The organism is Aestuarium zhoushanense, assembly GCF_056431045.1.
Genome location: NZ_JBWKMA010000022.1, coordinates 194,522 through 424,317, shown reverse-complemented (window position 1 = coordinate 424,317; position 229,796 = coordinate 194,522). Strand labels below are relative to the sequence as shown.

The following is a 229,796-nucleotide window of genomic DNA, read 5'->3' as shown; positions in this document are numbered from 1 at the left end:
ATGTTCTGTCCTTGGGGGAATGTGTCGAGCACAACGGCGCAATCTTTGGCCTTGTTGCGCCGCTTTATGATCAGGCACGCGTGTTGGCGAATACGCTGATGGGGCAAGCAGATCAGTTTGTGAACAAAGAGGTGTCGACCAAGCTCAAGGTCACAGGCTGCGATCTCTTTTCGGCGGGTGACTTTGCCGAAGCCGAAGATCGCGAAGACATCGTGTTCCGTGATCCCGCACGGGGCGTTTACAAACGTCTGATCCTCAAGGGGAACCGTATCATCGGCGCGGTCATGTATGGCGATACGAGCGATGGCGCGTGGTTTTATTCCAAGATTAAAGATGGATCGGATGTCTCTGAAATAAGGGACACTTTGATCTTTGGGCCTAGTTTTCAAGGGGGTGCCCCCTCGGACCCTTTGTCGGCCGTTGCAGCCTTACCGGATGATGCAGAGATCTGCGGTTGCAACGGCGTATGTAAAGGTAAAATCATTGAGGCGATCAACGGTGGTGCCACCTCTTTGGATATGATCCGCGCACAAACAAAAGCTTCTGCATCGTGTGGCACATGTTCGGGGTTGGTCGAACAGGTTTTGGCTTCGACCTTGGGCGACGATTTTGTCCTGCCCACGGTTCAGCCAATGTGCAAATGCACGGACCACACCCATGAAGACGTGCGTCGATTGATCAAGTCGCAAGAGCTGAAATCAATGCCTGCCGTGTTTCAGGAACTCGCGTGGAAAACCGTCGATGGCTGCCATTCCTGCCGCCCTGCGCTGAACTATTATCTGCTCGCGGATTGGCCTCTCGACTATGCTGACGATCCGCAATCGCGGTTCATCAACGAACGCAAACACGCCAACATTCAGAAAGACGGCACGTTCAGCGTTGTTCCTCGTATGTGGGGTGGCATGACCACCTCTGATGAACTGCGCGCAATTGCCGATGTGGTGGACAAATTCAAAATCCCGACCGTCCACGTCACAGGCGGTCAACGTATCGACCTCTTGGGCGTCAAGGGTCAGGACTTACCTGCGGTTTGGGCTGATCTGAACGCCGCAGGCATGGTGTCTGGCCACGCTTATTCCAAAGGGCTCCGCACGGTGAAAACCTGCGTGGGTAAGGATCATTGCCGATTTGGAACGCAAGACAGTTCTGGCTTGGGCATCCAGTTGGAAAAGGCGCTTTGGGGATCTTGGACACCTCACAAGGTGAAACTGGCGGTCTCTGGTTGTCCACGGAACTGCGCCGAAGCGACCTGCAAGGACATCGGCGTTGTCTGTGTCGACTCTGGATACGAGATCGGGATCGCGGGCGCCGCAGGGATGGACGTGAAGGAAACCGTTCCGTTCCACAAAGCGGCGTCTGAGGCGGAGGTGTTGGAGTGGGTTCAGGCTGTGATGCAGCTCTATCGTGAACACGCCAAATACCTCGACCGCATTTACAAATGGGTCGACAAGGTCGGGCTTGAGTGGGTTCAGGAACAGGTGAGCGATGAGGCCAATCGAAAGGCCTTAGTCGAACGGTTCCTCGTATCTCAATCTGTTTACCAAAAAGACCCTTGGGCCGAGCATGTCGAACGCGAACGTGCCCGTTACACCCCAATGGCAAACCTCATGTTGGAGGCCGCAGAATGACCACTTGGATTGATATTGGTGCCGTCACGGATATCCCCCGCCAAGGCGCTCGTGTCGTTAAAACGGCCCAAGGCTGTGTCGCGGTGTTCCGCACCATCACGGAAGAGGTTTTCGCTCTCCAAGATCGCTGTCCGCACAAGGGTGGCCCCCTCAGCGAAGGGATTGTGCATGGCTCCAAGGTGACGTGCCCGCTCCATAACTGGGTGTTCGATATGAACACTGGGGCGGCGACTGGCGCAGATGAGGGGCAGGTCGCGACCTATCCGACACGGGTCGAAGATGGTCGTATTCTCTTGGATGTGACGCTCCTCCAAAACCGGAGCGCTGCATGATGGACGGGTCCGCTTTGCCTGAGGTGCGCACAACCTGCTCTTACTGCGGGGTCGGGTGCGGGGTCATTGTTCGACCAGACGGGCAAGGCGGGGCTGTCGTTCGTGGCGACCCTGAACATCCTGCAAACTACGGTCGTCTTTGCTCAAAGGGGTCTGCACTCGGTGAAACGATCTTGACCGATGGGCGTTTGATGACGCCGATTGTTGAAGGGAAAGAGGCAAGTTGGGATCAGGCGCTCGACCTCGTTGCGGAGCGGTTCAAAGAAACCATCGCGATACATGGCCCAGATAGCGTGGCCTTTTACGTGTCTGGGCAATTCCTGACCGAAGATTACTATCTCGCGAATAAACTCATGAAAGGGTTTATCGGGTCGGCCAATATCGACACGAACTCGCGTCTTTGCATGGCGTCGACTGTTGCAGGGCATCGTCGCGCCTTTGGCACTGACACGGTCCCAGGCAATTACGAGGATTTGGAACAGGCTGACTTGGTCGTTCTGGTCGGGTCCAATATGGCGTGGTGCCATCCTGTGCTTTACCAACGTCTCTCGGCGGCAAAGGCTGCAAATCCGAAAATGAAGGTGGTCAATATAGACCCGCGTCGGACAGCGACCAGCGACTTAGCTGACCTTCATTTGGCCATAGCACCGGGTTCGGACGTTGCCTTGTTTAACCGTGTGTTGGTTGAGATCGTGCGCCAGGGCAAATTGGATGCGGGGTATATCGCGAAGTCTGTGAACGGATTTGCTGATGCGGTGAAGGCCGCGCAAAAGGATGCCAATACTCCGCTCGATATTGAAGAGGCGGACCTCCAGTCATTCCTCGATCTCTGGGTAGGCACCGAAAAAGTCGTGACGGTGTTCAGTCAGGGCGTAAACCAATCCTCGTCAGGCAGTGACAAGGTAAATGCAATCATCAACTGTCACTTGGCCACAGGCCGCATTGGTCGCGCTGGTATGGGGCCACTGTCGTTGACGGGGCAACCCAATGCGATGGGTGGGCGCGAGGTTGGTGGTCTGGCCAATATGCTCGCCTGTCACCTCGACCTCGAGAACGAAGAGCACCGTCAGACCGTTCGGCAATTCTGGAACGCGCCAAAGATGCCGACGCAGGCGGGACTGAAAGCGGTCGATATGTTCCAAGCCGTGGCGGACAAGAACATCAAAGCGATCTGGATCATGTGCACCAACCCTGTCGCTTCTCTCCCCGAGGCGGATCGTGTGCGTGAGGCACTGATGGGATGCGACTTTGTCGTGGTGTCCGACATGTTCGGAGCAACCGATACGGCTAAGACGGCGGATGTTCTTTTGCCTGCGACGGGATGGGGTGAAAAGGATGGAACGGTTACCAATTCAGATCGCGTTATCAGTCGTCAACGTGCGTTTTTACCACCCGCAGGGCAGTCGCGACATGATTGGGATATCATCGCGGATGTTGGCCGCCGCATGGGCTGGGGGGCTGAGTTCGCCTATGAAACACCGCAAGAGGTGTTCGACGAATACGCCGCCCTGTCTGGGGCCGCCGCGCACTATGGGCGTGATTTCGATATTTCAGATTGGGATGTTGATTTTGACACTTTCACGCCGCGGCGTTGGGGGCAGGAGAGGTTCTTTGCCAACGGATCGTTTTTCCATGCGGATGGCAAAGCGCGCATGGTGCCTGTCACCCACCGAACGCCTGCGTCCGATGTATCGACTGAGTATCCCTATCGATTGAATACAGGACGGGTTCGGGACCATTGGCACACGATGACGCGCACGGGACGTAGTCCGCGACTGTCGCAACACCTCGCAGAGCCCTTCGTTGAAATTCATCCCGAAACGGCTGATCGTTTGGGAATTGAACCTGCATCGCTTGTCGAACTCACGTCTCCTTATGGGAGGTGCGTTGTTCGGGCCTGGATTACTGATCGGGTGCGGCGGCAAGACCTGTTCGCGCCGATCCATTGGACGGGAGAGTTGTCCTCGGCTGGTCGGGTCGATGCGTTAATTGGTGCCTCGGTCGATCCTGTATCAGGGCAACCAGAAAGCAAAGCCTTCCCCGTTAATGCTGCACCATTTGCGGTCGATTTCTACGCCTTTGCCGTCAGTGTGGACGACCCAACGCCCTCAACCGCCTATTGGGCTAAGGCGCGCGTGGGGAACGGCTGGCGGATGGAGCTGGCAGGGCAAACACCTCAGGATTGGGAAGGTTTCGCTACTGATCTGTTTGGGGCAGGTGAAGTGATCATGGTGACTGATCCCAAACAGGGCCTTGCTCGCGTCGCGGTCATGCGTGATGGCAAATTGCGGGGCGCGATTTTTGCGGGACGTGAACCCGTCGCGGTATCGCGTGATCATCTTGCGTCGCTGCTAGGGACAGAAGCGGTCGCGGTGCTGGCGGGTCGCCCTGGGGCTGATATGCCCGACGCTGGCCCGATTGTGTGTTCTTGTTTCTCTGTCGGCGTGAATACCATCCTGAGCGCGATTGAAACCAAAGGGTTGGTCTCGGTTGAACAAATCGGCGCCGCCCTTTCAGCAGGAACAAATTGTGGGTCTTGTAAGCCCGAACTTGCAATGCTTCTGTCCCGTGCAGTCGTAAGGGAGGCTGCTGAATGACCGCTGCTTTGGCGTCTTATGTCCGAATTCTGGGGCGAGGTGCGAACCTTAGTCGTTCGTTAACTGATGTCGAAGCCGAAGAGGCGATGGAGATCATCCTGAAAGGCGAGGCTGCGCCCGAAGCGGTAGGTGCGCTTTTGCTCTTACTTCGGATGAAGGGTGAAACCGCAGAAGAGATCGCGGGATTTGTGCGGGCTGCGCGTGCTCACATTCGTGCAGAGGGCACTGTCGCACTCGACTGGCCGAGCTACGCCGCTGGGCGCACCCGTGGTTTGCCGTGGTTCCTGCTTTCAGCAAAATTGGTAGCTGGGGCAGGGTATCCCGTGCTCTTGCATGGATGGAATAGCCACCAAAACCCCATTGCCTCTGTGCGTGCCGCATTGCCGATGTTGAATATCCCTGTCATCGAGACGCCCGAGTTCGGCACCTTGGCACAAGGGATCGGCTATCTGCCTCTCGAAACACTATCGGCTCCCTTGTTCAAAGTGTTGAACCTGCGGGATGTCTTGGGTGTTCGGTCGTGTATCAACACGGTCTTGCGGGTGCTAAACCCGACGGGAGCGGCGGCGTCGGTTCAGGGCGTGTTCCACCCACCGTATCGCGAGTTGCAGATGGATGCCGCGATGCTGCTCAAACAACCCTCTATGACAGTGCTCAAGGGCGGTGGTGGGGAGTTTGAGCGAAACCCCGCAAAAGACATCGCCCTGTTTGGCCTCAGGTACGGGCAGACATGGACCGATACTGCCACCGCAAGGGCAAATACACATACGCGTTTGGCTGAGGGCGTAGAAGCGAGCGACCCGTCCGCCTTGCCTGCGCTATGGACAGGCGCGTTAGATGATGGCTTCGCGCTGAATATCGTTCTTGGAACCGCTGACCTTGCTCTGCAAACGCTAGGTGCAACAGAGACAGCCGCGGACCTATGGGCGCAGAGAAACCGAACACTCTAGGAGATACGACATGCAGTCCTTTCCAATGTTCCTGAAAATGGCGGGGCGACGGGTTGTGATTGTGGGGGGCGGCGAACAAGCGGCCCAAAAATCCCGTCTGATGCTCAAGACCGAAGCGGCGATCACCATCGTTGCGCCGACCCTCGATGATGAATTGTCCGCTCTGGTAAACAAGGGGCGGGCGACGCATCATGACGGTGCAATCGCGCCAGACCTGTTCCGTGATACCGCCCTTGTCTTTGTCGCGACGGGATGTCCTGCCGTTGATCGAGCCATTCACGCGCTTGCCAAGGACGCGGGTGCAACTGTGAATGTCGTTGATCAGCCTGCGCTCTGCGATGCCACAACGCCGTCGATTGTGGATCGTGACCCCGTTGTGGTCGCCATCGGAACCGAAGGCACGGCACCTGTATTAGGTCGGGCGATTAAAACTCAGATCGAACAGACCTTGGATCCGCGTTTAGGAGCTTATGCGAGTTTAGCTGGGCGCCTGCGTGATGCCGTAGCGGCGAAAGTCGCCAAAGAGAGCCGTCGCGAATTCTGGCGCTGGGCGTTTCATGACGCGCCTTGGCTTGCTTTTAAACGTGGTGCCGAGCGTGAAGCCGCTGAACTGCTGAAAACGGCAATCGATGATGGGGAACTGCGCGGCGGTGGAACGATTTCCTTGGTCGGCGCTGGGCCGGGTGCGCGTGACTTGCTGACCTTACGTGCGGTGGAACGCCTTCAAAATGCGGATGTGATTTTCTACGACCGTCTCGTTGATCCCGACGTTCTCGAATTGGCGCGGCGGGATGCTGAGCGTGTCTATGTGGGCAAAGTCGTGGGCGCACATGCGATCCCGCAAAACCAGATCAACGCTCTCGTGGTTGCAGAGGCTCGTAAAGGGCGTCGAGTGGTGCGGCTAAAGTCAGGTGATCCTGCGATTTTTGCTCGCCTAACCGAAGAGGTTGAGGCGGCAAAGCTCCACAACATCCCCGTAGAGGTCATCCCGGGGGTAACCGCCGCCAGTGCCGCCGCAGCCGCCCAAGGTCAGAGCCTGACGGAACGCGGGCGCATTGATAGCGTTGTCTTGGCAACGGGGACCTTACAAGAGAATGGGGCGTTTCCCGACTTGGGGCGTCACGCCGCCAAAGGCACACGTATCGTGTTCTACATGGCAACGCGTCAGGCAAGGGCGCTGGTGCAGAGCCTTTTGGATGCTGGCGTAGAGGCTCATGCCTCTGTTTCTGTTGCTGTGAACGTCTCCCGTGCTGATGAGGTGTATTTCTCGACCGATTTAGAAAGGCTCGAACAGGAAATTATAGATCGAGGTATCGATAGCTGCGCTCTGATCAATCTCACTTTACCAAAGGATGACCTTCGACAGGTTCGCCAAACCCCAGTGATCGGGGCGACCTTGGCAAGCAACGGCTAAGATCGCTTGGACCTTCAGCCCGTTTCGTGCATCCTACCGAAAAAAGAGAGGTAGAGATGCAAAGAGCGTTTGCAGGTGTAGTGATCGGATTGTCTATCCTAGCGGGCTGTTCCTCTGTTGTAGGAAGCCGCGCGGTGGTGGAAGGCGTAGGGCCCAATGATATGCTCAAACTGCGAGCAGGGCCGGGGTTGGGGTACGAGATCATCATGGGGTTGCCCGACGGGACTGTCCTCAAACAACATGAATGTGTCACCGAGGTCGGGCAACGCTGGTGCCATGTATCGGTCGCCTCTGGGATTGGTGTATCTGGCTACGTCTCAGCGGACTACCTGAGCACAAATTAAGCGTTATCTGCTTTCACAATGGCGCCATAGGCTTTACGCACCCTTCAACGTTTAATTTCGGGGGCAGCCCATGGCGCAGAAAGCTACCATCTACAAAGTCGAACTCTCTGTCTCTGACATGGATCGTCACTATTACGAGACGCATAAGCTCACCATCGCCAAACACCCCTCTGAAACGGATGAGCGGATGATGGTGCGTCTCTTGGCTTTTGCTCTGAATGCGCATGAGCAGTTGGAGATGACAAAGGGGATTTCGACCGACGACGAGCCCGACATCTGGCAAAAGAGCTTGAGTGACGAGCTTGACCCGCGGATCTCCATACCGGCCAGCGGCGCGTGAAAGGCCGCAAATGAAGGCCTGACACAAGCACGCACTCGATCACAGTCTCAGAAGGTCAAAGTCCTACTTGCAAAGGAGGCGGCAACCACACAAACTTTGCATGATGGCTCAAGACACGTTGCGACATTTTCCGCTATCTCAGTTTCATGATCTCTTCTCTGAAGGCTTCTGTTGGGGTTCTCCATCCCAGGCACTTTCTGGGCGTCCCGTTCTGAGCCTCCCCCACTGAACCGGTCCACCGCTATGTTTAGGAAACGGAGGACCAGGAATGGCAAACAAACGACCAAAGCCCGAAGAGATCGTTACAAAGTTGCGTCAAGTTGAGGTGTTGATTGGGCAAGGATTGTCCCGTCTTGATGCGATTAGACAAATTGGTGTTGTTGAGCAGACCTATTATCGCTGGCGCAGACAGTATGGCGGTATGGGCGTTGATCAATTGAAAGAGCTCAAACGTCTACAAAAAGAGAATGAACGGCACTGTCAGACTAAACGGTCTTGAGGTGGTTCTGGAGCGTGGTTAGCGTTTTGGGATGATCAAGCGCTCTCCATTTCGATACTTCAAAACGAGCCCAGAGGTGATCCGCTTAGCGGTCATGCTATATGTGCGGTTCCCTCTGTCTCTTCGTAATGTGGAAGATCTCCTGCATGAGCGGGGGATCGATGTTAGCCATGAAACTATACGTTATTGGTGGAACAGATTTGGTCCGCTGTTTGCTTCTGAGATCAGGAAGCGAAGAGCGGACAGATTGAAATCCAGTTCGAATTGGCAATGGCACCTGGACGAGGTCTTCGTGAAAGTGAATGGCGTGCGGCACTACATGTGGCGCGCTGTTGACCATGAAGGTGAGGTGCTTGAAAGCTATGTCACAAAGCGCCGAGACCGTAAGGCGGCACTAAAATTTCTTAGGAAATCTCTTCGTAGATACGGAAGCCCGCAGGCAATAGTCACCGATAATCTACGGTCTTATGGCGCTGCTATGAGAGACATAGGAAATGCTGAGAAGCAGAAAACGGGTAGGTGGCTCAACAACCGCATTGAAAATTCTCACCTTCCGTTTCGACGACGAGAGCGTGCCATGCTGAGGTTTCGGCAAATGCGATGTTTGCAGAAATTCGCCGCTGTTCACTCTTCCGTCCACAATCACTTCAATCAGGAACGACACCACTACAGCCGAGGCAACTTTAAGACCTTACGCGCCGCGGCTCTCGCTGAGTGGCGCCAACTTGGTGCGATCTGAAGACTTGGTTGAGCGACAAACGGAGACGAGTTCGAATTAGTCTGACAGCACCAGATGAAATGAGCGCTGTCTCTCTTTGGGATTTTTGCTCGGCCATGGCGTTCACGCCGCCTCGCGGGTGTACGATGTGACAATGCCGCCGAGCTGGCGATTGCGCCGGATCGGGCCGTCACGCACTGGCCGGAAATCGACTTGCAGAACGTTGTTTCCGATGTCCCGCCCACGATGCGGGCGCTCGACATTGTAATGGCGCACCCAGGTCCGCAGGATGTAATCAAGCTGGGACCGGCTGAAGCAGACGAAGAAGTTCAGGCATTCGCGCTTTATGGTGCCGATGAACGATTCCGCGAAGGCGTTTGCATCGGGCGCCCTGTGCGGGATCTGGATGACCCGAGCGGCCTCCGACTCCCAGACGGCATCAAAGCTGGCGCTGAACTTGGTGTCGGCGTCGCGGATCAGGAAACCCGGCGTGATGCCTTGTTCTTCGCACCACATCAGCATGTTGCGGGCCTGCTGGGTGACCCACGCCGAGTCCGGGGCATAGGTCGGCGCGCTACAGAAGACGCGGCGGCTGCCGAGATGGATGAACATCAGCACGTAGGCCGTCCTCGGCCCGGGTAGCGTGAACACGGTCTTCGAGAAGAAATCGCAGGCCACCATGGTTTCCATGTGTGCCCGGATGAAGGTGGTCCACGGCAGGGCAGGCTTTTTCTTGCGCCGCTCTGGGCTCGGGTGAATGCCCGCCTCGTTCAGGATGCGCTTGACGGAATTGGCGCCGGCATAGAGTCCAAGCTTTTTCAGCTCGCCAGCGATCCGCTTGTAACCCCACAGGAGATTTTCAGATCCGATGCGGATGACGACATCGCGCAGTTCTTGCGTCAGGCGCGGCCGACCCACGGCCTGAAAGGGGCGTCCACCGCGCATCTGGGCGAGCCACCGCTTGTAGGTCGCGGGCTTGGCCACCTCCAACAGCCCGTCGATATCATGCCCGCATTCTTCCCCGATGCGCAGCAGTTCGGCTTTCTCAGTGGGCGACAGGATGATCCGTTCCGTTGGGATGCGGACCCGCAAGATCGCGATCTGGGCTTTCAGCAGCCTCAGTTGCACGTTGTGCCGCGGCATGAAGAACTGGTTCAAGAAGACCAGAAGGAGGGATATGGTCGAATTCATCTTGCGAGGCTCCACCACGGCGTTTAAAAAAATGCCGCTATCTCAACGTGATGGGCCTCGCTTACATTTTGGCACCCCTCTCAGGGAAGCAAAAAATGTTAGGGCAGGGCGGCCATGTTCGTCAAACCTGACGCGCGGGTGTTCAGGTGTGTGTTCTCCCACCAAACCCAACAGTTCATCACGCAGTAGACTGCTGAGAAACGTCGAGGTTCGCTGCCAGAGGCAAGCGACCAAGTGGGATAAAAACCCTCGGGACGCATCAATGATTTCAATGGCTTGGAGCGAGAGAGAGTTGGGTGCCAAATTGGCTCCTTCCGGGGATTACCTACCCATGCCACCCAATCCGAACCCATGAGAATGGCAGCCTGATAAGAAACCCTGATCCACCTTATCTCGGCTTCAAACTGGTCGAAAATGCACGACCACCTCTGCTATCACGGGGATGGCTCCCTTTTCTTATCTGTATCCCACAAATGAAAAAGAGGGGCATGATGCTCCCTCTATTCGCAGACTGCCCACATGGCAGCATAATAGTAATTAAATAATCGTAATTTATAAGCTACCTGCATGGTAGTAAAATTATCTTATGTATAAATAAATACATTAAATTAAATATAAATGCAATATTTAATTTGAACTTTTCGAAATTATTTTTAATCATATATTCAGTCCTTCATGGGGAAAGTACTTTTTTCACTGCAAAGTAAGCTCTCGAAGTGACAAGATCTCTTTGACCTGTCTCTTCAGAACTCGAATGGATTTGTGCTGTGCATAGCTGTCGATGAGGGCAGATTTTTCTGCTTCATCAAAACCTGGAATGAATCTTGGGTCCAACCCATCATCCAGGGCCAAATCTTTCCTGATGGTGTTCAGAATTTGAGGGATGTGTTCGAGGGCAGGTGTTGGCATGCGCATGATGTGACACCTGCTTTTCAACGGCTCACTGATGGTGCTCAACGTATTGGCAGTCATAAGCCAGCCAACGTAGTACAGGTTTACTGGAGCCTGGAGGTACGGCTCATGCCAGTTCATCGCCTCATCCTTCTCCAGCAAGCCAAGAAGCTTGTGCTGAACGTTCGCAAACTTACTCTCTTGCGCTTTATCGATTTCATCCAAGATGAACACAGGGTTCCCAATTTCTTTGTCGTGGATCACTGTTGACATGATTGAGGGCATAGCAGTGGAAAAGCCCTTCGGGACGCCAAAAATCTGATCATCCTGCATGCCTGCGACAGAGATCTTGCGATTATAGATATCGAGTTCTTCAAGCAGGCGTGACAGCAGTCTTGTTTTACCAAGGCCTGGTTCCCCCACGAGGATGGTGGGCTCGAACACGATGCCTTCTTTGCCGGCACTCATCCGACGAAAAGTGGGCTTCAACAAGTTGTCGATGATAGGGACTGCGTATGGGAACTCTTTGACGAGCGCTCGTCTCACTTCAACGAGCCCGTCTCGATGAAAGAGGGGAATGCCCACACCTTGTAGGCGTGCAAATTTATCGTGGGCAGTTTTGCTTTCCTTGTTGAAGCTGTCTGGCAGCTTCTCAAGAAAGACGACTTTATTGAACGGAATATCAGGGTTCAGAAATTCATCTTCAAAAGTTTTGAAAAACTCTTCGATAACGTCTACTTTGTGTTCAGTTCTAGGCATGGCAATAAATCCGCTTGAGCAGTTGCGTGTCGAGTTAGCAAGTCTGTCAGCGGATCGATATCAACATAAAAAACACTACCATAAGTATTAATCCTTGTCCATTAGCTCAAGATCCGAAAACACATTTTGTGTCTTATTTCTCAGATTGTCTCTGAATTCTTCATCAAGTGTTGCATATCTGCGTTTAAGCATGGTTGTATCCTTATGGCCAAGCATTTGAGCAACATCTTCAAAAGATACTTTTTTCTTGAGCATCAATGACGCAAATGTGTGTCGTGTTGAATAGGGTGTGATTTTCTTGTTTTCTTCTGTTGTAAAATTCATTCTCTTTTTTGCGTGATTAAATGCCTTTGACATTGTTTTAGTTGTGATTGATGTCACAAATCCAGAAGCAAACACATGAATATTTTTTTCCTCAAGTGAGTTAAATCTAAATTTTGGCAGAACAGCGATGGCAAAATCATTTACAGCAATAACATTTTCATCTGTTTTATCTGCAGTCTTGTGGTCTCTTAGGTAGATCGTTTTATTCTTAACATCGAAATAGTTATTTTCATATCTATCTCTTTTATGAAGCGATACAACTTCAGAGTGTCGCAAGCCTGTAAAGATCGCAAACTTTACAGCTGCAACGGCGACTCTATTATGGTATGTATCTAAATGCTGAAAAAACTCTTTTAGTCTTTCCGCTGGCAAGCCAAGCTTTTTGTTCCTCTCAGCATTTAACTCAACATATTTTGCGTAGTTTGTTTTGATTGTGCCATATCTAATTTCAGACTCAAGGGCGATTGAGATGTAATAAATATCTCTATTAGCTGCGACTTTCCCTGTTTTGCTTCTGAACTTGTGAAAGTTCTCAAGCTCTAAAACGCTTAAATTTTCAACTTTATAATCTTCACTAAAATATTTATAAACACGCTGATAGCATCTGTTTTTCTCAGCGAGGTGCTTGGGCCAAAATCTATTCCGTGTGGATTGCTGCTCATATTCAAGCCAAAGCGTATCATATTTTTTACTAACTTGGTTTTCCAAGTGGTCTTCAAACATATCTTTTAATGTTCGAAGAGACTTGTTGTCTGACTTCTTTTTCTTCTCAGACTTCTCTTTGAGCAACTCGTTGCGCTTGTCTTGTGCCATCTCTCTAGCTTCTGACACGCTGACATCATCACAAGACGCAAGACTGAACTCTTTGAGCTTTCCAGAAACCTTCATCTTCAGAGCAAAGGTTCGTTTGCCAGATGAAGAGACACGGACAACGAAGCCAGGAATGCGTGTATCTGTCCTGTAATACTGCTTTCCAAGGTTCTCTAAGCCATCAACGAGCTTCTGCGTGATGAGTTCTGCCATCTCTGTGCCTCCATACTACCTGCAATCTGAGTAGTGTGAGGGCAGGGGGCTGTCAACATTCTATACTACCTCTATACTACCGATGTATGGTTTTCTATGATTCGGAAGATTTGTGACCTACCCGAGAAGGATTTTAAAAAACAGTGTAAAAACAGATGATTGCAGATTAATTTTGGGTAGTTTGGAAAAAACGCTTGACAGAAAAAGCGGTTATTTACTGATTTGTAATCAGTAGGTCCGCGGTTCGAGTCCGTGTGGGGGCACCACTTCTTTCCCAAATTTCCAACTATCATGCGCCTGACACGTGGTCCGCTGCCGCAATCCGTCAGAATGTAAACGTCGCTTCGCAGCCTTGGTCCGATCCGGATCGTGGCGAGGTGATGGAAAACTCGGCGGTGCTGCGTTCTGCGATGATGTGGACGATAGAGAGGCCGAGGCCGGTGCCGTCGCCTGCGCCGCCGCCGCGAATGAACCGTTGTGACAAACGGGCAAGTTTTTCGGGATCGACCACGGGGCAATCGTTGGCGACGGTGAGGCGGTGATCTGCGTCGAGGGTGACGGAAATCTCAGTGCCTTCTGTGCGATAGCGCAGCGCGTTTTCGATCAGGTTCCGCACCACAATGCCCAGCGCATCAGGGTCGAGGTCGGTCAAAACCGCAGTGTCGGGCAGGCTGACCTGAACGGCCAGTTCAGGCTCGGTCCGTTTGAAGTCATCCACGATCATGCCGATGACGAGGGCCGCATCCATGGGCTCCTCAACGCGGAGCTTTGCTCCTTCGGCGCGGGCCATTTGCATCAGCTTTTCGGCGTAGCGATTCAGGCGTTTAAGTGTGGTTTCAATCTCTTTGGCCCGTGCGACGGCGACAGTGTCTTTGCTTTCCGCCTGCAGACGTTGCGCCTGTGCAATCGCGCCCGCAACAGGGGTGCGCAATTCGTGGGCGGCATTGGCGGCAAAGTCGCGTTCAGCGGCAAAGCCTGCGTTCAAACGCTCCATCATGCGGTTCGTGCCGTCGACCATCGGTTTCAATTCACGCGGTAGATCGGCGATGTCGACGGGGGTGAGGTTTGCAGGGCCGCGCGTCTCGATCTCTTTGCGCAAGAGGCCAAGCGGGACGAGCCCGCGCCGAACGGCAAAATATATAGCCACGAGCGTGAGCGGCACGACAATGAGGAGCGGCAGCAAGAACGCCGTAATCGCAGTGTGTAGGATTTCTTCGCGCGCATCCAAGGGACGGGCCACAGCAATCACAGCGCCGCGTCGTTCGGGGGCCACGTAGAACCGATAGCCGTCCCCATCCGAAAACCCCGTGTGGGTCGGAAAATCGATCGCCTTCGCACCCTCAGAGCGCAGGAGTAGGCCACTGCGGTCGCGGATAATCTGAAACTCCACGTCATCTGAATGATCCAGTCGCCCTAGATCGCGGGGGCGGTCGTCTTCGTGGTCGTCAAAATGTTCATGCAAAACGATGGGCAGAATGCGGTCGGCTGCGGTGCGCAGGTCGCGGTCAAAGCCCTCGTTCACCTCGTGATACATTTGCTGGACGGTCACGATGGCCGCGCCGATCCATAAAACGGTGACCATGAGGCTGACCCAAAGGCCGATCCGCGCGACAAGGGACAGAGGACGTTTGATCATTATGGTTGCCCCAAACGGTAGCCTAGACCACGTTCGGTCAGGATAACCTCTTTGCCGATCTTTTTGCGAAGATGGCTGATGTGGACCTCAATCGTGTTCGGTCCAACGCTGGTGTCGAAATTCGATAGAACCTCTTCGATCTGGCCCTTGCCGACAACTTGGTTCGGACGCTGGAGGATCGCCTCAAAAATCGCCCATTCGCGGTTGGTGAGGGCAACTTTGACGCCCGATTTTAGAACTGTCCGCCCTGCGATATCGATGTCCAGATCGCCATGGGTGATCAATGGGTTCGGGTTGCCAGCATAGCGGCGCGACACAGATCCGATGCGGGCCGAGAGTTCGCTGAGGTCAAAGGGTTTGACCAGATAATCATCCGCACCAGACTGTAGCCCCGCGATGCGGTCAGAGACCTGATCCAAGGCGGTGATAATAATGACGGGCGTTGCATCGCCACGGGACCGCAGGGATTTCAGGAACGGAATGCCGCGCCCATCGGGTAACAGCAAATCCAAGAGGATCAGGTCGAACGGGAAGGCCATAACCGCCGACTGCGCTTCGTCCAAGGTCGTCACGCGATCCACGCTATGCCCATCGGCCATGATTTGATCAGCCACCGCAGGGCCGAGCACCAAATCATCCTCCACCAGCAAAACGCGCATGTCGCACTCCGTTCATTGTCTAGGGATTACACTCTCTTGTGAACCTGAAGACAAGCTGAAGACGGTTTTCAGAAACCTTCAGTTTGGCTTCAGGTTTGGTGGCGATAAGGCAATCGATAACTGGGCAAAGCGCCCACTCTGACGGAGAATACAGATGAAATTTTTGACCCCCGCTCTTGTCGCGACAACCGCCCTAGTTGCCCCGTCATTTGCCTCTGCAGCGCAGGTGACATTGACCACACACATGCGCAACTACGGCGGCGAAGATGCCTACCTCGGCTATTACCTCACCGATGCGAGCGGCCAGTATGTGCGTCACCTCTGGATCGCCTCGGGCAAGTCGCGGTGGTGGGATCACCTGAGCGGTTGGTATGCAGGCACAGGTGGGTCGAGCCGCGAAATCGCTGGTCTTTCGGGCGCAAGCCTCGGATCTGGTCGGACACGCGAGATTACGGTCGATGTCGAGGACGCTTTGATCAACGCTGGCTATCAAATCCGCGTCGATGTGGCCGTTGAGCATATGCCCAATAGCCCCGCTGAAATCATTGTGCCTCTGGATGACGCGAACAAAGGTCAAACCGTTGCAGGTCGCGGATATATCGCCACCTTCACCTTTGATATGTGAGGTCACCGCATGTTCCGCGCTTTCCACCGTTGGGCGGGTGTCTCTGCCTCTCTCTTGCTGGTGATTGTGGCCCTGACGGGCGCGATCCTGTCGATCTTTCCTGTGTTCTCCGCTGACCGCACGGCGGTGCGGTTGAATGCAGGGGATTTGGTCGTCGCCGTCCAGCAAGCCATTCCAGGTGCGGAACAAATTGTCGTTGATGACAACGGTGTCATGTCCGCCGTGTCGTTCGGGGCGAACGGGTTAGAGCAAACCCTCATCGACCCTGCGACCGGCGCGGCAATGGGCGCAGTGCAGAGCAGCCAACTAGAGCTTTGGTTCGAAAACCTGCACCGCGCGTTGTTTCTCTCGGACACAGGCCATGTGGTTGTCCTGATCGTCACCCTTGCCATGGTGATCCTGTCGATCTCTGGCTACTTCCTCGCGGCCCGTCGTATGGGCGGCTGGCGCAAACTCTTTGCCCGTGATCGTGGCGAGGGTGCGGGCGGTCTACACCTGAAAATCGCACGGATCGCGGGGATCGGTTTGCTGATCTCGTCGATCTCTGGTGTGTGGATGGGGGCCTCGACGCTCGGCCTGATCCCTGAAACCTCGCCCTATCCTGAGTGGCCCTCTGCGATCAGCACAGATGCCGCGCTGCCCGCCGATCAACTGGCAGCCCTCACCGCGATAGACGGCGATACCATTCGCCAAATCACCATCCCCCGCGCAGGTATTCCAGGCCAAGCCTATATGATCGAGACAGACGCAGGGTCGGGCTATGTCGATCCCGCAACGGGCGAAATGCTGACATGGGATCAACGCTCGCTCTGGTCCAAAGTTATGGACGTTATGCACCTACTGCACACAGGACAGGGCGCATCGATCCTTGGGTTGGTGCTGGGCCTCATGTCCTTGGCGGTTCCTGTTCTGACGGGCTCTGGCCTCTTGGTCTGGATCGCGGGGCGGAGCCGTGGTCCAAAGCTGCACAACACGGACGCAGCTCATGCCGATGTGGTTCTATTGGTCGGCTCTGAGACTGGCACAACGGGGCGGTTTGCACGTGCGGCGGCGCTCTGGCTGCAAGGGCAGGGGCAAACGACGCATATCGCCGATATGAACGACTTCGCGCCCGACAGATACGCAACGGCGCAGTCGATCATCCTTTGTGCTGCGACCTATGGTGAAGGGGATGCGCCCCATTCCGCATCCGATTTTTGCGAGGTTATCGCGAACGCACGCCCATTGTTGACCCCGATTTCCGTCGTTGGCTTTGGTGACACCTCCTATCCAGAGTTCTGCGGCTATGCCCGCAAAGTTGCCCAAACGCTGCGCGAGCGTGGCTGGTCTGTGCCGTCGGATATTCACACCGTTGACCGCCAATCGGTTCAGGATTTCGCGGCTTGGGGTCGTGATTATGCGGCGGCATTCGGTCTGCCCGAACCCGACCTTGCCACCATGGTTGATCCGCAGCCAACGACCGATCTGACGCTGATCTCTAAACGCACCTACGGCGAAGAGGACCAAGCCCCAATGGCGGTCTTGCGCTTTGCCCTGCCGAAACGGTCCGTCCTTGATCGTCTAATGCGGCGTGGTTTTGCGGGGTTTGAGGCGGGCGATCTGTTGAACATCCTGCCCCAAGGCGACCCAAGCCCACGGTCCTATTCGCTGGCCTCTGCGTCCAAGGATGGCTTTGTTGAAATCTGTGTTCGCAAGGCACCGGGCGGTCTGTGCTCGGGGCAGCTCTACGCGCTAGAGGTGGGTGAGACGGTCCATGCCTATGTCTCGACCAATGCGGCCTTCCACGCGCCAAAAGGGGATGCGCCGTTGGTGCTGATCGGTGCTGGTGCTGGTGTCGGGGCTTTGGCGGGCTTTATTCGGGCGAACGCGGCCAACCGTCCTGTTCATATGTATTTCGGTGTCCGCAGCCGCCGTGGTGGCTATGCCTATGACGACGATTTTGCGGCATGGGAATCGGAAGGGCGGCTGTCCTCTCTGACCTTGGCGCTGTCGCGTGGTGCGAAACCCCGATACGTGCAGAACGCGGTCGCGGATGACGCTGTGCGCATTGCCGACCTGATCAATACGGGCGCGCAGATTTTGATCTGCGGCGGACGCGATATGGGTGACGGCGTCAAAGCGGCGCTCGACGATATCCTCACCCCTCTGGGCCTCAGCGTTGATGCGCTCAAGGCCGAAGGACGGTATGCTGCCGATGTGTTCTGATTGCTGTCATAACCTCTCGGGTGAAACGATGGGCACGGCTCGCTGGCATGCGCAATTCTGGCTGCCAGAGGGCGCGGACCCATCCCCCTATCAATCAGCGTTCCAAGTGGCGGTGGACACCGTGGATGCCCAGATGTCCCTCTGGAAACCGCAAAGCGACCTTTGCCGTCTGAACGCCGCACCCGTTGGGGGATGGGTGACTGTGCCCGCTGCGCTCTTTACGGTTCTGGATCAGGCTCTGACTATCGGGCGGCTGTCGGGCGGCGCGTTCGATATTGCCGTAGGCCGCGCGGTCGAGGCGTGGGGGTTCGGCCCCAACCCTGCCGATGCGGACCACTTGACCCAGATGATCGGCGACACATCGCATATCGCGGCCCATGACGCAGTTGAACTGGATGCAGAGGGCCTTCGGGTGCGCAAAAGCCAGCCCGTGCAACTGGACCTCAACGGCATTGCCAAAGGATACGGCACCGACTGCCTCATCGACACGGCCCGCCGTTTGGGCGTGACATCCGTCTGCGCAGGCATCGACGGTGACCTGCGCGCCATCGGCACCAAACCTGACGGTGGGTTCTGGCCCATCGCTGTTGAAGCCCCCGACTACGACCGCCGCGCAATCCATTCCGTTGTCGAAGTAACCGACGTCGCCGTTGCCACCTCTGGCGACTATCGGCACTGGATTACGGTCGGGGACAAACGGCTTTCGCACACTATCAACCCTCGTCAGGGCATCCCCCTGACCGATGGTCCTGCCTCTGTCACCGTTTTGGATGAAACCTGCATGGCTGCAGATGCTTGGGCGACGGCGTTAATGGTGATGGGCAAGGAGGCGGGAACGCACTTTGCACGGGCGAACGGCATTAAGGCGATGTACCTCGAACGCACCTGAGTCGGGCCGCGCCCCCCGAGGTCAGTGTTCTCCCTCTGGTTTCTTGCACGAACGTGTAGGTTGATACCGCATTTGCGTGCAGCGCTACTCCATGCGCACGCATGGAGTGATCACGTTAAGGGTGTATATCAAAAGTGTTCCTACCTCTTAACTAGTCCTGCTCATGTTCGCATTTTACGTAATCCCCCTCGCGTTTGTTTCTGTTTTCCTTCCCAGTGACGCGAACATGAGCAGTGGTTTAGAGGTGCCAGACCCGTACACACTCAGCGCTGACACTGGCGTCGCGCAGGATCCCGATTTCCCCTCCGTTACGTTCGAATTCTGATCGGCGCTTGTCCCTTTGGTGTCTCTGCGGTCTACTGACCAAAAGACCGGAGCGTAGACATGGCCGACCTAGAAACCCGTATTGCCCAAGGGCGTGGTGATGCACCCGCCGATATCGTCCTGCGTGGGGGCGAGGTTTTGTGCGTCGTCACAGGGGCACGGATTGCTGGAGATGTCGCGATTTGCGGCGATATCATCGTTGGGATCGGTGCAGATTACGCGGGCAAAGAGGTCATCGACGTGTCGGGCCTCACCTTGGTGCCGGGGTTCATTGATACACACCTCCATATCGAAAGCAGCCTTGTCACGCCGTTCGAATTCGACCGCTGTGTTGCGCCGCGCGGGGTGACGACCGCGATCTGTGATCCCCATGAAATCGCCAATGTCATCGGGCTAGAGGGTATCCGATATTTTCAGGCGGCGTCAGAGCGCACGGTCATGGATATAAAGGTCCAGCTGTCGTCCTGCGTGCCGTCCTCGCATATGGAAACGGCAGGGGCGCGGCTCTTGGCGGATGACATCGCTCAGGTCATGGGGCATCCGTCGAACATCGGATTGGCGGAATTCATGAACTACCCCGGCGTGATCTATCGTGACCCCGATTGCATGGACAAAATCCGCCTGTTTGAGGGTGGCCATATCGACGGCCATTGTCCGCAACTGTCGGGCAAAGACCTTAACGCTTATGTCGCTGCAGGCATCCGCACCGAACACGAGGCCACCACCGCCGAAGAGGCGATTGAGAAGCTGCAAAAAGGCATGCGCGTGCTGATCCGCGAAGGGTCGGTGTCCAAGGATATGATCGCGCTGCAACCCGTTCTGACCGATATCACTTCGGCCTATATGTGCCTCTGCACGGATGACCGAAACCCTCTGGATATCGATGAATACGGACATCTCGACTACATGATCCGTAGTCTGATCGCACGGGGTAGCCCGATCACGGCCGTCTACCGCGCGGCGTCTTTGTCAGCGGCTGAAGCCTTTGGTCTCAAGGACCGTGGTCAGATCGCGCCAGGGAAACGGGCGGATATCGTGGCGATTGGCGATCTCTCAGCTTGCGATGCGCAATTGGTGCTTTGTGGTGGCAAGGTCGTGAACGACGCTGCCTTCGCCGCACGGGATATCATCCCTCCCGTAGGCCGCAATTCGGTCAAGGCCCCGACCGTCACGCCCGATCATTTCCGTCACGGTGGCAACAACCCCGAAACGCCCGTCATTGGTATCCTTGAGGGAAAGATCATCACTGAATTTCTGCACGAGGATATTCCCAGCACCGATGGCGACAAACGCCCTGACATCGCCCGCGATTTGATCCGCATAGCGGTGATCGAACGGCATGGGGTCAACGGCAATTCCGCGACGGGCTTTGTCAAAGGGTTCGGGCTGAAGTCCGGAGCAATTGCCTCGACCGTTTGTCACGACCACCACAACATCGCGGTCGTTGGCGCGGATTACGACGATATGGCGCTGGCCGCGAACCGCTTGGGCCAGATCGAAGGCGGTTTTGTGGTGGTGAAGGATGGCAAAATCCTCGCCGAGCTTGCGCTACCTGTTGCGGGTCTCATGAGCCTTCTGTCGTTCGAAGTGGTCCGCGATCAGCTGATCCCTCTGCGGGCCGCTGCGCATTCACTGGGCGTCGCGCTCGAAGAGCCGTTCTTGCAACTGGCCTTCCTCGCCCTGCCTGTGATCCCCGCATTGAAAATCACAGACCGCGGTATGGTCGATGTTCATAAGTTCGAACTGATTTCCTAACTGCCTATTTTTTCACCGAAACGCCCCAAAATGGGCATTTGGCAGGCTGTATGCCTATGAATTAAGCGCCCCGCACGGCGTCGTCTTTTCCCTGTCGCGGGCCTCTGTCTAGCTACCCGAGCAAGTGGGGAACGGGATGCTGGACGCAACACATCAGGTCAAATTGCAGCGCGCCAAAGGACGGGTGGTGGCGGGGTTTTCTGGCCCCGACAATCGTCTGCGCGATCTGCATCAGTCTGGTAGCCTGAAGGCGCTACTGCCCCGAAATCATGCGCCTATTCCTGACGTCGTTTTGGTTAATACGGCAGGCGGTTTGACGGGCGGGGATGACTACCGCATCGACATTCACGCCCATGACGGCGCGTCTGCCACCGTCGCCACGCAAACTGCGGAACGGGTTTATAAAGCCTCCCAAGGGGTGGCGCGGATGGATGTCCACCTGACGGCCAAAGGCGGCGCAACGCTCTGCTGGATGCCACAAGAAACCATCCTCTTTGACCAAAGCGCGATTGCCCGCAGGATCACCGCTGACCTTGATGCGGATAGCCGTTTGTTGATCGTCGAACCCGTGATCTTTGGCCGTAAGGCGATGGGCGAAACGCTGCAAACCGTGTCCTTTAGCGACCAGTGGCGCATCCGTGTTGATGGCCGTTTGATCCACGCCGAGGCCACACGCATCACTGGCGATTTCACACAGTATCAGGGGATCGGCTGCCTCAACGGTGCCCGCGCCACGGCGACCATCCTCTATGTTGGCCCCGATGCGATGGACCGTCTGGATGAGGCCCGCGCGCTGGGCGTTCCTGTCTCGGCTTGGGGTGGGAAACTCGTCGTGCGGTTGATGCATGACGACGCCCGCGCCCTGCGCCGCCAACTGACCGAATTTCTACGCAATTTCCGCGGCTGCGATCTGCCCCGCGTTTGGACAATGTAAGGAGGCACGATGAACCTCACTCCTCGTGAAAAAGATAAACTGTTGGTCGCGATGGCTGCCATCGTTGCCCGCAAGCGGCTGGAGCGTGGCGTCAAACTGAACCACCCCGAGGCTATCGCCCTGATCACCGATTTCGTGGTTGAGGGCGCACGGGATGGTCGTTCGGTCGCGGATCTGATGGAGGCGGGCGCTCATGTCGTCACCCGCGAGATGTGCATGGATGGCATCGCCGAGATGATCCACGACGTTCAGGTCGAAGCGACCTTCCCAGACGGGACCAAGCTCGTCACCGTTCACCACCCCATTCGATAAGAGGCGCCCATGATCCCCGGAGAAATCATGCCCAAAGCGGGCGATATCGAACTGAACGCAGGTGCCCCTGTGACGACGCTATTGGTTGCGAACACGGGCGACCGTCCTGTGCAGGTTGGCAGCCATTACCACTTTGCCGAAACCAATCCCGCCCTGTCCTTTGATCGCGAGGCCGCACGCGGTCTGCGTCTCGACATAGCCGCAGGAACCGCCGTGCGGTTTGAACCGGGGCAAGAACGCGAAGTATCCTTGATCCCTTTGTCGGGCGACCGTCGGGTTTTTGGCTTTAACCAACACGTGATGGGAGACCTCTGATGCCCGCAAAAATCTCTCGTGCGACCTATGCTGACATGTTTGGCCCCACTGTCGGGGACCGTGTGCGGCTTGCCGATACGGACCTTATTATCGAGGTCGAACACGACCACACCATCTATGGCGAAGAGGTCAAATTCGGCGGCGGTAAGGTGATCCGCGATGGGATGGGCCAGTCTCAGCGCACCCGCGATCAGGGTGCCGTTGACACCGTCATTACCAATGCGCTGATCGTGGACCATTCGGGGATTTATAAGGCTGACGTTGGCCTGAAAAACGGTCGAATTCATGCGATTGGTAAGGCGGGCAACCCCGACACACAGCCTGGCGTGAATATCATCATCGGCCCCGCGACCGAAGCCATTGCGGGCGAGGGGCGCATCCTCACCGCTGGCGGGATTGACAGCCACATCCACTTTATCGCGCCGCAACAGTTCGACGATGCGCTGCATTCAGGCGTCACGACGATGATCGGCGGCGGCTCTGGTCCTGCGCATGGCACACTGGCGACGACTTGCACGGGCACATGGCACATCGGCCAGATGATGCGGAGCTTTGACGGCTTGGCGATGAACACGGGCATTGCGGGCAAAGGCAACGCCTCGCTCCCTGATCCGATACGCGAAATGGTGCGGGCAGGGGCGTCCTGCCTAAAACTGCACGAGGATTGGGGCACCACACCCGCCGCTATCGACTGCTGCCTGAGTGTCGCGGACGAGATGGACGTTCAGGTGATGATCCACACCGATACGCTCAATGAATCGGGCTTTGTCGAAAACACGGTTGCCGCGATGAAGGGTCGGACCATCCACGCATTCCACACCGAGGGCGCAGGCGGCGGGCACGCGCCTGATATCATCCGCGTGTGTGGCGAACCGAACGTGATCCCGTCCTCCACCAACCCGACGCGCCCCTATACGGTCAACACGCTCGAAGAGCACCTCGACATGCTGATGGTTTGTCACCACCTCGACCAGTCGATCCCAGAGGACGTTGCCTTTGCCGAAAGCCGCATCCGTAAGGAAACCATCGCGGCAGAGGATATCCTCCACGACATGGGCGCGTTTTCGATCATCGCGTCCGACAGTCAGGCGATGGGCCGCGTGGGTGAAGTGCTGATCCGTACATGGCAGACCGCTGACAAAATGCGCAAACAGCGCGGGCGGTTGGCCGAAGAAACAGGCGACAACGACAACACCCGCGTCAAACGTTACATTGCGAAATACACGATCAACCCTGCGATTGCCCACGGTATGTCCCGTCACATCGGCAGCGTTGAGGTCGGCAAGCGCGCTGACCTCGTGCTCTGGAGCCCTGCGTTCTTTGGTGTGAAGCCAGAGATGGTCCTGCTGGGCGGCACCATCGCGGTCGCGCAAATGGGCGATCCGAATGCGTCGATCCCGACACCTCAGCCTGTCTATACTCGCCCGATGTTCGGCAGCTTTGGCGGCGGTTTGACCGCTGGCAGCGTGACCTTTGTGTCCAAAGCCGCGTTTGAGGCAGGCGTGGGCGATGGCCTCGGCAAAGAGGTGATCGCGGTCGAGAATTGCCGCAACATCGGCAAGGCCGACATGGTCCACAACGCGCTGATGCCTAAGGTCGAGGTTGATCCTGAGACGTATGAGGTCCGCGCGAACGGCGAGCTGCTCACCTGTGAACCCGCGAGCGAACTGCCGATGGCGCAGCGCTATTTCTTGTTCTGAGGTGTCCATGCTGACCGAACTCACCCTATCCGCCCGAGAGGTCCGCCGTGGCCCGAACCCGCCCGCGGGGCTGAGCATCACGCTGACTTATGAGGATCGGTTCCTCCGCCGCAAACGGCTGATCACGGATCAGGGGCAGGCGGTTCTGTTGGATTTGGCAGAGACGACCTCGCTCGATCATGGGGATATGCTGGTGCTCGAAGATGGGCGTGGGGTGGCGATTTTCGCAGCACCCGAGGCGCTGATCGAAGTGACAGGCAACGACCTCACCCGCATCGCGTGGCACATCGGCAACCGCCATACGCCCTGCCAGATCGCAGAGGGTCGCCTGTTGATCCGCGAGGATCACGTAATGGCAGATATGCTCATGCGCCTTGGGGCCAACGTCCGCCGCGTCACTGAACCTTTCACCCCCGAAGGCGGCGCCTACGGTCACGGGAGGACACATGGCCACGCCCACTGACCTCCTCACCCTATCACAATGGTTCGGCGCGAATTTCCCCACGGGGGCGTTCGCCTATTCGCACGGGCTTGAGGCGATGGTTGAAAGCGGCGCGGTCACGGACGCAACAACATTCGCCGCGTGGCTGCGGGACGTGTTGAAACGCGGCGCTGGGCGGCAAGACGCGATCCTGTTGTCGTTGGCCTATCGCGGGGAGGCGGGGCAGGTGGCGGAACTGGCACTGGCGCTGAGTGCGACCGCAGAACGGCATCTGGAAACCACTGCGCAGGGACGGGCCTTTGGTGCGGTCGTGGCGGATGTCTGGGGCGGGGCGGCAACCGCATGGCCCTTACCCGTGGTTGCTGGTGCTGCGGCCCAACGCGAAGACCTGCCGTTGTTTGAAACCCTGACCTTTGCCCTGCAATCTTTTGCGGGCAACCTCTGCACCATTGCGGCACGCTGCGTCCCCATCGGTCAGACCGAAGCGCAATCTGTCCTGCGCTCCATCGCTCCAATCATAGAGGCCATCGCCCGCGACGCGCTCACCGCGACCGAGGATGACCTTGGCAGTGCTGCGATGGCTTCTGACCTCGCAGCGATTGCCCACGAAACCCAAAGAACAAGGATTTACCGCACATGACCTCTCCTCATGGCCCATTGCGCGTTGGTATCGGCGGACCCGTTGGTGCCGGAAAAACCACTCTGACCAAGGAGTTGTGCAAACAGCTGGCAAACCGCTGTTCGATGGCGGTGATCACCAATGACATCTACACCCGCGAGGATGCAGAGGCGCTGATGCGGGCGCAGGTTCTCCCTCTCGACCGTATTCGCGGGGTCGAGACGGGCGGTTGTCCGCATACCGCGATCCGCGAGGATGCCTCGATCAACCTCGCCGCTGTGGCCGAACTGAACGAGGCCTTCCCTGACCTCGACCTGATCCTGATTGAGAGCGGCGGTGATAACCTTTCGGCCACGTTCAGTCCTGAACTTGCCGATCTGACGATCTATGTGATCGACACGGCAGCGGGTGATGATATTCCGCGCAAGGGCGGGCCTGCGCTGACGAAATCGGACCTCCTCGTGATCAACAAACGCGACCTTGCGCCCTATGTGGGGGCCGATACGGACCGTATGAACCGCGACGCGACCGAGCACCGTAAGGGTAAACCGTTCCTTTTTGCCGAATTGCGCAACGGGATCGGGCCAAAGGAAATCGCAGAGTTCATCATCCGCGAGGGTGGGATCACTTTGCGGGATGCGGCGGCCTAGCCCATTGATCCCAAAGACGGCTCAGGCTATCGACGGTGCATGACGCCAGACGATATCATCCCGCTCTTCACCCGTGCCGATGGCAGCTTTCTCTGCGCCCGTTGGGGGCGCCCGATTGTGCCTGTCATTTTCGGCGTCGAAGAAGAAACCCTCTCTGTCCTGAAGGGCGCGATTGAGGTCGTTGTCGCGATGTCCGGTCACAAAATGGCCGAGACAGATCCAGAATTGGGCGCGAACCTGATGATCTTTTTCTGCCGTGAGTGGGCGGAAATTTCGGGCGTGCCGAACCTTGAAAAGCTGGTCGATGGGCTGGACAGGATTGTTGCGCGCCTGGAGGCGTCGAACGCCAATCAGTTCCGCACGTTCAAATTCGATAACACGGGCGCGATTTCCGCCTGTGTGGTGTTCATTCGTATGGACGCACAGATGGCGAAACTCCCCGCCGAGGATATCGCGCTGGCGCAGGCTGCGCAGATGCTGCTGACATGGGGTGACGGGGCCTTTGCCACGAAATCGCCGCTGGCGCTGGCCAATGGCGTGACCGTTTTGCGCCCTGACATCGCTGCGGTGATCTCCGCCGCTTATCATCCGGTCCTGCCCGCCTGCGACCGTGATCCAAGCCACGCCTATCGCCTTGCCGCCAGAACGGAGCTGTCATGACCCACCGTTTTACCTGCCGCGTTTACTACGAAGACACCGACCTCGCGGGGATCGTCTACTACGCGAACTACCTGCGGTTCATTGAACGCGCGCGGAGCGAATGGGTCCGTGGGCTTGGCATCGATCAGGCGCGCATGAAAGACGAGGATGGGATCGTCTTTGCCGTGCGTCGTGTTGAGGCCGATTACCTGCATCCGGCGAAATTCGACGACGAACTGACCATCGAAACGACGGTGGATCACATGGGCGGGGCGAGCATGGTTCTGCGTCAGATTGTGACCCGAACGAATGACCCCAAAGCCGCCCCATTGTTCACGGCACTTGTAACACTTGTCGCGATTGGGCGGAACGGAACTGCAGTGCGATTGCCCGCAATCCTGCGGCGTCCGCTGCATTAAATCATATCTTTCCGTGGGTTGTGATCGCTGACCTCTGCCGTCCGCGTATTTCCGCCTGATACAAAGCCGTGATCGGCGGACCCTTGGCAGAATACCCGCATATGCTGTAAAGAGTTATGCAAATCGCGGAACGAACCGCGGCGGCAAACGAGCAGGCAGATGGAAGCAGCAACCGACTACACGATGTGGGCGTTATTCGCCCGCGCGACAATTCTTGTTAAACTCGTCATGATCATGCTGATCATGGCATCGGTCTGGTGTTGGGCGGTGATCGTGGACAAAATCGTCCAATATCGCAAAGCACGCGCCGAGGCTGCCGTCTTTGACCGTTCGTTCTGGTCGGGTGAACCGCTGAACGATCTGTTCGACCAAATCGGCACCAATCCCCAAGGCCCGAGCCAGCGCATTTTCGTTGCTGGTATGCTCGAATGGCAGCGCAGTTTGCGTGGGGACGGTGGGTTCATCGCTAATGCGCATGCGCGGATTGACCGTTCGATGGATGTTGCCATCGCCAAAGAAGCTGCCGCCTTGCAAAAGGGGCTTCCGGTTCTGGCGACCGTGGGGTCTACCGCGCCGTTCGTCGGTCTCTTTGGGACCGTTTGGGGGATCATGAACTCCTTCATCGAAATCGCTGAAGCGCAGACGACCAACCTCGCCGTTGTGGCCCCAGGCATTTCGGAGGCGCTTTTGGCGACAGGTCTGGGCCTTCTGGCCGCGATCCCTGCGGTTATCTTTTATAACAAACTGTCCAACGACAGTGACCACGTCATCGCTGGCTACGAGGCCTTTGCCGACGAATTCTCGACCATCCTTGGTCGTCAGCTGGATAGCTGATCCATGGGTGCGGGTGTCATGAAAAAAGGCGGGGGCGGCGGGTCACGCCGTCGTCGTCGCGTGAGCGGCGGCAATGCCGCCATGTCAGAAATCAACATCACGCCGTTCGTAGACGTGATGTTGGTGCTTCTCATCATCTTTATGGTCGCGGCCCCGTTGATGACGGTGGGCGTGCCTGTTGAGCTTCCGAAAACGCAGGCCAGTGCGCTGCCGACGGACGACGAAGAACCGCTGACGGTGACAATCACCGCAGAGGGTGCCGTTGCCATCCAGAACAGCGAAACTGATGAGGCGGAACTGGTCACCAAACTACAGGCCATCGCGGCAGAGCGGACCTCTGACCGTATCTATCTGCGTGCAGATGGGGCCAACAATTGGGACCGCGTGGCGCATGTCATGGGACTGCTGAACGCGGGCGGATTTTCCAACATCGGTCTTGTGACCGATATCGCAACTCCGGGATCGGGCGGTTAAGGTCGTGAACCTACAACGCTACAGCATCGGCACTTGGGTGTCGGGGATTGGCCATACAGGGTTGATCCTCTGGCTGATTGTTGGCTGGGGCATGAACAACACGCCGATGGATTTCGAAGTGACGCAAGTCTCTGTCGTCTCTGGCGCGGAATACGAGGCGATGGTGGCGGCAACCTCGCCCAACCCTGTCGCTGAACCGATTGGCGAGATGGTGACGCCTGACGTTCCCGTGGATACACCTGCGCCCGTCGTCGAAGAGGTCGCGCCTGTCACGCCAGCGCCGACCCCAGCGCCTGAAGCCCCTGTTGAGGATACGCCACCTCCGCCGCCACCTGCGCGGCCTGAACCTGTTGCGCCTCCTGCGGATACGGTCGTGGAACCGACACCGCCTGAGCAACCCGCTGGTGCCCCTGATATGCCCGTGAGCGATCGCCCTGTTGAGCGTCCGGCGGACCGAGTAGCATCGACCCCAACGCCGCCCCCGCCGCCCGAGGCCGAAGTCTCGCCACAGGCGCAAACAGCTGTTGTTGAGGATGCACCGACCGAGACCACCGATCCGGTGATCGAAGAGCAAACCCCGACCGCGCCCGAAGAAACCGCGACCCGCATCGTATCGCCAGACGAAAAGCCGTCGTCTGCGCCGACATCGACCCCGCGTCCGCCATCGCGTCCGTCGGCGCTTGTCCCGCCAACGCCTGCACCCGCGCAGACACCAGAGCCAGAGACACAAACCGCGCAGACCCCTGCACCCGCAGAGACGCCTGCGCCCAGCACTGACACTGAGGCTGCGAATATCGCTGCGGCCTTGGCTGCGGCCTCGGGTGCTGCGGTGAACGAAGGCCCCGCGACCTCTGGTCCGCCTCTCACTGGTGGCGAAGAGGACGGGTTCCGTCGTGCCGTCAGCAGCTGTTGGGTTGTCGACAACGGTGCCCAGTGGGCGAGCGTCACGGTCACCGTCGGCTTTAGCATGACCCAAGAGGGTAAAGTTGCGGGCGATGTGGAAATGTTGAACTTTACTGGCGGCGATGCAGCTACGGCACGTGCCGCGTTCGAGGCCGCACGCCGTGCGATCCTGCGGTGCCAGTCGTCGGGCTACCCGCTTCCGGCAGATAAATACGAACACTGGAAAGACGTCGAACTGACGTTTGACCCTTCGACAATGAGGCTCCGCTGATGGCTTGCGCGCTTCACTGCTCACGTTTGTTCACGAATTGGCGTCTTTCCGCGTATTTTTCCGATCTTTGTTACGGAAATCTGGTAAAGACAGCGCTAACACCCCAAGGCTGCGACATGCAGGCACATGAGGATACGAATGTTTAAGAAGTTTATGGCCCTTCTGCTGGTGGTTTTTCTGGGCGCACCTGTCGTTGCAGAACCCCTGCGTCTGACCATCACCGATGGTGTCATCGAACCGCTCCCCTACGCGATCCCGACATTCCAAGCGGAGATCGCGGGGTCCGAGGATATGGCCGCGAATATCACTCGTGTGATCGCAGAGGATCTGTCGGGCACGGGGCTGTTCCGTCAAATCCCGTCCTCGGCTTTTATCAGCCAGCACATCTTTGACACCACGCCCGCCTATCCCGATTGGCGCGCCATCAACACCCAAGCCCTGATCACAGGTGCAGTTGCGGTGCAGGGCGGTCAGGTCGTCGTGAAGTTCCGTCTCTATGACGTGTTCACAGGCGCTGAGATGGGCGAGGGGCAGCAGTTGGTCGCTGGTGTCGATGGCTGGCGTCGTCTGGCGCACAAGGTTGCCGATCAGGTCTATTCCCGCATCACGGGCGAGTCCGGCTACTTTGACAGCCGCGTGATCTATGTCGCGGAAAGTGGTCCGAAGGATAACCGCCGCAAGGTCATTTCGATCATGGATTACGATGGGCAGAACCCTCAATCGCTAACCCAAGGCAACTCGTTGGTGCTCGCTCCTCGGTTCTCACCCACGGGTGATCGCGTTCTGTATACCTCTTACGAGTCTGGCAGCCCGCGCATCTATATGCTGAACGTGTCCTCTGCCGTTGCGCAGCCGATCACCACCGCTCCGGGTAACATGGCGTTTTCGCCGCGCTTTAGCCGTGACGGTCAGCGCGTCATCTATTCGCTAGAGACGGGCGGAAACACCGACATCTGGATGACCGATATCGCAACAGGCCAGCACAGCCGCCTGACCAATGCGCCGTCGATCGAAACAGGTCCGTCGCTGTCGCCTGATGGCAGCCAGATCGTATTTGAATCCGACCGTTCGGGCACCCAGCAGCTTTATGTGATGCCAGTGTCTGGCGGTGAACCGCGCCGCATATCCTTTGGCGAAGGGCGCTATGGCACTCCGGTTTGGTCGCCGCGTGGTGACCTTGTTGCCTTTACCAAACAGAACGCGGGTCGTTTCCACATCGGCGTTATGCGCACCGATGGCAGCGAAGAGCGTCTGTTGTCCTCGGCCTCTGGTGGGTTCCTCGATGAAGGTCCGACATGGGCACCCAACGGCCGTGTGATCATGTTCTTCCGCGAAGCGCTCGGCGCGGGCGGTGGTCCATCGCTCTACTCGGTAGATATTTCTGGTCGGAACCTGCGTCAGGTCCCCTCCAATGGTTTCGCATCTGACCCCTCATGGGGCCCGTTGCTTCGCTAATATTATGGACGGATTCCCAATAGGGGTCCGTCCATGCTATACATGACCCAAGAGCAGTCAAAAACAGGATAGAAAATCCATGCAAACCCTTACCAAAGCGGCCCTTATCGTTCTGGCCCTGTCCACCGCCGCCTGTACCCGCCCCGACCGTTTCGGCGCTGGGAACTCAGTCGATCTTAACGCTGCTGGCGGTGCTGGTGGCATCGGCATGTCGGGCCTCGGTGATGTGAACGATCCGACAAGCCCTGCTTATTTCCAGCAAAACGTTGGTGACCGCGTTCTGTTCGCTGTTGACCAGTCGACCCTCTCTGCCGAAGGCCGTGCGGTTCTGGATGGTCAGGCACAGTGGCTGATGACCAACAACGATTACCTCGCTGTGATCGAAGGTCACGCTGACGAACAGGGCACCCGCGAATACAACCTTGCGCTCGGTGCACGTCGTGCGAACGCCGTTTACGAGTATCTGATCTCCAAAGGCATTTCGGCCTCGCGCATCCGCACCATTTCCTATGGTAAAGAACGCCCACTGGCGACCTGCGCATCGGAAAGCTGCTACAGCCAGAACCGCCGCGCTGTGACCGTGATCAGCATCGGCCAACTGGGCTAAGACGACGAACTTTGGGGGCGTGATATGATCCGCAACACTTTCCTTGCCGTGGCTTTGGCCTGTGCGACAGCCGTTCCAGTAGCGGCGCAGGACGCGCAGACCTTGGCCGATGTGCGCCAACAGCTTTCTGCGTTGTATGTTGACGTACAATCGCTGCGGGCTGAACTTTCGGCCACGGGCGGCATGACAGCTGGTGTTGCGGGGGCCACGCCCCTTGATCGTCTGAACGCGATCGAGGCAGAGCTTCAGCGTCTGACCTCGAAGAGCGAAGAACTAGAGTTCCGCATCGGGCAAGTTGTCCGTGACGGCACGAACCGCATTGGCGATCTAGAGTTCCGCCTCTGCGAATTGGAAGAAGGCTGCGATATCGGCGCCTTGGGCGACACACCGACCTTAGGTGGCGTTGATGTGGCCCCTGTCGCACCGCAGCCTGCGCCAACGACCTCGATCGAACCGCAGCTCGCTATCGGTGAACAGGCCGATTTTGAGGCCGCGCAAACCATGATGGAAGAGGGCGATTTCGCTGGTGCTGCCATCGCGTTTGACAACTTTACCGCCGCATACCCGGGTAGCCCGCTAAGTCAGCAGGCCCATTACCTGCGCGGTGAATCCTATGAGAGCCTTGGCGAAATGACCAACGCTGCACGCGCCTACCTGTCGGCATTCTCTGCCGATCAAACGGGCGAAGGTGCTGCGGACGCGCTGTTCAAACTGGGCTTCTCGCTTGGCGCAATTGGGCAGACGCAGGACGCTTGCGTGACGCTTCAGCAGGTTGGGAACAAATTCCCCAATAGCGAAGCGGCCTTGGATGCGCAGAGCGCGATGCGCAACTTCGGATGTTCCTAAACCCTGAATGGTTGATGCAGCAGGGCGAAGATGCCATGCTGCTGCATCAGGTGCATTCGGCCTATTCTGACCATCCATCTCATATTGCGGTGGCGGTATCTGGCGGCGGGGACTCCGTCGCCCTTTTGCATTTGGCCTATCGCGTTGCAACGCAGACGGGGCAAACGCTCTCTGCTGTGACCGTTGATCATGGGCTAAGGGCGGAGTCCGCGGCAGAGGCCGCGACTGTCGCCCAGTTTTGCCAAACGCTGAACATTCCCCACACCACCCTGCACTGGAACGGCACAGAAGCCCAAGGCAACCTCATGGCCGCTGCCCGTGACGCGCGGTATCAACTGATCGGCGATTGGGCCAAATCCAACGGGATCGGGCATGTTATGCTGGGCCACACCCGTGATGACGAGGCAGAGACGTTTCTTATGCAGCTTGGCCGCGGGGCAGGGGTGGATGGCCTGTCGGCGATGGATTGGCGGCCGCATCGGTTGGGTATTCACTGGGGCAGGCCGCTGCATCAATCCATGCGATCTGAACTGCGCGACTACCTGACCCGTCAAGGGATCGAGTGGATCGACGATCCAACCAACGAAAACCCGAAATACCTTCGTAGCCGTATTCGCGCAGCGATGCCGCAACTGGCTGATCTGGGCCTGACCGTTGATGCCATCGCGACCAGCGCCTTTAACCAAAAGATGGCTCGCGCCGCACTCGACCACTACGCCGCGAAAGAAGCCGATACTCACCTGACCATTCAGAACGGCGATGTGATCCTGCCGCGTGACCTCGACCATCTGATGGTGCCGCAAGACATCCAACGCAGACTCTGGCTCGCGGCTGTGATGTGGATCGGCGGCGGAGATCATGCGCCACGGCAAAGCGGTCTGTCGCAGATCACCCACGCCATCCGCGACGGGCGCGATGTGACGCTGAACGGCTGCGCGATCCTCGTGAAACGGGACCACATCCGCTTTACCCGAGAACTGAACGCTGTGCGTGATCTGCGGTGCTCCACCACCGAAATCTGGGACGGACGCTGGCAACTGACGGGTCCTCACGCGCCCGATCTGCACATTTCAGCCGTTGGTGAAGAGGGGATTCGCCTCTGTTCCGACTGGAGAGCCTCTGGTTTCCCACGTCCGTCGATTATTTCTTCGCCCGCTGTTTGGCGCTCAAACACCATAATAGCAGCGCCATTGGCAGGTTTCGGCACAGAATGGACCGCGCAGATCGTCGCGCCATTCAGTATGGGTAAGAACGTCCATTGAACCTCCTCGTTTGATCCCTATTTTAAGGTACAAATCTGACTTGCCGTAATGCAGGTCGGGAACGTCAAAGGAGTCCCCCTTGGGCAACGCACGCAATATCGTATTTTGGGTCGTCCTGTTTTTGCTGGTCGTCTCGCTCTTCAATGTTTTCTCGTCTGGTTCGTCGAGCCTGCAATCCACTCAGCGGAGCTATTCCGAATTCATCCAAGCGGTGAATGACGGCAGCGTCCAAAAGGTAACGCTGGATGGCGAACGTGTCCTCTACACCGGAACTGACAACCGCGAATACGTCGCGATCCGTCCGACCGATGCGCAGGTCACAGACATGTTGATCGCACGCGATATTCCGGTGACCGCAGATGCGCAGGAACAATCCACGTTCCAAGCTGTGCTGCTGAGCCTTCTGCCCTTTGTTCTACTGATCGGCGTCTGGATTTATTTCATGAACCGAATGCAGGGCGGTGGCCGTGGTGGTGCGATGGGCTTTGGCAAATCCAAGGCGAAACTGCTCACTGAAAAGCATGGCCGCGTGACCTTTGATGACGTGGCTGGCATTGATGAGGCCAAAGAAGAACTGCAAGAGATCGTAGAGTTCCTGCGCAACCCGCAGAAATTCAGCCGCCTCGGTGGTAAGATCCCCAAAGGTGCGCTTCTCGTTGGCCCTCCGGGTACAGGTAAAACGCTTCTGGCACGCGCAATCGCGGGCGAGGCCGGCGTTCCGTTCTTCACCATCTCTGGTTCTGACTTTGTTGAAATGTTCGTTGGTGTGGGTGCATCCCGCGTCCGCGACATGTTCGAACAGGCGAAAAAGAACGCACCCTGCATCGTGTTCATCGACGAGATCGATGCTGTTGGTCGTGCGCGTGGCGTTGGCATGGGCGGCGGCAACGACGAACGTGAACAGACGCTCAACCAGTTGCTCGTTGAGATGGACGGCTTTGAAGCGAACGAGGGCGTGATCATCGTTGCGGCAACCAACCGCCGTGACGTGCTCGACCCTGCGCTGCTGCGTCCGGGCCGTTTTGACCGTCAGGTCACTGTTCCGAACCCAGACATCAAAGGCCGCGAGAAAATCCTCGGCGTCCATGCTAAGAAAACCCCGCTCGGCCCCGATGTTGATCTGCGCATCATCGCACGCGGCACCCCTGGGTTCTCTGGTGCGGACCTCGCCAACCTCGTGAACGAAGCGGCCCTGACCGCTGCCCGCGTTGGTCGCCGCTTTGTCACTATGATCGACTTTGAAAACGCTAAGGACAAAGTCATGATGGGCGCGGAACGTCGTTCTATGGTTCTGACCCCCGATCAAAAAGAGAAAACCGCCTATCACGAGGCTGGCCACGCTGTTGTTGGTCTGTCGCTGCCTGAATGTGACCCCGTCTACAAGGCGACGATCATTCCGCGTGGCGGTGCCTTGGGCATGGTTGTGTCTCTGCCAGAGATCGACCGCCTGAACTGGCACAAGGCTGAATGTCAGCAAAAACTCGCGATGACGATGGCGGGTAAAGCGGCTGAGATCATAAAATACGGCGCTGACAACGTATCGAACGGCCCCGCAGGTGACATCCAGCAAGCCAGCCAACTGGCGCGTGCGATGGTTCTGCGTTGGGGTATGTCGGACAAGATCGGTAACGTGGATTATTCCGAGGCCGCTGATGGCTACACGGGTAACACCGCCGGCTTCTCTGTCTCGGCCCACACCAAAGAAGCGATCGAAGAAGAAGTTCGCCAGTTCATTCAGGACGGCTATGACACCGCGTTCCGCATTCTGACCGAAAAGAATGAGGAATGGGAACGTCTGGCCCAAGGCCTGCTGGAATACGAAACCCTCACGGGCGAAGAAATCCAACGCGTCATGAAAGGCGAACCGCCCCAAGGCAACGGCGACGACGATGCAGGCAATGCGCCGTCCGTGGTCGCGATGCCCAAGGCAGGCAAGGCTCGCAAGCCCAAAGACGACGGGCTAGAGCCGGAGCCTACCGCTTGAGCGGAAAGCTAAAGAACGACTGGAACCCCGAAACCTATTCAAGGTTTCGGGGTTTGCGTTTGCGCCCCGCGATTGACCTGCTGCAACAGATCAGCGGCGAAGTTGATGGCGACATCATCGACCTCGGTTGCGGGAACGGCGCCGTTGGCGAACCGCTCGCGGAACGTTTCGCAGGTCACAAAATCATTGGCGTCGATGCTTCTGAAGCGATGCTGGTGCAGGCGTCAGAAACTCGCGCCTATGACGACCTCGTTCATGCGCACATCGACCATTGGCAACCCGCCCGTCCACCTGCGGTAATCTTTTCCAACGCGGCGCTGAACTGGCTGGGCGATCATCAGACGCTGATGCCGCGGCTTGCGGGGCAACTGGCAGAGGGCGGTATCCTCGCTGTGCAAATGCCGGGACAGCACAACGGCCCGTCCCATGCGCTCGCCCGAGAAATCGCGGTCGAGATGTTCCCAGACCGCTTTGCCAACGGCGGCTGGAATACGGATGTTCTGGACCCAGCGGCCTACCACCGCATCCTGTCTCGCCTCGGCACTGTCACCGCGTGGGAGACGACCTACCTCCAGCCGCTCGCTGCCGTGGACGATGGCCATCCCGTGCGTCATTTCACCCAGTCCACCTACCTGCGCCCGATCCTCGATAAACTCGATGCGGACGAACAGGCCAGCTACCTTGCGGCCTATGAGGCTGGGTTAGCTGTGGCCTATCCTCTTTTGCCCAACGGCGGCGTTTTATTCCCGTTCCGCCGTATCTTCTTTGTTTTGGAAACGTAAATGCCCGCTCTGATTAAAACCAAATATTCTGGAACGATTACTCATCTTGGCTACATGCCCACGCTGTCGGATGGCACGGTCACGTCTCATGCTGTCGATCAGATGGCGATGGACTTCGGGGGCTATGACAAGGACGCCCACTACGGCCTTACGCGCCCGTCGTGCAGCCGTGTGACCCAGCAGTATCCCAAAGGCACCGACATTCGAAACACCCGTCAAATCTCGATCCTCTCCGCCAATGAGATGGCAGAGATTGCTGCCGACCTCGGGCTAGAGGCGCTGGACCCGCTATGGCTCGGCGCGACCATTGTGATCGAAGGTATCCCTGATTTTTCCCACATCCCGCCGTCCTCGCGTCTACAGTGCGAACGCACTGGCCTGACGCTGACGGTCGATATGCAAAACCGCCCCTGTCACATCGTGGCTAAGACCATCGAAGAGGCAGAGCCGGGCCATGGGAAAACCTTCAAAAGTGCTGCAAATGGCAAACGTGGTGTGACCGCTTGGGTCGAACGGATCGGAGAGATTCAGGTCGGCGATCAACTCACGTTGCACGTCCCAGATCAACGCGCGTGGGCCCCTTAGGTTTCCGATCGGCAACCGCGCTTTCCCCTTGGCGGCGATTTCAAGGCTGAAAAGGTCGGAAACGCATACATCCCCCACTTCCTCCCGCGATAGCCTTGCCGCAAATAACAGGGAAGAGGAATGACCCGTGACCTTCAAGACTGACATTCAGATTGCCCGTGAGGCGAATAAGAAACCGATCCAAGAGATCGGTGCCATCCTTGGTATCGAGTCCGCTGATTTGATCCCATATGGTCACGATAAGGCAAAAGTCTCTTCTCGTTTTGTAGAAGAGGTCAAATCCCGCAAGAACGGTAAACTGATCCTCGTCACTGCGATCAACCCGACCCCTGCGGGCGAAGGTAAGACCACCACGACCGTAGGTCTGGGCGATGGTCTGAACCGTATCGGTCAGAAAGCTGCGATCTGTATCCGCGAAGCGTCTCTCGGGCCGAACTTCGGGATGAAGGGTGGCGCGGCTGGTGGCGGTTACGCGCAGATCGTTCCGATGGAGGACATGAACCTCCACTTCACGGGCGACTTCCACGCGATCACCTCGGCGCACAACCTTCTGTCGGCAATGATCGACAACCACATCTACTGGGGCAACGAGCTCGAGATCGACGAACGTCGTGTGTCGTGGCGCCGCGTCCTGGACATGAACGACCGCGCACTGCGTGACACCGTAACCTCGCTCGGTGGTGTGTCGAACGGCTTCCCGCGTCAGACGGGCTTTGACATCACCGTAGCCTCCGAGGTTATGGCGATCCTCTGCCTCGCAAACGACATCGACGACCTTCAGGAACGTCTGGGTTCGATGATCGTGGCTTACCGTCGCGACCGCACCCCGATCTACTGCCGCGACATCAAAGCGGACGGCGCAATGACTGTTCTGCTCAAGGACGCGATGCAGCCGAACCTCGTTCAAACGCTCGAAAACAACCCTGCTTTCGTGCACGGCGGACCGTTCGCAAACATCGCGCACGGCTGTAACTCTGTTGTTGCAACCACCACTGCGCTGAAACTCGCAGACTACGTTGTAACGGAGGCTGGTTTCGGTGCTGACCTCGGCGCTGAAAAGTTCATGAACATCAAATGCCGCAAGGCTGGCCTCGCACCTGACGCAGTTGTTGTCGTGGCAACCGTTCGCGCGATGAAAATGAACGGCGGCGTAGCGAAAGCGGACCTCGGCGCGGAAAACGTTGCAGCGGTCGAAAAGGGCTGTCCGAACCTTGGCCGTCACATCGCCAACGTGAAATCCTTTGGCGTGCCTGTTGTCGTTGCGATCAACCACTTCGTCACCGACACCGAGGCCGAAATCCAAGCGGTTAAAGACTACGTTGCGAAACAAGGCGCCGAAGCCATCCTGTCGACCCACTGGGCTGACGGCGGCAAAGGTGCAGAAGCACTGGCACATAAGGTCGTGCAACTGGCGAACTCTGGCGCGGCACACTTTGCGCCGCTCTATCCTGATGAAATGCCTTTGTTCCAAAAGATCGAAACCATCGCAAAACGCATCTACCATGCGGACGAAGTTCTCGCGGACAAGAAAATCCGCGACCAACTGCGCGAATGGGAAGACGCAGGCTACGGCAACCTGCCGGTCTGTATGGCAAAGACACAATATTCGTTCTCAACGGACCCGAACCTGCGTGGCGCTCCGACCGGACATAGCGTTCCGATCCGCGAAGTGCGCCTGTCTGCCGGTGCTGGTTTCGTTGTAGTGATCTGCGGTGAGATAATGACCATGCCCGGTCTCCCGCGTGTGCCGAGTGCGGAAAACATTCGCATTGGTGACAATGGGCAGGTTGAGGGGCTGTTCTGATCAGGGTAACGGGTCAGCAACGCCACCAATTGAAAAAGAGGGGAGCCGTATGTCGGCAACTGTGATTGACGGAAAGGCCTTTGCGGCCTCAGTGCGCGAAAAAGTGGCGGGTCATGTGGCCCGCCTGAAAGAAGAGCAAGGGATCGTGCCGGGCCTTGCTGTGGTGTTGGTTGGCGAAGATCCCGCGAGCCAAGTCTACGTGCGCTCTAAGGGCAAACAGACCGTCGAAGTCGGTATGAAGTCGTTTGAATATAAACTGCCTGATACCACGACCGAAGACGAACTGTTGGCCGTCATCGACAAACTGAACAATGATCCGCAGGTTCACGGGATCTTGGTTCAGTTGCCGCTGCCGTCGCATATGAACTCTGACCTCGTGATCAACGCGATTGATCCGGCAAAGGACGTGGACGGTTTCCACATCTCGAACGTCGGTCTGTTGGGCACGGGGCAGAAATCGATGGTGCCGTGCACGCCGCTCGGCTGTCTGATGATGCTGCGCGATCACCACGGATCGCTGTCGGGTCTGAACGCTGTTGTAATCGGTCGTTCGAACATCGTTGGTAAACCAATGGCGCAGCTGCTGCTGGGCGATAGCTGCACCGTCACCATCGCGCACAGCCGCACCAAAGACATCGAAGCTGTCGTCCGTCAGGCCGACATCGTTGTCGCGGCGGTTGGCCGTCCTGAAATGGTCACAGGCGACTGGATCAAGCCGGGTGCGACCGTCATCGACGTGGGCATCAACCGCATTGATGCAGGCGAAGGCAAAACCCGTCTGGTTGGCGATTGCCACTATGACAGCTGCGCTGAAGTTGCTGGGGCGATCACCCCCGTTCCAGGTGGCGTTGGCCCGATGACCATTGCGTGCCTTCTGGCGAACACCGTGACCGCATGTTGCCGTGCGAACGGTCTGCCAGAGCCCAAAGGCCTGACTGCTTAAAACCAATAGCCCTTGCCGTGATTACGGCAGGGGCACCACCAAGGCCCGCGGTCCCGTCAGTACCGCAAACGCCCGCGCCGCAAAGAGATCCCTGATCGGGGATTTGACCGCAGGAATCCCACCCGTGTAGGTCCCGAAGGCAGGCATAATCAGTCGATTTTCATCATAGACGAAACAGGCCCGCGCAGGTCCGCTGAGGCTGTGTTTCGGATGATAGTGGCCCGACACTTCGGCCTGTGCCCCATTTTCCGCGATGTGGCGGAAGGTCAGCGATCCCGCCGTCACTTCGTCCACATATTCGCCGCCCAACTCGACTGGCCCCGCATCGTGGTTCCCCGCGATCCAGACCCATTCGCGCCCCGCCTGCATCCGCGCAAGCCACAGTTTTTCCGCATCGGGCATATGTTCGATCGCCTCAACATCGTCGAAGCTATCGCCCAGACAAATCACCCGCGCAGGCAACACTTCATCCAACACAGCATCCAACCGCGTCAGCGTATCGCGCGTGTCAAAGGGCGGCAGCAGTCCGCGCCCCTTGCGGGCAAAGCGTTCGGACTTGCACAGGTGCAGGTCCGACACGACCAGAGTGTTATGATCGGCCAACCACAACGCGCCATCGGCACGCGCGGTCAGTTGGGTGTCACAGAGGGAAAAAACGTGATGCGTCATGCCTGCGTCTTTGGCCGCCGCGGGGAAATGCGTCAAGTGGACTTAGCCCAATCCCGCCTCTTTCATCAGGGCCTCGGCGCGTTCAGCCTCGAGCCGTTCGCGGGCGACCCCTTGGACGGGTATTTTTCCGACCTCTAACAGCAACGGCGCTGCCAGTGGCGGCAGACGGTCGAGCGCGAGATGATCTATCCGTCCGCTCGTCCGTGTCAGCATTTCCTCAATCCGTCCAAAATCGACCAAACCGCGCATGGCCTCTTCGCGGGTGATGCGCAGCATCAGGTGGTCAGGGTCGTATTTCGCTAGCGTGTCGTAGAGGATATCGGACGACACCGTTGCCTGCCGCCCCGTCTTTTTCGACTGCGGCGTGTTGCGCATCATCAGCATGGCGATGGTGGCCGCCGTGCGGAACGTTCGCTTCATCACCATGTTCGATTGAAGCCACCGATCACGCCCTTCGCGCAGTCCGTCTGCGGTGAGGAGGGGTGCGACATCCTCAACAGGGTCCAGGCCCCAGACAAGCGTCGCATAATCCGTCGCGACAAAGCCCAAAGGTGCGAGGCCCGCTTCTTCCATCCGTTGCGTCAGGATGAGGCCCAGAGTCTGCTGCGCATTCCTTCCCGCAAAGCCGTAGACGCACATGAACTGCCGCCCGTCATGCGGAAATGTCTCGACCAGCAGCCGATCCGCGCGGGGCAGGTGCGAGACCTCCCGCTGGAGGTGCAGCCATTCCGCCGTGTGACGGGGCAACTCGGGCCAATCGGTCTGCTGGAACATCGCCAAAACGCGGGCTGAAAGCTGGGTCGATGTGGCGAACTTTGTCCCGTTGAACACCGCCACACGCGGGTTCTGTGCGGCAGAGCGCGTGACCTCCACCACCATTTCTTTGATCCCTTGATAGCGGACGATTTGCCCGCCGATCAGGAAGGTATCCCCTGCGGTTAGGGTTGCGGCAAAGCTCTCTTCGACCTCGCCCAGCGGTTTGCCCGCACCCCGCATCCGCACCTTCAGTGTCTCGGTGTCCTGAATGGTGCCGATGTTCATGCGGATCGATTGCGCAGCCCGTGGATCGCGAAGCTGCCAGAGCCCGTTCCGCTCCATCAACCGTTGCCATTTGTCATAGGCCCGCAGCGCATAACCGCCCGTCGCCACGAAATCCAAACAGTCGTCGAACGCCGCTCGCGAAAGCCCCGCATAGGCGCCAACGGATTTGACCTCGTGAAACAGCTCTGTCGCATCAAACGGCCCTGCACAGGCGCGGATCAGGATGTGCTGGCACAGAACGTCACGCGGTCCGTCGCCTTTGGGGTCGCCATCCAGATCATGATCCCGTGCGGCGGCAAGGGCTGCAACACACTCGATCACCTCGAACCTATTCGCAGGAACCAAGAGCGCCTTGGACGGCGCGTTATACCGGTGATTGGCCCGACCGATCCGCTGGATCAACCGTTTCACGTTCTTGGGTGCGCCGACCTGAATGACGAGATCGACGTTGCCCCAATCGATCCCCAGATCAAGGCTCCCCGTGCAGACCACCGCCCGCAAATCCCCGCGCACCATCGCCGCCTCAACCGCATCGCGCTGATCCCGCGAGAGGCTCCCGTGGTGGATGCCAATCGGCAAATCATCCGTATTGGCGAGCCAGAGGTTGTGAAAGAATATCTCTGCCTGCGCCCTTGTGTTGTGGAAAATCAGCGTGGTTTTGTGTCGTTTGACTTCTTCCAACACCGCTGGGATCGCATAGCTCGCACCCCCTCCAGCCCAAGGCGGCGGGGCGTCTGTGACCAACATCCCAATGTCAGGCGCAGGCCCTGGGTCCGCATTGAGGATCGCGCAGCCAGTGGGGGACAGTTCCCGTGCGAGGGCCGCAGGGTCCTCAACGGTCGCCGACAGACCCACGCGCCGCAGGTCAGGGCACATCGCCTCTAGCCGCGAGAGGGCCAGCATCAACTGATCGCCGCGTTTGCTCTCTGACAGGGCGTGGATTTCATCGACGATCACGCGTTTCAGGCCGCGAAACATCCGATGCGCGTCTTCATACGAGGTCAGCAGCGCAAGGCTCTCTGGCGTGGTCAGCAGGATATGCGGTGGGTCCACTCGCTGCCGTTTCTTGAGCGTGGCACTGGTGTCGCCCGTCCGATCCTCAATACGGATCGGTAATCCCATATCCTCAACGGGCCGCCGCAGGTTCCGCCCGATGTCCGCCGCCAATGCCTTGAGCGGAGAGATGTAGAGCGTATGCAGGCCCTCGTGCGCGCCATCTGCCAGTTCCACCAAGCTCGGCAAAAAGCCTGCAAGCGTCTTACCGCCGCCCGTCGGGGCAATCAGCAGCAACGCCTTTTCCGACGCCCGCTCCAGCATGTCGCGCTGATGCGGGTGGATCTGCCAGCCACGGCTGGCGAACCAATCATCGAAAACTTGGGGTAGGGCGGTCATACGGCCAATCTGCCTTGGTTCGAGGCCACGTCAACCCCAGCAACAGCTTAGAGCGCCGATGGTCTCGCATTTGCGCGGTCCGCAAGCTCTGCGCGGATTTCATCGCTGTGCTCCCCACGGTGCGGAATGGCGACGGGCGACCATGCGGGTTGGCCTGAAAACCGTGGCGCTGGGGCAGCTTGCAGGGTTCCGTCAACCTCGTGCCACGTATCCCGCGCAGCGTTCAACGGATGCGCCATCGCCTCTTCTGGGCTGAGGATAGGGGCCACGCAGGCATCCGTTCCCGCAAAAACAGCGGCCCAGTCGTCACGGCTGCGCGTCGCGAAAATCCCTGTCAGTCGGTCGGTCAGATTGGGCCACGCGTCACGATTGAATTGGTCCTGAAACGCGGGATCATCGCCCAACCCAAGAAGGTCGAGGAAGATCGCGTAGAATTTCGGCTCTAGGCACTGGACGCCAATAAACCCACCGTCGGCGCAGCGATAGGTTCGGCTCCAATGCGGCCCGTCCAAAAGGCCCTGCCCACGGGTGGTTGGGAACATGCCCGACTGTCGCAAAGTCATCAGAAGGTTCATCATATGCGCCGTGCCGTCATAGATCGCGGCATCGACAACGGTGCCTTGCCCCGTGGCGCGGGCCTTGAGGATGGCGGCCAGCATACCGACGGCCAGATACATCGCACCGCCGCCAATATCGCCAACCAAGGTCGGGGGCGTCATCGGCTGCGCCCCTGTTTCGCCCGCATACCACGCGCCGCCCGCCAAAGAGATGTAGTTCAGGTCATGACCCGCCGTATGCGCCAGTGGTCCGTCTTGGCCCCAGCCCGTCATGCGCCCGAACACCAGTGCTGGGTTCACCTGATGACAAACCTCTGGCCCAAGGCCGAGTTTCTCCATCACGCCGGGGCGGAACCCTTCGATGAGGCCGTCCGCGCTCGCCACCAGTTGAAGCGCGGTCGCCACATCGTCAGGCGACTTGAGGTCGAGAGCGATAGACCGTTTCCCACGGTCCAGAACGGCGCGTTCGGGCATCCCCGGTGTCACGCCGCCGCCCTTACGGTGAATGACGATCACATCAGCGCCAAGATCGGCCAAGAGCATCGCGGCAAAGGGACCGGGGCCAAGCCCTTCGATTTCGATAATCCGCACGCCATCCAACATCATCGCTGGCTCCTCTCCACCTAAATGTCCCCCAAGTAAAGTTATGAGGGGCGAGGCGGACAAAGGCCAGCGGGTCAGCGCATCCAGAATCCGTTGGCTTTGATCCGATTGCGAATCTGGCGCTCTTTCCGCGGAAGGTCGTTCTGATCGAACAGGTCCCGAATTTTCGCCCCGCGCCCCTGATAGACCAACCGTTTGATCGGCTCATAGAGTTTGAGGATCTTTTTCACCTTATTCGGCGTCGCGACTTCTTCGAGCACCTGAACCACACGGTCGCTTTCGCGTGCGTAGAGCAGCGGGAACATGCGGTAGTGACAGGTGACATCCCCATCCAGACCGTCCAACTCTGGCCCCGGTCTGCCGCCGCCAAAGGAATGGATGACCAGCGGCAAGATTGCTTGATCCAGCCAAGGGTCAAGTGACTGAACCGCCAGTTCTTCAGGACGATTGTCACGCAGTTCTACCGCCCATTCGGTGAACCGTTTCCCGAATTCCGCAGGATCGCGATAGAAAAACCAGCCCGCGTTAAAATAGAGATACCGTTTCCAGTATTCATCGGGTTCGTTCAGGTCGAGCGTGCTTTCGAACTCCAACCCGAATTTGTCGTAGAGCGATTTCCAAACGCCCGTATATCCGGGCCAGTAGAGCTCTTCTTCAGGCCATGTCCCTTCGCGCCGCATCGACGCCGAGGGACGGTCGAAATCGAAAGCCACCTTGGAAATATCGCCTGTGATCAACGTGTCAGTGTCGAAAAATACAAAAGGCTCGCCAGCTGGCAGGGTGCAGAGGCCTTCGATCTTGTTGCCATAGGGGTAGGCCTGCCCGAAATGTTTGCTCTCGAACGGTACGATTTCCGCGCCCAGCTCGATCAGCGCTTCCTTGACCGAAATGTCCATCGTCGGGTCGGATTTCCACAGCGACCCCATTTGCGGCTCTGCAACAATCAGACGACCTTTGAAATCGGGGGAATTCGCCCGCAGCGAAGCCGCAAACAGCAGGGCCTCATACTGAAGCCGTCCCGATTGTCCGACGATCATAATATTGAACGGCGGAGTGGTTTTCGATTTTCGCGCCATAGCTGCCTCAGGTCTTTTGCAACCACTATAGGGGGAAGTCGTGACCTGCGAAACCCGAACACGCCTAAGGATGCGCGGAAATCGCGGGGTGCGGTGCATCGATATGTGGGGGAAGTGGTGGGCGACCCTGGAATCGAACCAGGCGTGGGTCTCCCCGGCGGAGTTACAGTCCGCTGCCGCACCTTGCAGCCCGTCGCCCGAACCTAGGCAAAGCCTCGTTCGTGGGGGGCTGAATATGGGTCTTGGCCGAGGGCGTCAACAGGAAAAATGATCGTTTTTCGACACACTTGTGTAAAGTGCCAGTTTGGCCCATTGAGAGGGCTAGGATATAAGGGGTTCGCCATGCAAAAACCGAAGTGGGTCATCGAAAAAGAACAGGCCAAACGTGCAGCCGCACAAGAAACCGTCTGGCTGTTTGGTCTCCATGCGGTGCGCGATGCGCTGATGAACCCCCGTCGCAAGCGTTTGCGGCTGGTTGTGACCAAAAATGCTGAGGCGAAACTGGCGGATGCGATCGCAGCCAGCGGCATGGTCCCCGAAATTTCGGACCCACGCAAATTTGCGGCCCCCATCGATCCCGACTCGGTCCACCAAGGGGCCGCGCTCGAGGTGAAGGCTCTTGAGTGGGGCACTCTGACGGATGTTGTCATGGGGCCAGGCATCGATCCTGCACGGATTATCCTGCTCGACCGTGTGACCGACCCGCATAACGTCGGTGCGATTCTCCGCTCGGCTGAGGTGTTCGGTGCCCGCGCTGTTGTTGGTGTGCAACGTCACTCTGCCCCTGAAACGGGTGCGCTGGCGAAAACCGCGAGCGGCGCGCTAGAGCGTCAGCCCTACATCCGCGTGCGCAATTTGGCGGATGCGATGGAAGAGTTGAAACAATTGGGCTTCATCATCCTCGGCCTCGCGGGTGAGGCGGATCAAACGATCGAAGCTGCACTGGAAGGTCGCAAGGATCGCCCCGTTGCGCTGGTTCTCGGTGCCGAAGGGCCGGGTTTGCGGGAAAAAACTCGCGAAACTTGTGATGCGCTGGTGCGGATCGACTTTGCGGGCGGGTTCGGATCGCTCAACGTGTCGAACGCTGCGGCGGTGTCGCTTTATGCGTCCCGTTAAGCCTCTGTTCACGTTTTTCTGAACAGTCTTTTCTTAGGCAAATCAGTGCCTATCTTTCTTTCATGAGGCAAGCCTCGGAACAGGCTTGCAATATCTCACTGTCCCTCGTTCCATACTAGGCGTTCGGGTCCCAATCCCCCGAACGCCTTTTTTCTGCGAAAATGCTGGGTAATCCGCACCATGACGATCCAAGACGACATCATCGAAACCGTTCTACGCCAATCCAAAGTCATTGCTCTGGTCGGGGCGTCTTCAAATCCTGAACGCCCATCTTATCAGGTGATGGCCTATCTCATGGCCAACGGATACCGCGTGATCCCCGTGAATCCGGGCCTCGCTGGGCAGGAATTGATGGGTCAGTTGGTCTATCCTGACCTGACCTCGATCCCTGATGAGGTCGATATGGTCGACATTTTCCGCCAATCCGACGCGGTGCCTGCCATCGTCGAAGAAGCGCTCTTGCGCTGGCCCACGCTCAAGGTCGTTTGGACCCAGTTGGGCGTTGTTCACGACGGAGCAGCAGCCATGGCAGAGACGCGCGGCGTCACCGTAATCCAAGACCGCTGCCCAAAGATCGAGATTGCGCGCCTAGGGCTCTGACGGGGGCGAACCCCCTCAGTTGCTCAGAGCATCCAAGATGCGAGCCCAGCTACGGATGCCTTTGTGGAAGCTCCGCAGGTCGTATTTTTCGTTGGGCGAGTGGATGGAATCATCCTCCATCGCGAAACCGATCAGCATCGAATCCATGTCGAGGATGGTCTTGAAATAACCCGCGACGGGAATCGATCCGCCCGACCCTGTGAACGCCGCAGGGTTCGGCCATTCATCGGTCAGAGCCGCACGTGCAGCGGCAAAGGCGGGGTTGGTTGTCGCCATCACGCTCGCTGGACCCGCGCCATGGTCGTGGAATTCGACCGAACAATCTGGCGGAAGCTGATCGCGCACCCATTGGCGGAAGTTATCGCGGATTTTCAGCGGGTCTTGGGTCCCGACAAGGCGGAAGCTGATCTTTGCTTTGGCGACAGAGGGCAGCACGGTCTTGAACCCGTCACCCGTGTAACCGCCCGTAATCCCGTTCACCTCTGCCGTCGGCCGTGCCCAAATCTGTTCGAGGACGGTTTTACCCGCTTCGCCCGCAGGGGTGCTAAGGCCCACGTCGGCAAGGAACGCCTTATCGTCAAAGCCCAAAGCCTCCCACTGGCTGCGCAATTCGTCGGATAGCTCTGGCACGCCGTCATAGAAATCAGGCACCGTGATGCGGCCAGTGTCGTCGTGCAGATTGGCGACGATGTTCGACAACACGCGGATCGGGTTGATCGCGGGGCCACCATACATGCCCGAATGCAGGTCTTTGGACGGACCTGTGATGACCACCTCTTCGCCCAATAGACCGCGCAGCATGGTGGTGATCGCAGGGGTGTTCGCGTCAAAGAGGTCGGTGTCACAGATCAGCGCAACATCGGCGGTGAGGTCCTTGGCGTTCGCTTCCATGAATGGGACGAGCGAGGGCGAACCGCTCTCTTCCTCGCCCTCAAGGAAAATCGTGATCTTGCACGGCAGCTTGCCCGTTTCAGCAACATAGGCACGGCAGGCCTCGATAAAGGTCATCAACTGGCCCTTGTCATCGGATGCACCACGGGCGCGAATGACCTTGCCTTTTTCGGTCTCCTCGATCGCAGGATCAAAGGGATCGCGGTGCCAGAGGTTCAGCGGATCAACGGGCTGCACATCGTAATGCCCATAGAACAGAACATGCGTTCCGCCTTCGCCGCCGTGGGCTATGACCAACGGATGACCGGGGGTAGGGCGGGACGCAGCGTCAAAGCCGATGCTCTTGAGGTCCTCAACCAGCCAATCCGCCGCCTTTGCACAGTCCGCCTTATACGCAGGGTCCGTGCTGATCGACGGAATGCGGAGCAATTCCATCAAACGATCCAAGGCGTTATCCAGATCAGTGTCGATACGGGTGAGGATGGTGGACAGGGTCATGATCGCTCCGGCTGTGGTTTCCGATAGGAGACTACGCCGTTCCGATAGGGTGTCCAGAGGTGGAAAAGGTCGTTTTTGTCGCTGGCGTGTCAAAAGGTAGCGTATTGTTAGAACCAGTCTAAGGCTATATGGACCCACGAACCTGCCGTTAGCGTATTCGCGCTGCCTGACGTGAAGGATAGACATTTGGACTACAACGCCCACCTCGACGCTGCACTTGGTAAACTCCACGAAGAAGGCCGGTATCGGACCTTCATCGATATCGAGCGCAAAAAGGGACATTACCCTCACGCGCTTTGGCGCAAAGAGGACGGTAGCGAACAGCCGATCACAGTGTGGTGCGGCAATGACTATCTTGGCATGGGTCAGCACCCTGTCGTTCTTGCGGCTATGCATGAGGCGCTCGACGCAACGGGCGCTGGCTCTGGCGGGACACGGAATATTTCTGGCACGACCGTTTATCACAAACGACTCGAGGCAGAGCTGGCCGACCTCCACCAGAAAGAGGCGGCACTTCTCTTTACCAGCGCTTACATCGCGAACGATGCGACGCTGTCGACGCTGCCGAAATTATTCCCCGGTCTGATCATTTACTCGGATGAACTGAACCACGCGTCGATGATCGAAGGCATCCGCCGCAATGGTGGCGCGAAACGCGTGTTCAAACACAACGATCTAGCCGATCTGCGTGCCAAACTGATGGCCGACGATCCTGCAGCGCCGAAACTGATCGCGTTTGAATCCGTCTATTCGATGGACGGGGACTTTGGCCCGATCAAGGAACTCTGCGATCTGGCCGAGGAATTCGGCGCGCTGACCTACCTTGATGAGGTGCACGCCGTTGGCATGTATGGTCCGCGCGGTGGTGGTGTGGCCGAACGTGACGGTCTGTTGGACCGTATCGACATCGTAAACGGAACCTTGGGCAAGGCCTTTGGCGTCCACGGCGGCTATATCGCGGCATCGGCCAAAATGTGTGACGCCGTGCGCTCTTACGCGCCGGGGTTCATCTTTACGACCTCGCTGCCGCCTGTTGTGGCGGCTGGCGCTGCCGCCTCAGTCGCGCATCTGAAAACCGATCAGGCGCTGCGCGATCTGCATCAGGAACGCGCTGCGGTTCTGAAACTCCGTCTCAAGGGCATGGGCCTGCCGATCATCGACCACGGTTCCCACATCGTGCCTGTGATCGTTGGCGATCCCGTCCACACCAAAAAGCTGTCCGACATGCTGCTGAGCCAGTTCGGCATCTACGTGCAGCCGATCAACTTCCCCACCGTTCCACGCGGCACAGAACGTCTGCGGTTCACCCCGTCGCCTGTGCACGGACCAAAGGAAATTGATGCTTTGGTGAGCGCAATGGACAAACTCTGGAGCCATTGTGCGCTGAATCGTGCCGAAATGGCGGGTTAACTTTTTTCTGCCTGTGCACTGCTCTTTGGTATATGCTAGGGGCAATCAAAGGCATCGTGATTGGGACGAATCGTAAAGCGATGCCGCTAATTTGAGGCGGTGGGACGGCCCTAATGATCGTTAAAGGTTTCCGGCGTAAAGCTGCACCTGAGGCTGAAGAAAACAAAGGCTTTGACGCCTTTGATCTGCGCCTTGGTGACCTCATGCGTGGCGAACGTGCCACCATGGGCAAGAGCCTTTTGGACGTTCAACGCGAACTCAAAATCAAAGCGGCCTATATCGCGGCGATCGAGAACGCTGACCCCTCTGCATTCGATACTCCTGGCTTCATCGCGGGCTATGTGCGCTCTTACGCGCGCTACCTGAATATGGACCCCGATTGGGCTTTCACCACATTCTGCCGCGAAAGCGGATTTGCGACCGCGCATGGCATGTCCAAAGCGGCCTCCAGCACAAAGACCAACCGCACCTTGGCCACCGACCTTGCGTCCCAGCAGTCGAAACCCAAGGATATGTTCTCGACCCCATCGACCCCGTTCGTTCCTGCGGGCGAGGGCTTCTTTGCCAAGATTGAACCGGGCGCGGTTGGCTCGCTCGCTGTTCTCGTGGCTCTGGTCGCGGGCTTGGGCTACGGCGGCTGGACTGTTCTGAAAGAAGTGCAAAAAGTCCGTTTCGCCCCTGTCGAAAACACCCCCGTTGTTGTGGCCGACCTCGACCCGCTGGCAGGTCTTGGCACTGTTGCGGATGACGCTGGTGCCTATGCCGCTGCGTTTGAACCGCCTGCGGCTGATGGCCTCGACCGTGTGTATCGTCCTCAGGCGCTCGACGTGCCTGTGATGATCGCCCGTGATGGCCCGATCTCTGCGCTTGACCCGTCGTCGATTGGTGCGCTCGCCCCCGAGGTAGAGCAAGGCCCGACCATCATGGCGACCGCACTACCGACAGAGACTGCAACACCGATCACGGGCACTGTTCAAGTGACCGACGGCCCTGCGCCTGAACTGGCGATGGTTGCTGTGCGTCCGTCGTGGGTGCGTGTGCGTGCCGCCGACGGTGCCGTCATCTTCGAAGGCATCATGAACGCTGGCGACACATGGGCTGTGCCCGCGATGGCCGAACCCCCTGTCCTGCGGACGGGTGAATCAGGCGCTGTCTATTTCCAGATCAACGGCACGATCCACGGTCCAGTGGGCGAACGTGGCGTTGTGACCTCGAACCTCGCGCTGTCGGCTGATGAACTGGCACAGACCTTTGCGGTTGCTGATTTGTCGGCCGACGATGATCTGGCTGCGATGGTGAATGTCGCGCAGGCTGAAATCACTCAGTAATCCGCCTTTCCGATCACATCTTTTCGTTGACCCGTTGCCTGTCGGGGTGCCGCGCTTTAGGTAAAGCGCCGAGGCTTATTTCAAAGGTGTCCCATGTCGCACAACCCGATCCGTCCGTGGCGCAATATTGACCGTCGTAAATCGCGCCAGATCATGGTTGGCAATGTGCCTGTGGGTGGGGACGCGCCGATCACGGTGCAGACCATGACCAACACCTTGACCCACGACGTAAAGGCCACGCTGGATCAGATTATCCGCGCGGCTGAGGCGGGCGCTGACATCGTGCGCGTTTCTGTGCCGGACGAGGCATCCTCTGCCGCGATGAAAGAGATCTGCCGCGAAAGCCCCGTTCCTATCGTGGCTGACATCCATTTCCACTACAAACGCGGCATCGAATCCGCCCTCGCGGGCGCGGCCTGCCTGCGCATCAATCCGGGTAACATCGGGGATGAAGCGCGAGTGAAAGAAGTGATCAAAGCCGCCCGTGATAACAACTGTTCGATCCGCATCGGCGTGAACGCAGGGTCGCTGGAAAAGCACCTCTTGGACAAATACGGCGAACCGACCCCCGACGCGATGGTGGAAAGCGGCCTCGACCACATCAAAATCCTTCAGGACAACGATTTTCACGAGTTCAAGATCAGCTGCAAAGCCTCTGACGTATTCATGGCAGCGGCAGCCTATCAGCAACTGGCAGAGGCGACCGATGCCCCCATCCACCTCGGCATCACAGAGGCGGGCGGCCTGACCTCGGGCACGATCAAATCGGCGATTGGCCTTGGGAACCTTTTGTGGATGGGCATCGGCGACACGATCCGCGTGAGCCTCTCGGCGGATCCCGTGGAGGAAGTCAAAGTCGGCTATGAAATCCTGAAATCTCTCGGTCTGCGCCACCGCGGTGTGAACATCATTTCCTGCCCGTCCTGTGCGCGTCAGGGCTTTGACGTGATCAAAACCGTTGAAGCGCTAGAGGACCGTCTGTCTCACATTAAAACCCCGATGAGCCTCTCGATCATCGGCTGCGTGGTGAACGGCCCCGGTGAGGCGCTGATGACCGACGTTGGGTTCACTGGCGGCGGGGCAGGGTCGGGCATGGTCTATCTGGCCGGTAAGCAGAGCCATAAACTCGGCAACGATCAGATGATCGATCACATCGTCGAACAGGTCGAAAAGAAAGCTGCAGAGATCGAAGCGAACCAAGCCAAGGCCCTCTGATCGACGGGTCAACGCTTTGCGATCCGCATAAAAACTGGGCAAACGCCTCTGTTTTTGACCAAGCGTGCAAAAAATTTAAACCGTCGATTTCGTGCTGCATTGCAGGAAATCGGCGGTTTTTTCGTTTGGCTGTTTCCCTAAGGTCACCCCGCAATCCTCTGTTTTGGAACGGTTTCCGTAGTTTCCCTGCGGACGATCTCGGCTTTTCTGCATTGCGCGAAGGCACCGCGCCCCTGAAATCCCATGCGTTTTTGTCGGATTATTTTACCAATTGATAAAAAATAAAACCTTGGCAGTCTTTTGGCAAAACCAATGACAACAGGGACCACAAATGACCACGCCGATGACCCCCGGTATCCAATCCGGCCGTTTGTCAGCCGACGCGCTTTCGCGGAACTTTGAAGACCTCCATGCGCCGCTTGATGCGCATGAGGCCCGCGTTGCTGCCGACCGCTGTTATTTCTGTCACGATGCGCCGTGTATGACGGCCTGTCCGACGTCGATCGATATTCCGCTGTTTATTCGTCAGATCCAAACGGGCACGCCCGAGGCGGCTGCGAAAACGATCCTGTCGCAGAATATCCTTGGCGGCATGTGCGCCCGCGTTTGCCCGACAGAGACGCTCTGCGAAGAGGCCTGCGTGCGCGAAGAGGCCGAAGGCAAGCCCGTCATCATCGGTCAGCTTCAGCGCTATGCGACTGACACGCTGATGGCCAAGGGGGTGCATCCGTTCACCCGCGCCGCCCCCACGGGCAAATCCATCGCTGTTGTCGGGGCAGGGCCTGCGGGTCTGTCCTGTGCGCACCGACTTGCCATGAAAGGCCACGATGTCACCCTCTATGACGGTCGCGCAAAGGCAGGCGGTCTGAACGAATACGGGATCGCCTCCTATAAATCGACCAACGACTTTGCCGCGCGCGAGGTCGCTTGGCTCTTGGAAATCGGCGGCATCACCGTTGAAACGGGCAAGATGCTGGGGCGTGATCTGACCCTTGATGGGCTGAAAGCCGACCATGATGCGGTGTTCCTCGCTGTTGGCTTGGGGGGCGTAAACGCTCTGCGCATCGAAGGCGAAGACCACGCGACCGCTGCCGTTGATTTCATCGAAGACCTTCGTCAATCCACCGACCTGACGACACTCCCCGTGGGTCGGAATGTGGTGGTGATCGGCGGCGGCATGACCGCCGTCGATGCCGCTGTTCAGTCAAAACTGCTGGGCGCGGATACGGTGACAATCGCCTATCGCCGCAGCCGCGCTGAAATGGCGGCAAGCCCATTTGAACAAGACCTCGCCGCCGCCAAAGGTGTGCGCCTGATGTTCAACGTCATGCCGACCGCAATTGCCGATGGGGCGATCACGCTGGAATACACCGCGACAAAGGATGGCAAACTCTCTGGCACGGGCGAAACCGTCACCTTGCCCGCCGATCAAGTGTTCAAAGCGATTGGTCAGACCCTCACCACGGACGCTGGCCTCAAACTTGAGGGCGGTAAGATCGCCGTTGATGCCACGGGCCGCACGAGCCTTTCTGGTGTCTGGGCTGGTGGCGACTGTGCCACGGGTGGCGAAGACCTCACCGTAACGGCTGTCGCCGAAGGACGCGACGCCGCCGAAGATATCCACGCTGCAGTGATGGGAGCGTAACATGGCCGATCTAACGACAAACTTCTTGGGTATTACCTCTCCGAACCCGTTCTGGCTCGCCTCTGCGCCGCCGACCGACAAGGAATACAACGTTCGCCGCGCCTATGAGGCGGGTTGGGGCGGTGTCGTTTGGAAAACGCTCGGCTCCGAAGGCCCGCCCGTCGTGAACGTCTCTGGCCCGCGCTATGGCGCGATCTGGGGTGCGGATCGCCGTCTCCTCGGGTTGAACAACATCGAACTGATCACCGACCGCCCGCTGCAAACCAACCTCGAAGAAATCACCCGCGTGAAAAAGGACTACCCTGACCGCGCGTTGATCGTGTCGCTGATGGTGCCTTGTGATGAGGAGTCGTGGAAAGCGATCCTCCCGATGGTCGAGGAAACAGGCGCCGACGGGATTGAACTGAACTTTGGCTGTCCGCACGGCATGGCCGAACGCGGCATGGGCGCTGCCGTGGGGCAGGTGCCTGAATACATCCAGATGGTCACGGAATGGTGCAAAAAATACTACTCCAAACCCGTGATCGTAAAGCTGACGCCGAACATCACCGACATCCGCAACCCCGCCCGCGCCGCAAAAGCTGGCGGTGCAGATGCGGTGTCTTTGATCAACACGATCAACTCGATCACCTCTGTGGATCTCGACCTCATGGCCCCGCAGCCGACCATCGGTGGCAAGGGCACGCACGGCGGTTACTGCGGCCCTGCGGTGAAACCTATCGCGATGAACATGGTGGCCGAAATCGCCCGCGACCCGCAGACCGCTGGCCTGCCCATTTCGGGCATCGGTGGCGTGACCACGTGGCGCGACGCGGCAGAGTTCATGGCACTCGGCGCGGGCAACGTGCAGGTCTGCACCGCCGCGATGACCTATGGCTTTAAGGTCGTCCAAGAGATGATCAGCGGCCTGTCGGAATGGATGGACGACAAAGGCTACACTTCGACCGCCGACTTTATCGGCATGGCCACGCCGAATGTCACTGATTGGCAGTATCTCGATCTGAACTACGTCACGAAGGCCAAGATCGACCCAGATGCCTGCATCAAATGCGGTCGCTGCTACATCGCCTGCGAGGACACCAGCCACCAAGCGATCCTGATGAAAGAGGGCCGCGTGTTTGAGGTGGACGACAGCGAATGCGTCGCCTGTAACCTCTGCGTGGATGTCTGCCCCGTTGAGGACTGCATCACCATGGTCGAACTGCCCAAGGGCGAGCTGGACGAACGCACAGGCCGCAAACGCGGTGATTATGCGAACTGGACGACGCACCCGAATAACCCTTCGGCGCAGGCTGCGGAGTAAGGAAAAAACGTTGCGCGGCTGCCTGTTTCTTGGGCAAGCTGCCAGAAACCTGCCGCGCAACGGTTCAGAATTGGGCTTACGCTCGAAATTTTAGCACTTTGTTTTGATCAAAAAAGCGGTCAGCATGAGGATGCTTTTACCGCTTGGTCAAAAGAGACTCGGACATCAGGAGACAGGAATGGCTGCACTTACCGGCAATCTGACCGTAAATGGGGATCGACTTTGGGACAGCTTGATGGAGATGGCCAAGATCGGTCCAGGGATCGCCGGCGGATGTAATCGCCAGACCTTGACCGACGAAGACGCCGAAGGCCGTGCGCTGTTCAAATCGTGGTGCGATGCAGCGGGAATGACGATGGGCGTCGATACCATGGGCAATATGTTCATGACCCGCGAAGGCACCGACCCTGACGCATTGCCGATCTATGTGGGGTCTCACCTCGACACGCAGCCCACGGGCGGGAAATATGATGGCGTTCTGGGCGTGCTCGGCGCGCTAGAGGCCGTTCGGACGATGAATGACCTTGGCATCAAAACCAAACACCCGATTGTCGTGGTGAACTGGACCAACGAAGAGGGCGCCCGTTTCGCTCCCGCCATGCTCGCCTCTGGTGTCTTTGCGGGGATGCACACTCAGGACTACGCCTATGCGCGGACCGACCTCGACGGTAAATCCTTTGGCGATGAACTCGCGCGGATCGGCTGGAAAGGCGACGAAGAAGTCGGTGCCCGCAAGATGCACGCCTATTACGAATTGCACATCGAACAAGGCCCGATCCTAGAGGCAGAGGGCAAAGACATCGGTGTCGTCACCCATTGTCAGGGGCTATGGTGGCTCGAATTCACCCTCACGGGCAAAGAGGCGCACACGGGTTCTACCCCGATGCCGCTGCGTGTGAACGCGGGCCTCGCCATGTCGCGCATACTGGAAATGGTCCAAGAGGTCGCCATGAAAAACCAGCCCAACGCCGTGGGCGGTGTGGGGCAGATGCGGTTCTCTCCGAACTCGCGCAACGTGCTGCCGGGTAAGGTGGTCTTTACCGTCGATATCCGCACGCCCGATCAGGCCAAACTCGACGCGATGCGGGCCGAGATTGAAACCCGCGGTGCTGAAATCGCTGCCGAACTGGGCGTCGGTTGCTCGGTCGAAGCGGTCGGCCATTTCGATCCCGTCACCTTTGCCCCCGACCTCGTCACCAATGTCCGCAACGCGGCAGAGCGGTTGGGTTACAGCCATATGAACCTCGTCTCAGGCGCTGGGCATGACGCCTGCTGGGCCGCGCGTGTGGCCCCCGCGACCATGGTCATGTGTCCCTGCGTCGATGGCCTGTCGCACAACGAGGCCGAAGAGATCAGCCCAGAGTGGGCCAAGGCGGGCACAGATGTCCTCCTCCATGCCGTGCTCGAAAGCGCGGTCATCGTCGAATAAGAGGGAGATCAGACCATGACCACAGTCATTAAAAACGGCACCATCGTCACCGCCGACCTCACCTACAAGGCCGACGTCCTGATCGAGGGCGGCGTCATCACCGCAATCGGGCAAGGGCTCAAGGGCGATAAGGAACTGGACGCCACGGGGTGCTACGTCATGCCGGGTGGCATTGACCCCCATACCCACCTCGAAATGCCGTTCATGGGCACTTATTCCTCGGACGATTTCGAAAGCGGCACCCGCGCGGCACTGGCGGGCGGCACGACGATGGTCGTCGACTTTGCGCTGCCATCACCGGGGCAGGGTCTCCATGATGCCCTGCAAATGTGGGACAACAAATCGACCCGCGCGAACTGTGACTATTCGTTCCACATGGCGGTCACATGGTGGGGCGAACAGGTCTTTAACGAAATGGAATCCGTGATCCGTGATCGCGGCATCAACACGTTCAAACACTTCATGGCCTATAAGGGCGCGTTGATGGTGAACGATGATGAAATGTATGCCTCGTTCCAGCGTCTCTCCGAACTGGGCGGCATCGCGATGGTGCACGCTGAAAACGGGGACGTTGTCGCCGAACTCTCGGCCAAGCTTTTGCGTGAAGGCAACACAGGCCCTGAGGCCCACGCCTATTCCCGCCCGTCTCAGGTCGAAGGCGAAGCCACCAACCGCGCGATCATGATCGCTGACATGGCGGGCGTGCCACTCTACGTCGTGCACACCTCTTGCGAAGAGGCTCACGAGGCCATCCGCCGTGCCCGCATGAACGGCAAACGCGTCTGGGGTGAACCGCTGATCCAGCACCTGACCTTGGACGAGAGCGAATATTTCAACGCTGACTGGGACCACGCCGCCCGCCGCGTCATGTCCCCGCCGTTCCGCAATAAGAAACATCAGGACAGCCTCTGGGCGGGCCTGCAATCTGGGTCGCTCTCGGTCGTGGCAACGGACCACTGCGCCTTTACCACGGATCAGAAACGCTATGGCGTAGGTGACTTTACCAAGATCCCGAACGGCACAGGCGGGCTTGAGGATCGTATGCCGATGCTCTGGACCCACGGTGTCAACACAGGTCGCCTAACGCCGAATGAATTTGTCGCTGTAACCTCAACCAACATCGCGAAAATTCTGAACTGCTACCCGAAAAAAGGTGCGGTTCTCGTGGGTGCCGATGCGGACCTCGTTGTCTGGGACCCAGAGAAAGAAAAGACCATCTCGGCCTCTTCGCAACAATCGGCAATCGATTATAACGTGTTCGAAGGTCAGACGGTGAAGGGCCTCCCACGTTTCACTTTGACCCGCGGGCATGTGGCCATCCATGATGGTGAAATCCGCACCCAAGAAGGTCATGGCGAGTTCGTGAAACGCGGTCCAAACACCGCCGTGAACAAGGCCCTGTCCACGTGGAAAGAACTGACCGCACCGCGTCCTGTCGAACGCAGCGGCATCCCGGCAACGGGCGTTTAAGAAGAAAGAAGAAGACCTGATGAGTGTCATCGAAGCCAAAGGCCTCAACCTTACCTTTCAGACCAACGACGGGCCAGTTCATGCCCTTCGCGACGTCAACCTCACCATTGAGAAAGGCGATTTCGTTTCATTCATCGGGCCTTCTGGCTGCGGAAAAACGACGTTCCTGCGCTGCATCGCGGGGCTGGAACATCCCACGGGCGGCACGCTCTCTGTCAACGGCATGACCCCCGACGAGGCTCGCAAGGCGCGGGCCTATGGATACGTGTTTCAGGCAGCAGGTCTGTATCCGTGGCGTACAATCGGCGGTAACATACGTCTGCCGCTAGAGGTCATGGGCTTTTCCAAAGAGGAGCAATCCCAGCGGGTGAAAAAGACGCTCGATCTTGTGGACCTCACTGGGTTCGAAAAGAAATTCCCGTGGCAGCTCTCTGGCGGGATGCAGCAGCGGGCGTCGATTGCCCGTGCTCTGGCCTTTGATGCCGACATTTTGCTGATGGACGAACCCTTTGGCGCACTCGACGAAATCGTCCGCGATAAACTGAACGAAGAGCTTTTGAAACTCTGGGCCCGCACAGAGAAAACCATCGGCTTCGTGACTCACTCTATCCCAGAGGCGGTCTATCTCTCGACCAAAATCGTCGTGATGTCGCCCCGTCCGGGTCGGATCACCGATGTGATCGAAAGCACCCTGCCGCGCGAACGTCCCTTGGATATTCGGGACAGCGCAGAGTTCATTGAAATCGCCCACCGTGTCCGCGAAGGCCTGCGTGCGGGGCATATTGATGACTAAGGTTGGCCCCATCCTGACTGTCGTCCTCGCGATCATGGCGCTCTGGTATGTCGCCTGTATCCCGATGAACGTGCAGGAAACGCTCACCGCTGCCGAACGGGCAGGGGCCGTAGTGACCCCCGACAACGCCCGCGCCCGCGCAGAGGTCGGACGGTTTTCCCTGATGCTGCAAAACACCGATACCCTAGCTGGGAGCTGGTCGGTCGAACGCGCCCGTCTGCCCGCGCCACATCAGATCGTGGCAGAGCTTTGGGATAGCACATGGACCGAAGAGGTCTATGGTCGCCGTGGCATCGTGAACTCGGGCAGCCTGTCGAATAAATCGCTGATCTATCATGGCTGGGTCACGCTCTCGGCGACCGTCGTTGGTTTCGCCATCGGCGCGGGCCTCGGCGTGCTGCTCGCGGTCGGCATTGTGCACAGCAAAACCATGGATATGTCGGTCATGCCTTGGGCGATTGTCAGTCAGACGATCCCGATTGTGGCGCTGGCCCCGATGATCATCGTGGTCCTTTATTCTTTTGGTATCCAAGGCCTGATCCCCAAGGCCGTGATCAGCGCCTATCTGTCCTTCTTCCCCGTCGTTGTCGGCATGGTCAAAGGTCTGCGTAGCCCTGATGCGATGCAGTTGGACCTCCTTCACACCTATAATGCGGGTCAAGGCGCGACCTTCTGGAAACTCCGCCTGCCGTCCTCGGTGCCGTATCTCTTTACCTCGCTCAAGGTCGGCATCGCGGCATCGCTCGTCGGTGCTATCGTCGGTGAACTGCCTGTGCAGCGCGGTGGGCTAGGCGCGCGCATGCTGGGCGGGTCGTATTACGGCCAGACCGAACAAATCTGGGCGGCACTGTTCTTTGCCGCTGGCATGGCAGCACTCTTGGTCGCGCTGATTGGCTGGGTTGAGGCCCGCACCCTCAAACGGATGGGAGTGCAGGCATGATCTACGTCCTCTTTGCCGCTCTGATCTGGGCCATGGGCTGGGGTCTGAACGCCGTGATCGCCAACGGTCGCGCCGCCAAAACGCCCGCTGCACAAATAGGGGTGCCGCTGATTTTCGGCGCAACCGTGCTGATCATCTGGGAACTTTTGGTCACGGGCCTGAACATCTCTGCCGTGATCCTGCCAGCCCCCACCGCCATCGCATCCGCCTTTGGCGCAAACCTCGCGATCCTCTGGGCAGATTTCTTCCAAACCTTCGTCAAAGGCGCGTTCAGCGGCTATGTGATCGGCTGTGGCGCGGCCTTCCTCGTGGCGATTGTCGTCGACCGCTTTGATTTCCTGCGCCGTGGCCTTTTGCCTGTCGGGAACTTTGTCGCGGCCCTGCCGATTGTGGGCACCGCGCCTATCCTCGTGATGTGGTTCGGCTTTGATTGGCAGTCCAAGGCCGCCGTTGTCGTGGTCATGGTGTTCTTTCCCATGCTGGTGAACACGGTCGCGGGTCTGCGCGATACCTCTACCATGCAGCGCGACCTGATGCGCACTTACGGCGCGTCCTACACGCAAACGCTTTTGAAACTCCGCATCCCCGCCGCCATGCCCTTTGTTTTCAACGGGCTCAAAATTGCGACATCGCTGGCGCTTATCGGCGCGATTGTAGCCGAATTTTTCGGCTCACCTGTTTTGGGGATGGGGTTTAGAATTTCGACATCGGTCGGTCAGTTGGCCCTTGATATGGTCTGGGCAGAGATCGTTGTCGCGGCAATTGCGGGCAGCCTGTTCTACGGGCTGGTCGCCAAGATCGAGCAATGGGTGACCTTCTGGCATCCATCGCAACGAAAACACTAACCGGCGCAAAAGTCGGATCACCACCAACAAGGAGTACCCCAATGAAGACCTATATGATCGGCGCCGTGGCCGCCCTATGCACCGCCACAACAGCCTTTGCAGACGATGTCACGCTTCAGTTGAAGTGGGTCACCCAAGCCCAGTTCGCAGGCTATTACGTCGCGCTAGAGCAGGGCTTTTACGAGGCCGAAGGGCTGGACGTGACGATCCTCGCAGGTGGCCCCGATATCGCACCGGGTCAGGTGCTCGCGGGTGGCGGCGCTGACGTGATGATCGACTGGTTGCCATCGGCATTGGCGGCCCGCGAAAAAGGCCTGCCGATCGTCAACATCGCACAGCCCTATAAATCCTCGGGCCTCATGCTGACCTGCTGGAAAGACAGCGGCATCACGGGCCCCGCCGACTTCCCTGGTCACACCATCGGCGTTTGGTTCTACGGCAACGAATATCCGTTCCTGTCGTGGATGAGCCAAGAGGGTATCTCCACCGATGGTGGCGAAGGTGGCGTGACCGTCCTGAAGCAGGGCTTTAACGTTGACCCGCTCTTGCAGCGTCAGGCCGACTGTATCTCTACCATGACCTACAACGAATTCGGTCAGGTGCTTGAGGCTGGCGTTTCGCCCGACGAACTCGTCACCTTCAAATACGAAGACGTGGGCGTCGCAACCCTTGAGGACGGTCTCTATGTCCTCGAAGAGAACCTCAACGATCCGGCCTTCGCTGACAAAATGGTCCGCTTTGTGCGTGCATCGATGCAGGGCTGGAAATGGGCTGAAGAGAACCCAGAAGACGCAGCCATGATCGTTCTCGACAACGACGAGACAGGCGCGCAGACCGAAGAGCACCAGATCTACATGATGGGTGAAGTTGCGAAGCTGACCGCTGGTTCGAATGGCGCGCTGGATGTTGCGGACTATGAACGCACCGTTGCGACCTTGCTGGCTGGCGGTTCTGATCCTGTGATCACTGTTGAACCGTCGGGCGCATGGACCCATGCGATCACTGACGCAGCGCTTCAGTAAAACGAAAACGGGCAGGAGAGTGATCTCCTGCCCAACCTTTTATCCGCGTGATGCCTTTTCGGCGATGCCAGACTGCGATGTGCGTTTGTCCAGCTCTGCCTCAATATCAGCGAGCGTCACATCGCGGGCCGCACACATCACCAGCAGGTGATAGAGGCTATCCGCCGCTTCCCCGATCAGCTTTTCACGGTCGCCTTTGACCGCTTCGATGATCGCCTCAACGGCTTCTTCGCCAAACTTTTCAGCGCATTTTTCAGGGCCTTTGGAGAACAGCTTGGCCGTCCAAGAGCTCTCTGGGTCTGCGCCTTTGCGCGACTGGATGGTTTTATCGAGATCGTAAAGCGACATCAGAGCCTCACTGGAATGCCGGCAGCGGCCATGTGTTCTTTGGCCTCACCGATTGTGTAGGTGCCAAAGTGGAAAATCGACGCCGCGAGAACAGCCGACGCACCACCCTTGGTCACACCTTCAACAAGGTGATCGAGGTTCCCCACACCGCCCGAAGCGATCACGGGGATATCCACCGCGTCCGAAATGGCCTTGGTCAGGGGCAGGTTAAAGCCCGCCTTGGTCCCGTCGCGATCCATCGAGGTCAGCAGGATTTCCCCTGCGCCTTTCTCCATCGCGGTGATTGCAAATTCGACCGCATCAATGCCCGTGGGCTTGCGTCCACCGTGGGTGAAAATCTCCCAACGGCCAGGTTCAACGGTTTTCGCGTCAATCGCACAAACGATGCACTGCGACCCGAACCGCATCGCCGCGTCCGTCAGCACATCAGGGTCCGCAACAGCCGCCGAATTGAACGACACCTTATCCGCACCCGCCAACAAGAGCGCCCGAACGTCATTGTGCGTCCGAACACCGCCACCGACCGTCAGGGGCATGAAACAGGCCTCTGCTGTGCGGGTCACCAGATCGAACATCGTGCCGCGGTTCTCATGGGTCGCATGAATGTCGAGGAAACACAGTTCGTCCGCACCTGCGGCGTCATAGGCCTTTGCGGCTTCGACGGGATCACCGGCGTCGATCAGGTCAACGAAATTGACGCCCTTGACCACGCGGCCATCAGCGACATCTAGGCAGGGAATGATACGGGTCTTTAGCATGACCTTTCCTTACGCGGGCAGGGCGCAACGGGCAAGTTGTCGTTTGCGCCGTGGTGTGAAATGGTCCGCACAAATAAGGAGAATACGAATGACATTCGCAAACTACCCGAGCCTCAAAGACAAAGTCGTTTTCGTCACAGGCGGTGCGTCAGGCATTGGTGCGGATATTGTGCGGGCTTTTGCAGCCCAAGGGGCGCAGGTCGGCTTTATCGACATTGATGAGGACGCGGCCGTTAAACTGATGGACGAAGTCGACGGTGATCTGACTTTTGCAGCGGCAGACCTCACGGATATCGACGCCCTCCGCGTGGCCTTTGCCGCGCTAGAGAACGAGGTCGGCTATGCGGACGTTCTGGTCAACAACGCCGCCCGCGATGACCGCCACGATTGGCGCGATGTAACGCCTGAATACTGGGACCAGCGTCAGGCGACCAACCTGCGCCATATGTTCTTTGCGATCCAAGCCGTGGCCGACGGCATGATCTCCAAAGGGGGCGGGTCGATCATTAATATGGGGTCAAACAGCTGGTGGGAAGCCGCAGGCGGTATGCCCTCTTACACCACAGCAAAGGCCGCTGTGCACGGTATGACCCGTGGCATGGCGCGTGACCTCGGCCCGCATCGCATCCGTGTGAACACCGTGGTTCCGGGTTGGATTATGACCGAACGGCAGAAGCAGCTTTGGGTCACGCCCGAAGGCATCGCGAAACACAAAGAGCGTCAGTGCCTGCCCGATCTGATCGATCCGATCTACGTTGCACGCATGGTGCTGTTCCTTGCCTCTGACGACGCAAAGATGTGCACGGCGACGAACTACGTTGTGGATGCGGGATCGATTTAATCGATCACGCGCGGCACATGGTTTCGGCGGTCTGAGCGAAGTTCTTGTAGCGCAGCCAAAACGCCTCGGTCGCGGGGTTATCGGATTGGCGCGTATCTTGAGCTTTTTGCGGATCGCCGAAGAGTTCCGCCGCGCGGGTCTGGTCCGACCCACGCAGGGTCTGGTTCGCCGCCCGCTGGATGCAAGAACACAGCGCAGGGTTCGCAGCGGTGCGGTGGCTCGACATACAAGCCTTCGAAATATCGCCAGACGCGCCCGATCGTCCACCACCACAGGACATCAGTGCCAAACAAGCCATTCCGGCCATCACAAAACGGACCATAAAAACCTCTGCCGATTAAACGCCCCACCCATCAACGTGGGCTTTGCTGGGCTGATTTGCCTCTCAGGGGCAGAGTGCCAGAGAGGGGGCCGAATGTCCACGCGGCATAAGGCTCGAACGAAAACAGGGCGCAAAACTGCGCCCTGTTCCGGTCCCGAAGGACATATTCAATCGGCGATTATGCCAGAGCGAGGTTCGAAGCCGACTCGCGACCGTCACGGCCGGATTCGATGTCGAAAGTAACCGCTTGACCGTCTTTCAGACCGGTCAGGCCAGCGCGCTCAACAGCAGAGATGTGAACGAAAACGTCGTTACGTGCGCCTTCAACTTCAATGAAGCCGAAGCCTTTGGTTGCGTTAAACCATTTTACGGTACCATTAGCCATGGTGTAGTTCCTTTATGTTAAGGCGCCCGCAAAACGCGACGCCGCCGGCAGCTCAACGTCGAATAGCTGGGCCGGGTAAGGAACAGTGTCGAAATTCAGATTGCATCCGCCGTCTAACAGAGTGTCCCCCTTTACGCAAACGAAAACGGGGACCGCCCTGGCGGGGCATCCTTGTCCGACCGTTTGCCCGCTCTAGTTCAGCCAAGTTGGCGCCTTGACTGCAAATGAAAGTCCGCTGCCTTATGAAACCAAAGCGAGCGGTCTAAAGAAATGCGGGACACATGATTTTCCAAATTCTCGAAGTAGTCCTGCCCATCTTCATAATTATTTCGGTCGGATTTGTTTACAGCCGTGCGGTAAAGCCCGATTTGTCTGGCATTAACCGCATGATCGTCGATATCGCGCTACCCGTTTTAATTTTCACGTCACTCTCGAATAAAGACTTCGATCCGCTGTCAGCGGCGATGTTTGCAATGGCCTCTGTGCTGCTCATCCTCGCCAGTGGTGTATTGGCCTACCCCTTCGCTCGGTTCTCGGGTGCGAATTGGCGTTCCCTTTTGCCCTGCGTCATGTTCGGCAATGTCGGACCCGTTGGCATTCCGTTGATCGTGCTCGCCTTTGGGCCTGAAGGACTGCCGATTGCGGTGGTTTTACTGGTCCTATCCAACATCCTCCATTTCACACTGGGCGCGGGCGTGATGAGTGGTCGAACCCATTGGCGGATCGTGTTCACCAATCCTCTGGTCTGGGCGACGGTTGCGGGAATAGCCGTTTCACAGTTTGGTCTGACCTTCCCGAAATGGGTGGATACACCGCTGACGATGATCGGGAATATCCTTGTTCCGACGATGCTCTTGTCACTCGGTGCGCGGCTGTCCACCAGTGCAATCAGCGATGTCGGGGTAGGCGTGCGCGGCACCGCACTGACCACGCTGGCGCGGATTTTTGCTTGCTACATCATACTGTTGTTCATTCCGCTCGAAGGGATCGAACGCGGCGCGCTGATCCTGTTTGCCTGTCTGCCGTCCGCTGTGTTCAACTACATGCTCGCCGACAAATACGATGCAGAGCCCAACAAGGTCGCCTCCATGGTCGTCACAGGTCATTTCGGCAGTCTGATCGTTTTGCCCCTCGGGCTATTGCTGGCCTTGATGTGACGATGGGGCCGAAAATCCGGCGGTGGAGGGCGATCAGAAATGACGCCCGAACCGCCGCAAATGCAAAAAGTTTTGTGCTTGCAAAATTAGACCTAACTATTCACCAATTCCAAGAATTCGAATGAGGGAGGATGTCGATGACAAAGGTAGCATTTTTAGGGCTTGGCGTGATGGGTTACCCGATGGCGGGCCATTTGCAGGCCAAGGGGCATGACGTCACCGTCTATAACCGCACCGCGGCCAAGGCCGAAAAATGGGTCGCCCAGCATGGCGGCGCGATGGCAGCCACCCCGCGTGAGGCCGCTGCGGGTGCGGACATTGTATTCGCCTGCGTTGGAAACGATGACGATTTGCGCGGCGTCTGCACAGGGGCAGATGGTGCCTTTGCGGGCATGTCGAAGGGCGCGATTTTTGTCGACCACACCACCGTGTCTGCCGCTGTGACACGCGAACTGTTCGCCGCGGCTGAGGCGCTCGGCCTCGGGTTTGTGGATGCGCCAGTTTCGGGCGGGCAGGCGGGTGCCGAAAATGGCGTCCTGTCGGTCATGTGTGGCGGTGTTCAGGCGCAATATGACACAGCTGAACCTGTGATTGCCTCTTACGCGCGCATCTGCCGTCGCATCGGCGACTCTGGCGCGGGTCAAATGACCAAGATGTGCAACCAGATCGCGATCGCGGGCCTTGTTCAGGGTCTGTCAGAGGCGCTGCATTTCGCGGAAAAAGCAGGCCTCGACGGGGCATCCGTGGTCGAAGTGATCAGCCAAGGCGCTGCAGGCAGCTGGCAAATGTCGAACCGTTACCAAACCATGATCGACGACCATTTCGAACATGGCTTTGCCGTGGATTGGATGCGCAAGGATCTTGGCATTTGTCTGTCGACCGCAGATGAAACAGGGGCGAGCCTGCCGGTCACCGCGCTGGTCGATCAATTTTATAAGGACGTTCAAAAAATGGGCGGCGGACGTTGGGATACGTCATCGCTCATCAAACGTCTTCGTGCGGCGGGGTAATCCCTCGCGTCACATGTAACGAAACGAACCGCCGCGCCCCACGAAGGAGACGACCGTGACCAAGCCGAAACTGCTGATTACGCGTAAACTACGACCCGACGTGGAGGCGCGCGCGGCGCGTGACTATGACGTGACCTTTAACCCCGAGGACCGTCTGTTCACCCGCGACGAACTGATCGCGGCTTGCCGCACTGTTGACGCCGTACTGCCCTGCCATTCCGAACTTTTCAGCGCCGATGTAATCGCTGAGATCGGCGCGGGGCTAAAGATCATCGCCAACCATTCGGTCGGCACCGATCACGTCGACCTTACTGCTGCCAAAGCGGCGGGGATTGTCGTCACAAACACTCCTGATGTGCTGTCGGATGCGACCGCTGAAATCGCGATGCTCTGTATGCTCGGCGCTGCGCGGCGCGGGGCCGAAGGGGACGCGATGGTGCGTTCTGGTCAGTGGAATTTCTGGTCGCCCGCCTTCATGGTTGGGCGTCAGGTGACCTCCAAACGGTTCGGTGTTCTGGGCATGGGGCGGGTCGGCCAAGTCACCGCTGAACGGGCGCGCGGGTTTGGAATGGAAATCCATTACCACAACCGCCGCCGTTTGCCCGAACACCTGGAAAAAGGGGCGATCTACCACGACACCCTCGAAGGCCTTCTCGCCTGTTCGGACGTGTTGAGCCTTCATTGCCCATCCACGGCTGAAAACGCTGGAATCATCAACGCCAAAACCCTTGCGCTTTTGCCAGATCGGGCGATTTTGGTGAACACGGCGCGGGGCGCATTGGTTGATGAAACCGCTCTCATTGACGCTTTGACGTCAGGTAAATTGTTCGCGGCAGGGTTGGATGTTTTCCAAACAGAGCCGGGCGGAAACCCAAAGCTCGCTGCCTTGCAGAATATATTCATGTTGCCGCATATTGGCTCGGCAACCGAAGAGACACGGGATGCCATGGGCTATCGTGCACTCGACAATCTGGACGCCTATTTTAAGGGTGAAGAGCCCCATGACCGCGTGGCATAGTATTAAAAATTAAGGATAATTTTTTCTTTTTCATTTTGATTTCCATCTGGTGGAAAAGATAAATTTATTTGCTTGATTTTGATGAAAGGCCTTCTACCGTATGAGATAGATTAACGACACATGATGTGTCCGAAATCGTCTGGGAGGACATCAATGACTAAGAAAACTGACACTGCGCGTTTGTCGCGCCGTTCCTTTATTCGTACCGGTGCCCTAGGTGGTTCGGCTGCTGCCGCAACCGTTCTGGCGGCTCCGCCGGTATTGGCCCAATCTCCGATCGTAATGAAAATGCAGACCTCGTGGTCTGCGTCGGACATCTGGATGGATTTCGCGCGCGAATACGTTGACCGCGTTGAGGCTATGTCCGGTGGCCGCATTAAGATCGACCTTCTGCCAGCAGGCGCAGTTGTTGCCGCGTTCCAGGTGATGGACGCTGTGCATGACGGCGTTCTCGACGCTGCGCACACTGTGCCTGTGTACTGGTACGGTAAATCCAAAGCGGCGTCGTTCTTCGGCACCGGCCCTGTATTCGGTGGCTCTGCTACAACGATGCAGGCATGGTTCTATCAGGGTGGCGGCGCAGAACTGTATCGCGAACTGACCCAAGATATCCTCGGCCTGAACGTCATCGGTATGATGGGTATGCCGATGCCTGCACAGCCGTTTGGCTGGTTCAAACAGGAAGTGAACACCGTCGAAGACCTCAACGGCTTTAAATACCGTACTGTGGGTCTGGCTGCTGACCTTCTGCAGAGCATGGGTATGTCGGTTGCTCAGCTTCCGGGCGGCGAAATCGTTCCCGCAATGGAGCGTGGCGTGATCGACGCGTTCGAATTCAACAACCCGTCGTCGGACCGTCGTTTCGGTGCGCAGGACGTTGCTAAGAACTACTACCTGTCGTCCTATCACCAGGCGTCGGAATCGTTCGAATTCCTCTTCAACAAAGACTTCATGGAAGACCTGCCAGAAGACCTGCAGGCGATCCTCAAACACGCAGTTGAAGCGTCTTCGACCTCGAACACCGCTCTGGCGATGCGCGAATATTCGAAAGACCTCGCAGAACTTCAGTCGGACGAGGGCGTCACCGTCCACCGTACGTCCAAAGAAATTCTCGCGGGTCAGCTAGCCGCTTGGGACACGCTGATTGCTGATCTGGAAACGGATGAGTTCAACGCACGTGTCATGGAAAGCCAGCGTGCTTGGACCGAAAAAGTTGCGTACTACGAACTGATGAACGCACCTGACCTCGGCCTCGCATATGACCACTATTTCCCGGGTAAGCTGAAGCTCTGATGATCAGCAAAAAGGCGCGGGGGACCGCGCCTTTTTCACCTAGGATTGGTCCGGACTGGAGTTACGAATGCTAAAATATATCCGATTTGCCGATACTGTATCTGCGTGGTTCGGCAAGGCTTTTGGATGGCTGATCATCCTGATGACCCTTGGCATGAGCTACGAGGTCTTCGTTCGGTATCTGTTGAACAGCCCCACACCGTGGTCGCTGGACATCAGCTTTATCATGTATGGGACGTTGTTCATGATGGGCGGCGCCTACACCCTGTCGCGTGGCGGGCACGTGCGCGGCGACTTCCTCTACCGGCTGTGGCGGGAACGGACTCAGGCGATTGTCGACCTGACACTGTACATCCTGTTCTTCTTCCCCGGTATCCTCGCGCTCATCTTTTCGGGCTGGAAATACGCAAGCCGGTCGTGGAGCTACACTGAGGTCTCGGTGAACAGCCCCGCAGGCATTCCAATCTATCAGTTCAAAACTGTGATCGTTGCGGCAGGCCTGTTGCTCTTGATCCAAGGTATCGCGCAAGTGTTCCGCTGCATCATCTGCATCAAAGAGGGCAAGTGGCCCCCGATGGCGTCGGACGTAGAGGAAACCGAAACCCTACTTATGAAACAGGCATCTGAGGGCAAATAATCAGGTCCCCATCTGGCTGAGACCTACTCATCTGCCGTCCTATTACTGGAGTTCACACCGTGACCGATCCGCAAATCGCTCTTACCATGCTGGGCATCTTTATTGCCTGCGTGTTTTTGGGCTTCCCGATTGCCTATACGCTCATGGCGATTGGCCTAGGCTTTGGCTATTACGCCTATTTTGACGCTGCCCGCATGTGGCGCAGCTTTAACCGACTGACCGAAGACGCTGGTTGGTGGGACTCGACCTCTCTCTGGCTAGAGGGGTTCTATAACAACCGTATTTTCGACCTCTTCATCAACCAAACCTACTCAGTCATATCAAACGAAGTTCTCACGGCGATCCCGCTGTTCCTCTTTATGGGCTACATCGTGGAACGTGCGAACATCGTTGATAAGCTGTTCAGCACGCTTGCACTCGCATCGCGCAACATTCCAGGTTCGCTCGGCGTGGCCGCCCTGATCACCTGTGCGCTCTTTGCGACCGCAACGGGTATCGTGGGCGCGGTTGTGACCCTGATGGGCCTCTTGGCGCTGCCGCAGATGCTCAAGATGCGCTACGATCACAGCTTTGCGGCTGGCATCATCTGTGCGGGTGGTACGCTGGGTATTCTGATCCCGCCGTCGATCATGCTGATCGTTTACGCAGCATCGTCGGGTGTTTCGATCGTGCGTCTTTACGCTGCGGCTCTGCTGCCGGGTCTCGTGCTGGTTGGCCTCTACATCACTTACATCGTTGTGCGGTCGGTCCTGAACCCGAAACTCGCGCCGAAACCGACCAAGGACGAACTGCCCGAGGTTCCGACAGGCAAGATGCTCTGGATGCTGGCGACCAGCTTCCTGCCTCTTGCGCTCCTGATCCTCTCGGTTCTTGGTTCCATCCTCTTTGGTCTGGCAACCCCGACCGAGGCAGCCTCGATCGGCGCGCTGGGTGGTATGGTTCTGGCGATTGCCTACCGTGCCATGACCTTTGATCGTCTACGGGAAAGCGTCTATCTGACCGTCCGTACCACCGCGATGGTGTGCTGGCTGTTCGTTGGTTCTTATGTCTTCTCGGCTGTGTTCAGCTACTTGGGCGGTGAACAGGTGATCGCAGAGTTTGTGACCCACCTCGATCTGACACCGATCCAGTTCCTGATCATCGCTCAGTTGATCATCTTCCTTCTCGGCTGGCCGCTGGAATGGTCCGAAATCATCATCATTTTCGTACCGATCTTCCTGCCGCTTCTGCCGATGTTCGGGATTGATCCGCTGTTCTTTGGTGTGCTCGTGGCGCTGAACCTTCAGACCAGCTTCTTGACCCCACCAATGGCGATGAGTGCCTACTACCTCAAAGGTATCGCTCCGCCAGAAGTGAAACTGCTCGAGATCTTCAAGGGCGTGCTGCCGTATTGCGGTATGGTCGTGATAGCCATGTTACTCATGTACACCTTCCCGCAGATTGTCTTTAGCCTACCGGATGCCGTCTATGGTCCGCAGCGCTAAGATACAGGCCATACTCGGTTTGGGGGCGGTCGCTTTGCGCGACCGCCTCGCATCGGGTGAATTCACGGCCGTCGATGTGGTCGAGGCCTGCCTTGACCGCATTACCGAATATGAACCGCAGGTTGGCGCTTGGGCGTGGCTCGATGGCGATCACGCCATTCAACAGGCGCAGCGTCTGGATCAATGGCGGCAAATGGGACGTCCCTTGGGTCCGCTTCATGGGCTACCTGTTGGTCTCAAAGACATCATCGACACCAAAGGCACCCCGACCGAAAACGGAACCCCCATCGACGCGGGTCGTGTCCCGTCCGAGGATGCTTGGATCGTCGCACGCCTGCGGGCTGCGGGTGCGATCATCTTGGGTAAAACGGTCACGACTGAGGCCGCGTTCATGCACGCGGGCAAAACCCGCAACCCACATAATCCCGATCACACCCCCGGTGGGTCATCCTCTGGCTCTGCTGCGGCTGTCGCGGCTGGCATGGTGCCCTTTGCCATCGGTACGCAAACGGGCGGCTCTGTCATTCGACCTGCATCGTTCTGCGGGATCGTTGGGTTCAAACCCACCTTTGGCCTCATCCCGCGCACGGGTATCCTACCGCAATCGCCACACCTTGATACCGTTGGCGTCTTTGCCCGCACCGTCGAAGATTGCGCTCTCTTGACCGAGGTCATCGCAGGCCATGACCCGCTGGACCGCGCGACGTCCCCAGTTCCAATGCCACGGATGCTCGACGTGGCGTTGTCGAAACCACCCGTGCTGCCCGACTTTGCCTTGGCCCGTATCCCGGGATGGGATCAGGCTGATCCGCAAATGACCGCCGCCATCGAAGAACTGGTCGACCTCTTGGGCGACAAATGCATTGATGCCCCGCTGCCCGAACTGAGCCAAGCCGCGAAAACCCGCGAGCTGATCAACTTCGCTGAAATGGCGAAATGCTACTACCACTTGGAGGCCCGTGGGCGGGATCAACTGTCGGACAAACTCCGCACAGCCATCGACAAGGGCAAAGACGTCATGGCCCGCGACTACATCTCTGCGCTCGACTGGCGCGAGGTGTTGAACGCTGGGTTCGAGGCGATCTTTAACCGTGCAGACGCGATCATCTGTCCTGCTGCCCTCGGCCCCGCGCCCGAAGGGTTAGAGGACACAGGCAACCCAATCTTTAACGGGCTTTGGACCTTGGCTGGGATGCCCAGCGTCACGATCCCGCTCTTTGTCGCGGAAAACGGAATGCCGATGGGGGTCCAGCTTGTTGGTCGTCGCAATGATGATGCGCGGCTCTTGCGGACAGCCAAATGGCTCAACTCACATATAGAAACACTCGAAACAGGGAACTGAGACTATGAACAATACGATTGCTGTATTTGCGTTTTTGGTGGTCATCGCCTTCTTGTCGATCCTTGTGATCCATGTCCCGCGCGTTGACTTGATCTCAGTGATTGCAATCACGGTGGCACTGGGCCTTTGGGACCTCTACACCACCTGCTTTGCCAAAAAGAGCTAAGCACATAAAAAACGGGCGGCCCCAGAGCCGCCCGTTTTCGTTTATCTATTTGACCTCAGAGCGTGGCGAGGAAGTGATCAATGCCCGCCTGTGCGACCTCGCGGTCTTGGGCTGGGGTGCCTGACGACACACCGATGCCGCCCACAACGTCCCCGTCGACGATGACGGGCAGACCGCCACCGACGACCATCAAACGGCCCCCGATTGCAGAGTCGATGCCATAGGTCGGACCACCGGGTTGGCTAATCGCGCCGTAATCATGCGTCGCCTTTTTCGCCGCCGACGCGGTAAAGCTCTTGTCGATGGCGATAGTGATCGACGTGACCTTGCCGCCGTCCATCCGTTCAAAAGCCACCAGATTGCCGCCTTCGTCTGTGATCGCGATGCACATCGGAACGCCAATCTCACTCGCTTTGGCCCGCGCACCCTCAAGGAGGATGCGCGCGTCGTTCAGGTCTAGTCGCTTAATGATTTGCATGACGCTCTCCGATCACTTCGCAGCAGCTTTGACGCGCAGGCGCGCCTTATACAGAAGCGGTTCAGTGTAGCCCGACGGCTGCGAAATCCCTTCGAGCACCAGCGCACGCGCCGCATTGAACGCCTCGCCATCGAACGACGGTGCCATTGGTTTGTATGCCGGATCGCCCGCGTTCTGCGTGTCTACCTTCGGTGCCATACGGCGGAAGGCCGCTTCGACCTGATCTACGGTGCAGATGCCATGCTCGATCCAGTTGGCGAGGTATTGCGACGAAATCCGCAGTGTCGCGCGGTCTTCCATCAGGGCCACATCGTCGATGTCTGGCACTTTGGAACAGCCGATGCCCTGATCAACCCAACGCACCACATAGCCCAGAATGGACTGGCAGGCGTTGTCCAACTCGCGGGTCACATCCTCGTCCGACACATTGCGGCCGATCATGACAGGCGGCGTCAGCAGCGCGTTCTGCGAGGCATGGTCACGCGACCGCAGCTCGTTTTGAACCTCGGACACATTCACATGGTGGTAATGCGTCGCGTGCAGGGTCGCAGCGGTGGGCGATGGAACCCAAGCGGTATTCGCGCCAGCCTTCGGGTGACCGATTTTCGCCTTGAGCATATCCGCCATATCGTCCGGACGCGCCCACATGCCTTTGCCGATCTGCGCCTGACCCGTGAGGCCAGCCGCCAGACCCGTGTCCACGTTGCCGTTCTCATAGGCACCGAGCCACGAGCTCCCCGCCATTTCGCCACGCGGGATCACAGGGCCTGCCTGCATCATCGTGTGGATCTCATCGCCCGTACGGTCGAGGAAGCCCGTGTTGATGAACACGCAGCGCGTCTTAACCGCGTTGATACAAGCCGCGAGGTTCGCTGAGGTGCGGCGCTCTTCGTCCATGATGCCGAGCTTTACGGTATCGCGCGGCAGGCCGAGCATGTCCTCAACCCGACCATAGAGCGTGTTGGCAAAGGCAACCTCTTCGGGGCCATGCATCTTTGGCTTCACGACGTAAACAGACCCGCTGCGCGAGTTCCGCATCCCGTCGGTTTTAGCCAGATCGTGCATCGCGCAAGCCACGGTGATCACCGCGTCCATGATGCCCTCGGGGGTTTCTTCGCCGTTCATCAGAACCGCGTTGTTGGTCATCAGGTGACCCACGTTGCGCACCAGCATCAGCGCGCGACCGGGGTGGGTAACGGCCTCACCATTCGGCGCCGTATAGGTCACGTCATCGTTCAGACGACGGGTCATGACCTTGCCGCCCTTGTCAAAGCTTTCTTCCAGCGTGCCTTTCATCAGGCCCAGCCAGTTCGCATAGACAACGCATTTGTCCTCAGCGTCCACTGCAGCGACAGAGTCCTCGCAGTCCTGAATAGCGGTCAGTGCGCTTTCCAGACGGATATCCGAAATGCCAGCAGGATCGGTCGCACCAATCGCGCTTTCGCGGTCGATCTTAATCTCGATCAGCAGGCCGTTGACGCGCAGCATCACATCGCCATTCGCACGGTAGCCCGCGTATTGGCTCGCGTCTTTCAGAGTGGTTGCAGCGCCACCAACGGTGATCGACAGAGCCTCACCTGCGTCGAGCGCCTCAACATCCGCCCACGATCCATTGGCCAGCGGAGCAACCTCATCCAGATGCGCACGCGCCCAGGCAACAACCTTTGCGCCACGCTCAGCGTCATAGCCTTTGCCAGCAGGCTTTCCTTCGATCGCGTCCGTGCCGTAGAGCGCATCGTAGAGCGACCCCCAACGTGCGTTCGCCGCGTTCAGCGCAAAGCGTGCGTTCATCACAGGCACAACCAGCTGCGGACCCGCAATGCTTGCGATCTCTGGGTCAACGTTTTCAACCTTGATCTCGAACGGCGCTGGTGCGGGCTGCAGATAGCCGATCTCGCGCAGGAACGCGTTCGCCTCTTCGACGTCAAAGTCCTTGCCCTTCTGCGCCTTATACCATGCGTCGATCTGCGCTTGCAGATCCTCACGCTTTTCAATCAACGCGCGGTTCACAGGCACGAGGTCTTTGAGAAGGGCGGAATACCCATCCCAAAATGCATCAGCATCAATGCCAAGCAGGATTTCGTTTTCGATGAGAGCCGCCAGATCAGCAGACACCTCAAGTTCAGAGCGTTTTACATAAGTCATAGCGGCCTCCATTTTTTAAAAATGTAGACCGAGGGCAGGCGGGGTGTTAACCATCGACGAAATAGTTTTTCACGATGCGGAAAATGTCGATGAAACAGAAAGTCGGATCAGTTCAGTCGGTGCAGCGGGCGATGACCCTGCTCAAGGCCCTCGCGGCCTCGGACGAAGGCCACCGTGTCAGCGACCTTGCCAAGGGTGCGGGCCTCGCTGTGTCCACCACCCACCGTCTGTTGACCACGCTCGAAATCGACAACTTTGCCTACTTCGATCCAGAGCGTGCGCTTTGGCATATCGGGCGCGAGGCCTACTCTGTCGGGTCGGCCTATGTGCAGAAATATAACTTTGTCACACCCGCCTTGCCCTACCTGCGAAAACTGCGGGATGAGACTCGCGAAACCGCGAACCTCGGCGTGCTGGACGGTGAGCAAATTGTTACGATTTCTCAAGTAGAAAGCCGCGAAATCGTCCGCGCTATTTCCCCCACAGGCGGGCGCGTTCCAGCCTTTTGTTCGGGCATGGGAAAGGCCATTTTGGCCACGTGGTCGGACAATCAAATCGAACGCTTCGCAGAGCGGGCAGGGTTCCACCCAATGACCCCTCGGTCGCACCGAAACCTCGATACTTTAATGACCGAAATTCGCCACATCCGCGAGGTCGGCTATGCAGTCGACGACGAAGAACACGCCGCTGGTTTGCGCTGCGTTGCTGCGGTGGTTTTGTCGCGTGCAGAGGATGCAGTCTGCGCGATTTCCGTCTCTGCACTCTCCTCGCGCCTTTCCCCTGATCGCATCAGTGAAGTCGGCGTTCGCATCCGCGATATGGCACAATCATTGACAGAATCGCTGCGCGGAACCGCTTAATAGTCCATTTTTCCACTAGATGGAAAAACTGGAAAAATTGCGTTGGTCTTTCCGCGTTTCGGCCTATTGTTAAATCAGGGAGGACGAACAGATGGACATGCCAATTCCAAGCGCAGAGATTTTGTCGCGCCGCGCAGATCATATTGCCGCGCTCAAATCCGTGGTGCCTGCGGACCGTGTGATTGAGGACGTGATTGGCCTGCGTGCCTACGAATGTGACGCACTCACTGCCTATCGCTGCACGCCCCTCGCTGTGGTTCTGCCCTGCAACACCGAAGAGGTCGCCGCCGTCCTAAAGCTCTGCCACGACCGTGGTATTCCTGTTGTCCCGCGCGGTGCAGGCACCTCACTCGCGGGTGGGTCGCTGCCGACTGCGGACGCTGTTGTTGTCGGCGTTGCCCGTCTGACGGATGTTCTCGAAGTCGATTACGACGACCGCATCATGCGCATCCAGACGGGCCGCACGAACCTCTCTGTCACCGCCGCAATTGAAGAGGACGGCTGGTTCTACGCCCCCGATCCCTCGTCGCAGCTCGCCTGTGCGATTTCGGGCAACATTGGCATGAACTCTGGCGGAGCGCATTGCCTCAAATACGGGGTGACAGTGAACAACCTCCTGGGCCTGCGGATGGTGCTGATGGACGGCACGATCATTGACCTCGGTGGTGCTCATATGGACGCAGGCGACATCGACCTTCTGCCCGTGGTCTGCGGTGCCGAAGGCCAGTTGGGTATCGTGACCGAAGCCACGCTGCGCATCTTGCCTAAACCCGAAGGCGCACGCCCTGTTATGGTGGCCTTTGGTTCCTCCGCCGTCGCGGGCGCTTGCGTGTCCGACATCATTCAGGCAGGCATCGTCCCCGTCGCCATCGAATTCATGGACCGCCCGTGCATCGAGGCCTGCGAAGCCTTCGCCAAAGCGGGCTACCCCGATTGCGAGGCGCTCTTGATCATCGAGGTCGAAGGCTCTGACCGCGAAATCGATCACCAGCTTGCCCTGATCCGCGAAATTGCCGAACGGCATAACCCTGACGAAATCCGCGAAAGCCGTTCCGCCGATGAATCTGCCCGTATCTGGTTAGGCCGTAAATCGGCCTTTGGCGCGATGGGTCAGATCAACGATTACATGTGCCTCGACGGCACGATCCCTGTGTCTGAACTGCCCTACGTCCTCGAGCGGATCGGTGAACTGTCGAAGGAATACGGCCTCGGCGTTGCGAACGTTTTCCACGCGGGCGACGGCAATATGCACCCGCTGATCCTCTTTGATGCGAACAAACCTGGTGATCTCGAACGGTGCGAGGCGATGGGCGCCGATATCCTACGCCTCTGCATTGAGGTCGGTGGTTGTCTCACGGGCGAACATGGCGTTGGCATCGAAAAACGTGACCTCATGCACGCGCAATTCAACGCCCAAGACCTAGAGGCGCAGATGATCGTTAAGGATGTGTTCGACCCGAAATGGCTCTTGAACGCGGCCAAAGTATTTCCGCTTGATGCGTCAGAGGCCCGCCGCGCATGACCCAAACGACATTCACCCCGACGACCGAAGACGAACTGTCCGACATTATCGCGTCTGCCTCTGGGCCGTTCGACATCGTCGGCGGCAGCACCCGCCATACGCCTGCGGGCCATCAGCGTCTGTCGACCGCTGGGCTATCGGGCGTGCGCCTTTATGAACCTGGTGCGCTGACCCTCGTGGCTGGAGCAGGGACCACGATGGCAGAGATCAACGCGCTCTTGGCCGACAACGGTCAGCGGCTGCCGTTTGAACCAATGGATCACCGCGCCGTTCTGGGCACCACGGGCGAACCAACACTCGGCGGGATGATCGCGCTGAACCACTGCGGCCCGCGCCGCGTTCAAGCTGGGTCGGCTCGTGACATGCTCTTGGGCCTGCGGTTCGTCGATGGCAGCGGACGCATCGTGAAAAACGGTGGCCGCGTGATGAAAAACGTGACGGGCTATGACATTGCCCGCCTCCATTGCGGGGCGCGTGGGAAACTCGGCGTGATGACCGAAATCTCGCTCAAGGTGCTGCCACTGCCCGAACGCACCGCCACTATGGCACTGGCCGAACAATCGCCCATCGCGGCGGTTGCGGGCTTGTCCAAAGCGCTCGGTTCCCCGTTCGAGGTCAACGGTGCCGCATGGCATCAGGACCGTATTCTCCTTCGGATCGAAGGGTTTAACGATTCCGTCAGCTACCGCGCCGACCAACTCTCGCGCCTGCTTCCGGGTCTGACCCTCGTCGATGAAAACCCGTGGGACGATCTGCGCGACGCGCGCTTTGCGGCCACCACGGATCGCGATATTTGGCGCGTGTCCCTGCGGGCCAGCAATGGCGCGAAAGCGGCTGAGCGTCTGATGGGCATGGGCGTCGATGTGACCTTGGACTGGGGCGGCGCGCTCCTCTGGGCGAGCACGGATAACGGATTTGACCTGCGTTCGGCGCTCGGCGGGCTGCACGGCCACGCAACGCGTCTGCGCGGGGCAGGGGATGCGCCCGCGCTCGAACCCGCCGCTGACGGCGTTGCCCAACTGACCACTGCATTGCAAAAAGCCTACGACCCACGCGGGTTGTTCAACGGGTGATCCATGAAAACTGAATTCACAGAAGAACAGCTCGCCATTCCAGCCATCGCGCGGTCCAACGAAATCCTGCGGTCCTGCGTCCACTGCGGGTTCTGCACGGCGACCTGTCCGACCTATCAAATCCTTGGCGACGAAATGGATAGCCCTCGTGGGCGCATCTACCTGATCAAGGATATGCTGGAAAACAACCGCCCTGCAGACGCGGAAACGGTCAAACACATCGACCGTTGTTTGGGGTGTCTGGCCTGCATGACCACTTGCCCGTCGGGTGTGCATTACGCGCATCTCTTGGACCACGCCCGCAGCCATATTGAGGCGACGTATAAGCGCCCGCTCTTTGATCGGGTGCTGCGCTGGACGCTGGCGCGGATCATTCCCTATCCGTCGCGGTTCCGCCTCGCGCTGCGTGCGGCCCGTATCGGTCGCATCCTCGGCCCGCTTATGCCTGATCCGCGTCTACGCGCCATGCTCGCGCTGGCCCCAGACCGCATCGTGCCACCCGCCGATCATGACCGCCCGCAGACCCACGCGGCCCAAGGCGCGGCTCGGAAACGTGTGGCACTTATGACAGGCTGTGCGCAAAAGGCGCTCGATTCAGAGATCAACGCCGCCACCATCCGCCTTCTGACCCGCCTCGGCGTCGAAGTGGTCATTCCAGAGGGCGAAGGTTGCTGCGGTGCCATCGTCCACCACATGGGCCGCGAGTCTGAGAGCCATAGCTTTGCCCGTCAGAACATCCAGACATGGGCGCGTGAGATGGATGGCAAAGGGCTCGATGCGATCATCATCAACACCTCGGGCTGCGGCACAACGGTCAAGGACTACGGCCATACCTTCCGCAACACCGATCTGGCCGAAGATGCCGCGCGTGTGTCAGGCATCTGCCGCGACATCACCGAATTCCTCGCCACGCTGGACCTGCCCGAGCAGCCCAAACAAAACATGCGCGTGACCTACCACGCGGCCTGTTCGCTCCAGCACGGCCAAAAGGTCAAAGACGCGCCAAAGGCGCTCTTGACCCGCGCAGGGTTCGACGTCGCAACGCCCAAGGATTCCCACCTTTGCTGTGGGTCTGCAGGCACCTACAACCTCTTGCAGCCCGAGATCGCGAATGAACTCAAGGCTCGCAAGCTGGCTACGATCAATGACACCAAACCCGACGTCATCGTGGCAGGCAACATCGGCTGCATGACCCAGATCGGGTCAGGCGCAAACGTGCCCGTGTTCCACACGGTTCAATTGCTCGACTGGGCTTACGGCGGACCAAAGCCAGAGTAGGGGACTACTCTGGCCTTTTTGCCCGTTTACCCGCGTCCGATGAACGGCATCGCGGTCGCCATGATGGTCATGAACTGAACGTTCGTCTCGAGCGGTAGGCCCGCCATATACATCACGCTCGTCGCGACTTGAGCCACGTCCATCGTCGGCTCGACCTTGATCGACCCATCCGCCTGCGCAATGCCCTTGGTCATCGGCGCGGCCATTTCGGTCAGCGCATTGCCGATGTCGATCTGCCCACAAGCAATGTTGAACTGCCGCCCATCAAGGCTCAGCGTCTTTGTCAGCCCCGTCACCGCGTGTTTCGACATGGTGTAGGGCACCGATCCCACCCGTGGCGCATGGGCCGAGATCGACCCGTTGTTGATGATCCGTCCGCCCTGCGGCGACTGGTGCCGCATCATCCCATAGGCTGCGCGGGCGCACAGGAACATGCCCGTGATATTGATGTTCGACAGGTTGAGCCAATCCTCGACCTTAATCTCGTCGATATGCGCCGCAGGAACGCCGACGCCTGCATTGTTGAACAACACATCAAGCCGCCCCCAAGTGTCGCGCAGCGTCGCAAAGCCCGCATCGACCTCGCTCGGCACGGTCACGTCAAACGGCAGGACGAGCGCGTTCTCATGCCCCTGCGCCGTCTCGGTCAGCGTTTCCGCGCGGCGACCGACCAGAGCCACACGCCAGCCGTTTTCTAGGAAATGACGTGCCGTGGCCCGTCCGATGCCGCTCCCGGCACCTGTGATCATGATTGTTTTCATCGTGTTATCGCCCAAGTCAGCCCCCATTACACCGTCAGCAACACTGCGCCCGTTACACCGCCTGCTTCAATCGCGGCATGAGCCTCTGCGGCCTGCGCCAATGGGAATCGACGCCAGACGTTCGGCTTGATCACACCGCGCTCTGCTGCATCGAACACGGCCTTTGCCCGCATGCGATATTCGGCCTCGTCGACCGCGTGGTTCGCAATGGTCGGGCGGGTGATGAACAGCGATCCCTTGGTGTTCAGTGTCGACATTTCGACCGCAGCAGGCGCGCCAGAGGACGCCCCCATCGACACCATCAACCCACGCGGGGCGAGGCAGTCAATAGACGTGTCAAACGTCGCACGCCCCACGCCGTCATAAACCACCTGAACCTTCGCGCCCTTGGTAAAGGTGCTCACCTCTTCAACGATGTTATCCGTGCCCCAGATCAGCACGAGGTCACAGCCCGCGGCCTTTGCCGTCTCAACGCTATGCGCACCAGACACAACGCCAATCACCGTCGCGCCGATTTCCTTGGCCAATGCGGTCAGGATCTGACCCACGCCGCCCGCAGCTCCGTAAACGAGGATCGTATCGCCCGCTTTGACCTCACCCGTGGCGGTCAGCAGATATTCCGCCGTGATCCCCTTGAATAAAATCGCCGCCGCGTCCTCAAAACTCAGCGCCTCGGGGATTTTTACGGCCCGCGCCGCAGGAATATTGCGGGCAGAAGCATAGGCCCCAACAGGCCCCAGAATATAGGCGATCCGATCCCCGACGCTGTAGCCCGTGACACCTTCGCCAATCGCCACAACGCGTCCAGCGCCCTCAAGGCCGAGCCCATTAGGAACCGCAAACGGCACTGTGCCCTTGCGCTGCATCACGTCGAGATAGTTGATCCCAATCGCCTCATGTTCGATCCGCAACTCCCCCGCTGCGGGGGCCACTGGCTCTACCTGAACGGCGTGCAAAACCTCGGGCGCACCGGTTGTCTCCAACCTGATCACTGTATCCATCGTCGGGCTCCTCCTCCCTGTCTTTCGGAAACGCTAGTGACCGTTTGAACGGTTCACAATCATTTCCCTGAGGGAACTGGCGCAGCCCGCCACGATTGCCAGCGATTTCCAAAAATTGGTTCAGATAGGGCGCCCCATCCACCGCTTTCGCACGACATTCCGCCCATGGGCCCCTTGGCTATGCGGTTGGCGGTATCTCCCCCCTTGCAAAACGGACCTTTCCCCTACATAGACAGGCGCTGAACCCCACATAGGCTGCCTTTTCCATGACCGACCTGTCCCACATCCGGAACTTCTCGATCGTTGCTCACATTGACCACGGTAAATCCACGCTTGCGGACCGTCTGATCCAGTCGACGCAAACCGTTGCTGACCGCGATATGAAGGCGCAGCTTCTCGACAGCATGGACATCGAACGCGAACGCGGCATCACCATTAAGGCGAACACCGTCCGCATCGATTACCTCGCTGACAATGGTGAGAAATACGTTCTCAACCTGATCGACACTCCCGGACACGTCGACTTTGCCTATGAGGTATCCCGCTCTATGCGTGCGGTCGAAGGCTCGCTCTTGGTCGTGGACTCGACCCAAGGCGTTGAGGCACAGACCCTCGCCAACGTGTATCAGGCCATCGACGCGAACCATGAAATCGTGCCCGTCCTGAACAAGATCGACCTCCCCGCAGCAGACTGCGAACGCGTGGCGGAACAGATCGAAGACGTGATCGGCATCGACGCCTCTGAGGCGCTCCAAGTTTCTGCGAAATCTGGTATCGGCATCAAAGAAACGCTCGAAGCCATCGTCCACCGTCTGCCCGCCCCCAAAGGCGACCGCGATGCCCCGCTCAAGGCTATGCTCGTGGACTCCTGGTATGACAGCTACCTCGGAGTTGTGGTCCTCGTCCGCATCGTCGACGGCGTTCTGCGCAAGAACGACAAAGTCAAATTCATGTCCAACGGCACCGTCCACCACGTGGACCGCATCGGCGTCTTCAAACCCGCCATGCTCGCCGTTGATGAACTTGGACCGGGCGAGATTGGCTTCCTCACCGCATCGATCAAACAGGTGCGCGACACCCGCGTAGGCGACACCATCACCCACGACAAAAAGGGCGCAGAGACACCGCTTCCGGGCTTTAAGCCGTCGATCCCTGTGGTCTTCTGTGGCCTCTTCCCCGTCGACTCCTCCGAATTCGAGGACATGCGCGACGCGATCGAAAAACTCGCCCTCAACGACGCTTCCTTCTCCTACGAGATGGAATCCTCTGCCGCCCTCGGCTTTGGCTTCCGCTGTGGCTTCCTCGGCCTTCTCCACCTCGAAGTGATCCGTGACCGCATTGAGCGCGAATATAACATCGACCTGATCACCACCGCGCCCTCCGTGGTCTATCACCTGCACATGAAATCGGGCGAAGTGCGCGACCTGCACAACCCCGCCGACATGCCCGACCAGACCCTCATCGACCACATCGAAGAACCCCGCATCAAAGCGACCATCCTCGTGCCCGATGAATACCTCGGTGACGTGCTCAAACTCTGTCAGGACCGCCGCGGCATCCAGCTGAACCTCACCTACGCAGGTTCCCGCGCGATGACCGAATACGACCTGCCCCTGAACGAGGTCGTCTTTGACTTCTACGACCGCCTGAAATCCGTGACCAAGGGCTATGCCTCCTTCGACTACCACCTTGTCGGCTACCGCGAGGATAACCTCGTCAAAATGTCGATCCTCGTGAACGAAGAACCCGTGGACGCGCTCTCCATGCTGGTCCACCGTGACCGTGCCGAAACCCGTGGCCGCGCCATGTGTGAAAAGCTCAAGGACCTGATCCCGCGTCACATGTTCAAAATCCCGATCCAAGCGGCCATCGGCGCCAAGGTGATCGCCCGCGAAACCCTCTCCGCCATGCGCAAAGACGTGACGGCCAAGTGTTACGGCGGCGACGCCACCCGTAAACGCAAACTTCTGGATAAACAGAAGGCGGGTAAGAAGAAGATGCGTCAGTTCGGCAAAGTCGAAATCCCGCAGGAAGCCTTCATCTCTGCGTTGAAAATGGATGATTGATCAACGCGCTAAGGTGTAGTTACATGAAAGCCGCTCCGGTTCGGGGCGGCTTTTTTGTTGGGAATTCTTGATATGACTACACACAGCGACAAACCCGTTGCGCATCTAATAGATGCTGATTTCTACTCATTTCGACAAAGTAAAGCTCATAAATTAATTAACAACGTTAGCTCAGATAATTTTATGAGCGGTAGAAATACATGGTTCGAGTATCAGTTTAAGGATCCAGTCTATATTTCAAGAATAGAATTGGAATTTAGTAATTATGATTCTTGGAATGATGTCATTTTTGAACTTCAATATGTTGATGGTTCACCTAAGGAGGAGAAGTGTAAGTTTAATTCAAATCCGTTAGTTCTTTCTCCAAAGAGGCTTGTGAGTAAAATATCATTCAAGCCAGAAGCAAAAAATTTTTCTAAGCCAACTTTAAATAGTTTGAGAGTTTATGGGTTTACAGGTGAGGAATTTAAAAAATTCGAGGGATTTGTCGCGGACTATGATCGTCGAATGTCGGAGTTGCTGGAGAAAGAGCAACTCAAAACGGAATTGGAAAGTGGAGTTAAGAGTCGTCAGGAGAGGATTGAGCAGCTAAACAGAGAAATTGGACAATCAAAGGCGGAACTTGCAAAAATTTCGTCTGATATTGAAGCTTCGAAAAACAATTTTTCAGAGCGGCAAGATGATTTGGCGTCAATTAAGACGGCAATCTCTGGAGATAGAAAAATTCAAGCATCGCTATTAAAGGAAATTAAAGATGCGCAAAAAGAGTTAAATGAGTTAAAGGAAGAGTTGAGGATTTTTCCGAGCGAAATTTCAGGTTTTGTTCGTGAAGGTAATAGGAATATTTTCTGGTATGTTATTCTCTCGATTCCTTTCGTCATTATTCTTTCGATCATTCTTCGCTCCCTGTTTTCTAGTGCTATTGATTTAACTCAGTTGTGGAAATCTGAGGATGTTGATGTTTGGGTTATATTTTTGACCCGACTTCCCTTCGTAATTGTTGCAATCACACTAATTGAGGCATGTGGATATATTATAGGTCGGCTATTCTTTGAAATTGTTCGAATCAATAGACAACGACTTGAATTTTCAAAACTTAGCATCATTGCAAAAGATGTTACGACTGCAGCTGCCTCAAAATCTGAGATAGATGATACTGCTCAGTTTGAAGCAGAAACAGAGTTGCGGATGAACCTACTAAGAGAACATATGAAAAGTTACAATGAGGGTGATTTCTCATATCAAGGAAGTGCGCTAACAGGGGCAATTGTAGCAGTTGCTGCTAAAATTGTCGGGGATCGTAGTTCGCCTACTTGATCAACGAGAATTACGTTTCTCACCTCTTCCGCGTCCGCAACTCCTGCTCGCGCATCAGCATCTCGATCTGGTGGTCATAAGCCGCCCACATCACGCGGCGGCGTTTGGCGTCGATGTCTCGTTCGTGGTCGGTGATGTCTTTGCCCATCAGCCGCTCCATCGCGCGGAGTTGGTAGAACGGCACGACCCCCGCGACGAGACGGCGGTGTTTGGTGATCCAGACGTGGGTGCCCATGCGGTCGATCCATTCGACATAGGCATTGGCGCGGGTGCGGAACGTGGTGAGCGACACTTTTTTGAACTGAGGCAACGGGTCGAGGTGCATTTGGGGCAAAACCTTCCATGAGGAATTCAAAATACGTCCTGTTTTGCGGAAAATCGGACTCTTTACGGGGTTTTGGCCCAGTAACGGACCGTGACGGTGCACGGTTAATACGTCCTGTATTTGCCTCAAACAGGTGCGATTAGGTTTACCAAAACGCTCCTAATGTCCCGTTACACCACCGTGCGGAGGGGGTGGGGCCACTAGATGTAGGGATTGATGCAGATCAACGCGAGCGTGTGTTAATATAAGTTAATCTCAATATATTGGCATTTGTTGACAGGAGGCATCCATGCTTCGCCTTGCATCTATTCTCTATTCGTTGATCGGCACCACCCTCGCGGGTTCGCTCGTTGTTGCAGCACTTACAATGGGTTACGACACGCTGAACCCCATCCTCATCGCGGCTGGCGTGGGCTTTGTCGCCGCTCTGCCCGTGACATGGGTGGTCGCAAAAGCGATCCAAAACGCATAAATCTCGACGGAAATCAGTGGCATCGGCGTTTACCTATAAAGGAGATGCCAATGCCCACAGTTTATCTCTTTATTATCAGCGCCTTATCGGCCGCCGCCGTCTATTCGTCCTCAATATTCTAGGTTGAGGAACGTCCTGACCGCCAGTTCAAATTCCCGCGGCTTTTCCGCATGCAGCCAATGCCCCGTTCCAGGGATTTTAGCGAAATGCGCGTTGGGGAATAACTCTTTGATTTTGTTTCTGTATTCGGGCAAGACATAGGTCGAATTTGCGCCCGACAGGAACAGCGTTTCGCCCTCAAATCGCTTGCCCGTGACGTCTGGAAAGCCCAAAATCGCAGGCATATTCGCCTCAAGCGCATCCAGATTGAGCTTCCAACGTTTCTCTTTTAAATCAAGGGATTGCAGGAAAAACGCTTGCAGCCCTTCGTCCAAATGCGACAACTGAGCCACCGCATCTTGCCGCTTTTCCACAATACTTAGATCAACAGCCCGCATCGCATCAATATTTTGTGTCTGCGTATGGCTATACGCAATCGGCGCTATATCTGCGACAATCAGCCTGTTAACCTTTTCAGGGTAATTCAAAGCCACCATCATCGCCGCCTTGCCACCCATCGAGTGACCGAGGATATTCCATTTGTTTTCAATGACTTCCGCGATGTCATCTGCCAGTTCGGGGTAGGTGTGGCTGTCGTTCCAAGGGCTGCTGCCGTGGTTGCGCATATCGACCGCAACGACCTCACGTTCGTCCGAAAGACGTTTTGCGATCACGCCCCAGTTGCGGCCTGACCCGAAAAGTCCGTGTGCTATCAAGAGGTTCGGTTTGTCGGTCGGTTCGCCGTGGCGGATCGTGTTCAGCATAATCTTTCCCCAATTTGGCACAGGTATATCGACCGATAGGGCAAAGAAAAAGGGCCGCGACATGCATCGCGACCCCTTTGATCATGTAGCTCTGGTTGACCTTAGAGGGTCGGGTAGAGCGGGAACTTTTCGCACAGGGCTTCGACTTCGGCTTTGACCTTAGCTTCGACTTCTGCGTTGCCGTCAGCGCCGTTTGCAGCCAGACCGTCAACAACCTCGACGATCCAGTCAGCGATTTGACGGAACTCTGCTTCTTTGAAGCCGCGGGTGGTACCAGCGGGCGACCCCAGACGAACGCCGGAAGTTACGGTCGGTTTTTCAGGGTCAAACGGGATACCGTTTTTGTTGCAGGTGATGTTTGCGCGACCCAGAGCGGCTTCGGTTTCGTTGCCTTTTACGCCTTTGGGGCGCAGGTCAACGAGCATCAGGTGGCTGTCAGTGCCGCCAGTTACGATGTCGAGGCCACCTTTCATCAGCTGGTCAGCGAGCGCCTGAGCGTTTGCAACAACCTGCTTCTGATACTCTTTGAATTCGGGGCGCAGTGCTTCACCGAAGGCAACCGCTTTACCAGCGATGACGTGCATCAGCGGGCCACCCTGAATACCCGGGAAGATCGCCGAGTTCAGTTTCTTTGCGATGGCTTCGTCGTTGGTGACGATCATGCCGCCGCGCGGACCACGGAGGGTCTTGTGGGTGGTGGTGGTTGCAACGTGTGCATGCGGGAACGGCGACGGGTAGAGGCCAGCAGCCACGAGACCCGCAAAGTGTGCCATGTCGACGAGGAGGTATGCGCCAACGCTGTCTGCGATTTCGCGCATTTTAGCGAAGTCGATGATGCGCGGGATAGCCGAGCCACCTGCGATGATCATCTTCGGCTGGTGTTCGGTGGCAAGAGCTTGGATCTGGTCGTAGTCGATCTGGCTGTCTTGCTGGCGAACGCCGTATTGGATCGCGTTGAACCATTTGCCCGACTGGTTCGGCTTTGCGCCGTGGGTCAGGTGGCCGCCAGCGTCGAGCGACATGCCGAGGATGGTGTCACCCGGCTGGAGGAGAGCTTGGAACACGCCTTGGTTCGCTTGCGAACCAGAGTTCGGCTGAACGTTTGCGAATTCACAGTTGAACAGCTGTTTTGCGCGTTCGATCGCGAGGGTTTCAGCGATGTCTACGTATTCGCAGCCGCCGTAGTAACGCTTACCAGCATAACCTTCGGCGTATTTGTTGGTCATGACAGAGCCTTGGGCTTCCATCACAGCTTTGGATACGATGTTTTCCGAAGCGATCAGTTCGATCTCGTGGCGCTGACGGCCCAATTCAGAGCGGATCGCAGCAAATAGATCGGGGTCACGGGTTTCAAGGCTTTCGGTGAAAAAACCAGCGTCGGTGGCAGTCATACGCACGTCCTCAGAGTAGGAGTTTTGATTGTGTGTTGTTTAGGGGTTCTAGCGGCGCGGGGAAAGTCGCGAAAACGTCATAATCATCATGAAAGCGAAGCAAAGGCGGGAAAGGGGGCCATGATCGGGGATATTTTCGCGCATAGGCAACTTTGGCGGTGCAGGGCGACGGTTCCTTTGCTACCCATTGATCATTGACCGGAGGGGACAATGACGAAAATTGCCTTTGTTGCCAGTGATGCACCCACCGCCCAGAATGCTCTGGAGCGTCTTTTGGCGCGTTATAAATCGGTGCCCGTCGAAGAGGCTGAGGTCATCGTCGCCTTGGGCGGGGATGGGTTCATGTTGCAGACCTTGCACGGGACCGAACATCTGGACCTGCCTGTTTACGGGATGAACCGTGGCACGGTCGGCTTTTTGATGAACGAATATCACGAGGACGATCTGTTGTTCCGTCTCGCCGCGGCAGAGGAAGAGCAGTTCAACCCGCTTTCCATGACGGCAGAGACCAATGATGGCAAAGTGCATCATGCGCTAGCGATTAACGAGGTGTCGCTCTTGCGCGAGGGGCCTCAGGCGGCGCGTTTGCGGATCACTGTCGATGGAAAGCTGCGGATGGCTGAACTGGTCTGTGATGGTGCGCTGCTTGCCACGCCTGCGGGATCCACGGCCTATAACTATTCCGCCCACGGTCCGATTTTGCCGATTGGTGCGGATGTGCTGGCATTGACCGCTGTGGCTGCGTTCCGTCCACGGCGGTGGCGCGGGGCGTTGTTGCCGAAATCGGCAGAGGTTCAGTTCGATGTGATCGACCCTAAAAAGCGTCCCGTGATGGCGGACGCGGATGGGCGGTCGGTGCGGGATGTTGCACGCGTTCGGATTAAGACGGCGACGGATGTGGTGCACCGCATCATGTTCGACCCGGGCCACGGGTTAGAGGAACGTCTGATCCAAGAACAGTTCGTATAGAATAAGAAAAGGCGGCAGGATGATCCTACCGCCTTTGTCTGTTGGTGTGTCGGTCGATTACGACTTGGCATAGCCCATCGGGATCAGAGCCGCGCGGATTTCATCCAAGATCGCAGGATCGTCGATGGTCGCAGGCATCTTGAACTCTTCGCCGTCCGCGATTTTCACCATGGTAGCGCGCAGGATTTTGCCCGAGCGGGTTTTCGGCAGGCGATCCACCACGGTTGCGAGTTTGAACGCAGCCACTGGGCCGATCTGGTCACGGACCAGTTTGACGACTTCTTTGATGATCTCATCGTGCGGGCGGTTGCAGCCCGAGTTGAGGCAGAGGAAGCCCATCGGAAGCTGACCCTTGAGGTCGTCACCAACACCGATCACGGCGCATTCGGCCACGTCAGGGTGCGAGGCGAGCACTTGTTCCATCGCGCCAGTCGATAGGCGGTGGCCTGCCACGTTGATCACGTCATCGGTGCGAGCCATGATGTAGAGGTAGCCGTCCTCGTCCTTCATGCCTGCGTCACCGGTTTCATAGTAACCGGGGAAGGTGTTCAGGTAGGACTTGCGGAAACGTTCTTCGGCGTTCCACAGGGTCGGCAGCGTACCCGGAGGCAGCGGGAGTTTCACCGCAATCGCGCCGAGCTCTCCGTCTGGGACAGGGTGGCCAGCATCGTCGAGGATCTGCACGTCGTAACCCGGCATCGGAACGGTCGGGGAGCCGATCTTAACAGGGAGCGCTTCGATCCCTGCGGGGTTGCCCGCGATGGTCCAGCCCGTTTCGGTCTGCCACCAGTGGTCATAGACAGGCACGCCCAGCACGTTTTGCGCCCAGACGATGGTGTCAGGGTCAGCGCGTTCCCCAGCGAGGTACAGCGCACGCAGGCATGAGGTGTCGTATTTCTTAATGAACTCGCCTTTCGGGTCTTCGCGTTTGATCGCGCGGAACGCGGTCGGTGCGGTAAAGAACGAACGGACGTTGTGTTCTTGGATCACGCGCCAGAAGGTGCCAGCGTCGGGGGTGCCAACGGGTTTGCCTTCAAAGACGATGGTGGTGTTGCCGTGCACCAGCGGACCGTAGGTGATGTAAGAGTGACCCACGACCCAACCCACGTCCGATGCAGCCCAGAACACATCACCCGGATCGACGTTATAGATGTTCTTCATCGTCCAGTTCAGCGCGACCAGATGGCCTGCGGTCGGACGAACGACGCCTTTTGGCTCACCCGTGGTGCCCGAGGTGTAGAGGATGTAGGCGGGGTGGTTGCCCTCAACAGGGACACATTCCGCAGGCTCAACACCGAATTGGAAGCCGTGCCAGTTAAAGTCTCGACCTGGGATCAGTTCTGCGACTTCTTGTTCGCGCTGGAAAATAACGCAGAAGTCGGGCTTGTGAGTGGCTTGTTCGATGGCACCGTCGAGGAGCGGTTTGTAGTGCACCACGCGGTTTGGTTCCAGACCGCAGGATGCTGCGATGATCGCTTTGGGTTTCGCGTCGTCGATCCGAACAGCCAGTTCGTGCGCCGCAAATCCACCGAACACGACCGAGTGGATCGCGCCAATACGGGCGCAGGCCAGCATCGCCTCAAGCGCTTCGGGGATCATCGGCATGTAGATGATGACGCGGTCGCCTTTTTCGATGCCTTTGGCACGGAGCGCACCAGCAAGCGATGCCACACGATTGCGCAGTTCGACGTAAGAGATCGACCGTTTGGTGTGAGTGATCGGGCTATCGTAAATGATCGCAGCCTGTTCACCACGGCCTGCCTCTACGTGGCGGTCAACGGCGTTGTAGCAGGTGTTGACCTTTGCATCCGAGAACCATTCGTAAATCGGAGCGTTGTCGTCAAACAGTGCCTTGGTCGGAGCCTCGACCCAGTCGATTGCCTTGGCCTGTTCCATCCAGAACCCTTCGGGATCAGATTTCCAGCTGTCGTATACGTCTTTGTAGGTCATAAGAGCTCCTCCTCTTGCTTGGGTAATGGTCTAAGCGAGAGGGGATCAGGCAAGCAACAATGTTAGCGTCCAGAGCGACGCTTTGGCGCAAAAAATTTGCAGAAAAGGGGTGTTGTGGGTTGCAAACTTTTGCAAACTTTACAGAAATATACGGATTTCGGTAAAAATAGGCGAGGTTTGCAAAGTTTGGTGTCAGATTTTGTAAATCTGTCTTTGCAGAGATTCTAGCTGTGGCGCCCCTGTTGCCAAGAGCGCCACAACTCGATGTTAGCCGTAGTGCGACACTGGCGTGCCCGCGATTGCCGACATGTTCAGCAGGCCGCGTGCGGTGATCGACGGGGTGACGATGTGGGCGCGGTTGCCCATGCCCATGAGGATCGGACCGACCTCAAGGCCGCCGCCTTTCATTTTGAGAATGTTGCGCACACCAGAGGCCGCGTCAGAGTTTGCAAAGATCAGCACGTTGGCCGAGCCCTTCATGCGGCTCTGCGGGAAGATGCGTTCGCGCAGTTCGGGATCGAGCGCGGCGTCGATGTGCATTTCGCCCTCATAGCAGAAATCACGTGTCTCTGCGTCCAAGAGCGCCATCGCGGCCCGCATCCGACGGCCCGAGTCAATGTCGAGGCTACCGAACTGCGAATGAGAACAGAGCGCGATGTTCGGCGTGATGCCAAAGCGTTTTGCGTGACGTGCAGCACCGATCACGGTTTTCGCGATCTGTGCGGGGGTCGGTTCAGGGTGCAGGTGGGTGTCTGCGATAAACAGCGGGCCGTCCTCAAGGATCATCATCGACAAAGCGGCAGTCGGTTCATGTCCGTCGCGGCCCAGCACTTGGGTCACGTAGTTGAGGTGCCAGAGGTATTGACCAAAGGTGCCACAGATCATGCTGTCTGCCTCGCCACGCTGCACCATGATCGCCGCAATCGCGGTGGTGTTGGTGCGCATGATGGCCTTTGCCAGATCGGGCGTGACGCCCTGACGTTCCATCAGGCTGTGGTAGGTGGTCCAGTAGTCGTAGTAGCGCGGATCGTTTTCGGGGTTCACGATCTCAAAATCGACCTGCGGACGGATTTTCAGGCCCGCGCGTTCGCAGCGGCGTTCTATGACCTCGGGACGACCGATGAGGATCGGGGTCTCTGTGGTTTCTTCGAGAACGGCCTGAGCGGCGCGCAGAACGCGTTCGTCTTCGCCCTCAGAGAATACGATGCGGCGCGACGCGGTGCGGGCGGCTTCGAAGACGGGGCGCATGAGGAGCGCGGACTTAAAGACCGACCCGTCGAGGCGTTTCTTATACTCCGCCATATCGTCGAGCGGGGTTTTCGCAACGCCAGTTTCCATCGCCGCCTTTGCCACGGCAGAGGCCACAACGCCCATGAGACGCGGGTCGAAGGGTTTGGGGATCAGGTAGTCGGCGCCAAATGTCAATTTCTCGCCTTGGTACGCGGCAGCCGCTTCGGCGCTGGTGGTTGCGCGGGCGAGGGCGGCGATACCTTCAACGCAAGCGATCTGCATTTCGTCGTTGATCTCTGTCGCGCCCACGTCGAGGGCACCGCGGAAGATGAACGGGAAGCAGAGCACGTTGTTGACTTGGTTCGGGTAGTCCGAACGGCCTGTCGCGATGATCGCATCGGGCGAGGCTTCGCGGGCGAGGTCAGGCAGAATTTCTGGTGTCGGGTTTGCCAGTGCAAAGACGATTGGGCGGGTCGCCATTTTCTTGACCATCTCGGGTTTCAGGACACCCGGACCAGACAGGCCAAGGAACAGGTCCGCGCCTTCGATCACCTCGTCCAGTGTACGCAGGTCAGAGGCCTGTGCGTAGGCTTCTTTCTGCGGGGTCATTTCTTCGGTACGGCCTTCATAGACCAGACCCGCGATGTCGCAGAGCCATACGTTTTCACGCTTTACACCGAGCTTCAGGAGCATGTTGAGGCAGGCAATGCCTGCCGCGCCGCCGCCGGTAGAGACGACCTTAATATCTTCGAATTTTTTGCCTGCGACGTGCAGCGCGTTGGTGGCGGCAGCGCCCACAACAATCGCGGTGCCGTGCTGGTCGTCGTGGAACACAGGAATGTTCATGCGTTCGCGGCAGATCTTTTCAACGATAAAGCAATCGGGCGCTTTGATGTCTTCGAGGTTGATCGCGCCAAAGGTAGGTTCGAGCGAACAGACAATCTCGGCCAGTTTGTAAGGGTCGGGTTCGTTCAGTTCGATGTCGAAACAGTCGATGTTCGCGAACTTCTTAAAGAGAACCGCCTTGCCTTCCATAACGGGCTTTGACGCCAAGGCACCGATATTGCCGAGGCCTAGAACCGCCGTGCCGTTTGTCACAACACCAACAAGGTTGCCGCGCGAGGTATAGGCGCGCGCGGTGTCTGCGTCGGCCTTGATCTCCAGACAGGCTTCGGCCACGCCGGGGCTGTAAGCGCGGGCAAGGTCACGTCCGTTTGCCAGAGGTTTGGTTGCGCGGATTTCCAGTTTCCCCGGTTTCGGGAACTGGTGGTAGTCCAGCGCTGCCTGACGCAGGTTGTCCTTGCTCTTGTCGGTCATGTGGTCATTCCTTTTTAGTTTAGCGTTAAACTAAATTTTCTGTTGGTCCAAGGCCTCCATACAGGGGATTGACCTCTCGTTGCAAACCTTATCGGCTGATATAGTCGGTATTTAAGTCATAGCGCTTGCAACCGTTCGCTTCGCGCTGCACATTTTACCAAACGATCAAAGAGGGTCCTATGTCGTTGCTCGATCATGCCAAAGCCGTTCGCGAAAATGCCTATGCGCCCTATTCCAATTTTAAGGTAGGCGCGGCGGTCCAGACCGCAAGCGGGACGATCTATACAGGCGTCAACGTTGAAAACGTCGCTTATCCCGAAGGCACCTGCGCCGAAGCGGGCGCGATTGCGGCCATGTGTGCGGCGGGTGACCGCAAGATTGTTGAGGTCGCGGTGATCGCCGATAGCCCAACGCCTGTGACGCCTTGTGGCGGATGCCGTCAGAAAATCGCAGAATTTGCGCAGCCTGACACGATCGTGCGGATGTATACGACGGGTGGGGCGCAGCTGGATATGACCGTGGCGCAGCTGCTGCCCGGTGTGTTCACCGCAGATCATATGGCCAATACCTAAAATGGACGCCCGCGCAATCATTGCCAAAGTCCGCGACCAGCAATCGCCCACGACCGAAGAGTTGCGGTGGTTTGCCAATGGGCTTGCCTCTGGCGCGGTATCAGACGCGCAGGCGGGGGCCTTTGCGATGGCGGCGCTGTTGAACGGGTTGGGCGAAGAGGGGCGGATCGCTCTGACGCTCGGTATGCGCGATTCTGGTGATGTGCTGAAATGGCGGATGGATGGTCCAGTGATGGACAAACATTCGACGGGCGGCGTCGGAGATTGCGTGTCGTTGATCCTTGCGCCTGCGCTGGCAGCCTGTGGTGTGTTCGTTCCGATGATCTCCGGTCGGGGGCTGGGGCATACGGGCGGCACGTTGGATAAAATGGAAGCTATCCCCGGTGTCACGGCCCAGATTTCCGAGGCAGAGTTGCGCCGTATCGTGGCCAAGGTCGGCTGTGCGGTCGTAGGCGCCACAGGGTCAATCGCGCCAGCGGACAAGCGGCTCTATGCGGTGCGGGACGTATGCGCGGCGGTGGAAAGTGTTGATCTGATCACCGCGTCGATCCTGTCCAAGAAATTGGCGGCGGGGCTAGAGGGGCTGATCCTCGACGTGAAAGTCGGCACGGGTGCGTTCATGAAAACGCCAGACGAGGCGCGGGCCTTGGCGCGGTCGTTGGTGGATACGGCGAACGGCGCAGGGTGCCCGACGGCTGCGATGATCACCGATATGAACGAACCGCTCGCGCCGACATTGGGCAATGCGCTCGAGGTTGCGACGTGTTTGAAGGTGATGGGCGGGGATCGGCTCGCGGCACCTCGGCTCTTTGATCTGACGGTCGCGCTGGGCGGGCGGCTTTTGGCGCTGGCTGGCGGGGCCGAAGGTGAGGGCGAAGAGAAAATCCGCGCTGCGATCGAAAGCGGTGCCGCGATGGATCGCTTTGCCCAGATGGTGTTCGAGATGGGCGGGCCGCCTGACATGGACAAAGACTGGCGCACCCATTTGCCTGACGCGCCGATTGTGGTGCCTGTGCCCGCGCCCGAGGCTGGAATGGTCTCTGGCTGGAACGGTCAGGCACTCGGCCTCACCGTTGTAGGATTGGGCGGCGGACGTCAGGTTGAGACGGATAAGGTTGATCCTGCGGTCGGTCTGTCGGCTACGATCCCGTTGGGCCGTGAGGTGCAAAAGGGCGATCCGATTGCCTTTGTCCACGCGCGGCGAGACGACGATGCGGCCCGTGCTGTGTCTGAGGTTCAAGCGGCGATCACGATTGGCGGGACGGACCCTGATCACCCCTTGGTGCATGAAAGGATCGACCCATGAGCCGTGCGTTTCTGGTCGTGATCGACTCTGTCGGGATTGGTGGCGCGCCCGATGCGGACAGCTATTTCAACGACGACCGTCCCGATACGGGCGCGAATACCGTGGGTCATATTGCGCAGGCGATGGCGGCGGCGGGGAAACCCTTGCAGGTCGGGACCTTGGATGCGCTGGGATTGGGCGCGGCGTTGCGGTTGGCGTCAGGGCTAGAGGTCGAAGGTTTAGGCGCTGACCCCGTGGGCGCCTGGGCCGCAGCGACCGAGGTGTCAAAGGGCAAAGATACGCCGTCAGGTCACTGGGAATTGGCGGGCGTGCCTGTGCCGTGGGACTGGGGCTATTTCACCGATCACGAGAATTCGTTCCCCGAGGCCGTGATCGCCGAGGTCTGCAAGGTTGCGGGCGTCGATGGGATTTTGGGCAATTGCCACGCCTCTGGCACCGAAATCATCGCCCGCCTAGGGGAAGAGCATCTGCGGACGGGCTATCCGATCTGTTATACCTCTGCTGACAGCGTGTTTCAGATCGCAGCGCATGAAGAGGCCTTCGGTCTAGAGCGGTTGTTGGACCTCTGCAAAGGCATCGCGCCGATTCTGCACGAGATGAAAATCGGGCGCGTGATTGCGCGGCCTTTTGTGGGTGAGGTCGGCGCCTTTGCCCGCACCGCAAACCGCAAGGATTTCGCGATTGAACCGCCTGCGCCGACACTCTGCGATTGGGTGCAAGGCGCTGGGCGGCATGTCTATGCCGTTGGTAAAATTGGAGATATTTTCTCTATGCAGGGCATCAATGAGGTTCGAAAGGGCCGCGATGATGTGCTGATGGGGCATCTGTCCGATCTGGTCGATGAGGCGGTTGATGGATCGCTGACCTTTGCCAATTTCGTCGAGTTCGACAGCGAATATGGGCACCGTCGGGATGTGGCAGGATATGCGGCGCACCTTGAATGGTTTAGCGTTAAACTAAATGAGATTTTGCCGCGGCTGCGGGACGGCGACCTGCTGGTTGTTACCGCCGATCACGGCAATGATCCGACATGGACAGGCACGGATCACACCCGTGAACGAGTGCCCGTTTTGATCCACGGACTTGGGCCGCGTGCGCTGGGGCATATCGGGTTCTCCGACGTGGCCGCGACGATTGCCGCCCATCTGGGTGTTCCCGCCCAAGGCACAGGAAAATCAGTGTTATGAGCTATCAATCCACCCCAAAGGTCGAGCTTCACCTCCATTTCGAAGGGGCTGCACCGCCTGATTTCATTCGCCAATTGGCGTTTGAACAGAAGGTCGATTTGTCCAAGATTTTCAACGAGGACGGCAGCTATAAATACCGCGACTTTGACCATTTCCTTGAGGTCTATGAGGCGGCGACCTCAGTCCTGAAAACACCAGAGCATTTTGCGCGGCTCTGCTTTGCGGTGCTAGAACGCAGCGCGGAAAACGGTGTGGTTTATTGCGAAACGTTCTTGTCGCCCGATTTCTGCGGTGGCGCGGATGTGAACGCGTGGCGCGAATATTTGCACGCGATTGAAGAAGCGGCGGCGAAGGCTGATCGCGACATGGGCATCACGCTGCGTGGGATCGTGACGCCGATCCGCCATTTCGGACCTGAACAGGCGAAAAAGGCGGCGCTTTGTGCGGCTGAGACGAAGGGTGACTTTATCGTTGGGCTTGGCATGGGTGGGGCAGAGATGATGCACCGCCCCGGTGATTTCGCCTATTCGTTCGATATGGGGCGCGAGGCTGGGCTGCGGCTGACTTGTCATGCGGGCGAATGGGGCGGGCCAGATATGGTGGCCGACACCATCCGCGATCTAAAGGTCGAACGCATTGGCCACGGCATCAACGCGATCAAGGACCGCAAATTGGTCGATGATATCGCTGAAGCAGGGATCGTCCTGGAGGTCTGTCCGGGGTCGAACGTGTTCCTCGGCGCGTCGGGCGAGTGGGCGGATCACCCGATCAAACCGCTTCGCGATGCGGGCGTTAAGGTCACAGTGTCCACCGATGACCCGCCGTTTTTCCACACCACTATGACCAAAGAATACGACATGTTGGCCCAGACCTTTGGCTGGGGTGACGACGACTTTGCCGAATTGAACAAGACCGCGATTGAGGCTGCGTTCTGCGATGCAGCCACCCGCGACATCATCATCAAACGATTGGAGACTGCCCAATGACCGACCATCTGACTGTCGTGGATCACCCGCTGGTTCAACACAAACTGACTCTGATGCGCGAGTCCCGCACGTCCACGGCGCAGTTCCGTCAGTTGCTGCGCGAGATTTCCCTTCTGCTGGCCTATGAGGTGACGCGCGGGTTGCCGATGACCACGCGGACGATTGAAACACCGATGTGCAGCATGGAGGCCCCACAGATCGAGGGTAAGAAGCTCGCGCTGGTATCGATCCTGCGGGCGGGCAACGGGTTGCTAGACGGTATCCTAGAGCTGATCCCTGCCGCGCGAGTGGGCTTTGTCGGGCTTTATCGTGACGAAGAAACGCTACAGCCAGTGCAATATTACTTCAAAGTGCCAACCCAGCTAGAGGATCGCACGGTGATTGTCGTTGATCCGATGTTGGCGACGGGGAACTCTTCGGCGGCGGCGATTGACCTGATCAAACAGGCGGGGGCTAAGGACATTCGGTTCCTCTGCTTGCTCGCGGCACCCGAAGGGGTTGAGCGGATGAAGGAAGCGCATCCTGACGTTCCGATCGTGACAGCATCGGTAGACGAGCGTCTGAATGACCATGGATATATTGTTCCAGGTCTAGGGGATGCGGGTGACCGCATGTTTGGCACAAAATAATGGGCGCAAACTAGCGTTTAGCGGGTGCAGACTCTTTACAGATTCACCGATCTGCGGCATTGTCACCGTTAATTAATGGGGACATCATGTCGGATTTTCGTTTTATTGCAGCTGTCGTTGTTGGTCTTGCCGTTCAATCGCAAGGCGTACTGGCCGATACACTTCCTGCGGAAATCCCACCCGCGTCCTTTACGGGTAACCAATACGTTGACAGCAAGGGCTGCGTGTTCATTCGTGCGGGCCTTGCGGGGTCGGTGAATTGGGTGCCGCGTGTAAACCGTGATCGCAAGCAATTGTGCGGGTTTGAACCGTCGATTGGGAGCCGTGTTGCGTCACCTCTGCCTTCGGATGTGCCGATCATTGGTGTGAGCGAACCGACGACCACTGTTGCGGCTGCGGCGCCTGCTGTTGTGGCGCCTGCTGCGACCCGTGATCCGATCCAGACCGTTGCGTCGATTGGCGTGTCCCCGCGTGTCGTCGCGCCTGTACCTGCGCCCGTTGTTGCAACGCCGCAAGTGACACGGCCAGAGCCGCGTCGTGTGACCTTGGCTGAGATTTGTCAGGGGCAGAGTGGGATTTTGGCGGGCTATGTGAATGCCGCAAATGGTCAACCGATCAACTGCGGTCCAGCGCGTCCTGTCGCGGTTGCCACTGTTGCGCCGACAATGGTGCCGTCGGTGGGGGGCTCGGCCTGTCCGTCGATTGGTCAGGCGTATTTGACGGGCGGCGCGGGCATGGCTGTCCGCTGTGGTCCGCAGACCCAAACCATTTCGCGCTACAGCAACCGCGTTCCAGCGAGCAATCCGATAGCGGTCAACACCACCGCGGCAAGCGGCGTATCGACGACGACCTATGTGCCGCGTCAGCCTGCCATGGCTGCGCCTGTTGTCTCGGTCCCGACCGTGACCGTGCCTGCCCCCGCTGCGCGGTCGAGCGGCTGCAATTTTGACAGCGTGAGTGCGCAATATGCAGGGGGCGCTGGCGTCCGCTGCACCCCGCAACAACAGTCCCCATCGGCCAGCCGTTATGTGACGGGCGCTGTGGGTGTGGACGCGACACGTGCGACTTCGATGGTGACGGGGAGCGGGTTGTTCGGGCCTGTTGTGCCCGCATCGAACCCAGTGGGCGTGAGCAGCGTTGGACCTTACTCGCCACCCGAAGGATATATCGGCGCGTGGACGGACGGTCGTTTGAACCCGCAGCGCGGTTTGACTGGCTACTAAGCCGCTGGGCTTAGTTTCCGCAGATCCCTTGCAACGCGACCCAATCACCATCTGACAAAATCAGCGGCGCTTGAGATGGGTCCACCGGATCGGCCTCAATCAGGTCGAGCGTGCGTTCCCCTGTGATGTCCAAGGCAAAAGCGAAGGGTTTCGTGGAAACCTCGGCCTCGGCGAAGGCCTTGATCAGGCTATCGGTCGAGATGGGTGGCGCTTTGTCGGTCACGGCGATTTCGGCATAATCGCGCAGGGTCGCGCTGCTCATGTCGCCCGTGGTCAGCAGTTGGAATGTCGCGCGAATTCCCGAGGTTTTCATCAGGTGCCCCAATGGGTCGTCGGACTGACGTGCCAATTCGGCGGCGATTAGGAACCCTGTGGGGACGCCCGGGTCCTCGTAATCTTCGACGAGGGCGCGGTTCATCAGGATGATCCCACCAGGCAGGGCGAGGGTGGTTGCGATGCCTTCGGGGACGATGAGCACACGCACATCACTGTCAGCGCCCAAGGCGCGATCTTTGAGCCGTTCTAGGGCTTGGATGCCACGAGGGCTGCGGCAGACGGAGCCCGTCAGTCGCTGCACATGCCCCAAGAGCGTCGCGCCAATCGACGCGCGACTGGCTTGCGACACCGCCGAGAGCGTATGTGTGCGCAGCGCGGAGGGCAGCCAAAGAACGCCCACGGCCAGCACGGCAGCGATAGAGAACGACAGGCCCGCACCGCGCAGACGCCCCGGTTTCGGACGGCGTTTGGAGAGCGCTTTGCGCACCTTTTCAATCGCTTCGATCATCAGTTCGTCGTCGATTTCCAGCGTTTCATCACCGCTGTCGTCGGGTGCAAAGAGAGCAGGCACTTCGTTAGGGTTCAGGCGTTCAATCGCGGGGAGGGACCAGTGGGTCAGAGGCCGATTGGCCGTGTCGCGGATGATCAATGTGGCATCGCCAAAGCACACAGCCACCTCGCGGCGCTGTGCCTGTCCGTCGGCCCGCCACAGGCCCAAACTTTCTAACCGAGTATACTGTTTAAGTGCTGTCATCTGCTCTTATTCTATTTTGCGTCACTTTAACCTGTCCCAGCGATATTGGATAGGGCGGACAATCGGACAAAATTTGATCAAATATGTCGCTAAGGGACAAGTCAGGTCGTTTTAGGTTTTGCATAACCCTAGCAACAGTTTGAGGGAAATTTATGACTGCACTCTCTGCCTCGTCGCACAACCGCGCTGGATTGGCCGCGTTCCTGATCATGTCCGCTATGGCGTGGTTCGGGTTGATCGATAACTTCGTGCGCTTGGTCGCCGAAGAGGCAGGGTTGTGGCAGTTCCAATTGTTGCGCGGTGTGGTCGCATTGGCAGGACTGGGCGCGATTTCGTTGGTGACGGGCTATAGCCTCAAACCCAAGCGGCGGCGGAATGTCTATGCGCGCTCTGTGGTGTCATCGGGGGCGCTGGTTCTCTACTTTGCTTGCCTCGGCATCATGCCCATCGCCCAAGCCGTTGCGGGTCTCTTTACCTCTCCGATCTGGGTGATCCTGATTTCGGTGGTGTTCTTTGGCGAAAAGGTCGGGCCACGGCGCATTTTTGCGGTGGTGATCGGCTTTACCGGTGCTGTTTTGGCCTTGGGCGGCGGGGCAGGGGAGCTGTCATTGGTCAGCCTGCTGCCGATCCTTGCGGGGGCGGCCTATGCTATGGGGAATATGGCAACGCGCCGTTGGTGCGAGGGCGAAACGACGCTTTCGCTTTTGACGGGCTACACGGTGATGATCACGATCTGGGGCGCGGTTGGGCTAATGATTGTGACGTGGATGGCGGTGCCCGATGTGGGTGGCCCTGCGGGCTATGTGACCCGTGGATGGGTTGCGCCCGTTGGTTTGTTCCTTGGCCTGATCGTTTTGCACGGCTTTGGGTCGCTCTTAGGTGTGGGGTTGACCATTCGGGCGTATCAAGCCGCAGACGCCACATTCGTATCGGTGTTTGAAAACACGCTTCTTGTCTTTGCGACGATTTGGGCCTCGATCCTCTGGGGCGAATTTCCGACACCGCTGATGATTGTGGGGCTGATCATGATTGCGACCTCTGGGGTGATCATCGCGATCCGTACAGACTCGCCCCCGATGGCAAGAACCGATAACATCGTGGAATGATAATTTCCCACGGTCGTCGTTATATCTTTGTCCATATCCCGAAAACTGGGGGCACTTCGCTGGCGCTCGCTCTCGAGGCGCGGGCGATGGCGGATGATGTGTTGATTGGCGATACACCCAAGGCGATCAAACGGCGGCGTCGGTTGCGCGGGGTAGAGAGCTCGGGGCGGCTGTGGAAACACTCGCGGCTGGCCGATATTGAGGGCTTGGTCACTCGCGAGCAGATGGCGGAGTATTTCACCTTTACGTTGGTGCGGAACCCTTGGGATCGGATGGTGAGTTATTACCATTGGTTGCAGGCTCAAACGTTCGACCATCCCGCTGTGACACTGGCAAAGACCACGGATTTCACGGGGTTCATGGCCCATCCGCATACTCACGCGAGCCTGAAATCATCGCCCTATGACAGCTACATGAGGGATACCGCTGGGGTTGAGCATTGCAACGCCTACATCCGGATCGAACATTTGGGTGAGGATTTGGCGGGTTTGTCTGATCACCTTGAATTTGTGCCAGAAATTCCCGTGGTGAACACGTCAAAGCGCGAAAAAGACTGGCGCGGATATTACGAAGAATCAACCAAAGCGGTCGTGGAATCACTCTGCGCTGCGGACATCGAACGCTTTGGATATCGGTTCGATTGTTGAGAGATTGTTGTGAAATCCTAGGGTGCGCCCCCAGTATTTTCGCATATCTCCGAACAATGCCCCAATTAAACCACGATCCGTCCCAAACTCTGACGCGGGAATAAGTGAATTCTTCTTTAACGGGAGTGCAGAAGGTGCTCCGACCGCGAAGGAAGACGCAAATGTATGCTTGGAACGACAAAAGCTGGACAAACGCCCATGCCGCTCTCGGCCATGATGCGACCCTTTCCGATGTAGATCACGGGATGCTGGCTGGCACCCGCGTCGCGACCGCGATGGGCTGGCGTCGGGTTGAGGCGATCTGCGAAGGCGATCAAGTGCTGACCTTTGACGGTGGTTTGCAGACCGTTGTGGCTGTGCGCCGTCAGGTGATCTTTGCTGGTGAAACCGCAGCGGCTATTGAGGACTGGCCGATGTTGGTTCCCGCTGGCGCGCTGGGCAACCGCGAAGAGATGCGTATCCCCGCCCGTCAGGCTGTTCTGATCGAAAGCGATACCGCCGAAGACGTGTTCGGTGATCCCTTTGCGCTGATCCCTGTAGCGTCTCTCGAAGGCTTCCGTGGCATCACACCGTCCCGCCCTGCGGACCGTATCGAAATCGTTACCCTGCACTTTGCTGGCGACGAGATCGTATTCGCGAACACAGGTGCATTGTTCTACTGCCCCAAAGCGACTGACATCCTGTCTGATCTCTTTGACAAGGGTGAGCCGTCCTATTCGGTGCTGTCGCAAGAGCAAGCCGATCTGTTGGTCAGCTTCCTCGAACTCGAGAGCGAAACCTATGGTTCGGTCGCTCCAACTTGCGCCCATCTGGCGGCCTGAGTCGAAACCAAAAGGCGCCGACACAGCCAACTCTCACCTATAACGTGCGTTAATATGAAATTTCTTGCACCTATAGAGTGTATTACGTCAAAATATCGACAAATTGATCGAGATTGGCGTTCAAAAGGATAGGGTATCTTAAACCTTCGGTAATTTTGATATATCCACGCGGTCAGCAGATAGTGCTATGTTGTTTCGCTGGAGTTTCGAATGGGTTTCCTGTTTCTACTGTTGGGTGCTGCGGCCGCAAGTGGTCTCGTGCTCCCTGAGCTAATGGGGCAGACAGACGGTGATAGTGCGCCGGCTGACGAGCAAACCGACGACCTCGCGGCGACAACTGATCTTTCCAGCTTCTTTGACGACCTGATCACGCTGACCAATGAGGGCAGTGCTGATGGCGGTGAAGGTGACGATACCATCGTTGCTGAAACCAACGGCGACGAAGACGGCTACACCAACGAAGACGTGGTCTACAGCTTTGACATCAGCGGTGGCAACGGCAACGACGACATCACCCTAGATGGCGCGGCAGAGCAGGACGGTTTGGACAGCACCAACACCGTTGATGCGGGCGCTGACGACGACACCGTAGTGCTGAAGGGCGATTTCGGGTCGCATGTGGATGAGCTCGACCTCGGCGCGGGCGACGATAGCGTCACACTAGGCTACGGTTCGATCGTTGAGAGCCTGACCTTGGGCGCGGGCGCGGATGAGGTCGTGATGGGCGACATCGCGACTGAGGCCACGATTGAGGACTTTGATCCCGAAGAAGACGTTCTCGTCTTTGATCTGGGTCTGACCCACATCACCGAAGACAACATCGACGACTTCCTTGGCTTCAAAGAGGACGACGACGGTCTGATGGTCACTGTGACCGACGATTGGAGCGGCGAGATTTATTCGATGGTCTACCTCAAAGGTCTGACCATGGCGGACGTTCCCGCGCTGACCTTCGCTTACGCGTAAGCAGCAAGTTTTCAGATAGAGAAAGGGCGGGGAATTTCCCCGCCCTTTGTTGTTTTAGGCTGCTTGCTCTGCGGCGAAGCGGTTGTAGAACTCTTGGCCCTTATCCGCCATTTCACGCAGCAACGCGGGGCAGGCAAAGCGGTCGCCGTAGGTTTCGGTCAGTTGATCACAGACCTCTGCCGCATAAGGCGTGCCGATGATGTCGAGCCAGCTGAACGGACCGCCAGACCACGGAGCAAAGCCCCAGCCGAGGATCGCGCCCACGTCACCTTCGCGGATGTCTTCGAGAACGCCTTCCTCCAACGCGCGGACCGCTTCTAGGACCTGAGCAAAGAGCAGGCGGTGCTGAACCGTGTGCAGATCAGGCTGTTCGTCGGCCACAGGGTATTGCGCGGCGAGGCCCGTCCAGAGGCCCTGACGTTTGCCTTTTTCGTCGTAGGCATAGAAACCAGCCGCTGATTTGCGACCCAGACGGCCTTCGTCGGCCATCCAGAACAGAACCTCGTCCACAGCGCCATCGGGGTAGGCGTCGCCCATCGCGGCTTTGGTCGCTTTGGCGATTTTGACGCCGAGGTCGATGGAAGTTTCATCCACCAACTGCAGCGGGCCGAGCGGCATACCGACCAGTTTTGCGGCGTTTTCGATCAGTGCAGGTTCAACCCCTTCGGCAACCATGCGGATGCCTTCGTTGATGTAAGGGATGATGCAGCGGTTTGCGTAGAAGAACCGCGCGTCATTGACCACGATCGGGGTCTTGCGGATCTGGCGCACGTAATCGAGAGCCTTAGCCACGGCGCGTTCGCCTGTTGCTTTGCCCTTGATGATCTCAACGAGCATCATTTTCTCGACAGGCGAGAAGAAGTGGATGCCGATGAACTGCTCTGGACGTTTGGACGCTTTTGCCAACATCGAGATCGGCAGGGTCGAGGTGTTGGAGGCAAAGATGCAATCCTCGCCCACGGCGGCCTCAACCTTGGCCGTCACGTCAGCCTTCACAGTTGGGTCTTCGAACACGGCCTCAATAATCAGGTCACAGCCAGCAAGCGCCGCATAGTCGGTGGTCGCGGTGATCAGCGACAGAACCTGTTCTTTCTTCTCTGGCGTGGCTTTGCGTTTGGCGATGCCCGCGTCCATGTATTTTTCGGTGTAGGCTTTGCCACGGTCTGCGGCCTCTTGGGTCGCGTCGATGAGTACGACCTCCATGCCTGCCTGAGCCGAGACGAGCGTGATACCCGCGCCCATCATGCCCGCGCCGATCACGCCGAGTTTTTTGACCTTCTGGTCCTCGACCTTCGGACGGTTCGCGCCCTTTTCCAGTGCTTCTTTGTTGATAAAGAGGCTGCGGATCATCGCGCCAGACGACGGGTTCATCAGAACGTTGGTAAACCAACGGGCTTCGATTTTGAGGGCCGTATCAAACGGCACCATTGCGCCTTCATAGACGGCAGAGAGCATGGCTTTGGCGGCAGGGTAGACGCCTTGGGTCTTGCCATTCACCATCGCAGAGGCGCCGACGTAGGTCATGAAGCCTGCGGGGTGGTAGGGCGTGCCGCCCGGAATCTTGAATCCCTTTTGATCCCACGGTTTCACCAGATCAGCGTCTTTGGCTTCTAGCACCCATGCCTTGGCTGCGGACAAGAGGTCATCGGCTGGCACCACTTCGTCGATGACGCCCGCGGCTTTGGCTTTCTTGGGGTCGTTCAGTTTACCTTCAAGCAACAACGGCGATGCTGCCATCGCGCCGAGCTTGCGCGACAGGCGTGTGGTGCCGCCAGCGCCTGGGAAAATACCGACGAGGATTTCAGGCAGGCCGATTTTGGCCTTTGGATTGTCCGCCGCGAAAATGCGGTGGGTGGACAGTGGCAGTTCGAGGCCGATGCCAAGAGCGGTGCCAGGGAGGGCCGCTGCTGTCGGTTTGCCACCCTTCTGGGTTTTCGGGTCCATCCCTGCGAGTTCGATTTTACGCAGGATCGCGTGCATCTGCATCGTGCCTTCAAAGAGGCCCTTGGCCGGATCGTCGCCCGCGCTCTCTTTCATCTTAGCGATGACGTTGAGGTCCATGCCGCCCGCAAAGGTGTCTTTGCCAGAGGTGATTACGATGCCTTTGACGGCTTCGTCGGCATGGGCCTGATCGATGAGATCAGAGAGATGCGCCAGCCCTTCGAGGCTCAGCACGTTCATTGATTTGTTGGGAACGTCCCACGTGATTACGGCAACGCCGTCGGCGTCTGTGGTCATGGTGAAATCGGTCATTGGTGTCCTCCCGCATGACTGATGCAGTTCTGATGTTTGGAAAAGGCAGTCGAATGGGTCGCCTGTCCGTGGTGGTCAGACGTGACTGCCGAATGGAAGTCGGCGGACCGGTCAATGCCGGTCGGGCCAAATGGATTTAGTGTTCTTCGAGTTGTTTCAGCAGTTCGCAGGATGCGAAGGAAATCAGGAATGTGCCGTCTGGTTGCACTTCGCAATAATAGTCCGACGTGAACACGCCCATATCCTGCCCGCTGAGCGACCGCATGGTGTAGCGCACTTTGACAGGAAAGGCCCCATCGCGAATTTTGCTGGCGATTGGGTTGGCCACTAACGACCCTACAAGCCGCGACTGGACCTCTTCGGTCACTCGGCACAGCTCTATTCCCAGAATGTCTAGATCGTCTACTGTCACCACCTTGGATGGGTAGAGCAATCCGATCGGGAGTTTGAAGAACTCTGCATATTTCTGGCGATCGCCGACCATAAGCGCGTCGGCGAAGGATTGGAAAAATGCCTTGATCTCTGTTGCGTCGGTCATCAGGCGTCCCACTCGTTAGATAAATACTCGGCGTTGGCAGGGCAGATGTTAGCGCCAACATGAGTGATATATTATCCTCAAAGCGGTTTGAGCACTTAAACTTTTCGAATGTCCGGCATGCCGCTACGTCAACACTTAGTGTTTCCGTGGCGGATTTCCATTCAGCAAAGGTGCTCGGAACGACGATCATCAGCGTTAAATCCGTTCGATGATGGTTGCTGCACCCATACCGGATGCGATGCACAAAGTGGCGAGGCCAGTGCCCTTGCCCGTGCGTTCAAGTTCATCAAGCAAGGTGCCGATGATGATCGCGCCTGTCGCGCCCAATGGGTGACCCATCGCAATCGAACCGCCGTTGACGTTCACGATCGACGGATCAACGTTGAACGCTTGAATGAAGCGCAGAACGACCGAAGCGAAGGCTTCGTTCACTTCAAACAGATCAATGTCAGAGATCGACATGCCGCTGTCAGCGAGGATCTTTTCGGTCACAGGAACAGGACCGGTCAGCATGATCGTCGGATCGGTGCCGATTTTCGCGGTGGCGCGGATGCGGGCACGCGGCTTGAGGTCGTATTTTTCGCCGAACTCTTTGTTGCCGATCAGAACACCAGCCGAGCCGTCCACGATGCCTGATGAGTTCCCTGCGTGGTGGATGTGGTTGATCCGCTCCAGATGCGGGTATTTCATCAGGGCCACTTTATCAAAGCCCGGCATCACCTCGCCCATATCCTTGAACGACGCCTTCAGCGCACCGAGCATCTCTGCGGTCGTGCCTGGGCGCATGTATTCGTCGTGGTTGAGAATGGTCAGACCGTTTTGGTCGATCACAGGCACCACGGATTTGGCAAAACGGTTATCGTCCCATGCGGCTTTTGCACGGCGTTGGGATTCAACGGCGAGTGCGTCTGCGTCCTCACGGCTAAACCCGTATTCGGTGGCAATGATGTCTGCCGAAATGCCTTGGGGGACGAAATAGGTGTCCATCGCGATCGAAGGATCAACAGCAATCGCAGCACCATCGCTGCCCATCGCAACGCGGCCCATCATTTCAACGCCGCCCGCGATATAAGCCATGCCCGCGCCGCCCTTGATCTGGTTTGCGGCGAGGTTCACGGCTTCCATGCCCGAGGCGCAGAACCGGTTGATGGCAAGGCCGGGGATCGATTGATCGAGGTCCGAGGCCAAAACTGCAGTGCGTGCCAAACAGCCGCCCTGTTCGCCAACTTGGGTCACGTTGCCCCAGATCACGTCTTCAACCGCGTGACCATCAAGGCCATTGCGGTATTTCAGTGCGTTCAACACATTTGCCGACAAACGGGCCGAGGTCACTTCGTGCAGGCTGCCGTCTTTGCGGCCTTTGCCCCGCGGCGTTCGGATCGCGTCGTAAATATAGGCTTCGGTCATTCAGTCCTCCTCAGGCCGCAGGAAATGCGCGGCGCATCAAATCGTATGGGTGTTTCCAACCGGGCAGAGCCGCAATGCGGTCGAGCCAACGGTCGATATTGGGATAATCCTTGCGCTCGAACCCAAAGGGTTCGGGGTAATAAAGGTAAGCACAGCAGGACAGATCAGCATTGGTGATCGTGTCGCCCACGATCCAATCACGTCCCTCAAGGTGCGCCTCTAGCGTTGCGAAAGCCGCCTTTAGTCGACCGCTGACAAAAGCGATGACCTCTTGCGGGCGTTTGTCCTCGGGTAGGAAATTCATCAGGAACCGCAGCATCCCCGCTTGGGACGAGAATTTGTGGTTGTCCCACAAAACCCAGCGCAGAATTTCAGAGGCCTCGCGGTCGTTCGCGCCACCGAATTTGCCTGTCTCTTTAGAGAGGTGATCCAAGATCACGCCCGATTGGGTCAGCACCAGATCGCCATCCACATAAACGGGGCATTCGCCCATTTCGTTCACGGCGCGGAACTCTGGGCTGCGCGACCCACCTGCGAAGAAATCAACAAAAATGGGGTCCCAATTGACCTCGGCCAAGGTCAGGGCCAGCGCCACTTTGTACGAATGGCCGCTCTCCCCAAAACAATAAAGTTGTTTTGTCACTGTCTCATCCTCCTCAGTTCACCGTGAGCGCCGGGGGTTTTCCACCCCCGGACCCCCGGAGAGTTGTTGCAGCAAGGTGAACTGGCCACCTTTATTCTTTTTTAACGCCACCCTTTTATTCAGACCCCAAGGTACAGGTTGGAGAACCCAGGGCCCTGCAAGGTGAAGCCCTGTCCCGCGTCCTCCGAGAGAATGTCGCGGGCAGGGTGGAACTTCTCGTTTCACCTTGCCATAACAACTCCCGCCGGAGGCTCCGACAGCGGGGCAGGGCGGTAACATGCCAAACTCTAGAACTGCTCTGCTGACAAATCCATGACAGTCTCTGCACCCGTTTCAATGCGGGCCAAGTGCATCGCACAGGCGGGCAGTTGACGTGCCATGTAGTATTTGCCCGTTGCGATTTTGCCTTCGTAAAACGCGGTGTCAGAGGCACCGTTGTCGAGTGCGGTGTAAGACGCTGCCGCCATTCTGGTCCACATCAGGCCAAGGCAGACATGACCCATCAGGTGCATGAAGTCATAGGAGCCAGAGAGCGCGTTGTTCGGGTTTTTCATGCCGTTTTGCATGAAATACATGCCCGCCGCTTGCATCTGTTTTGATGCGTTTTTCAGGGCCTCGACAAAGGGTTGCATCCGCTCATCGGTGTGGGACTTGCACTCTGCCTTGACCATCTCAAAGAAGGCCATGACGTGTTTGCCGCCGTCTTGGGCCAGTTTGCGGCCAACGAGGTCGAGCGCTTGGATGCCGTTTGCACCCTCATAGATCATGGCAATCCGCGCGTCGCGGGCGAACTGGGACATGCCCCATTCTTCGATATAGCCATGACCGCCGTAGACCTGCTGGGCCTGCACGGCCATTTCAAAGCCTTTGTCGGTCTGGAAGCCCTTAATCACAGGGGTCAGCAGGGACACGAGGCCGTCTGCTGCTGCATCACCAGAGCGGTGCGCACGGTCGATCAGGTTTGCGCCCCAGTAGGTCAATGCCCGCGCGCCTTCGGTAAAGGACTTTTGGTCCATCAGATTGCGGCGGATATCGGGGTGCACGATCAGCGGGTCGGCTGGACCGTTGGGATTCTCGGCGCCCGTGACGGCTCGGCCCTGCAGGCGGTCTTTGGCGTAGGCGACGGCGTTTTGGTAGGCCGCCTCGGACTGGGCGTAACCCTGAAGGCCAACACCCAAACGTGCCTCGTTCATCATGGTGAACATGGCGCGCATGCCTTTGTGGGCCTCGCCCACCAGATAGCCCGTCGCGCCGTCGTAGTTCATCACGCAGGTCGCGTTGCCGTGGATGCCCATCTTTTCTTCGATCTTACCGACCGAGACCGCGTTGCGGTCGCCGAGCGAGCCATCATCATTCACCATGATTTTCGGCACGATAAAGAGCGAGACGCCTTTGATGCCTTCGGGACCGCCAACGATTTTTGCCAAAACGAGGTGGATGACGTTCTCGGACAGATCGTGGTCGCCTGCCGAGATAAAGATCTTTTGACCAGTGATTTTGTAGCTGCCGTCGTCCTGCGGCTCTGCCTTGGTCCGCATGAGGCCCAAATCGGTGCCACAGTGTGGTTCGGTCAGGTTCATCGTGCCAGTCCAGTCACAGGTGACCATCTTGGGCAGGAATTTCGCCTTTAGGTCGTCCGAGGCGTGGGCGTGGATGGCGGAGTATGCGCCGTGGGTGAGGCCCTGATACATGTTAAAGGCCATGTTGGCCGAAACGAAGGGTTCCATCACGGCGGTGTTGAACACGTAAGGCAGACCCTGACCGCCGTATTCGGGGTCACAGTCGAGCGCGGTCCAACCGCCTTCTTTCATTTGGTCAAAGGCCGCTTTGAACCCAGTCGGCGTGCGGACGACACCGTTTTCATAGGTGCAGCCTTCTGTATCGCCAACCGCATTCAGCGGGGCCAAAACTTCCGACGCGATTTTGCCAGCTTCTTCGAGCACGGCAGAAGTGAAATCGCGGTCCAGCTCGTCGTATCCGGCGATATCTTGTTCCGAAACCTTCAACAGGTCGTGCAGCACGAATTGGATATCTTTGATGGGGGCGGTGTAGCTGGGCATTGTGCGGTCTTCTCCTCCGGTGGTGTGGGAAGGGCGCCTTAAGCCGCCCGTTCCGCGCGTAATTTCGCCAGATGTTGGCGACCCCATTCGATCTGCTGTCGGAGATCGTCGATGGCGGTTTCCAACTCGGCCTTTTGTTGCTCCATCTCGGCCAGATGTTGTTTGGCCACTTCGTAGGTCTTTACCAGCTGGGTTTCTTGCTGGTCGTCCAGTTCGTAGAGGTCGAGGAGCTGCCGGATTTCTTCCAGCGAGAAACCGAAGCGCTTACCGCGCAGGATCAGTTTCAAGCGAGCCCGATCACGTTTGGTAAACAGGCGCTTTTGCCCGTCACGGATCGGAAACAACAGCTCTTTGGCCTCGTAGAACCGCAAAGTGCGAGGTGTTACGTCGTAGGCGTCGCACATCTCGCGGATGGTCATGGTCTGGTTGTTCGTTTCGTTCATTTTCGTCTCACTCATGCGTTGACGTGATGGTAGCGCAATCTGCAAAGACAGTTTCACCATACAAGCCAAGTTTACCAGAACGTAAACGAAACGCTGCGTCATTTTTTAGTATGACGAAAGGTCATTAAAGCTGTCGTTACGTAAGGCGAAATAATGTGAGCGTGCGGAAAATCAATTTCCACACGCGAAACGCGAATTTTCAATTTGGGGCAGTTTAGCCGAGCGAGGCCAGCGTGTCGTCGCGGAGTGATTCCAGCTCTGCGATGGTCTGTTCAAGCTGGATCTTTTGCTCTGCCAATTCAGCGAGCTGACCATTCGCCATTTCGACCCAGCGGCGCATCTGCGCGTCGGTGCCTTCTTTTTCGTAGATCAACAGCCACTGACGGATGTCTTCGAGCGCAAAACCAAAGCGGCGACCACGAAGGATCAGCGTCATTCGGGCGATTTCGCGGGCCCCGTAGAACCGTGACCGACCTTCGCGAACAGGAGAGATGAGTTCGATATATTCGTAATACCGTAAGGTCCGCGGCGTCACATCGAACTTCGCGCACATTTCTTTGAATGTCAGACGTGTATCCGGCATCTATCTCTCCCTCGTGGCTACACTAGGGCGAAAAAAAACGATGGGCAACCGCTCCTGACGCGACGGTAAATCTAAGACCAAGTCTTGCGCGTTTGCTCTGGATCGTGAACCAATGGAGCAACCGAAAGGAATGCTCATGACTGACGCACCGCAAGACCATCAAGAACGCAAGGCTCGGCTTGCCGACCAGTTCATCGCGACCCTGCCACACGCAAAGGCACTGGGGATGCGGATGACAGCTATCGGGGATGGGATGGCGACGATTGAGATGGATTATGACACGCGGTTCATTGGCGATCCTGAGACGGGCGTGATTCACGGTGGTGCGGTGTCCGCACTGATGGACACCTGCGGTGGGGCGGCGGTGATGAGCCATCCGTCCTGTGCGGGTGGGACGGCGACCTTGGATTTGCGGATTGATTACATGCGGCCTGCCACCCCCGGTCAAAAGATCACAGCTACGGCGGAATGCTATCACGTGACCCGCAGCGTGGCCTTTGTTCGCGCGACCGCGACGGACGAGGACACAGCGCGGCCTGTGGCAACGGCGACAGGGGCCTTTACGGTCGACGGCAGTAAGGGGGGCAAATGATGCGCAAACCAGAACCCGTTCAGGTGATCAAACAGCGCCGCGATGCGGCCTTGGAAAAGCTGGTCAGTGGCGTGCCTTATATTCAGTTCCTTGGCATTCAGTTTGACCGCCGTGGCGATGAATTGACCGCAATTCTGCCGTTTGACGACAAACTGATCGGCAACCCGATGTTGCCCGCGATCCATGGCGGTGTGACGGCTGCATTCCTCGAAACCACGGCGCTGATTGAATTGGCGTGGGGGATGATGTGGCAAGAGATCGAGAGCGGCTCTGCCCCCGATTTCCAACTGGGTGATGCGCCGATCCGTTTGCCCAAGACCATTGATTTCACCGTGGATTACCTGCGCTCTGGTCTGCCGCGCGATGCCTATGCACGGGCGACGATCAACAGGTCGGGCCGCCGCTATGCGAGCGTTCATGTCGAAGGCTGGCAGGACAATCGGTCGCGTCTCTTTGCGCAGGCCACAGGACATTTCCTTATGCCGTCCAGAAATGGCTGACCTGAGCCATCGGCGTATCCTCAAGATCGCCGTTCCTATCGTCCTCGCCAATGTGACCGTTCCTCTGCTGGGGCTGGTGGATACGGGCGTGGTCGGTCAATTGGGCGCGGCAGAGCCTATCGGTGCCGTGGCCATCGGTGCGATGATCCTCACCTCTATCTACTGGGTGTTCGGGTTTCTGCGGATGGGCACCACGGGCCTCACGAGCCAAGCCATCGGGGCTGGGCACACCGGCGAGGTTTCGGCGCTACTTTTTCGCGGTCTACTGCTGGGCGGTGGATTTGGGGCGGTCATTATTCTGCTGCAAATGCCCATATTCGCGCTCTCGCTCTATCTCTCACCCGGGAGTGTTGGGGTAGAGGCGCTGGCTCATGATTACATGTCGGTGCGTGTGTGGTCGGCCCCTGCGGCGATTGCGCTCTATGCGGTGAACGGTTGGCTGATCGCAGCAGAGCGGACGCGGGCGGTTCTCCTCCTGCAGATCGTAATGAACGGGGCGAATATCCTGCTCGATGTCCTGTTTGTTTTGGGCCTCGGTTGGGGTGTGGCTGGCGTTGCGGGCGCGACCTTTATCGCGGAATGGCTGGGGTTGGCGCTGGGCCTGTGGCTCTGCCGTGATGCACTGCGGACAAAGGTCGGTTGGCCTGCGATCCTCGATCCCGTGCGGCTAAAGAATATGGCGGCGGTGAACACCGATATTCTGATCCGTTCGCTGGGATTGCTCGCGGTTTTCGTGCTGTTCATTTTTTGGGGCGCAGGGTTCGGCGACGTGCCATTGGCGGCTAATCAAGTGCTGTTGCAGTTCACCTCCGTCACGGCCTTTGCCTTGGACGGGTTCGCTTTTGCCGCGGAAACGCTGGTGGGCAAGGCCTTTGGGCAGCGCGATCCAACAGAGCTACGTCAGGCCGCGTTGCGCAGTTCATTGTGGGGGCTGGGGGCGTCGGTCCTGATGGCGGCAGGGTTCTGGTTGGGCGGTGGCACGATCATCGACATTTTGACCAACGCACCTGATGTGCGCGAGGAAGCGCGGATTTACCTGCCGTATATGGCGGTTGCGCCGATCCTTGGCCTGCCTGCGTTCATGTTCGACGGCATTTTTATCGGCGCAACTCGCAGCCGCGACATGCGCAATATGAGTATTCTGTCGCTCGGGTTCTATCTGGTCGCCGCACTGGCGCTAATGCCTGCCTTTGGCAATCACGGGCTCTGGATGGCGATGATGGTGAGCTATTGCGCACGCGGGCTGACGCTTGCGCTCCGCTACCCCGCGCTGGAACGAGCAGCGCGCTAAAGGATTGCGAGCACGTTTTCAGGCGGACGGCCAAGTGCTGCACGACCATTGGCGAACACGATAGGGCGTTCGATCAGTTTGGGATTGGCAACCATTGCGTCAATCAGTTGATCGTCGTTGGCGCCTGCGAGGTCGAGGTCCTTGAATAGCGCCTCTTTGCGCCGCACCAATTCACCCGCCGTCAGGCCCAAGGTGGCGAGAGCGGACCGCAATTCATCCGCCGTCGGCACATCGTCGAGGTAGAGACGAACCTCTGGCATGATCCCTTTGTCGATCAAAAGAGCGAGCGTCTCGCGGCTCTTGCTACAGCGGGGATTATGCCAGATGCTGATCATGTCCAGTCGCCCCGTCCTGTGCCGACAGCATCCGCAACATTGGCAAAGCCGTCGCGGGCCAGCAGTGCGTCCAGACCACGCGCGATGTCATCCGCGAGGCTGATGCCGCCGTAGACGAGCGCGGTGTAAAGCTGCACAGCAGACGCGCCAGCGCGGATTTTCTGATAGGCTTGTTCGGCGCTGCCAACGCCGCCGACACCGATGATCGGAAGGGTGGTCAGGCAAGATAGACGCGCCAGCAGGCGGGTCGATTTTTCAAAGACAGGTTGCCCCGAAAGACCACCTTTTTCGTCCTTGTGAACGCTGCGCAGACCATCCCGCGATAGGGTCGTGTTGGCCGCGATGATCCCCGCGATGCCAGAGGCATTGGCAACTTCGGCTACGTCGTCGAGTTCTTCGTGGGTCAGATCCGGTGCGATCTTGAGGAAGATCGGCAACGGTTTTGCCAGACCAGCGTTCGTCTCAATCACACCAGCCAAGAGTGCTGCGAGCGCGTCCTTGCCTTGCAAGTCACGCAGCTTTTCGGTGTTCGGGCTGGAGACGTTGACCGTTGCGAAATCGAGATGTGCACCACAGCGGGCCAGAACGCGGGCGAAATCTGCCGCGCGGTCTTCGCTGTCTTTGTTGGCGCCGAGGTTGAGGCCAATGATGCCCCCACGCGGACGAGCGGCGAGGCGGGTCGCTGCGGCCTCCATGCCTTCGTTGTTAAAGCCGAAGCGGTTGATCGCGGCTTGATCTTCGGTGAGGCGGAAGAGGCGCGGTTTCGGGTTGCCTGGCTGTGGGCGCGGCGTGATCGCGCCGACCTCAACAAAGCCGAACCCGCATTTTGCCAGAGCGTGCAGCGCGGTCGCGTTTTTATCGAACCCAGCGGCCAGACCGACAGGGTTCGGCAGGGACATGCCTGCAACTGTGGTGGCAAGTCGCGGCGTGGTGAACGGGCCAGCCTTGGGGCCGAGGCCGAGGTTCAGCGATTTCAGAGCGAGGCCATGCGCCACTTCGGGGTCGGTGGAGCGCAGGACGCGCATCCCGATTTGTTCAAGCAGGGTCATGCGAGCTCCGGAAACTGATGTGCGCCGTCAACGAGCGGCAGTGGTTTGTCCCACAAAATATCGGTCATCCGCAGGGGGCGGTAGAGATGCGGGAACAACTGACCACCGCGCGAGGGTTCCCAGACCAGCGGATCGAGGCTGTCAGCCTCGAGCGCGAGGAGGACGAGGCCGTCCTCACCAGCGAAGTGCTTCGCGGCGGTTTCTTGGGCCTGTTCAGCGGTCGAAAAATGCACATAGCCGTCGATCACGTCGATCGGCGCACCGAGGGTTTCGCCCTTGGCCTGCAGCTCTGCCCACTCTGGGGCGCGGAAGATTTTGTAGATCAGCATGGCGCGGTGATGCCTTTGTCCCCCGATTTGGTCAAGAGTGCATCAATTTCGGGCAGGCCTCTGACACCAGCCTGTTACGTCGCGGGAATAGGTCGAAAGGATGCAGGCAATATTTGACTCAATAGTCAGTTCTGCCCAAGCTGATCGAATATCAACCAGGGGGATCCCAATGATTACACGTATTCTAGCATCGTCTTGTGCTCTTGCGCTGTCTGCCGGCGCTGCAATGGCGGATTATTCGCTGACCATTTTGCACACGAACGATTTCCACGCTCGCTTTGAACCGATCAGCAAATACGATTCGACCTGTTCTGCAGAGGACAACACCGCAGGTGATTGTTTCGGCGGCACCGCGCGTCTGGTCACAGCGGTGGCCGAGGCTCGCGCACGGTCGAACAACTCTATCCTCGTTGATGGCGGCGACCAGTTCCAAGGCACGTTGTTCTACACCTTCTATAAGGGTGCGATGGCGGCGGAGTTCATGAACCTCTTGGGCTACGACGGTATGACCGTTGGTAACCACGAATTCGACGACGGCCCCGAAGTTCTGCGCGGCTTTATGGATAGCGTTGAATTCCCTGTGCTGATGTCGAACGCTGACTTCTCGGGCGAGGCGCTGCTGTCGGACAAACTGCTAAAGTCCACCGTGATCGAACGTGGCGGTGAAAAGATCGGCCTGATCGGTCTGACACCGCATGACACAGACGAACTCGCAAGCCCCGGTCCGAACGTGATCTTTACCGATCCTGTGGATGCGGTTCAGGGCGAGGTTGATAAACTGACCGCTGAGGGCGTGAACAAGATCATCGTTCTGTCCCACTCTGGCTATTCGGTGGACCAACGGGTTGCGGCTGAAACTACAGGCGTTGATGTGATCGTTGGTGGCCACTCGAACACCTTGTTGGGTGACATGGACAAAGCCGAAGGTCCGTATCCGACCATGGTGAACAACACCGCGATTGTGTCGGCCTATGCATACGGCAAGTTCCTTGGCGAATTGAACGTCACCTTTGACGATGATGGCAACCTGACCGAGGCTTCGGGTCAACCGATCCTGATCAACGGCGAAGTTGCAGAAGATGCAGCGGTTGTTGCGCGTATCGGCGAACTGGCGGCTCCGCTCGAAGAAGTGCGTAACCGCGTTGTGGCTGAAACCGCGGCCGAAATCGTTGGCGTGCGTGAAGACTGCCGCGCTCGTGAATGTGCGATGGGGTCGTTGATTGCTGACGCGATGCTGGCACGTGTTGCGGATCAGGGCATCCAGATCGCGATCCAGAACGGCGGCGGTATTCGTGCGTCGATCGATGCTGGTCCTGTCACCATGGGCGAAGTGCTGACCGTTTTGCCGTTCCAGAACACGCTTTCGACATTCCAAGTCACAGGCGACTTTGTGATTGCAGCGCTGGAAAATGGGGTGAGCCAGTGGGAAGAAGGCGCTGGTCGTTTCCCGCAGGTTGCAGGCATGAGCTTTACCGTTGATCCGTCGAAACCTGCGGGCGACCGTGTGTCGGACGTCATGGTTGGCGGCGCACCGATTGACGTGTCGGCGACCTATGGCGTTGTGTCGAACAACTACGTGCGCAACGGTGGCGACGGCTATGGCATGTTTGTTAATGCGGCAAACGTCTATGACTTTGGTCCTGACCTTGCGGATGTTCTGGCGGAATACTTGGCCGCGCAATCGCCGTTCACCCCATACACTGACGGTCGTATCACGGTTGTTGGCGAATAATCCTCGCTTCACCGTCTAAACACTTGGCCCCTGCCGGATGCGGCGGGGGCTTTTCGTTTGCGAGGGAGGGTGGCACACTGTGGCTATGGATCATCCCTTGCTCGACCTGATCAACGCCCGCATCGCCGAAGCGGAAAAAGACGGTGCCTTTGACAACCTCGAAGGCGCGGGGAAACCATTGCCGCCCTGTGATGATCCTGAAAATGCGCTGATCAATCGGGTGATCCGCGAAAACGGTGCTGTGCCAGAGTTCGTCACCTTGGGCCGTGAGCTGCGCAAACTGCGCGAAGAATTGGCCGAGGAATCTGACCGCACGCGGCGGCATCAACTGCTCAAAGATATGTCGATGCTAGAAGCGCGGATTGATTTGTCGCGCAAGGCCTTCGCCCGCTGATGTGTGGGCGCATGGCCATCACGCTGCCCCATGATGCGATGGCGCAGATGTTTTCTGCGGCAAAGTCCAACACATTGCCAGCGGACGAACCGAATTGGAACGTTTGTCCGACAACCACTATCGCCGCAGTGACCAGCCACGATAACGTGCGGCATTTGCGGCCGATGCGCTGGGGGTTCATTCCGTCGTGGTATGACAAACCGAACGGTGGCCCGCTGTTGATCAATGCCCGTGCCGAAACCATCGCGGAAAAGCCTGCGTTTCGCGAGGCTTGCCGTCAAAGGCGCTGTCTGATCGCGGCGGATGGGTTTTACGAATGGCACCGCGATGGTGACACGCCGTTGCCTTACTGGGTGACGCGTACGGATGGCGCGCCGATGGTGTTTGGGGGGATTTGGCAAACGTGGGGCGATCAGGCGACCTGCGCGATTGTCACCACCGACGCCAATGCGGATATGGCGCCGATCCATCACCGATTACCATTGATCCTGCCGCCTGATGACTGGGCACTGTGGCTAGGTGAAGCAGGACATGGCGCGGCAAAATTGATGACACCCGCCAAAGAAGGGGTCCTTTCCCTTCGGCGGGTGTCCAAAGCGGTCAATTCGAATCGTGCGACAGGACCAGACCTGATCGAGCCACTGATCGAAGACGAGTGATCAGTTGTTGCCGCTGGACGTGGTGGTGTCCGGTGCTTCTTCGATCGGGGGTTCATCAAAGCTGAACGCGCCGTGCTGTTCTTCTTCGGCAAGCGACGATGTGAATTCGAGCACGGTGTCTGCGTTCACTTGAATGAGGAAGGTTTCACCTTTTTCCAGCGAAGGGCTGGTCCATTGAACAATCTGGCTGTCCTCAAACGGGATCGCGCTGATCACGCGGGCGTTGTCGGCTTGGTTATTGAATTGAACAATTTCGCCTGGATCAACGTAAGTGGTGAGCGGGAAGAACCCGAAATCGGTGATCACCACGGTTTGATAGGTTTGTTCACTATCAGCATTGAGCATCGTAGCCGTCGAGAGAACCGCCACAGACGCGAGCATAGCAATGCGAAGCATCATCGCCTCCATAAATGAAATACGCTCCCATTCGGAGCATCATGTATACGATTAGGTAGGTAATTCGGCAGAAATAAGGCGCGAAAAAGGCTGAAAACTGCGTCTTGAACTTCCCCTAAAGGCTGGACTATATGGTTCTGCACGCGGGTGTTGTGTAATGGTAAGACCTCAGCCTTCCAAGCTGATGACACGGGTTCGATTCCCGTCACCCGCTCCAAAATCCCCTCAGTTTCGGTCCTTATCGTCGTATGCGGCAACCCTGCGCTTGTGATTGCGCGTCGTGGTCAGTATCAACCCGACAACGACTTTGAAGGCGAGGATTCATGGCAAAGGCACCAATTGACGTGGCGGGACAAGACCGCGCCCGATCCAAACGTGTTTCGGCTCTTGGTGGGCTGTGGCCTTTTATTCGGCCATACCGTCTGATGGTCCTTGCGGCCTTTGTGGCGCTGTCGGTGACGGCGATGATTTCGCTGATCCTCCCTTTGGCTGTGCGCCGTGTGGTCGACAACTTTGAAGGGGGCACATCGCCCCTGTTGAACCAATATTTCGGCGCGGCCCTAATCATCGTTGCGCTTTTGGCGATGGGCACCGCCGTGCGCTATTACCTCGTGACCCGTTTGGGCGAACGTGTGGTGGCTGACATCCGCGAAGCCGTGTTCGACCGAATGGTCGGCATGAGCCCGTCGTTCTACGAAAACATCATGACGGGTGAGGTGCTGAGCCGCATCACAACGGATACCACCTTGATCCTGTCTGTCATTGGGTCGTCCGTATCTGTCGCGCTGCGCAACGTGTTCGTGTTCGTTGGCGGCATGGTTTTGTTGATGATGACATCGGCAAAACTGACAGGTTTGGTATTGCTGATCGTGCCCGCCGTGATCGTGCCGATCGTTGTTCTGGGCCGCCGTTTGCGCCAGTTGGGTCGTGAAAACCAAGATTGGATCGCCAATTCGTCGGGTTCCGCATCCGAGGCGCTGTTGTCGGTGCAGACCGTTCAGGCCTTCACCCAAGAGGACCGCACCCGCGAGAAATTCCGCAAGGTGACAGAGCAGAGCTTTGCCAGTGCAAAGCGCCGTATTCTGACCCGTGCGATGATGACGGCGATCGTTATTTTCCTGATTTTTTCGGGCGTTGTTGGCGTCTTGTGGATCGGGGCCCGTGACGTTGGGGCAGACCAAATGTCGGTCGGCGAACTGGTTCAGTTCGTGATCTACGCCGTGATGGTCGCAGGTGCCGTTGGTGCCTTGACCGAGATTTGGGGCGAACTTCAGCGTGCCGCTGGTGCGACCGAACGTTTGATCGAGCTTCTGAATGCGAACGACAGCGTGACCGATCCAGCGCAGGCTGTGGCCACGCCGAAGATGGAGAAGGGCCAGATTTCGTTCGAGGATGTGACGTTCTTCTATCCGTCCCGCCCAAATGCGCCTGCGCTCAATGCCATCAGCCTTGATGTGGCGCCGGGTGAAACCGTGGCATTGGTTGGTCCGTCGGGGGCGGGTAAGTCGACGATTATTCAACTGCTCCTGCGGTTCTATGATCCGAACAGTGGCGCGATTAAATTGGATGGCGTTGACCTGCGGAACATGACCCGCGCGGAGTTCCGTCAGCAGATCGCTCTGGTGCCGCAAGACGCGGTAATCTTTGCCGATACGGCGCGTGAAAACATCCGCTTTGGTCGTCCGTCGGCAACAGATGCCGAAGTTGAGGCCGCCGCCAAAGCTGCCGCGGCACATGATTTCTTGACCGCATTGCCAGAAGGCTACGACACCTATGTCGGTGAACGTGGCGTGATGCTGTCTGGCGGTCAAAAGCAGCGTATCGCAATTGCACGCGCGATCCTGCGTGACGCGCCGATCCTTCTGTTGGACGAGGCGACCTCGGCGCTTGATGCCGAAAGTGAACGTCTGGTGCAGGCTGCAGTCGATGAACTGGCCAGCACCCGCACCACGCTGATTATCGCGCACCGTTTGGCGACCGTGAAAAAGGCTGACCGCATTGTGGTGTTTGAGGACGGTCAGATCGTCGCCGTGGGCACGCATGACGCACTGGTCGCCGAAGGTGGGCTCTACGCGCGTCTTGCACGACTTCAATTTACCGACGGTATCGCTGCGGAATAATCGCATTTTCGCAGCGTCATACTTGCGTTCAGGGGGGGGCATACCCCATCTTTCCTGTTAATCGCGCGTCAATGCGCACAAGGGGAGGAGACGGCATGACTTATGCCACACTAGCGGACCGTGCCGCGATCATGGCTGAAAAGCCGTGGGAAGATCGCAATCAGCCAAAGACAATGTATGAATTGTTGCACCGGACTACCACTGCACATGGTGGCCGTCCTGCTGTGACGTTCCAAATGTTCTCTGATCCTGATGCGCCAGCGGAAACGCTGTCGTGGTCGGAATTGCATGACCAAACCTGCCGCACGGCGAACCTGTTCCGCAGCCTTGGTGTCGGTGAAAATGATGTTGTGGCCTATCTGATGCCCAACAGCACCGAAACCGTTCTGACCTATTTGGGCGGTCAGATTGCCGGCATCGTGAACCCGATCAACCCGCTTCTCGATCCCGAACATATTGGCGGTATCCTGCGCGAAACGGGTGCAAAGGTTCTCGTAACGCTGAAGGCCTTCCCAAAGACCGACATCGCGCAAAAGGCGGCTGAAGCGGTCAAGCTGGCGCCGAACGTGCAGACCGTCGTTGAAGTGGATTTGTTGCGCTATATGACCGGTCTGAAAAAGCTGATCATCCCGCTGATCCGCCCGAAGGTGCCCGTGTCGCACAGCGCGAAAGTCATCGATTTCAACAAATCGATTGCCAAGCAACCGACCAAGCTGACCTTCGCTGACAGCACTGCTGACCGTGTCGCGGCCTATTTCCATACGGGCGGCACCACGGGTCTGCCAAAGATCGTGCAGCACAAATATTCGGGCATCATCTACAACGCGTGGCTGGGTGATCGACTGCTGTTCAAACCCGAAGACGTGCAAATCTGTCCGCTCCCGCTGTTCCACGTGTTCGCGACGATTGTGTCGCTCGGTGCGTCGCTCGGCTCTGGTGCGCACTATGTGCTGCCGACCCCAGCGGGTTATCGTGGCGACGGTGTGTTCGATAACTTCTGGAAGTTGATCGAGCGCCATAAGGTCACGTTTATGATCACCGTGCCAACAGCGATTGCGGCCCTGATGCAGCGTCCTGTGAACGCAGACATCTCGTCGCTACAGCTCGCTTTCTGTGGCTCTGCGCCGCTGCCAGTGGAGCTGTATAAACGGTTCGAACAATCGGCTAAGGTCACCATCTGCGAAGGCTACGGTCTGACCGAGGCAACCTGTCTCGTGTCGATTAACCCACCAGATGGCGAAAAGAAGATCGGGTCGATCGGGTTCCCGTTCCCCTACACGGACGTAAAGATTTTCGACCACGTTACGCATGAGGAATGCGGAACTGACCAGATTGGTGAGATTTGCCTCTCTAGCCCAGGTGTGAACATGGGCGCGACCTATACTGAGGCCGCAAAGAACGCTGACCTCTACTATCCAGGTGATCTGGGGCCGACCCAATATCTGCGGACGGGCGATTTGGGTCGTATCGATGCGGACGGCTATTTATGGATCACGGGCCGTGCCAAGGACCTCATCATCCGTTCGGGTCACAACATCGATCCCGCCGAGATCGAAGAGGCACTGGCTGGTCACCCGAAAATCGCCTTTGCGGGCGCGATTGGTCAGCCTGACAGCTACGCGGGCGAACTGCCTTGCGCCTACGTCGAACTGATCGACGGGGCAGAGGCGACGGTCGAGGAACTCATGGCCTTTGCCAAAGAGAAAATCCACGAACGCGCGGCGCATCCGAAGCACATAGAGATATTGGACGAATTGCCGAAAACGGCGGTCGGTAAGATCTTTAAGCCCGACCTGCGCAAACGTGCGATTACGCGTGTTTACAACGAAGCCTTGGCTGAAGCGGGTCTAGCCGCAGAAGTGGTCGAGGTGGTCGAGGATAAAAAGCTGGGCTTGGTCGCTAAACTTGCCCGCACGGGCGAGGTTGATGACGAGGCGGTCGCGACCTGCCTTGGTGCACATACTCGTCCGTGGGCTTGGGCCGCGTAAATATCGACACGTGTTGATTGAACAGAATGGCAGCGTCGGTCCTTCGACGCTGCCATTTTCGTTTTTGCAGGCTGAAACTGTAGACTTGGGTCATTAAGGGGCAGATAAGCGGCGCAAGTTTTAGAAAAAGGATGTCATTATGACTTGCGAGTTTTGCGGTGCCGCTGACACCACCGAAATCACAATTTCTCCGCGTGAGGATACCATTGCGCTCTGTGCGACCTGCGCGGAAGGTCTATCTGGCGCCCCGACCGATGCCCCGCATTGGCAGTGCCTGAATGGTGCGATTTGGTCTGAAACCCCAGCGGTGCAGGTTGCCGCTTTCCGCGTGCTGAAGGCACTGGATGCGGCATGGGCGAATGACGTGCTCGACGGTGTTTACCTCGATCCTGAGGTTCAAGCATGGGCCGAGGCTGGCATCTCTGACGTTAGCGACGTTGTGCACAAAGACAGCAACGGCACTGTTCTGGCGAACGGCGACACGGTGACCTTGATCAAGGACCTTCCTGTAAAGGGTGCGGGCTTTACCGCGAAACGTGGCACGGCTGTGCGGAACATTTCGTTGGTGCCTGATAACGCGGGCCATATCGAAGGCCGCGTTGAAGGTCAGCGGATCGTGATCCTGACCCAATTCGTCAAAAAGAACTAAGGGATCGTGGGGGCAATGCCCCCATATCCAACCTTTGGGTAGTGGGCTCGCTCAGCGCTTTGCGTCGCGCCGTCTACGCAGGATAAAGTGGATGATCGCCGTCAGGACCAAGCCACCCGCGAGTAGGGCGGCCAGCGGGAGTGTTGCGATCAGCATCCAGCCCGACAGGCTCCACCCCGCCAGCGTCGGTCCCCAATCGTAGCCGTCCACGATACACGGGAATGTCGCGTTTTCAGTGACGATGCAGCCGTGTTTGTCAGCGAACCAGCCAACCCAAGTCAGCACGGCGATAGGGCTCAGGCACAGGGCGATCAAAGTGATCCCTATGCCGTAGAGCCATCGCATTTAGGCGCGGCCTTTGTTGGCTGACCCAATCACCCCTTGAGAACTTTCAGCGCTTCGCCCAGATCAATCGCGCCGTCGTAGAGCGCGCGGCCAGAGATTGCGCCGTTCAGTGCTGCGCCGCAGTTCTTTAGGTTCCGCAAATCGTCGAGCGAGGACACGCCGCCTGAGGCGATCACAGGGATCGACATGGCGTTGGCAAGCTCGGCTGTGGCTTCGACGTTCGGGCCTTGCATCGCGCCGTCACGGTTGATGTCGGTGTAGATGATCGCCGACACGCCTGCGTCCTCGAACGAACGAGCGAGGTCGATGACATTGACGTTGGTTTCTTCGGCCCAGCCTTTGGTCGCGACCTTGCCGTTGCGTGCGTCGATGCCGACGGCCACGTGACCGGGGAAGGCCTTGCAGGCTTCGCGCACTAGATCAGGGTTTTCGACGGCAACGGTGCCGAGGATCACGCGGGTCAGGCCCTTGTCCAACCAGCGTTCGATCGTTGCCATATCGCGGATACCACCACCGAGCTGGGCAGGGACCTTGCACTGTTTGAGGATTTCTTCGACGGGGGCAGCGTTGACGGGTTCGCCCGCGAAAGCGCCGTTCAGGTCCACGAGGTGCAGCCATTCGCAGCCAGCGTTCACGAACTCCAGCGCTTGTGCAGCGGGGTTTTCGTTGAACACCGTGGCTTGATCCATTTCACCTTTGTAGAGGCGCACGGCATTGCCGTCTTTGAGGTCGATAGCAGGATAGAGGATCATAGCGGGCACCCGTTTGTCTGTTTGCCTGTCCTTAACCACGGAGAGGCCAGAATTGCAACGAACCCAACGTCAGACTTGATTGGAATCGGTCATGATGAGCAGGCTAATCGCAACGAGAACATGGGAGGAAGACATGAAGACACTAGCTCTGGCGGCGATCGCTGCACTAGGATTTACGGGCGCGGCGCTGGCCGATCCGCTTGAGGGAACGTGGCGTACGGTTGCGGATGATAACGGCAACTCTGGCCTGATTTCGGTTGCACCTTGCGGTGACCACCTCTGCGGAACCCTGATAAAGTCATTTGATAGCGCGGGCGCAGAAATGGCATCCGAAAACATCGGCCGTCAGATCATCTATGAAACCGTTGCGAACGGCGACGGCACCTATTCTGGCAAGGTTTGGTCCCCAGACCGCGATAAGGTCTACAACTCCAAACTCGTGCTGAGCGGTGATACACTTGAGGTGAACGGGTGCGTTCTCATGATCTGCCGCAATGGCGGCACGTGGATGCGTCAGTAAAAACGAAAGGGCGCCGCGAGGCGCCCTTTTTTATGGCTTCCAGTTCAGGAAGTTCGCGATGAGCCGTAGCCCTGTCGCTTGGGACTTTTCTGGGTGGAACTGGGTTCCGACCACGTTGTCACGGCCCACAATCGCGGTAATGTCGCCTGCGTAATCGACATGGGCGATCCGCTGGGCGGGGTCGCTGACTTTCATGTGGTAGGAGTGCACGAAATAAGCGTGGTCCCCCGTTTTGATACCGTCGAGCACGGGGTGCGGGTTGTCGATCACCAGATCGTTCCAGCCCATATGCGGCACCTTGAACGTGGCGTCCGCTGGGGTGATCTTAACAATCTCGCCGCCGATCCAATCGAACCCTGCAGTCTCTTCGTATTCGTGACCGATCGTGGCGAGCATCTGCATGCCGACGCAGATGCCAAGGAACGGTTTGCCGTCCTTTTCCACCGCTTCGACAATCGCCTCGGCCAAGCCACCCATATCGCTGAGCGCCTTGCGGCAAGCGGGGAACGCACCATCACCCGGAAGGACGATGCGATCCGCTTTGGCCACGACGTCAGGTTCGGAGGTGACAACAACCGTGCCACGCCCCGCTTCATGCGCCATCCGTTCAAAGGCCTTGTGAGCCGAGTGAAGGTTGCCGCTGTCGTAATCTACAAGCGCGATCAGGCTCATAGGGCGCCTTTGGTCGACGGAAGGCCACCCGCCATGCGCGGATCGGACTCAACAGCCATACGCAGTGATTTTGCGACCGCCTTGAACGCGGATTCTGCGATGTGGTGGCTGTTTACGCCGTGCACAAGGTCGATGTGCAGGGTGATGCCACCGTGCAGCGCCAGCGCCTGAAAGAATTCGCGGACGAGTTCGGTGTCAAAGGTGCCGATTTTCTGGGACGGGAAATCGCAATTCCAGACAAGGAACGACCGACCCGACAGATCGAGCGCGGCACGCACCTGCGTGTCGTCCATCGCCAGTGCAAAGTGGCCGTAACGGTTGATACCTTTTTTGTCACCCAGTGCCTGGACCAGTGCCTGACCGATGGCGATGCCTGTGTCCTCGACGGTGTGGTGATCGTCGATGTGGTAGTCGCCTTTGGCACGGATGGTCATGTCGATCAGCGAGTGACGCGACAACTGGTCGAGCATGTGGTCAAAGAACCCAACGCCAGTTTGGTTGTCATAGGTGCCTGTGCCGTCGAGGTTCAGTTCGACTTCAATCGACGTTTCGGCAGTTTTTCTCGAGATCTTTGCGGTGCGCATGGGGCCTCCGTTCGCTTACGAGGGCCTTATACGGCGGGGCAGGGGGTAGGCCAAGCACTGAAAAACAAAAGGACGCCCGAGGGCGTCCTGTTTGGTGGTCCATTTTGGAGCGGGCGAGGCGATTCGAACGCCCGACCCTAACCTTGGCAAGGTTATGCTCTACCCCTGAGCTACGCCCGCTTCCGTTATGGACCGACTTGGAGCGGGCGAGGCGATTCGAACGCCCGACCCTAACCTTGGCAAGGTTATGCTCTACCCCTGAGCTACGCCCGCTTCCGTGTCAGTGGGCGTGAGATATGAAAAGGCGCGGGGGGCTGCAAGAGGAAAATGAAGGTCACCGCGAAATTTTTCCAACTTTCTCCGAAAACAGAACGGGCGCCCGAAGGCGCCCGTGGTTTTCTTATTCGAACTCGATCAACAGATCCTTGGCGTCGATCTGTCCGCCCGCTGTGACGTGAACCGCTTTGACCACGGCATCGCGGTCGGCGTGAATCCCAGTCTCCATCTTCATCGCTTCGATGGTGAGCAGGAGGTCGCCCGCTTTGACCTCTTTGCCAGCTTGGGCCGCGATGGTCGCGACCACACCCGGCATCGGTGCGCCGATGTGGTTCGGGTTGCCAGCTTCGGCTTTCGGGCGGCTCGCTTTGGTCGCGGTGACAGCACGGTTTGGTACGCGGATGGTGCGCGGCTGGCCGTTGATTTCAAAGAACACCTTCACTTCGGCGTTCTCATCCATGTCGCCTACGGCTTGCAGGCGGATTTCCAGCGTTTTGCCCGGATCGATCTCGGCGCTGATCTCTTCGCCTGCGTCCATGCCGTAGAAGAACGTGCGTGTCGGCAGAGTTCGAACAGGGCCGTAGGTGCGGTGGCGACCCATGTAATCAAGGAAGACCTTGGGATACATCAGGTAGCCGTTGAGATCCTCATCATCGATCTTTTTACCATCCAAGAGGGCCGTCAGCTCTGCCCGCTTTTCATCGAGGTCAATCGGAGCAAGGTGTTTGCCCGGACGGTCGGTGATCGGCGTGTCGCCCTTGAGCACTTTGGTCTGGATCGCGGCAGGCCAGCCACCCGGAGGTTGGCCGAGGCTGCCTTTCATCATGTCGACGACCGAGTCGGGGAAGACCACGTCGGTGGTCGGGTCCTGAACCTGATCTTTGGTCAGGCCTTGGGACACCATCATCAGGGCCATGTCGCCGACAACTTTGGACGAGGGGGTCACTTTGACGATGTCACCGAACATCATGTTCACGTCGGCATAGGCCTGCGCGACCTCGTGCCAACGGTCCTCTAGGCCGAGGCTGCGTGCCTGCGCCTTGAGGTTGGTGAACTGTCCGCCCGGCATTTCGTGCAGGTAGACTTCGGAGGCTGGCGATTGGAGGCCAGATTCGAAAGCGGTGTATTGCGCGCGCACCTGTTCCCAGTAGTTCGACAACTCGCGGATCGACGCGATGTCGAGGCCTGTATCACGGTCAGAACCTTTGAGCGCCTCAACGATAGAGCCCAAGGTCGGCTGCGATGTGCCGCCAGAGAAGGCGTCCATTGCCGCGTCCACAACGTCGACACCCGCAGCCGAAGCCGCCAGAACGGTCGCGATCGATGCGCCCGACGTGTCGTGGGTGTGGAAGTGGATCGGCAGACCGACCTCTTGTTTCAGTGCAGTGACCAGAGCGGTTGCAGCGGATGGTTTCAGCAAGCCCGCCATGTCCTTGAGGCCGAGAACATGTGCACCAGCGGCTTCGAGTTCTTTGGCCATACCGACGTAGTATTTCAGGTCATACTTCGAACGGTTCGGATCGAGCAGGTCACCTGTGTAGCAAATCGTGCCTTCGCAGACCTTTTTCGCATCAATAACCGCGTCCATCGCAACGCGCATGTTTTCAACCCAGTTGAGGCTGTCGAACACGCGGAACACATCGACGCCAGAGGTCGCAGCCTGACGCACGAATTCCTGCACAACGTTGTCAGGGTAGTTCGTGTAGCCGACGCCGTTTGATGCGCGCAGCAGCATCTGGGTCATGATGTTCGGCATCGCGGCGCGGATATCGCGCAGGCGCTGCCATGGGCATTCCTGCAAGAAGCGATAGGCCACGTCGAACGTCGCACCACCCCAACATTCGACCGAGAAGAGGCCGGACATGTTCTGTGCATAGGCAGGCGCTGCCTTGATCATGTCGATCGACCGCATTCGGGTCGCCAGCAAGGACTGGTGGCCGTCACGCATGGTCGTGTCGGTGATCAGAAGTTGCTTTTGCTGGTGCATCCAGTCGGCAATCGCCTCTGGACCGAATTGGTCGAGGATTTGGCGCGTGCCGCTTTGAACTTCGCCTTTGCCGGGCAGGACAGGGGGCTTTGGTGCCTTCAGCTCAGCATGCGGTTTCGCGCGACCAGCGGTTTCAGGGTGACCGTTCACGGTGATGTCCGCGATATAGGTCAGGATTTTGGTCGCACGGTCGCGGCGTTTGTTGAACTGGAACAGCTCTGGCGTCGTGTCGATGAACTTTGTCGTGTATTCGTAGTTCAAGAACGTCGGGTGCTTTAGCAGGTTGATCACAAACTCGATGTTCGTGGACACGCCGCGGATACGGAATTCGCGGAGCGCACGGTCCATCCGCGCAATCGCCATCTCAGGGGTCGGTGCACGTGCTGTGATTTTCGTCAGAAGCGAGTCGTAATAACGGGTGATCACCGCGCCAGAATAGGCGGTGCCGCCGTCCAGACGGATGCCCGGACCAGTTGCCGAGCGGTAAGTCTGGATACGACCGTAGTCAGGGATAAAGTTGTTCGACGGGTCTTCGGTCGTGACGCGACACTGGAGCGCGTGGCCGTCGAGTTGCACGTCATATTGTGAGGCGCAGCCCGTTGCGTCGACGATGGATTTCCCTTCGGCGATTAGGATTTGCGCGCGAACAATGTCGATGCCTGTGACTTCTTCGGTGACGGTGTGTTCCACCTGAACGCGGGGGTTCACCTCGATAAAGTAGAACTCGCCCGAATCCATATCCATCAGGAATTCAACGGTGCCTGCGCATTCATAGTTCACGTGTTCGCAGATTTTCTTGCCCAAGTTACACAGGCGTTCACGCTGCGTGGCGGACAGATACGGGGCAGGGGCGCGTTCGACGACCTTTTGGTTGCGGCGCTGAACCGAACAGTCGCGTTCCCAGAGGTGATAAATGTTGCCCTTTTTATCACCGAGGATCTGCACCTCGACGTGGCGGGCACGCAGAATCATCTTTTCCAGATAGCCTTCGCCATTGCCAAAGGCGGCTTCGGCTTCACGGCGACCTTCGCGGACTTTTTCCTCGAGCTCTGCTTCGTTCATGATCGGGCGCATGCCGCGACCGCCGCCACCCCACGATGCCTTGAGCATCAGCGGGTAGCCAACTTCGGCGGCCTGCACACGGATAATGTCCATGTTTTCGCCCAGAACTTCGGTTGCTGGAATGACAGGAACGCCTGCTTCCATCGCGACCTTGCGCGCGCTGGCCTTATCGCCCAGTTCGCGCATGGTTTTCGCTTTGGGGCCGATAAAGGTGATGCCGTTGCGATCACACGCATCAACGAAATCAGGGTTTTCCGACAAAAGGCCGTAGCCGGGGTGGATGGCGTCCGCGCCGGACATTTTGGCAACGCGGATCATCTCATCGATGGAAAGGTAGGCGGCAACTGGGCCTAGTCCCTCGCCAATGCGGTAGGCTTCGTCAGCCTTAAAACGGTGAAGGCCGAGTTTGTCTTCTTCGGCGTAGACCGCAACGGTCTTTTTCCCCATCTCGTTCGCGGCCCGCATAATGCGGATCGCGATTTCACCACGGTTGGCGATCAGAATCTTTTTGAACTCGGCCATAGTCGGGCACTCCTTTGCAGATGCAGCAAAGGTGTAGAAAGATTCTGCGGCTGCGTAAACAGCTTTTTTGACGATATGTTAGCGATAACATATCTTTTGCGTAAAATAATCGATTATTCTGACGCTGGGGCCTGACGGTTGTGGAGGGGTATTTCCTTCATCAGGAGGGAGAGCGCGAAGGCAATCACACCCAATGAGGCCGCAATCCAAAAGATCGGGTGGATGGCGTTCACAACGCTATCCGCGACTAAACCGCGTGCTTCCTCGGGCAAGCCATGGAGCATTTGCGGGCCAATTTCGCCGTTGAATTCGACCGTCGTGCCAAGGCCTGCCGCCATACGTGCTGCAAAGAGGGCGCCGAATGCAGCAACCGCGAGCGACCCGCCAACCTGACGGAACATCAGGCCAGCCGCAGTTGCGGTGCCCAAGGTTTCACGCGGTACAGCGTTTTGCACAGCGGTGGTCAGAACGGGGAACGTTGTCCCCATGCCGAGACCAAACGTGGCGAGCGACAGGCTGAACCGAAGCGTCGAGGTGTATTGGTCGATGGTCGAGAGGGCGATCATGCCGAGCACGATAAAGACCGCGCCAATGATTGGCAGGATGCGGTATTTCCCTGTTTTGCCCATCCAGCGGCCTGATGTGGTCGAGCCGAGCAGGATGCCAAAGGTCATTGGGATCAGCATAAGGCCCGATACGGTCGGGGACACGCCTTTTGCGATTTGCAGGTAGATCGGCAGGAAGGTGACAGAGCCGAACATCGCCGCACCGATGATAAAGCTGATCGCAGAGGTCGTCGAAAACACGTTCAGTTTGAACAGTTTCAAGGGCAGGATCGGCTCTGCTGCGCGGGATTCAATGTAGACAAACGCGATGGTGCTGATGAGCGAGAGGGCAATCAGGCCGATAAAGGTCGGGCTGTTCCATGCGATTGTGTTGCCGCCCAGCGATGTTGCCAGCGTCAGCGATGCCAGCGCGACCGAGAGGGTTGTAGCCCCCCACCAGTCGATAGAGTGCTTGACCCGACGGCCGGTCGGTTTGAACGCCATTGCAAAGCCAGCGACCGCAGCAGCGCCGAACGGGATGTTGATGTAGAAAATCCAGTGCCAGGTGAAGGCTTCGACGAACCAGCCACCAATCAGCGGCCCGATGACCGACGACATGGAAAAGACGGCAGCGAAAATGCCCTGCACCTTTGCGCGGTCACGCGGTGGGATCACGTCGCCGATGACAGAGAGGGCGAGGACGAAAAGGCCGCCACCGCCGAGACCTTGCAGCGCACGGGCAAGGATCAGGAAGGTCATCGAATTGGCGAGGCCACAGAGCGCGGAGCCGAAGAGGAACAGGCCGACCGAGACGAACACCGTATTTCGGCGTCCATAAAGGTCACCAATTTTGCCATAGAGCGGCGCAACAACGGTCGAGGCCAGCATATAGGCCGTTACGACCCAGCTGAGGTGCTCTAGCCCGCCAAGGTCGGCAACGATGGTCGGGAGGGCGGTGGAAACGATGGTTTGGTCAAGTGCGGCAAGCAACAAGAGCACCCCGATGGATGCAATAATAAGTCGTGTCGACCCCGTATGGGTCGGAGTAGGTGCAGCGGTCATTGGGGCTCCAGTTTTCTACGGGTGCGTTGCCCGTGATTTCCTCTTTATCTATCGGGAATGAAATTTATGTGTCAATAGCACATAATTGTCATCGGCAGGTAATTGACTTGTGCGAATATGTGAGTAGACACGAACGCCATGACGAAGATGCCAAAGAAATTTCACGACAACGTGCCCGAACTGCTGGCTACCGCTGGTTTCGGGCCTGACATGATTGATGCCCTGCTGGATCTCGACGGGACGATGTTCCTTTGGCATCGGGCGTCGTCCAAAGGTGAAGTGCCCGCGAAAATTCTGGCGGAGTTGGGCTCTAGCGTTGAGGTCGGTCAGTTCTACGCCATGACCGCGATTTTCCGTATCCAAGAAGGGGTAGGGCGCGACATTGCAGAGCCTGCAACGATTGGTCTCCTCGCCGAGGAAATGAATATCGATCCCTCGCGTGCGAGCCGCGTGGCCAGTGACCTGATTGCCAAAGGTCTGGTGCGCCGTGAGGCGGCCCAAGATGATGGGCGAAAGTCGATCTTGGTCCTGACGGATGAAGCCATCGCGCTGTTTCGGGCCTATAAAGAACTGAAATGGGCCAAGGTGATCGAGGTTTATCGGGATTGGAACGCTGAGGATATCGCGGCCTTTTCCCGTCTCCTTGGGCGATATGTCGGTGATATGCGCCGCGTTTTGCATGGGCAAGACTAACTAGAACATAATGCGAACAGGCGCTTTCCTCGCGTCCAGAGTTGCGCTATTTATCCTGCCATGAGCAGCTATTCCGATGATGACGCCTTTGAGGCGGCCGAAATGTCCTTGTCCCAGCGCGCTATGATGGCGTCGCGGCCTACGCCATATCTGGATGACCTCAATCCGGCACAGCGAGAGGCGGTTGAGGCGTTAGACGGTCCCGTTTTGATGCTGGCGGGTGCGGGAACGGGCAAGACCAAGGCGCTGACCACGCGGATCGTTCACCTGCTTGCCACGGGTAAGGCGCGTCCGAATGAAATCCTTTCGGTGACGTTCACCAACAAAGCTGCGCGCGAGATGAAAGAGCGTGTTGGCCGTCTGCTGGGCGAGGCGGTTGAGGGTATGCCGTGGATGGGCACCTTCCACTCTGTCTGCGTCAAACTTCTGCGCCGTCACGCCGAACTAATCGGGATGGATGACCGCAATGCCCTGATCGAAGGGCGCCCGTCGCTGCACCTGAAATCGAATTTCACGATCCTCGATACCGATGATCAGATCCGCCTGCTCAAGCAGTTGATCGAGGCGAATAACATCGATGCCAAACGCTGGCCGCCACGGATGCTGGCGGGGATCATTGATAGCTGGAAAAACCGCGCATGGACGCCTGATAAGGTTCCGACCCGCGAGGCCGCTGCCTTTGATGGCAAAGCGATTGACCTCTACGACCAGTATCAGCGGCGTTTGTTGGAACTGAATGCCGTCGATTTCGGTGACCTCTTGCTGCACATGGTCACGATATTCCAGACCCATCAGGACGTGCTGGATCAATACCAGCGCTGGTTCCGCTATGTGATGGTGGACGAATATCAGGATACCAACGTCGCGCAGTATCTCTGGTTGCGCCTCCTTGCGGGCGGTCACAAAAACATCTGCTGCGTAGGCGATGACGACCAGTCGATCTATGGCTGGCGCGGGGCTGAGGTCGGCAACATCCTCAAGTTCGAAAAGGATTTCCCCGGGGCCAAGGTCGTTCGGCTCGAACAAAACTACCGCTCCACACCGCATATCCTTGCCGCTGCTTCGGGGGTGATTGCGGGGAATAAGGGGCGTTTGGGTAAGACGCTGTGGACGGACCGCGAAGAAGGTGAACGCGTTCGCCTGATCGGTCATTGGGACGGCGAAGAAGAGGCCCGCTGGATCGGTGAAGAGATCGAGGCGATGCAGCGCGGCACCCGTGGGATGGATCCTCGGTCGCTCGACGATATGGCGATCCTCGTGCGGGCATCCCATCAGATGCGCGCGTTTGAGGACCGTTTCTTGACCATCGGCCTACCATATCGCGTCATCGGCGGCCCGCGTTTCTACGAGCGTTTGGAAATCCGCGATGCGATGGCCTATTTCCGTCTCGCTGTGTCACAAGACGACGACCTCGCGTTCGAGCGGATTGTGAACACGCCGAAACGGGGGCTGGGTGATAAGGCGATCCAGACGATTCAGCGTATGGCGCGTGATAATGGCGTGAACCTCGTCGAAGGGGCGCGGCTTTGTGTCGACACCGGCGCGATCAAAGGCAAGGGTGGCGCGGCGCTGGGCGAATTGGTTCAGGGGCTCGACCGTTGGTATCAGCAGCTGCGGGATGAGGCGGATACGCATATCGAAGTGGCCGAAATGATCCTCGACGAATCTGGCTACACCACGATGTGGATGAACGACAAAACGCCAGAGGCTCCGGGGCGGCTGGAGAACCTCAAGGAATTGGTCAAAGCGCTCGAGAATTTCGATAACCTGCAAGGGTTCCTCGAACACATCGCGCTGATTATGGACAATGATTCCGAGGATGCTGAGGAAAAGGTCAGCATCATGACCCTGCATGCGGCAAAGGGTTTGGAATTCCCTGCCGTGTTCCTGCCAGGGTGGGAGGACGGTTTGTTCCCGTCCCAACGCAGCATGGATGAAAGCGGGCTGAAGGGGTTGGAAGAGGAACGCCGTCTGGCTTACGTCGGGATCACCCGCGCCGAAGAGGTTTGCACTATTTCCTTTGCCGCGAACCGTCGGGTCTATGGCCAGTGGCAGAGCCAGCTGCCCAGCCGATTCATCGACGAATTGCCCGTCGATCACGTGGAAATTCTGACACCTCCGGGGCTATATGGTGGGGGCTATGGCGCCGCTGGCATGTCGTCGAGCGCGTCACCCGCCTATGCGATGAAATCCGCATCCACCATCGAAGAGCGCGTTGGCAAGGCAGATGTTTACAACTCCCCCGGTTGGAAACGGATGCAAGCACGGAGCCAGAGCCGTGGCATGGCCCAGCCGTCAGAGGTGCGTGGTTTGACCATCGATGCGACCGCTGTGTCGTCCTTCACCATCGGCGATCGCGTGTTCCACCAGAAATTCGGCTACGGCGAAGTGATGGAGATTGAGGGCGATAAGCTCGATATCGAATTCGATAAGGCGGGTTCAAAGAAGGTCGTGGCAAAGTTCATCGTCTCTGCGGCGCAGGCAAACGACGTTCCATTTTAGGGTTTCGCCTTTAACGTGCATCGCGTAGCTTGCTCGGAAACCCGAGTGAGTTATGGGGTATGAGTATGGCTTTGGCAGCCGAACGGGCAGACTATGCATTACAAAAGGCGATGGAACAGTTTTGGGCCGTCGGTATTGAAGCGACCCCTTATCCAGAGTTGGTCAAGGTCACAGGGCTGAGCCGCAAGGCGCTCTATCAGCAGTGGCCCGACAAAACGCGGTTGGTGCATGACGCCTTGGATCGCTACCGCAAATCCGTTCTCATTGATCAATGCGAGATTTTCAAAACACCTGGTCCAGCAGCGGTGACACGGTTTTGGGATGCGCTAGAGGCTGCGGTTGTTCCCGATTGGCAGGGGTGTTTCCTGCTTCGCTCGGCGGCGGGGGAGTTGCGCCACGATGAAAAGGCGCGGCAGATGTATACGGAACACCTATCCACCATTCAGCGTGGGATCATGATGTCGTTGAAGGGGCACCATAAGGACCCAGCGGGTGCGGCGTGGCAGGCAGTTGGGGTTATGACCTTGGTCACGGCGCTCGCGGGGCAGGGCATGCCCTTGGCCATGCTCAAGCCCGTTTTTGCCGCAGGTCGTACGGCAACCGCGTTTTAGTGTCCGCGGATAATCGGGATCAGGGTTAGCACCAATAGGACGGCCATGGTGATGTTAAACGCCCGAAGTCGGCCATGATTGTTCAGGAAACGGCGTGCCTGTTGGCCCAATGCGTTCCAGAAAAAGATCGACGGTAGGTTGGTGCACATGAACGTCAGAGCCACAAGCAGAACCTGCGCAAAGGAATGGTCTGCCGTGTAAGCGCTGATCGCGGTCAGGGCCATGAACCAGCCCTTGGGGTTGACCCATTGAAACGCTGCGGCCTGCAAGAAGGTCAGTGGCTTGCCTTCGGCCTCGGGTGCGTCTGGCGATTTGGGTGCGGCATTCGCGATCTTCCATGACAGATACAGCAGATAGGCGACCGAGCCCCATTTCATCACGACAAGCATGATTGGGAAGGTGTCGAACACCTGCACCAGACCTGCGCCCAGAACAAGGATCATGAACGAATGGCCGAGGCCTACGCCCAGAATATGTGGGATCGAGCGGCGAATGCCAAAGTTGGCCCCTGAGGCCATCAACATCATGTTGTTCGGCCCCGGAGTGATGGAGCTGACAAAGGCAAAGCCGATAAGGGCGACGATCAATTCGTAGGTCATGCCTCGTGCTGTGACAAATGTCTCAGGTCGCTGCAATCGAAATCGTGAGGGCTGGAAAAGCAAACGGCGGCACCCGGGAGGAGGAGGGGTGCCGCCGTGCTATTCGGCGAACGCTCAGGGAGGAGGAGAGAGCATTCGCTTGGCGAAGCGTCCGGTCAGGGAGGAGGAGAGACCATCTGCTTCTATGCGGAACCTTCAGGGAGGAGGAGAGAAGGTCCCGTATCTGAATTTGGTGCGGCGGGATCAGGGAGGAGGAGAGATCCCGCCGCTATTTCACGGACCTTCAGGGAGGAGGAGGAGGGTCCGTAAACTCTATTCTTTTGCGGCAGCCCCCTAGGGAGGAGGAGAAGGGGGCCGCCGCTTTAGTCACGATCCGCTCAGGGAGGAGGAGAGAGCAGATCGTTGTCGAAGGTCCCAGGGAGGAGGAGAGGGACCATCGTATTCTATGTCTTAGGCGCCGTAGGCAGCTTCGATTGCGATGCTTTTGATCATCGAGCGGGAGATGCCCAGATCAGCAAGTTCGCGGCCAGAGAGCTGCGACAGTTCATTGATTGTCGCGCGGTATACTTTGTACTTGGCGAAGCGATCAGCGAGGTTTGCGAAGAAGCCGCCAAAAGCGGGGGTGTAACCAGTGCGGACGTCGTTTGCGTAAGCCATGTCATTCTCTTTTCATCGTGTCCCGCATCGGGCGGGTCTGTTTCATCTTTTGGCGTTTCGTAGTTCGCCGTGGCATCTTGCTGCCGTTGGACCTAATTTGGCGCTAATGCTGCGGATGCACAATTGGGACTTTCGTCAATGCCGCCATGCAGCAAATGCATACGAAGTGCTGACCTATTTCACATAGGCGTTACATTGCAGGGGATTTGGCTTGTGATTTGCCTATTCCGTGACATGTTTTGCCGCTGAATTGGGCAGAGTTTGAACAGGAGGGTCTGGTGACCTTAGGGAAAGATACGGTTCTTGAGATATTGAACGGCATTGCGCTGCCCGCAGGTGGGACGCTTGTGTCTAAAGATCTTGTTCGGGCCTTGACGGTTGATGGCGGGCAGATTCGCTTTGTGCTTGAGGCGCCCACACCTGATGAAGCACGCGCGCTGGAACCTGTCCGTCTAGCGGCGGTCGAGGCCTTGCGCGCAGTTGAGGGTGTCACGGACGTGCAAGCGGTGATTACGGCGCACGGACCGTCGAAGCCCGCACAGCCCGCGCCGAGCCTTAAGGTCGGTCGTCATCCGACGCCGCAAGCTGGGCCGCAAGGTGTGCCTGGTGTCAAACGGATCATAGCCATCGGATCGGGGAAGGGCGGCGTTGGGAAATCCACCGTGTCGAGCAACCTCGCCGTAGCTTTGGCGAAGGCCGGTAAAAAGGTCGGTCTATTAGATGCCGATATATATGGTCCCAGTCAGCCACGGATGATGGGTATCACGGGGCGACCATCGTCGCCTGATGGTGAACATATAGAACCGCTCCATGCGCATGGCGTCACGGTCATGTCTATTGGCCTGCTCGTTGATCCTGATAAAGCGGTGATCTGGCGGGGTCCGATGCTGATGGGTGCGTTGCAGCAGATGCTCGGTCAGGTGAACTGGGGCGACCTGGACGTGCTGCTGATCGACCTGCCACCGGGGACAGGCGATATTCAACTGTCGCTCTGCCAAAAGACCCACATGACGGGCGCTATTGTTGTATCGACCCCGCAGGACGTGGCGCTGATCGATGCGCGTAAGGCGATTGACATGTTTAACACGCTCAAGACGCCGATCTTGGGTCTGATTGAGAACATGTCGACCTTCCATTGCCCGAATTGCGGTCATGAGGCGCATATCTTTGGTCATGGTGGGGTAGCTGCTGCGTCCCAAGAGCTGTCGGTTCCGTTCTTAGGGTCGCTTCCGATTGACCTTGATACCCGACTGGCTGGCGACGCGGGGACACCTGTGGCCGCTGGTGGGGGTGCGATGGCCGATGCTTATACAAGTCTCGCCTCGAAGTTGATCGAGGGCGGTCTGGTTTAATTACACTTTTCGAACCTTTTGGTTCTCAGGGCCGTTTGGTTGTTCACCGGACGGCCCTTTGTGTTGCAGATATGGAATCCTATGGAACTGATCTGGCGTCCCAATTTGAATCTGGCTTGCGGTTGCACTCGATCCGAATCACTGCGGCGTGATTTTGAGTGAATTCTAGGAACGTATGCGGAACATTTTCACACCAGATAACCCTGACTGGGAGTGGATGGAATTTTTTGTGAATCCCATGGAACTTGTGGGTCATGGTTTGTGAAATCTATATGTTGTGTCACTGCTTGCGGATCGTGGCATAACCTGCGTCACCTCACGCTCACGTGACCCCTTGGTTATCATTGGTATTGCCCGGCTATCCCCATTAAGTTCCATAAGGTTCCAGAAAGTTGTTGCCAGACTCCGTCCCAATCGGCATATTCAATTCATCGGAAGCAGAGTGATAACAAATACCAAGGGCCGAACTTAAAAAGAGCCCAGAGGCGAAAATAGCAGGTTTCATACAGGCACACGCTTCTTCCGAATAATAGATCCGGCGCGCGAGCGAGCAGACATCCCCCCAGGTGGCGCGCGTTGCTGGACTTCCCGAAAGGGACGGTGGCGGCGGATCGAACAGTGGCAGCAGTTCGATCCGCCGTTCCCTTTTCGGGGTTGGTGAAATCGGGGGCAGGTAAGAGGGACCGCACAAGTGGTTCAGGCGTTTGAAGGCGAATACACCCAGCGGGTGGATAAAAAGGGACGCATGTCGATCCCCGCCGATTTTCGTCGTGTCCTGCTCTCTGGTGATCCCGAAGCCGAAGCCCGCGGTAACCCCCGTTTAAAAATCGTCTACGGTCAGCACCTGAAGAATTGCGTGCAAGCCTATACGATCAATGAATATCAGCGCGTCATTGATGATATCTACGCGATGCCGCGCGAACGCTCTGCTGATCAAAAACGTCTGGCGCACCTCTATGTGACGCAGTCGATCACGCTTGATGTCGATAAGGATGGTCGTGTGATCCTGCCAAAGTCGATCCGCGATAAACTGTCGATCGAAGAGGGGGACGTTTATTTCCGCGGTCTCGTCGGTACGTTCGAGATGTGGAACAACGATATCTTCCAGTCCACGGTTAATGCAGATATTGATGATTGGCTGGATGGCATGGATGACGACTTTGATCCGTTGTCATTGTTGGGGGGCAGCTGATGTCCTCTCCGACCGACCCGCATATTCCCGTTCTCATCAGGCCGCTCATTCGGGCGGTCTCGCCTGTTTCAGGTGTTTGGCTTGATGGCACATTCGGCGCGGGCGGCTATACCCGTGCGCTGTTGGAGGCGGGTGCTGATAAGGTTATCGGAGTGGACAGGGATCCGCTGGCGTTTGAGATGGCAGAGCCGTGGATCGGGGACTTCGGCGACCGGATTGAATTCGTGCAAGGCACCTTTTCGGACATGGATCAATATGCGCAGAACCTTGATGGGGTTGTGCTCGATCTTGGCGTGTCGTCGATGCAGTTGGACCTTGCGGAGCGCGGCTTTTCTTTCATGAAAGAAGGTCCTCTCGACATGCGGATGAGCCAGTCGGGCACCTCTGCAGCGGACCTTTGCAATGATTTGGACGAAGAAGAACTCGCCGATATCATCTACCTTTACGGTGAAGAACGCGCGAGCCGTCGCATCGCAAAGGCTATCGTGAAGGCGCGTCCTCTGACGACCACTCTGCAACTCGCGAAGATCGTTGAAAGCTGCCTGCCGCGGCCCAAACCGGGGCAGAGCCATCCCGCCACCCGCACGTTCCAAGCGCTGCGCATTGCGGTGAATGATGAATACGGCCAGTTGGCTGAGGGCCTTATGGCTGCTGAACGGTCATTGAAGCCGGGTGGTCTCTTGGCTGTTGTGACGTTCCATTCGGTCGAAGATCGGATGACAAAACGGTTCTTCCAATCGCGGTCGGGCAGGACCGCAAACGCGAACCGTTACGCGCCTGAACTGGCGCAAGACAAACCCGCGTTCGAAATGGTCGAGAAAAAGGCCATCGGACCAGATCAGCAAGAATTGACTGAAAACCCGAGGTCGCGGTCGGCAAAGCTGCGCGTTGCACGCCGCACTGATGCGCCATCGGGAGACATGGATCGCAAGGCGCTTGGTATGCCTATGCGTAAAGGGGAGCGGTGATGCGTAGCCTGTTGTATGTTTTGTCCGCGCTTGGGGTCATTGCATTGGCGTTTTGGGCCTATCAGGAAAACTACCGCACTCAAGATTCCATCAAACATGTCCGTCAGTTAAGCCGTGAAATTGCAGCGGCAAACTCTAGCCTGCGGATGCTGCGGGCAGAGTGGGCTTATCTGAACCGTCCTGACCGTCTGCGCGACCTCGTTGATCTGAACTTTGACCGTCTGGGGCTGTTGCCGCTGATGCCCGATGGCTTTGGTCGTGTGGATCAGGTGATCTATCCCTCGCTGCCTTTGTTGCCCGTGTCGGGCCGTATCGTAGAGGTGTCGAGCGATGGTGATGCGGAGGGCTCCCTATGATCCGCACCCCGCTGCGCCCGCTGGCCCGTATTCTGAACGCCCGTCAAGCAGGGGAAAACCCCGACGCGATTGAGGCCGAGAACAAGCGCATCCGTCATGAAGCGATGCGCGACACAGATCGTGTGCGGGCCGAAAGCCGCCTGTACATTTTGGGCGGTTGCTTCTTTTTCGCTTTCACAGCGATCATCCTGAAAATGGGTGTGATTGCAACGACTTTACCCGAAGAACCTCAAGTATCGCGGGGCGGTGATCCGATCCTGTCGATGCGGTCTGATATCGTCGACCGCGAAGGCCGCGTTCTGGCGACGAACTTTGACACTTACGCTGTTTACGCGCACCCGCGCGACATGATCGACCCAGAGGTGGCTGCCTCTGAACTCGCGCGGATTTTCCCAGAATTGGACGAGGAGCGCCTGCTCAAGGATTTCACGGGCAACCGAAGCTTTGTCTGGATCCGCCGCCAGATCAGCCCCGAACAGATGCAAGAAGTCTTTGACATCGGTGAACCGGGTCTGCTGTTCGGGCCGCGCGAAATGCGCCTTTATCCTAACGGGCCAGTTGCAAGCCACATTCTAGGTGGATCGAACTTTGGCCGCGAAGGTGTTGATTCAGCTGAAATCGTGGGTATTGCAGGGGTTGAGCGCCAATTTGACGACTACCTGCGTGATCCTGCGAATGGCGGTGCTCCGCTTCAGTTGTCGATTGACCTGACTGTTCAGGCCGCGACCGAACGCGTTCTTGCGGGCGGTATGATGCTGATGAACGCCAAGGGGGCGGCCGCTGTTTTGATGGACGTGCACACGGGCGAGATCATCTCGATGGCGTCGCTGCCTGACTTTGACCCGAACAATCGTCCCACCGTTCTGACCCAAGGCGACCAGTCCGATAGCCCGCTGTTTAACCGTGCGGTGCAGGGCGTTTACGAATTGGGCTCGACGTTCAAGATTTTGGCTGTTGCGCAGGCGCTAGAGCTTGGCTTGGTCAACCCTGACACCATGATCCAAACGGCGCCTGCGATCCGCATCGGCGGCTTTGCGATCAACGACTTCCACAGCTATGGCCGCGAAAACAGCGTCACGGACGTGATTGCGAAATCGTCGAACATTGGCACCGCGCATATCGCGGAAATGATCGGCGGCGAACGCCAGCAGGAATTCCTGCGGTCTTTGGGCATTCTCGACGTATCTCCCGTTGAATTGAGCGAGGCCCGCGCAGGCCGTCCGCAATATCCCCGCGATTGGACGCCAATTAATACGATGACCATTTCCTATGGTCACGGCGTGGCGGCATCGCCGCTCCACCTCGCATCGGCCTATGCTACGCTTGCGAATGGTGGCCGTTTAGTGACGCCAACGTTGATCCATGATGCCTCTAACACGGTGGGCGAACGGGTGATCAGCGAAACTGCCGCACGTCAGTCGGTAGACATGTTGCGTCAGGTAGTGACCCGCGGCACCGCGTCCTTTGGTGAAGTCGCAGGCTATGAGGTTGCTGGTAAAACAGGTACCGCCGACAAGGTGCGCCCGACGGGCGGCTACTACGACGACAAAGTCATCGCGACCTTCGCGTCGGTCTTTCCTGCGTCGGACCCGAAATACGTCCTCGTTGTGACCTTGGATGAACCGAATGACACGACGGGATCAGAGCCGCGCCGCACGGCAGGCTGGACTGCTGTGCCTGTCGCGGCAGAGATGATCCGCCGCGTTGCACCTTTGCTTGGGTTGCGACCGAATATTGAAACTCCCCTCATGACGGGTGTATCGCTCGCTTCAGAATAGGAGGGGCATTTCATATGGCAGGCGCTGCGCAAAAGACGGTCACATTGTCAGACCTAGGACTGACCGCACAGGGGGCCTGCGATGCGCGGGTAAACGCGATCACCATCGATAGTCGCGAAGTCATGCCGGGTGCCCTTTTTGGTGCCATGCCAGGAAGCAACGTCCATGGCGCGGCCTATATCGGCACAGCGCTGGAAAACGGTGCGGTTGCGATTTTGACGGACCGTGCAGGGGCTGAAATGGCCGCTGACGTTTTGGCCGATAGCAGCGCCTGTTTGATTATTTCCGAGGACCCGCGTCAGACCTTGGCGCAAACAGCGGCGCTGTTCTTTGGTGCGCAGCCAGAGGTCGCCGTTGCGGTGACGGGGACCAATGGGAAAACCTCTGTCTCGACCTTCTGCCGTCAGATTTGGACGGAACTTGGCCTTGAGGCAGTAAACCTCGGCACCACGGGTGTTGAAGGGGCGTGGACCTATCCTCTTCGCCACACGACCCCTGATCCGATCACATTGCAGCGGGTTTTGGCCTCGGCCGCGACCGAAGGCGTGACCCATGCCGCGATGGAGGCGTCCTCGCATGGGCTCGATCAGCGGCGTTTGGATGGCGTGATGTTGGCGGCGGCTGGGTTCACGAACTTTACCCAAGATCACCTCGACTATCATAAGACGTTTGAGGCTTATTTCGACGCAAAGATGGGCCTCTTTGACCGTGTGTTGCCGCCCGAAGGCACTGCGGTGATCAACCTCGATGATCCCAAAGGGATCGACGTTCTGCGCATTGCCGAACAACGTGGCCATGAAGTGCTTGGCGTTGGGCGCTCTGATCTCGCACGGTTGCGGCTCTTGTCGCAGCGGTTCGATGCGACGGGGCAGGATTTGCGGTTTGACTGGCAGGGTGAAATTCACCTGACCCGTCTGAACCTCATCGGCGGATTTCAGGCGGAAAACGTTCTCCTTGCGGCTGGGCTGGTGATTGGCGCGGGCGCGGCCCCGCAAGACGTCTTTGACACGCTGCCGCAACTGACGACGGTGCGAGGTCGCATGCAATTGGCCGCCACACGCGACAATGGTGCAGCGGTTTATGTAGATTACGCGCATACGCCTGATGCTATCAAAACCGCGCTGCAAGCCATTCGCCCGCATGTTATGGGGCGCATTATTGCGATTGTTGGCGCGGGTGGCGACCGTGACACCACAAAACGCACTTTGATGGGCGCCGCGGCTGCTGAGAATGCCGATGTGGTGATTGTGACCGACGATAACCCTCGGTCCGAGGATCCCGCTTTGATCCGCGCCGCCGTGATTGAAGGTGCGCATCGTGTTCGGACCAACGATGTCTACGAGGTCGGTGATCGTGCCGAAGCGATCCTACGCGCCGCTGACATGCTTCAACCAGGCGATGCTCTGCTTGTCGCGGGTAAGGGGCATGAGACGGGCCAAATTGTTGGCACCGACCTGCTGCATTTCGATGATGTAGAGGTCGCGTCCCAAGCGGTCCTCGCGCTTGATGGGAAAATTTGATGACAACGCCGCTTTGGACTTCGCGTGATGCTGTGGCCGCAACGGGCGGCACGGCGACTTGTGACTGGTCGGTCACCGGCGTGTCGATTGATACCCGAACCCTGCAAGAGGGCGACCTTTTTGTCGCGCTCAAGGCGGCGCGGGATGGACACGATTTTGTCGCGCAGGCGCTGGCGTCTGGGGCAGGGGCCGCACTGGTCACGCACCGTCCCGAAGGTGTCGCAGAAGATGCGCCGCTGCTGATTGTCGATGATGTTCTGACGGCGTTAGAGGGTTTGGGCCGCGCCGCACGTGCACGGACAAAGGCCCGCGTTGTTGCTGTGACGGGGTCGGTTGGCAAGACCTCGACCAAGGAAATGCTACGCGATGTCTTGGGCACCCAAGGTAAAACTCACGCGGCTGAGGCGTCTTACAACAATCACTGGGGCGTTCCGCTGACCTTGGCGCGGATGCCTGCGGACACGAAATACGCGGTGATCGAAATAGGGATGAACCACCCTGGTGAAATCGCGCCGCTCGCCAAAATGGCGCGACCACATGTGGTCATGATCACAACCGTGGCAGCAGCCCACCTTGAGGCGTTTGAGAATATCGACGGGATCGCCCGCGAGAAGGCCGCGATTTGCGAGGGGCTAGAGCCCAAAGGCACCGCCGTTCTGAACGGTGATCTGTCGAATTCGCCAATCCTAATTGATGCAGCCCATGCCAAAGGCGCGAAGGTCATCACCTTTGGTCAGTCCAAAGGATGTCACCACCGGATGCTCGACCTTCGGATTTGCGAAGGTGCAACCGTGGCGCAGGCCCGTGCATGGCGGACGCCTGTCTTGCTCAAGGTCGCGACCGAAGGCCGTCATTTTGCCATGAACGCCTTGGGTGTGGTGGCTGTGGTGCAGGCGCTCGGCGCGGATCGGACTAAGGCGATGCTCGACCTCGGGCAATGGTCGCCGCCTGCTGGGCGCGGCCTCTCTGAACAAATCGTCACCGATCCTGCCCGCGATGGTCATTACTTTGATCTGATTGACGATGCGTTCAACGCGAACCCCACATCGCTTTCTGCGAGCCTCGAAGTGCTGGCTGCACGAAAGCCCCGCAATGGCTTTGGCCGCTATGCCAAAGGTCGCCGTGTTGCGATCCTCGGGGATATGCTCGAACTGGGTCCAGATGAAATTGCACTGCACGCTGGGATGGTGAATGATCGGTCGATTGCTGATATTCAGGTGGTCCACTGCGTTGGCAACCGTATGCGCCACATGTGGGAAGCGCTCCCGGAAGGGAAACGCGGCCACTGGGAAGAAACCGCCCAAGATCTCATCCCCGATATTAACCGTTTGGTAGACAGCGGTGACGTTGTTTTGGTTAAAGGGTCCAAAGGCAGCAAAGTCAGCCTAGTCGTTGACGCGCTCCGTAAATTGGGGCAACGCAGAGCCAAGTCCGAACAAGAGGCCTGATTTTTATGCTGTATTTGTTAACAAACCTGTCTGATGGCGGCGATTTCTTTAACCTTTTCCGCTACATCTCTTTCCGCGCGGGTGGGGCGTTCCTCACGGCGCTGATCTTTGGTTTCATGTTCGGGAAACCGCTGATCAACGTTCTGCGTCGTAAGCAGGGTAAGGGGCAGCCAATCCGTTCTGACGGACCTGAGGGCCACTTTGTCAAAGCAGGTACGCCGACGATGGGCGGGCTGTTGATCGTTGGAGCCTTGGCGTTTTCGACAATCCTCTGGGCGCGGATGGACAACCCGTTCGTGCTGATGGTGCTGTTTGTCACTCTGTCCTACGCGATGATCGGTTTCGCCGACGACTACGCAAAGGTCAGTAAGCAAAGCACCGATGGCGTGTCGGGCAAGGTGCGACTTGTCCTCGGGTTCGTCGTTGCTGCGCTGGCCGGGTTCTGGGCGTCCTATTTCCACCCCGAGGCGTTGTCCAACGAACTGGCCTTCCCGATCTTCAAAAACCTACTGGTCGATTTGGGCTTCCTCTTTGTGCCCTTTGCGATGCTCGTCATCGTGGGTGCTGCGAATGCTGTGAACTTTACCGATGGCTTGGACGGTCTGGCTGTGATGCCCGTGATGATCGCGGCGGCGACCTTTGGGATCATCGCTTATGCGGTCGGTCGCGTCGATTTTACCGAATACCTTGAGGTGCATTACGTCCCCGAAGCAGGTGAGATCACCATTTTCTGTGCGGCCCTCATCGGCGGCGGCCTAGGGTTCCTGTGGTATAACGCACCGCCCGCCGCTGTGTTCATGGGCGACACGGGTTCGCTCGCGCTGGGTGGTGCCTTGGGCGCGATTGCAGTTGCGACAAAGCACGAGATCGTTCTGTCGATCGTCGGCGGCCTTTTTGTGATGGAGACCCTGTCGGTCATCATTCAGGTCGCGTACTTCAAACGCACGGGCAAACGTGTGTTCCTGATGGCGCCGATCCACCACCACTACGAAAAGAAGGGCTGGTCAGAGCCGCAGATCGTGATCCGCTTCTGGATTATCTCGCTCATCCTTGCGATGATCGGTCTGGCGACGCTCAAAGTCCGCTAATTCCTATATCATACTGAGGTTCTCATGATCCCCGTTCTCGGTTTCGAAGATCAGACCGTTGCTGTCCTTGGCCTTGGTCGGTCTGGGCGAGCTACGGCGGCTGCGCTCAATGCGGGCGGGGCTCGTGCGGTGGCATGGGACGATAACCCTGCGGCCCGCGATGCGGCAGAGGCCGAAGGGATCGAATTGCGTGACATGACGCGGCAGGGGGCCTTTGATGGCGTGTCTTGTCTGGTCGTGTCGCCCGGTATTCCGCATCTCTATCCTGCGCCGAACCCTGTGATCGCTGCGGCTTGGGATGCGGGCGTAGCAGTCGATAATGACATCGGTCTCTTTTTCCGATCCTTTGCGACCTACGCATGGGACGATTTCGACCAACAGCCCAAGGTGATCGCGGTCACTGGGTCCAACGGGAAATCGACGACCTCTGCCTTGATTCACCACATCCTGAAAGAGGCAGGCCGCCCAACCCAATTGGCGGGTAACATCGGTCGTGGCGTTTTGGACATTGATCCTGCCCGCGATGGCGAGGTTGTGGTGCTGGAACTGTCGTCCTACCAAACCGATCTTGCCCGTGCGATGACACCCGATGTGGGTGTGTTCACCAACCTGTCGCCTGATCATCTGGATCGGCACGCGGGATTGGGCGGCTATTTCGCGGCCAAGCGCCGTCTGTTTGCCGAAGGTGGCCCTGATCGCTGCGTCATTGGTGTGGACGAGGTTGAGGGGCGTTACCTCGCCAATCAACTGTCCGAAGGGCAGGCGGATGATCGTGTGATCCGTGTTTCCTCGGCTCGGAAACTGGATGGCGAAGGCTGGACCGTTTTTGCGCGCAAAGGGTTCCTCGCCGAATGGCGCAAGGGGCGTCAGGTGGCGTCGATTGATATGCGCGGTATCCTTGGCCTTCCGGGGGCGCATAACCACCAGAACGCTTGTGCCGCCTATGCGGCCTGTCGAACCTTGGGGATCGGCCCGAAAACGATCGAAGAAGCGATGAAGTCCTACCCCGGTCTGCCGCACCGCAGCCAGTTGATCGGCGAAAAAGACGGCGTGCGCTATGTGAATGACAGCAAGGCCACGAACGTCGATAGCGCGGCGAAGGCGCTGCAAGCGTTTCCGCGTATTCGCTGGATTTGTGGCGGTCTTCAAAAAGAGGGCGGCTTGGACGGTTTGTTGCCGCATCTGGGCGCTGTGGCGAAAGCCTATGTGATTGGCCGTGAAGCGGCACAATTCGCGATGCAGCTCGGCGGGATTGAAGCTGAGGTCTGCACAACAATGGAAGGGGCAGTGACTCGCGCGAGTGCCGAGGCAGAGGCGGGCGATACGGTCCTGCTGGCGCCTGCCTGTGCGAGTTTCGATCAATATGACAACTTCGAAAAGCGCGGCGATGATTTCGCGGCGCAAGTGCGGGCGATCATCGGGTAAAGGGAGGGGCGCTGCCCCTCTTGGCCTGACGGCCAATTCACCCCGGGATATTTCGGGCACAAAGGCAGGTCAGGCGCGGTTTGCGATGGCCGTGCCTGCGGCATGGGCGGAGGCCCACGCCCATTGGAAGTTATATCCGCCGAGCCACCCTGTGACATCCACGGATTCCCCGATGAAATAGAGGCCCTCGACGGTTTTTGCTTCCATCGTTGTGGAGGATAGGCCGTCGGTATCGACGCCGCCAAGTGTGACTTCGGCGGTGCGGTAGCCTTCGGTCCCTGTGGGTTTGACTTGCCAATGGGATAGAGCGAGGCGGAGGTTTTCAATCCGTCCGTCCGACCATTCCGCGCAATTGCCCGAGAGGTCGAATTCAGCAGTCAGGTGATCGACAAGGCGCGAGGGAAGAATGCGGGCGAGGATGGTTGTGACCGATTTGCGGGGATCGGTGCTGCGCGCCTTTCGGAGTGTTTCGGTCAGGTCAGTCGCGGGGATCAGGTCGATGTCGACCGCTTCGCCGCTGGTCCAGTAGCTCGAGACTTGCAGCATCGCAGGCCCAGAGAGGCCACGGTGCGTGCATAGGAGTGCCTCTGCAAAGGCGGGGCCAGTGGCGGCGCGGGCCAGAACGGGAAGGGCGATGCCTGACACCTCGGCAAAGCGGCTGTCGGAAAAGGTAAAGGGCACGAGGCCAGCGCGTGTGTCTGTGACCGCGAGGCCAAACTGCTCTGCAATTTGATAAGCGAGGCCCGTCGCGCCCATTTTGGGGATCGATTTACCGCCCGTAGCTACAACGAGATGATCGGCCTCTACCGTGATGTCTTTGCCATGGCGACGCAGTGACACGATAAAGGGGTCGGTGCTGCGCACCTCGACGATTTCGGTTTCAAGCCAGAGTTTCGCGCCTGCCTTTTCTGCCTCAGTGACCAGCATATTCACGATGTCCTTGGCGGAGTTGTCGCAGAACAATTGGCCGAGCGTCTTTTCATGCCAGCCGATGCCATAAGCGCTGACCAACCCGATAAAGTCCCACGGCGTATAGCGGGCGAGGGCGGATTTGCAGAAATGGGGGTTCTGGCTGAGGAAGTTCTTAGCCGACACATCCATATTCGTGAAATTGCAGCGCCCACCGCCAGAAATGCGGATCTTTTCACCCGCACGTTTCGCGTGGTCGACAACCAATACATCGCGACCCGCATGGGCAGCGCAGAACAGGCCGGCGGCACCGGCGCCAAGGATGAGTGTACGAACCTTCATGTGCCTTCCCTGACGGCTTTTGACTGATCGTGCAAGTGGTCAGAAGGAATCCGCCGATTCAGCTTATTTTGCTGGCCTTTTTAGAGGGCTCTGATTAATATCAACGTCAGATCCGGCAAACGGACGATGTAGAGGCAGATAGCGGTAAGAGTTCCATGACAGAGATGGTCTATGGATCGATTCCGGTGCAAACCGGCGATCCCATCCTCCCACGGTGGTGGCGTACGATTGATAAATGGACGCTGTCCTGCGTTCTGGCCTTGTTTGCCATTGGGCTGTTGCTGGGGCTTGCGGCCTCTCCGCCGCTTGCTGAACGCAACGATAAAGAGCCGTTTTATTACGTGATCAAACAGGCGCAATTCGGCGGCCTTGCGATGATCGTGATGTTCGTGACCTCAATGATGACGCCGAAATTGGTGCGCCGTCTGGCGACTTTGGGTTTTATCGCGGCGTTCGTTGCTGTGCTGGCTCTGCCGTTTATCGGGACCGACTTTGGCAAGGGCGCGGTGCGCTGGTTGTCGCTGGGCGGCCTGTCGGTGCAGCCGTCCGAGTTCCTGAAACCTGGGTTTATTGTGGTTGCGGCTTGGCTGATGTCTGCGAGCCAAGATATCGGTGGCCCTCCGGGTAAACTCTATTCCTTTATTCTCACCGCAGCGATCGTTTTGATCCTCGCGCTGCAGCCTGACTTTGGTCAGGCGTCGTTGGTGCTCTTTGGCTGGTGCGTGATTTATTTCGTAGCTGGTGCGCCGATGCTGCTGTTGGTGGGCGTGGCTGGGATGACGACCCTTGCGGGGTCCTTTGCCTATATGAACTCCGAACACTTTGCGCGTCGTATCGACGGGTTCCTGAACCCCGAGGTCGATCCGCGCACGCAGCTGGGTTACGCGACCAACGCGATCCGTGAGGGTGGCCTGTTCGGCGTCGGTGTCGGCGAAGGTCAGGTCAAGATGAGCCTGCCTGACGCGCATACCGACTTTATCATCGCGGTTGCCGCCGAAGAATACGGTCTGGTGCTGGTTCTGCTGGTGGTAGCACTTTATGCGGCTGTGGTGATCCGTTCGCTGCACCGTCTGTCCAAAGAGCGTGATCCGTTCATTCGTTTGGCGGGCACGGGTCTTGCCTGCATGTTCTCGGTTCAGGCGATGATCAACATGGGTGTTGCGGTGCGTCTGCTCCCAGCCAAGGGGATGACGCTTCCGTTCGTGTCCTATGGCGGGTCGTCGGTGATTGCATCGGGCATTGTGATGGGGATGCTTTTGGCATTCACGCGGTCGCGACCGCAGGGCCAAATTGGTGATATCTTTAGCCGTCGGGGGCGATAATGGCTAAACCTTTACTCGTAATCGCTGCGGGGGGGACTGGGGGGCATATGTTCCCAGCCCAAGCCCTCGCCGAAGCGATGCTGGCCAAAGGCTGGCGAGTTCAACTAACGACCGATGCGCGGGGCGCGCGTTATGCGGGCGGTTTCCCTGATGCGGTCGAGGTGATCGAACTGGGCAGTGCGACCTTTGCGCGTGGCGGTGCTGCGGCTAAAGCGCTCGTGCCGTTCAAAATCGCGGGCGGTGTTCTGTCGGCCCTATTCCGTATGTTGCGGGATAAACCTGCGATGGTTGTTGGCTTTGGCGGCTATCCGTCGATCCCTGCGATGGCGGCTGCGATGGTCTTGCGCCGTCCGCGCATGATCCACGAACAAAACGGTGTCTTGGGGCGTGTGAACACGGTCTTTGCGAAGCGCGTGACCAAGATCGCGTGCGGCACATGGCCGACCACTTTGCCTGAGGGCGTGCATGGCGAACACACGGGCAACCCCGTGCGCGGTGCGGTCCTTGCGCGGGCAGGGGCGGGATACATCGCGCCAGGCGATTACCCGATGTCCATTCTTGTGATCGGTGGCAGTCAGGGCGCGCGCATTCTGTCTGATGCGGTTCCTGCAGCGATTGCAGCGCTCCCCGATGCCATCCGCCGTTTCGTACGTGTGTCCCATCAGGCCCGTCCCGAAGATATGGAGCGTGTTCAGTCGGCTTATGCCCAATCTGGAATCAAGGCCGACGTGCAACCGTTCTTTACCGATATTCCCGAACGCATGGCCGAAGCGCAGCTGGTCATCAGCCGTTCTGGAGCGTCCTCTGTTGCGGATATTTCCGTCATCGGACGCCCCGCGATCCTGATCCCCTTTGCGGCGGCGACAGCTGACCACCAGACCGCCAATGCGCGAGGTCTGTCTGATGCGGGGGCGGCGATCTTGATGCCTGAATCTCAGGTCTCGGCAGAGAGCCTCTCGGCTCAGATCGAACTCATTCTGTCGAATGCGCAAGGTGCCGCGCAAATGGCGGCGGCGGCCTTGTCATGCGGCTTGCCGGATGCGACAGAGCGCTTGGTGACGCTGGTCGAAGAACTGGCGGTTAAATAATAAGAAAGACGAACGATATGAACTCTGCAACCAAACTGCCCATCGATGTTGGTGCCATCCATTTTGTCGGGATTGGCGGCATCGGTATGTCTGGCATCGCCGAAGTTTTGGTGAACTTTGGCTACACGGTGCAGGGGTCGGACGCAAAAACGTCAAAGATCACAGATCGTCTGGCAGGCATGGGTGCGACCATTTTCGAAGGTCAGGCCGCCGAAAACCTCAAAGACGCGCAGGTCGTTGTGATTTCCTCGGCGATCAAACCGGGTAACCCTGAATTGGACGAAGCCCGCCGTCGTGGCCTGCCGATTGTGCGCCGCGCGGAAATGCTGGCCGAATTGATGCGTCTGAAATCGAACGTCGCTGTTGCGGGTACGCACGGTAAAACGACCACCACCACGATGGTGTCGGCGCTGTTGGATCACGGTAATTTTGACCCGACTGTTGTGAATGGCGGGATCATTCACGCATACGGGTCGAACGCGCGTGTGGGCGAAGGCGAATGGATGGTGGTCGAGGCGGATGAATCCGACGGCACTTTTAACCGCCTGCCTGCAACGATCGCGATTGTGACCAACATCGACCCAGAGCATATGGAGCACTGGGGCAGCATCGAAAACCTACGCAAAGGGTTTTACGATTTCGTCTCGAACATCCCGTTTTATGGTGTGGCTGTGTGCTGCACCGATCACCCCGAGGTTCAGTCTCTCGTCGGTAAAATCACTGACCGCCGCGTGATCACCTATGGCTTTAACACGCAGGCCGATGTCCGTGCGATCAACCTGCATTACAAAGCAGGCGTTGCGCATTTTGATGTGGCGCTTCAGGTCGAGGACGACGTGATCGAAGGCTGCACCTTGCCGATGCCGGGGGATCACAACGTATCGAACGCGCTGTCTGCGGTCGCAGTTGCACGTCACCTCGGCATGAAAAAGGACGAAATCCGCGAGGCACTGGCCAAGTTTGGCGGCGTGAACCGTCGCTTTACCAAGGTGGGTGAAGTCCTCGGTGGCGTGACCATCATTGACGACTACGGCCACCACCCTGTCGAAATTGCCGCCGTGCTCAAGGCCGCGCGTCAGGCTTGTGATGGCCGCGTGATCGCTGTTCACCAGCCACACCGCTACAGCCGTCTGTCGTCGCTGTTCGAGGATTTCTGCTCTTGTTTCAATGAGGCCGATGTCGTCGCCATCGCTGAGGTTTACGCCGCAGGCGAACAGCCGATCGAAGGCGCGAGCCGTGATGACCTCGTCGCTGGTTTGATCCGTCACGGTCACCGTCATGCGCGCGCCCTGATCTCTGAAGAAGATCTGGAACGTCTGGTTCGTGAACAGGCGCGTCCCGGTGATATGGTTGTCTGCCTCGGGGCAGGGACGATCAGCACTTGGGCGAATAACCTGCCCGAGCGGATGAAGGCGTGACGCTCAACGCGTCGGTCATAGCGATTTGCATTTGGCTCTTTGCGGCCAATCTCGCGGCGCTGTTGCCGAGCAAAGATAACCACTGGTCGCGGGCCTATTTCCTGATCGCGACTGGTGCCCCCATTTTGGTTTGGGTCTTTTTCGAAAACGGGGTGCTGATTGGTTTGGTCGCGCTGGCGGCCTCTGGATCGGTGCTTCGTTGGCCATTGTATTATGCTTGGCGCTGGGTCCTGCGGCTTGGCAGTCGTGTGTTGAATAGGTAAACCGCGCGTATGACGCTTGATTTTGATCTCCCCCCTGTGCGCGGCACACTCACCGAAAACCGTTCGCTGGCAGAGCTGACGTGGATGCGCGTGGGCGGTCCTGCGGATGTGTTGTTCCAGCCTGCCGATGCCGATGATCTGGCCGAGTTTCTGGCGGCTCTTGACCCAATGGTGCCTGTCTTTGCGATGGGTGTCGGGTCGAACCTGATCGTGCGCGACGGCGGTATTCGGGGCATTGTGATCCGTTTGGGTCGTGGGTTCAACGGGATTGAGTTTGACGGGACAGAGGTCCGCGCGGGTGCTGCGGCTCTTGATGCCCATGTCGCACGTCGTGCGGCGGAAAACGGGGTTAACCTGACCTTCTTGCGCACCATTCCGGGGTCCATTGGTGGCGCTGTTCGGATGAATGCGGGCTGTTACGGCGAATACGTGAGCGATTATTTGCGCAGCGTGGATGTGATCCATCGGGACGGTCGCCGCGAAACGCTGCCTGCCGAGGCGCTGAACCTGCGCTACCGTCAGTCCGATCTGGCCGAGGGTGCGGTGATCGTTGGTGCGGTGTTCGACGGCGTTGCGGGTGATCCAGATGCGCTATCGGCAAAGATGGACGCACAGCTACAGAAACGCGACGAAACCCAACCCACAAAGGACAGAACCGCTGGGTCGACCTTTCGAAATCCTGTCGGTTATTCATCAACAGGGCAGGCGGATGACAGCCACGACCTGAAAGCGTGGAAGGTGATTGACGATGCGGGAATGCGTGGTGCGACCCGTGGTGGCGCGATCATGAACGTCAAACATTCCAATTTCTTGACCAACGCGGGCGGGGCGACGGCTGCCGATCTCGAAGGATTGGGCGAGGACGTGCGGAAAAAGGTTTACGATTCCAGTGGAATAACGCTAGAATGGGAAATCATGAGGGTCGGAGAGCCGGCCTCTGATTTCCAAGACTAAATTACAGGCAGTTCGACACCCGAAAACGGGGCGGACATTTTGAAAACAGACGTGTCGCAAAGACACGCAGGTGAGGCAGAGGGAATGTCGGGCAGGACAAACCCAAAAGTGGCTGTGTTGATGGGTGGACCGTCGGCTGAACGTGAGGTGTCCCTCTCGTCCGGCAAAGAGTGTGTCGCCGCGCTACAGGCTGCTGGGTTCCAGACAATCGCGATTGATGCGGGCGCCGATTTGGCGGCACGCCTTGATGCGGAACGTCCTGACGTCGTGTTCAATGCTCTGCATGGTCGTTGGGGCGAGGACGGTTGCGTCCAAGGTCTGCTCGAGTGGCTGCGCATCCCTTACACCCATTCTGGCGTGTTGGCCTCTGCCCTCGCGATGGACAAAGAGAAGACCAAGGCGGCTTATCGTGCGGCTGGTTTGCCTGTTGTGGAAAGCATCCTCGCGACCAAGGCTGAGGTGGCGTCGCGCCACGTGATGCCTGCGCCTTATGTCGTGAAACCCTATAACGAAGGCTCCTCTGTCGGGGTTTATATCGTCCAAGAAGGTGCGAACACACCGCCTGACCTGTCCGACGATATGCCTGACGTTCTGATGGTCGAAGCCTTTGTTCCCGGTCGTGAATTGACCACGGCAGTGATGGGGGATCGGGCGCTTGGCGTGACCGACATTATCACTGACGGCTGGTATGATTACACCGCGAAATATACGACGGGCGGATCGCGCCATGTGATCCCCGCCGATATCCCTGCAGAGATTTATGAGGCCTGCCTCGATTACGCTGTTCGGGCGCATCAGGCGCTTGGCTGTCGTGGGTTGTCGCGTACGGATTTTCGTTGGGATGAGGCACGTGGTCTGGACGGTCTGATCCTACTTGAGACGAATACCCAACCGGGGATGACGCCTACGTCGCTTGCGCCTGAACAGGCTGCGCATGCTGGCGTTGATTTCCCGTCGCTCTGCAAATGGCTGGTGGAGGACGCAACATGCGACCGCTAATCGGCCAACGCGAACCCCACGGCATGCGCCACGATCCGTCACCCTCCAAGTGGCAGTATCGCTATGAGCGCTGGATGCTCACGCCGATCTATCGCCGTCTGATCCGCACGGGCCTGCCTGTGCTAATGGTTTCAGCTCTGGTCGGGATTTACGTGATGGACGGGGATCGTCGTCAGGCGATCTCTGACGGTTACAACGACATGGTGCGCAGTTTTCAGCAGCGGCCTGAGTTTATGCTCTCGGCCATGGCGGTTGATGGCGTGGATACTGAGACCGCGACTGCGATCCGCAGCGTGCTGAACTACAATTTCCCTGTGTCCTCGTTTGACCTCGACCTCGAAGAGGGGCGTCGTCGCGTTGAAGAGGTGGCCGTGGTGGAGCGTGCGACCCTGCGGATTAAACCAGGCGGAATTCTTCAAGTGCTCGTCACGCCGCGCGTGCCTGTCGCGATGTGGCGTCAAGGTGAGGCGCTGCACCTCGTGGATGCGAGCGGGCGCGTGATTGCTGATGTGCAATCGCGCGGTGATCGCGCTGAATTGCCGTTGATCGCTGGCGATGGGGCCAAGGATGCCCTGACCGAGGCGATGTCGATATTTGCAGCCGCTGGCCCTGTGGCCCCGCGGGTGCGTGGTTTGGTGCGGATGGGCGAACGCCGCTGGGATGTGGTTTTGGATCGGGATCAGCGCATTTTGCTGCCCGAAACCGATGCAGTTACATCCTTTGAGCGGGTCGTTGTGATGAGCCAGACCCAAGATCTACTCGAACGCGATGTCGCTGTTGTCGACATGCGGAACAAAGACCGACCGACCTTGCGGTTGGGAGAAAGCGGCGCTGCTGAAATGCGCCGAATAAATGCAGACGTATCAGGGGCCGGTAACTAATGAAGCAGCTTTATGAAACCCAACGTGCAATGCGCAACATGCGTAAGGCCGCTCTCCAACGGGGATTGATCGCTATTCTTGACGTCGGCACCTCCAAAGTGGCGTGTCTCGTTCTGCGGTTCGATGGTCCAGAACGTAGCCGTGGTGAAGACGGTGTGGGTTCTCTCGCTGGTCAGTCGTCGTTCCGTGTGATCGGCGCCGCGACCACCCGTTCGCGCGGCGTTCGCTTTGGTGAAGTGGACGCGATGCAGGAAACCGAACGCGCCATTCGCACGGCTGTTCAGGCCGCGCAAAAGATGGCTGGCGTCCGTGTGGACCACGTGATCGCTTGTCTGTCGGGTGCGCGTCCACGGTCCTATGGCCTTGCGGGCGACGTGAATGTGAACGGTGAGGTCGTTTCGGGCGAAGATATCGGTCGCGTTCTAGCCGCTTGCGATATGCCCGATCTGGGCGAGGGGCGCGAGGTGCTTCACGCGCAGCCGATCAACTTTAACCTCGATCATCGCACTGGGATGTCTGATCCGCGTGGTCATGCGGGCAACGTGCTGTCTACCGATATGCACCTCCTGTCGGTCGATGCCGCAGCGATGCAGAACCTGTTCCAGTGCATCCGCCGCTGTGACCTCGAACTCGCTGGTATTGCGTCGTCGGCCTATGTGTCGGGGATTTCGTCGCTGGTTGAGGACGAACAAGAACTCGGTGCCGCCTGTATTGATATGGGCGGCGGATCGACTGGCGTGTCGATCTTTATGAAGAAACACATGATCTATGCTGACAGCGTCCGCATGGGCGGGGATCACGTGACCCAAGATATCTCTATGGGCCTGCAGGTTCCTCACGCCATCGCTGAACGGATTAAGACATTCTACGGCGGCGTTGTGGCGACTGGCATGGACGACCGCGAGCAGATCGAAATCGGCGGTGATACGGGCGATTGGGAACGTGATCGTCGCACCGTTAGCCGAGCCGAACTGATCGGCATTATGCGCCCGCGTGTTGAGGAAATCCTCGAAGAAGCCCGTGCGCGCCTCGATGCGGCTGGGTTCGAATATCTGCCGAGCCAGCAGATCGTTCTGACTGGGGGCGCAAGCCAAATTCCAGGTCTGGACGGGCTGGCGAGCCGTATCCTTGGTCAGCAAGTGCGCCTTGGTCGTCCGCTCCGTGTTCAAGGCCTTCCTCAGGCCGCGACGGGCCCTGCATTTGCAGCGGCAGTTGGCCTGACGTTGTTCGCGGCTCACCCGCAAGATGAATGGTGGGATTTCGAAGTTCCGACCGAGAGCTACCCGTCCCGTTCGCTCAAACGCGCGGTGAAATGGTTCAAGGACAACTGGTAATACGCAAGATTTCGCCGATTCATCCAAATCAAGCGATTTTGCCCACTAAACCCGCAATATTTTGCGGGTTTTCTGCGTTTTTCCCGTGACGTTGCGATTCTGACACGCTAGACTGTGGATTAATCAGTTGAAGAGTGCCCGGTTTGGGACGGGCCCCAAAACATACAGGCGGACAGAGTATGGCATTGAACCTTTCCATGCCCGGGCAAGAAGAGCTCAAGCCCCGGATTACCGTATTTGGCGTTGGCGGTGCAGGCGGCAATGCGGTCAATAACATGATCGAAAAAGAACTTGAGGGTGTGGAGTTCGTTGTTGCGAACACCGACGCGCAAGCTCTGCAACAGTCGAAATCGGCATCGAAGATCCAGATGGGTCTGAAAGTCACCGAAGGTCTGGGCGCTGGTGCTCGTCCGTCGGTTGGCTCTGCTGCGGCTGAAGAAAGCATCGAGCAGATCGTTGACCATCTGGCTGGCGCACACATGTGCTTTATCACCGCTGGTATGGGCGGTGGCACTGGCACGGGCGCGGCACCGATCATCGCGCAGGCAGCTCGTGAGCTGGGCGTTCTGACCGTTGGCGTCGTGACCAAGCCGTTCCAGTTCGAAGGCGGCAAGCGCATGAAACAAGCGGAAGCAGGCGTCGAAGCTCTGCAGAAGGTTGTTGATACGCTGATCATCATTCCGAACCAGAACCTGTTCCGTCTGGCGACCGAAAAAACCACCTTTACCGAAGCCTTCGCAATGGCTGACGACGTGCTGTATCAGGGCGTTAAAGGTGTGACTGACCTGATGGTTCGTCCGGGCCTGATCAACCTCGACTTTGCTGACGTTCGTTCTGTGATGGACGAAATGGGCAAGGCAATGATGGGCACTGGTGAAGCAACTGGCGAAAACCGCGCAATCGACGCGGCAGAGCAGGCGATTGCGAACCCGCTTCTCGACGAAATCAGCCTCGAAGGCGCACGTGGTGTTCTGATCAACATCACTGGCGGCTACGACCTGACCCTCTTCGAACTCGACGAAGCTGCGAACAAAATCCGCGAGAAAGTCGATCCCGACGCAAACATCATCGTTGGTTCGACCCTCGATCCGAACATGGACGGCGCAATGCGCGTGTCCGTGGTTGCGACAGGCATCGACGCATCTGTCGGCCAAGTTGAAGCACCGCTTCCGCGCCGTAGCATGTCGGCTCCGCTGACACAGACCGTATCGGCTGAAATGCCTGCGGCTGAACCAGCTCCTGCACCTGTTGCAGAGACCGCTGCTGACGACCGCACTTTGTTTGACGATGCGTTCGAAGCAGATACCGCACAAGACGACGGTTTTGACGGTTTTGAACCGCAAGTCGAAGACGACCTTCCGCCGCCGGCTTACCAGCCGCGTCCGGAAACCCAGTTCGCTCCGGCTGAGGCATTCGTTGCGCCGCGCGCACCTGCGCCAGGCACACCGTCGCCAGAGGCACTTGCACGTCTCGAAGCAGCCGTTCGTAAGCCGTCCGCCCCTGCAGCGCCTGCCGCTCCGGCACCTGCTGCCGAAGCAGAGGCTCCGCGTCGTGGGTTCGGGATCAACAACCTGATCAACCGCATGACCGGCCACTCGGACGCAGAGCCTGCACAGCCCGCTCCGTCCCGCGCACAGCCGCAGGTTCACGCGGTCCGCGAAGAGGCAAAAGCAGCCGATCCAGAGCAAGAACGGATCGAGATTCCTGCGTTCCTGCGCCGTCAAGCGAACTAACAAACTGACATAATTCAGTGAAAAGGCCGTCCATTGGGCGGCCTTTTTCTTTGTTTAACAATAACTTAACAAAACTGTTTCATATGTTTCAGTCCGTTGCAAAGAGTGAGTTGAGGGTTCTCAGTACCCGTCTTAAATGAGTGTCAGTAACAAAAGGGCGCATTTACGTGCAGACCACACTGAACACTGATCTGACATTTGATGGCGTTGGATTGCATTCTGGCAAACCAGCGAGGCTTGTCTTGCGTCCTGCTCCTGCGGGCCATGGTATCGTGTTTCGCCGTGTGGACCTTGCGTCTGATCGCGATATGCCCGCCCTGTGGGATCACGTGATTCAAGAGCCGCTGAACACCCGTCTGACCAATGACGCAGGGACCAGCGTTTCGACCATTGAACATCTTATGGCGGCCCTGTCGGGCACGGGCGTTCACAACGTTCTGTGTGAAATCGACGGCCCTGAGGTTCCGATCCTCGATGGTAGCGCGGCACAGTTTGTGCGTGCGATTGTCACGGCTGGCCTGCACCGTTTGGGTGCTCCGCTCCGCGCTATTGAAGTGCTGGACGTGATCGAAGTGCAGAACGGCGACGCGATTGCGCGTCTGTCGCCTGCGACATCGCTCCAGATGGATTTCGAAATTGAATTCCCCGATGCGGCAATTGGCCAACAGCAAAAGACGCTGAATATGGCCAATGGTGCCTTTGTGCGTGAGTTGTGCGACAGCCGCACCTTCTGCCGTATGCGTGATGTCGATGCGATGCACGCGGCTGGTCTTGCGCTGGGTGGCACGCTGGAAAACGCTGTAGTGGTTGAAGGAAGCGATATCCTCAGCCCCGGTGGTCTGCGTCACAAAGACGAAGCTGTGCGTCACAAGATGCTGGACGCCTTGGGTGATTTGTATACGGCAGGGGCACCGATCCTTGGTCGGTATTCGGGCCACCGTGCGGGCCATGCCCTGACCAACAAACTGTTGCGTGCCATGTTTGAACGTCCTGATGCTTGGCGTTGGGTCACCTGCGATGCCTCTATCGCCGCTCGTCTGCCAGGCGTGGGTGTAAATATCGCTGATCTGAGCCGGGTCGCCTGAGTGTGACTGCGACAAGTGGCAAAAGGCATTTTGCCCTGCATTTTTCTATGCTAGACCAAGACGAAACACGATCGACGCAGCCCGTCGATCGACTGATCGAGCAATGAAAATTGGGGGCGTTCATGTTAAGCCGTAGTCGGGCCACAAAAGCACGAACCATCCTGTCTGTCGCGTTCCTGTCTGTCGCCACGTTGACGGCCTGTAATTCCTTTGACCCCAAAGTCGAAGGGGCGCTTGAGCAATTTTCTGCCGAAGAGATTTATCAGCGCGGCGAATACGAACTCGAACGCGGTCGCGAGTCTGATGCCGCGTTCTATTTCGGTGAGATCGAACGCCTTTATCCCTATTCCGAATGGGCCAAACGTGCGCTGATCATGCAGGCCTTCGCCTATCACCGTGACAAAGATTACGAAAACAGCCGTGCTGCGGCACAGCGGTTCTTGAACTTCTACCCGGCGGACGGTGACGCGGCCTATGCGCAGTATCTGCTGGCCTTGTCCTACTACGATCAGATCGACGAAGTGGGTCGCGATCAGGGTCTCACGTTCCAAGCACTTCAAGCACTGCGGGCGGTGATCGAAAACTATCCTGACAGCGAATATGCGCGTTCGGCGATTTTGAAGTTTGATTTGGCCTTTGATCACCTCGCGGCCAAAGAAATGGAAATCGGGCGCTTCTATCTGAAGCGGGGCCATTATCAGGCCGCTGCGAACCGTTTCCGCGTCGTGGTCGAGTCGTTCCAGACCACCAGCCACACACCAGAAGCGCTGCACCGTTTGGTGGAATGTTACCTGTCGCTCGGCCTTGTTGAAGAGGCGCAGACCGCAGGGGCCATCCTTGGTCATAATTTCCAATCGACCGAATGGTATGCGGATAGCTACAAACTGTTGACCGAAGGCGGGCTTGAGCCGTCCTTGATTGGGGATAGCTGGCTGGCGGCGGTCTATCGCCAGATGATCCGTGGCGAATGGCTCTAAGGGGAGGCGGGGGAAACCCTGCTGGACGCTGACACAATGCTGCGCGGTTTAGACATCCGAGATATGCTGATCATTGATCGGTTGGAGCTAGAGTTCCAACCGGGTCTCAACGTGCTCACGGGTGAAACGGGCGCGGGTAAATCGATCCTACTGGATTCCCTTGGTTTTGTGCTGGGCTGGCGCGGTCGTGCCGACCTCGTGCGGCAGGGGGCAGAGCAGGGCGAGGTTGTTGCCGTGTTCGACCTTCCGTCGGGCCATGCGGCTGAGGCGGTTCTGAAAGAAGCTGGGATCGAGGCGGATGGGGAACTTATACTGCGTCGCATCAACACCGCTGACGGGCGCAAGACCGCGTGGGTCAATGATCGTCGGGTGAGCGGCGAGGTCCTGCGCCAACTCTCTGACACGCTGATCGAACTGCATGGCCAGCACGATGACCGTGGACTACTTAATCCGCGTGGGCATCGGTTGCTCTTGGACGATTTTGCGCAGGTGTCCGATCTGATCGACGCGACCCGCGCGGCATGGCGTGGATTGGCGCAATCACGCAAGGCGCTGGTCGTGGCAGAGGCCAAGATCGCAGAGACCCGCGCCGAAGAAGAATTTTTGCGCCATGCGGTGGGGGAGTTGGATAAACTCGACCCGCAACCCGGTGAAGAGGCGACCTTGGACGGCAAACGCCGTTTGATGCAGGCAGCAGAAAAGATCCGCAACGATATCTCTCAGGCCTTTAACGCGCTGTCCTATGAAGGCGCTGAGGGGCTGATGTCGAATGCGGCACGGTGGCTCGGCGATGCGGCGGATAAGGCCGAAGGTCGTCTGGATGCCCCGTTGTCGGCCTTATCGCGGGCGATGGATGAATTGGGTGAAGCGCAGCGCGGGATCGAAGAATGCCTCGACTCGCTCGACTTTAACCCTGCCGATCTCGAACTGACCGAAGAGCGTTTGTTCGCGATCCGTGGTTTGGCGCGGAAATATGCGGTCCTGCCAGATGATCTGTCTGCTCATGCGGATGGTCTGCGGGCAAAGCTGGACTTGCTGGACGGAGGGGAACGCGACCTCGCGGCGTTGCAGGTCGCAGTGAAGGCGGCAGAGCAAACCTATGATGCGGCAGCCAGCGCATTGACCGCAGCGCGGGTTGAGGCGGCTTCTCGCCTCGACGCGGCGATGGCGGCAGAACTGGCCCCGTTGAAAATGGAACGGGCGGTTTTCAAAACCGATGTTGTGGCTGGCGAAGAAGGCCCCGAAGGGCGCGATGACGTGGCCTTTACCGTGGCGACGAACCCTGGTGCGCCCTCTGGACCGCTCAACAAAATCGCGTCTGGCGGCGAATTGAGCCGCTTCCTCTTGGCGCTGAAGGTCTGTTTGTCGGCAGCGACGACGGGCATCACGATGATCTTTGACGAAATTGACCGTGGTGTTGGCGGCGCGACCGCCGATGCGGTTGGTCGTCGATTGGCAGGGCTCGCATCGGCGGGGCAGGTGCTGGTCGTGACCCACTCGCCGCAAGTGGCAGCACTGGGCGGGCACCATTGGCGGGTTGAGAAACGTCAAACCGATACGCAGACGCTGTCGACGGTGGTGCCGCTGGATGCAGACGAACGCGTGGATGAAATCGCGCGGATGATCTCTGGTGATCGCATCACCGAGGAAGCCCGTGCCGCGGCACGCGCGTTGCTCACCGCCTAAGAAAAACGGGCCACCCGAAGGTGACCCGCGACCGTTCTATAGAAAACCCGTCAGCCACTCACAGACATCCGGTTCAAAAACTTAGCGCCAGAAGGCATATGCTTAGGTATAAAAACTATGCCTAACGTATAGTTGAATTGTGACGCTTTGTTAACCCTTTTCTGGAACGAACGTGCTAATTTAACGATGACGTTGCGGAAACTTTGGGAATTACGGGGCTAAATCCCTGAAATGACGCGACGATGCTTGGTCCATTTGACGAACTGTCCTACACAGAAATCAAACGAACCAGTGGGCTAGCGATGTCGACGAAGACGACTCAGCACGTGAAATCCGCCAGCGGCGCAGTTGCCAAAGCCTTGGCCGACACCTTGCGCACCATTCGCACCAAAGGGCCGAGCGAGATTCAGTTCTGGTTCATCGCTTTGATGATCGGGATTGGCGGTGGCCTTATCGCGATGGGGTTCCGGCTGGGGATCGAGAGCCTTCAGTCCTTTGTGTATCAAACCAATCAGGTGGCGCGACTGCATCGGTCTGCGGCAATGCTCGACTGGTATTGGATCGTTTTGATCCCCGTGTGTGGTGGCCTGATTGTTGGCCTGATCCTTGATCGGTTTACCCCCGATGGGCGCGTGCGGGCTGTGGCAGATGTGATCGAAGGGGCTGCACTGCGGGACGGACGGGTTGAAAAACGCGAAGGTCTGGCCTCTGCCGCGGCGAGTTTTGTAACCTTGGCGACGGGTGGTTCGTCTGGGCGCGAAGGACCTGTTGTCCACCTCGTTGGTGTTTTGGCGACATATGTGAGCGGGTTGATCAAGGCGGACGGCGTGACGGGTCGTGACCTATTGGGCTGTGCCGTGGCTGCGGGCGTCTCTGCGAGCTTTAACGCGCCGATTGCAGGGGCACTCTTTGCGCTCGAAGTGGTCCTGCGCCATTTTGCGATGCGGGCCTTTGCACCGATTGTGATTGCCTCTGTCGCGGGCACGGTGGTTAGTCGGATGATCCACGGCGATGTGACGGAGTATTTCCTGCCGACCACAACGGCCCTTCGGTTCTACGTCGAATTGCCTGCGTTTATCCTCTTGGGCCTTCTCAGCGGCGTTCTTGCCATTGTTCTGATGCGGTCGATCTTTTGGGCGGATACCATCGGAACAGCGGTTCAAACAAAGCTGCGTATCCCACGTGCCCTTCGCCCTGCGATCGCGGGTGGGCTGCTCGGGGTCATTGCGCTTTGGTTCCCACATATTATCGGTGTCGGCTATGGGATCACGTCAGACGCGCTCTCTGGGCGGTTGCTGTTTTGGCAAGCCGTCGTCTTTGCCGCGGTCAAAGTCATAGCTGTCGCCATCACGATGGGCGGACGGATGGGCGGCGGTGTCTTTTCACCCGCGTTGGTTGTTGGATCGCTCGCTGGGTTGGCGTTTGGCATGGTGGCAACGGGGCTTTTGCCTGACTATTCGGGAACGGCGGCGCTTTATGCGCTTGCAGGGATGGGGGCTGTTGCGGCGGCGGTTTTGGGCGCGCCGATCTCAACCACGTTGATCGTGTTTGAACTAACGGGCGACTGGCAAACGGGGCTGGCGGTGATGGTCGCTGTCTCCATGTCGACGGCCGTTTCGTCGCGGTTTATCGCGGGGTCGTTCTTTCTCACCCAGTTGGAGCGTCGGGGCGTTCGGATTGCGGCTGGCCCACAGGCATATCTGTTGTCCACCTTTGATGTGGCGACAGTGATGCGGTCGATGGATCACCCGCGCGGCGCGTCGCTTGAGGACTGCGAGGCGCTCATTCAACGCGGGATCTATGTGGCGCATGATGCCACGCTCGACCGTGCGATGCCCCTGTTTGAAAACAGCGGGGAATCCTTTGTTCCAGTGGTTCGACAAAAGAAAGACGCCCCAGCAGAGGTGCGGGGCGCCTTGTTCCATGTCGATGCCTTGCGTGCGTTTAACCGTGCCCTTGCCGCTGTCTCAGCCGAAGAGCACGCCTAGGTTAAACCTGCTCTACCGCGACTTTGCTGGTGTAGAAGGCAAGGTAATCTTTGATCTGCGACACCGCGTCAGACGGGTTTTCATAAGACCAAACTGCGTCTTTGATTGGGCCGCTTTTGGCGACGATGGTGAAATAACGTGCGTCGCCTTTGTGCGGGCAATGCGAGGTCGTGTCGGATTCATCCAAAAACGCCATCGCGATGTCCGAACGCGGGAAATAGATCACGGGCGCCATATCGCCTTCGATCAGCTCCAGTGCGTCAGAGCTTTCGCCCAGAACAGCACCGCCAGCGCGAACGACCCAAGTGCCCCCAGCGGGACGAATAGTGATGTGGTCGGCCATTGTGGCCCCTCCCTTGTGTGTCTTTCAGTTGCCTGTTGATACAGGCCGCATGTTACGATTTGGCGTCAGAGCGGCGCACACGCCTGCTCGAGCCAGTGTTTGGCCGCAGCATCCAGATTTGCCCCCACCTTGTCCAGCACGGTCGCATGGTAACTGTCGATCCACGACACTTCGTCGCGGGACAGCAAGGTGAGGTCTATAAGCCGACGATCAAGGGGCACCCATGTCAGCGTCTCAAACGAGAGATGATTGCGGTGCGAGTCTCCTCCGGCAATTGGCGGTGCGGGTTGAACAACGATCAGGTTTTCAATCCGAATGCCAAAGGCCTTGGCACGGTAGTAGCCGGGTTCATTCGACAATACCATCCCGGGTCGCAAAGGAATGTCCGAAACACGGCTAAGACGTTGCGGCCCTTCGTGAACGCAGAGGTATGATCCGACGCCGTGACCCGTCCCGTGGTCGAAATCGAGCCCCGCTGTCCACAGCGGGAACCGCGCGAGGGAATCGAGATGCGCACCCGTGACCCCATCCGGGAACCGCGCGCGGCTGATCGCGATCATGCCTTGGAGGACGCGGGTATAGCAGGCGCGTTCCTCTGCGCCGACAGTTCCAATCGCGATGGTACGGGTGATGTCGGTCGTGCCGTCCTGATACTGCCCACCCGAATCGAGGACGAGAAGATCGCCGTCCTGAAGCTGGCGGTTGGTGTCATGGGTCACGCGGTAGTGGATGACGGCGCCGTTCGGACCGCTGCCTGCGATGGTATCAAAAGAGATATCCCGCAGTGCGCCAGTCTCCGCCCTGAACTGTTCCAGCTGAGTGACAACGTCGATTTCGGTGACGTGCCCCGCCTCGTCCAGCCAATGCAGGAAGCGGCACATAGCGACCGCATCACGGAGGTGCGCTGTTCGGGCCCCCGCGATCTCGGTCGGGTTTTTGCAGGCCTTGGGCAGAACGCAGGGATCGCGCCCCTCAACAGGGTTGGCGAGGGTTTCGCCGATGATCTGCGGGCACGTCGTTGGGTCAATTAGCACCATGCCATTGAGCGACCGTAGGGTAGGGACAAAGGCGTCCTCGCCGTGAACCGTCACCTCGGCCCCTAGGTGGTCCAAGATCGCATCAGTTTTGCCCGCGCGGGCAAAGAGGTCTACGCGACCGTCCGCATAGAGAATGGCAAAGCACTGCGGCACGGGATTGCGCGGGATATCGGCGCCACGAATATTCAAGAGCCACGCGATAGAGTCGGGCAGGGTCAGGACTGCCGCAGCTTGTCCATTCTCCCGAAGGCCTTTGGCAAGGCGGGCCCGTTTGTCGCCGTGGCTTTCCCCTGCGAGGTCATCGGGCTGCACAAAGAACGGTGCGGCAGGCGGGGCAGGGCGGTCGGTCCAAATCTGATCGACCAGATTGGCGCAGGCGACCATGTTCGCCTGTTCGCGCAGCCCTTTAACCTCGCTGATCGTATGTAGCCACGGATCAAAGCCGATGGTCCGATCCTCTGCGTGGTCTTCCAGCCAGTCACCGAGTTTAACCTCGGGCCAATCAACGGGCGTGAACACATCCGCAGCCTGTTCGCGCACCTGCAGGCGGTAACGGCCATCGACAAAGAGGCCGGCTCGATCCGCTAGGACAGCACAAAAACCCGCCGACCCCGTAAAGCCAGTCAGCCACGCTAGACGTTCGTCACAAGCCGCAACGTATTCACCCTGATGCGCATCGGCGCGGGGGACGAGGAACCCGTCCACCCCTGCGGCCGCCATTTGGACACGCAGTTTCGATAGCCTCTCGGGCCCCGCTTTCCCTGAAAACGCAGTCTCAAAGGTCTGGAACATTGCCGCCCCTTTTCATTTTAATACAGGTGGTTAGCCCGCCTTGCGGATGCCTGCGAACCGTGCGCGTGCCCGAGGGTCAGAGTCAAACAGGCTCGCCAACTGTTCGGTCATCGCACCCGCCAACTGATCCGCATCGGTGATGGTCACAGCGCGGTCGTAATACCGCGTCACGTCGTGGCCAATGCCGATTGCCATCAGTTCGACCGCCTTGCGCTTTTCGATCATGGCGATCACGTCACGCAGGTGTTTTTCGAGGTAGTTGGCAGGGTTCACCGACAATGTGCTGTCATCAACGGGCGCACCATCGGAAATCACCATGAGGATTTTGCGCTGTTCGCGACGAGCCATCATACGGCGGTGCGCCCATTCCAGCGCCTCCCCGTCGATGTTCTCTTTCAAGAGACCCTCTTTCATCATCAGACCAAGGTTCGCACGGGTTCGACGCATCGGGGCGTCCGCGGATTTATAGACGATGTGGCGCAGATCGTTCAGACGACCAGGCTGCAATGGGCGACCCTCGGCTAGCCATTTTTCGCGGCTCTGCCCGCCTTTCCACGCTTTGGTGGTAAAGCCCAGAACCTCGACCTTGACCGCGCAGCGTTCCAGCGTGCGGGCCAAAACGTCCGCACAGATCGCCGCGATAGAGATCGGGCGCCCGCGCATCGAGCCAGAGTTGTCGAGCAAGAGCGTCACGACAGTATCGCGGAAATCGGTGTCTTTTTCCCATTTGAACGACAGCGGCGTGGTCGGGTTTGCGACCACACGAGCAAGGCGGCCTGCGTCGAGGATGCCTTCCTCTTTGTCGAACTCCCATGACCGGTTCTGCTGTGCCTGAAGGCGGCGTTGCAGTTTGTTCGCAAGGCGAGACACAGCGCCCTTGAGCGGCTCTAGCTGCTGGTCGAGGTAAGCGCGGAGGCGTTCAAGCTCAGCGGGTTCAGCCAATTCCTCGGCACCGATTTCTTCGTCGAATTCGGTTTTGTAGACGGTGTAGTTCGGATCAGCGTCCGAGATTGGCGCAGGCGGCGGAGGATCGAGCGGGGCCTCGCCCTCTGGCATCTCGGTCTCTTCGTCGAATTCGGAATCAGCCATGTCGTCGGCGCTGACTTGCGCCTGTTGCTGGTCCTGCTGCTGGTCTTGGGACTGTTCGGGGCTGGCTTCGGTTTCGTCCTCTTGACCATCGTCTTGGCCATCGGATTCAGGGTTATCCTCAACCTCGTCCTGTTCTGCGGTTTCGTCGTTCTGATCATCCTCAACATCTGGATCGTCGCCGAGCTGATCTCCGTAGCCGAGATCCTCAATGATCTTACGTGCAAATTTCGCAAAGGCGCGTTGATCGCTGAGCGTATCCTCTAGCGATTCAAGCGTCTCGCCTGCCTGATCCTCAATAAATCCGCGCCACAGTTCCATCACGTTGTTCGCACCCTTAGGCAGGGGACGACCCGTGGCGAGGTGGCGGATCAGGTAGCCAGCGGCCACGGACAATGGCGCATCGGTGGAAGAACTGATCTGGTCATAGCCCTTACGGGTTGCCTCGGTCGCGATCTTTGCGTCGATGTTCGACGCTGTGCCGGGCATGTAGCGGGCACCGACGGCCTCGACCCGAGCGGATTCCATCGCATCGTAGATCTCTTTCGCCAACTGCCCTTGGGGAGCGTAGCGGGCTGCAACGGCGGAGTCGTGGAATTTGTGACGCAGCGCCAGCGCATCCGCCGTTCCGCGTGCGAGCAAAACCTCGTCGCGGGTCATGCGACGGCTGACCTGAGGAAGGCGCACAGAATCCTTGGTCAGACCCGGAGGGTCCACCGAATAGGTCACCGACAGATCGGCGTCATCGGCCATAACCTTGGTCGCTTCGGCCAATGCCTTTTTAAACGGATCGGCGGGGTTATCGGAGGGTTTCATGCGGGCAGCCTTCGGGTCATCGTTGCGACTAACCTAGACCGACGATTGGGCAATGACCAGTGGTCGGGATCAGTTGAATAACAGCAAATCGCGGCATTCTGCGATGGCTGCCTCGGCGCGGGTTTCAGCCCAGACCGCGTCGGCCCCGTCGATGGTATATGCGGCGCGTGTCAAAAGCATCGCATGGGCTTGTTTCGCGTTAATCCGCCAGTCCATCACGCGAATACGATCCGTGTCAGGCATTATCGCATCAATGAGCATGAGCATCATTTCGCGGTCCTGTTCAAAGTCGCCCGCATCGCTTTTTCCAAAGAGCCACGAATGTTCCATTTGTGCTGAAAAACGGCCGGCGCAGATCGCGAATATCCGAAGGTCTTCGTTGGCCGCATTGTTGAGCGCTGGCGCGGGCAGGGCCCCGACCAGCATGAAAAACACCGCAAGGAAAGTTTTCAAACCGCTCATGATTTGATCTTTTATGACAAATTTATGTCAATCAACTGTGCAGTTTGGAAACTATCCCAATGCACCTAGGACGCGAAAAGGTGCAGGGGCCCGCACTTTCGTGCAAGCCCCTGTCAATTTGTTCAATCTTTTCAGATAGATCAGAGTGCGATGGACGCAGCCGATTCCGGCAGTTCCTCGTCAAAGCAGCGCTGATAGAACTCTGCCACGGTCTGGCGTTCCAACTCGTCACATTTGTTGAGGAAGGTCAGGCGGAACGCATAACCAACATCACGGAAGATCTCTGCGTTCGCAGCCCAAGCAATCACGGTCCGCGGCGACATAACGGTCGACAGGTCGCCGTTCATGAACGCCGTGCGGGTCAGGTCAGCAACGGTCACCATCTGGCTGATGATCTTGCGGCCCTTTTCGTTGTTGTAGTGCGGTGCCTTCGACAGAATGATCGCCGCTTCGGCATCGTGGCTGAGGTAGTTCAGCGTCGCGACGAGCGACCAACGGTCCATCTGGGCTTGGTTGATCTGCTGGGTGCCGTGGTAGAGGCCAGTGGTATCACCAAGGCCCACAGTGTTCGCAGTCGCGAAGAGGCGGAAATACGGGTTCGGCGTAATGATTTCGTTCTGATCCAAGAGGGTCAGTTTACCATCATGTTCGAGAACGCGCTGGATCACGAACATCACGTCCGCACGGCCCGCATCGTATTCGTCGAATACAATCGCAGTCGGGTTGCGAAGTGCCCACGGCAGAATGCCTTCGTGAAATTCAGTAACCTGTTTGCCGTCTTTCAGTTTGATCGCGTCTTTACCGATCAGGTCGATACGGGAAATGTGGCTGTCGAGGTTCACACGAACGGTCGGCCAGTTCAGGCGGGCCGCGATCTGTTCGATGTGGGTCGATTTACCCGTGCCGTGGTAGCCTTGAACCATCACGCGGCGGTTATACCCAAAACCAGCCAGAACAGCCAAAGTGGTGTCTGGGTCGAATTTGTAGGTCGAGTCGATCTCTGGCACACGAGACGTGCGTTCGGCAAAGCCTTTAGTCTTCATATTGCTATCGATACCGAAAACTTCGCGAACGTCGATTTCTTCGGTGGGCTTTGCGTTCTGGTCGAGCATGTCGAACCTTCCTTGCGTCTATCGTTTACCGACCGCAACATAACCGTCCAGACGGCGAGGAAAAGGGGGTCGTGACGTATTTCCTCCGAAGGTGCCGGTGGGCCGCGTTTCGAAACAGTCCGTTTCGACCATAACAGTCGTCCCAATCGGCGTTTTCTGCCATAAGATGCGCATGATGCGCGCTGTTTATCACCACCTGCAGGACCTGCGGCACACTGTGCGAGGCTTTTGGTCATTGACCGAAGGCGAGCAGCAGCTTGTCACGGCCTATGTGATGACCTGTGCCTTTGGCGCCGGCTTGGGGCTGATGACGGTGACGCATATGTCCCACGGCTCCATCCTAGAAGGCGGATTGACGCTCTATCATCGTTGGATCGTGCTCTGTGGTGCGTTGGGCTGTGGCCTTGCGCTGAGGCTCGCGGGGGACCGCATGGGGCAATCTGGGCCGAACGGGTTTGCGCGTGGGATGCTCGGCGTGATTTGGGTCAGCGTGGTGGGCGCTGTGATTGCGGGAACGCTCGCGCTGCCGTTTTACGGCACGATGTTCGGGCCGTTCACTTTGGCAATTATGTTGGTGAGTTCGCCGATGCTGGCACTGATGTGGTTTGCCAATTTGCTGGCCTCCCATCTCTTGATTCGCAATTGGCGGACGGAACAGGATCGCCTGTTCGCCCGCCTTGCGTGATTATTTGTCTTTAAAGCTACGGCTCGCTTTAATCTGATCCCAAGCCCAAACGACTTCGGTCAGCTGCTCCTCTTGGGAACGGTCGCCGCCGTTCATGTCAGGGTGAAGAACCTTAATCAGCGATTTATAGACCTTGCGGATTTCCGCCTTGGTCATGGTGTCCTTCACATCGAGGATCTCAGTCGCGCGGCGTTCGGTCGGCGGTAGGCGACGGGTCGCACCGCTGGTCTTACCTGGGTTGCGGGTCGCGTTTTCGCCCAGAACCTGATGCGCGTCTTCAATGCCGAGACGTGCCCAAGCGCGTTCTTCCACCGTTTTCTTGAACGGCTTCGTTTCGCGCTCCCAAACCTTATCTTTGGTCATCTGGGCGTTCAATTCGGCCTCAGTCGCCGTCTCGAAGAAGTTCCACTTCAGGTTATATTCCCGAACGTGATCCTTACAGAACCACAGGAATTCATCGAGGATATCGGGCGATTTGGGCGCGCGGTATTTGCCGGATTCTTCGCAACCTTCGTGGTCGCAGACCCGCGTTGATGTTTCGATCGCACCCGACATGCCACGACGGCCACGGGGGTTTTTCTTTTTAGAGGCAGACACCGAAATGTCGAACCCAAACGGATCAGTCTTGGACATGTGCAGCCTTATCTTTCCGACTCGGACGGGTGAGTTTAAGCCGTAGGACGTGAGATTGAAGGGGGAAGGAGAAAAATATGTCCCTTGCAAAAGAGATCGAATCCCGTCTGGTAGCGGCTTTTTCCCCAGAAGTGGTTGAAGTTATTGACGAAAGCGAAGGCCATCGTGGCCATAGCGGATATCAAGAGGGCGGCGAAAGCCACTGGCGCGTACGGATCAAAGCCCCAGCATTCGGCGCGATGACTCGTTTGGCCCGCCATCGTGCGGTCCATGACGCCATTGGCGCCGATATTATGGGTCGTATTCACGCGCTCGCCCTCGAGATCGACTGATTACTGCGCAGCGACAGTAGGTTCAGTCGGGGCAGGCGTTTTGGGCGCGGTGGTCAATACGGGTTGCGCTGGAACGGCGGTCTGGCTCGGCGTGACAGTTGCATCGACCGCTTTCTTTTCGCGGCGAAACACCAGCATGTGTTGTTCGACCATGCCTTTGGACCGAAACCCGCTGCGTTCCTCAACGGGCAGCGTTTCTGCGCGCTGGTATTCCCAGCCGTCACGACCCTGTTGGTTCATCAACTCTTGGAGCGCGTGGGCATAGCGGTCTTCGGTTGTCTTTAGCCCTTTGACCTTTTCGGCGCGTTTGGGTGCTGGCACCACCTTGTATTCGTAGATCATTTCATAGGCCCCCTAATTCGACCGCAGGACTATAGCGGCTTTGCGTAACAGGTCCAAGGCGGGAAAGACGGGTCCACATCACAAAAAAGGGCGCCCCGAAGGCGCCCTTTGATCCGTCCCAGATGGGAAAGATTATTCAGCGAAGGTCGCAAGGAACGCCGCGATGTTTTCAGCGTCAGCCTCTTGGCGCACTTTGAAGGACATTTTCGAACGAGCGGAGTTCGAACCGGTGGTGCTGCGCAGCCAAGCGGTCGGGTCCTGCATATAAGCAGCCAACTGTGCTTCGTCCCAAGCAGCGACGAACTCTTGGGCTGCAACGATATCGTCACCATAGCTAAAGCCATCTACGGAACCCGGTGCGCGACCGATGAGGCCAAAGAGGTTCGGACCAGTTTTCGCGTTACGGCCAGCGAGAACTTCGCCTGCTGCGTTCTGAACAACGTGGCAGGATACGCACTGACGATTGAAAGCCTGTTCACCAGCGGCTGCGTCGCCTTCGGCGAGAACCGGAGCGGCGAGAACAGCAAAGGCAGTAGCGAGCTTAAGGGTCTTCATGGAGTAACTCCCATAGGTTTCGAAGCAAACATTATGCTTCTTTGATCTGGCGCGAAGGTAGTCTCTTTTCAACCTGAGGCAAAGCCCCTTGCGCCAATCGGTCGCGCCTACTTTGGTGGGAGAGACAGGGCTGGCATTTTGTGCAGGTTTTTGGCACATGGCGCGTCATGGACACGCGTATTGCAGCTTGGATTGATGGTGCATTGCAGCCTCTCGATAAACTCGAGGTGCATCAGCGCGGGCTGCGTCATCCTGCGATCAGCGTCTTTATCACGGGGCCAGAGGGCATTCTGCTGCAACGTCGCGCGGCGGCGAAATATCATACGCCGGGTCTATGGGCGAACACCTGCTGCACCCACCCCCACTGGAACGAAGCCCCCGCCGATTGTGCGCTCCGCCGTATCGACGAAGAGCTCGGGATCACAGGTGTCGATCTCACGTGGCGGGAGCAGGTGGAATACCGCGCCGATGTCGGCAACGGTTTGATCGAACATGAGGTGGTTGAGGTCTACGTCGGCCACGGCACCCCTGAGGTGACGATCAACCCTGATGAGGTTTGGGAAACCAAATGGATGACGCTCGAGGCGCTCGACGCGGCCCTTGCCGCCACGCCAGAGGCCTTTACCCCGTGGCTGCGGATCTACCTCGCCGATCACCGTGACGCGATATTTGGGTGATTACTGGCTCTCTGGGATCGGAAAGATCGTGTCGTAAAGCCAGTTAAAGACAAACGCGTAGCTCAGGTAAAACAGGCCGAGCGAGATATCCATCATCAGCGCGGTCCAAAAGCTGACACCCAGATAGATTGCGATAAAGGGTGTGAGCAGGGCGAGCAGACCCAGTTCGAGCAGGATGGCGTGAAGGATACGGATCACCACTGTCTTATGCACCGTTCCGCGAAATCGCAGCATCGCGTGATCAAAGCCCCAGTTGTAAAGGTAGTTAAACACCATCGCGATTGTGGCACTGACCACAGTCACGACGCCCATGCTGTGCATCGGCTGGTGAAAAACCCACGCGCCGACAGGTGTCGCAACACAGAGCGCGATCACTTCGAAGCTAAGGGCGTGGCGGATACGGTCGGCTGTCGTGCGCATGGGGCGTCCAAATGAAAACGGCGGCCCATGGGACCGCCGCTCATCATAAATCGGGTTGTATCAAAGACCCAGTTTTTTCATGACCAAAGCGTTCACTGCAGCAGGGTTTGCCTTGCCGCCTGTCGCCTTCATGACTTGGCCCACGAACCAGCCAGCCAGTTTCGGGTTGGCTTGCGCCTTTTCGACCTGAGCGGGGTTTGCAGCGATGATCTCGTCAACGGCAGCCTCAATGGCACCCGTGTCGGTTACCTGTTCCATACCTTCGGTCGCAACGATCTCTTCTGGATCGCGGTCTTGGGTATAGGCGATCTCGAACACGTCTTTCGCGATCTTGCCGCTGATTTTCTCAGACTTGATCAGGCCAATGATCTGACCCAGACGCGCCGCCGAAATCGGGCTTTCGGTGATGTCTTTTTCGTCTTTCTTCAAACGACCAAAGAGTTCGTTGATCACCCAGTTCGCGGCGAGTTTGCCGTCGCGGCCTTCTGCAACCTCTTCAAAATAGATCGCGTTCGGCACTTCGGCGGTCAGCACCGATGCGTCATAGTCCGACAGACCAAAGTCGTTGATAAAACGTGCTTTCTTTTCGTCGGGCAGTTCGGGCAGGGTTGCTGCGATGTCGTCAACCCAAGCCTGTTCAATCTCCAGCGGGAGGAGGTCGGGATCAGGGAAGTAACGGTAATCGTGCGCTTCTTCTTTGGAACGCATCGAACGGGTTTCGTTCTTGTCCGCGTCGTAGAGACGGGTTTCCTGAACGATTTCGCCACCATCTTCGAGGATCGCGATTTGACGACGGGCCTCAAAGTCGATTGCCATCTGAATGAAGCGCATGGAGTTCATGTTCTTCAATTCGCAGCGCGTGCCGAGGTGACCGAAGTCGCCCGTTTCCATGAATTTCTCGTAGGCACCGGGACGGCAGACGGAAACGTTCACGTCTGCGCGCAGGTTGCCGTTTTGCATATTACCGTCACACGTGCCGAGGTAGCGCATAATTTGGCGTAGTTTGCCGACATAGGCCGCAGCTTCTTCGGGGCCGCGAATGTCGGGGCGGGACACGATTTCCATCAGTGCAACGCCTGTGCGGTTGAGGTCGACGAAGGACATGTTCGGGTCCATGTCGTGGATCGATTTACCCGCATCCTGTTCGAGGTGGATACGTTCGATGCGGACCTTACGTGCGGTGCCGTTGCCCATTTCGACCAACACTTCACCTTCGCCCACGATGGGATGGTAAAGCTGGGAAATCTGGTAGCCCTGCGGAAGGTCAGGGTAGAAATAGTTTTTGCGGTCAAACGCCGACCAAAGGTTGATCTCTGCCTTCAGGCCCAGACCTGTACGAACGGCTTGTGCCACGCAACCTTCGTTGATGACGGGCAGCATACCAGGCATGCCCGCGTCCACGAATGCCACGTTAGAGTTCGGCTCTGCGCCGAATTCAGTCGAAGCCCCAGAGAACAGTTTTGCCTTGGTCGCGACCTGCGCGTGCACCTCAAGGCCGATCACGAGTTCCCAATCGCCGGTCGCCCCTGCGATCACTTTGGGTTTCGGAGCTTCATAAGTGAGGTCGAGCATCGTTTTGTCCCTTTTCCGCAACGGTTCTCTCTTAGGGTTTTGGGGCGGGCGCGGCAAGGGGCGGGGCGGCGGACTTCGGCCTAAAAAGCACCCCAATTTACAAAATGACTCGACCTAAGGGCGATTGATCGCGCAACTATGCGGCGATTGAAACAATTGCTGCCTGAACATGCGTCCCTTTTTAATGATTGCCGCCGTTGCCCTGTCGGGCTGTTTGCAGGTTCCTTTTCTCCCGTCCACGCCAGAGCCCGAACCGCAGGCTTTGCCGTTGATGGGCTGGGATATCCATCCCGAAGGCCCTGAGTGGACGGAAGCAACGCTCGACGCGATCAACGCGCATGGCGAGGTTTTGTTGTCTCTGGTGCCTAAAGATATTGACGAATGGTGCCCCGGTTACATTGAGGCCGATACCGAAGATCGCGCCGCGTTTTGGACGGGCATGTTCTCGGTCCTCGCCAAACATGAAAGCACATGGAACCCGCGTGCCGCTGGCGGAGGAGGGGCTTGGATCGGTTTGGTCCAGATCGATCCACGCACAGCCAAGGGCTATGGATGCAACGCGCAATCCGCCGAAGAGCTAAAAGACGGTGCCGCGAACCTGTCCTGCGCCGTTCGGATTGCAGCCCATACGGTTCCGCGCGATGGATATGTCGGCACAGGGTCCGAAGGGTTGGCGGCCGACTGGGGGCCGTTCCATAGCGAACGCAAGCGATCAGATATGGTCAACTGGACCCGTTCGCAGCCATACTGCGCCGGATGATCCGAACCGCTGCCATAGTTCTGACGTTTCTTGGGGCACTGCCCGTTGTTGCGCAATCGCTCGCCGATGCGCCGCCGCCCGTCGTGCGGCCTGCGACACTATACGTGCCACCTCCCGCGCCGATTTACATCAGCGGCCCGATCACCGACGCCCCGCGACCAACCCGACGGTCGTTCTATATCCCTCGGGCGCGGTGGGATCATCGGGCAGGCACGCAGCGATGGTCTTTGGCACTGATGGGGGCGCTTGCGGGGTCGGCGTCGGGGCTCGCCAATACAACGCCGCGTGACATTGACGATTGGTGTCCTGCCTATGCGGAAAACCCGCCGCACCTGCGTCGTGCCTTTTGGGTCGGCATGATGTCGGCGTTAGCCAAACACGAAAGCACATACCGCCCCGAAGCCGTTGGCGGGGGCGGACAGTGGTTTGGCCTTCTGCAGATTTCGCCACCTACAGCGCGGCATTACGGGTGCCTTGCGCGGGATGGTGAGGCGCTCAAAGACCCCGTTGCCAATCTGGGATGTGCTGCACGGATCATGGCGATGACGGTTCGTCGCGATAACGCGATTGCCATCCGCGATGGCCGCTGGCGCGGTGTGGCCGCCGATTGGGGACCAATGACAGACCCAGCGAAAATCGCAGAAATGTCGGCTTGGACCCGCAGGCAGAGCTATTGCGTTCCGCTCAGCTCTCACCGACCCGTGGCGCGACCCGCAGACCTAGAGGCGCGGATCGCAATGATGGAGGGTTAAGCCCCCAACATCCGCGTGACCATTTCCGTCATATCGCGGCTCAGGCCATCCGTGGCGAGCATCCGTTCTAGTTCCGCGCGGATCATGGCCTGACGGTCCTCGTCATATCGTTTCCACGTATCGAACGCCGTTGAGACCCGCGCCGCCGTTTGCGGGTTCGCCGCATCTAGTTTGATCAGCCAATCTGCGAGCAGACGATAGGCGCTTCCGTCTGGGTTATGGAACCCAGCCGTGTTCCCTGCGAGCGATGAGAACAGAGCGCGGAACCGGTTCGGGTTGCGCCAGTCAAACGCATCATGCGCCGCCAGCCGTTTCGCGGTCGCGGCGGCGTCCTCTGGTTCGGCAAGCCCAGCCTGCAGGCTGAACCATTTGTCCATGACCAGACGATCCCCATGCCAGCGACGCTGGAAGTCGTTCAGTTCATCGTCGCCCGCCCCAATTGACACGAGCGCCGAAAGTGCTGCGAGCTCTTGGGTCATGTTGTTGGCCGCCGCGAACTGGCGCTGGGCGGTTGCGCCCGCGTCTGTCAGGGTGATGTAGGACAAGGCCGCATTGGTGAGCGCACGTTTGCCCGCATCCTCGGCTTTGGGGCTGAAATCGCCCGTAACCTGATGGAGCAGGTAAAGGTTCGCCAAGGTCGCCCCAGCATGGTCCGCAATAGCCCGTTTGAGGCGTTCGCGTTCGGCGTAAATCTCCCACGGATCAGGCGTATAGCCCCCCGCAGAGAGCGCCTGCGCGATGTCATCCACGCTCGGTAGTGCGAGGAGGAGGGCGCGGAACGCAGGGTCCAGCGCCTCATCCGAGATCGCAGCGTTCAGCGCGGTCAGGAATGCGCCATCAACCTCAGCATTTTCGATCACCATCAGGACCAATAGGTCGCGGGCAAGGCTACGCGCGGCTTCCCATTTGTTGAACGGGTCCGTGTCGTGGGTGAGTAGGAACTGACGGTCCTCAACGCTCTGATTATGATGCAGAATTACGGGCGCAGAGAATCCGCGCAGGATCGACGGAACAGGCCGAGCGGCGAGCCCTTCAAAAGTGAACACCTGTTCGCTTTGAGTCATTTCCAGAACGGTGGTCGTGACAACTTCATCGCCGTTTTGGCTCAGAAGACCAACGGCAATCGGTAGTACCATCGGCTGTTTGATAGACTGACCGGGGGTGGCGGCGATATCTTGACGGAGGCGAAGGCTATAGGTGCCATCGGTGAAATCATCGCTGACATAGACATGCGGTGTGCCAGCCTGCGAATACCACAGTTTGAACTGGCTCAGGTCGCGTCCCGTCGTGTCCTCGAACACTTTAATCCAATCCTCAATCGTGGCGGCCTGACCGTCGTGACGATCAAAATAGAGGTCGAGCGCGGATTTATACGCCTCGTCACCGACCAACCGTTTCAGCATCCCGATCACCTCGGCGCCTTTTTCATAGACGGTGACGGTGTAGAAGTTGTTGATCTCAACAAAGCTTTCTGGACGGACGGGATGGGCGAGGGGGCCTGCGTCCTCGCGGAACTGGCGGGCGCGCAGAGTGATCACATCGTCGATCCGTTTGACCGCATGGGACCGCATATCGCCCGTGAACTGCTGGTCGCGGAAAACGGTCAGTCCTTCCTTGAGGCAAAGCTGGAACCAATCGCGGCAGGTGATGCGGTTGCCCGTCCAGTTGTGGAAATATTCGTGGGCGATGATCGCCTCAATCCGTTCAAAATTCGCGTCGGTTGAGGTCTCGGGCGAGGCGAGGACGCAGGACGAGTTGAAGATGTTCAACCCTTTGTTCTCCATCGCGCCCATATTGAAATCATCCACGGCGACGATGTTGAACACGTCGAGGTCGTATTCACGGCCATAAACCTCTTCGTCCCATTTCATCGACCGTTGCAGCGCGCCCATGCCAAAGGCGCATTTGCCGATATCAGATGGGCGCACCCAGATGTTCAGGTCGACATGGCGACCCGATTTGGTGGTGAAATCCCCGCGGTGGTTTAACAAATCGCCCGCGACCAAGGCAAAGAGGTAGGCCGGCTTTGGCCAAGGGTCCGACCATTCCGCCCATCCATCGCCCGCGCCCATAGGGTTGCCGTTCGATAGCAGCACGGGCAGATCGCTTTCGATCCGAACGGTGAACGGGGCCATTACGTCGGGACGGTCGGGGTAGTAGGTGATTTTGCGGAACCCTTCGGCCTCGCATTGAGTGCAATACATGCCGTTCGACATATAGAGCCCTTCGAGAGCGGTATTGGTGATCGGGCTGATCTCAACCTCGGCTTCCCAAACAAAGGCCGCATCGGGCGCGTCGACTTCAATCCCGCCGTCAACATCGCGCACAACGACAGGGGCGCCGTCGATGGTAGCAGAGATCAATTTCAAGTTCTCGCCATGCAGGAAGAAACGACGATTAGGGCTGTCAGGGTTCGGCGAAAATTCGATCCGCGATAGAACTCGCGTCGTCGTATCAGCCAGACGAAACGTCAGATGCACGGTGTCGACCAGATACCCGAACGGCGTGTAATCCTTGAGGTAAATGGTCTGAGGGGCGGCGTTCGTCATCTGCGTCTCCTGCGTGTGGGCTGCAAAACACTGGCGTTTTGCGGGCAACGTTCTACTTACCTATTGCGGAACCCGCGAGGCTTCAACGGTCGCCGTTTCGCGGTGCAGATTAGGCCTTGGGCAAAACGATACAATGTCAAAAATACGTAAAAAATCTGATTTCCCGTCAAAGGTTTGCGCCACCTGCGGGCGGCCCTTTGTTTGGCGGAAAAAGTGGGAAAAAGTTTGGGATGAGGTGCGCTATTGTTCCGACCGTTGCCGGTCGGACAAGCGCAAGGCTTCGGCCTCTTAGACCGCTAGTTTCGCGGCATAGGCCCCCAGCTGGTCAGCGACGATGCCCCAGCCGTCAAAGAACCCCATCTCTTTGTGCTGCTGGGCTGCTTCAACACTGCGATGGCGCGCTGTCGCGGTATAGAGCGTCTGACCGTCCTCTGTGTCCTCAAGCGTGATGATTGCGGTCATGAACGGCTCTGGGTTTGGCTTCCAACCTGCGGTGTAGGTGTCTGTAAAGACGAGCTTTTCACCCTCAATCAGTTCCAGATAGACGCCATTGTTGTCCATCATGTTGCCTTCGACGTCAAAGGTCATATTGCAGTGACCGCCAACCCGAAGATCAATGTCGCATTTGGCAACGCGGTGGGGCGCGGGCACGAACCAATGCACCAGATGTTCCGGCGTCGTCCAGCAGGCCCAGACCGCTGATCGCGGGGCGGGCAGAACGCGGCTAAAGGACAAATCAGTTTCGGTGAGTTCGGTCATGTCAGAAGGTCCTTTGGCGAGGTGTCGCGCCGACTATTCGCCCGCCGAGAATTCCAATCAACTATAAAATGAGCAAACTGCGCGTTGTTTCAGCCCTGCAAATTTGCAGACGACAGTCTCCTACGCTGAGCCTTTTCATGACTTTCATCAGCGGCTAACGTGGAGGGCAACGCAGTAAGGGCAGGCAATCATGACGCGTCCCGTCATTGGAATTATTGGCAACTCCGCACTTTTGAACGACAGCTATCCGACGCACGCTGGTGGCACGATGAACTCTTGTGCGGTGTCGAACGTGGCGGGATGTATTCCCATGATCATCCCCGCCGATCCCGATTATGTGACCGTGAATGAACTCTTAGAGGTCTGTGACGGGTTTCTGCTCACGGGTGGGCGGCCCAATGTGCACCCCAGCGAATACGGTGAAGAAGAAACCGCAGCCCATGGTGATTTCGACCGTCGTCGCGATGCGATCACCTTGCCGCTGGTGCGGGCTTGTGTGGAACGGGGTCAGCCCGTTCTAGGGATTTGTCGCGGGTTCCAAGAGGTGAACGTCGCGATGGGCGGCACGCTCTATCCAGAGATCCGTGACCTTCCAGGGCGCACCAATCACCGCATGCCACCTGATGGTTCGCTCGAAGAGAAATTCGCGCTGCGCCATGTGGTGACGCTAAAAGAGGGCGGTGTGTTCCATCAGCTTTTCGGCACGACACAAGTCATGACCAACACGCTGCACGGGCAGGGGATCAAGGACGCGGGTTCCCGTGTGGTGATCGAAGGCTACGCGCCCGATGGCACGCCCGAAGCGATCTATATCAAAGATGCGCCAGGGTTTACCTTGTCCGTTCAGTGGCACCCCGAATGGAATGCCGCGAATGATCCTGTGTCGCGCCCTCTGTTCACCGCCTTTGGTGATGCCGCGCGGGCTTGGGCCGCGGGCGGTCAGACCGCCCTACGGGTTAGCGCTTAATCACAGACGGATGAGTTGCGCCTCGTGCTTTTTCAGGCAGCGGCGGGCCGTGTTGCCATAGCTGTTTGGCATCGCACGAAGTTCTGGGAAAATCGCAAAGAGTTCTTCGCGAGCTTCGTCTTTAATCGCGGATAGACCAACATCACCGGGGTGGAAGCTCTCGGTCGCTGCACCTTCGGCAAAGACGATCTCGTGCTGGTCGAACATCATGTGGATGTAGGTGACCATGCCGCCTTCTTCGCGGGTGACTGCCTTATTGTCGATGAGGTGACGCGCGGAAACGAGAACCTCGGTTTCGCCAAAGAGCAGTTCAGCGCTGTAGCCTTGGAACAGCATGCGGTGCTGTGGGGACACCAGTAGATCGGATTCGAGACCCGTCAAAACGTTCGGGCGAATACGAATTGGTGCAAAGCGATCAATTGCAGGAACCGTGCGCGACTGGATCCAGCGGATCGGCTGAAGGCCGTGGTCGCGGGTTACAACGAGGTCGCCTGGACGCAGAGTTTCAATCGGGCGAGCGCCACGCGGGGTCGCAATGCGTGTGCCTGGTGTGAAGCAAATGATGTTCTCGATATCGGTGAAGTTCAGCAGCGTGCCGTCATCGAGTGTGACCGAACCAGAGAAACTGCCCGTGCCATCATCGGTCGCGACGAGCGTCGAACGGTCGGCCAACATGCCCAGTTGCAGCGTGTCGCCAGCGCCTTCGCCCGTGTTGCCACCGTCGATGGTAATCGTGCCGTTACCCGTTTCGAGGTAGTCTTCGAGGATAAAGAGGTCATCGCCGTCGCCACCCGAGACGTTATCGCCTTCGGCAAAGGTGATCGTATCATTGCCAGCGCCGCCATAAAGAACGTCAGCACCTGCGCCGCCGATAATGGTGTCGTTACCGTCGCCAGCCACAACCGTATCGTCGCCGTCACCCATCGAAATGGTGTCGTCGCCTGCGCCCGTATCAACGGACTGAGACCCACCTGCACCAGTGACGGTGTCGTTACCGCTGCCCGTGATAACCTGTTCGATCTCAAAGAAATTGATTTGATCGGTGCCAGAGGTGACAGAGCCATTCTCAGCCGCGTTGAAGACAACGGTCGCATCTGTGGTCAGGCTAGAGGCATCGATCACGTCGCCGTTGGTTTCGCCCGTCTCGCCACCCACGGCAGAGTCAGAGCCGCCGCCAACTTCAAAGACGAAGGTGTCATCACCCGCTTCACCACGGAGTGCGTCATTGCCTGCGCCGCCATAGAGCGTGTCATTGCCGTCACCACCCGAGGCTAGGTCGTTTCCTGCGCCAGCATAGATCGTGTCGTTGCCAGCGCCAGCTTCGATAACGTCACCGTCGCCAGAGAAGGTCGGTAGAATATTGTCATTCGCATCAACGTGATCACCGTCAGGATCGCCGTTGTAGGAGGCATCAATGATGTCATTGCCAGCGGTGCCCGAAACTGTGCCATCAGACAGCGGCACACCAATCGCACCCAGTGCGAGCGGGTTCGACAGGAGGGTCGGGGACACACCATAAAGCGTGATGGTTTCGCCGTTCGGGAACAGCAGTTGCGCGCTGCCACCGTTGTCTTGGACAACGACGTCCCAGATGTTGACGGGGTCGCCATTGGCGTCATGCAGGTCGGACACGTCGATCTGGTCGTTGCCAGAGAAGGTGCCGTCGCCGTTGTCGGTCGGGCCTTGGAAACCGTAGACCGTGTCGCTGCCGTCGCCATCCGAGAAGATGACCGTGTCAACTTCGGCGTCAGGTGTGGTCGAGGCAGGCTGGCCAATAGTGTAGGTGTCATCACCTGCACCTGCATCAATCACATCCGCGCCCGCACCCGTCGAGAACAGGTCATTGCCAGCAGAGCCGAAAACGGTGTCGTCGCCTTGGCCTAGCGATATGCCTTCGACCTCGGTGAACGATAGGGTGTTGGTGCCGTCCGTCAGGGTGCCAGATTCTGGGGTCGATAGGTTGACGGTCGCATTGCCGGTAAGCGCTGTTGCATCGACAACGTCGCCATAGCCTGTTTCCCCAGTGCTGCCAGCGTCAAAGGTATCGTTGCCAAAGCCGTCGGTCAGAACCAGCGTATCGCTTGCGTCGCCGCCGTAGATAACGTCATTGCCTGCGCCCGCGTCGATCCGGTCGAGGCCAGCTTCGCCATAGATGGTGTCGTCGCCGATACCTGCGAGGATCGAGTCATTGCCCGCGCCAGCTTCGATGATGTCGTCGTTCGCGCCTTTGTTAGCCAAAACGTTGTCGGCATCGTCAACGCGGTCGCCATCAGGGTCGCCGCTATAGTTCGTGTCGATAACGTCATCGCCCGCGGTGCCAGAGATGGTACCGTCAGAAAGCGGAACACCAATCGCAGCGAGGGCGAGCGGGTTGGTCATGACGGTCGGATCAACGCCGTTCAGCGTGATCGAGGTCCCGTCGGGGAAGTTCAGTTGTGCAGAGCCGCCGTTGTTGGTGACGGTGATGTCATGAACGTTTACCGGATTGCCTTGGCCATCGGTAAGGCCGCTGACGTCGAGTTGGTCGAGGCCTGTGAATGTGCCATCGCCATTCGGGGTCGGCTGCGCGAAATCGTAGACGTAGTCATTCCCATCGCCATCATTGAGGATGATGAGGTCAGCATCTGTGTCCGCACCAAGGTGAATGGTGTCGTTGCCTGTGCCGCCGTCGACGGTATCCGCGCCTGTCCCTGCAAAGACAACATCATCGCCCGCGCCAGTCGAGATGCTATCCGCGCCCGCGCCTGCATCCACTGTCTCAGCCGAAAGGGTGCCTTCGCCGCTGGTGAACTGGTCGTCTTGGCCCGTCAGCACAAAGTTCTCGATCTCGACAAAGTTGGCGATGGTGCCGCTTGCGCCTGCCGAAACTTGGCCAGATTCAAAGCCTGTTACGTTAACAGAGACCCCAGATGTCGCGATGTTCGAGGCGTCGATAGTGTCATAATCGGTGCCCGTTTCGCCACCGTAGATCGCGTCCAGACCGTTGTTGTCGTCCAAGAGGAACGTATCTTGGTCTTCCGCGCCCGAGAGGGTGTCATCGCCCGCACCACCGCGTAGCGTGTCATTCCCAACTTCGCCATACAAAAGGTCGTTGCCTGCGTCGCCGACCAAGAGATCATCGCCAGCGGAGCCGTATGCAAGGTCATTGCCGTCACCGCCGTAAATGGTCGAGCCAGTGAGGTAAGCCGTGCCGCCGATATCGTCGATGACGTCGTCGCCAGCGCCGCCGTAAACGGTGTCCGCGCCTTCGCCGTAGAAAATCGTGTCGTTGCCGTCGCCACCAAACATGGTGTCGTCGCCGTCACCACCGTAGAGGTAGTCATTTCCTTCATCGCCGTAAACTTGGTCGTTGCCAGCGCCGCCGACGATGGTGTCCACACCGATGCCGCCGTAGACGATGTCGTTACCATCGCCCGCGTCGATGTTGTCGTTACCGCCCGTCGTATCAGGGATGGTGTCAAAGTAAACGTCAGTGACGTTGATACGGTTCGAGACGTTCGTGCCGATGTTGTCGAATTCGATCTCGATGCGGGACACAGGGCCCGCAATGTTCACGAGGATCGAACCGAGGTCTTGGCCAGGGGTTTCGTTGACCGCAACAGGGTTTGCCGTGACGGTTTGACCGCTTACGGTATCGTTGCCGCTGGCCGTGATGGATACAGTGACAGGATTGTTGTTGATGTCATAGGCGCGCAGGATAACGCGGTCTTGCCACCCGTTGGTGTCGATGTCGTTGATGCGGAAGGTGACGTTTTCGACGGCGTTAGAGTAGCCAGAGCCCGCTTGGGCGTTAAACGTCAGGGTGCTGGTGCTGACGTTGGCGCCACCGTTACCGTTGATTTCAAGGCTGGAGACGCCGTCAAACGGTTCGCCGCTGCCGACATACATGGCCTCATCAGTGCTGGTCGTTGTCGACTGAAGCGCGCCATCGTTGTTTTGGCTGAACGTGACATTCATCGACCCAGTGGATTGGGTGAAGCCGCCAGACAAGTTGGTGTTGTTGCCCCAAGCGCCGTTGTTGGTCCAGCTCAGGTGCTCTGTGTTCGATGTTAGCGTCGCGCTGGCGCCTTCGCCGTAGATGGTGTCGTTGCCCAACCCACCAAGGATAGAGTCATCGCCAACGCCGCCTTCGATCGTGTCGTCATTCGCGCCGCCATCAATCCTGTCGTTGCCAGTGCCACCAAAGATTTGGTCGTTGCCGTCGCCGCCAAGGATGCTGTCAGCGCCCGCGCCACCATAGACCGTATCAGCACCAGTGCCCGCATTGATGGTGTCATTCCCATCTTCGCCATAGACGATGTCCGTTCCAGCACCAGCTTGGATAGAGTCATTGCCCGTGCCGCCATAGATGACGTCGTTGCCGTCGTTCGCGATAACTGTGTCGTCGCCGCCGTTGGCGTAGATCGTGTCGTTGCCCGTGCCCGTTGTCGCTGTGGTGGTGTTCGTGTCGTAGATCAGGTCTGAACTGTTGGTGCCGACGATATTCGCATCACTATTGGTCGTGCCCATGATGATGCTGAAATTGGGGTGGGAAGCGACGTTGAAATTGTAAGCGCCCGACTGAAACGACCCGCTCGGTACGAAATAGACCGATCCGTTGGTGGCGAGGTAGTAGGTGCCGTTCACCGTCGTGGTGTTCACGATAATGAGGAACGTGTTGTAGTTATACTCGAGAGAGCCCGTGCCGATTGTCTGGGCGGCCGTGAACGAAGTCGCGGTCGTGGACACCGTATCATTGGTGTCCAGGGACGTTCCGTTCAAACTAACGAGATAACCAGTAGGCATCGTACTTCCACACTATTCAGCGCAATCGAATCGGACTGCGGGCATTTCCTTGAGAATAGGTATGGGTAGCTACTGGGGCGTTAATTGGGGCCTATCGTGGTGAGTCCGTGGCGAATTGGGGCATAATTATGTCCAAAAGGTTAGAAAATTTACTCCATTTGGAAACAGTTCCTTTCTAGACGAAGCTATAATCGCGCCACAGAGGAAGGCTCCGAGGCCTTTGTTTCGTCAGGCTGAACAATGCATTGGCCAATGCAGGCGCCGCTGGGGGTGTTCCTGGTTCTCCTACGCCACCGATGTGAGGTGCATTTTCCAGAACATTTACTTCAATTTTTGGGCAACTCGCCATGCGGAGGCCGTCGTAGTCGGGGAAGTTGAACTGATCGACTTCGCTGTTTGTGTGGGTGATCTCTCCGTGGATGGCGGCGGATAACCCGTAGATGCATCCGCCCATCATCTGGGCCTTGATATTGTTCGGGTCGAGGGCGACGCCCGGATCACATGCAATCCAGACGTTTTCGATTTTGATGCCTCGGCCTGTGTCACGCACTTCGATGACTTGGGCCACGGGCGTGCCGAACGAATAGGTAAACGCCACGCCGCGCCCGACGCCCGCGGGGAGCGGACTAGTCCAGTTCGACATGTCGCGAACTGTTTCGAGGACTTTGGCGCTGGGCGCGTGTTCTGGGGTAATGAGTTCCAGACGAAACTCAATCGGATCGCGTCCCGCAGCATGGGCCATTTCGTCGATAAAGCTGTCAAAGAAGAAGCCGCCGTAGCTCGCGCCAACGGACCGCCAGAACCCAACGGGTACATCGAGGTCGGCTTTGTATCCACGGACCCGATAGTTCGGAATGGCATAGGGCTGGTCGTATACGCCCGCGACCAGCTCAGTGTCAGGCCCACCCATCGCACGACCGAGCCAGCGTTCCATCGCTTGATGCGAACACGATGGCGCTGCGACATCGGCGGAGAGCATCACCGCTTTGCCGTCCTGCACGGTGCCTGACAGTCTTGCGATTGCGGCAGGGCGGTAAAAATCGTGCCGCATGTCCTCTTCGCGGGACCATGTGACCTGAACGGGCGTGTCGGGCATTTCACGTGCTACTCGCGCGGCGAGGACGGCAAAGTCATATTCCCCACGTCGTCCAAAACCGCCGCCCATAAGGGTCGTGTGCACTGTGACTTGCTCTGGCTCTAAACCAACGGCCTTTGCGCACCAATCGCGCACGAGGATCGGCCCTTGGTTCGGGGACCAAAGCTCTAGTGCGGTGCCGGAGTAGAGCGCGGTGGTCGTCATCGGCTCCATCGTCGCATGGGCGAGGAAGGGGACGCGGTATTCGGCGGTGATCTCGGCTGGAACGCTCTCAACATCGCCCTCATCGCGGGCGGTGCTGTTCGGGGCGCCGTCAAACGCCTGTTCGATGACGGCAAATTGGGCCTCAGTGTTGGCAGGGTAGGTCGCGTCCTCCCAGTCAAAGACGATTGCATCAGCCGCCTGCATGGCGAGCCACGTATTCGTCGCCACAACGGCGACACCATCACCAAGGTCGATGATCCTTTCAACCCCATCCATCAGCAGCGCCTCAGAGGCATCAAACTCACGCATGCCAGAGCGTTTGGGGTTCATCTTGACCGTTGCGAACCTCATGTCGGGCAAACGCACATCGACGCCATACATCGCGGTGCCCGTCGATTTCGCGACCATGTCGGTGCGGGGCTGCGAGGTGCCTAGGATTTTCCAGTCGCTCGGATCACGGAGCGATACGTTTCGCGCAGGCAAGGTAGCGGCGTCGGTCGCGAGGTCGGTATAGGGTATCGTTGTGCCATCGGGCGCGATGACCATGCCCGTTTCGGTCCGCAGGTCTGTCGCCGCGACGTTCAGCCGTTTGGCCGCCGCCTCGATCAACATTTGCCGTGCCTGCGCACCCGCTTCGCGCATTTTTACATAGGCGTCGCGGGTTGAGGTTGAACCGCCCGTCACCTGAAGGTTCAGGAATTTCGCAGCATTCCCAACAAATTCGGCTGCATCGTGCACCCAAGGTTTGCGTTGGTAGTCGATCACAGGGATCGCGTTGCCCAACAGCGCTTGGTTGAAATACGCCTTCGCGGGGGGACCATGGATCACTGTGATCTGATCGAGCGTGACATCCAGTTCTTCTGCGACAAGGGCTGCCAGCGTGGTCTGAACGCCTTGGCCCATTTCCGCGCGGGGGGCGACAATCGTGATGCCCGAGGCGTCGATGATCACATAGGCATTTAGCGCGGCACCTGTGTCAGGAGTCAGCGGGTTTGGTGGCGTTTCGACCATCTTATAATAGCCGAAAGCTGCGCCGCCTGTGACAGCAACAGCGCCAAAGAGAAACGTGCGGCGAGCGATTTTACCGATGCGGGACATGATCACGCCTCCTGCAGTTTTTTGGCGGCGTCGTGGATCGCGGCGCGGATACGGGGGTAGGTGCCACAACGGCAGAGGTTGCCGTTCATCGCCTCGTCAATGTCGTCGTCGGTGGGGGCTGTGTTCTGCGCGAGGAGGGCGGCGGCTTGCATGATCTGGCCTGACTGACAGTAGCCACATTGCGCGACCTGATGATCGATCCACGCCTGTTGGACCACGGCAACGGCATCTGGCGTGCCGATCCCTTCGATGGTGGTGACGGCGCCCCACACATCGCCGAGCGCGACCTGACAGGACCGAACGGCCTCCCCATCAATGTGGACAGTACAGGCACCGCAGGCCGCAACGCCGCAGCCATATTTCGTGCCCGTCAGGTTGAATGCGTCCCTCAGCACCCAAAGCAAGGGCACATTATCGGGCAAGTCCACCGCATGAGCGGTCCCATTGATCGTCAGTGTCCGTGCCATCATCGCCTCCTGATTAATACGAAGGATATAGGGCCGACTTTATCCGCTAAAAGGTCAGCTTACGTGACGGCGGCGTGTTTTTTGTATTGAGGATCGTCCCAAAGGCGGTTGGTCATGACTTCCGCGATGATCTCCACCGCGCGGTCGATGTCGTCCTCAGAGAGATAAAGCGGTGTAATGCCAAAGCGCATGATGTTTGGCGCACGGAAATCACCAATGACGCCACAGGCAATCACGGCCTGCATTGCGGCATAGCCGTCGTCAAAGGCGAAAGAAACCTGCGATCCGCGCTGGGCAGGGTCACGCGGACTGACAAGGGTGAGCATCGGGCTGGCGGCCTCGACCCCTTTGATGAACCGTTCTGATAGCTCGATGGAGCGTGCCCTAAGATCGTCCATGTCCACCTCGTCCCACACATCTAGCGCCGCGTCCAAAGCGGCCAGCGCCAAAACGGGTGGCGTGCCGCAGCGCATCCGATCAATGCCACCGCCAGCGCGATAGTCGGGATCAAAGGCAAAGGGTGCCTCGTGGCCGAGCCAACCAGAGAGGGCAGGGCGGCAGTTTGGGGCAAGGTCGGGGTTGACATAGATGAACGCAGGCGCACCCGGTCCGCCGTTGAGGAATTTATAGGTGCAGCCCACCGCGAAATCGACGCCGCTCTCGGTCAGGGCGACGGGCAAAGCGCCCGCGGAATGCGCGAGATCCCAGATGACCAATGCGCCGACCGCGTGGGCCTTGGCGATGATCGCGGCCATGTCGTGTTTGCGGCCCGTGCGGTAATCGACCTCTGTCACCATCACGACGGCGACCTCATCCGTGATGGAATCAATGACCGCTTCAGGTGCCACGGTTTTCAGGCAGTGACCTTTGCCGATGGTCCCAATCAACGCCTGCGCCATGTAGAGATCAGACGGGAAATTCCCCGTGTCCGAGAGGATCACCCGACGGTCGGGACGAAGGTCTAACGCAGAGGCCAGAGCCTGATGCACTTTGATCGACAGGGTATCGCCCATCACAATTGTTCCTGCCGCCGCACCGACGAGGCGTCCAACGCGATCCCCGATCCGACGCGGGTCATCCATCCAGCCCGCCTTATTCCAAGCGGTGATCAGCATGGCACCCCATTCATCGGCCATTCGTGCGGCAACACGAGCCGAAGCCGAGCGCGGCAGCGGGCCGAGGGAGTTTCCATCCAAATAGATCACGCCCTCGGGCAGATCGAACATATCGCGGGTTTTTGAGATATCAGTCATGGCACGATGGAAATATAGTGCCGTGCGATTTGGCAAGCCCTACCGCGCCCACCTGTCGCATGACGTGACGCGAAATCGGGCGTGACAGTTCATCTGCGTAGAGTCAGGGTTGGCGCATGAAACTGATTGATATTCCCCCCGTCTGGTTGGCCCTGTGCATCGCGCTCGCGTGGTGGTTGGGTATGAATGATCCCTTTGATCTGTCGTTGGAACATCCTTTGACGCAGTTGCTGTCAGGCGTTTTGATCGGTGGCGGTGTGATTTTGATGCTTCTTGCAGTCGTTGAGATGCGGAAATGGCGCACGACCTTCGTACCACATCGCGTTCCGACCCATTTGGTGCAGTCGGGCATCTTTAAGCGGACCCGCAATCCTATTTATCTGGGCGATGCTTTGGTGCTGGCTGGGGCGATCCTCTGGCTCGATGCGCCTATCGCATTGCCATTATTGCCAATTTTTGTCTGGTGGATCGAAAAGCATTTCATCATCCCAGAGGAAAATCGGATGCGAAAAACGTTTCGCGCGGATTTTGCGCGGTACTGCCTAAAAACCCGACGCTGGTTGTGAGCGTTAACACTCTAACACCTTGTTCAGTATGCATTTGTATACTTTGTAACCATCGCTTGTGAAATAAAATTGCTTTGGGTATGCGGTTCTGGATGAGGAAATTTTAAGGGGGATTGTCCGTGAAAATCGGCGCACCTAAAGAGATACTCGAGGGCGAAAACAGGGTCGCTATGACACCTGCTTCGGCTAAGGATCTACAGAAGCTAGGTTACGAGTGCGTAATCGAATCCGGTGCTGGCGCAAATGCTGGCTTTTCCGACGAGATGTACAAAGAGGCTGGTGTTGAAGTGGTGAAAACCGCTGCGGCGCTGTTCAAAGCTGTCGACATCGTTGCAAAGGTCCGCATTCCGACCGACGCAGAGATCAAGCGTCTGTCCAAAGGCCAGACCATGATCACCTTCTTTAACCCTGGTGCAAACGAAGAGGGCCTGAAACTGGCTGCTTCGAAAGGCGCCAGCGTTATTGCGATGGAAATGGTTCCGCGTATCTCGCGCGCTCAGAAGATGGATGCGCTGTCGTCGATGGCGAACATCGCGGGCTACCGTGCGGTTATCGAAGCGGGTAACAACTTTGGTCGTTTCTTTACGGGTCAGATCACCGCTGCTGGTAAAGTTCCCCCTGCGAAAGTTCTGGTTGTTGGCGCTGGTGTGGCTGGTCTGGCTGCAATCGGTACCTCGACTTCTCTGGGTGCAATCACCTACGCATTCGATGTTCGTCCCGAAGTGGCCGAGCAGGTTGAATCGATGGGCGCAGAGTTTGTGTACCTCGATTTCGAAGAAGAACAGCAAGACGGCGCCGCAACAGGCGGTTACGCATCGGTTTCTTCGCCTGAATTCCGTGAAGCTCAGCTGAAAAAGTTCCGCGAGCTGGCACCGGAAGTCGACATCGTGATCACCACCGCGCTGATCCCGAACCGCGAAGCGCCAGAGCTTTGGACCGAGGACATGGTTCAGGCCATGAAACCGGGTTCGGTCATTGTTGACCTTGCTGCTGAAAAAGGCGGCAACTGCAAACTGACCGTCAAAGACGAAAAGATCGTGACCCCGAACGGTGTGACCATCATCGGCTACACTGACTTCCCGTCGCGCATGGCGGCTCAGGCATCGACCCTCTATGCGACGAACATTCGCCACATGATGACCGACCTGACCCCGAACAAAGACGGTGTCGTGGTTCACAACATGGAAGACGACGTGATCCGTTCGTCGACCGTCACCCACGAAGGCGAGATCACATTCCCGCCGCCGCCGCTCAAGATTCAGGCGATTGCTGCGAAATCGCAGGAAAAACCGAAAGAGCTGACACCCGAAGAAAAACGCGCTGCAGAAGTCGCCGCGTTCAAAGCACAGACCAAACAGCAGGTTACTCTGCTGGCTATCGGTGGTGCGATCCTTCTGGCGATCGGTCTGGTTGCTCCAGCGTCGTTCATGCAGCACTTCATCGTGTTCGTTCTCTCGGTCTTCATCGGTTTCCAAGTGATTTGGAACGTGAGCCACTCGCTCCACACTCCGCTGATGGCTGTGACCAACGCAATTTCGTCGATCATCATTCTGGGCGCTCTGATGCAAATCGGGTCCGGATCGTGGTTGGTGATTATCCTCGCCGCGCTCTCGGTCTTTATGGCCGGCATCAACATCTTCGGCGGCTTCCTCGTGACACGGCGCATGCTCGCCATGTTCCAGAAATCGTAAGGAGTAGGGGATCATGGAATTCGGATTTACTACAGCGGCCTATGTGGTCGCGGCTGTCCTCTTCATCCTGTCGCTTGGCGGTCTGTCGGGTCAGGAAAGCGCTAAACGCGCAGTATGGTATGGCATCGTCGGTATGGCGCTGGCGGTTGCAGCAACCCTCGTTGGCCCTGGCGCTGGTCTGTGGTTGCTGTCTGTCCTGCTCATCATCGGCGGTGGTCTGATCGGCTACTACGTCGCGATGAAAGTTCAGATGACAGAGATGCCGCAGCTGGTTGCTGCAATGCACTCTCTTGTTGGTCTGGCGGCTGTGTTCGTTGGCTTTATCGCACACTTCGAACTTTCGAACGTGATGCATGTTATGGGCAGCATGTCGCACACGCTGTCTGAGGCTGGCAAACAGTCGATGATGCATGACATGCACCTCGGTGCATTCGCTGAACTGCTGGCGCACAAAACGCCTGTTGAACAGAGCATCCTGCGTGTTGAACTGTTCCTTGGTATCTTCATCGGTGCTGTGACCTTTACGGGTTCGGTGATTGCCTATGGCAAGCTGGCTGGCAAAGTGTCCTCGGCTGCGACCAAGCTTCCGGGTGGTCACATGCTGAATGCGGGTGCGGCGATCCTCTCGGCGCTCTGCCTTGTTTGGTACTTCAATACGGGTGGTATGCTGCCGCTGGCAATCATGACCCTCGCGGCGCTGTTCATCGGCTATCACCTGATCATGGGTATCGGTGGCGCTGACATGCCCGTCGTTGTGTCGATGCTGAACTCCTACTCTGGTTGGGCTGCGGCTGCGATCGGTTTCTCGCTCGGCAACGACCTTCTGATCGTTGTGGGTGCGCTGGTTGGTTCCTCGGGCGCGATCCTGTCCTACATCATGTGTAAAGCGATGAACCGTTCGTTCGTTAGCGTTATCCTTGGTGGTTTCGGCGGCACTGCTGGCCCAGCGATGGAAATCGAAGGCGAACAGGTTGCGATTGATGTTGATGGTGTGGCTTCCGCTCTGGAAGAAGCTGACAACATCATCATCATCCCGGGCTACGGTATGGCCGTTGCACAGGCACAGCAGTCGGTCTCTGAACTGACCAAGCGTCTGCGCGCACGTGGTAAGAACGTTCGCTTTGCGATCCACCCTGTTGCAGGTCGTCTGCCGGGTCACATGAACGTTCTCTTGGCTGAAGCGAAAGTTCCTTATGACATCGTTCTTGAAATGGACGAGATTAACGAGGACTTCCCTGAGACCGACGTTGCGATCGTTATCGGTTCGAACGACATCGTGAACCCAGCCGCCCAAGAAGACCCGAACAGCCCAATCGCGGGTATGCCGGTTCTGGAGTGCTGGAAAGCGAAACAGGTATTCGTATCCAAGCGTGGTCAAGGCACTGGCTACTCGGGCATCGAAAACCCGCTGTTCTACAAAGAGAACACTCGCATGTTCTACGGCGACGCGAAAAAGTCGCTCGACGAACTGCTCACCAAAATCCAGTAACTTTCACAGTTACGCACAGAAAGCCTCGCAGAAATGCGGGGCTTTTTTCGTTGCGCCTTGTGGTATGCTCCTTATGCGAACAGGGAGGAAACCAATGGACCGCAGAACTTTTGTGGCCAGCGTAGCGGCATCTTTTGCTGCGGCCCCTGCGTTGGCTGAATTGGTGCTGAGGGATGATGGGCTGCACGATCAGCCGTTCTTTCTCGATAGTTTTTTAGAGCTTGCCTATGATCATGAGGAGGCCGCTGCGAACGGGCGTGGGCTGTTGATCATCTTTGAACAAAGGGGTTGCCCCTATTGCCGCGAATTGCATGCGGTGAATTTTCAACGACCTGAAATCACCGACTACATGAGCCAGAACTTTGATGTGGTTCAGTTGGATATGTGGGGGTCGCGTGCCGTTCTGGACTTTGACGGCGAAGAAATCGAAGAGCGCGAGCTTGCGCAAAAATGGGGTGTGAACTTCACGCCCACTCAGGTGTTTTTCCCTGCCGTGCGTGTCGGGGCAACGGATCTACGCAGTGCCGAAGCGTTCCGGCTTCCGGGCTATTTCAAACCGTTCCACCATCTCTCTGCCCTCGAATACGTTGCCGAAGGACAGTATGAGGTCCAGCCGTTCCAGCGATACCTTCAGGACAAATTCGCAGCCCTTGCAGAGCAGGGGATCGATCCTGACGTTTGGTGATTAGAAACGGCGTTTGAACGGACGGCGGATGACTTTGGGCGCGGGCGCAGGGACATCAATCTCGCGCCATTCGCCTAGCCCCAGCCCTTCGACGGTCCAGTCTGCAATCTGCCACCGCACGAGCCTTAGGGTGGGGAAACCCACCGCTGCCGTCATGCGGCGCACCTGACGGTTACGGCCTTCGGTGATGGTGATCTCTATCCAAGTATCAGGCACCGTCTTGCGGAACCGTACGGGCGGGTCGCGTTCCCAGAGGGCAGGGGCATCGATCACCCGCGCCTTGGCTGGGCGACAGGGGCCATCGTTGAGCGTCACACCCTCACGAAGCGGCTGAAGGTCCGCGTCGGTCGCTGCCCCCTCGACGAGCGCGAGGTAGGTTTTCGGCTCTTTATACATTGGATTGCTGATTGCGGCTTGCAGTGGTCCGTTGTCGGTCAACAACAGCAGCCCCTCGCTATCCCGATCCAGACGCCCTGCAGGGTAGACGCCAGACGGCAGGCCGAACTCTGACAAGGTGCGGCGCGGGGTGGGGTTCTTTGCGTCCGTGAACTGGGTCAGAACGTCAAAGGGTTTGTTAAAGAGGATCAGTCTAGCCATGCTGTTGTCTTACCCTTGAATCCCTATCAGCGCCATTCATTGATTTGATCAAATCTACCCCGATGAAGCCCTTGAAAATAAGGGATTTGATCAAAAGACCGCTGATGCGAAAATTATTTTGCCCTCATGCAAATTTTCTCTTGAAACGACTCTGCGTTTGCATCACATGCCCGCTCACACAGACGCCAACGCACGCGCCTCTGGCCTCGGGCACATACCCGAGTGTTATGCAGCGACGGTAACGTCTCACTGGAAAACTGGTCGGGACCATTCTGGGACCGGGTCTTTTGGAGAGATGACCGATGACTGCACAATTTGCCGGGGCGGCTGACGCCACCCGTGTTTTTGATCCTTCCCGCCTTGATGCTTATGTCGCTGCGAACGATTTTGATCGCCCGACGCTCGTGATCGACGTTGATCGCGTTGAAGAGCAGTATAACGCTCTCAAAGCTGGCCTTGGCCGCGCTGACATTCACTATGCCGTCAAAGCAAACCCTGCGCTGGATGTGATCCACCGTCTGGTCCAAAAGGGCTCGCACTTTGACGCGGCATCGCGTGCAGAGATCGAAATCTGCCTGTCCCAAGGTGCACGCCCCGAAACGATTTCGTTTGGCAACACCATCAAACGTCCGTCGGACATCGCATGGGCATTTGAATCGGGCATCACCCTTTTTGCGGCAGACGCAGAGGAAGAGCTGGAAAAGATCGCAGAGTTTGCTCCGAACTCGAACGTCTATATCCGCCTGATCGTTGAAGTGTCTCAGGCCGACTGGCCGCTGACCCGTAAATTCGGCTGCGACGGCGATACGGCTGTGCGCCTTTTGGACTATGCGAAATCGCTGGGTCTGAACCCTGTTGGCTTCTCGTTCCACGTGGGCTCCCAAACCCGCGAAGCAGCGATGTGGGGGCCTTCCCTCGATGCGCTTGCGCAGATCTGGCACGCTGCAAAAGACGCAGGCCATGACCTGACCCTTCTCAACATCGGTGGTGGCTTCCCTGCGTTTTACAACGAACCGATCCAAGCCCCGACCGACTATGCTGCGGCTGTTATGGCTATGGTCGAAGAGAAATTCGGTCACGTTGAAACCATCATGGCAGAGCCTGGTCGTGGTATGGTGGCTGAGGCTGGCGTGATTGTCGCTGAAGCCCTGCTGGTGAGCCGCAAATCCGACCGTGACGTGCACCGCTGGGTCTACCTGTCGATTGGCCGTTTCTCGGGTCTTGCTGAAACCGAAGGCGAAGCGATCCGCTACCGCTTTGAAACCGCGCGTGACGACGATCCGATGGGGCCGTGCATCATGGCGGGTCCGTCCTGCGACTCTGCTGACGTGCTCTATGAAAAGCGTCCGATGCCGCTGCCGATGACCCTGCGGGCTGGTGATCGCGTTCTGATCCGCAACACAGGCGCCTACACTTCGACCTATTCGTCGGTCTGCTTTAACGGCTTCCCTCCGCTCGAAGTGGTTTGCATCTAACCATAAAATTGACTTAGCGGCACACAGTATACCAATGTGTGCCGCTAAGTATTTGTATTTAAGTAATTTTTTACTTGATATGTGATGATTGCTGGCTAGGCTGCGCGCTTATACTCTAAGGCTATGCAGACTATGACCGCGACATTCGAAGATCACCCCCTCCGCTACGCATTGGCAAACGAACTGCATGCGCGTCCTTTCCCTGTGATTAAGGCGCCGGGGCGGGCTGCGTATCTGGCGCTCAAGCCTGCACAGAATGCGGTTGGCCGTGACCGCGAGGCGGATCGTGCCCACCTTATCGCTCTGCTCGACCGATTTGGGGCCTCTCATCCGCAACCCGATGCGACCCATTATTTCGGGCAGATCGGGCGGCATTGGCTGAAATGGGAAAGTCATACGGAATTTGTGACCTATACCATCCTCGGTGAAGGTGTCGCCGACCGTCCGTATGATGCGGCGACCTTTGGGCTGTTCCCAACGGATTGGCTCGAATCCGCACCGGGGACGCGTATGACCTCTGCCCTGATCCGTATTGAGCCGATGCCGTCGGATGAGGATATCATCAAGCGCATCGACGATTGGTTCGTGCCAGAGAGCCTCGCTGTCAGTCGTATGTTGGATGGTGAGCTGATCGTTGCGGGTGATTTCAGGATCGATTCCGCGGGTCACATGCGCTTTGCCATATTCGCGGCCGAGGCGAGCGGGGAGCGTCGGATTGGCCGCGTCGTTCAACGCCTCTGCGAAGTTGAGACCTATAAAACCATGTCCATGTTGGGGCTTGCACGGGCGCGGTCCATCGGACCTGAATTGGGTAAACTAGAACAAAAGCTCACCGCGCTTGTCACAGGGATGAGCAATCCAGAGGTTGATGCCGCGGACACGCTACAATCGCTCTTAGATGTATCGGCAGGGCTAGAGCAGTTGATCGCGCAAACCTCGTTCCGATTTGGTGCGACGGGGGCCTATGAGACCATCGTGAACCAGCGGATTAGCATCATGCGCGAGGAACGCTTTGGTGGGCGTCAGACCTTTGGTGAGTTCATGATGCGCCGCTTTGATCCCGCGATGCGCACGGTGAAATCGACAGAGAAGCGCCTGAATGATCTGTCCGAACGGGCGATCCGCGCGGGCGATCTATTGCGGACGCGGGTCGATGTGGAACGGTCCGCCCAGAACCAAGCCCTGCTAACCAGCATGGACCAGCGTTCTGACCTGCAGCTCAGGCTCCAGCGCACGGTCGAAGGGCTGTCGGTCGTAGCGATCAGTTACTACGCGCTGAACCTTGTTCTCTATGTTTTGGCGCCAGTCGAAAAACTGTTCCACATTGAGAAATACTGGCTCTACGCGACAGTGACGCCGACCGTTGTGATTGCGGTTTGGCTGATCCTTCGCCGCATACAGAAATCCATGCACCACTAAGGGCAGGGGGCTTAGCGTCCCCTGATCCGTGGGTCGAGCGCGTCGCGCAGGCCGTCCCCGATGTAGTTTACCGCCAGGACGGTCAGCGAAATCGCAAGGCCCGGCCAGATGACGCGTTCGGGGAAGCTCTCCATTCGGTCGACGCTGTCAAAGAGCAATTTTCCCCATGTCGGGAAATCCGACGGGAAGCCGAGGCCGAGGAACGACAGCGCGCTTTCGGTGATGATCGCGGTGGCGAGGCCGAGCGTAGCCGAGACCATGATCGGTGACAGTACGTTAGGCAGCAGGTGGCGCGTGATGATCCTGCGCGACGGTGCACCGATGGACCGCGCCGCGAGCACATATTCCCGTTCCTTGATCGTCAGCACATCGCCACGCACGATCCGCGCGGTGTTCATCCATGATGTGATCCCGATCCCCGTTACGATCAACAGGAAGATACCCAACTCAGGCCCAAAGGCTGCCCGCAAGGCGTCGCGGAACAAGAGCATCATGACGAGGAGGAGCGGCAGGAGCGGCAACGACAGAACCAGATCGGTAAAGCGCATCAATGGCCCGTCCAGTCGTTTGAAATAGCCAGCAAGAACGCCAACCAAGGTGCCGATGATCAGCGACAGCAACATCGCCGTCCAACCCACCGCAAGCGAGATCCGCCCACCATACATCAGGTTTGCCAGCACATCGCGGCCAAGGTTGTCGGACCCCAGCGGGTGGTTCCATCCCCATTTTTCGCCGAACAACATGCCGACGTAGAACGGACGCATGTTCTTGTTTCGAATGTCAGACTTGGTCGGGTCGAGATCCCAAAGGTAGGGGCCGACAATAACAAAGAGCGTGATGAAAATCAGAAATCCAAGGCCGATCATCGCCCCGCGGTGTTGGCGGAACTGATCCCAGATTTCCCGTGCCTGCGACGGTGTTTTTACGAGGGTTGCATCAGTCATAGCGGATCCTCGGGTCGAGCAGGCCGTAGAGGACATCTGCAATTAAGTTAAAGAGAACGATCAACACGGCAAAGATAAAGGTCAGGGTCATGACCATCGGAATGTCGTTGCCTTGAACGGCGAGGATCAACAGTTGCCCCAGCCCGTTCACCTTGAACACTTGTTCGGTGATAATCGCACCGCCAAAGACTTGGGGGACACCCAGTGCGATCACGGTCACCACGGGGATCATCGAATTGCGCAGCACGTGCCGCAGAACGACGACCTTTTCGTGCATTCCTTTGGCGCGGGCGGTGCGGACGTAATCTTGGCCCAAGTTGTCGAGCATGGAAGCCCGCATGAAGCGGCTAATTTGGGCTGCGTTATAGAGGGCAAGTACAAACACGGGCATCGCCATCTGTTTGATTTGCTGGCCGAGCGTGGCCCAGCTATCGACGACCAAGGTCGTGTCATAGATCGACGGGAACCAGCCGAGGTTCACGGAAAAGATCACGATCAGAAGGACGCCTGTAAAGAAGGTCGGGACAGAGAACCCAACCATCGAGATAAACGTGCCGATCTGGTCGAACCATGAATACTGATAATAGGCCGACGCGATACCAATGGGCAGCGCGATCAAGACGCCAACCACATAGGACATACCCACCACCCAGAGGGTCTGGGGGATACGTTCGGCGATAATGTCAAAGACGGGGCTTTTCGATTGGAATGAAATGATACGCTGCGCTCCTTCGGCAAAGTCGGTGCCAAAGAGGCCATCAATCCAATACTGCGGCTCGACCACAAAGAACTGATAGAGCCAGAGATAAAACCGCACCCACCAAGGCTGATCGAGGCCCAAAGCTTCGCGCATACGTTCTTTGACTTCGGGCGGGATCGACATTGGCATTTGGGCCATCGGATCACCGGGGGAAAGCTCAAGAAGCAAGAAAATCACCAACGCAATAAAGAGAAGCGTCGGGATGGCCAGCAGAAGCCGTCGGATCGTGTAAGTCAGCATGAGTGGGGTAATCCGCTGCGGTCAGGATAGTTTAGGCGCGGCAGGTAACCCGCCGCGCCCGTTAGGATTATTCGCTACGGAACCAGTCAGCAGCGTTCCACAGTTCAGAGTCCCAAGTGTTCAGGACAACACCGCCCAGCGTGTTGGATTTCGCGGACACACGGCCACGGTCCACAAGCGGGATGATGATGTTGCTGTCTTTGGTCAGGTAGTCGTTCATCGCACGTGCCAGCGCACCGCGAGCTTCCAATTCACCTGTTTGACCCAGTTCAGTGATCATCGCGTCATAGGCTGGATCACAAACGCGGTTGATGTTCTCACCTTGCCACTGAGTGTCTGGGCTCGGGATCTGGTCGCATTTGTAAGCGGACAGATAGGCCTGCGGGTCAGTGCCTGGGAAGTTGTTCGCATACATCTCTACGTCAGCATAGAAACGCTGGAAGGTGTCTGGCGAACCTGGGTCACCACCAAAGTAGACCGACGCGTCGATGTTGCGCAGTTCAACCGACAGACCGATTTCTTCCCACCACTCTTTGATCAGGGCTTGGAAGTCCTGACGCACAGCGTTGGTCGAGGTCTGGTAGAGGATTGTCATCGGCTGACCATCGGGTGTCTCACGCACGCCGTCGCCGTTGGTGTCCACATAGCCACCCTCGTCGAGAAGCGCTTTCGCGCGGTCCAGATCTTGGGTCAGACATGCGGTGTTGTCTGATGCATAAAGAGCAGGCGCAGGCACGAGGTTACAAGTCGCGCGACCTGCCTGACCGTAGCCAACCTCGACCAGCAGATCGCGGTCGATTGCGATGGACATCGCTTCGCGCACGGCTGGGTCAGAGAGGTAGGGGTGCGGATGCGCAACGGTCGAACGTTCGCCCTCGGGAAGGTCCGGCGATGGGTTGGTGAGGTTGATCTCGATGCGTTCAACCAGCGTGCCGAAGCCAGAGATCGGTTCACCTTTGCCGCCAGCGGCCAGTTCTTCGATCACGTCAGGTGCAAGCTGGAGGTTCCACGCGTAGTCAAATTCGCCAGTTTCCATAACAGCGCGACCCGCTGCCATCGCATCACCGCCACCCTTGAGAGTTGCAGTCGCAAAGGCAGGCTTTGCGGGATCACGATAGTTCGCGTTGGCAACGAACTGGATCACGTCGTTCACGCGGAAGTCGGTGACAACGAACGGACCTGTGCCAACTGGCATAAAGTTCGCGTCGGTGCAGGTCGGAGCATTCGCGCCGAGACAGTCAGCAAACTGAGCCGCCTGAATGATCGGGCTCTCGTGACCAACGAAGGGCTGGTAAGGGTTCGGCATCGGGTATTCGAATTTGACGACCACGGTGCGGTCATCCGCAGCCGTTACGCTTTCGATACCGACGAATTTAGCGCCCTGCGCACAGCCACCACCTTCGGCGGTGCAATATTCATAGGTAAAGACCACGTCGTTCGCGGTCACTGGGCTGCCATCGGACCACAGCAGACCCTCTTTGATGACCCAAGTGATCTGGGTGAGGTCTTCGGTTACGCCACCGTTTTCAACGGTCGGCACGCTTTCGGCGAGGTAGGGGACCATCGCGCCGTCTTGGTCATAGCGTGCAAGCGGTTCGAGGGTCAGGGATGCTGCCTCGATGTCCTTTGTGCCGCCCGAAAGATACGGGTTCATGGTGGACGGCGCTTGCCAATAGATGATGTTCACATGGCCGTCGCTTCCGCGCTCGGCAAAGGCGGGTGCGGCGGCAAGGCCAACAACAGCGCCCATTAGGATCGTCTTAAGTTTCATTTTCCTCTCCTATTGTGATGGCCGATAGGCCGTTAGGGACGGGTGTGATCCCGCTCTTCAGTTTTGATAAAGGTGGCAGGCCGTAACGTGTCCGGGGGCTAGCTCCACCGACGCTGGTTCGACCTCTTTGCAGATGTCCATGACCTTTGGGCAGCGCGTACAGAAGTTGCAGCCCTTGGGTGGGTTGGACGGGGACGGAACATCGCCCTGCAACACAATCCGTTCCCCACGTGAATCAGCCGAAGGGTCGGGTTCTGGAACCGCAGACAACAGCGCCTGCGTGTAGGGGTGTTTGGGCGCGGTGTAGAGAACGTCAGACGGTGCGATCTCTACGATTTTGCCCAGATACATGACGGCCACGCGGTCCGCGATGTGGCGGACCATCGATAGGTCGTGGCTGATAAACAGATAGGTCAGGCCGAACTGCTCTTGCAGGTCCTCAAGCAGGTTCACGACTTGCGCCTGAATGGACACGTCCAGCGCGGCGATCGGTTCGTCACAAACGATGAACTTTGGGTTCAGAGCCAGCGCACGCGCAATCCCAATCCGCTGCCGTTGTCCGCCTGAAAACGCATGGGGATAACGGCCTGCAAAGGCGCGGTTCAAACCCACCGCGTCCATCAATTCCAGAACCTTTTCGCGTTTCTCCGCCGCAGACAGTGTTGTGTGTTCGTCGATAGGTTCACGAAGGATCGCCTCAACCGTCATACGCGGGTTGAGCGAGGCTTGCGGGTCTTGAAACACCATCTGCATGACCGGGCGCATTGATCGCAGGTCGGATTGATCCTTGGTGCCAATCTCTGCACCATCAATCGTAATCTCGCCCTCAGTGATGTCATAGAGCCGCAGAACAGCACGTCCGCAGGTCGATTTCCCGCAGCCAGATTCACCGACGAGGCCGAGCGTTTCGCCCTCGAACACATCAAACGACACGCCATCGACGGCTTTAACTTCGCCCGTGCGTTTGCGGAACAGGCCAGAATAGATCGGGAAATGCATTTTTAGGTCGCGAACGCGAACCAGCGGGGTGGGGGCGTCAAACATGGGCGACCTCTGGTTCTACGAGGAAACAGGCCGCATCATGGCCGTTGCCAATCCCGTATCTTGCAGGGTTTTCCGTGCCACAGCGCGGCATCGCTTGCGGACAACGATCGCGGAAGGAACAGGCGCTCGGCGCTGAGGATAGGATCGGCGGTTGCCCTTCGATTACTGTCAACCGTTTCGCACGTTCGCCCGACAGGGACGGCACCGTTTTCAGCAGGGCCTTTGTGTAGGGATGCTGCGGATTGCGGAACAATTCCTTAACAGGCGCATGTTCAACGATTTGCCCGCCATACATGACCATCACCCGATCCGCGATGCCCGCAATCACGCCAAGGTCATGGGTGATCCAGATCACGGCCATTCCCAAACGGTCCCGCAAGTCCTTCATCAGTTCAAGGATCTGCGCCTGAATGGTCACGTCGAGCGCTGTTGTCGGTTCGTCCGCGATCAGAACCTTAGGATCACAGGCCAACGCGATGGCAATCATCACGCGCTGACGCATCCCGCCCGAGAATTGGTGAGGGTAGTCGTCTAACCGTCTCGCGGCATCTGGAATGCCAACCAGTTCTAACAACTCTTGCGCACGCTTCTTTGCATCCCGTTTGGACAGGCCCATATGGGTCCGAAGCGGCTCCATGATCTGGAAGCCAACGGTGAATACGGGGTTCAAGGACGTCATCGGGTCCTGAAACACAAACCCAATTTCACCGCCACGGACAGTGCGCAGTTCATCATCCGATAGTTGTAAAAGGTCCCGCCCGTCAAACATCGCGCGGCCATTTCGGACCTCTGCAGGCGGCATCGGCAGCAGCTTTAGCAGCGACATCATCGTCACCGATTTGCCTGATCCGCTCTCACCGACCACACCCAATAGCTCCCCCGCGCGGAGGTCGAAATCGACGTGATTGACCGCATGGATTTCACCCTTGCGGGTATTGAAAACGGTCTGAAGCCCCTCCACGCTGAGGATGGGCTTAACAGTGTCTGGCATGAGGCGACCCTCCGCAAGTGGTTCAAATCAAAGTAGAAAACGTCCGCACTTTGATCTGTGAAACGTAGAATTTGACCAAACGGTAGCATGAAAAAGCTGACTCGCAAGACGAATTTGTGACAGTTGCAGACTGACCTTACGAAACCATGAGGTGTGATCGCTGAAACCCTTTGTTGCTAAAGATTTAAGCGTTTGGTCAAAAATTTACGTTGCCCCACGCTAAAGGCTTGCGAAGGTGAAGTTGGCGGGTCAGCTTTGGGGTGAGAGGTAAAAATGATCAAATTCCCGATTCTTGACTCATCTCCAGTTGAACACGATGCGCCTCTTCCTGATGCGGCTGACGTAGTGGTTATTGGTGCAGGTGTCGTCGGTGTGATGACCGCGTGGGAACTGGCGCGTCAGGGGCAAAAAGTCGTGCTCTTGGAAAAGGGGCGCGTGGCCTGTGAGCAGTCGTCACGGAATTGGGGCTGGATACGGGCGCAGGGTCGTGATCCTGCGGAGCTGCCCATCGTTATGGAAGCGCGGCAGATCTGGCGTGATATGGCGGCAGAAGCTGGCGAAGATATTGGTCTGCGGACAAGCGGCGTTGCCTACCTCGCGCGACGTGAAAAGGACTTGGCCGATTTTGAGGCTTGGATGCCCTATGCCCGCGATGCGGGGCTCGATACTCGCATGCTGACGCGGGCTGAGACGGCTGAACTGATGCCCTCAGATAAATGGGCGGGGGCGATGTATACGGCCTCTGACATGAAGGCAGAGCCGTGGTTGGCTGTTCCTGCGATGGCGCGTGCCGCTGCGCGGGCGGGCGTGGTGATCCGCGAAAATTGCGCGGTGCGCGGGTTGGACATCGCGGCAAGGCGTGTCGCTGGTGTTGTGACTGAGGCGGGCCGTGTTGCGGCGGATCGGGTTGTCCTATCGGGGGGCGCGTGGTCGTCGTTGTTTCTGCGCCGTCACGGTATTTCGATCCCACAACTGTCCGTGCGGGCGACCGTTGCCGCGACGACGCCGTTGCCAGAGGTCTTTGCGGGCGGTGGTGTAGACGATCAGATCGCATTCCGCCATCGCGCCGACGGGGGGTATTCCCTAGCATCGGGTGGGTTCCATGAGCTGTTCATCGGGCCAGACGCGTTTCGGGCGCTGCCGAAATTTCTGAAACAATTGGCCGAGGACCCGTTTGGGACGCGCTACAAACTCTGCGCGCCCAAGGGCTATCCCGATGCGTGGACGACCCCGCGAAACTGGGCTGACGATGAACCGTCCCCGTTCGAGGCGATGCGCATCCTGAACCCCGCGCCCAACCTGCCTATCATCGAAGATATCCGCCAAAAATTTGCCGAAGCCTTCCCGCAATTGGGTGAAGTGAAAATCGCGACCGCTTGGGCGGGGATGATTGATACGATGCCTGATGTGGTGCCGATTGTGGACCATGTGCCGACCCTGCAAGGGCTGACCCTCGCGACAGGCATGTCGGGCCATGGGTTCGGCATCGGGCCAGGGATCGGGCGGGTGACGGCACAATTGGTGAACCGGCAAACCCCGTCGCATGATCTAAGCCGTTTCCGCTTTGGACGTTTCACCGATGGGAGCCCCATCGATCTCGGACCAAGTGTCTGACCCCTTGAACCGCTGCGTGCTTTGCACCAGTTTTGAATTAATGATCAAAAGAATGGAGGGGCAGATGCCCGTCAAAAACCGCCTAGCTGAACTGCACCATGAGATCACCGAATGGCGACGGGATCTGCACGAACACCCCGAAATTCTGTTTGAAACCCATCGCACCGCTGCTGTTGTTGCTGAAAAGCTAGAGAGCTTTGGTTGCGATGAGATTGTCACGGGCATCGGGCGCACGGGCGTTGTTGGCGTGATCAAAGGCAAGACCGACACCAAAGGCATGGTGGTCGGCCTACGCGCGGACATGGATGCGCTGCCGATCCTAGAGGCAACTGGTCTGCCTTATGCGTCGAAGACCGAGGGCGCGATGCATGCTTGTGGCCACGATGGTCATACCGCGATGCTCTTGGGCGCTGCGAAGTACCTTGCGGAGACGCGGAATTTTGACGGCACGGTCGTCGTGATCTTCCAGCCCGCCGAAGAAGGCGGCGGCGGTGGTCGCGAAATGTGCGCGGATGGCATGATGGATCGTTGGAATATCCAAGAGGTCTACGGCATGCACAACTGGCCCGGTGTTCCTGCTGGAACATTCGCCATTCGTCCGGGTCCGTTCTTTGCTGCGACCGACCAGTTCAAGATCGTCGTTGAAGGGCGGGGCGGTCATGCGGCGAAACCACACGAGACGATTGATCCCGTTGTTACATCGGCGCAGATCATCACCGCGCTTCAATCCATCGCGAGCCGTAATGCTGATCCCGTCGAACAGATCGTTGTGTCGGTCACATCCATTGAAAGCAGCTCGACCGCGTTCAACGTGATCCCGCAGCGCGTGACGCTCAAGGGCACCGTGCGCACCATGTCCCGTCACAACCGCGATCTGGCCGAGGATCGACTGAGCAAAATCGCAGACCTCACCGCGGCCGCAATGGGGGCGAAGGCCGAGGTGAATTATTATCGCGGCTATCCTGTGATGGTGAACCACGAAGAACAGACCGCCTTTGCGGCTGAGGTGGCGACATCCGTGTCGGGGGGCTGTGCTGAGGCGCCTCTTGTTATGGGCGGTGAGGACTTTGCCTATATGCTAGAGGAACGGCCAGGGGCCTATATCCTCGTTGGGAACGGGGACACCGCGATGGTGCACCACCCCGAATATAACTTTAACGACGAAGCCATCCCTGCGGGCTGTAGCTGGTGGGCGGAAATCGTTGAACGGCGGATGCCAGCCGCCTGATCCCGTTGCAGAAACGCGCCGCATGTGCCATTCCAGAATAAAGTATTGGGAGGTCACATGCGGATTGCGGTGATCGGTGCTGGCTCAATCGGTAGGCGCCATTTTGATAACCTTGTTTCTCTCGGCATCGACGCTGTTCAGGTGCCATATCGCAGCTATCGCCCTGACGTTCTGGATGGCTGCGACGCTGCTGTGATTGCGACCGCGACGGACGTTCGCACGGGTCCGATTGCGGATGCGGCGGATCGCGACCTTCCGATGTATATCGAAAAACCGCTCGCATTTCGGGCGGCTGACTTGGCAGAGATTGATCGCCTGACGGCAAAAGTTGCAGATCGCACCATGCTCGGCCTCATGATGCGTTATCACCCTGCGTTCCGCGCCTTGGCTGATCTGGATATGTCGAGCGCGGTGCGTTTTAGCCTAGATATCGGGCATGACGTCACGCAATGGCGGCAAAACTGGAAATTCTCGGAAAGCTATGCGGCGAAGGCTGACGGCGGCGGCGTGCTGCTGGACCTCTGCCACGAGATCGACATGGCGTCGGTTCTGTTCCCCGACCTCACGCTCAAAACGGTCACATCCGTTGGTCATCCGAACTACGATGCCGTTGATTTTTCATCGCGTCTGACCTTGCAGACGCGGGCAGGGGCCGAAGGGTCGATTGGGATGGATTATCTGACCCCGCAACTGCACCGTCGCACCATCGTCTATGGCATCGATGCGATCTACGATTTCGACTTTGCGGCTCAACGCTACGAAGTCAAAGACGCGGCAGGCGCCCGCCTAATTGATCTGCCGCTCGAACGGAACGAGATGTTCGTGGGGATCACACGCGATTGGATTGCGCTCCTTGAGGGGCGCGAAACCACAAACCGACTGCTGCCACGCATTGACCGCGTGACCGCCAGTACAGCGCTCACCGCTGCCGCTTGGGAAGCACGGCAGTTCATCGGGCACATCACAAAGGAGATCCCATGATTTTGGGTCATATCGGCGTCCGCAAGGGCTCTAAGGGCGTTCCGCGTAAGAACTTCAAACCGATCTGCGGTAAGCCCCTGATCGACTGGTCGCTGGAACAATTGCTCGAACATCCGCAGGTGGATGCGGTCGTTGTCTCGACCGATGATGAAGAGATTTACGAACACGCCGTTGCCAAGGGCACGCTGGCGATTGGGTTGCGGCCTGATCACCTCGCCACGGATGCGGCGGGGAAATGGGGCGTATGGCAGCATGCGCTTGAGGCGTCCGAGGCACTGATCGGCAAGGTCGATGCGTTTCTGGACCTCGACGCGACATCACCATTGCGGTTGCCGTCGGACATCACAGACGCGCTGGCGCTCTATCATGCAGAGCACCCCGATATGGTCATGTCTTGCTGTGAGGCGCGCAAGAACCCGTATTTCAACCTCGTGGAACCCGATGAGACGGGCGCGTTGCATGTGTCGAAACCTCTCCCCGGTGGGGTGGTGGCGCGTCAGGCCGCACCGACCGTCTATGAACACGCGGCAAGCACATATGTGGTTAAACCCGACTACCTAAAGACCGCGAAATCGCTCTATGAGGGGCGCGTCATTCCCTATCTGATGGATGCAGATCGTTGCGTTGATATCGATAGCCCGTTTGATTTCAAACTCGTAGAATTCCTACTTAATGACCGACTGAAAGAGGCATCCAATGGCTGATCAACTCAACGGCCGCACGGTTTTCATCACTGGCTCTGGCGGTGTTCTGGGCTCGACCTATGTGCGTCGGATGCTGGATGAAGGCGCGCGCGTCATCGCCTCTGACCTTAAGGGCCACCGCGCGGATGCGCTGGTTGAAAAGCACGGCTCGAACGAGAACTTCCGTTTCTATGACCTAGACGTTGGCGACGAGGACGGCTGTTCCGAGATTTTCAAACGCATTCTGGCCGATGGTTGGGAGCCGAACGTCGTTCTGAACAATGCGGCGATCACGGGCGAGTTGCTGATGGGCGCGGGCAAACCGTTCCCTGATTTTGCGGACACCAGTGTCGAAGATTTCGAACGCACCCTGCGCACGAACCTGACAGGCGCGTTTATGATCGCGCGTCAGATGGACCGTGACATCGTCGGCAAATGGCCCTGCACGCTGATCAACGTCGCGTCGATGTATGCGCTGAACGGCGCACACCACCCGATTTATGACGGCATGCCGTTCAAGAACTTCTCGGCCTATGGCGTGACCAAAGCGGGTATTCATGGCCTGACCGTTTGGCTGGCTGGCTACTGGGCACCCCGCAAGGCGACGGTGAACACCATTGCGCCGGGGGCTGTGTTCAACAATCACTCCGAAGAATTCCAACGCCGCGTGGGCGAATTGATCATGGCGGGCCGCATGTGCGAGCCCGACGAAATCGCGGACGTGATGTTGTTCCTCGCCAGCCCGCAGTCGGGCTACATGACAGGCCAGTTGGTCAACGTCGATGGTGGCTTTAGCGCGTGGTAAGCGCGTCAATCGCGGCGAGCGTTTTTTGAACGGCGCCCGTGTGTTCGGTAAAGAACGCGTCAATCTGATCGGGGTCGGCCTGCGGGTCGGCCCCGATTGCGTTTATCAATTCGTCTGTTGACTGAACGTGGGTGCAAACGCCTGCGGTAATTGCCTCAACAGCGGGGTATTCGATGGTGTGGATATCTGGCCCGACAATCACTGGTTTCTTCATCGCCAGCGGTTCGATGACGTTATGTGCGCCGTAAGGGGTAAAGCCACCGCCAACAATGACCTTATCCGCCATGGCGAGGTAGAAATACATCTCGCCAATGCTGTCGCCCAAGAGGACATCGACCTGTGGCGCGTTACCCCGGCATTGCAGAAACGCATCGAAACAGGCCGTGCGGTTCACCACGTAAAGTCCCGCATCACGGAGCATCGTTGCGACTTCAGCAAAGCGTTCAGGCTTGCGCGGCACGTAGACAAAGAGCGGGGGGTTGTCGCCGCGTGTCGCCTTAATCGCGTCGATATAAACCTCGTCTTCGCCCTCGACGGCGCTAGCGATGGTGATCACGGGTCGATTAGGGGCCATCCACGCGCGCGCCGCGACACCAGCGACGGGCAGCTCAGCAGGGATTGGTTGTTCGAACCGTGTTTCCCCTGTGATGGCGATATTGGTGACGCCAACGCTCGCAAAACGGTCACGTTGAAGTGCGGATTTCACCAGAGCACCCGCAAAGCCGCGCATCAGGTCGGCGCGGGCAGGGGTTTTGGTTTGATCGCGTTCATAGCTCTTGGACGGGTATTGCGCGTTGCACATAAAGAGTGGCACGCCTTTGCGACGACATTCGGTGATCATCGCGGGCCAAATCTCGACCTCCATCACCAGCCCGTATTTCGGGGTGAAAGCGCGAAAGAATTTGGCATAGGTCCAGCGGAATTCGAACGGCACCCAAACCGCGCGAAGTCGTCCAGTGGCGATCTCATCGGCAAAGACACGCTCGGCCTCACGGCGCCCTGTGGGGGTGAAGTGGGTGGTGACAACCGTTTCGCCACGGTCGAGAAGCGCCCGAACCAGAGGAACCGCGCTGCGCATTTCGCCCAGTGAAACCGCATGGATCCAAACCGATTTCGGCATCGGTTTGTGAGTTCCAAAGCGTTCCTTAAGGTGCTGGAAATAAAGTACATCCTTCTGTCCGCGACGCCACAGGTAAATCAGGATCAGCGGAGATCCGATAATCCAAGCCGCCTTGTAGAGCGAAAGCCAGCGGCGTAATCGCGGAGTGGGGAACTGTGCAATCATTGCGTTAGTTTATCAACGAAACGAGACGGGCCGCTAGATCAAGTTTTCGATCCCGCTCTGCGGCGATCAATGTCGTCGCGGCACGTGTTTGCGCAGAGAGCGTGGCGGGGTCCAAGGCGACGATATCTGTCGACCCGTTGATGGCTAGAGCGCCACCGACACCGTCGAGCATTCTGTAGTCAAATGCGAAATTCGCGGTGCGCGGACCGTGGAGGACGGGGCAATTCAGGTTGACGGCTTCCCACGGGTTATGGCCCTCAATGTCGCAGAAGGTGCCACCGATCAGCGCGAACTCTGCCATCCGATACCAGAGCCCCATTTGTCCAAAGCTGTTGTCGATGATGACATCTGCATCCCGCAGCGATGCGCTATCTGCGCCAATGGCCACCTTTAACCCGCGTTCTGTCGCCGCCGCGACGATGTCGTCGGTGCGCTTTGGACGACGTGGCGCAATCACCAAGAGGCTACCCGTTCGTTGGGTTTGGGCATCGAGCGCAATCGCTTCGTCCGCAGGGTGGCTCGACGCGCAGAGCCATAGTGACCGCCCGTTCAGGCCTCGTTCAATCGCAGCGCGTTCTACAGGCCAATCAGACAAAGGCGGGGCAATCGGTTTGAGCGATCCCGAAACCGTCACATCGCGACCGCCAAGTTTGGTCAAGTTCGTGGCAGTTTCATCATCTTGGGCATCGATGATCGCGATCCGAGAGAGTGCGGCGCCGTAAACCTCAGCGGCCTTGGCCCGTTTCTCAAACGCATCGTTGTTAAGACGAGCGTTGACGATGGCTTGCCCAATCCCACGTTCCGCCACCCGCCAGACCATTGCTGGCCAGAGGTCTTGTTCGGCCCAGATCGCAAGGTCAGGTTTCCAGTGGTCGAGGAACCGATCCATTGCATTAGGTAGATCAATGGGGAGAAACTGATGGACCGCGCCCTCAATCGGGTTGCGATCCCATGCTTTGGCCGAATTGAGCGCGGTCGAGGTCACCAAAAACTGCAGGTCTGGCCGCATCTCGCGCATCATGAGGATCAACCCGCGCAGGGCCATAACCTCGCCCACGCCAACGCCGTGCATCCAAATGAGTGGCCCGTTGGGGCGGTGGGCGCTCGGGTAGCCGAGCTTTTCACGCCAGCGCGTCGGGTGTTCTTTGCCGCGTTTGAGCCTGCGTTTGAGGATGATCGGCGCAATGGGTTCGATCACACCCGTCGCAATCATCAAAAGACGCAGGGAAAACGGTGGCTTACTCACTGTCCGTAAACGCTTTTTGCAAGGAGCCTGACCAGAAACTCTCTGTCCCGAGGATCGTCATGAAACGCTCTGCGGCGCTGCCTTCGCCAAAGGCCGCATGGCGGTCATAGCGATTGCCCCAGTTCGAGGCGAGGAACTCTGCAATCGCGGCACGGTCATAGGCCGACACATGACGGATGCTTTCGGCCTGTGCGCGGTTCGTCTGGCGGGTGCCCACGTCCAAAGACGGGATGCCGATAAACGGAGCCTCGCGCACGCCCGCGCTGCTGTTCCCGATCATCGCCGAGGCATTGCGCATCAGTTCCGAGAAATGGGCAAAGCGCATGGAGGGAAGGATGCGGAACCGATCCTTGGGCAGGGTGTCCATTGCAGCCAGAATACCATCCGTTCCGGGATCGTTGTTCGGTGCGATCACGACGTAGGATTTACCAGAGGCTACCAGTTCCGCATACAGCGACGCGGCCTGATCGCCCATGGTGTCGGCCTCAGAGGTGACGGGATGGAAAACCACGATGCCAAAGTCGTCAAACGGGATGGCATAGCGCGCTTTCACGTCGTCAATCGTCACGCCCGACGGTTGGGAATGGAAATCCAACTCAGGTGAGCCGATCACATGGATCGCCCCTTCGGGTTCACCCAGCGCCATAACGCGGCGGCCTGCATCCTGCGAGGACACGAAATGGTGGCTCGCGAGTTTGGAGTTACAGTGACGGAACACCTCGTCAATCGTTCCCGACACTTCGCCACCCTCGATATGCGCCGAACGGATGTAGTTGGTGGCGCAGACCAGCGCACAAGCGAGTGCTTCGATCCGATCGCCGTGGATCACGACAAGGTCGGGTTTGTGCTCCATGCAGAAGTCGGAAAACCCGATCACAGTTTTCGCAAGGATCATATCCTGCGGATCACCCGCCCGTTGGTTCAGGAACTCATGCACCTGAACGCCGGGGACGCGATGAACCTCAATCTTCGTCATGCCGTATTGTTCGAGCATATGCATGCCCGTCACAAAAAACGACACATCAAAGCCCGCGTCGCGGCACGCAATCGCAAGTGGCTCTAGCTTGCCAAAATCGGCACGAGTGCCAGTGACGAAGAGAATGGAACGGGTCATGACTGCTCTTTTAGCGCAAAGGGTTAGCGAAATGCTAACGCAAATCGCTCCACTTTAGCTGGGTGTTCCGCGTCACAGCACGGGTTAGCGTTTTGCCAACGACCTTATCAAACTCGTAGCCAGCGATTTCACCGGAACCAGGGCGACGGGCCCAGATGTCGGCTTCGGTGATGACGTGGCCTTCGGGGAGGTCCTTATCCGCGACGACCGAGGCGCGGGCGAAGGCGTAAACAGGCTCTTCGGCTTCGGTGCGTTGTTTGGGGTTGTTCGCTGCGATCCAAATCTCTTTGGAGCGGTCGATGATGTGGCGCAGTTCGGACGGGTCCATCGAGTTGATGATGTCTGGCCCCTTGCGGTAGCGGGTATCGGTATAGTGGCGTTCAAGGATGCAAGCACCCAAAGCCACCGACGCCAGCGCCATTTCCGGCCCGATCGAGTGGTCAGAGAAACCGACCACCGCATTCGGGAACGCGTTTTTCAGGTCGGTGACACCACGCAGCGAAACGATTTCGGCAGGCGACGGGTAGAGGTTCGTACATTCGAGGAGAGCGTACTCAACGCCCGCATCTTCGAGGATTTGAACCGAGGCGCGGATCGTGTCGATTGTCTGCATCCCTGTTGACATAATCACTGGTTTGCCCTTCTTCGCGATATGGCGAATGAGGGGGAGGTTATCCGCCTCACCAGAGCCAATCTTATAGGCAGCAACGTCCAGTTCCTCGAGGAAGTCGGCAGCGGCGCGGCTGAACGGGGTCGAAATCCAGATCATGCCCAGTTCTTCGGAATAGCGTTTCAGCTCTGCTTCTTCGTCTTTGGACAGGGCGCAACGTTCCATCACGTGCCAGATCGACACGTCCGCGTTCGGCGGGAAGATCGACTTTGCCTCATCGGTCATCTCATCTTCGATGATATGGGTCTGGTGCTTGATCATCTCACAGCCAGACAAAGCAGCGAGGCGCACCATTTCCTTGGCCACGTTCAGGTCGCCGCCGTGGTTGATACCGATTTCAGCGATGACGAGAGGGGGGTAGTCAGGTCCGATTTTGCGGCCAGCGATTTCCATGGGTAACTCCAAAACGAATTTGTCCTAGACCTAAGCGGGAACGGGGCGTCCTGCAATCGTCAATCTGGGCATGAAAGGTTGCATTCTGAGGCCCCATAGCCCAAATGATGCCAGCGAACGATAAAGGGCAGGGTATGCTAAAGAACCTCTGGAATAAGGCGAAGGCTTGGGAAAAAGCCCGCAATAAATCCTATGAAAAGCCCATCGTGACCGCAGAAGACCGCGAGCGCGCACACTATTACGCGAAGTGGATTGACCACGGGTTCCTACGCGTGCGTTGGACAAATTTCGACCAGATCGCCGAAGGGGTTTATCGGTCTAACCATCCTAGCCCTGAACGTATGGCCGAAATGGCGGAGATGGGGATTAAGACGGTAATCAATCTTCGGGGCGGCGCGAATATCCCAACATCGCTTCTATCGGCTGAGGCGGCTGAAAAATATGGGATGAAAGTCATCACGATCGGTATGTCCGCCCGTAGCGCCCCGAACCCCGATCAGATCGTTAAATTCATGGATGTCATGGAAACGGCCGAAAAGCCGGTTCTGATCCACTGTAAATCGGGTGCTGACCGCACGGGGCTCGCCGCTGTGATTTACCTGACCGAGATGCTGGGCGTGGCGGTCGAGGACGCCAGCGCACACCTCAGCAGCAAGTATTTGCATTTCAAATGGTCGAAAACGGGCGTGCTGGACCTGTTTTTCGAAAACTATCGCAAAGCTCATGACGCGACGGGCATCGGCCTGCGCGAATGGGTAACGACCGTTTACGATCAGGATGCGTTGAACCGCGAATTTGCGGCGCGTTAACCGCCTGTGTGGCTCATGTGGCGGCTGACGCGGCCATCGACCGTCTGACGCGAATAATCAAAATCGTGGCCTTTGGGTTTCAGACCAATCGCGCGGTGAATGGCGGCCTCTAGCACAGCGTCGTCATTTGACGCGCGGAGCGGTTCGCGCAAGTCGGAATGACCTTCTTGCCCCAGACAGGTGTAAATCTCGCCCGTGCAAGTGATCCGCACGCGGTTACAGCTTTCGCAGAAGTTATGCGACATCGGCGTGATGAGGCCGATCTTTTGGCCTGTTTCTTCGATCCGGATATACCGCGCAGGCCCGCCTGATCGTTCCGCCAGATCGGTGAGGGTAAACCGTTCGGCCAGTTGTTTGCGTAGATCGTTCAGCGACCAATATTGGCCCAGACGATCCTCGTTCCCAATATCGCCCATCGGCATCACCTCGATAAAGGTGAGGTCCATGTCACGTTCGGCGCACCAGCTCTGCAGGGTAAAGAGTTCGTCCTCGTTGAAGCCCTTCAGCGCAACCGCGTTGATTTTAACGCGCAGTCCCGCCTTTTGTGCGGCATCAATCCCTTTGATCACTTGGGGCAAGCGACCCCAGCGGGTGATGTCGGCGAATTTCTGATCGTCGAGCGTATCGAGCGACACGTTCACCCGCCGTACACCCGCCGCATAGAGGTCGTCCGCGTATTTTGCCAGCTGACTGCCGTTTGTGGTCAGCGTCAGTTCCTTGAGCGCACCACTGTCGAGGTGGCGCGTCATGGCATTGAAAAATGTCATGATCCCGCGCCGAACGAGCGGTTCGCCGCCCGTAATCCGCAACTTTTCGACGCCAAGACCGATAAAGGCGCTGCACAGCCGATCCAGTTCTTCGAGCGTCAGGAGGTCCTTTTTGGGGAGAAACTCCATATTCTCGGACATGCAGTAGACGCAGCGGAAATCGCAACGGTCAGTGACGGACACCCGAAGGTATTTAATCGCGCGTGCGAAGGGATCAATGAGCTGCTTTTCCATGACGGCGAAGGTAGGGCGGTGCATGGGCTCCTGCAAGGGGCAAGCGATAGGTGATTTTTATCTATCCGACCAAAGTCGCGCTCTAGTCTTTTATCAAACGGAGCGCTTCTTTGCGGGCAAAGGGCTTCATCGCGGCGCCGTGGGCGTCGATAAAGCTGCGCACCCGATCTGGATCACGTTTCGACAGATCGCGCAGCCACCAGCCGATGGCCTTTTGAATGAACCAATCGTGGTCGCGTACATAACTGCCTGCCCAATCGAGAATGCGTTCACGGATCGCGAGGTCGGCCTCTTTGGGGAAGGTCATTTTCGTCCACGGTAAGGTGATGACAAGGGCTGCGCGGCGGGTCCACATATGGGGCGAGACAGTCCAGGTTTCGACCTGATCAATCCGCGAGGGATCAGCAATCAGGCGTTTTTCACCTGATTTGCAAACGTGATCGGCGATGGCCCAGCCGTCAAAATCGGGCACCCATGATGCGATCAAGTCCCACGCCTCTGTGTCGTCAGGGCGGATGCGTGCTTGTTCCAGAAGTTTAGCGGCGAGGATGCGTGTCTCGTGACTATCAGCGGCCCAGAGGTCGGCGCAGAGCGCGAGGCGTTCGTCCAGCGTCACAGCCTCGCGGATTTCTTTGGACAGGTCCGTGAGAACGGGCACTTTGATCCCCAAAACGCGGCGCGTGGTCTTGTGGTATTTCGCCATTTCAACCGCGTCAGCGGGATTAGCTAGCGCATCGAGTTGGGCGAGGATATCGTCGATGGTCATATCAGTCCCGTGGCTTTTCGAGTTGCCATGTGAGGTGCGTTTTCACCGTAGGCCATTCATGCGCAAGGATCGAATAGACGCAGGTATCGCGGAGCGATCCATCAGCCATCACCATATGCGACCGAAGTACGCCATCGAGTTTCGCGCCAAGCCGTTCAATCGCAGCGCGGCTTTGATGGTTCATGAAATGGGTGCGGAATTCGACAGCGTTGCAGCCCAACGCCTCGAACGCGTGAGTGAGCATCAGCCGTTTGACTTGGGTGTTCATCGGGCCGCGCTGGACCGACTTGCGATACCATGTGGACCCGATTTCCAGACGCTTATTATCAGCGTCGATGTTCATATAAGTCGTCATGCCGACGGCCTTGCCCTCGGGGGTGAGGATCGCGAAGGGCAGCATCGATCCCTCGTCCATTAGACCCAAACGACGATCAATTTCTGCCTCAACCCCATCGGGGGCAGGGATCGTCGTGTACCAGAGCTTCCACAACTCGCCGTCAGCGGCGGCCTCAATCAGATCTGTTGCGTGGTCTTGGCTTAGCGGAGCGAGCGTGACGGCGGTATCCGAAATCGTAATAGGTGCGGGCCACATCAGATATAATCCTCAATTCCAGTGGGTTTGCCGTCAATCGTGACGCGGTTCTTCTCGTGCCAATAGTCGTGAATGCCTGCCTCGCCTTTGCCGTCCGACCACGTGTCCAAGGTCTCACGATGACCTTGGTGATCGAAATAGGGGACGGCATAGCCACACGAGGTCTGTACGAGGTCGACGTTCAGGTCGTAGATTTGTCGTGCACCCACATGAGCGTCAAAATGGCTGTTCAGCTCTGCCCAATCCGCGTCCCCAACATGAACCGCGCGCGCGCTGCCATAGGCGCGCAGGATCAGGGGGCGTTTTTCGAACCCGCACCACATGACCGTCATTCGAGTGTTTTCGCGAAGATGCCCCGCCGTTTCATTGCCGGACCCCGTCAGGTTCCGCCAGATCAGACGATTAGGCCCCAGAATGCGCAGGCTGTCTCCGCCCTTGGGTGACAGATTGACCCGACCATCCGCCGCTGCGGTCGCAACAAAGTAGATGTGCTGCGCTTCGGCAAATCCGCGAGTGTTGTCATCAAAGGACGGAAACTGTTTTGCCATTATTCGACCGTCACCGATTTCGCGAGGTTGCGCGGCTGGTCCACGTCGGTGCCTTTGGCAACGGCTGTGTAATAGGCCAACATTTGCGCAGGGACCGCATAGAGGATCGGGGCAAGGTAGTCGTCGACTTCTGGCATGATCAAGGTCTGCCAGACGCCTTCGCCTGCCTCATCCGCGCCTTTCTTATCCGTGACCAAGAGGACCTGACCACCACGGGCCATGACCTCTTGCATATTGCTCACGGTCTTGTCGAAGAGCGCATCACGCGGCGCCATAACGATTACTGGAACGTGCTGATCCACAAGGGCGATGGGCCCGTGTTTCAATTCGCCCGATGCGTAAGCCTCAGCGTGGATGTAGCTGATTTCTTTGAGTTTCAGCGCACCCTCAAGCGCGAGCGGATACATCTGACCGCGACCCAAGAACAGGATGTCACGTGCCTCTGCCAGTTTGTGCGAAAGCGTTTCACAACGGGCTTCGATGGTCAGTGCAGTGTTCACGATCCCAGGTAGGGCACGCAGGGCGGTGATCTTTTCCGCTAGGTCGGCATCGGTCAAACGACCGCGCTGACGGGCGGCACTGAGGACCAGCATAGCGAGGGTCATGAGCTGGTTGGTGAAGGCCTTGGTCGAGGCAACGCCAACTTCAACGCCAGCAAGGATCGGTAGGACCAGATCGCTTTCCCGAGCGATAGAGCTTTCGGGTACGTTGACCACGGCGACGATCTTGTCCGCTTTGCCCGCGCAATAGCGCAGGGCGGCGAGGGTATCAGCGGTTTCGCCAGACTGGCTGACAAAGAGCGCAACAGTGCCTTCGGTAATCGGCGGCTCGCGGTAGCGGAATTCGGATGCCACGTCGATTTCGACGGGCAGGCCAGCGATCTGTTCGAACCAATATTTGGCGACGTTACAGGCGTAGAACGCGGTGCCACAGGCGACCATCGTCAGACGATTGATCCGAGTGAAATCTAGGCCGCCATCAGGCAGAGTGACGGTATCGCCTTTGATATAACGGTTCAGCACTTCGGACATGACGACCGGCTGTTCGGCAATCTCTTTGGCCATGAAGTGTTTGTAGCCACCTTTGTCGATGCGGGCCGCGTCGATGTTGACCTTGCGCACTTCGCGGTTGACCTGCTCGCCATCCGCGTCCCGAATTTCGAGCGAGGTGCGGGTGATCACCGCCCAGTCGCCTTCGTCGAGGTAGGTGATGGTGTCGGTGAGCGGCGCGAGCGCAATTGCATCAGACCCAACGAACATCTCACCAGTGCCGTGACCAATGGCGAGGGGACTGCCCTTGCGTGCCGCGATCAACAGATCTTCTTCGCCTTCAAACAAAAGACAGAGCGCATAGGCCCCTTCGAGGCGGGCGATGGTGTTCTGTGCGGCCTCACGGGGGCTTTGCCCCTGCGCCACGAAATGCTGCGCGAGGAGTGCGACAGTTTCGGTGTCAGTATCGGTTTCATGAGCTATGCCATGTTCCGCGAGGAATTCGCGCAGTTCGCGGAAGTTTTCGATGATGCCGTTATGAACAACGGCGACTTTGCCCGAACGGTGCGGGTGCGCGTTGCCTTCGGTGGCGGCGCCGTGTGTGGCCCAACGGGTGTGACCAATACCTGCCTTACCAGCAAGCGGTTCATGCACCAGACGGTCCGATAGGTTGACCAGTTTACCAACCGCCCGACGACGATCCAGAACGCCGTTATTCACGGTCGCAATACCCGCAGAGTCATACCCGCGGTATTCAAGCCGTTTCAACGCTTCCACCAAAATTGGCGCGGCTTCGTGATTGCCGAGAACTCCTACAATCCCACACATAATTAGGACCCCTTTGCCTTTTTGGCTTTGAGCATTTCAAATAATTTAACAGCGAACCCAGCCTTATTTTCCTGCTTGGTCCGCGCGATGGCCATTGCACCATCTGGAATATCTTTGGTCACAACAGTACCCGTTGCAGTCATGGCGTTATTGCCGACCGTGACAGGGGCAACCAGCATCGTTGCAGAACCGATAAAGCTGTTCGCGCCGATGGTGGTCTTATGTTTGAAAACACCGTCGTAGTTGCAGGTGATCGTGCCCGCGCCGACGTTGGTCTTTTTGCCGATGAAGGCATCACCGATGTAAGTGAGGTGGTTAACTTTTGCGCCCTCATCAATCGTCGCGTTTTTGATCTCAACAAAGTTTCCGATATGGACGTCTTCGTTGAGTTCCGCACCCGGACGCAGACGCGCGAATGGGCCAACGGTGGAACCACGGCTGACGTGGCACCCTTCGAGGTGTGAAAAAGCACGGATGGTTGCGTTGGATTCCACGGTTACGCGGGGGCCAAAGACAACGTTCGGCTCAATGATTGCATCGCGACCAATGACGGTGTCGTGCGCAAAGATCACGGTTTCTGGCGCGTGCAAGGTCACGCCGTTTTCCATCGCCTCTGCCCGCATCGCGCTTTGGAACATCTGTTCGGCACGAGCGAGTTCGGCGCGCGTGTTGATGCCGAGCGTTTCAGCCTCGTCACAACGCACAACGGTAGCGGACAGACCACGGTTGCGGGCGATGCCAATAATGTCGGGCAGGTAATATTCGCCCGAGGCATTGTCGTTGCCGACTTCATCAAGGAGAGAGAACAAGAGTTGCTTATCAACGCAGATCACGCCCGAATTGCAGAGCGGAATTTCGCGTTGTGCCTCTGTCGCGTCTTTGAATTCCACGATCCCCGTTAGGTCATCGCCATTGGTGATCAGGCGGCCATAACGGACAGTCGGATCGTAAACTTCGAACCCGAGGACGATAACGTCGTGGGTTGCGCGAGCGTCGAGCATGGATTGCAGTGTTTCAGGGCGAATAAACGGCGTGTCGCCAAAGGCCACGAAAACGTTGCCTTCGATGCCTGCCAGCGCCTCACGCGCCTGAAGCGCTGCATGCCCCGTGCCGAGCTGTTCTTCTTGGGTCACAACGACCGCATCGGGGTTCCAGTCTTTGACCGCAGCCTCAACCGCCTCGCCACCATGACCCACGACAACAACCGTGCGTTCAAGCCCCAGAGCCTCACCCGATTTCATCGCGTGAACGACGAGCGGGGCGCCTGCGATTTTATGCAGAACCTTGGGCAGTTCGGAGTTCATCCGTGTTCCCATACCCGCAGCCAAAACGATCAAAGAATTGCTCATATTCGCCTCTTAAAATTTGCCCCTGTATGGCGTTCCTTGGGGATTACCGCAAGATTTGGGGCTTCACATCACCTTTCGCTTCGTTACACCTGTGGCAAAACTGAAATGGGGATGGCTATGCGCACTGTGATTTTCGACTTGGACGGGACCTTGGCGGATACCAGTGTCGATCTCATCAATGCCGCAAACACCTGTTTTCGTGGGCTTGGGCTGGGTGATTTGCTTGATCCAACGCAGGACGCAGCGATTGCCGTCCGTGGTGGCAGAATGATGCTGACCGAAGGGTTCAAGCGCGCTGGAGACATCGATCCAGCAGAGATAGATCGTCAGTATCCTGTCTTGTTGCAGGCCTACGCGCAGGATGTTGCCACTCATACGACGCTTTATGATGGCGCGATGGAGGCGGTAGAGCAGTTGAAGTCCGATGGGTTCGCGGTGGGTGTTTGCACCAACAAACCCGAAGGCCTCGCGATTGCGGTGCTCGACGCGCTGGGCGTGCGGAGCGCGTTTGGATCGCTGATCGGCGCAGACACGCTGCCCGTTCGAAAGCCAGACCCTGCACCTTTGCGTGCTGCGGTTGAACGGGCAGGGGGTGATCCGATGCGGTCGCTTTTGGTTGGTGACAGTATTACTGACCTCGATACGTCCCGCGCGATGAATGTCCCGAGTGTGATGGTCACCTTTGGTCCTGCTGGAATGGCGGTCGCCGACCTAAACCCCGATGCGCTGATCCATCACTATAGCGAACTACCTGCTGTCGCAGCAGAACTCCTGTCTTAACCCATTGACCCTTTGGGGGCGATCAGCCACCGTATTGGTATGACTGAAGTATTCACAGGCTCTTTCACCCAGCAGGAACCGATCCCCGAAGAGGCGATCGAGGCGGCCGTTCGTGTCATGCAAACGGGGCGCTTGCACCGTTACAACACGGTGGGTGACGAAATTGCGGAAACTGCTCTTCTTGAGGAAGAATTCGCCGAAGCCATGGGGGCGAAATATTGCCTCGCCGTTGCCTCGGGCGGGTATGCGATGACAACGGCCTTGCGGGCGGTTGGGGTGAAACAGGGTGATCCTGTGTTGACCAATGCCTTCACGCTCGCCCCAGTTCCCGGCGCGATTGCAGCCGTTGGGGCGAAGCCGATCTATGTCGATGTGGATGAGGGGTTGGTGATCGACCTTAATGACCTGCGTGCAAAGATCGGGAAGGCTAAGGTGCTGCTCTTGTCCCACATGCGTGGGCATATCTGCGATATGGACGAACTGATGCGCATTTGTGGCGCGGCAGGTGTGACCGTGATTGAGGATTGCGCCCACACGATGGGGGCCACATGGCACACGATCCCATCGGGGCGGTTCGGCACCTTCGGCTGCTATTCGACGCAGACTTATAAGCACATGAATTCGGGCGAAGGCGGTCTGCTGATTAGCGACGATGCCCAAGCCATGGCACGTGCGATCATGCTGTCGGGGAGCTATATGCTTTTTGATCGGCACCGTGCTGCGCCCAAGCCAGAGATTTTCGCGCAGATCAAATATGAGACCCCGAACATATCGGGACGCATGGATAACCTACGGGCCGCGATCTTGCGCCCTCAGCTACGGCGGTTGAACGAACAATGCGGGAAATGGAACGCGCGGTATCGTGTGGTTGAGGCAGGATTACGTGGCACTACGGGTCTGACCCTGATTGATCGCCCCGAAGAAGAGGGCTTTGTCGCGTCGTCGTTCCAGTTTTTGCTCTTGGACTGGGCGCCCGACAAAATTCGCGATGTCATCGGACGATGTGCGGCGCGTGGGGTTGAACTGAAATGGTTCGGTAATGAAGAACCCGTTGGGTTTACGTCGAAATACAGCAGTTGGCGCTATGCAGATTGCGAACCGATGCCTCAGACCGATCGTATCCTCGCGGGGATCATGGACATGCGGTTGCCGCTGACCTTCTCGCTTGAGGATTGTGCGCAGATCGCGCGGATCATTCGGGCCGAGGTGAATGCCGTTTGGCAGCAAGAGGCGAAAACACCGTGAAACGGGTCGACGTCGAAGAGGAAATTCGCGGATTTTTGGCGCAGTTGAAACGGCCAATGCCTGAATTTTCTTTGGCGACAGAACCCACAGGTGACGGCTGGCCTGCTGTTTTGGGGGATGGTCCAGCCTTTACGTGGGTCGTCACAGAACGCGGCGTCGAACGGGACCGCCGCGTTGTTGATGGACACGAGGTCGTATTCCTCTGCATGGAAATCCTGACTGCTAGGTTTGCCCGCGAAGCTGAAAAAAAGACCCGTCAGACCAAACGCGCCAGCCTGTGGACTCGACTAAAGGCACGCGGCGATTTTGGGGTCGGTTTGGATGACTATTCGCGTCAAACGTGGATGGAAGGGCATGTTCGTTTGATGAAATCGCTCCAGTCGGGATGGGGCACGCGGGTGAAGCTCAATTACGAAATGATCCTGCGAAAATATCCGCTTACGGCCAATGAACGCCGTGATGCGCGGGTGCTCGACCTCTCTGAATTCGGCCTGAACTAACCGTCATCTGAAAACGGTGGATTGACGCGACTCGAATTCTGCGCCTAGAAATGAACAAGCGTTCAATAAAGCGCAGGGAGGAATGCATATGTTCACCGCGTCGATGAGATTCGATCTGGGAGAAGAGGTCGAGGCCATTCGCGATACCGTCCATTCGTGGGCGCAGGATCGGGTCAAGCCGATGGCGGCCCATGTGGATCAGTCCAACGAATTTCCCGCAGAGCTGTGGAAGGAAATGGGCGACCTTGGCCTTTTGGGTATCACCGTGCCCGAGGAATACGGTGGCGCTGGGCTGTCCTATCTGGCCCATACCATCGTTGTCGAAGAAATCGCACGGGCGTCGGCATCGGTATCGCTGTCCTACGGTGCACATTCGAACCTCTGTGTGAACCAGATCAAACTAAACGGCACGCACGAACAGAAGCAGAAATACCTGCCCGGTCTGATTTCGGGTGATCATGTCGGTGCGCTGGCGATGTCTGAAGCGGGCGCTGGGTCTGACGTGGTGTCCATGTCGCTCCGCGCGGAAAAGCGGAACGATCATTACCGTCTGAACGGCAACAAATACTGGATCACCAACGGTCCTGATGCCGATACGCTGGTCGTCTATGCCAAGACCGATCCTGCCGCTGGTCCCCAAGGCATCACCGCCTTTATCGTCGAGAAATCGATGAAGGGGTTCAGCACGTCCAAGCATTTTGACAAAATGGGGATGCGCGGATCGAACACGGCAGAGCTGGTGTTCGACGATGTCGAGGTCCCGTTCGAAAACGTTCTGGGCGAAGAGGGCAAAGGCGTTCGCGTTCTGATGTCTGGTCTCGACTACGAACGCGTTGTTCTCGCTGGGATCGGCACGGGCATCATGGCGGCCTGTATGGACGAGATTATGCCCTACCTCGCGACCCGCAAACAGTTTGGACAGCCCATCGGGAACTTCCAGCTGATGCAGGGTAAAATCGCGGACATGTATACCGCGCTGAATACCGCGCGAGCTTATGTTTACGAAGTGGCCAAAGCCTGTGACCGTGGTCAAGTGACCCGTCAGGACGCCGCTGCCTGCGTGCTCTATTCGTCCGAGCAGGCGATGGTTCAGGCGCATCAGGCCGTTCAAGCGATGGGTGGTGCAGGCTTTATGAACGACAGCGCTGTGAGCCGTCTGTTCCGTGATGCCAAGTTGATGGAAATCGGCGCGGGCACCTCGGAGATCCGTCGTATGTTGATCGGTCGCGAACTGATGGGGTCGATGTGAAACTCTCGACCACATTCATTCCCAACCCCGAAGGTCGTGCGCGGCATCTAGAGATGATCGCATTGATCGCTGACGCTGCTGAAAAGGCTGCGGCAGGCGGCGGGGAAAAGGCACGAGAACGCCATGTCTCACGCGGAAAGATGCTGCCGCGTGAGCGTGTCGCCAATGTTTTGGATGCGGGATCTCCGTTTCTGGAAATTGGCGCGACGGCGGCGCATGGGCTTTATGATGGGGCGGCACCTTGCGCTGGAGTGATCGCTGGGATCGGCCGTGTTAACGGCATCGAATGTATGATCGTCTGTAATGATGCCACCGTCAAAGGCGGCACCTATTATCCGATGACGGTGAAAAAACACCTCCGCGCCCAAGAGATCGCGGCCCAGTGCAATCTGCCCTGCGTTTACCTCGTGGACAGCGGCGGTGCGAACCTCCCGAACCAAGACGAAGTGTTCCCCGATCGTGACCACTTTGGCCGGATTTTCTTTAATCAGGCGAATATGTCGGCGGCGGGTATTCCGCAGATCGCAGCTGTCATGGGGTCCTGCACGGCGGGTGGGGCTTATGTGCCCGCCATGTCCGATGTGTCGGTGATCGTGAAAGAGCAGGGGACGATCTTCCTCGCTGGTCCGCCACTGGTCAAAGCGGCAACGGGCGAGGTCGTCAGCTCCGAAGACCTAGGCGGTGGCGATGTTCATACGCGCCTCTCTGGTGTTGCGGATTATCTGGCCGAGGATGATGCTCATGCGTTGTCTCTCGTCCGTCAGGCGGTGGCCTCAACCTCGCGTCAGACCCCAATGACGGTGAAACGCGAAACGCCCGAACTGCCCGCTTGTAATCCTGAGGAACTGCTGGACATCGTGCCGCCAGATCTAAAGACGCCCTACGATATTCGCGCCGTGATCGCGCGTATCGTGGACGGCTCTCGGTTTGATGAATTCAAGGCGCGGTTTGGCGAAACGCTGGTCACGGGCTTTGCCCATATCGACGGTTGGCCCGTGGGCATCATCGCCAATAACGGAGTTTTGTTCTCTGATGCGGCGCAAAAAGGCGCGCACTTTGTCGAGCTGTGTTCCCAACGGAAAATCCCGCTGATCTTCTTGCAGAATATCACGGGCTTTATGGTGGGTCGGAAATACGAAAACGAAGGCATTGCCCGCCACGGTGCAAAGATGGTGACCGCCGTCGCCACGACCAAGGTTCCAAAGATCACGGTGTTGGTCGGTGGATCGTTTGGCGCGGGGAATTATGGCATGTCTGGAAGGGCTTACAGTCCGAACTTCTTGTGGTCGTGGCCCAATTCGCGCACCGCTGTGATGGGGGGCGAACAGGCCGCTGGCGTGTTGGCCACCGTGAAACGTGATGCCATCGAACGGGCTGGTGGCAGTTGGTCGGCAGACGAAGAAGCGGCCTTTAAAAAGCCCACGCTGGACATGTTCGAGGAACAGTCGCACCCGCTCTATGCCTCGGCGCGGCTCTGGGATGATGGCGTCATTGACCCTCGCAAAACGCGCGATGTGCTTGCACTTTCGCTTTCAGCATCGTTGAACGCCTCTATTGAAGACACGACATTCGGCGTGTTCAGGATGTGAGGGCGATCATGGCAAAAATGCCGGAAGAAGGCCGTTTCGAATACGGCAAGATGGACAAGCAGACGGGCGCTCAGTGGGTGCATGTCACGCCAGAAATGGCGCGGGCGCATCCGCAGGGGAAACTCAACCTCCCGCTCTGGCTGATCACTGGTGTTTTTGCGGCTTTCGGTCTTTTGCAACTGGTCGAGTTCGCTCAGTTCGGTGATTGGCTGGCTTTGTTCAAAGCCGTTCTGCAACTGCTCACCGCGATCATGTTGGTTATGCGGGCGCCGATTTCGCTGATGTTGGCGGGCGCGCAGCTTTTGCTTTCGGTCTTTGGGGCCGTCACAGGCGGAATGCTGAAAAATATGTCCGAGCTGGGGGAGACAGGCGGGTTAGTTGTGCTGGCCTATCTGATCTTTTGCGGATTGTCGCTGTTCTATCTGTTTGAGGGCGACCGCCCCAATTTGATCTACCGCCACCGCTTCCGCAGTTTCCGCGGCGCTAAGGACTAACACGAGGGGTAGGGAGGCCCCGCTGGTATGTTCGGAAAAATTCTGATTGCCAATCGGGGCGAAATTGCGTGCCGTGTGATCCGCTCGGCGCGGGCGCTGGGTGTGAAAACGGTTGCGGTCTATTCGGATGCCGACGCCAATGCGATGCATGTCGCCATGGCGGACGAGGCTGTGCGTCTGGGGCCAGCACCGGTCGCCGATAGTTATCTGCGTGGTGACCTGATCATTGAGGCCGCCCTGAAAACGGGTGCCCAAGGGATCCATCCTGGATATGGGTTCCTGTCCGAGAACCCTGATTTCGTCGAGGCCGTCGAACAGGCGGGTCTCACGTTTATTGGCCCTTCGGCCACCTCCATTCGTGCGATGGGTTTAAAGGACGCCGCTAAGGCGCTGATGGAAAAAGCGAACGTGCCTGTCGTGCCCGGCTATCACGGCGCCGATCAGTCGCCAGATTTTCTCGCTCAGCAAGCTGCAGAAATCGGCTATCCCGTCCTGATCAAAGCCGTCGCTGGCGGCGGCGGTAAGGGGATGCGCCGCGTCGATGATGCTGCCCATTTTGCCGAAGCGCTAGCCTCTGCACAGGCCGAGGCGCGGACAGCGTTTGGCAATGCGGATGTCCTGATCGAGAAATACATTCTTAGCCCGCGCCACATTGAGGTGCAGGTTTTCGGTGATGGCACCTCTGCTGTGCATCTGTTCGAGCGGGATTGTTCGCTCCAGCGTCGTCACCAGAAAGTCATCGAAGAGGCGCCCGCACCGGGCATGACGCCTGACTTGCGCGACCGGATGGGGGCCGCTGCGGTTAAGGCGGCAGAGGCGATTAGCTATTCCGGTGCGGGCACGGTCGAGTTCATCGTGGATGGCACGACGATGGATTTTTGGTTCATGGAGATGAATACCCGCCTTCAGGTTGAACACCCAGTGACCGCAGCGATCACAGGCGTCGATCTGGTGGAATGGCAACTGCGTGTCGCCTCGGGCGAACCTCTGCCGATGGCGCAATCTGACCTGACGATCACGGGGCACGCGTTTGAAGCCCGCCTCTACGCCGAAGACGTTCCCGCGGGTTTCCTCCCCGCAACGGGTCGTATCGCCCATCTGCAGTTCGCAAAGGGTGTTCGCGCTGACAGTGGCGTGCGAGCGGGCGATACGATCACCCCTTGGTACGATCCGATGATCGCCAAACTGATCGTGCACGGCCCTGATCGTGACACCGCGCTGCGCCAACTGGCCCGCGCCTGTGCCGAGACCGAAGTTGCAGGCACCGTCACCAACCTCGGGTTCTTGGGTGCGTTGGCTCGGCATGAGGGATTTGCGGCAGGTGAGGTCGATACGGGATTGATCGAACGTGACCTCGACGCATTGACCTATCGTGCGGCACCGACGGCTGAGACGATTGCATTGTCTGCGGTGATCGCGATGGGGCTGGATGCGAACCCCGCGCCGCAAACAGGGTTTACTCTCTGGGTACCAGTTCCGCAGACCATCACGCTGTTGGTCGAGGGCGAAGAGGTTGTGGTAAATGTCACCACACTCTCGGCTGACCGTTTCGAGGTTGCCGTAGGCGGCACCACCGTGGCGGTTCGACGGTCGAGCGGTGGCTTGCGCCTGAACGATCAGGCCGCGCCGAACTATGTAAAACACGGCAACCACATCACTATCTTTGCTGACCCCGTTGTCGAGATCACGATCCCTGATCCGCTGGACCGAGGCGGCGCAGAAGCGGCGAGCGATGCGATTTTGTCCCCGATGCCGGGCCTCCTCCGCGCGATGGAGGTCACTGCGGGTCAAATGGTAAAGGCTGGCGACCGCCTAGCCGTGCTAGAGGCGATGAAAATGGAACACATCCTGCGTGCCCCGCGCGATGGAGTGATTGCAACGGTCGGGGCCACCGCAGGATCACAAGTCGAAGCAGGCGCGCTTCTTATCGCGCTAGAAGAGGAAGTCGCATGATCCGTCTACACCACTGTGCTGAAACCCGTTCGATGCGGACGCTCTGGCAGCTCAACGAAATCGGTTGTGAGTTTGAAATCCAGCGCTATGAGTTTGGCAAGGCTCTGCGCTCGGACGAGTTCAAAGCGATCAACCCCGTCAGCCGTGTCCCTGCGTTGGAAATCGATGGCGAGGTGCTGATCGAGACGGGCGCGATTGCGGAAATCCTCTGCGAGAAGTTTCCGGAGGCTGGATTGGGGCGTCCGATCGGCGATCCTGAACGCAATATGTTCCTTCAGCTTGTCCATTTCGCAGAGACGATCAGCCAGCACTGCGCGATCCTCACTCAGCAGCATGTGATGCTCTATGAAGATCACATGCGGTCCCCGATCTTGACGCAGTTGGAGCCCAAGCGGCTCGCCAAAACCATCGGCTTTATCGAAGAG

General features: G+C 57.9%; 210 protein-coding genes, 4 tRNA genes and 2 pseudogenes (2 of these 216 running past the window's edge). 137 read left to right on the top strand and 79 right to left on the bottom strand.

Annotated elements, in window-relative coordinates; genetic code table 11:
* The 9 genes and pseudogenes from nirB to AC07ED_RS09485 form a co-directional block, all read left to right on the top strand.
* On the top strand, positions 1-1,628 hold the 3' portion of the coding sequence (gene nirB, locus AC07ED_RS09525) for a nitrite reductase large subunit NirB (protein ID WP_105235576.1). The gene continues 811 nt to the left of window position 1, outside the view; only the last 1,628 of its 2,439 coding nucleotides appear in the window; the start codon falls outside the window, past its left edge; the stop codon is at positions 1,626-1,628.
* Positions 1,625-1,960 carry a nitrite reductase small subunit NirD gene (gene nirD / locus AC07ED_RS09520; RefSeq protein ID WP_105235575.1) on the top strand — a complete coding sequence of 112 codons (336 nt, stop codon included), beginning with the start codon at positions 1,625-1,627 and terminating at the stop codon, positions 1,958-1,960. The genes nirB and nirD overlap by 4 nt, the downstream gene beginning before the upstream one ends.
* Positions 1,960-4,557, top strand: coding sequence for a nitrate reductase (locus AC07ED_RS09515; protein ID WP_105236380.1), 2,598 nt, complete (start codon positions 1,960-1,962; stop codon positions 4,555-4,557). The genes nirD and AC07ED_RS09515 overlap by 1 nt, the downstream gene beginning before the upstream one ends.
* Positions 4,554-5,507, top strand: a complete 954-nt coding sequence (locus AC07ED_RS09510) for a glycosyl transferase family protein (protein WP_105235574.1) — start codon at positions 4,554-4,556, stop codon at positions 5,505-5,507. Before AC07ED_RS09515 ends, AC07ED_RS09510 begins: the two co-directional genes overlap by 4 nt.
* Positions 5,508-5,517: 10 nt before the next feature.
* Positions 5,518-6,921, top strand: coding sequence for a siroheme synthase CysG (gene cysG / locus AC07ED_RS09505; RefSeq protein WP_105235573.1), 1,404 nt, complete (start codon positions 5,518-5,520; stop codon positions 6,919-6,921).
* Positions 6,922-6,977: 56 nt separating this feature from the next.
* A complete protein-coding gene (locus tag AC07ED_RS09500; protein WP_105235572.1) occupies positions 6,978-7,265 on the top strand; it encodes an SH3 domain-containing protein in 288 nt (95 codons plus the stop codon).
* Between the two features lie 70 nt (positions 7,266-7,335).
* Positions 7,336-7,587: pseudogene (locus AC07ED_RS09495) on the top strand (YaeQ family protein); the annotation flags it as partial.
* Between the two features lie 286 nt (positions 7,588-7,873).
* Positions 7,874-8,080: pseudogene (locus AC07ED_RS09490) on the top strand (transposase); the annotation flags it as partial.
* A 55-nt stretch (positions 8,081-8,135) separates the two neighbouring features.
* Entirely contained in the window at positions 8,136-8,843 is a 708-nt protein-coding gene (locus tag AC07ED_RS09485; protein WP_105235571.1) for an IS6 family transposase, read from the top strand.
* Positions 8,844-8,945: 102 nt separating this feature from the next.
* On the opposite strand, the gene AC07ED_RS09480 is transcribed toward AC07ED_RS09485, so the two are convergent.
* The 5 genes from AC07ED_RS09480 to AC07ED_RS09460 form a co-directional block, all read right to left on the bottom strand.
* Positions 8,946-10,013 (bottom strand): integrase core domain-containing protein, encoded by a 1,068-nt coding sequence (locus AC07ED_RS09480; RefSeq protein WP_105235570.1) that lies wholly within the window; start codon positions 10,011-10,013, stop codon positions 8,946-8,948.
* Positions 10,014-10,706: 693 nt separating this feature from the next.
* Positions 10,707-11,663, bottom strand: a complete 957-nt coding sequence (locus tag AC07ED_RS09475; protein ID WP_105235569.1) for an AAA family ATPase — start codon at positions 11,661-11,663, stop codon at positions 10,707-10,709.
* 87 nt (positions 11,664-11,750) lie between these two features.
* Entirely contained in the window at positions 11,751-13,010 is a 1,260-nt protein-coding gene (locus tag AC07ED_RS09470) for an integrase family protein (protein ID WP_105235568.1), read from the bottom strand.
* Between the two features lie 325 nt (positions 13,011-13,335).
* Complete coding sequence (locus tag AC07ED_RS09465; protein ID WP_105235567.1) at positions 13,336-14,646, bottom strand: ATP-binding protein; 1,311 nt, start codon at positions 14,644-14,646, stop codon at positions 13,336-13,338.
* Positions 14,646-15,305, bottom strand: coding sequence for a response regulator (locus AC07ED_RS09460; protein WP_105235566.1), 660 nt, complete (start codon positions 15,303-15,305; stop codon positions 14,646-14,648). The genes AC07ED_RS09465 and AC07ED_RS09460 overlap by 1 nt, the downstream gene beginning before the upstream one ends.
* A 154-nt stretch (positions 15,306-15,459) precedes the next feature.
* Here AC07ED_RS09460 and AC07ED_RS09455 point away from each other — a divergent pair, with 154 nt between their 5' ends.
* From AC07ED_RS09455 to folD, 25 genes are all read left to right on the top strand, one after another.
* The gene (locus AC07ED_RS09455) at positions 15,460-15,930 is read left to right on the top strand and encodes a DUF2271 domain-containing protein (RefSeq protein WP_105235565.1); all 471 of its coding nucleotides are present in this window, start codon (positions 15,460-15,462) and stop codon (positions 15,928-15,930) included.
* 9 nt (positions 15,931-15,939) lie between these two features.
* Positions 15,940-18,135 (top strand): PepSY domain-containing protein, encoded by a 2,196-nt coding sequence (locus AC07ED_RS09450; protein ID WP_105235564.1) that lies wholly within the window; start codon positions 15,940-15,942, stop codon positions 18,133-18,135.
* A complete protein-coding gene (locus AC07ED_RS09445) occupies positions 18,092-19,024 on the top strand; it encodes an FAD:protein FMN transferase (protein WP_245918063.1) in 933 nt (310 codons plus the stop codon). The genes AC07ED_RS09450 and AC07ED_RS09445 overlap by 44 nt, the downstream gene beginning before the upstream one ends.
* Before the next feature lie 384 nt (positions 19,025-19,408).
* Positions 19,409-21,103: an adenine deaminase gene (gene ade / locus AC07ED_RS09440; RefSeq protein ID WP_105235562.1), complete on the top strand. Its 1,695-nt coding sequence runs from the start codon at positions 19,409-19,411 to the stop codon at positions 21,101-21,103.
* Positions 21,104-21,239: 136 nt separating this feature from the next.
* The gene (locus AC07ED_RS09435; protein WP_105235561.1) at positions 21,240-22,037 is read left to right on the top strand and encodes an urease accessory protein UreD; all 798 of its coding nucleotides are present in this window, start codon (positions 21,240-21,242) and stop codon (positions 22,035-22,037) included.
* Between the two features lie 9 nt (positions 22,038-22,046).
* Complete coding sequence (locus AC07ED_RS09430) at positions 22,047-22,349, top strand: urease subunit gamma (RefSeq protein ID WP_105235560.1); 303 nt, start codon at positions 22,047-22,049, stop codon at positions 22,347-22,349.
* 9 nt (positions 22,350-22,358) lie between these two features.
* Positions 22,359-22,664 carry an urease subunit beta gene (locus AC07ED_RS09425; RefSeq protein ID WP_105235559.1) on the top strand — a complete coding sequence of 102 codons (306 nt, stop codon included), beginning with the start codon at positions 22,359-22,361 and terminating at the stop codon, positions 22,662-22,664.
* Positions 22,664-24,364 (top strand): urease subunit alpha, encoded by a 1,701-nt coding sequence (gene ureC / locus AC07ED_RS09420; RefSeq protein WP_105235558.1) that lies wholly within the window; start codon positions 22,664-22,666, stop codon positions 24,362-24,364. Before AC07ED_RS09425 ends, ureC begins: the two co-directional genes overlap by 1 nt.
* Before the next feature lie 7 nt (positions 24,365-24,371).
* Positions 24,372-24,827 carry an urease accessory protein UreE gene (locus AC07ED_RS09415; RefSeq protein WP_105235557.1) on the top strand — a complete coding sequence of 152 codons (456 nt, stop codon included), beginning with the start codon at positions 24,372-24,374 and terminating at the stop codon, positions 24,825-24,827.
* A complete protein-coding gene (locus tag AC07ED_RS09410; protein WP_105235556.1) occupies positions 24,811-25,446 on the top strand; it encodes an urease accessory protein UreF in 636 nt (211 codons plus the stop codon). The genes AC07ED_RS09415 and AC07ED_RS09410 overlap by 17 nt, the downstream gene beginning before the upstream one ends.
* Entirely contained in the window at positions 25,443-26,075 is a 633-nt protein-coding gene (gene ureG / locus AC07ED_RS09405) for an urease accessory protein UreG (RefSeq protein ID WP_105235555.1), read from the top strand. Before AC07ED_RS09410 ends, ureG begins: the two co-directional genes overlap by 4 nt.
* A gap of 39 nt (positions 26,076-26,114) precedes the next feature.
* The gene (locus AC07ED_RS09400) at positions 26,115-26,735 is read left to right on the top strand and encodes a hypothetical protein (RefSeq protein WP_105235554.1); all 621 of its coding nucleotides are present in this window, start codon (positions 26,115-26,117) and stop codon (positions 26,733-26,735) included.
* Positions 26,732-27,133 carry a tol-pal system-associated acyl-CoA thioesterase gene (gene ybgC / locus AC07ED_RS09395; protein ID WP_105235553.1) on the top strand — a complete coding sequence of 134 codons (402 nt, stop codon included), beginning with the start codon at positions 26,732-26,734 and terminating at the stop codon, positions 27,131-27,133. The genes AC07ED_RS09400 and ybgC overlap by 4 nt, the downstream gene beginning before the upstream one ends.
* A 159-nt stretch (positions 27,134-27,292) precedes the next feature.
* Positions 27,293-27,967 (top strand): protein TolQ, encoded by a 675-nt coding sequence (gene tolQ, locus AC07ED_RS09390; protein WP_211096399.1) that lies wholly within the window; start codon positions 27,293-27,295, stop codon positions 27,965-27,967.
* 3 nt (positions 27,968-27,970) lie between these two features.
* Positions 27,971-28,441 carry a protein TolR gene (gene tolR, locus AC07ED_RS09385; protein ID WP_067549661.1) on the top strand — a complete coding sequence of 157 codons (471 nt, stop codon included), beginning with the start codon at positions 27,971-27,973 and terminating at the stop codon, positions 28,439-28,441.
* A 4-nt stretch (positions 28,442-28,445) separates the two neighbouring features.
* Positions 28,446-29,615, top strand: coding sequence for an energy transducer TonB (locus tag AC07ED_RS09380; protein ID WP_105235552.1), 1,170 nt, complete (start codon positions 28,446-28,448; stop codon positions 29,613-29,615).
* A 138-nt stretch (positions 29,616-29,753) separates the two neighbouring features.
* A complete protein-coding gene (gene tolB / locus AC07ED_RS09375; RefSeq protein ID WP_105235551.1) occupies positions 29,754-31,070 on the top strand; it encodes a Tol-Pal system beta propeller repeat protein TolB in 1,317 nt (438 codons plus the stop codon).
* Positions 31,071-31,149: 79 nt separating this feature from the next.
* A complete protein-coding gene (pal, locus tag AC07ED_RS09370; protein ID WP_105235550.1) occupies positions 31,150-31,677 on the top strand; it encodes a peptidoglycan-associated lipoprotein Pal in 528 nt (175 codons plus the stop codon).
* Positions 31,678-31,701: 24 nt separating this feature from the next.
* Positions 31,702-32,523, top strand: coding sequence for a tol-pal system protein YbgF (gene ybgF / locus AC07ED_RS09365; RefSeq protein ID WP_105235549.1), 822 nt, complete (start codon positions 31,702-31,704; stop codon positions 32,521-32,523).
* Positions 32,514-33,785: a tRNA lysidine(34) synthetase TilS gene (gene tilS / locus AC07ED_RS09360; protein WP_105235548.1), complete on the top strand. Its 1,272-nt coding sequence runs from the start codon at positions 32,514-32,516 to the stop codon at positions 33,783-33,785. Before ybgF ends, tilS begins: the two co-directional genes overlap by 10 nt.
* A gap of 79 nt (positions 33,786-33,864) precedes the next feature.
* Positions 33,865-35,769, top strand: coding sequence for an ATP-dependent zinc metalloprotease FtsH (gene ftsH, locus AC07ED_RS09355; protein ID WP_105235547.1), 1,905 nt, complete (start codon positions 33,865-33,867; stop codon positions 35,767-35,769).
* Positions 35,766-36,551 carry a methyltransferase domain-containing protein gene (locus AC07ED_RS09350; protein ID WP_245918062.1) on the top strand — a complete coding sequence of 262 codons (786 nt, stop codon included), beginning with the start codon at positions 35,766-35,768 and terminating at the stop codon, positions 36,549-36,551. Before ftsH ends, AC07ED_RS09350 begins: the two co-directional genes overlap by 4 nt.
* Positions 36,552-37,136: an MOSC domain-containing protein gene (locus AC07ED_RS09345; protein WP_105235546.1), complete on the top strand. Its 585-nt coding sequence runs from the start codon at positions 36,552-36,554 to the stop codon at positions 37,134-37,136. It begins immediately after the preceding gene.
* 127 nt (positions 37,137-37,263) lie between these two features.
* Positions 37,264-38,940 carry a formate--tetrahydrofolate ligase gene (locus tag AC07ED_RS09340; RefSeq protein WP_105235545.1) on the top strand — a complete coding sequence of 559 codons (1,677 nt, stop codon included), beginning with the start codon at positions 37,264-37,266 and terminating at the stop codon, positions 38,938-38,940.
* Between the two features lie 49 nt (positions 38,941-38,989).
* The gene (folD, locus tag AC07ED_RS09335; protein ID WP_067549642.1) at positions 38,990-39,883 is read left to right on the top strand and encodes a bifunctional methylenetetrahydrofolate dehydrogenase/methenyltetrahydrofolate cyclohydrolase FolD; all 894 of its coding nucleotides are present in this window, start codon (positions 38,990-38,992) and stop codon (positions 39,881-39,883) included.
* Between the two features lie 21 nt (positions 39,884-39,904).
* Here the strand turns inward: folD and pdeM are convergent, their stop codons facing one another.
* The 5 genes from pdeM to AC07ED_RS09310 all read right to left on the bottom strand — a co-directional run bounded on the left by pdeM (position 39,905) and on the right by AC07ED_RS09310 (position 45,420).
* Positions 39,905-40,552: a ligase-associated DNA damage response endonuclease PdeM gene (gene pdeM, locus AC07ED_RS09330; protein ID WP_105236377.1), complete on the bottom strand. Its 648-nt coding sequence runs from the start codon at positions 40,550-40,552 to the stop codon at positions 39,905-39,907.
* A gap of 42 nt (positions 40,553-40,594) precedes the next feature.
* Entirely contained in the window at positions 40,595-42,985 is a 2,391-nt protein-coding gene (locus tag AC07ED_RS09325) for a ligase-associated DNA damage response DEXH box helicase (protein ID WP_105235544.1), read from the bottom strand.
* Positions 42,986-43,032: 47 nt separating this feature from the next.
* Entirely contained in the window at positions 43,033-44,145 is a 1,113-nt protein-coding gene (locus AC07ED_RS09320) for a CaiB/BaiF CoA transferase family protein (protein WP_105236376.1), read from the bottom strand.
* A gap of 74 nt (positions 44,146-44,219) precedes the next feature.
* Positions 44,220-45,221, bottom strand: coding sequence for a hypothetical protein (locus AC07ED_RS09315; RefSeq protein WP_105235543.1), 1,002 nt, complete (start codon positions 45,219-45,221; stop codon positions 44,220-44,222).
* Between the two features lie 115 nt (positions 45,222-45,336).
* Positions 45,337-45,420 (bottom strand) — tRNA-Tyr (locus AC07ED_RS09310).
* Positions 45,421-45,563: 143 nt separating this feature from the next.
* Between AC07ED_RS09310 and rlmB the strand changes: the two genes are divergently transcribed.
* The gene (gene rlmB, locus AC07ED_RS09305) at positions 45,564-46,337 is read left to right on the top strand and encodes a 23S rRNA (guanosine(2251)-2'-O)-methyltransferase RlmB (protein WP_067549636.1); all 774 of its coding nucleotides are present in this window, start codon (positions 45,564-45,566) and stop codon (positions 46,335-46,337) included.
* A gap of 180 nt (positions 46,338-46,517) precedes the next feature.
* Positions 46,518-46,937, top strand: a complete 420-nt coding sequence (locus AC07ED_RS09300) for a CoA-binding protein (RefSeq protein ID WP_105235542.1) — start codon at positions 46,518-46,520, stop codon at positions 46,935-46,937.
* 15 nt (positions 46,938-46,952) lie between these two features.
* On the opposite strand, the gene AC07ED_RS09295 is transcribed toward AC07ED_RS09300, so the two are convergent.
* On the bottom strand, positions 46,953-48,326 hold the full coding sequence (locus AC07ED_RS09295; protein WP_105235541.1) for a M20/M25/M40 family metallo-hydrolase: 1,374 nt from the start codon (positions 48,324-48,326) through the stop codon (positions 46,953-46,955).
* Positions 48,327-48,512: 186 nt separating this feature from the next.
* Here AC07ED_RS09295 and hemA point away from each other — a divergent pair, with 186 nt between their 5' ends.
* The 11 genes from hemA (at position 48,513) to AC07ED_RS09240 (ending at position 61,726) form a co-directional block, all read left to right on the top strand.
* Positions 48,513-49,736, top strand: coding sequence for a 5-aminolevulinate synthase (gene hemA, locus AC07ED_RS09290; protein WP_105235540.1), 1,224 nt, complete (start codon positions 48,513-48,515; stop codon positions 49,734-49,736).
* Between the two features lie 113 nt (positions 49,737-49,849).
* Positions 49,850-51,064, top strand: a complete 1,215-nt coding sequence (locus AC07ED_RS09285) for a helix-turn-helix domain-containing protein (protein ID WP_105235539.1) — start codon at positions 49,850-49,852, stop codon at positions 51,062-51,064.
* 93 nt (positions 51,065-51,157) lie between these two features.
* The gene (ispG, locus tag AC07ED_RS09280) at positions 51,158-52,279 is read left to right on the top strand and encodes a flavodoxin-dependent (E)-4-hydroxy-3-methylbut-2-enyl-diphosphate synthase (RefSeq protein ID WP_105235538.1); all 1,122 of its coding nucleotides are present in this window, start codon (positions 51,158-51,160) and stop codon (positions 52,277-52,279) included.
* A gap of 331 nt (positions 52,280-52,610) precedes the next feature.
* Positions 52,611-53,924, top strand: coding sequence for an NAD(P)-dependent oxidoreductase (locus tag AC07ED_RS09275; protein WP_105235537.1), 1,314 nt, complete (start codon positions 52,611-52,613; stop codon positions 53,922-53,924).
* A 1-nt stretch (position 53,925) separates the two neighbouring features.
* Positions 53,926-55,227: an NAD-dependent dihydropyrimidine dehydrogenase subunit PreA gene (gene preA, locus AC07ED_RS09270; protein ID WP_105235536.1), complete on the top strand. Its 1,302-nt coding sequence runs from the start codon at positions 53,926-53,928 to the stop codon at positions 55,225-55,227.
* A 178-nt stretch (positions 55,228-55,405) separates the two neighbouring features.
* Entirely contained in the window at positions 55,406-56,656 is a 1,251-nt protein-coding gene (locus tag AC07ED_RS09265; protein WP_105235535.1) for a Zn-dependent hydrolase, read from the top strand.
* 15 nt (positions 56,657-56,671) lie between these two features.
* A complete protein-coding gene (gene hydA / locus AC07ED_RS09260; protein ID WP_105235534.1) occupies positions 56,672-58,126 on the top strand; it encodes a dihydropyrimidinase in 1,455 nt (484 codons plus the stop codon).
* Between the two features lie 19 nt (positions 58,127-58,145).
* Positions 58,146-58,919: an ABC transporter ATP-binding protein gene (locus AC07ED_RS09255; protein WP_105235533.1), complete on the top strand. Its 774-nt coding sequence runs from the start codon at positions 58,146-58,148 to the stop codon at positions 58,917-58,919.
* On the top strand, positions 58,912-59,859 hold the full coding sequence (locus AC07ED_RS09250) for an ABC transporter permease (protein ID WP_105235532.1): 948 nt from the start codon (positions 58,912-58,914) through the stop codon (positions 59,857-59,859). Before AC07ED_RS09255 ends, AC07ED_RS09250 begins: the two co-directional genes overlap by 8 nt.
* On the top strand, positions 59,856-60,704 hold the full coding sequence (locus AC07ED_RS09245) for an ABC transporter permease (protein WP_105235531.1): 849 nt from the start codon (positions 59,856-59,858) through the stop codon (positions 60,702-60,704). Before AC07ED_RS09250 ends, AC07ED_RS09245 begins: the two co-directional genes overlap by 4 nt.
* A gap of 41 nt (positions 60,705-60,745) precedes the next feature.
* Positions 60,746-61,726, top strand: coding sequence for an ABC transporter substrate-binding protein (locus AC07ED_RS09240; RefSeq protein WP_105235530.1), 981 nt, complete (start codon positions 60,746-60,748; stop codon positions 61,724-61,726).
* Positions 61,727-61,765: 39 nt separating this feature from the next.
* Here the strand turns inward: AC07ED_RS09240 and AC07ED_RS09235 are convergent, their stop codons facing one another.
* Both AC07ED_RS09235 and hisF read right to left on the bottom strand, forming a co-directional pair.
* Positions 61,766-62,077 carry a phosphoribosyl-ATP diphosphatase gene (locus tag AC07ED_RS09235; protein WP_211096447.1) on the bottom strand — a complete coding sequence of 104 codons (312 nt, stop codon included), beginning with the start codon at positions 62,075-62,077 and terminating at the stop codon, positions 61,766-61,768.
* Positions 62,074-62,832: an imidazole glycerol phosphate synthase subunit HisF gene (gene hisF / locus AC07ED_RS09230; RefSeq protein WP_067549611.1), complete on the bottom strand. Its 759-nt coding sequence runs from the start codon at positions 62,830-62,832 to the stop codon at positions 62,074-62,076. Before hisF ends, AC07ED_RS09235 begins: the two co-directional genes overlap by 4 nt.
* Positions 62,833-62,920: 88 nt before the next feature.
* Between hisF and AC07ED_RS09225 the strand changes: the two genes are divergently transcribed.
* Entirely contained in the window at positions 62,921-63,673 is a 753-nt protein-coding gene (locus AC07ED_RS09225) for an SDR family NAD(P)-dependent oxidoreductase (protein ID WP_105235528.1), read from the top strand.
* A gap of 4 nt (positions 63,674-63,677) precedes the next feature.
* Here the strand turns inward: AC07ED_RS09225 and AC07ED_RS09220 are convergent, their stop codons facing one another.
* Positions 63,678-63,995 (bottom strand): arginine transporter, encoded by a 318-nt coding sequence (locus AC07ED_RS09220; RefSeq protein WP_105235527.1) that lies wholly within the window; start codon positions 63,993-63,995, stop codon positions 63,678-63,680.
* A gap of 178 nt (positions 63,996-64,173) precedes the next feature.
* Positions 64,174-64,380, bottom strand: coding sequence for a cold-shock protein (locus tag AC07ED_RS09215; RefSeq protein WP_105235526.1), 207 nt, complete (start codon positions 64,378-64,380; stop codon positions 64,174-64,176).
* A gap of 281 nt (positions 64,381-64,661) precedes the next feature.
* Between AC07ED_RS09215 and AC07ED_RS09210 the strand changes: the two genes are divergently transcribed.
* The 8 genes from AC07ED_RS09210 (at position 64,662) to AC07ED_RS09175 (ending at position 72,487) form a co-directional block, all read left to right on the top strand.
* The gene (locus AC07ED_RS09210) at positions 64,662-65,537 is read left to right on the top strand and encodes an AEC family transporter (RefSeq protein WP_105235525.1); all 876 of its coding nucleotides are present in this window, start codon (positions 64,662-64,664) and stop codon (positions 65,535-65,537) included.
* A gap of 137 nt (positions 65,538-65,674) precedes the next feature.
* Complete coding sequence (locus AC07ED_RS09205) at positions 65,675-66,547, top strand: NAD(P)-dependent oxidoreductase (protein ID WP_105236375.1); 873 nt, start codon at positions 65,675-65,677, stop codon at positions 66,545-66,547.
* 55 nt (positions 66,548-66,602) lie between these two features.
* Positions 66,603-67,565, top strand: a complete 963-nt coding sequence (locus tag AC07ED_RS09200) for a 2-hydroxyacid dehydrogenase (protein ID WP_105235524.1) — start codon at positions 66,603-66,605, stop codon at positions 67,563-67,565.
* A 153-nt stretch (positions 67,566-67,718) separates the two neighbouring features.
* Positions 67,719-68,858, top strand: a complete 1,140-nt coding sequence (locus AC07ED_RS09195) for a TRAP transporter substrate-binding protein (protein WP_105235523.1) — start codon at positions 67,719-67,721, stop codon at positions 68,856-68,858.
* 67 nt (positions 68,859-68,925) lie between these two features.
* Complete coding sequence (locus tag AC07ED_RS09190; protein ID WP_105235522.1) at positions 68,926-69,495, top strand: TRAP transporter small permease subunit; 570 nt, start codon at positions 68,926-68,928, stop codon at positions 69,493-69,495.
* 59 nt (positions 69,496-69,554) lie between these two features.
* Positions 69,555-70,979, top strand: a complete 1,425-nt coding sequence (locus AC07ED_RS09185; protein WP_105235521.1) for a TRAP transporter large permease — start codon at positions 69,555-69,557, stop codon at positions 70,977-70,979.
* Positions 70,963-72,321 (top strand): amidase, encoded by a 1,359-nt coding sequence (locus AC07ED_RS09180; protein ID WP_211096398.1) that lies wholly within the window; start codon positions 70,963-70,965, stop codon positions 72,319-72,321. Before AC07ED_RS09185 ends, AC07ED_RS09180 begins: the two co-directional genes overlap by 17 nt.
* 4 nt (positions 72,322-72,325) lie before the next feature.
* Positions 72,326-72,487 carry a hypothetical protein gene (locus AC07ED_RS09175; protein ID WP_167668775.1) on the top strand — a complete coding sequence of 54 codons (162 nt, stop codon included), beginning with the start codon at positions 72,326-72,328 and terminating at the stop codon, positions 72,485-72,487.
* A gap of 55 nt (positions 72,488-72,542) precedes the next feature.
* Here AC07ED_RS09175 and AC07ED_RS09170 read toward each other — a convergent pair whose 3' ends face one another.
* Both AC07ED_RS09170 and AC07ED_RS09165 read right to left on the bottom strand, forming a co-directional pair.
* Complete coding sequence (locus tag AC07ED_RS09170) at positions 72,543-72,965, bottom strand: GlcG/HbpS family heme-binding protein (protein WP_067549742.1); 423 nt, start codon at positions 72,963-72,965, stop codon at positions 72,543-72,545.
* 12 nt (positions 72,966-72,977) lie between these two features.
* The gene (locus tag AC07ED_RS09165) at positions 72,978-75,110 is read right to left on the bottom strand and encodes a malate synthase G (protein WP_105235519.1); all 2,133 of its coding nucleotides are present in this window, start codon (positions 75,108-75,110) and stop codon (positions 72,978-72,980) included.
* A gap of 89 nt (positions 75,111-75,199) precedes the next feature.
* Between AC07ED_RS09165 and AC07ED_RS09160 the strand changes: the two genes are divergently transcribed.
* The 4 genes from AC07ED_RS09160 to glcF all read left to right on the top strand — a co-directional run bounded on the left by AC07ED_RS09160 (position 75,200) and on the right by glcF (position 79,843).
* The gene (locus AC07ED_RS09160) at positions 75,200-75,970 is read left to right on the top strand and encodes an IclR family transcriptional regulator (RefSeq protein ID WP_245918061.1); all 771 of its coding nucleotides are present in this window, start codon (positions 75,200-75,202) and stop codon (positions 75,968-75,970) included.
* Between the two features lie 91 nt (positions 75,971-76,061).
* Positions 76,062-77,492, top strand: coding sequence for an FAD-linked oxidase C-terminal domain-containing protein (locus tag AC07ED_RS09155; protein ID WP_105235517.1), 1,431 nt, complete (start codon positions 76,062-76,064; stop codon positions 77,490-77,492).
* Entirely contained in the window at positions 77,489-78,565 is a 1,077-nt protein-coding gene (locus tag AC07ED_RS09150; protein ID WP_105235516.1) for an FAD-binding protein, read from the top strand. The genes AC07ED_RS09155 and AC07ED_RS09150 overlap by 4 nt, the downstream gene beginning before the upstream one ends.
* A 3-nt stretch (positions 78,566-78,568) precedes the next feature.
* A complete protein-coding gene (gene glcF, locus AC07ED_RS09145) occupies positions 78,569-79,843 on the top strand; it encodes a glycolate oxidase subunit GlcF (RefSeq protein ID WP_105235515.1) in 1,275 nt (424 codons plus the stop codon).
* A 26-nt stretch (positions 79,844-79,869) separates the two neighbouring features.
* On the opposite strand, the gene AC07ED_RS09140 is transcribed toward glcF, so the two are convergent.
* Complete coding sequence (locus AC07ED_RS09140) at positions 79,870-80,604, bottom strand: SDR family oxidoreductase (protein WP_105236374.1); 735 nt, start codon at positions 80,602-80,604, stop codon at positions 79,870-79,872.
* Positions 80,605-80,630: 26 nt separating this feature from the next.
* The gene (locus AC07ED_RS09135) at positions 80,631-81,605 is read right to left on the bottom strand and encodes a quinone oxidoreductase family protein (protein ID WP_105235514.1); all 975 of its coding nucleotides are present in this window, start codon (positions 81,603-81,605) and stop codon (positions 80,631-80,633) included.
* A 266-nt stretch (positions 81,606-81,871) separates the two neighbouring features.
* Here AC07ED_RS09135 and lepA point away from each other — a divergent pair, with 266 nt between their 5' ends.
* Both lepA and AC07ED_RS09125 read left to right on the top strand, forming a co-directional pair.
* Positions 81,872-83,671, top strand: a complete 1,800-nt coding sequence (gene lepA / locus AC07ED_RS09130; RefSeq protein WP_067549575.1) for a translation elongation factor 4 — start codon at positions 81,872-81,874, stop codon at positions 83,669-83,671.
* A 72-nt stretch (positions 83,672-83,743) separates the two neighbouring features.
* The gene (locus AC07ED_RS09125) at positions 83,744-84,988 is read left to right on the top strand and encodes a hypothetical protein (RefSeq protein WP_105235513.1); all 1,245 of its coding nucleotides are present in this window, start codon (positions 83,744-83,746) and stop codon (positions 84,986-84,988) included.
* A 19-nt stretch (positions 84,989-85,007) separates the two neighbouring features.
* Here the strand turns inward: AC07ED_RS09125 and AC07ED_RS09120 are convergent, their stop codons facing one another.
* Positions 85,008-85,313: a hypothetical protein gene (locus AC07ED_RS09120; protein ID WP_105235512.1), complete on the bottom strand. Its 306-nt coding sequence runs from the start codon at positions 85,311-85,313 to the stop codon at positions 85,008-85,010.
* A gap of 289 nt (positions 85,314-85,602) precedes the next feature.
* Between AC07ED_RS09120 and AC07ED_RS09115 the strand changes: the two genes are divergently transcribed.
* Positions 85,603-85,785, top strand: coding sequence for a CTP synthetase (locus AC07ED_RS09115; protein ID WP_105235511.1), 183 nt, complete (start codon positions 85,603-85,605; stop codon positions 85,783-85,785).
* Between the two features lie 110 nt (positions 85,786-85,895).
* Here the strand turns inward: AC07ED_RS09115 and AC07ED_RS09110 are convergent, their stop codons facing one another.
* Together AC07ED_RS09110 and glyA are read right to left on the bottom strand one after the other, a co-directional pair.
* Entirely contained in the window at positions 85,896-86,648 is a 753-nt protein-coding gene (locus tag AC07ED_RS09110) for an alpha/beta fold hydrolase (protein WP_105236373.1), read from the bottom strand.
* Positions 86,649-86,749: 101 nt separating this feature from the next.
* Positions 86,750-88,039 (bottom strand): serine hydroxymethyltransferase, encoded by a 1,290-nt coding sequence (gene glyA, locus AC07ED_RS09105; protein ID WP_105235510.1) that lies wholly within the window; start codon positions 88,037-88,039, stop codon positions 86,750-86,752.
* Between the two features lie 210 nt (positions 88,040-88,249).
* On the opposite strand from glyA, the gene AC07ED_RS09100 reads away from it, so the two are divergent.
* Complete coding sequence (locus AC07ED_RS09100; protein ID WP_105235509.1) at positions 88,250-89,008, top strand: NAD kinase; 759 nt, start codon at positions 88,250-88,252, stop codon at positions 89,006-89,008.
* 57 nt (positions 89,009-89,065) lie between these two features.
* Here the strand turns inward: AC07ED_RS09100 and prpE are convergent, their stop codons facing one another.
* The gene (gene prpE, locus AC07ED_RS09095) at positions 89,066-90,958 is read right to left on the bottom strand and encodes a propionate-CoA ligase PrpE (RefSeq protein ID WP_105235508.1); all 1,893 of its coding nucleotides are present in this window, start codon (positions 90,956-90,958) and stop codon (positions 89,066-89,068) included.
* A 267-nt stretch (positions 90,959-91,225) separates the two neighbouring features.
* Entirely contained in the window at positions 91,226-93,505 is a 2,280-nt protein-coding gene (locus AC07ED_RS09090; protein ID WP_105235507.1) for an NADP-dependent malic enzyme, read from the bottom strand.
* A 179-nt stretch (positions 93,506-93,684) separates the two neighbouring features.
* Here AC07ED_RS09090 and AC07ED_RS09085 point away from each other — a divergent pair, with 179 nt between their 5' ends.
* The 6 genes from AC07ED_RS09085 (at position 93,685) to AC07ED_RS09060 (ending at position 99,408) form a co-directional block, all read left to right on the top strand.
* On the top strand, positions 93,685-94,077 hold the full coding sequence (locus tag AC07ED_RS09085; protein WP_105235506.1) for a cytidine deaminase: 393 nt from the start codon (positions 93,685-93,687) through the stop codon (positions 94,075-94,077).
* A gap of 1 nt (position 94,078) precedes the next feature.
* Positions 94,079-95,383, top strand: a complete 1,305-nt coding sequence (locus tag AC07ED_RS09080; protein ID WP_105235505.1) for a thymidine phosphorylase — start codon at positions 94,079-94,081, stop codon at positions 95,381-95,383.
* Positions 95,380-96,570, top strand: coding sequence for a phosphopentomutase (locus AC07ED_RS09075; RefSeq protein ID WP_105235504.1), 1,191 nt, complete (start codon positions 95,380-95,382; stop codon positions 96,568-96,570). The genes AC07ED_RS09080 and AC07ED_RS09075 overlap by 4 nt, the downstream gene beginning before the upstream one ends.
* Positions 96,567-97,556, top strand: a complete 990-nt coding sequence (locus tag AC07ED_RS09070) for an adenosine deaminase (RefSeq protein ID WP_105235503.1) — start codon at positions 96,567-96,569, stop codon at positions 97,554-97,556. Before AC07ED_RS09075 ends, AC07ED_RS09070 begins: the two co-directional genes overlap by 4 nt.
* Positions 97,553-98,185 carry a uracil phosphoribosyltransferase gene (upp, locus tag AC07ED_RS09065; RefSeq protein WP_067549546.1) on the top strand — a complete coding sequence of 211 codons (633 nt, stop codon included), beginning with the start codon at positions 97,553-97,555 and terminating at the stop codon, positions 98,183-98,185. The genes AC07ED_RS09070 and upp overlap by 4 nt, the downstream gene beginning before the upstream one ends.
* A gap of 86 nt (positions 98,186-98,271) precedes the next feature.
* On the top strand, positions 98,272-99,408 hold the full coding sequence (locus AC07ED_RS09060) for a hypothetical protein (protein ID WP_105235502.1): 1,137 nt from the start codon (positions 98,272-98,274) through the stop codon (positions 99,406-99,408).
* Between the two features lie 10 nt (positions 99,409-99,418).
* Here AC07ED_RS09060 and AC07ED_RS09055 read toward each other — a convergent pair whose 3' ends face one another.
* Entirely contained in the window at positions 99,419-100,438 is a 1,020-nt protein-coding gene (locus AC07ED_RS09055) for a hypothetical protein (RefSeq protein ID WP_105235501.1), read from the bottom strand.
* A gap of 152 nt (positions 100,439-100,590) precedes the next feature.
* Here AC07ED_RS09055 and AC07ED_RS09050 point away from each other — a divergent pair, with 152 nt between their 5' ends.
* From AC07ED_RS09050 to AC07ED_RS09035, 4 genes are all read left to right on the top strand, one after another.
* On the top strand, positions 100,591-101,544 hold the full coding sequence (locus AC07ED_RS09050) for a DMT family transporter (RefSeq protein ID WP_105235500.1): 954 nt from the start codon (positions 100,591-100,593) through the stop codon (positions 101,542-101,544).
* A complete protein-coding gene (locus AC07ED_RS09045) occupies positions 101,541-102,191 on the top strand; it encodes a sulfotransferase family 2 domain-containing protein (RefSeq protein WP_105235499.1) in 651 nt (216 codons plus the stop codon). Before AC07ED_RS09050 ends, AC07ED_RS09045 begins: the two co-directional genes overlap by 4 nt.
* Positions 102,192-102,352: 161 nt before the next feature.
* On the top strand, positions 102,353-103,012 hold the full coding sequence (locus tag AC07ED_RS09040) for a Hint domain-containing protein (protein ID WP_105235498.1): 660 nt from the start codon (positions 102,353-102,355) through the stop codon (positions 103,010-103,012).
* A gap of 210 nt (positions 103,013-103,222) precedes the next feature.
* Positions 103,223-103,978 (top strand): hypothetical protein, encoded by a 756-nt coding sequence (locus AC07ED_RS09035; RefSeq protein WP_105235497.1) that lies wholly within the window; start codon positions 103,223-103,225, stop codon positions 103,976-103,978.
* Between the two features lie 54 nt (positions 103,979-104,032).
* Here AC07ED_RS09035 and AC07ED_RS09030 read toward each other — a convergent pair whose 3' ends face one another.
* From AC07ED_RS09030 to AC07ED_RS09000, 7 genes are all read right to left on the bottom strand, one after another.
* The gene (locus tag AC07ED_RS09030) at positions 104,033-106,231 is read right to left on the bottom strand and encodes a 3-hydroxyacyl-CoA dehydrogenase NAD-binding domain-containing protein (RefSeq protein ID WP_105235496.1); all 2,199 of its coding nucleotides are present in this window, start codon (positions 106,229-106,231) and stop codon (positions 104,033-104,035) included.
* A 136-nt stretch (positions 106,232-106,367) separates the two neighbouring features.
* Positions 106,368-106,769 carry a hypothetical protein gene (locus AC07ED_RS09025; protein ID WP_105235495.1) on the bottom strand — a complete coding sequence of 134 codons (402 nt, stop codon included), beginning with the start codon at positions 106,767-106,769 and terminating at the stop codon, positions 106,368-106,370.
* Positions 106,770-106,964: 195 nt separating this feature from the next.
* Complete coding sequence (locus AC07ED_RS09020; protein ID WP_105235494.1) at positions 106,965-108,176, bottom strand: acetyl-CoA C-acetyltransferase; 1,212 nt, start codon at positions 108,174-108,176, stop codon at positions 106,965-106,967.
* A gap of 10 nt (positions 108,177-108,186) precedes the next feature.
* Entirely contained in the window at positions 108,187-108,819 is a 633-nt protein-coding gene (locus tag AC07ED_RS09015) for a glutathione S-transferase family protein (RefSeq protein ID WP_105235493.1), read from the bottom strand.
* 287 nt (positions 108,820-109,106) lie between these two features.
* On the bottom strand, positions 109,107-110,879 hold the full coding sequence (locus AC07ED_RS09010; RefSeq protein WP_105235492.1) for an acyl-CoA dehydrogenase C-terminal domain-containing protein: 1,773 nt from the start codon (positions 110,877-110,879) through the stop codon (positions 109,107-109,109).
* 38 nt (positions 110,880-110,917) lie between these two features.
* The gene (locus AC07ED_RS09005) at positions 110,918-111,337 is read right to left on the bottom strand and encodes a MerR family transcriptional regulator (protein ID WP_438987506.1); all 420 of its coding nucleotides are present in this window, start codon (positions 111,335-111,337) and stop codon (positions 110,918-110,920) included.
* Positions 111,338-111,536: 199 nt separating this feature from the next.
* On the bottom strand, positions 111,537-111,905 hold the full coding sequence (locus tag AC07ED_RS09000) for a MerR family transcriptional regulator (protein ID WP_105235490.1): 369 nt from the start codon (positions 111,903-111,905) through the stop codon (positions 111,537-111,539).
* A gap of 136 nt (positions 111,906-112,041) precedes the next feature.
* On the opposite strand from AC07ED_RS09000, the gene AC07ED_RS08995 reads away from it, so the two are divergent.
* The 3 genes from AC07ED_RS08995 to AC07ED_RS08985 are packed head-to-tail and all read left to right on the top strand — an operon-like array spanning position 112,042 to position 114,288.
* Positions 112,042-112,497, top strand: coding sequence for a PaaI family thioesterase (locus tag AC07ED_RS08995; RefSeq protein ID WP_105235489.1), 456 nt, complete (start codon positions 112,042-112,044; stop codon positions 112,495-112,497).
* Entirely contained in the window at positions 112,494-112,997 is a 504-nt protein-coding gene (locus AC07ED_RS08990; RefSeq protein ID WP_105235488.1) for a PaaI family thioesterase, read from the top strand. Before AC07ED_RS08995 ends, AC07ED_RS08990 begins: the two co-directional genes overlap by 4 nt.
* Positions 112,990-114,288 carry an MATE family efflux transporter gene (locus tag AC07ED_RS08985; protein WP_105235487.1) on the top strand — a complete coding sequence of 433 codons (1,299 nt, stop codon included), beginning with the start codon at positions 112,990-112,992 and terminating at the stop codon, positions 114,286-114,288. The genes AC07ED_RS08990 and AC07ED_RS08985 overlap by 8 nt, the downstream gene beginning before the upstream one ends.
* Here the strand turns inward: AC07ED_RS08985 and arsC are convergent.
* The 3 genes from arsC to AC07ED_RS08970 are packed head-to-tail and all read right to left on the bottom strand — an operon-like array spanning position 114,285 to position 116,001.
* Positions 114,285-114,623: an arsenate reductase (glutaredoxin) gene (gene arsC / locus AC07ED_RS08980; RefSeq protein WP_105235486.1), complete on the bottom strand. Its 339-nt coding sequence runs from the start codon at positions 114,621-114,623 to the stop codon at positions 114,285-114,287. The two genes, AC07ED_RS08985 and arsC, sit on opposite strands and share 4 nt — an antisense overlap.
* Positions 114,620-115,672 (bottom strand): quinone-dependent dihydroorotate dehydrogenase, encoded by a 1,053-nt coding sequence (locus AC07ED_RS08975; protein ID WP_105235485.1) that lies wholly within the window; start codon positions 115,670-115,672, stop codon positions 114,620-114,622. Before AC07ED_RS08975 ends, arsC begins: the two co-directional genes overlap by 4 nt.
* Positions 115,669-116,001 carry a DUF952 domain-containing protein gene (locus AC07ED_RS08970; protein WP_105235484.1) on the bottom strand — a complete coding sequence of 111 codons (333 nt, stop codon included), beginning with the start codon at positions 115,999-116,001 and terminating at the stop codon, positions 115,669-115,671. Before AC07ED_RS08970 ends, AC07ED_RS08975 begins: the two co-directional genes overlap by 4 nt.
* A gap of 169 nt (positions 116,002-116,170) precedes the next feature.
* Here AC07ED_RS08970 and AC07ED_RS08965 point away from each other — a divergent pair, with 169 nt between their 5' ends.
* From AC07ED_RS08965 to AC07ED_RS08955, 3 genes are all read left to right on the top strand, one after another.
* On the top strand, positions 116,171-117,733 hold the full coding sequence (locus tag AC07ED_RS08965; protein ID WP_105235483.1) for a bifunctional metallophosphatase/5'-nucleotidase: 1,563 nt from the start codon (positions 116,171-116,173) through the stop codon (positions 117,731-117,733).
* Positions 117,734-117,818: 85 nt separating this feature from the next.
* Complete coding sequence (locus tag AC07ED_RS08960) at positions 117,819-118,127, top strand: DnaJ family domain-containing protein (protein WP_105235482.1); 309 nt, start codon at positions 117,819-117,821, stop codon at positions 118,125-118,127.
* An 11-nt stretch (positions 118,128-118,138) separates the two neighbouring features.
* Positions 118,139-118,786, top strand: a complete 648-nt coding sequence (locus AC07ED_RS08955) for an SOS response-associated peptidase (RefSeq protein WP_245918060.1) — start codon at positions 118,139-118,141, stop codon at positions 118,784-118,786.
* Here AC07ED_RS08955 and AC07ED_RS08950 read toward each other — a convergent pair whose 3' ends face one another.
* On the bottom strand, positions 118,787-119,182 hold the full coding sequence (locus AC07ED_RS08950) for a hypothetical protein (RefSeq protein ID WP_158664535.1): 396 nt from the start codon (positions 119,180-119,182) through the stop codon (positions 118,787-118,789).
* A 143-nt stretch (positions 119,183-119,325) separates the two neighbouring features.
* Here AC07ED_RS08950 and AC07ED_RS08945 point away from each other — a divergent pair.
* The 4 genes from AC07ED_RS08945 to AC07ED_RS08930 all read left to right on the top strand — a co-directional run bounded on the left by AC07ED_RS08945 (position 119,326) and on the right by AC07ED_RS08930 (position 123,939).
* Positions 119,326-119,399, top strand: a tRNA-Gly gene (locus tag AC07ED_RS08945).
* 106 nt (positions 119,400-119,505) lie between these two features.
* Positions 119,506-121,302, top strand: a complete 1,797-nt coding sequence (locus AC07ED_RS08940; protein ID WP_105235479.1) for an ABC transporter transmembrane domain-containing protein — start codon at positions 119,506-119,508, stop codon at positions 121,300-121,302.
* Between the two features lie 95 nt (positions 121,303-121,397).
* Complete coding sequence (locus AC07ED_RS08935) at positions 121,398-123,290, top strand: acyl-CoA synthetase (protein WP_105235478.1); 1,893 nt, start codon at positions 121,398-121,400, stop codon at positions 123,288-123,290.
* Positions 123,291-123,429: 139 nt separating this feature from the next.
* The gene (locus AC07ED_RS08930; RefSeq protein ID WP_105235477.1) at positions 123,430-123,939 is read left to right on the top strand and encodes an alkylphosphonate utilization protein; all 510 of its coding nucleotides are present in this window, start codon (positions 123,430-123,432) and stop codon (positions 123,937-123,939) included.
* A 51-nt stretch (positions 123,940-123,990) separates the two neighbouring features.
* On the opposite strand, the gene AC07ED_RS08925 is transcribed toward AC07ED_RS08930, so the two are convergent.
* Together AC07ED_RS08925 and hisA are read right to left on the bottom strand one after the other, a co-directional pair.
* Entirely contained in the window at positions 123,991-124,284 is a 294-nt protein-coding gene (locus tag AC07ED_RS08925; protein WP_105235476.1) for a hypothetical protein, read from the bottom strand.
* Positions 124,285-124,313: 29 nt separating this feature from the next.
* The gene (gene hisA / locus AC07ED_RS08920) at positions 124,314-125,036 is read right to left on the bottom strand and encodes a 1-(5-phosphoribosyl)-5-[(5-phosphoribosylamino)methylideneamino]imidazole-4-carboxamide isomerase (protein ID WP_067549480.1); all 723 of its coding nucleotides are present in this window, start codon (positions 125,034-125,036) and stop codon (positions 124,314-124,316) included.
* Positions 125,037-125,169: 133 nt separating this feature from the next.
* Between hisA and AC07ED_RS08915 the strand changes: the two genes are divergently transcribed.
* Positions 125,170-125,556 (top strand): DUF2147 domain-containing protein, encoded by a 387-nt coding sequence (locus AC07ED_RS08915; RefSeq protein WP_105235475.1) that lies wholly within the window; start codon positions 125,170-125,172, stop codon positions 125,554-125,556.
* 30 nt (positions 125,557-125,586) lie between these two features.
* Here AC07ED_RS08915 and hisH read toward each other — a convergent pair whose 3' ends face one another.
* From hisH to AC07ED_RS08885, 6 genes are all read right to left on the bottom strand, one after another.
* Positions 125,587-126,228, bottom strand: coding sequence for an imidazole glycerol phosphate synthase subunit HisH (gene hisH / locus AC07ED_RS08910; protein ID WP_105235474.1), 642 nt, complete (start codon positions 126,226-126,228; stop codon positions 125,587-125,589).
* Positions 126,225-126,812, bottom strand: a complete 588-nt coding sequence (gene hisB, locus AC07ED_RS08905; protein ID WP_105235473.1) for an imidazoleglycerol-phosphate dehydratase HisB — start codon at positions 126,810-126,812, stop codon at positions 126,225-126,227. Before hisB ends, hisH begins: the two co-directional genes overlap by 4 nt.
* 105 nt (positions 126,813-126,917) lie before the next feature.
* Positions 126,918-126,992 (bottom strand) — tRNA-Gly (locus AC07ED_RS08900).
* An 18-nt stretch (positions 126,993-127,010) separates the two neighbouring features.
* Positions 127,011-127,085: transfer RNA gene (locus AC07ED_RS08895), tRNA-Gly, on the bottom strand.
* A gap of 127 nt (positions 127,086-127,212) precedes the next feature.
* Positions 127,213-130,659, bottom strand: a complete 3,447-nt coding sequence (locus AC07ED_RS08890; protein ID WP_105235472.1) for a pyruvate carboxylase — start codon at positions 130,657-130,659, stop codon at positions 127,213-127,215.
* Positions 130,660-130,772: 113 nt separating this feature from the next.
* Positions 130,773-132,266: an MDR family MFS transporter gene (locus AC07ED_RS08885; protein WP_105235471.1), complete on the bottom strand. Its 1,494-nt coding sequence runs from the start codon at positions 132,264-132,266 to the stop codon at positions 130,773-130,775.
* Between the two features lie 138 nt (positions 132,267-132,404).
* Between AC07ED_RS08885 and AC07ED_RS08880 the strand changes: the two genes are divergently transcribed.
* The 3 genes from AC07ED_RS08880 to AC07ED_RS08870 all read left to right on the top strand — a co-directional run bounded on the left by AC07ED_RS08880 (position 132,405) and on the right by AC07ED_RS08870 (position 136,072).
* The gene (locus AC07ED_RS08880) at positions 132,405-132,959 is read left to right on the top strand and encodes a MarR family winged helix-turn-helix transcriptional regulator (RefSeq protein ID WP_105235470.1); all 555 of its coding nucleotides are present in this window, start codon (positions 132,405-132,407) and stop codon (positions 132,957-132,959) included.
* A 60-nt stretch (positions 132,960-133,019) separates the two neighbouring features.
* Positions 133,020-135,461, top strand: a complete 2,442-nt coding sequence (locus AC07ED_RS08875) for an ATP-dependent helicase (RefSeq protein WP_105235469.1) — start codon at positions 133,020-133,022, stop codon at positions 135,459-135,461.
* 65 nt (positions 135,462-135,526) lie between these two features.
* Complete coding sequence (locus AC07ED_RS08870) at positions 135,527-136,072, top strand: TetR/AcrR family transcriptional regulator (RefSeq protein WP_158664534.1); 546 nt, start codon at positions 135,527-135,529, stop codon at positions 136,070-136,072.
* Here AC07ED_RS08870 and AC07ED_RS08865 read toward each other — a convergent pair.
* Both AC07ED_RS08865 and AC07ED_RS08860 read right to left on the bottom strand, forming a co-directional pair.
* Positions 136,069-136,671 carry a LysE family translocator gene (locus AC07ED_RS08865; RefSeq protein ID WP_105235467.1) on the bottom strand — a complete coding sequence of 201 codons (603 nt, stop codon included), beginning with the start codon at positions 136,669-136,671 and terminating at the stop codon, positions 136,069-136,071. The genes AC07ED_RS08870 and AC07ED_RS08865 overlap by 4 nt on opposite strands.
* Positions 136,672-137,121: 450 nt before the next feature.
* Positions 137,122-137,328 carry a DUF1127 domain-containing protein gene (locus AC07ED_RS08860; RefSeq protein ID WP_105235466.1) on the bottom strand — a complete coding sequence of 69 codons (207 nt, stop codon included), beginning with the start codon at positions 137,326-137,328 and terminating at the stop codon, positions 137,122-137,124.
* A 278-nt stretch (positions 137,329-137,606) separates the two neighbouring features.
* Here AC07ED_RS08860 and AC07ED_RS08855 point away from each other — a divergent pair, with 278 nt between their 5' ends.
* From AC07ED_RS08855 to murD, 9 genes are all read left to right on the top strand, one after another.
* Complete coding sequence (locus AC07ED_RS08855) at positions 137,607-138,680, top strand: Mrp/NBP35 family ATP-binding protein (protein ID WP_105236372.1); 1,074 nt, start codon at positions 137,607-137,609, stop codon at positions 138,678-138,680.
* A gap of 691 nt (positions 138,681-139,371) precedes the next feature.
* On the top strand, positions 139,372-139,872 hold the full coding sequence (locus AC07ED_RS08850; protein WP_074038962.1) for a division/cell wall cluster transcriptional repressor MraZ: 501 nt from the start codon (positions 139,372-139,374) through the stop codon (positions 139,870-139,872).
* Positions 139,872-140,840, top strand: a complete 969-nt coding sequence (rsmH, locus tag AC07ED_RS08845; protein WP_105235465.1) for a 16S rRNA (cytosine(1402)-N(4))-methyltransferase RsmH — start codon at positions 139,872-139,874, stop codon at positions 140,838-140,840. The genes AC07ED_RS08850 and rsmH overlap by 1 nt, the downstream gene beginning before the upstream one ends.
* The gene (ftsL, locus tag AC07ED_RS08840) at positions 140,840-141,196 is read left to right on the top strand and encodes a cell division protein FtsL (protein WP_067549445.1); all 357 of its coding nucleotides are present in this window, start codon (positions 140,840-140,842) and stop codon (positions 141,194-141,196) included. The genes rsmH and ftsL overlap by 1 nt, the downstream gene beginning before the upstream one ends.
* Positions 141,193-142,974: a peptidoglycan D,D-transpeptidase FtsI family protein gene (locus AC07ED_RS08835; RefSeq protein WP_105235464.1), complete on the top strand. Its 1,782-nt coding sequence runs from the start codon at positions 141,193-141,195 to the stop codon at positions 142,972-142,974. The genes ftsL and AC07ED_RS08835 overlap by 4 nt, the downstream gene beginning before the upstream one ends.
* Before the next feature lie 14 nt (positions 142,975-142,988).
* Positions 142,989-144,494, top strand: a complete 1,506-nt coding sequence (locus tag AC07ED_RS08830; protein WP_105235463.1) for a UDP-N-acetylmuramoyl-L-alanyl-D-glutamate--2,6-diaminopimelate ligase — start codon at positions 142,989-142,991, stop codon at positions 144,492-144,494.
* The gene (locus AC07ED_RS08825) at positions 144,494-145,942 is read left to right on the top strand and encodes a UDP-N-acetylmuramoyl-tripeptide--D-alanyl-D-alanine ligase (RefSeq protein ID WP_105235462.1); all 1,449 of its coding nucleotides are present in this window, start codon (positions 144,494-144,496) and stop codon (positions 145,940-145,942) included. Before AC07ED_RS08830 ends, AC07ED_RS08825 begins: the two co-directional genes overlap by 1 nt.
* Positions 145,943-145,947: 5 nt before the next feature.
* Complete coding sequence (mraY, locus tag AC07ED_RS08820) at positions 145,948-147,030, top strand: phospho-N-acetylmuramoyl-pentapeptide-transferase (protein ID WP_105235461.1); 1,083 nt, start codon at positions 145,948-145,950, stop codon at positions 147,028-147,030.
* Positions 147,031-147,054: 24 nt separating this feature from the next.
* Positions 147,055-148,455, top strand: coding sequence for a UDP-N-acetylmuramoyl-L-alanine--D-glutamate ligase (murD, locus tag AC07ED_RS08815; protein WP_105235460.1), 1,401 nt, complete (start codon positions 147,055-147,057; stop codon positions 148,453-148,455).
* A 69-nt stretch (positions 148,456-148,524) separates the two neighbouring features.
* Here the strand turns inward: murD and AC07ED_RS08810 are convergent, their stop codons facing one another.
* Positions 148,525-149,706 (bottom strand): BaiN/RdsA family NAD(P)/FAD-dependent oxidoreductase, encoded by a 1,182-nt coding sequence (locus tag AC07ED_RS08810; protein WP_105235459.1) that lies wholly within the window; start codon positions 149,704-149,706, stop codon positions 148,525-148,527.
* Between the two features lie 155 nt (positions 149,707-149,861).
* Between AC07ED_RS08810 and ftsW the strand changes: the two genes are divergently transcribed.
* The 13 genes from ftsW (at position 149,862) to AC07ED_RS08745 (ending at position 165,434) form a co-directional block, all read left to right on the top strand.
* On the top strand, positions 149,862-151,028 hold the full coding sequence (gene ftsW, locus AC07ED_RS08805; RefSeq protein ID WP_105235458.1) for a putative lipid II flippase FtsW: 1,167 nt from the start codon (positions 149,862-149,864) through the stop codon (positions 151,026-151,028).
* The gene (locus tag AC07ED_RS08800; protein WP_105235457.1) at positions 151,028-152,116 is read left to right on the top strand and encodes a UDP-N-acetylglucosamine--N-acetylmuramyl-(pentapeptide) pyrophosphoryl-undecaprenol N-acetylglucosamine transferase; all 1,089 of its coding nucleotides are present in this window, start codon (positions 151,028-151,030) and stop codon (positions 152,114-152,116) included. Before ftsW ends, AC07ED_RS08800 begins: the two co-directional genes overlap by 1 nt.
* A gap of 17 nt (positions 152,117-152,133) precedes the next feature.
* The gene (gene murC, locus AC07ED_RS08795; protein WP_105235456.1) at positions 152,134-153,534 is read left to right on the top strand and encodes a UDP-N-acetylmuramate--L-alanine ligase; all 1,401 of its coding nucleotides are present in this window, start codon (positions 152,134-152,136) and stop codon (positions 153,532-153,534) included.
* Positions 153,531-153,797 carry a DUF2484 family protein gene (locus AC07ED_RS08790; RefSeq protein ID WP_105235455.1) on the top strand — a complete coding sequence of 89 codons (267 nt, stop codon included), beginning with the start codon at positions 153,531-153,533 and terminating at the stop codon, positions 153,795-153,797. The genes murC and AC07ED_RS08790 overlap by 4 nt, the downstream gene beginning before the upstream one ends.
* Positions 153,798-153,806: 9 nt before the next feature.
* Positions 153,807-154,751 (top strand): UDP-N-acetylmuramate dehydrogenase, encoded by a 945-nt coding sequence (gene murB, locus AC07ED_RS08785; protein ID WP_105235454.1) that lies wholly within the window; start codon positions 153,807-153,809, stop codon positions 154,749-154,751.
* Between the two features lie 84 nt (positions 154,752-154,835).
* Entirely contained in the window at positions 154,836-155,750 is a 915-nt protein-coding gene (locus AC07ED_RS08780; protein ID WP_211096446.1) for a D-alanine--D-alanine ligase, read from the top strand.
* Entirely contained in the window at positions 155,738-156,631 is an 894-nt protein-coding gene (locus tag AC07ED_RS08775) for a cell division protein FtsQ/DivIB (protein ID WP_105235453.1), read from the top strand. The genes AC07ED_RS08780 and AC07ED_RS08775 overlap by 13 nt, the downstream gene beginning before the upstream one ends.
* Positions 156,631-157,965, top strand: a complete 1,335-nt coding sequence (ftsA, locus tag AC07ED_RS08770; RefSeq protein WP_105235452.1) for a cell division protein FtsA — start codon at positions 156,631-156,633, stop codon at positions 157,963-157,965. Before AC07ED_RS08775 ends, ftsA begins: the two co-directional genes overlap by 1 nt.
* A gap of 179 nt (positions 157,966-158,144) precedes the next feature.
* Positions 158,145-159,698 (top strand): cell division protein FtsZ, encoded by a 1,554-nt coding sequence (gene ftsZ, locus AC07ED_RS08765; protein ID WP_105235451.1) that lies wholly within the window; start codon positions 158,145-158,147, stop codon positions 159,696-159,698.
* 167 nt (positions 159,699-159,865) lie between these two features.
* Positions 159,866-160,783 carry a UDP-3-O-acyl-N-acetylglucosamine deacetylase gene (gene lpxC, locus AC07ED_RS08760; protein WP_105235450.1) on the top strand — a complete coding sequence of 306 codons (918 nt, stop codon included), beginning with the start codon at positions 159,866-159,868 and terminating at the stop codon, positions 160,781-160,783.
* Between the two features lie 122 nt (positions 160,784-160,905).
* A complete protein-coding gene (locus tag AC07ED_RS08755; protein ID WP_067549405.1) occupies positions 160,906-161,760 on the top strand; it encodes an outer membrane protein assembly factor BamD in 855 nt (284 codons plus the stop codon).
* Between the two features lie 36 nt (positions 161,761-161,796).
* Entirely contained in the window at positions 161,797-163,446 is a 1,650-nt protein-coding gene (gene recN, locus AC07ED_RS08750; RefSeq protein WP_105235449.1) for a DNA repair protein RecN, read from the top strand.
* A 302-nt stretch (positions 163,447-163,748) separates the two neighbouring features.
* Positions 163,749-165,434, top strand: a complete 1,686-nt coding sequence (locus tag AC07ED_RS08745) for a chloride channel protein (protein WP_105236370.1) — start codon at positions 163,749-163,751, stop codon at positions 165,432-165,434.
* Between the two features lies 1 nt (position 165,435).
* On the opposite strand, the gene AC07ED_RS08740 is transcribed toward AC07ED_RS08745, so the two are convergent.
* From AC07ED_RS08740 to cobS, 5 genes are all read right to left on the bottom strand, one after another.
* The gene (locus AC07ED_RS08740; protein WP_105235448.1) at positions 165,436-165,777 is read right to left on the bottom strand and encodes a DUF427 domain-containing protein; all 342 of its coding nucleotides are present in this window, start codon (positions 165,775-165,777) and stop codon (positions 165,436-165,438) included.
* A gap of 65 nt (positions 165,778-165,842) precedes the next feature.
* The gene (locus AC07ED_RS08735) at positions 165,843-167,606 is read right to left on the bottom strand and encodes an aminopeptidase P family protein (protein ID WP_105235447.1); all 1,764 of its coding nucleotides are present in this window, start codon (positions 167,604-167,606) and stop codon (positions 165,843-165,845) included.
* Positions 167,607-167,636: 30 nt separating this feature from the next.
* Positions 167,637-169,508 (bottom strand): cobaltochelatase subunit CobT, encoded by a 1,872-nt coding sequence (gene cobT, locus AC07ED_RS08730; protein WP_105235446.1) that lies wholly within the window; start codon positions 169,506-169,508, stop codon positions 167,637-167,639.
* Between the two features lie 69 nt (positions 169,509-169,577).
* Positions 169,578-169,970 (bottom strand): hypothetical protein, encoded by a 393-nt coding sequence (locus AC07ED_RS08725; RefSeq protein ID WP_105235445.1) that lies wholly within the window; start codon positions 169,968-169,970, stop codon positions 169,578-169,580.
* Between the two features lie 140 nt (positions 169,971-170,110).
* Entirely contained in the window at positions 170,111-171,082 is a 972-nt protein-coding gene (gene cobS / locus AC07ED_RS08720) for a cobaltochelatase subunit CobS (RefSeq protein ID WP_105235444.1), read from the bottom strand.
* A 172-nt stretch (positions 171,083-171,254) separates the two neighbouring features.
* On the opposite strand from cobS, the gene AC07ED_RS08715 reads away from it, so the two are divergent.
* On the top strand, positions 171,255-171,767 hold the full coding sequence (locus AC07ED_RS08715) for a hypothetical protein (RefSeq protein WP_211096396.1): 513 nt from the start codon (positions 171,255-171,257) through the stop codon (positions 171,765-171,767).
* Here the strand turns inward: AC07ED_RS08715 and AC07ED_RS08710 are convergent, their stop codons facing one another.
* On the bottom strand, positions 171,768-172,400 hold the full coding sequence (locus AC07ED_RS08710; protein ID WP_105235442.1) for a J domain-containing protein: 633 nt from the start codon (positions 172,398-172,400) through the stop codon (positions 171,768-171,770). It lies immediately after the preceding gene.
* Positions 172,401-172,477: 77 nt separating this feature from the next.
* On the opposite strand from AC07ED_RS08710, the gene AC07ED_RS08705 reads away from it, so the two are divergent.
* Positions 172,478-172,732, top strand: a complete 255-nt coding sequence (locus tag AC07ED_RS08705; protein ID WP_105235441.1) for a BolA family protein — start codon at positions 172,478-172,480, stop codon at positions 172,730-172,732.
* Here AC07ED_RS08705 and AC07ED_RS08700 read toward each other — a convergent pair whose 3' ends face one another.
* Positions 172,733-173,074: a DUF4177 domain-containing protein gene (locus AC07ED_RS08700; protein WP_105235440.1), complete on the bottom strand. Its 342-nt coding sequence runs from the start codon at positions 173,072-173,074 to the stop codon at positions 172,733-172,735. It lies immediately after the preceding gene.
* Between the two features lie 132 nt (positions 173,075-173,206).
* Positions 173,207-173,629, bottom strand: coding sequence for a c-type cytochrome (locus AC07ED_RS08695; RefSeq protein WP_105235439.1), 423 nt, complete (start codon positions 173,627-173,629; stop codon positions 173,207-173,209).
* A 167-nt stretch (positions 173,630-173,796) separates the two neighbouring features.
* On the opposite strand from AC07ED_RS08695, the gene idi reads away from it, so the two are divergent.
* Positions 173,797-174,306 carry an isopentenyl-diphosphate Delta-isomerase gene (gene idi / locus AC07ED_RS08690; RefSeq protein WP_105236369.1) on the top strand — a complete coding sequence of 170 codons (510 nt, stop codon included), beginning with the start codon at positions 173,797-173,799 and terminating at the stop codon, positions 174,304-174,306.
* Here idi and AC07ED_RS08685 read toward each other — a convergent pair whose 3' ends face one another.
* Together AC07ED_RS08685 and gatB are read right to left on the bottom strand one after the other, a co-directional pair.
* Entirely contained in the window at positions 174,307-174,726 is a 420-nt protein-coding gene (locus AC07ED_RS08685; protein WP_105235438.1) for a PACE efflux transporter, read from the bottom strand.
* Positions 174,727-174,786: 60 nt separating this feature from the next.
* Positions 174,787-176,298, bottom strand: a complete 1,512-nt coding sequence (gene gatB / locus AC07ED_RS08680; RefSeq protein WP_105235437.1) for an Asp-tRNA(Asn)/Glu-tRNA(Gln) amidotransferase subunit GatB — start codon at positions 176,296-176,298, stop codon at positions 174,787-174,789.
* A gap of 169 nt (positions 176,299-176,467) precedes the next feature.
* On the opposite strand from gatB, the gene AC07ED_RS08675 reads away from it, so the two are divergent.
* Both AC07ED_RS08675 and AC07ED_RS08670 read left to right on the top strand, forming a co-directional pair.
* Positions 176,468-177,058 carry a lytic transglycosylase domain-containing protein gene (locus AC07ED_RS08675; protein WP_105235436.1) on the top strand — a complete coding sequence of 197 codons (591 nt, stop codon included), beginning with the start codon at positions 176,468-176,470 and terminating at the stop codon, positions 177,056-177,058.
* Positions 177,055-177,810 (top strand): transglycosylase SLT domain-containing protein, encoded by a 756-nt coding sequence (locus AC07ED_RS08670; RefSeq protein WP_105235435.1) that lies wholly within the window; start codon positions 177,055-177,057, stop codon positions 177,808-177,810. Before AC07ED_RS08675 ends, AC07ED_RS08670 begins: the two co-directional genes overlap by 4 nt.
* Here AC07ED_RS08670 and pepN read toward each other — a convergent pair.
* Positions 177,807-180,359, bottom strand: a complete 2,553-nt coding sequence (pepN, locus tag AC07ED_RS08665; protein WP_105235434.1) for an aminopeptidase N — start codon at positions 180,357-180,359, stop codon at positions 177,807-177,809. The two genes, AC07ED_RS08670 and pepN, sit on opposite strands and share 4 nt — an antisense overlap.
* Before the next feature lie 133 nt (positions 180,360-180,492).
* Between pepN and AC07ED_RS08660 the strand changes: the two genes are divergently transcribed.
* Complete coding sequence (locus tag AC07ED_RS08660; protein WP_082959408.1) at positions 180,493-180,651, top strand: DUF2256 domain-containing protein; 159 nt, start codon at positions 180,493-180,495, stop codon at positions 180,649-180,651.
* On the opposite strand, the gene AC07ED_RS08655 is transcribed toward AC07ED_RS08660, so the two are convergent.
* The gene (locus tag AC07ED_RS08655; protein WP_105235433.1) at positions 180,648-181,118 is read right to left on the bottom strand and encodes an SRPBCC family protein; all 471 of its coding nucleotides are present in this window, start codon (positions 181,116-181,118) and stop codon (positions 180,648-180,650) included. The genes AC07ED_RS08660 and AC07ED_RS08655 overlap by 4 nt on opposite strands.
* A 190-nt stretch (positions 181,119-181,308) precedes the next feature.
* Between AC07ED_RS08655 and AC07ED_RS08650 the strand changes: the two genes are divergently transcribed.
* Positions 181,309-182,085: a gamma-glutamyl-gamma-aminobutyrate hydrolase family protein gene (locus AC07ED_RS08650; RefSeq protein WP_105235432.1), complete on the top strand. Its 777-nt coding sequence runs from the start codon at positions 181,309-181,311 to the stop codon at positions 182,083-182,085.
* Here AC07ED_RS08650 and AC07ED_RS08645 read toward each other — a convergent pair whose 3' ends face one another.
* The 4 genes from AC07ED_RS08645 to kynU form a co-directional block, all read right to left on the bottom strand.
* Positions 182,086-186,846 (bottom strand): Hint domain-containing protein, encoded by a 4,761-nt coding sequence (locus AC07ED_RS08645; protein ID WP_158664532.1) that lies wholly within the window; start codon positions 186,844-186,846, stop codon positions 182,086-182,088.
* Positions 186,847-187,045: 199 nt separating this feature from the next.
* Positions 187,046-189,268 carry a xanthine dehydrogenase family protein molybdopterin-binding subunit gene (locus tag AC07ED_RS08640; RefSeq protein ID WP_105235430.1) on the bottom strand — a complete coding sequence of 741 codons (2,223 nt, stop codon included), beginning with the start codon at positions 189,266-189,268 and terminating at the stop codon, positions 187,046-187,048.
* 2 nt (positions 189,269-189,270) lie between these two features.
* Positions 189,271-189,735, bottom strand: coding sequence for a (2Fe-2S)-binding protein (locus AC07ED_RS08635; RefSeq protein WP_105235429.1), 465 nt, complete (start codon positions 189,733-189,735; stop codon positions 189,271-189,273).
* Positions 189,736-189,794: 59 nt separating this feature from the next.
* Positions 189,795-190,988 (bottom strand): kynureninase, encoded by a 1,194-nt coding sequence (gene kynU, locus AC07ED_RS08630; RefSeq protein WP_105235428.1) that lies wholly within the window; start codon positions 190,986-190,988, stop codon positions 189,795-189,797.
* A 116-nt stretch (positions 190,989-191,104) separates the two neighbouring features.
* Between kynU and AC07ED_RS08625 the strand changes: the two genes are divergently transcribed.
* The 4 genes from AC07ED_RS08625 to AC07ED_RS08610 all read left to right on the top strand — a co-directional run bounded on the left by AC07ED_RS08625 (position 191,105) and on the right by AC07ED_RS08610 (position 195,419).
* Positions 191,105-191,554: a methyltransferase family protein gene (locus AC07ED_RS08625; RefSeq protein WP_105235427.1), complete on the top strand. Its 450-nt coding sequence runs from the start codon at positions 191,105-191,107 to the stop codon at positions 191,552-191,554.
* Between the two features lie 119 nt (positions 191,555-191,673).
* On the top strand, positions 191,674-193,245 hold the full coding sequence (locus tag AC07ED_RS08620) for a Re/Si-specific NAD(P)(+) transhydrogenase subunit alpha (protein WP_105235426.1): 1,572 nt from the start codon (positions 191,674-191,676) through the stop codon (positions 193,243-193,245).
* Positions 193,246-193,258: 13 nt separating this feature from the next.
* A complete protein-coding gene (locus tag AC07ED_RS08615) occupies positions 193,259-194,734 on the top strand; it encodes an NAD(P)(+) transhydrogenase (Re/Si-specific) subunit beta (protein WP_105235425.1) in 1,476 nt (491 codons plus the stop codon).
* Between the two features lie 94 nt (positions 194,735-194,828).
* The gene (locus AC07ED_RS08610) at positions 194,829-195,419 is read left to right on the top strand and encodes a thioredoxin family protein (protein WP_158664531.1); all 591 of its coding nucleotides are present in this window, start codon (positions 194,829-194,831) and stop codon (positions 195,417-195,419) included.
* Here the strand turns inward: AC07ED_RS08610 and AC07ED_RS08605 are convergent, their stop codons facing one another.
* Positions 195,420-196,016 (bottom strand): pseudouridine synthase, encoded by a 597-nt coding sequence (locus AC07ED_RS08605; protein ID WP_105235423.1) that lies wholly within the window; start codon positions 196,014-196,016, stop codon positions 195,420-195,422.
* A gap of 302 nt (positions 196,017-196,318) precedes the next feature.
* On the opposite strand from AC07ED_RS08605, the gene AC07ED_RS08600 reads away from it, so the two are divergent.
* Positions 196,319-197,491, top strand: coding sequence for a type III PLP-dependent enzyme (locus AC07ED_RS08600; RefSeq protein ID WP_105235422.1), 1,173 nt, complete (start codon positions 196,319-196,321; stop codon positions 197,489-197,491).
* Between the two features lie 123 nt (positions 197,492-197,614).
* Complete coding sequence (locus AC07ED_RS08595; protein WP_245918059.1) at positions 197,615-198,910, top strand: DUF3422 domain-containing protein; 1,296 nt, start codon at positions 197,615-197,617, stop codon at positions 198,908-198,910.
* Positions 198,911-198,921: 11 nt separating this feature from the next.
* Here the strand turns inward: AC07ED_RS08595 and AC07ED_RS08590 are convergent, their stop codons facing one another.
* The 5 genes from AC07ED_RS08590 to AC07ED_RS08570 all read right to left on the bottom strand — a co-directional run bounded on the left by AC07ED_RS08590 (position 198,922) and on the right by AC07ED_RS08570 (position 204,660).
* Positions 198,922-199,854: an ABC transporter permease gene (locus AC07ED_RS08590; protein ID WP_245918058.1), complete on the bottom strand. Its 933-nt coding sequence runs from the start codon at positions 199,852-199,854 to the stop codon at positions 198,922-198,924.
* Complete coding sequence (locus AC07ED_RS08585) at positions 199,847-200,854, bottom strand: ABC transporter permease (RefSeq protein WP_105235419.1); 1,008 nt, start codon at positions 200,852-200,854, stop codon at positions 199,847-199,849. The genes AC07ED_RS08590 and AC07ED_RS08585 overlap by 8 nt, the downstream gene beginning before the upstream one ends.
* Positions 200,855-200,921: 67 nt before the next feature.
* Entirely contained in the window at positions 200,922-202,625 is a 1,704-nt protein-coding gene (locus tag AC07ED_RS08580) for a peptide ABC transporter substrate-binding protein (protein ID WP_105235418.1), read from the bottom strand.
* A gap of 57 nt (positions 202,626-202,682) precedes the next feature.
* Complete coding sequence (locus AC07ED_RS08575) at positions 202,683-203,669, bottom strand: ABC transporter ATP-binding protein (protein WP_105235417.1); 987 nt, start codon at positions 203,667-203,669, stop codon at positions 202,683-202,685.
* On the bottom strand, positions 203,662-204,660 hold the full coding sequence (locus AC07ED_RS08570) for an ABC transporter ATP-binding protein (protein WP_105235416.1): 999 nt from the start codon (positions 204,658-204,660) through the stop codon (positions 203,662-203,664). The genes AC07ED_RS08575 and AC07ED_RS08570 overlap by 8 nt, the downstream gene beginning before the upstream one ends.
* A 273-nt stretch (positions 204,661-204,933) precedes the next feature.
* Between AC07ED_RS08570 and AC07ED_RS08565 the strand changes: the two genes are divergently transcribed.
* The 5 genes from AC07ED_RS08565 (at position 204,934) to AC07ED_RS08545 (ending at position 209,971) form a co-directional block, all read left to right on the top strand.
* Complete coding sequence (locus AC07ED_RS08565) at positions 204,934-206,274, top strand: NAD(P)/FAD-dependent oxidoreductase (RefSeq protein WP_105235415.1); 1,341 nt, start codon at positions 204,934-204,936, stop codon at positions 206,272-206,274.
* 64 nt (positions 206,275-206,338) lie between these two features.
* Positions 206,339-207,502, top strand: a complete 1,164-nt coding sequence (locus AC07ED_RS08560) for a M20 aminoacylase family protein (RefSeq protein WP_105236368.1) — start codon at positions 206,339-206,341, stop codon at positions 207,500-207,502.
* 57 nt (positions 207,503-207,559) lie between these two features.
* A complete protein-coding gene (locus AC07ED_RS08555; protein WP_105235414.1) occupies positions 207,560-208,483 on the top strand; it encodes a Gfo/Idh/MocA family protein in 924 nt (307 codons plus the stop codon).
* A complete protein-coding gene (locus AC07ED_RS08550; RefSeq protein WP_105235413.1) occupies positions 208,480-209,187 on the top strand; it encodes an acylneuraminate cytidylyltransferase family protein in 708 nt (235 codons plus the stop codon). The genes AC07ED_RS08555 and AC07ED_RS08550 overlap by 4 nt, the downstream gene beginning before the upstream one ends.
* On the top strand, positions 209,180-209,971 hold the full coding sequence (locus AC07ED_RS08545) for an SDR family NAD(P)-dependent oxidoreductase (RefSeq protein ID WP_105235412.1): 792 nt from the start codon (positions 209,180-209,182) through the stop codon (positions 209,969-209,971). Before AC07ED_RS08550 ends, AC07ED_RS08545 begins: the two co-directional genes overlap by 8 nt.
* On the opposite strand, the gene AC07ED_RS08540 is transcribed toward AC07ED_RS08545, so the two are convergent.
* From AC07ED_RS08540 to AC07ED_RS08525, 4 genes are read right to left on the bottom strand one after another with little or no spacing between them, the layout of a single operon-like run.
* The gene (locus tag AC07ED_RS08540) at positions 209,958-211,256 is read right to left on the bottom strand and encodes a 3-deoxy-D-manno-octulosonic acid transferase (protein WP_105235411.1); all 1,299 of its coding nucleotides are present in this window, start codon (positions 211,254-211,256) and stop codon (positions 209,958-209,960) included. The two genes, AC07ED_RS08545 and AC07ED_RS08540, sit on opposite strands and share 14 nt — an antisense overlap.
* Positions 211,257-211,260: 4 nt before the next feature.
* Complete coding sequence (locus tag AC07ED_RS08535) at positions 211,261-212,502, bottom strand: glycosyltransferase N-terminal domain-containing protein (protein WP_158664530.1); 1,242 nt, start codon at positions 212,500-212,502, stop codon at positions 211,261-211,263.
* A complete protein-coding gene (neuC, locus tag AC07ED_RS08530; RefSeq protein WP_105235409.1) occupies positions 212,495-213,616 on the bottom strand; it encodes a UDP-N-acetylglucosamine 2-epimerase in 1,122 nt (373 codons plus the stop codon). The genes AC07ED_RS08535 and neuC overlap by 8 nt, the downstream gene beginning before the upstream one ends.
* 34 nt (positions 213,617-213,650) lie before the next feature.
* Entirely contained in the window at positions 213,651-214,679 is a 1,029-nt protein-coding gene (locus AC07ED_RS08525) for an N-acetylneuraminate synthase family protein (protein WP_105235408.1), read from the bottom strand.
* 107 nt (positions 214,680-214,786) lie between these two features.
* On the opposite strand from AC07ED_RS08525, the gene AC07ED_RS08520 reads away from it, so the two are divergent.
* A complete protein-coding gene (locus AC07ED_RS08520) occupies positions 214,787-215,488 on the top strand; it encodes a fused DSP-PTPase phosphatase/NAD kinase-like protein (protein WP_158664529.1) in 702 nt (233 codons plus the stop codon).
* Here the strand turns inward: AC07ED_RS08520 and moaA are convergent.
* The 6 genes from moaA to glmU form a co-directional block, all read right to left on the bottom strand.
* Entirely contained in the window at positions 215,485-216,489 is a 1,005-nt protein-coding gene (moaA, locus tag AC07ED_RS08515; RefSeq protein ID WP_105236367.1) for a GTP 3',8-cyclase MoaA, read from the bottom strand. The two genes, AC07ED_RS08520 and moaA, sit on opposite strands and share 4 nt — an antisense overlap.
* Positions 216,490-216,571: 82 nt before the next feature.
* Positions 216,572-217,255: a DNA alkylation repair protein gene (locus AC07ED_RS08510; protein WP_105235406.1), complete on the bottom strand. Its 684-nt coding sequence runs from the start codon at positions 217,253-217,255 to the stop codon at positions 216,572-216,574.
* Position 217,256: 1 nt separating this feature from the next.
* Complete coding sequence (locus AC07ED_RS08505) at positions 217,257-217,847, bottom strand: GNAT family N-acetyltransferase (RefSeq protein WP_105235405.1); 591 nt, start codon at positions 217,845-217,847, stop codon at positions 217,257-217,259.
* On the bottom strand, positions 217,847-218,395 hold the full coding sequence (locus tag AC07ED_RS08500; RefSeq protein ID WP_105235404.1) for a pyridoxamine 5'-phosphate oxidase family protein: 549 nt from the start codon (positions 218,393-218,395) through the stop codon (positions 217,847-217,849). Before AC07ED_RS08500 ends, AC07ED_RS08505 begins: the two co-directional genes overlap by 1 nt.
* Positions 218,395-220,212, bottom strand: coding sequence for a glutamine--fructose-6-phosphate transaminase (isomerizing) (gene glmS, locus AC07ED_RS08495; RefSeq protein ID WP_105235403.1), 1,818 nt, complete (start codon positions 220,210-220,212; stop codon positions 218,395-218,397). Before glmS ends, AC07ED_RS08500 begins: the two co-directional genes overlap by 1 nt.
* A 2-nt stretch (positions 220,213-220,214) precedes the next feature.
* Entirely contained in the window at positions 220,215-221,561 is a 1,347-nt protein-coding gene (gene glmU, locus AC07ED_RS08490) for a bifunctional UDP-N-acetylglucosamine diphosphorylase/glucosamine-1-phosphate N-acetyltransferase GlmU (RefSeq protein WP_105235402.1), read from the bottom strand.
* 117 nt (positions 221,562-221,678) lie between these two features.
* On the opposite strand from glmU, the gene AC07ED_RS08485 reads away from it, so the two are divergent.
* The 8 genes from AC07ED_RS08485 to AC07ED_RS08450 all read left to right on the top strand — a co-directional run.
* The gene (locus tag AC07ED_RS08485; RefSeq protein ID WP_105235401.1) at positions 221,679-222,341 is read left to right on the top strand and encodes an HAD-IA family hydrolase; all 663 of its coding nucleotides are present in this window, start codon (positions 221,679-221,681) and stop codon (positions 222,339-222,341) included.
* A 39-nt stretch (positions 222,342-222,380) separates the two neighbouring features.
* Entirely contained in the window at positions 222,381-223,586 is a 1,206-nt protein-coding gene (locus AC07ED_RS08480) for a DegT/DnrJ/EryC1/StrS family aminotransferase (protein ID WP_105235400.1), read from the top strand.
* Positions 223,583-224,086, top strand: a complete 504-nt coding sequence (locus AC07ED_RS08475; RefSeq protein ID WP_105235399.1) for a hypothetical protein — start codon at positions 223,583-223,585, stop codon at positions 224,084-224,086. The genes AC07ED_RS08480 and AC07ED_RS08475 overlap by 4 nt, the downstream gene beginning before the upstream one ends.
* Before the next feature lie 88 nt (positions 224,087-224,174).
* A complete protein-coding gene (locus AC07ED_RS08470) occupies positions 224,175-225,335 on the top strand; it encodes an isovaleryl-CoA dehydrogenase (RefSeq protein ID WP_105235398.1) in 1,161 nt (386 codons plus the stop codon).
* 53 nt (positions 225,336-225,388) lie between these two features.
* The gene (locus AC07ED_RS08465) at positions 225,389-226,924 is read left to right on the top strand and encodes a carboxyl transferase domain-containing protein (RefSeq protein ID WP_211096445.1); all 1,536 of its coding nucleotides are present in this window, start codon (positions 225,389-225,391) and stop codon (positions 226,922-226,924) included.
* An 8-nt stretch (positions 226,925-226,932) separates the two neighbouring features.
* Complete coding sequence (locus AC07ED_RS08460) at positions 226,933-227,418, top strand: hypothetical protein (protein ID WP_105235396.1); 486 nt, start codon at positions 226,933-226,935, stop codon at positions 227,416-227,418.
* A 27-nt stretch (positions 227,419-227,445) separates the two neighbouring features.
* Positions 227,446-229,371 carry an acetyl/propionyl/methylcrotonyl-CoA carboxylase subunit alpha gene (locus AC07ED_RS08455; RefSeq protein ID WP_105235395.1) on the top strand — a complete coding sequence of 642 codons (1,926 nt, stop codon included), beginning with the start codon at positions 227,446-227,448 and terminating at the stop codon, positions 229,369-229,371.
* A protein-coding gene (locus AC07ED_RS08450; RefSeq protein ID WP_105235394.1) for a glutathione S-transferase family protein crosses the window boundary here: on the top strand, positions 229,368-229,796 show its 5' portion. 231 nt of this gene lie beyond the right edge of the window; 429 of the gene's 660 nt are visible here — the first part of the coding sequence; the start codon lies at positions 229,368-229,370; the stop codon falls past the right edge of the window. The genes AC07ED_RS08455 and AC07ED_RS08450 overlap by 4 nt, the downstream gene beginning before the upstream one ends.

Excerpts from the sequence above, each read along its gene's own strand:
- AC07ED_RS09240 (WP_105235530.1), top strand. The coding sequence starts at position 60,746 with ATGAAGACCTATATGATCGGCGCCGTGGCCGCCCTATGCACCGCCACA.
- tolR (WP_067549661.1), top strand. The coding sequence starts at position 27,971 with ATGGGTGCGGGTGTCATGAAAAAAGGCGGGGGCGGCGGGTCACGCCGT.
- AC07ED_RS08485 (WP_105235401.1), top strand. The coding sequence starts at position 221,679 with ATGCGCACTGTGATTTTCGACTTGGACGGGACCTTGGCGGATACCAGT.
- murC (WP_105235456.1), top strand. The coding sequence starts at position 152,134 with ATGAACTCTGCAACCAAACTGCCCATCGATGTTGGTGCCATCCATTTT.
- AC07ED_RS08705 (WP_105235441.1), top strand. The coding sequence starts at position 172,478 with ATGTCCCTTGCAAAAGAGATCGAATCCCGTCTGGTAGCGGCTTTTTCC.
- AC07ED_RS08595 (WP_245918059.1), top strand. The coding sequence starts at position 197,615 with ATGCAGACTATGACCGCGACATTCGAAGATCACCCCCTCCGCTACGCA.
- tilS (WP_105235548.1), top strand. The coding sequence starts at position 32,514 with ATGTTCCTAAACCCTGAATGGTTGATGCAGCAGGGCGAAGATGCCATG.
- ureG (WP_105235555.1), top strand. The coding sequence starts at position 25,443 with ATGACCTCTCCTCATGGCCCATTGCGCGTTGGTATCGGCGGACCCGTT.
- prpE (WP_105235508.1), bottom strand. The coding sequence starts at position 90,958 with ATGACCTACAAAGACGTATACGACAGCTGGAAATCTGATCCCGAAGGG.
- AC07ED_RS08550 (WP_105235413.1), top strand. The coding sequence starts at position 208,480 with ATGATTTTGGGTCATATCGGCGTCCGCAAGGGCTCTAAGGGCGTTCCG.
- AC07ED_RS08935 (WP_105235478.1), top strand. The coding sequence starts at position 121,398 with ATGACTTATGCCACACTAGCGGACCGTGCCGCGATCATGGCTGAAAAG.
- AC07ED_RS08880 (WP_105235470.1), top strand. The coding sequence starts at position 132,405 with ATGACGAAGATGCCAAAGAAATTTCACGACAACGTGCCCGAACTGCTG.
- ureC (WP_105235558.1), top strand. The coding sequence starts at position 22,664 with ATGCCCGCAAAAATCTCTCGTGCGACCTATGCTGACATGTTTGGCCCC.
- AC07ED_RS09205 (WP_105236375.1), top strand. The coding sequence starts at position 65,675 with ATGACAAAGGTAGCATTTTTAGGGCTTGGCGTGATGGGTTACCCGATG.
- AC07ED_RS09435 (WP_105235561.1), top strand. The coding sequence starts at position 21,240 with ATGCTGGACGCAACACATCAGGTCAAATTGCAGCGCGCCAAAGGACGG.
- AC07ED_RS09180 (WP_211096398.1), top strand. The coding sequence starts at position 70,963 with ATGGTCCGCAGCGCTAAGATACAGGCCATACTCGGTTTGGGGGCGGTC.
- rsmH (WP_105235465.1), top strand. The coding sequence starts at position 139,872 with ATGTCCTCTCCGACCGACCCGCATATTCCCGTTCTCATCAGGCCGCTC.
- AC07ED_RS08470 (WP_105235398.1), top strand. The coding sequence starts at position 224,175 with ATGTTCACCGCGTCGATGAGATTCGATCTGGGAGAAGAGGTCGAGGCC.
- rlmB (WP_067549636.1), top strand. The coding sequence starts at position 45,564 with ATGCAAAAACCGAAGTGGGTCATCGAAAAAGAACAGGCCAAACGTGCA.
- ftsW (WP_105235458.1), top strand. The coding sequence starts at position 149,862 with ATGACAGAGATGGTCTATGGATCGATTCCGGTGCAAACCGGCGATCCC.
- AC07ED_RS09410 (WP_105235556.1), top strand. The coding sequence starts at position 24,811 with ATGGCCACGCCCACTGACCTCCTCACCCTATCACAATGGTTCGGCGCG.
- AC07ED_RS08670 (WP_105235435.1), top strand. The coding sequence starts at position 177,055 with ATGATCCGAACCGCTGCCATAGTTCTGACGTTTCTTGGGGCACTGCCC.
- AC07ED_RS08610 (WP_158664531.1), top strand. The coding sequence starts at position 194,829 with ATGGACCGCAGAACTTTTGTGGCCAGCGTAGCGGCATCTTTTGCTGCG.
- AC07ED_RS09085 (WP_105235506.1), top strand. The coding sequence starts at position 93,685 with ATGTCGTTGCTCGATCATGCCAAAGCCGTTCGCGAAAATGCCTATGCG.
- AC07ED_RS09425 (WP_105235559.1), top strand. The coding sequence starts at position 22,359 with ATGATCCCCGGAGAAATCATGCCCAAAGCGGGCGATATCGAACTGAAC.
- AC07ED_RS09170 (WP_067549742.1), bottom strand. The coding sequence starts at position 72,965 with ATGCAAATCATTAAGCGACTAGACCTGAACGACGCGCGCATCCTCCTT.
- AC07ED_RS08990 (WP_105235488.1), top strand. The coding sequence starts at position 112,494 with ATGATGCGCAAACCAGAACCCGTTCAGGTGATCAAACAGCGCCGCGAT.
- AC07ED_RS08950 (WP_158664535.1), bottom strand. The coding sequence starts at position 119,182 with ATGCTTCGCATTGCTATGCTCGCGTCTGTGGCGGTTCTCTCGACGGCT.
- AC07ED_RS09135 (WP_105235514.1), bottom strand. The coding sequence starts at position 81,605 with ATGGATACAGTGATCAGGTTGGAGACAACCGGTGCGCCCGAGGTTTTG.
- cobT (WP_105235446.1), bottom strand. The coding sequence starts at position 169,508 with ATGAAACCCTCCGATAACCCCGCCGATCCGTTTAAAAAGGCATTGGCC.
- AC07ED_RS08675 (WP_105235436.1), top strand. The coding sequence starts at position 176,468 with ATGCGTCCCTTTTTAATGATTGCCGCCGTTGCCCTGTCGGGCTGTTTG.
- AC07ED_RS08685 (WP_105235438.1), bottom strand. The coding sequence starts at position 174,726 with ATGCGCACGACAGCCGACCGTATCCGCCACGCCCTTAGCTTCGAAGTG.
- AC07ED_RS08600 (WP_105235422.1), top strand. The coding sequence starts at position 196,319 with ATGACTGCACAATTTGCCGGGGCGGCTGACGCCACCCGTGTTTTTGAT.
- AC07ED_RS09430 (WP_105235560.1), top strand. The coding sequence starts at position 22,047 with ATGAACCTCACTCCTCGTGAAAAAGATAAACTGTTGGTCGCGATGGCT.
- AC07ED_RS09285 (WP_105235539.1), top strand. The coding sequence starts at position 49,850 with ATGATCGTTAAAGGTTTCCGGCGTAAAGCTGCACCTGAGGCTGAAGAA.
- AC07ED_RS08745 (WP_105236370.1), top strand. The coding sequence starts at position 163,749 with ATGTCGACGAAGACGACTCAGCACGTGAAATCCGCCAGCGGCGCAGTT.
- AC07ED_RS09250 (WP_105235532.1), top strand. The coding sequence starts at position 58,912 with ATGACTAAGGTTGGCCCCATCCTGACTGTCGTCCTCGCGATCATGGCG.
- AC07ED_RS08505 (WP_105235405.1), bottom strand. The coding sequence starts at position 217,847 with ATGTGGCCCGCACCTATTACGATTTCGGATACCGCCGTCACGCTCGCT.
- AC07ED_RS09025 (WP_105235495.1), bottom strand. The coding sequence starts at position 106,769 with ATGACCGACGCAACAGAGATCAAGGCATTTTTCCAATCCTTCGCCGAC.
- pdeM (WP_105236377.1), bottom strand. The coding sequence starts at position 40,552 with ATGACGCATCACGTTTTTTCCCTCTGTGACACCCAACTGACCGCGCGT.
- AC07ED_RS09070 (WP_105235503.1), top strand. The coding sequence starts at position 96,567 with ATGAGCTATCAATCCACCCCAAAGGTCGAGCTTCACCTCCATTTCGAA.
- AC07ED_RS09040 (WP_105235498.1), top strand. The coding sequence starts at position 102,353 with ATGTATGCTTGGAACGACAAAAGCTGGACAAACGCCCATGCCGCTCTC.
- ybgF (WP_105235549.1), top strand. The coding sequence starts at position 31,702 with ATGATCCGCAACACTTTCCTTGCCGTGGCTTTGGCCTGTGCGACAGCC.
- AC07ED_RS09300 (WP_105235542.1), top strand. The coding sequence starts at position 46,518 with ATGACGATCCAAGACGACATCATCGAAACCGTTCTACGCCAATCCAAA.
- AC07ED_RS09165 (WP_105235519.1), bottom strand. The coding sequence starts at position 75,110 with ATGACTTATGTAAAACGCTCTGAACTTGAGGTGTCTGCTGATCTGGCG.
- AC07ED_RS08590 (WP_245918058.1), bottom strand. The coding sequence starts at position 199,854 with ATGACTGATGCAACCCTCGTAAAAACACCGTCGCAGGCACGGGAAATC.
- AC07ED_RS08555 (WP_105235414.1), top strand. The coding sequence starts at position 207,560 with ATGCGGATTGCGGTGATCGGTGCTGGCTCAATCGGTAGGCGCCATTTT.
- glyA (WP_105235510.1), bottom strand. The coding sequence starts at position 88,039 with ATGACTGCCACCGACGCTGGTTTTTTCACCGAAAGCCTTGAAACCCGT.
- AC07ED_RS09475 (WP_105235569.1), bottom strand. The coding sequence starts at position 11,663 with ATGCCTAGAACTGAACACAAAGTAGACGTTATCGAAGAGTTTTTCAAA.
- AC07ED_RS09245 (WP_105235531.1), top strand. The coding sequence starts at position 59,856 with ATGATCTACGTCCTCTTTGCCGCTCTGATCTGGGCCATGGGCTGGGGT.
- AC07ED_RS09110 (WP_105236373.1), bottom strand. The coding sequence starts at position 86,648 with ATGCTGAACACGATCCGCCACGGCGAACCGACCGACAAACCGAACCTC.
- hisF (WP_067549611.1), bottom strand. The coding sequence starts at position 62,832 with ATGCTAAAGACCCGTATCATTCCCTGCCTAGATGTCGCTGATGGCCGC.
- ade (WP_105235562.1), top strand. The coding sequence starts at position 19,409 with ATGGCCGACCTAGAAACCCGTATTGCCCAAGGGCGTGGTGATGCACCC.
- tolQ (WP_211096399.1), top strand. The coding sequence starts at position 27,293 with ATGGAAGCAGCAACCGACTACACGATGTGGGCGTTATTCGCCCGCGCG.
- lepA (WP_067549575.1), top strand. The coding sequence starts at position 81,872 with ATGACCGACCTGTCCCACATCCGGAACTTCTCGATCGTTGCTCACATT.
- AC07ED_RS08575 (WP_105235417.1), bottom strand. The coding sequence starts at position 203,669 with ATGTTTGACGCCCCCACCCCGCTGGTTCGCGTTCGCGACCTAAAAATG.
- AC07ED_RS08875 (WP_105235469.1), top strand. The coding sequence starts at position 133,020 with ATGAGCAGCTATTCCGATGATGACGCCTTTGAGGCGGCCGAAATGTCC.
- AC07ED_RS08635 (WP_105235429.1), bottom strand. The coding sequence starts at position 189,735 with ATGGCACGGACACTGACGATCAATGGGACCGCTCATGCGGTGGACTTG.
- AC07ED_RS09470 (WP_105235568.1), bottom strand. The coding sequence starts at position 13,010 with ATGGCAGAACTCATCACGCAGAAGCTCGTTGATGGCTTAGAGAACCTT.
- preA (WP_105235536.1), top strand. The coding sequence starts at position 53,926 with ATGGCCGATCTAACGACAAACTTCTTGGGTATTACCTCTCCGAACCCG.
- AC07ED_RS09190 (WP_105235522.1), top strand. The coding sequence starts at position 68,926 with ATGCTAAAATATATCCGATTTGCCGATACTGTATCTGCGTGGTTCGGC.
- AC07ED_RS09400 (WP_105235554.1), top strand. The coding sequence starts at position 26,115 with ATGACGCCAGACGATATCATCCCGCTCTTCACCCGTGCCGATGGCAGC.
- gatB (WP_105235437.1), bottom strand. The coding sequence starts at position 176,298 with ATGCTCGACCTCACTTATGAAGCTCCGAAACCCAAAGTGATCGCAGGG.
- AC07ED_RS08660 (WP_082959408.1), top strand. The coding sequence starts at position 180,493 with ATGTCAAAAATACGTAAAAAATCTGATTTCCCGTCAAAGGTTTGCGCC.
- AC07ED_RS09485 (WP_105235571.1), top strand. The coding sequence starts at position 8,136 with ATGATCAAGCGCTCTCCATTTCGATACTTCAAAACGAGCCCAGAGGTG.
- AC07ED_RS08655 (WP_105235433.1), bottom strand. The coding sequence starts at position 181,118 with ATGACCGAACTCACCGAAACTGATTTGTCCTTTAGCCGCGTTCTGCCC.
- AC07ED_RS09155 (WP_105235517.1), top strand. The coding sequence starts at position 76,062 with ATGGACATGCCAATTCCAAGCGCAGAGATTTTGTCGCGCCGCGCAGAT.
- AC07ED_RS08810 (WP_105235459.1), bottom strand. The coding sequence starts at position 149,706 with ATGAAGGTTCGTACACTCATCCTTGGCGCCGGTGCCGCCGGCCTGTTC.
- AC07ED_RS08925 (WP_105235476.1), bottom strand. The coding sequence starts at position 124,284 with ATGCGATGGCTCTACGGCATAGGGATCACTTTGATCGCCCTGTGCCTG.
- AC07ED_RS09120 (WP_105235512.1), bottom strand. The coding sequence starts at position 85,313 with ATGCACCTCGACCCGTTGCCTCAGTTCAAAAAAGTGTCGCTCACCACG.
- AC07ED_RS08890 (WP_105235472.1), bottom strand. The coding sequence starts at position 130,659 with ATGGCCGAGTTCAAAAAGATTCTGATCGCCAACCGTGGTGAAATCGCG.
- AC07ED_RS08520 (WP_158664529.1), top strand. The coding sequence starts at position 214,787 with ATGCCAGCGAACGATAAAGGGCAGGGTATGCTAAAGAACCTCTGGAAT.
- pal (WP_105235550.1), top strand. The coding sequence starts at position 31,150 with ATGCAAACCCTTACCAAAGCGGCCCTTATCGTTCTGGCCCTGTCCACC.
- AC07ED_RS09315 (WP_105235543.1), bottom strand. The coding sequence starts at position 45,221 with ATGGCGCGAAAATCGAAAACCACTCCGCCGTTCAATATTATGATCGTC.
- glcF (WP_105235515.1), top strand. The coding sequence starts at position 78,569 with ATGAAAACTGAATTCACAGAAGAACAGCTCGCCATTCCAGCCATCGCG.
- hisB (WP_105235473.1), bottom strand. The coding sequence starts at position 126,812 with ATGCGCACCGCAAAGATCTCGAGAAAAACTGCCGAAACGTCGATTGAA.
- AC07ED_RS08500 (WP_105235404.1), bottom strand. The coding sequence starts at position 218,395 with ATGGCAAAACAGTTTCCGTCCTTTGATGACAACACTCGCGGATTTGCC.
- AC07ED_RS09055 (WP_105235501.1), bottom strand. The coding sequence starts at position 100,438 with ATGACAGCACTTAAACAGTATACTCGGTTAGAAAGTTTGGGCCTGTGG.
- AC07ED_RS08625 (WP_105235427.1), top strand. The coding sequence starts at position 191,105 with ATGAAACTGATTGATATTCCCCCCGTCTGGTTGGCCCTGTGCATCGCG.
- AC07ED_RS08835 (WP_105235464.1), top strand. The coding sequence starts at position 141,193 with ATGATCCGCACCCCGCTGCGCCCGCTGGCCCGTATTCTGAACGCCCGT.
- AC07ED_RS09255 (WP_105235533.1), top strand. The coding sequence starts at position 58,146 with ATGAGTGTCATCGAAGCCAAAGGCCTCAACCTTACCTTTCAGACCAAC.
- AC07ED_RS09030 (WP_105235496.1), bottom strand. The coding sequence starts at position 106,231 with ATGACCGATTTCACCATGACCACAGACGCCGACGGCGTTGCCGTAATC.
- folD (WP_067549642.1), top strand. The coding sequence starts at position 38,990 with ATGTCGGCAACTGTGATTGACGGAAAGGCCTTTGCGGCCTCAGTGCGC.
- AC07ED_RS08460 (WP_105235396.1), top strand. The coding sequence starts at position 226,933 with ATGGCAAAAATGCCGGAAGAAGGCCGTTTCGAATACGGCAAGATGGAC.
- arsC (WP_105235486.1), bottom strand. The coding sequence starts at position 114,623 with ATGATCAGCATCTGGCATAATCCCCGCTGTAGCAAGAGCCGCGAGACG.
- AC07ED_RS09415 (WP_105235557.1), top strand. The coding sequence starts at position 24,372 with ATGCTGACCGAACTCACCCTATCCGCCCGAGAGGTCCGCCGTGGCCCG.
- AC07ED_RS08710 (WP_105235442.1), bottom strand. The coding sequence starts at position 172,400 with ATGTCCAAGACTGATCCGTTTGGGTTCGACATTTCGGTGTCTGCCTCT.
- kynU (WP_105235428.1), bottom strand. The coding sequence starts at position 190,988 with ATGACTGATATCTCAAAAACCCGCGATATGTTCGATCTGCCCGAGGGC.
- AC07ED_RS09465 (WP_105235567.1), bottom strand. The coding sequence starts at position 14,646 with ATGATCAAACGTCCTCTGTCCCTTGTCGCGCGGATCGGCCTTTGGGTC.
- AC07ED_RS08615 (WP_105235425.1), top strand. The coding sequence starts at position 193,259 with ATGGAATTCGGATTTACTACAGCGGCCTATGTGGTCGCGGCTGTCCTC.
- AC07ED_RS09220 (WP_105235527.1), bottom strand. The coding sequence starts at position 63,995 with ATGGTCCGTTTTGTGATGGCCGGAATGGCTTGTTTGGCACTGATGTCC.
- AC07ED_RS08955 (WP_245918060.1), top strand. The coding sequence starts at position 118,139 with ATGGCCATCACGCTGCCCCATGATGCGATGGCGCAGATGTTTTCTGCG.
- idi (WP_105236369.1), top strand. The coding sequence starts at position 173,797 with ATGGACACGCGTATTGCAGCTTGGATTGATGGTGCATTGCAGCCTCTC.
- AC07ED_RS08695 (WP_105235439.1), bottom strand. The coding sequence starts at position 173,629 with ATGAAGACCCTTAAGCTCGCTACTGCCTTTGCTGTTCTCGCCGCTCCG.
- AC07ED_RS09125 (WP_105235513.1), top strand. The coding sequence starts at position 83,744 with ATGACTACACACAGCGACAAACCCGTTGCGCATCTAATAGATGCTGAT.
- ftsA (WP_105235452.1), top strand. The coding sequence starts at position 156,631 with ATGAAGCAGCTTTATGAAACCCAACGTGCAATGCGCAACATGCGTAAG.
- AC07ED_RS09320 (WP_105236376.1), bottom strand. The coding sequence starts at position 44,145 with ATGTTGGATGGCGTGCGGATTATCGAAATCGAAGGGCTTGGCCCCGGT.
- AC07ED_RS08740 (WP_105235448.1), bottom strand. The coding sequence starts at position 165,777 with ATGGCCGACCACATCACTATTCGTCCCGCTGGGGGCACTTGGGTCGTT.
- AC07ED_RS08885 (WP_105235471.1), bottom strand. The coding sequence starts at position 132,266 with ATGACCGCTGCACCTACTCCGACCCATACGGGGTCGACACGACTTATT.
- AC07ED_RS08970 (WP_105235484.1), bottom strand. The coding sequence starts at position 116,001 with ATGCTGATCTACAAAATCTTCCGCGCCCCAGAGTGGGCAGAGCTGCAG.
- AC07ED_RS08465 (WP_211096445.1), top strand. The coding sequence starts at position 225,389 with ATGATCGCATTGATCGCTGACGCTGCTGAAAAGGCTGCGGCAGGCGGC.
- recN (WP_105235449.1), top strand. The coding sequence starts at position 161,797 with ATGCTGCGCGGTTTAGACATCCGAGATATGCTGATCATTGATCGGTTG.
- AC07ED_RS08860 (WP_105235466.1), bottom strand. The coding sequence starts at position 137,328 with ATGGCTTACGCAAACGACGTCCGCACTGGTTACACCCCCGCTTTTGGC.
- AC07ED_RS09515 (WP_105236380.1), top strand. The coding sequence starts at position 1,960 with ATGGACGGGTCCGCTTTGCCTGAGGTGCGCACAACCTGCTCTTACTGC.
- AC07ED_RS08570 (WP_105235416.1), bottom strand. The coding sequence starts at position 204,660 with ATGCCAGACACTGTTAAGCCCATCCTCAGCGTGGAGGGGCTTCAGACC.
- AC07ED_RS08650 (WP_105235432.1), top strand. The coding sequence starts at position 181,309 with ATGACGCGTCCCGTCATTGGAATTATTGGCAACTCCGCACTTTTGAAC.
- tolB (WP_105235551.1), top strand. The coding sequence starts at position 29,754 with ATGTTTAAGAAGTTTATGGCCCTTCTGCTGGTGGTTTTTCTGGGCGCA.
- AC07ED_RS08825 (WP_105235462.1), top strand. The coding sequence starts at position 144,494 with ATGACAACGCCGCTTTGGACTTCGCGTGATGCTGTGGCCGCAACGGGC.
- AC07ED_RS09445 (WP_245918063.1), top strand. The coding sequence starts at position 18,092 with ATGCGCTCAAGGCCGAAGGACGGTATGCTGCCGATGTGTTCTGATTGC.
- AC07ED_RS09080 (WP_105235505.1), top strand. The coding sequence starts at position 94,079 with ATGGACGCCCGCGCAATCATTGCCAAAGTCCGCGACCAGCAATCGCCC.
- AC07ED_RS09275 (WP_105235537.1), top strand. The coding sequence starts at position 52,611 with ATGACCACGCCGATGACCCCCGGTATCCAATCCGGCCGTTTGTCAGCC.
- pepN (WP_105235434.1), bottom strand. The coding sequence starts at position 180,359 with ATGACGAACGCCGCCCCTCAGACCATTTACCTCAAGGATTACACGCCG.
- AC07ED_RS09060 (WP_105235502.1), top strand. The coding sequence starts at position 98,272 with ATGTCGGATTTTCGTTTTATTGCAGCTGTCGTTGTTGGTCTTGCCGTT.
- AC07ED_RS08585 (WP_105235419.1), bottom strand. The coding sequence starts at position 200,854 with ATGCTGACTTACACGATCCGACGGCTTCTGCTGGCCATCCCGACGCTT.
- AC07ED_RS08800 (WP_105235457.1), top strand. The coding sequence starts at position 151,028 with ATGGCTAAACCTTTACTCGTAATCGCTGCGGGGGGGACTGGGGGGCAT.
- AC07ED_RS08775 (WP_105235453.1), top strand. The coding sequence starts at position 155,738 with ATGCGACCGCTAATCGGCCAACGCGAACCCCACGGCATGCGCCACGAT.
- AC07ED_RS09460 (WP_105235566.1), bottom strand. The coding sequence starts at position 15,305 with ATGCGCGTTTTGCTGGTGGAGGATGATTTGGTGCTCGGCCCTGCGGTG.
- AC07ED_RS09150 (WP_105235516.1), top strand. The coding sequence starts at position 77,489 with ATGACCCAAACGACATTCACCCCGACGACCGAAGACGAACTGTCCGAC.
- glmS (WP_105235403.1), bottom strand. The coding sequence starts at position 220,212 with ATGTGTGGGATTGTAGGAGTTCTCGGCAATCACGAAGCCGCGCCAATT.
- AC07ED_RS09075 (WP_105235504.1), top strand. The coding sequence starts at position 95,380 with ATGAGCCGTGCGTTTCTGGTCGTGATCGACTCTGTCGGGATTGGTGGC.
- AC07ED_RS09035 (WP_105235497.1), top strand. The coding sequence starts at position 103,223 with ATGGGTTTCCTGTTTCTACTGTTGGGTGCTGCGGCCGCAAGTGGTCTC.
- AC07ED_RS09010 (WP_105235492.1), bottom strand. The coding sequence starts at position 110,879 with ATGCCCAGCTACACCGCCCCCATCAAAGATATCCAATTCGTGCTGCAC.
- AC07ED_RS08975 (WP_105235485.1), bottom strand. The coding sequence starts at position 115,672 with ATGACCCTGCTTGAACAAATCGGGATGCGCGTCCTGCGCTCCACCGAC.
- cobS (WP_105235444.1), bottom strand. The coding sequence starts at position 171,082 with ATGCTCGACCAGAACGCAAAGCCCACCGAAGAAATCGACGTTCGCGAA.
- AC07ED_RS09175 (WP_167668775.1), top strand. The coding sequence starts at position 72,326 with ATGAACAATACGATTGCTGTATTTGCGTTTTTGGTGGTCATCGCCTTC.
- AC07ED_RS08985 (WP_105235487.1), top strand. The coding sequence starts at position 112,990 with ATGGCTGACCTGAGCCATCGGCGTATCCTCAAGATCGCCGTTCCTATC.
- ftsZ (WP_105235451.1), top strand. The coding sequence starts at position 158,145 with ATGGCATTGAACCTTTCCATGCCCGGGCAAGAAGAGCTCAAGCCCCGG.
- AC07ED_RS09050 (WP_105235500.1), top strand. The coding sequence starts at position 100,591 with ATGACTGCACTCTCTGCCTCGTCGCACAACCGCGCTGGATTGGCCGCG.
- AC07ED_RS09500 (WP_105235572.1), top strand. The coding sequence starts at position 6,978 with ATGCAAAGAGCGTTTGCAGGTGTAGTGATCGGATTGTCTATCCTAGCG.
- AC07ED_RS09225 (WP_105235528.1), top strand. The coding sequence starts at position 62,921 with ATGACATTCGCAAACTACCCGAGCCTCAAAGACAAAGTCGTTTTCGTC.
- AC07ED_RS09140 (WP_105236374.1), bottom strand. The coding sequence starts at position 80,604 with ATGAAAACAATCATGATCACAGGTGCCGGGAGCGGCATCGGACGGGCC.
- AC07ED_RS08755 (WP_067549405.1), top strand. The coding sequence starts at position 160,906 with ATGTTAAGCCGTAGTCGGGCCACAAAAGCACGAACCATCCTGTCTGTC.
- AC07ED_RS08560 (WP_105236368.1), top strand. The coding sequence starts at position 206,339 with ATGCCCGTCAAAAACCGCCTAGCTGAACTGCACCATGAGATCACCGAA.
- AC07ED_RS09325 (WP_105235544.1), bottom strand. The coding sequence starts at position 42,985 with ATGACCGCCCTACCCCAAGTTTTCGATGATTGGTTCGCCAGCCGTGGC.
- cysG (WP_105235573.1), top strand. The coding sequence starts at position 5,518 with ATGCAGTCCTTTCCAATGTTCCTGAAAATGGCGGGGCGACGGGTTGTG.
- AC07ED_RS09510 (WP_105235574.1), top strand. The coding sequence starts at position 4,554 with ATGACCGCTGCTTTGGCGTCTTATGTCCGAATTCTGGGGCGAGGTGCG.
- AC07ED_RS08715 (WP_211096396.1), top strand. The coding sequence starts at position 171,255 with ATGATGCGCGCTGTTTATCACCACCTGCAGGACCTGCGGCACACTGTG.
- AC07ED_RS08545 (WP_105235412.1), top strand. The coding sequence starts at position 209,180 with ATGGCTGATCAACTCAACGGCCGCACGGTTTTCATCACTGGCTCTGGC.
- ispG (WP_105235538.1), top strand. The coding sequence starts at position 51,158 with ATGTCGCACAACCCGATCCGTCCGTGGCGCAATATTGACCGTCGTAAA.
- hydA (WP_105235534.1), top strand. The coding sequence starts at position 56,672 with ATGACCACAGTCATTAAAAACGGCACCATCGTCACCGCCGACCTCACC.
- AC07ED_RS09115 (WP_105235511.1), top strand. The coding sequence starts at position 85,603 with ATGCTTCGCCTTGCATCTATTCTCTATTCGTTGATCGGCACCACCCTC.
- AC07ED_RS08700 (WP_105235440.1), bottom strand. The coding sequence starts at position 173,074 with ATGATCTACGAATACAAGGTGGTGCCAGCACCCAAACGCGCCGAAAAG.
- upp (WP_067549546.1), top strand. The coding sequence starts at position 97,553 with ATGACCGACCATCTGACTGTCGTGGATCACCCGCTGGTTCAACACAAA.
- ftsL (WP_067549445.1), top strand. The coding sequence starts at position 140,840 with ATGCGTAGCCTGTTGTATGTTTTGTCCGCGCTTGGGGTCATTGCATTG.
- murB (WP_105235454.1), top strand. The coding sequence starts at position 153,807 with ATGACGCTTGATTTTGATCTCCCCCCTGTGCGCGGCACACTCACCGAA.
- AC07ED_RS08455 (WP_105235395.1), top strand. The coding sequence starts at position 227,446 with ATGTTCGGAAAAATTCTGATTGCCAATCGGGGCGAAATTGCGTGCCGT.
- AC07ED_RS09020 (WP_105235494.1), bottom strand. The coding sequence starts at position 108,176 with ATGACCGAAGCCTATATTTACGACGCGATCCGAACGCCGCGGGGCAAA.
- AC07ED_RS09215 (WP_105235526.1), bottom strand. The coding sequence starts at position 64,380 with ATGGCTAATGGTACCGTAAAATGGTTTAACGCAACCAAAGGCTTCGGC.
- mraY (WP_105235461.1), top strand. The coding sequence starts at position 145,948 with ATGCTGTATTTGTTAACAAACCTGTCTGATGGCGGCGATTTCTTTAAC.
- AC07ED_RS09480 (WP_105235570.1), bottom strand. The coding sequence starts at position 10,013 with ATGAATTCGACCATATCCCTCCTTCTGGTCTTCTTGAACCAGTTCTTC.
- AC07ED_RS08915 (WP_105235475.1), top strand. The coding sequence starts at position 125,170 with ATGAAGACACTAGCTCTGGCGGCGATCGCTGCACTAGGATTTACGGGC.
- AC07ED_RS09295 (WP_105235541.1), bottom strand. The coding sequence starts at position 48,326 with ATGACCCTGTCCACCATCCTCACCCGTATCGACACTGATCTGGATAAC.
- AC07ED_RS09195 (WP_105235523.1), top strand. The coding sequence starts at position 67,719 with ATGACTAAGAAAACTGACACTGCGCGTTTGTCGCGCCGTTCCTTTATT.
- AC07ED_RS08830 (WP_105235463.1), top strand. The coding sequence starts at position 142,989 with ATGGCAGGCGCTGCGCAAAAGACGGTCACATTGTCAGACCTAGGACTG.
- ybgC (WP_105235553.1), top strand. The coding sequence starts at position 26,732 with ATGACCCACCGTTTTACCTGCCGCGTTTACTACGAAGACACCGACCTC.
- hisH (WP_105235474.1), bottom strand. The coding sequence starts at position 126,228 with ATGAGCCTGATCGCGCTTGTAGATTACGACAGCGGCAACCTTCACTCG.
- AC07ED_RS09455 (WP_105235565.1), top strand. The coding sequence starts at position 15,460 with ATGAAATTTTTGACCCCCGCTCTTGTCGCGACAACCGCCCTAGTTGCC.
- AC07ED_RS08540 (WP_105235411.1), bottom strand. The coding sequence starts at position 211,256 with ATGATTGCACAGTTCCCCACTCCGCGATTACGCCGCTGGCTTTCGCTC.
- AC07ED_RS08510 (WP_105235406.1), bottom strand. The coding sequence starts at position 217,255 with ATGACCATCGACGATATCCTCGCCCAACTCGATGCGCTAGCTAATCCC.
- AC07ED_RS09160 (WP_245918061.1), top strand. The coding sequence starts at position 75,200 with ATGAAACAGAAAGTCGGATCAGTTCAGTCGGTGCAGCGGGCGATGACC.
- AC07ED_RS09210 (WP_105235525.1), top strand. The coding sequence starts at position 64,662 with ATGATTTTCCAAATTCTCGAAGTAGTCCTGCCCATCTTCATAATTATT.
- AC07ED_RS08480 (WP_105235400.1), top strand. The coding sequence starts at position 222,381 with ATGACTGAAGTATTCACAGGCTCTTTCACCCAGCAGGAACCGATCCCC.
- AC07ED_RS09450 (WP_105235564.1), top strand. The coding sequence starts at position 15,940 with ATGTTCCGCGCTTTCCACCGTTGGGCGGGTGTCTCTGCCTCTCTCTTG.
- AC07ED_RS08525 (WP_105235408.1), bottom strand. The coding sequence starts at position 214,679 with ATGGAAATCGCTGGCCGCAAAATCGGACCTGACTACCCCCCTCTCGTC.
- AC07ED_RS08865 (WP_105235467.1), bottom strand. The coding sequence starts at position 136,671 with ATGACCTACGAATTGATCGTCGCCCTTATCGGCTTTGCCTTTGTCAGC.
- AC07ED_RS08995 (WP_105235489.1), top strand. The coding sequence starts at position 112,042 with ATGACTGACGCACCGCAAGACCATCAAGAACGCAAGGCTCGGCTTGCC.
- AC07ED_RS09005 (WP_438987506.1), bottom strand. The coding sequence starts at position 111,337 with ATGAGTGAGACGAAAATGAACGAAACGAACAACCAGACCATGACCATC.
- AC07ED_RS09090 (WP_105235507.1), bottom strand. The coding sequence starts at position 93,505 with ATGACCGACAAGAGCAAGGACAACCTGCGTCAGGCAGCGCTGGACTAC.
- AC07ED_RS08965 (WP_105235483.1), top strand. The coding sequence starts at position 116,171 with ATGATTACACGTATTCTAGCATCGTCTTGTGCTCTTGCGCTGTCTGCC.
- AC07ED_RS09265 (WP_105235535.1), top strand. The coding sequence starts at position 55,406 with ATGGCTGCACTTACCGGCAATCTGACCGTAAATGGGGATCGACTTTGG.
- AC07ED_RS08940 (WP_105235479.1), top strand. The coding sequence starts at position 119,506 with ATGGCAAAGGCACCAATTGACGTGGCGGGACAAGACCGCGCCCGATCC.
- AC07ED_RS08640 (WP_105235430.1), bottom strand. The coding sequence starts at position 189,268 with ATGTCCCGCATCGGTAAAATCGCTCGCCGCACGTTTCTCTTTGGCGCT.
- AC07ED_RS08725 (WP_105235445.1), bottom strand. The coding sequence starts at position 169,970 with ATGAGCGGTTTGAAAACTTTCCTTGCGGTGTTTTTCATGCTGGTCGGG.
- neuC (WP_105235409.1), bottom strand. The coding sequence starts at position 213,616 with ATGACCCGTTCCATTCTCTTCGTCACTGGCACTCGTGCCGATTTTGGC.
- AC07ED_RS08780 (WP_211096446.1), top strand. The coding sequence starts at position 154,836 with ATGTCGGGCAGGACAAACCCAAAAGTGGCTGTGTTGATGGGTGGACCG.
- AC07ED_RS08605 (WP_105235423.1), bottom strand. The coding sequence starts at position 196,016 with ATGGCTAGACTGATCCTCTTTAACAAACCCTTTGACGTTCTGACCCAG.
- nirD (WP_105235575.1), top strand. The coding sequence starts at position 1,625 with ATGACCACTTGGATTGATATTGGTGCCGTCACGGATATCCCCCGCCAA.
- AC07ED_RS09345 (WP_105235546.1), top strand. The coding sequence starts at position 36,552 with ATGCCCGCTCTGATTAAAACCAAATATTCTGGAACGATTACTCATCTT.
- AC07ED_RS09100 (WP_105235509.1), top strand. The coding sequence starts at position 88,250 with ATGACGAAAATTGCCTTTGTTGCCAGTGATGCACCCACCGCCCAGAAT.
- AC07ED_RS09000 (WP_105235490.1), bottom strand. The coding sequence starts at position 111,905 with ATGCCGGATACACGTCTGACATTCAAAGAAATGTGCGCGAAGTTCGAT.
- hisA (WP_067549480.1), bottom strand. The coding sequence starts at position 125,036 with ATGATCCTCTATCCTGCTATCGACCTCAAAGACGGCAATGCCGTGCGC.
- glmU (WP_105235402.1), bottom strand. The coding sequence starts at position 221,561 with ATGAGCAATTCTTTGATCGTTTTGGCTGCGGGTATGGGAACACGGATG.
- murD (WP_105235460.1), top strand. The coding sequence starts at position 147,055 with ATGATCCCCGTTCTCGGTTTCGAAGATCAGACCGTTGCTGTCCTTGGC.
- AC07ED_RS08735 (WP_105235447.1), bottom strand. The coding sequence starts at position 167,606 with ATGTTCCAGACCTTTGAGACTGCGTTTTCAGGGAAAGCGGGGCCCGAG.
- AC07ED_RS08930 (WP_105235477.1), top strand. The coding sequence starts at position 123,430 with ATGACTTGCGAGTTTTGCGGTGCCGCTGACACCACCGAAATCACAATT.
- moaA (WP_105236367.1), bottom strand. The coding sequence starts at position 216,489 with ATGGAAAAGCAGCTCATTGATCCCTTCGCACGCGCGATTAAATACCTT.
- AC07ED_RS08565 (WP_105235415.1), top strand. The coding sequence starts at position 204,934 with ATGATCAAATTCCCGATTCTTGACTCATCTCCAGTTGAACACGATGCG.
- AC07ED_RS08580 (WP_105235418.1), bottom strand. The coding sequence starts at position 202,625 with ATGAAACTTAAGACGATCCTAATGGGCGCTGTTGTTGGCCTTGCCGCC.
- AC07ED_RS08870 (WP_158664534.1), top strand. The coding sequence starts at position 135,527 with ATGGCTTTGGCAGCCGAACGGGCAGACTATGCATTACAAAAGGCGATG.
- AC07ED_RS09045 (WP_105235499.1), top strand. The coding sequence starts at position 101,541 with ATGATAATTTCCCACGGTCGTCGTTATATCTTTGTCCATATCCCGAAA.
- AC07ED_RS08960 (WP_105235482.1), top strand. The coding sequence starts at position 117,819 with ATGGATCATCCCTTGCTCGACCTGATCAACGCCCGCATCGCCGAAGCG.